This window comes from Campylobacter showae, from assembly GCF_900573985.1.
Lineage (GTDB): Bacteria > Campylobacterota > Campylobacteria > Campylobacterales > Campylobacteraceae > Campylobacter_A > Campylobacter_A showae_E.
Genome location: NZ_UWOK01000001.1, coordinates 627,168 through 857,853, shown reverse-complemented (window position 1 = coordinate 857,853; position 230,686 = coordinate 627,168). Strand labels below are relative to the sequence as shown.

General features: G+C 46.5%; 218 protein-coding genes, 2 tRNA genes and 5 pseudogenes (2 of these 225 only partly in view). 73 read left to right on the top strand and 152 right to left on the bottom strand.

Annotated elements, in window-relative coordinates; all coding sequences use genetic code 11:
* From EE116_RS12730 to EE116_RS04280, 3 genes and pseudogenes are all read left to right on the top strand, one after another.
* A pseudogene (locus EE116_RS12730) lies at positions 1-747 on the top strand (DASS family sodium-coupled anion symporter) (it extends 389 nt beyond the left edge of the window).
* 54 nt (positions 748-801) lie between these two features.
* A complete protein-coding gene (locus EE116_RS12725) occupies positions 802-1,002 on the top strand; it encodes a hypothetical protein (RefSeq protein ID WP_241091632.1) in 201 nt (66 codons plus the stop codon).
* Complete coding sequence (locus tag EE116_RS04280; protein WP_241091631.1) at positions 977-1,753, top strand: WYL domain-containing protein; 777 nt, start codon at positions 977-979, stop codon at positions 1,751-1,753. The genes EE116_RS12725 and EE116_RS04280 overlap by 26 nt, the downstream gene beginning before the upstream one ends.
* Positions 1,754-1,866: 113 nt before the next feature.
* Here EE116_RS04280 and EE116_RS04275 read toward each other — a convergent pair whose 3' ends face one another.
* From EE116_RS04275 to gap, 7 genes are all read right to left on the bottom strand, one after another.
* Positions 1,867-2,892, bottom strand: a complete 1,026-nt coding sequence (locus EE116_RS04275; protein ID WP_122873374.1) for an NADH:flavin oxidoreductase/NADH oxidase — start codon at positions 2,890-2,892, stop codon at positions 1,867-1,869.
* 154 nt (positions 2,893-3,046) lie between these two features.
* Positions 3,047-3,382, bottom strand: coding sequence for a DUF2625 family protein (locus EE116_RS13005; protein WP_277418941.1), 336 nt, complete (start codon positions 3,380-3,382; stop codon positions 3,047-3,049).
* Positions 3,348-3,716: a DUF2625 family protein gene (locus EE116_RS13000; RefSeq protein WP_277418940.1), complete on the bottom strand. Its 369-nt coding sequence runs from the start codon at positions 3,714-3,716 to the stop codon at positions 3,348-3,350. Before EE116_RS13000 ends, EE116_RS13005 begins: the two co-directional genes overlap by 35 nt.
* A gap of 80 nt (positions 3,717-3,796) precedes the next feature.
* Positions 3,797-4,615, bottom strand: coding sequence for an enoyl-ACP reductase FabI (gene fabI / locus EE116_RS04265; protein WP_122873373.1), 819 nt, complete (start codon positions 4,613-4,615; stop codon positions 3,797-3,799).
* A gap of 265 nt (positions 4,616-4,880) precedes the next feature.
* On the bottom strand, positions 4,881-5,579 hold the full coding sequence (locus tag EE116_RS04260; protein WP_122873372.1) for a triose-phosphate isomerase: 699 nt from the start codon (positions 5,577-5,579) through the stop codon (positions 4,881-4,883).
* Complete coding sequence (locus tag EE116_RS04255; protein WP_122873371.1) at positions 5,576-6,778, bottom strand: phosphoglycerate kinase; 1,203 nt, start codon at positions 6,776-6,778, stop codon at positions 5,576-5,578. The genes EE116_RS04260 and EE116_RS04255 overlap by 4 nt, the downstream gene beginning before the upstream one ends.
* Before the next feature lie 16 nt (positions 6,779-6,794).
* Positions 6,795-7,790: a type I glyceraldehyde-3-phosphate dehydrogenase gene (gene gap, locus EE116_RS04250; protein WP_122873370.1), complete on the bottom strand. Its 996-nt coding sequence runs from the start codon at positions 7,788-7,790 to the stop codon at positions 6,795-6,797.
* A 78-nt stretch (positions 7,791-7,868) separates the two neighbouring features.
* Here gap and EE116_RS12440 point away from each other — a divergent pair, with 78 nt between their 5' ends.
* The 5 genes from EE116_RS12440 (at position 7,869) to EE116_RS04230 (ending at position 10,760) form a co-directional block, all read left to right on the top strand.
* A complete protein-coding gene (locus EE116_RS12440; protein WP_163028028.1) occupies positions 7,869-8,108 on the top strand; it encodes a hypothetical protein in 240 nt (79 codons plus the stop codon).
* Positions 8,105-8,677: a nicotinate (nicotinamide) nucleotide adenylyltransferase gene (gene nadD, locus EE116_RS04245; protein ID WP_122873369.1), complete on the top strand. Its 573-nt coding sequence runs from the start codon at positions 8,105-8,107 to the stop codon at positions 8,675-8,677. The genes EE116_RS12440 and nadD overlap by 4 nt, the downstream gene beginning before the upstream one ends.
* Positions 8,641-8,967, top strand: coding sequence for a ribosome silencing factor (gene rsfS, locus EE116_RS04240; RefSeq protein WP_122873368.1), 327 nt, complete (start codon positions 8,641-8,643; stop codon positions 8,965-8,967). The genes nadD and rsfS overlap by 37 nt, the downstream gene beginning before the upstream one ends.
* A 362-nt stretch (positions 8,968-9,329) precedes the next feature.
* Entirely contained in the window at positions 9,330-9,539 is a 210-nt protein-coding gene (locus tag EE116_RS04235) for a hypothetical protein (protein WP_122873367.1), read from the top strand.
* Between the two features lie 393 nt (positions 9,540-9,932).
* Complete coding sequence (locus EE116_RS04230) at positions 9,933-10,760, top strand: dienelactone hydrolase family protein (RefSeq protein ID WP_122873366.1); 828 nt, start codon at positions 9,933-9,935, stop codon at positions 10,758-10,760.
* Between the two features lie 241 nt (positions 10,761-11,001).
* Here EE116_RS04230 and EE116_RS04225 read toward each other — a convergent pair whose 3' ends face one another.
* The 12 genes from EE116_RS04225 to rpsB all read right to left on the bottom strand — a co-directional run bounded on the left by EE116_RS04225 (position 11,002) and on the right by rpsB (position 22,982).
* A complete protein-coding gene (locus EE116_RS04225) occupies positions 11,002-12,225 on the bottom strand; it encodes a PQQ-binding-like beta-propeller repeat protein (RefSeq protein WP_241091630.1) in 1,224 nt (407 codons plus the stop codon).
* A 204-nt stretch (positions 12,226-12,429) separates the two neighbouring features.
* Complete coding sequence (locus EE116_RS04220) at positions 12,430-13,368, bottom strand: aldo/keto reductase (RefSeq protein ID WP_122873365.1); 939 nt, start codon at positions 13,366-13,368, stop codon at positions 12,430-12,432.
* A 222-nt stretch (positions 13,369-13,590) separates the two neighbouring features.
* Entirely contained in the window at positions 13,591-14,460 is an 870-nt protein-coding gene (ypfJ, locus tag EE116_RS04215) for a KPN_02809 family neutral zinc metallopeptidase (RefSeq protein ID WP_122873364.1), read from the bottom strand.
* A gap of 302 nt (positions 14,461-14,762) precedes the next feature.
* Positions 14,763-15,071 carry a VanZ family protein gene (locus tag EE116_RS04210; protein ID WP_241091629.1) on the bottom strand — a complete coding sequence of 103 codons (309 nt, stop codon included), beginning with the start codon at positions 15,069-15,071 and terminating at the stop codon, positions 14,763-14,765.
* Positions 15,072-15,140: 69 nt separating this feature from the next.
* Positions 15,141-16,727, bottom strand: coding sequence for an arginine--tRNA ligase (gene argS, locus EE116_RS04205; RefSeq protein WP_122873363.1), 1,587 nt, complete (start codon positions 16,725-16,727; stop codon positions 15,141-15,143).
* Between the two features lie 9 nt (positions 16,728-16,736).
* Positions 16,737-16,961, bottom strand: a complete 225-nt coding sequence (locus EE116_RS04200) for a twin-arginine translocase TatA/TatE family subunit (protein ID WP_002952710.1) — start codon at positions 16,959-16,961, stop codon at positions 16,737-16,739.
* 41 nt (positions 16,962-17,002) lie between these two features.
* Positions 17,003-17,611, bottom strand: a complete 609-nt coding sequence (gene gmk, locus EE116_RS04195) for a guanylate kinase (RefSeq protein WP_122873362.1) — start codon at positions 17,609-17,611, stop codon at positions 17,003-17,005.
* On the bottom strand, positions 17,612-19,195 hold the full coding sequence (locus EE116_RS04190) for a saccharopine dehydrogenase (RefSeq protein ID WP_122873361.1): 1,584 nt from the start codon (positions 19,193-19,195) through the stop codon (positions 17,612-17,614).
* A gap of 64 nt (positions 19,196-19,259) precedes the next feature.
* Positions 19,260-20,021: a flagellar biosynthetic protein FliR gene (fliR, locus tag EE116_RS04185; RefSeq protein WP_002952713.1), complete on the bottom strand. Its 762-nt coding sequence runs from the start codon at positions 20,019-20,021 to the stop codon at positions 19,260-19,262.
* A gap of 435 nt (positions 20,022-20,456) precedes the next feature.
* On the bottom strand, positions 20,457-21,113 hold the full coding sequence (locus EE116_RS04175) for an ABC transporter ATP-binding protein (RefSeq protein ID WP_122873360.1): 657 nt from the start codon (positions 21,111-21,113) through the stop codon (positions 20,457-20,459).
* A gap of 4 nt (positions 21,114-21,117) precedes the next feature.
* Positions 21,118-22,182, bottom strand: coding sequence for a translation elongation factor Ts (tsf, locus tag EE116_RS04170; RefSeq protein ID WP_122873359.1), 1,065 nt, complete (start codon positions 22,180-22,182; stop codon positions 21,118-21,120).
* A complete protein-coding gene (rpsB, locus tag EE116_RS04165) occupies positions 22,182-22,982 on the bottom strand; it encodes a 30S ribosomal protein S2 (RefSeq protein ID WP_122873358.1) in 801 nt (266 codons plus the stop codon). The genes tsf and rpsB overlap by 1 nt, the downstream gene beginning before the upstream one ends.
* 351 nt (positions 22,983-23,333) lie before the next feature.
* On the opposite strand from rpsB, the gene EE116_RS04160 reads away from it, so the two are divergent.
* Entirely contained in the window at positions 23,334-27,605 is a 4,272-nt protein-coding gene (locus tag EE116_RS04160; protein WP_122873357.1) for a hypothetical protein, read from the top strand.
* Positions 27,606-27,768: 163 nt separating this feature from the next.
* Here the strand turns inward: EE116_RS04160 and iadA are convergent, their stop codons facing one another.
* The 5 genes from iadA to EE116_RS04135 all read right to left on the bottom strand — a co-directional run bounded on the left by iadA (position 27,769) and on the right by EE116_RS04135 (position 31,523).
* Positions 27,769-28,908: a beta-aspartyl-peptidase gene (gene iadA, locus EE116_RS04155; RefSeq protein WP_122873356.1), complete on the bottom strand. Its 1,140-nt coding sequence runs from the start codon at positions 28,906-28,908 to the stop codon at positions 27,769-27,771.
* A gap of 192 nt (positions 28,909-29,100) precedes the next feature.
* Entirely contained in the window at positions 29,101-29,316 is a 216-nt protein-coding gene (locus EE116_RS04150; protein ID WP_122873355.1) for an acetyltransferase, read from the bottom strand.
* Between the two features lie 134 nt (positions 29,317-29,450).
* Positions 29,451-30,020, bottom strand: coding sequence for a tetratricopeptide repeat protein (locus EE116_RS04145; RefSeq protein ID WP_122873354.1), 570 nt, complete (start codon positions 30,018-30,020; stop codon positions 29,451-29,453).
* 122 nt (positions 30,021-30,142) lie between these two features.
* On the bottom strand, positions 30,143-30,865 hold the full coding sequence (locus tag EE116_RS04140) for a purine nucleoside phosphorylase YfiH/LACC1 family protein (RefSeq protein ID WP_122861890.1): 723 nt from the start codon (positions 30,863-30,865) through the stop codon (positions 30,143-30,145).
* 25 nt (positions 30,866-30,890) lie between these two features.
* Complete coding sequence (locus tag EE116_RS04135; RefSeq protein ID WP_122861889.1) at positions 30,891-31,523, bottom strand: riboflavin synthase; 633 nt, start codon at positions 31,521-31,523, stop codon at positions 30,891-30,893.
* 209 nt (positions 31,524-31,732) lie between these two features.
* Between EE116_RS04135 and EE116_RS04130 the strand changes: the two genes are divergently transcribed.
* Positions 31,733-32,371 (top strand): Crp/Fnr family transcriptional regulator, encoded by a 639-nt coding sequence (locus tag EE116_RS04130; RefSeq protein WP_122861888.1) that lies wholly within the window; start codon positions 31,733-31,735, stop codon positions 32,369-32,371.
* Positions 32,372-32,597: 226 nt separating this feature from the next.
* Here the strand turns inward: EE116_RS04130 and EE116_RS04125 are convergent, their stop codons facing one another.
* From EE116_RS04125 to EE116_RS04075, 11 genes and pseudogenes are all read right to left on the bottom strand, one after another.
* A complete protein-coding gene (locus EE116_RS04125; RefSeq protein ID WP_122861887.1) occupies positions 32,598-33,455 on the bottom strand; it encodes a formate/nitrite transporter family protein in 858 nt (285 codons plus the stop codon).
* A gap of 9 nt (positions 33,456-33,464) precedes the next feature.
* Positions 33,465-33,908: a hydrogenase 3 maturation endopeptidase HyCI gene (locus EE116_RS04120; RefSeq protein WP_122861886.1), complete on the bottom strand. Its 444-nt coding sequence runs from the start codon at positions 33,906-33,908 to the stop codon at positions 33,465-33,467.
* Entirely contained in the window at positions 33,908-34,252 is a 345-nt protein-coding gene (locus EE116_RS04115; protein WP_122873353.1) for a formate hydrogenlyase maturation HycH family protein, read from the bottom strand. The genes EE116_RS04120 and EE116_RS04115 overlap by 1 nt, the downstream gene beginning before the upstream one ends.
* A complete protein-coding gene (locus EE116_RS04110) occupies positions 34,249-35,076 on the bottom strand; it encodes an NADH-quinone oxidoreductase subunit B family protein (RefSeq protein WP_009492722.1) in 828 nt (275 codons plus the stop codon). The genes EE116_RS04115 and EE116_RS04110 overlap by 4 nt, the downstream gene beginning before the upstream one ends.
* A complete protein-coding gene (locus tag EE116_RS04105) occupies positions 35,073-35,612 on the bottom strand; it encodes a formate hydrogenlyase complex iron-sulfur subunit (RefSeq protein WP_002948673.1) in 540 nt (179 codons plus the stop codon). Before EE116_RS04105 ends, EE116_RS04110 begins: the two co-directional genes overlap by 4 nt.
* Positions 35,609-37,345: a hydrogenase large subunit gene (locus EE116_RS04100; protein ID WP_122873352.1), complete on the bottom strand. Its 1,737-nt coding sequence runs from the start codon at positions 37,343-37,345 to the stop codon at positions 35,609-35,611. The genes EE116_RS04105 and EE116_RS04100 overlap by 4 nt, the downstream gene beginning before the upstream one ends.
* Before the next feature lie 2 nt (positions 37,346-37,347).
* Positions 37,348-38,823: a hydrogenase 4 subunit F gene (locus EE116_RS04095; protein ID WP_122873351.1), complete on the bottom strand. Its 1,476-nt coding sequence runs from the start codon at positions 38,821-38,823 to the stop codon at positions 37,348-37,350.
* A 2-nt stretch (positions 38,824-38,825) separates the two neighbouring features.
* The gene (gene hyfE / locus EE116_RS04090) at positions 38,826-39,470 is read right to left on the bottom strand and encodes a hydrogenase 4 membrane subunit (RefSeq protein WP_206159260.1); all 645 of its coding nucleotides are present in this window, start codon (positions 39,468-39,470) and stop codon (positions 38,826-38,828) included.
* Between the two features lie 13 nt (positions 39,471-39,483).
* Entirely contained in the window at positions 39,484-40,413 is a 930-nt protein-coding gene (locus EE116_RS04085) for a respiratory chain complex I subunit 1 family protein (RefSeq protein ID WP_122873350.1), read from the bottom strand.
* Between the two features lie 10 nt (positions 40,414-40,423).
* Positions 40,424-42,390, bottom strand: a pseudogene (locus tag EE116_RS04080) (proton-conducting transporter transmembrane domain-containing protein).
* Positions 42,384-43,130 carry a 4Fe-4S dicluster domain-containing protein gene (locus tag EE116_RS04075; RefSeq protein WP_122873349.1) on the bottom strand — a complete coding sequence of 249 codons (747 nt, stop codon included), beginning with the start codon at positions 43,128-43,130 and terminating at the stop codon, positions 42,384-42,386. The pseudogene EE116_RS04080 and the gene EE116_RS04075 overlap by 7 nt, the downstream one beginning before the upstream one ends.
* A gap of 353 nt (positions 43,131-43,483) precedes the next feature.
* Between EE116_RS04075 and EE116_RS04070 the strand changes: the two genes are divergently transcribed.
* Positions 43,484-43,903, top strand: coding sequence for a hypothetical protein (locus EE116_RS04070; protein WP_241091626.1), 420 nt, complete (start codon positions 43,484-43,486; stop codon positions 43,901-43,903).
* Between the two features lie 214 nt (positions 43,904-44,117).
* Positions 44,118-45,983 carry a tRNA uridine-5-carboxymethylaminomethyl(34) synthesis enzyme MnmG gene (mnmG, locus tag EE116_RS04065; RefSeq protein WP_122873347.1) on the top strand — a complete coding sequence of 622 codons (1,866 nt, stop codon included), beginning with the start codon at positions 44,118-44,120 and terminating at the stop codon, positions 45,981-45,983.
* Positions 45,984-46,080: 97 nt separating this feature from the next.
* Here mnmG and EE116_RS04060 read toward each other — a convergent pair whose 3' ends face one another.
* Positions 46,081-46,461, bottom strand: a complete 381-nt coding sequence (locus EE116_RS04060) for a VOC family protein (RefSeq protein ID WP_122873346.1) — start codon at positions 46,459-46,461, stop codon at positions 46,081-46,083.
* A gap of 341 nt (positions 46,462-46,802) precedes the next feature.
* On the opposite strand from EE116_RS04060, the gene petA reads away from it, so the two are divergent.
* The 11 genes and pseudogenes from petA to EE116_RS04005 all read left to right on the top strand — a co-directional run bounded on the left by petA (position 46,803) and on the right by EE116_RS04005 (position 57,561).
* The gene (petA, locus tag EE116_RS04055) at positions 46,803-47,306 is read left to right on the top strand and encodes a ubiquinol-cytochrome c reductase iron-sulfur subunit (RefSeq protein WP_122873345.1); all 504 of its coding nucleotides are present in this window, start codon (positions 46,803-46,805) and stop codon (positions 47,304-47,306) included.
* Positions 47,307-47,316: 10 nt separating this feature from the next.
* Positions 47,317-48,579 (top strand): cytochrome b, encoded by a 1,263-nt coding sequence (locus tag EE116_RS04050; RefSeq protein WP_122873344.1) that lies wholly within the window; start codon positions 47,317-47,319, stop codon positions 48,577-48,579.
* Entirely contained in the window at positions 48,576-49,604 is a 1,029-nt protein-coding gene (locus tag EE116_RS04045) for a c-type cytochrome (protein ID WP_122873343.1), read from the top strand. Before EE116_RS04050 ends, EE116_RS04045 begins: the two co-directional genes overlap by 4 nt.
* A 466-nt stretch (positions 49,605-50,070) precedes the next feature.
* Positions 50,071-51,540, top strand: coding sequence for a hypothetical protein (locus EE116_RS04040; protein ID WP_122873342.1), 1,470 nt, complete (start codon positions 50,071-50,073; stop codon positions 51,538-51,540).
* Positions 51,541-51,633: 93 nt separating this feature from the next.
* Positions 51,634-53,124: a hypothetical protein gene (locus EE116_RS04035; RefSeq protein WP_122873341.1), complete on the top strand. Its 1,491-nt coding sequence runs from the start codon at positions 51,634-51,636 to the stop codon at positions 53,122-53,124.
* A gap of 432 nt (positions 53,125-53,556) precedes the next feature.
* Positions 53,557-53,919 carry a BadF/BadG/BcrA/BcrD ATPase family protein gene (locus EE116_RS04030; protein WP_122873340.1) on the top strand — a complete coding sequence of 121 codons (363 nt, stop codon included), beginning with the start codon at positions 53,557-53,559 and terminating at the stop codon, positions 53,917-53,919.
* Positions 53,919-54,155 (top strand): 2-hydroxyacyl-CoA dehydratase family protein, encoded by a 237-nt coding sequence (locus EE116_RS04025; RefSeq protein WP_241091625.1) that lies wholly within the window; start codon positions 53,919-53,921, stop codon positions 54,153-54,155. Before EE116_RS04030 ends, EE116_RS04025 begins: the two co-directional genes overlap by 1 nt.
* A 71-nt stretch (positions 54,156-54,226) precedes the next feature.
* A complete protein-coding gene (locus EE116_RS04020; protein WP_122873339.1) occupies positions 54,227-55,087 on the top strand; it encodes a substrate-binding domain-containing protein in 861 nt (286 codons plus the stop codon).
* Positions 55,080-55,856: a 4Fe-4S binding protein gene (locus EE116_RS04015; protein WP_122873338.1), complete on the top strand. Its 777-nt coding sequence runs from the start codon at positions 55,080-55,082 to the stop codon at positions 55,854-55,856. Before EE116_RS04020 ends, EE116_RS04015 begins: the two co-directional genes overlap by 8 nt.
* A complete protein-coding gene (locus EE116_RS04010; protein ID WP_122873337.1) occupies positions 55,856-56,683 on the top strand; it encodes a radical SAM protein in 828 nt (275 codons plus the stop codon). Before EE116_RS04015 ends, EE116_RS04010 begins: the two co-directional genes overlap by 1 nt.
* A 127-nt stretch (positions 56,684-56,810) precedes the next feature.
* Positions 56,811-57,561, top strand: a pseudogene (locus EE116_RS04005) (transporter substrate-binding domain-containing protein).
* Positions 57,562-57,873: 312 nt separating this feature from the next.
* Here the strand turns inward: EE116_RS04005 and accA are convergent.
* From accA to gpmI, 12 genes are all read right to left on the bottom strand, one after another.
* Positions 57,874-58,815 (bottom strand): acetyl-CoA carboxylase carboxyl transferase subunit alpha, encoded by a 942-nt coding sequence (gene accA, locus EE116_RS04000; RefSeq protein ID WP_122873336.1) that lies wholly within the window; start codon positions 58,813-58,815, stop codon positions 57,874-57,876.
* Positions 58,815-60,023, bottom strand: coding sequence for a beta-ketoacyl-ACP synthase II (locus tag EE116_RS03995; protein ID WP_122873335.1), 1,209 nt, complete (start codon positions 60,021-60,023; stop codon positions 58,815-58,817). Before EE116_RS03995 ends, accA begins: the two co-directional genes overlap by 1 nt.
* A gap of 19 nt (positions 60,024-60,042) precedes the next feature.
* Positions 60,043-60,276: an acyl carrier protein gene (acpP, locus tag EE116_RS03990; RefSeq protein WP_002953553.1), complete on the bottom strand. Its 234-nt coding sequence runs from the start codon at positions 60,274-60,276 to the stop codon at positions 60,043-60,045.
* A gap of 79 nt (positions 60,277-60,355) precedes the next feature.
* On the bottom strand, positions 60,356-61,099 hold the full coding sequence (fabG, locus tag EE116_RS03985; protein ID WP_122873334.1) for a 3-oxoacyl-ACP reductase FabG: 744 nt from the start codon (positions 61,097-61,099) through the stop codon (positions 60,356-60,358).
* Positions 61,100-61,211: 112 nt separating this feature from the next.
* On the bottom strand, positions 61,212-61,403 hold the full coding sequence (locus tag EE116_RS03980) for a hypothetical protein (RefSeq protein WP_122873333.1): 192 nt from the start codon (positions 61,401-61,403) through the stop codon (positions 61,212-61,214).
* Positions 61,400-61,843 carry a hypothetical protein gene (locus EE116_RS03975; protein WP_163028027.1) on the bottom strand — a complete coding sequence of 148 codons (444 nt, stop codon included), beginning with the start codon at positions 61,841-61,843 and terminating at the stop codon, positions 61,400-61,402. The genes EE116_RS03980 and EE116_RS03975 overlap by 4 nt, the downstream gene beginning before the upstream one ends.
* Before the next feature lie 11 nt (positions 61,844-61,854).
* On the bottom strand, positions 61,855-63,795 hold the full coding sequence (locus tag EE116_RS03970; RefSeq protein WP_122873331.1) for a dynamin family protein: 1,941 nt from the start codon (positions 63,793-63,795) through the stop codon (positions 61,855-61,857).
* Complete coding sequence (locus EE116_RS03965) at positions 63,789-64,634, bottom strand: hypothetical protein (RefSeq protein WP_122873330.1); 846 nt, start codon at positions 64,632-64,634, stop codon at positions 63,789-63,791. Before EE116_RS03965 ends, EE116_RS03970 begins: the two co-directional genes overlap by 7 nt.
* On the bottom strand, positions 64,631-66,187 hold the full coding sequence (locus tag EE116_RS03960; RefSeq protein ID WP_163028026.1) for a dynamin family protein: 1,557 nt from the start codon (positions 66,185-66,187) through the stop codon (positions 64,631-64,633). Before EE116_RS03960 ends, EE116_RS03965 begins: the two co-directional genes overlap by 4 nt.
* A gap of 134 nt (positions 66,188-66,321) precedes the next feature.
* Positions 66,322-67,236, bottom strand: a complete 915-nt coding sequence (locus EE116_RS03955; protein WP_163028025.1) for a hypothetical protein — start codon at positions 67,234-67,236, stop codon at positions 66,322-66,324.
* 281 nt (positions 67,237-67,517) lie between these two features.
* Positions 67,518-67,865: a dynamin family protein gene (locus EE116_RS03950; RefSeq protein WP_122873327.1), complete on the bottom strand. Its 348-nt coding sequence runs from the start codon at positions 67,863-67,865 to the stop codon at positions 67,518-67,520.
* A gap of 427 nt (positions 67,866-68,292) precedes the next feature.
* The gene (gpmI, locus tag EE116_RS03945; protein ID WP_122873326.1) at positions 68,293-69,771 is read right to left on the bottom strand and encodes a 2,3-bisphosphoglycerate-independent phosphoglycerate mutase; all 1,479 of its coding nucleotides are present in this window, start codon (positions 69,769-69,771) and stop codon (positions 68,293-68,295) included.
* Between the two features lie 79 nt (positions 69,772-69,850).
* Here gpmI and mraY point away from each other — a divergent pair, with 79 nt between their 5' ends.
* The 6 genes from mraY to EE116_RS03910 all read left to right on the top strand — a co-directional run bounded on the left by mraY (position 69,851) and on the right by EE116_RS03910 (position 76,341).
* Entirely contained in the window at positions 69,851-70,915 is a 1,065-nt protein-coding gene (gene mraY / locus EE116_RS03940; protein ID WP_122873325.1) for a phospho-N-acetylmuramoyl-pentapeptide-transferase, read from the top strand.
* 80 nt (positions 70,916-70,995) lie between these two features.
* Entirely contained in the window at positions 70,996-72,258 is a 1,263-nt protein-coding gene (gene murD / locus EE116_RS03935) for a UDP-N-acetylmuramoyl-L-alanine--D-glutamate ligase (RefSeq protein ID WP_122873324.1), read from the top strand.
* A 145-nt stretch (positions 72,259-72,403) separates the two neighbouring features.
* Positions 72,404-72,479: transfer RNA gene (locus tag EE116_RS03930), tRNA-Phe, on the top strand.
* 292 nt (positions 72,480-72,771) lie between these two features.
* Positions 72,772-73,977, top strand: a complete 1,206-nt coding sequence (locus tag EE116_RS03920; protein WP_122873322.1) for a multidrug effflux MFS transporter — start codon at positions 72,772-72,774, stop codon at positions 73,975-73,977.
* Between the two features lie 138 nt (positions 73,978-74,115).
* On the top strand, positions 74,116-74,472 hold the full coding sequence (locus EE116_RS03915; RefSeq protein WP_122873321.1) for a diacylglycerol kinase: 357 nt from the start codon (positions 74,116-74,118) through the stop codon (positions 74,470-74,472).
* Positions 74,473-74,799: 327 nt separating this feature from the next.
* Complete coding sequence (locus EE116_RS03910; RefSeq protein WP_122873320.1) at positions 74,800-76,341, top strand: phosphoethanolamine transferase; 1,542 nt, start codon at positions 74,800-74,802, stop codon at positions 76,339-76,341.
* Positions 76,342-76,710: 369 nt separating this feature from the next.
* Here the strand turns inward: EE116_RS03910 and EE116_RS03905 are convergent, their stop codons facing one another.
* Both EE116_RS03905 and EE116_RS03900 read right to left on the bottom strand, forming a co-directional pair.
* A complete protein-coding gene (locus tag EE116_RS03905) occupies positions 76,711-77,124 on the bottom strand; it encodes a pyridoxamine 5'-phosphate oxidase family protein (RefSeq protein ID WP_122873319.1) in 414 nt (137 codons plus the stop codon).
* Positions 77,125-77,134: 10 nt separating this feature from the next.
* Positions 77,135-77,512: a hypothetical protein gene (locus tag EE116_RS03900; protein WP_122873318.1), complete on the bottom strand. Its 378-nt coding sequence runs from the start codon at positions 77,510-77,512 to the stop codon at positions 77,135-77,137.
* 87 nt (positions 77,513-77,599) lie between these two features.
* On the opposite strand from EE116_RS03900, the gene EE116_RS03895 reads away from it, so the two are divergent.
* From EE116_RS03895 to gdhA, 5 genes are all read left to right on the top strand, one after another.
* Positions 77,600-78,115 (top strand): ATP/GTP-binding protein, encoded by a 516-nt coding sequence (locus EE116_RS03895; protein ID WP_122873317.1) that lies wholly within the window; start codon positions 77,600-77,602, stop codon positions 78,113-78,115.
* Positions 78,116-78,169: 54 nt separating this feature from the next.
* Positions 78,170-78,865, top strand: a complete 696-nt coding sequence (gene dut / locus EE116_RS03890; protein ID WP_122873316.1) for a dUTPase — start codon at positions 78,170-78,172, stop codon at positions 78,863-78,865.
* Between the two features lie 419 nt (positions 78,866-79,284).
* Positions 79,285-80,019, top strand: coding sequence for an EI24 domain-containing protein (locus EE116_RS03885; protein ID WP_122873315.1), 735 nt, complete (start codon positions 79,285-79,287; stop codon positions 80,017-80,019).
* Between the two features lie 61 nt (positions 80,020-80,080).
* Positions 80,081-80,269, top strand: a complete 189-nt coding sequence (locus tag EE116_RS03880) for a hypothetical protein (protein WP_002949209.1) — start codon at positions 80,081-80,083, stop codon at positions 80,267-80,269.
* A gap of 484 nt (positions 80,270-80,753) precedes the next feature.
* A complete protein-coding gene (gene gdhA / locus EE116_RS03875; protein WP_122873314.1) occupies positions 80,754-82,112 on the top strand; it encodes an NADP-specific glutamate dehydrogenase in 1,359 nt (452 codons plus the stop codon).
* 442 nt (positions 82,113-82,554) lie between these two features.
* Here gdhA and EE116_RS03870 read toward each other — a convergent pair whose 3' ends face one another.
* The 11 genes from EE116_RS03870 to EE116_RS03815 all read right to left on the bottom strand — a co-directional run bounded on the left by EE116_RS03870 (position 82,555) and on the right by EE116_RS03815 (position 95,245).
* Positions 82,555-83,328, bottom strand: a complete 774-nt coding sequence (locus tag EE116_RS03870) for an ABC transporter ATP-binding protein (protein ID WP_122873313.1) — start codon at positions 83,326-83,328, stop codon at positions 82,555-82,557.
* Positions 83,328-84,335 carry a FecCD family ABC transporter permease gene (locus tag EE116_RS03865; RefSeq protein WP_122873312.1) on the bottom strand — a complete coding sequence of 336 codons (1,008 nt, stop codon included), beginning with the start codon at positions 84,333-84,335 and terminating at the stop codon, positions 83,328-83,330. Before EE116_RS03865 ends, EE116_RS03870 begins: the two co-directional genes overlap by 1 nt.
* A gap of 207 nt (positions 84,336-84,542) precedes the next feature.
* Positions 84,543-86,024, bottom strand: coding sequence for a subtype B tannase (locus EE116_RS03860; RefSeq protein ID WP_122873311.1), 1,482 nt, complete (start codon positions 86,022-86,024; stop codon positions 84,543-84,545).
* 52 nt (positions 86,025-86,076) lie between these two features.
* Positions 86,077-87,096 (bottom strand): ABC transporter substrate-binding protein, encoded by a 1,020-nt coding sequence (locus EE116_RS03855; RefSeq protein ID WP_122873310.1) that lies wholly within the window; start codon positions 87,094-87,096, stop codon positions 86,077-86,079.
* Positions 87,097-87,272: 176 nt separating this feature from the next.
* Positions 87,273-89,531: a molybdopterin oxidoreductase family protein gene (locus EE116_RS13110; RefSeq protein ID WP_420886348.1), complete on the bottom strand. Its 2,259-nt coding sequence runs from the start codon at positions 89,529-89,531 to the stop codon at positions 87,273-87,275.
* Positions 89,532-90,122: 591 nt separating this feature from the next.
* The gene (locus tag EE116_RS03840) at positions 90,123-90,539 is read right to left on the bottom strand and encodes an acyl-CoA thioesterase (protein ID WP_122873308.1); all 417 of its coding nucleotides are present in this window, start codon (positions 90,537-90,539) and stop codon (positions 90,123-90,125) included.
* A 221-nt stretch (positions 90,540-90,760) separates the two neighbouring features.
* Positions 90,761-92,590, bottom strand: a complete 1,830-nt coding sequence (gene ciaB, locus EE116_RS03835; RefSeq protein WP_122873307.1) for an invasion protein CiaB — start codon at positions 92,588-92,590, stop codon at positions 90,761-90,763.
* Between the two features lie 217 nt (positions 92,591-92,807).
* Positions 92,808-92,981 carry a YgaP family membrane protein gene (locus EE116_RS03830; protein WP_122873306.1) on the bottom strand — a complete coding sequence of 58 codons (174 nt, stop codon included), beginning with the start codon at positions 92,979-92,981 and terminating at the stop codon, positions 92,808-92,810.
* Complete coding sequence (locus EE116_RS03825) at positions 92,975-93,187, bottom strand: YgaP family membrane protein (protein ID WP_002949192.1); 213 nt, start codon at positions 93,185-93,187, stop codon at positions 92,975-92,977. The genes EE116_RS03830 and EE116_RS03825 overlap by 7 nt, the downstream gene beginning before the upstream one ends.
* 10 nt (positions 93,188-93,197) lie before the next feature.
* On the bottom strand, positions 93,198-94,544 hold the full coding sequence (locus EE116_RS03820) for an NAD(P)/FAD-dependent oxidoreductase (RefSeq protein WP_122873305.1): 1,347 nt from the start codon (positions 94,542-94,544) through the stop codon (positions 93,198-93,200).
* Between the two features lie 65 nt (positions 94,545-94,609).
* A complete protein-coding gene (locus tag EE116_RS03815; protein ID WP_122873304.1) occupies positions 94,610-95,245 on the bottom strand; it encodes a Crp/Fnr family transcriptional regulator in 636 nt (211 codons plus the stop codon).
* Between the two features lie 167 nt (positions 95,246-95,412).
* Between EE116_RS03815 and EE116_RS03810 the strand changes: the two genes are divergently transcribed.
* Positions 95,413-96,369 carry an SLAC1 anion channel family protein gene (locus EE116_RS03810; protein WP_122873303.1) on the top strand — a complete coding sequence of 319 codons (957 nt, stop codon included), beginning with the start codon at positions 95,413-95,415 and terminating at the stop codon, positions 96,367-96,369.
* A gap of 87 nt (positions 96,370-96,456) precedes the next feature.
* Here EE116_RS03810 and EE116_RS03805 read toward each other — a convergent pair whose 3' ends face one another.
* The 12 genes from EE116_RS03805 to EE116_RS03740 all read right to left on the bottom strand — a co-directional run bounded on the left by EE116_RS03805 (position 96,457) and on the right by EE116_RS03740 (position 108,598).
* A complete protein-coding gene (locus tag EE116_RS03805; protein ID WP_122873302.1) occupies positions 96,457-96,762 on the bottom strand; it encodes a DUF5339 family protein in 306 nt (101 codons plus the stop codon).
* 49 nt (positions 96,763-96,811) lie between these two features.
* Positions 96,812-97,528 carry a hypothetical protein gene (locus EE116_RS03800; protein WP_122873301.1) on the bottom strand — a complete coding sequence of 239 codons (717 nt, stop codon included), beginning with the start codon at positions 97,526-97,528 and terminating at the stop codon, positions 96,812-96,814.
* A 263-nt stretch (positions 97,529-97,791) separates the two neighbouring features.
* Positions 97,792-100,233 carry a molybdopterin-dependent oxidoreductase gene (locus EE116_RS03795; RefSeq protein WP_122873300.1) on the bottom strand — a complete coding sequence of 814 codons (2,442 nt, stop codon included), beginning with the start codon at positions 100,231-100,233 and terminating at the stop codon, positions 97,792-97,794.
* A gap of 326 nt (positions 100,234-100,559) precedes the next feature.
* A complete protein-coding gene (locus tag EE116_RS03785; RefSeq protein WP_122866512.1) occupies positions 100,560-101,135 on the bottom strand; it encodes a hypothetical protein in 576 nt (191 codons plus the stop codon).
* Positions 101,136-101,342: 207 nt separating this feature from the next.
* Positions 101,343-101,858 (bottom strand): S-ribosylhomocysteine lyase, encoded by a 516-nt coding sequence (gene luxS, locus EE116_RS03780; RefSeq protein WP_122866513.1) that lies wholly within the window; start codon positions 101,856-101,858, stop codon positions 101,343-101,345.
* 157 nt (positions 101,859-102,015) lie between these two features.
* Positions 102,016-102,897 (bottom strand): class I SAM-dependent methyltransferase, encoded by an 882-nt coding sequence (locus EE116_RS03775; protein ID WP_122873299.1) that lies wholly within the window; start codon positions 102,895-102,897, stop codon positions 102,016-102,018.
* Between the two features lie 149 nt (positions 102,898-103,046).
* The gene (gene fldA, locus EE116_RS03770) at positions 103,047-103,538 is read right to left on the bottom strand and encodes a flavodoxin FldA (RefSeq protein WP_002953717.1); all 492 of its coding nucleotides are present in this window, start codon (positions 103,536-103,538) and stop codon (positions 103,047-103,049) included.
* Between the two features lie 11 nt (positions 103,539-103,549).
* Positions 103,550-104,266 carry a UDP-N-acetylmuramate--alanine ligase gene (locus EE116_RS03765; RefSeq protein ID WP_122873298.1) on the bottom strand — a complete coding sequence of 239 codons (717 nt, stop codon included), beginning with the start codon at positions 104,264-104,266 and terminating at the stop codon, positions 103,550-103,552.
* Positions 104,267-104,269: 3 nt separating this feature from the next.
* On the bottom strand, positions 104,270-104,590 hold the full coding sequence (locus EE116_RS03760; protein WP_002949171.1) for a DUF2325 domain-containing protein: 321 nt from the start codon (positions 104,588-104,590) through the stop codon (positions 104,270-104,272).
* Between the two features lie 740 nt (positions 104,591-105,330).
* On the bottom strand, positions 105,331-106,020 hold the full coding sequence (locus EE116_RS03755) for an aspartate/glutamate racemase family protein (protein WP_122873297.1): 690 nt from the start codon (positions 106,018-106,020) through the stop codon (positions 105,331-105,333).
* An 813-nt stretch (positions 106,021-106,833) separates the two neighbouring features.
* Positions 106,834-107,979: a toxin-antitoxin system YwqK family antitoxin gene (locus tag EE116_RS03745; RefSeq protein ID WP_122873295.1), complete on the bottom strand. Its 1,146-nt coding sequence runs from the start codon at positions 107,977-107,979 to the stop codon at positions 106,834-106,836.
* A gap of 112 nt (positions 107,980-108,091) precedes the next feature.
* Entirely contained in the window at positions 108,092-108,598 is a 507-nt protein-coding gene (locus EE116_RS03740) for a DNA-deoxyinosine glycosylase (protein WP_122873294.1), read from the bottom strand.
* On the opposite strand from EE116_RS03740, the gene EE116_RS12995 reads away from it, so the two are divergent.
* Entirely contained in the window at positions 108,590-108,712 is a 123-nt protein-coding gene (locus EE116_RS12995) for a hypothetical protein (protein ID WP_002949156.1), read from the top strand. The two genes, EE116_RS03740 and EE116_RS12995, sit on opposite strands and share 9 nt — an antisense overlap.
* An 18-nt stretch (positions 108,713-108,730) precedes the next feature.
* Here the strand turns inward: EE116_RS12995 and nifJ are convergent, their stop codons facing one another.
* Positions 108,731-112,318: a pyruvate:ferredoxin (flavodoxin) oxidoreductase gene (nifJ, locus tag EE116_RS03735; RefSeq protein WP_122873293.1), complete on the bottom strand. Its 3,588-nt coding sequence runs from the start codon at positions 112,316-112,318 to the stop codon at positions 108,731-108,733.
* Positions 112,319-112,583: 265 nt separating this feature from the next.
* On the opposite strand from nifJ, the gene EE116_RS12435 reads away from it, so the two are divergent.
* Positions 112,584-112,757, top strand: coding sequence for a hypothetical protein (locus EE116_RS12435; protein ID WP_163028023.1), 174 nt, complete (start codon positions 112,584-112,586; stop codon positions 112,755-112,757).
* 33 nt (positions 112,758-112,790) lie between these two features.
* On the top strand, positions 112,791-113,531 hold the full coding sequence (locus EE116_RS03730; RefSeq protein ID WP_163028022.1) for an endo alpha-1,4 polygalactosaminidase: 741 nt from the start codon (positions 112,791-112,793) through the stop codon (positions 113,529-113,531).
* Positions 113,532-113,694: 163 nt separating this feature from the next.
* Here the strand turns inward: EE116_RS03730 and EE116_RS03725 are convergent, their stop codons facing one another.
* The 25 genes from EE116_RS03725 to EE116_RS12430 all read right to left on the bottom strand — a co-directional run bounded on the left by EE116_RS03725 (position 113,695) and on the right by EE116_RS12430 (position 138,271).
* Positions 113,695-114,345 carry an HAD family hydrolase gene (locus EE116_RS03725; protein WP_122873292.1) on the bottom strand — a complete coding sequence of 217 codons (651 nt, stop codon included), beginning with the start codon at positions 114,343-114,345 and terminating at the stop codon, positions 113,695-113,697.
* A gap of 477 nt (positions 114,346-114,822) precedes the next feature.
* Entirely contained in the window at positions 114,823-115,650 is an 828-nt protein-coding gene (locus EE116_RS03720) for a mechanosensitive ion channel domain-containing protein (RefSeq protein WP_122873291.1), read from the bottom strand.
* A 20-nt stretch (positions 115,651-115,670) separates the two neighbouring features.
* Complete coding sequence (locus tag EE116_RS03715; protein ID WP_122873290.1) at positions 115,671-116,672, bottom strand: OmpA family protein; 1,002 nt, start codon at positions 116,670-116,672, stop codon at positions 115,671-115,673.
* A gap of 144 nt (positions 116,673-116,816) precedes the next feature.
* Entirely contained in the window at positions 116,817-117,206 is a 390-nt protein-coding gene (gene rpsI, locus EE116_RS03710; RefSeq protein WP_122873289.1) for a 30S ribosomal protein S9, read from the bottom strand.
* A gap of 2 nt (positions 117,207-117,208) precedes the next feature.
* Positions 117,209-117,637, bottom strand: a complete 429-nt coding sequence (gene rplM / locus EE116_RS03705) for a 50S ribosomal protein L13 (protein WP_122873288.1) — start codon at positions 117,635-117,637, stop codon at positions 117,209-117,211.
* A 75-nt stretch (positions 117,638-117,712) separates the two neighbouring features.
* On the bottom strand, positions 117,713-120,508 hold the full coding sequence (locus EE116_RS03700) for a RecB-like helicase (protein WP_122873287.1): 2,796 nt from the start codon (positions 120,506-120,508) through the stop codon (positions 117,713-117,715).
* Positions 120,505-123,099 carry a PD-(D/E)XK nuclease family protein gene (locus tag EE116_RS03695; RefSeq protein ID WP_122873286.1) on the bottom strand — a complete coding sequence of 865 codons (2,595 nt, stop codon included), beginning with the start codon at positions 123,097-123,099 and terminating at the stop codon, positions 120,505-120,507. Before EE116_RS03695 ends, EE116_RS03700 begins: the two co-directional genes overlap by 4 nt.
* Positions 123,100-123,157: 58 nt before the next feature.
* The gene (locus EE116_RS03690) at positions 123,158-123,628 is read right to left on the bottom strand and encodes a FixH family protein (RefSeq protein WP_122873285.1); all 471 of its coding nucleotides are present in this window, start codon (positions 123,626-123,628) and stop codon (positions 123,158-123,160) included.
* On the bottom strand, positions 123,621-124,295 hold the full coding sequence (locus EE116_RS03685) for a hypothetical protein (protein ID WP_122873284.1): 675 nt from the start codon (positions 124,293-124,295) through the stop codon (positions 123,621-123,623). The genes EE116_RS03690 and EE116_RS03685 overlap by 8 nt, the downstream gene beginning before the upstream one ends.
* A 210-nt stretch (positions 124,296-124,505) precedes the next feature.
* A complete protein-coding gene (locus tag EE116_RS03680) occupies positions 124,506-124,715 on the bottom strand; it encodes a DUF4006 family protein (RefSeq protein ID WP_122873283.1) in 210 nt (69 codons plus the stop codon).
* Positions 124,716-125,576, bottom strand: a complete 861-nt coding sequence (locus tag EE116_RS03675) for a c-type cytochrome (RefSeq protein WP_122873282.1) — start codon at positions 125,574-125,576, stop codon at positions 124,716-124,718.
* On the bottom strand, positions 125,576-125,797 hold the full coding sequence (locus tag EE116_RS03670) for a cytochrome c oxidase, cbb3-type, CcoQ subunit (protein WP_122873281.1): 222 nt from the start codon (positions 125,795-125,797) through the stop codon (positions 125,576-125,578). The genes EE116_RS03675 and EE116_RS03670 overlap by 1 nt, the downstream gene beginning before the upstream one ends.
* 8 nt (positions 125,798-125,805) lie before the next feature.
* Positions 125,806-126,471, bottom strand: coding sequence for a cytochrome-c oxidase, cbb3-type subunit II (gene ccoO / locus EE116_RS03665; protein WP_122873280.1), 666 nt, complete (start codon positions 126,469-126,471; stop codon positions 125,806-125,808).
* Positions 126,464-127,945, bottom strand: a complete 1,482-nt coding sequence (gene ccoN, locus EE116_RS03660) for a cytochrome-c oxidase, cbb3-type subunit I (RefSeq protein ID WP_122873279.1) — start codon at positions 127,943-127,945, stop codon at positions 126,464-126,466. The genes ccoO and ccoN overlap by 8 nt, the downstream gene beginning before the upstream one ends.
* A gap of 98 nt (positions 127,946-128,043) precedes the next feature.
* Positions 128,044-128,721, bottom strand: coding sequence for a response regulator transcription factor (locus EE116_RS03655; protein ID WP_122873278.1), 678 nt, complete (start codon positions 128,719-128,721; stop codon positions 128,044-128,046).
* Entirely contained in the window at positions 128,718-129,935 is a 1,218-nt protein-coding gene (locus EE116_RS03650) for a PAS domain-containing sensor histidine kinase (RefSeq protein ID WP_122873277.1), read from the bottom strand. Before EE116_RS03650 ends, EE116_RS03655 begins: the two co-directional genes overlap by 4 nt.
* On the bottom strand, positions 129,928-130,599 hold the full coding sequence (locus EE116_RS03645; protein WP_122873276.1) for a sulfite exporter TauE/SafE family protein: 672 nt from the start codon (positions 130,597-130,599) through the stop codon (positions 129,928-129,930). Before EE116_RS03645 ends, EE116_RS03650 begins: the two co-directional genes overlap by 8 nt.
* Positions 130,600-130,705: 106 nt before the next feature.
* Positions 130,706-131,824 (bottom strand): glutamine-hydrolyzing carbamoyl-phosphate synthase small subunit, encoded by a 1,119-nt coding sequence (carA, locus tag EE116_RS03640; protein ID WP_122873275.1) that lies wholly within the window; start codon positions 131,822-131,824, stop codon positions 130,706-130,708.
* Positions 131,821-132,372: a DUF507 family protein gene (locus tag EE116_RS03635; protein WP_122873274.1), complete on the bottom strand. Its 552-nt coding sequence runs from the start codon at positions 132,370-132,372 to the stop codon at positions 131,821-131,823. Before EE116_RS03635 ends, carA begins: the two co-directional genes overlap by 4 nt.
* Positions 132,373-132,668: 296 nt before the next feature.
* Positions 132,669-133,298 (bottom strand): MotE family protein, encoded by a 630-nt coding sequence (locus EE116_RS03630; protein ID WP_122873273.1) that lies wholly within the window; start codon positions 133,296-133,298, stop codon positions 132,669-132,671.
* Positions 133,295-133,723 (bottom strand): flagellar export protein FliJ, encoded by a 429-nt coding sequence (locus tag EE116_RS03625; RefSeq protein ID WP_122873272.1) that lies wholly within the window; start codon positions 133,721-133,723, stop codon positions 133,295-133,297. The genes EE116_RS03630 and EE116_RS03625 overlap by 4 nt, the downstream gene beginning before the upstream one ends.
* A gap of 1 nt (position 133,724) precedes the next feature.
* A complete protein-coding gene (locus EE116_RS03620; RefSeq protein WP_122873271.1) occupies positions 133,725-134,975 on the bottom strand; it encodes an adenylosuccinate synthase in 1,251 nt (416 codons plus the stop codon).
* The gene (locus EE116_RS03615) at positions 134,972-135,841 is read right to left on the bottom strand and encodes an ATP phosphoribosyltransferase regulatory subunit (protein WP_122873270.1); all 870 of its coding nucleotides are present in this window, start codon (positions 135,839-135,841) and stop codon (positions 134,972-134,974) included. The genes EE116_RS03620 and EE116_RS03615 overlap by 4 nt, the downstream gene beginning before the upstream one ends.
* Positions 135,838-138,090, bottom strand: coding sequence for a PAS domain S-box protein (locus EE116_RS03610; RefSeq protein WP_241091623.1), 2,253 nt, complete (start codon positions 138,088-138,090; stop codon positions 135,838-135,840). Before EE116_RS03610 ends, EE116_RS03615 begins: the two co-directional genes overlap by 4 nt.
* An 83-nt stretch (positions 138,091-138,173) precedes the next feature.
* Positions 138,174-138,271: transfer RNA gene (locus EE116_RS12430), tRNA-Sec, on the bottom strand.
* Between the two features lie 92 nt (positions 138,272-138,363).
* Here EE116_RS12430 and EE116_RS03605 point away from each other — a divergent pair.
* Positions 138,364-138,972, top strand: a complete 609-nt coding sequence (locus EE116_RS03605; RefSeq protein ID WP_122873269.1) for a BON domain-containing protein — start codon at positions 138,364-138,366, stop codon at positions 138,970-138,972.
* A gap of 554 nt (positions 138,973-139,526) precedes the next feature.
* Here the strand turns inward: EE116_RS03605 and EE116_RS03600 are convergent.
* Genes EE116_RS03600 through EE116_RS03590 form a run of 3 tightly spaced genes read right to left on the bottom strand, consistent with a single transcriptional unit; the run spans position 139,527 to position 143,404 of the window.
* On the bottom strand, positions 139,527-141,986 hold the full coding sequence (locus EE116_RS03600; RefSeq protein WP_122873268.1) for an efflux RND transporter permease subunit: 2,460 nt from the start codon (positions 141,984-141,986) through the stop codon (positions 139,527-139,529).
* A gap of 7 nt (positions 141,987-141,993) precedes the next feature.
* The gene (locus EE116_RS03595) at positions 141,994-142,581 is read right to left on the bottom strand and encodes a Tgt2/MlaC family protein (RefSeq protein ID WP_122873267.1); all 588 of its coding nucleotides are present in this window, start codon (positions 142,579-142,581) and stop codon (positions 141,994-141,996) included.
* Position 142,582: 1 nt separating this feature from the next.
* On the bottom strand, positions 142,583-143,404 hold the full coding sequence (locus tag EE116_RS03590; protein WP_122873266.1) for an MlaA family lipoprotein: 822 nt from the start codon (positions 143,402-143,404) through the stop codon (positions 142,583-142,585).
* 63 nt (positions 143,405-143,467) lie between these two features.
* Here EE116_RS03590 and EE116_RS03585 point away from each other — a divergent pair, with 63 nt between their 5' ends.
* From EE116_RS03585 to EE116_RS03550, 8 genes are all read left to right on the top strand, one after another.
* Positions 143,468-144,250, top strand: a complete 783-nt coding sequence (locus EE116_RS03585) for a TOBE domain-containing protein (protein WP_122873265.1) — start codon at positions 143,468-143,470, stop codon at positions 144,248-144,250.
* Between the two features lie 3 nt (positions 144,251-144,253).
* Positions 144,254-145,003, top strand: coding sequence for a molybdate ABC transporter substrate-binding protein (modA, locus tag EE116_RS03580; protein WP_122873264.1), 750 nt, complete (start codon positions 144,254-144,256; stop codon positions 145,001-145,003).
* The gene (locus tag EE116_RS03575; protein WP_122873263.1) at positions 145,000-145,380 is read left to right on the top strand and encodes a TOBE domain-containing protein; all 381 of its coding nucleotides are present in this window, start codon (positions 145,000-145,002) and stop codon (positions 145,378-145,380) included. The genes modA (EE116_RS03580) and EE116_RS03575 overlap by 4 nt, the downstream gene beginning before the upstream one ends.
* Entirely contained in the window at positions 145,377-146,297 is a 921-nt protein-coding gene (locus tag EE116_RS03570; protein WP_122873262.1) for an ABC transporter ATP-binding protein, read from the top strand. The genes EE116_RS03575 and EE116_RS03570 overlap by 4 nt, the downstream gene beginning before the upstream one ends.
* Positions 146,294-146,968: a molybdate ABC transporter permease subunit gene (gene modB, locus EE116_RS03565; RefSeq protein ID WP_122873261.1), complete on the top strand. Its 675-nt coding sequence runs from the start codon at positions 146,294-146,296 to the stop codon at positions 146,966-146,968. Before EE116_RS03570 ends, modB begins: the two co-directional genes overlap by 4 nt.
* On the top strand, positions 146,965-147,432 hold the full coding sequence (locus tag EE116_RS03560; RefSeq protein ID WP_122873260.1) for a redoxin family protein: 468 nt from the start codon (positions 146,965-146,967) through the stop codon (positions 147,430-147,432). Before modB ends, EE116_RS03560 begins: the two co-directional genes overlap by 4 nt.
* A 205-nt stretch (positions 147,433-147,637) precedes the next feature.
* Positions 147,638-148,972, top strand: a complete 1,335-nt coding sequence (locus EE116_RS03555) for an MBOAT family O-acyltransferase (RefSeq protein WP_122873259.1) — start codon at positions 147,638-147,640, stop codon at positions 148,970-148,972.
* On the top strand, positions 148,972-150,078 hold the full coding sequence (locus EE116_RS03550) for an SGNH/GDSL hydrolase family protein (RefSeq protein WP_122873258.1): 1,107 nt from the start codon (positions 148,972-148,974) through the stop codon (positions 150,076-150,078). Before EE116_RS03555 ends, EE116_RS03550 begins: the two co-directional genes overlap by 1 nt.
* Before the next feature lie 591 nt (positions 150,079-150,669).
* On the opposite strand, the gene EE116_RS03545 is transcribed toward EE116_RS03550, so the two are convergent.
* From EE116_RS03545 to nspC, 6 genes are all read right to left on the bottom strand, one after another.
* A complete protein-coding gene (locus tag EE116_RS03545) occupies positions 150,670-151,299 on the bottom strand; it encodes an NAD(P)H-dependent oxidoreductase (protein ID WP_122873257.1) in 630 nt (209 codons plus the stop codon).
* A gap of 132 nt (positions 151,300-151,431) precedes the next feature.
* On the bottom strand, positions 151,432-152,979 hold the full coding sequence (locus EE116_RS03540) for a disulfide bond formation protein B (RefSeq protein ID WP_122873256.1): 1,548 nt from the start codon (positions 152,977-152,979) through the stop codon (positions 151,432-151,434).
* A 609-nt stretch (positions 152,980-153,588) separates the two neighbouring features.
* Positions 153,589-154,611 (bottom strand): selenide, water dikinase SelD, encoded by a 1,023-nt coding sequence (gene selD, locus EE116_RS03535; protein WP_163028021.1) that lies wholly within the window; start codon positions 154,609-154,611, stop codon positions 153,589-153,591.
* A complete protein-coding gene (gene yedF / locus EE116_RS03530; RefSeq protein WP_122873255.1) occupies positions 154,608-155,207 on the bottom strand; it encodes a sulfurtransferase-like selenium metabolism protein YedF in 600 nt (199 codons plus the stop codon). Before yedF ends, selD begins: the two co-directional genes overlap by 4 nt.
* Positions 155,208-155,343: 136 nt before the next feature.
* The gene (locus tag EE116_RS03525) at positions 155,344-156,291 is read right to left on the bottom strand and encodes a formate dehydrogenase subunit gamma (protein ID WP_122873254.1); all 948 of its coding nucleotides are present in this window, start codon (positions 156,289-156,291) and stop codon (positions 155,344-155,346) included.
* Positions 156,292-156,732: 441 nt separating this feature from the next.
* Complete coding sequence (gene nspC, locus EE116_RS03520) at positions 156,733-157,872, bottom strand: carboxynorspermidine decarboxylase (RefSeq protein WP_122873253.1); 1,140 nt, start codon at positions 157,870-157,872, stop codon at positions 156,733-156,735.
* Positions 157,873-157,963: 91 nt separating this feature from the next.
* On the opposite strand from nspC, the gene EE116_RS03515 reads away from it, so the two are divergent.
* Together EE116_RS03515 and EE116_RS03510 are read left to right on the top strand one after the other, a co-directional pair.
* Positions 157,964-158,185, top strand: a complete 222-nt coding sequence (locus EE116_RS03515) for a MoaD/ThiS family protein (RefSeq protein WP_122873252.1) — start codon at positions 157,964-157,966, stop codon at positions 158,183-158,185.
* Between the two features lies 1 nt (position 158,186).
* Positions 158,187-158,621 carry a molybdopterin synthase catalytic subunit gene (locus EE116_RS03510; RefSeq protein WP_122873251.1) on the top strand — a complete coding sequence of 145 codons (435 nt, stop codon included), beginning with the start codon at positions 158,187-158,189 and terminating at the stop codon, positions 158,619-158,621.
* A 359-nt stretch (positions 158,622-158,980) separates the two neighbouring features.
* Here the strand turns inward: EE116_RS03510 and yedE are convergent, their stop codons facing one another.
* Complete coding sequence (gene yedE, locus EE116_RS03505) at positions 158,981-160,048, bottom strand: YedE family putative selenium transporter (protein ID WP_122873250.1); 1,068 nt, start codon at positions 160,046-160,048, stop codon at positions 158,981-158,983.
* Positions 160,049-160,435: 387 nt separating this feature from the next.
* Between yedE and EE116_RS03500 the strand changes: the two genes are divergently transcribed.
* The 4 genes from EE116_RS03500 to EE116_RS03485 all read left to right on the top strand — a co-directional run bounded on the left by EE116_RS03500 (position 160,436) and on the right by EE116_RS03485 (position 166,337).
* The gene (locus EE116_RS03500) at positions 160,436-161,632 is read left to right on the top strand and encodes a molybdopterin molybdotransferase MoeA (RefSeq protein ID WP_122873249.1); all 1,197 of its coding nucleotides are present in this window, start codon (positions 160,436-160,438) and stop codon (positions 161,630-161,632) included.
* A 470-nt stretch (positions 161,633-162,102) separates the two neighbouring features.
* Positions 162,103-162,753, top strand: a complete 651-nt coding sequence (locus EE116_RS03495; protein WP_122873248.1) for a hypothetical protein — start codon at positions 162,103-162,105, stop codon at positions 162,751-162,753.
* 10 nt (positions 162,754-162,763) lie between these two features.
* Complete coding sequence (locus EE116_RS03490) at positions 162,764-163,930, top strand: toxic anion resistance protein (RefSeq protein ID WP_122873247.1); 1,167 nt, start codon at positions 162,764-162,766, stop codon at positions 163,928-163,930.
* 7 nt (positions 163,931-163,937) lie between these two features.
* Entirely contained in the window at positions 163,938-166,337 is a 2,400-nt protein-coding gene (locus EE116_RS03485; protein ID WP_122873246.1) for an LVIVD repeat-containing protein, read from the top strand.
* A 402-nt stretch (positions 166,338-166,739) separates the two neighbouring features.
* Here the strand turns inward: EE116_RS03485 and EE116_RS03480 are convergent, their stop codons facing one another.
* Together EE116_RS03480 and EE116_RS03475 are read right to left on the bottom strand one after the other, a co-directional pair.
* Positions 166,740-167,327 carry an HAD-IB family hydrolase gene (locus tag EE116_RS03480; RefSeq protein WP_122873245.1) on the bottom strand — a complete coding sequence of 196 codons (588 nt, stop codon included), beginning with the start codon at positions 167,325-167,327 and terminating at the stop codon, positions 166,740-166,742.
* Positions 167,328-167,436: 109 nt separating this feature from the next.
* Complete coding sequence (locus tag EE116_RS03475; protein WP_122873244.1) at positions 167,437-168,081, bottom strand: non-canonical purine NTP pyrophosphatase; 645 nt, start codon at positions 168,079-168,081, stop codon at positions 167,437-167,439.
* A 279-nt stretch (positions 168,082-168,360) separates the two neighbouring features.
* Between EE116_RS03475 and EE116_RS03470 the strand changes: the two genes are divergently transcribed.
* The 4 genes from EE116_RS03470 (at position 168,361) to EE116_RS03455 (ending at position 172,569) form a co-directional block, all read left to right on the top strand.
* Entirely contained in the window at positions 168,361-169,119 is a 759-nt protein-coding gene (locus tag EE116_RS03470) for a hypothetical protein (protein ID WP_122873243.1), read from the top strand.
* 155 nt (positions 169,120-169,274) lie between these two features.
* Entirely contained in the window at positions 169,275-170,579 is a 1,305-nt protein-coding gene (locus tag EE116_RS03465; protein ID WP_206159259.1) for an MFS transporter, read from the top strand.
* Between the two features lie 165 nt (positions 170,580-170,744).
* A complete protein-coding gene (gene hutX, locus EE116_RS03460; RefSeq protein WP_122873241.1) occupies positions 170,745-171,239 on the top strand; it encodes a heme utilization cystosolic carrier protein HutX in 495 nt (164 codons plus the stop codon).
* A gap of 43 nt (positions 171,240-171,282) precedes the next feature.
* Entirely contained in the window at positions 171,283-172,569 is a 1,287-nt protein-coding gene (locus EE116_RS03455) for a BaiN/RdsA family NAD(P)/FAD-dependent oxidoreductase (protein ID WP_122873240.1), read from the top strand.
* Positions 172,570-172,629: 60 nt separating this feature from the next.
* Here the strand turns inward: EE116_RS03455 and EE116_RS03450 are convergent, their stop codons facing one another.
* Positions 172,630-173,370 carry a tetratricopeptide repeat protein gene (locus tag EE116_RS03450; protein ID WP_241091622.1) on the bottom strand — a complete coding sequence of 247 codons (741 nt, stop codon included), beginning with the start codon at positions 173,368-173,370 and terminating at the stop codon, positions 172,630-172,632.
* Between the two features lie 92 nt (positions 173,371-173,462).
* On the opposite strand from EE116_RS03450, the gene EE116_RS03445 reads away from it, so the two are divergent.
* Entirely contained in the window at positions 173,463-174,674 is a 1,212-nt protein-coding gene (locus EE116_RS03445) for a saccharopine dehydrogenase family protein (protein WP_122873239.1), read from the top strand.
* A 320-nt stretch (positions 174,675-174,994) separates the two neighbouring features.
* On the opposite strand, the gene EE116_RS03440 is transcribed toward EE116_RS03445, so the two are convergent.
* The 3 genes from EE116_RS03440 to EE116_RS12570 form a co-directional block, all read right to left on the bottom strand.
* Entirely contained in the window at positions 174,995-175,480 is a 486-nt protein-coding gene (locus EE116_RS03440) for a molybdate transport repressor (RefSeq protein WP_122873238.1), read from the bottom strand.
* A gap of 130 nt (positions 175,481-175,610) precedes the next feature.
* Positions 175,611-175,922, bottom strand: coding sequence for a hypothetical protein (locus tag EE116_RS12575; protein WP_206159236.1), 312 nt, complete (start codon positions 175,920-175,922; stop codon positions 175,611-175,613).
* Positions 175,892-176,155, bottom strand: coding sequence for a hypothetical protein (locus EE116_RS12570; RefSeq protein ID WP_206159235.1), 264 nt, complete (start codon positions 176,153-176,155; stop codon positions 175,892-175,894). The genes EE116_RS12575 and EE116_RS12570 overlap by 31 nt, the downstream gene beginning before the upstream one ends.
* 371 nt (positions 176,156-176,526) lie before the next feature.
* Between EE116_RS12570 and EE116_RS03430 the strand changes: the two genes are divergently transcribed.
* The 3 genes from EE116_RS03430 to EE116_RS03420 are packed head-to-tail and all read left to right on the top strand — an operon-like array spanning position 176,527 to position 179,818.
* Complete coding sequence (locus tag EE116_RS03430) at positions 176,527-177,489, top strand: HlyD family secretion protein (RefSeq protein WP_122873237.1); 963 nt, start codon at positions 176,527-176,529, stop codon at positions 177,487-177,489.
* Complete coding sequence (locus tag EE116_RS03425; RefSeq protein ID WP_206159234.1) at positions 177,486-178,685, top strand: ABC transporter ATP-binding protein; 1,200 nt, start codon at positions 177,486-177,488, stop codon at positions 178,683-178,685. The genes EE116_RS03430 and EE116_RS03425 overlap by 4 nt, the downstream gene beginning before the upstream one ends.
* 8 nt (positions 178,686-178,693) lie before the next feature.
* On the top strand, positions 178,694-179,818 hold the full coding sequence (locus EE116_RS03420; RefSeq protein ID WP_122873236.1) for an ABC transporter permease: 1,125 nt from the start codon (positions 178,694-178,696) through the stop codon (positions 179,816-179,818).
* 1 nt (position 179,819) lies between these two features.
* Here EE116_RS03420 and EE116_RS03415 read toward each other — a convergent pair whose 3' ends face one another.
* From EE116_RS03415 to selA, 19 genes are all read right to left on the bottom strand, one after another.
* Positions 179,820-180,926, bottom strand: a complete 1,107-nt coding sequence (locus EE116_RS03415; protein ID WP_122873235.1) for an NnrS family protein — start codon at positions 180,924-180,926, stop codon at positions 179,820-179,822.
* A complete protein-coding gene (locus EE116_RS03410) occupies positions 180,919-181,608 on the bottom strand; it encodes an ABC transporter ATP-binding protein (RefSeq protein ID WP_122873234.1) in 690 nt (229 codons plus the stop codon). The genes EE116_RS03415 and EE116_RS03410 overlap by 8 nt, the downstream gene beginning before the upstream one ends.
* Positions 181,609-181,614: 6 nt before the next feature.
* Positions 181,615-182,412: an ABC transporter permease gene (locus tag EE116_RS03405; protein WP_122873233.1), complete on the bottom strand. Its 798-nt coding sequence runs from the start codon at positions 182,410-182,412 to the stop codon at positions 181,615-181,617.
* Positions 182,409-183,371, bottom strand: a complete 963-nt coding sequence (locus EE116_RS03400; protein WP_122873232.1) for an ABC transporter substrate-binding protein — start codon at positions 183,369-183,371, stop codon at positions 182,409-182,411. The genes EE116_RS03405 and EE116_RS03400 overlap by 4 nt, the downstream gene beginning before the upstream one ends.
* A 590-nt stretch (positions 183,372-183,961) precedes the next feature.
* Complete coding sequence (locus tag EE116_RS03395; RefSeq protein WP_122873231.1) at positions 183,962-185,815, bottom strand: TonB-dependent receptor domain-containing protein; 1,854 nt, start codon at positions 185,813-185,815, stop codon at positions 183,962-183,964.
* Between the two features lie 476 nt (positions 185,816-186,291).
* Entirely contained in the window at positions 186,292-186,885 is a 594-nt protein-coding gene (locus EE116_RS03390; protein ID WP_122873230.1) for a hypothetical protein, read from the bottom strand.
* A gap of 109 nt (positions 186,886-186,994) precedes the next feature.
* Positions 186,995-187,492, bottom strand: coding sequence for a TlpA family protein disulfide reductase (locus EE116_RS03385; RefSeq protein WP_122873229.1), 498 nt, complete (start codon positions 187,490-187,492; stop codon positions 186,995-186,997).
* A 13-nt stretch (positions 187,493-187,505) separates the two neighbouring features.
* Entirely contained in the window at positions 187,506-188,243 is a 738-nt protein-coding gene (locus EE116_RS03380; protein WP_122873228.1) for an ABC transporter ATP-binding protein, read from the bottom strand.
* A gap of 1 nt (position 188,244) precedes the next feature.
* Positions 188,245-189,384: an ABC transporter permease gene (locus tag EE116_RS03375; protein ID WP_122873227.1), complete on the bottom strand. Its 1,140-nt coding sequence runs from the start codon at positions 189,382-189,384 to the stop codon at positions 188,245-188,247.
* Positions 189,371-190,651, bottom strand: a complete 1,281-nt coding sequence (locus EE116_RS03370) for an ABC transporter permease (RefSeq protein WP_122873226.1) — start codon at positions 190,649-190,651, stop codon at positions 189,371-189,373. The genes EE116_RS03375 and EE116_RS03370 overlap by 14 nt, the downstream gene beginning before the upstream one ends.
* Complete coding sequence (locus tag EE116_RS03365) at positions 190,648-192,015, bottom strand: Fe-S-containing protein (protein ID WP_122873225.1); 1,368 nt, start codon at positions 192,013-192,015, stop codon at positions 190,648-190,650. The genes EE116_RS03370 and EE116_RS03365 overlap by 4 nt, the downstream gene beginning before the upstream one ends.
* 65 nt (positions 192,016-192,080) lie before the next feature.
* The gene (locus EE116_RS03360) at positions 192,081-192,602 is read right to left on the bottom strand and encodes an iron transporter (RefSeq protein ID WP_122873224.1); all 522 of its coding nucleotides are present in this window, start codon (positions 192,600-192,602) and stop codon (positions 192,081-192,083) included.
* 74 nt (positions 192,603-192,676) lie between these two features.
* Positions 192,677-194,641 carry an FTR1 family iron permease gene (locus EE116_RS03355; protein WP_122873223.1) on the bottom strand — a complete coding sequence of 655 codons (1,965 nt, stop codon included), beginning with the start codon at positions 194,639-194,641 and terminating at the stop codon, positions 192,677-192,679.
* A 201-nt stretch (positions 194,642-194,842) separates the two neighbouring features.
* The gene (gene fdh3B / locus EE116_RS03350; RefSeq protein ID WP_002948963.1) at positions 194,843-195,403 is read right to left on the bottom strand and encodes a formate dehydrogenase FDH3 subunit beta; all 561 of its coding nucleotides are present in this window, start codon (positions 195,401-195,403) and stop codon (positions 194,843-194,845) included.
* Between the two features lie 10 nt (positions 195,404-195,413).
* The gene (locus EE116_RS03345) at positions 195,414-198,374 is read right to left on the bottom strand and encodes a formate dehydrogenase subunit alpha (protein WP_277418939.1); all 2,961 of its coding nucleotides are present in this window, start codon (positions 198,372-198,374) and stop codon (positions 195,414-195,416) included.
* A gap of 11 nt (positions 198,375-198,385) precedes the next feature.
* Positions 198,386-198,595, bottom strand: a complete 210-nt coding sequence (locus EE116_RS03335) for a twin-arginine translocation signal domain-containing protein (RefSeq protein WP_002948952.1) — start codon at positions 198,593-198,595, stop codon at positions 198,386-198,388.
* Positions 198,596-198,929: 334 nt separating this feature from the next.
* Positions 198,930-199,637 (bottom strand): thioredoxin fold domain-containing protein, encoded by a 708-nt coding sequence (locus EE116_RS03330; protein WP_122873221.1) that lies wholly within the window; start codon positions 199,635-199,637, stop codon positions 198,930-198,932.
* Between the two features lie 59 nt (positions 199,638-199,696).
* On the bottom strand, positions 199,697-201,517 hold the full coding sequence (selB, locus tag EE116_RS03325; protein WP_122873220.1) for a selenocysteine-specific translation elongation factor: 1,821 nt from the start codon (positions 201,515-201,517) through the stop codon (positions 199,697-199,699).
* Positions 201,514-202,839, bottom strand: coding sequence for an L-seryl-tRNA(Sec) selenium transferase (gene selA / locus EE116_RS03320; RefSeq protein WP_122873219.1), 1,326 nt, complete (start codon positions 202,837-202,839; stop codon positions 201,514-201,516). The genes selB and selA overlap by 4 nt, the downstream gene beginning before the upstream one ends.
* A 161-nt stretch (positions 202,840-203,000) precedes the next feature.
* Between selA and EE116_RS03315 the strand changes: the two genes are divergently transcribed.
* From EE116_RS03315 to EE116_RS03300, 4 genes are all read left to right on the top strand, one after another.
* Entirely contained in the window at positions 203,001-204,671 is a 1,671-nt protein-coding gene (locus EE116_RS03315; RefSeq protein ID WP_122873218.1) for a 4Fe-4S binding protein, read from the top strand.
* Positions 204,664-205,383 carry a formate dehydrogenase-specific chaperone gene (locus tag EE116_RS03310; RefSeq protein ID WP_122873217.1) on the top strand — a complete coding sequence of 240 codons (720 nt, stop codon included), beginning with the start codon at positions 204,664-204,666 and terminating at the stop codon, positions 205,381-205,383. Before EE116_RS03315 ends, EE116_RS03310 begins: the two co-directional genes overlap by 8 nt.
* A gap of 266 nt (positions 205,384-205,649) precedes the next feature.
* Positions 205,650-206,024: a hypothetical protein gene (locus EE116_RS03305; protein ID WP_122873216.1), complete on the top strand. Its 375-nt coding sequence runs from the start codon at positions 205,650-205,652 to the stop codon at positions 206,022-206,024.
* Between the two features lie 25 nt (positions 206,025-206,049).
* Positions 206,050-206,379 carry an ankyrin repeat domain-containing protein gene (locus EE116_RS03300; protein ID WP_163028020.1) on the top strand — a complete coding sequence of 110 codons (330 nt, stop codon included), beginning with the start codon at positions 206,050-206,052 and terminating at the stop codon, positions 206,377-206,379.
* A gap of 41 nt (positions 206,380-206,420) precedes the next feature.
* On the opposite strand, the pseudogene EE116_RS03295 reads toward EE116_RS03300, so the two are convergent.
* From EE116_RS03295 to EE116_RS03270, 8 genes and pseudogenes are all read right to left on the bottom strand, one after another.
* Positions 206,421-206,636: pseudogene (locus tag EE116_RS03295) on the bottom strand (IS1595 family transposase); the annotation flags it as partial.
* 114 nt (positions 206,637-206,750) lie between these two features.
* Positions 206,751-207,275: an Lcl C-terminal domain-containing protein gene (locus EE116_RS03290; RefSeq protein ID WP_338120538.1), complete on the bottom strand. Its 525-nt coding sequence runs from the start codon at positions 207,273-207,275 to the stop codon at positions 206,751-206,753.
* Positions 207,276-207,281: 6 nt separating this feature from the next.
* Positions 207,282-207,527: pseudogene (locus tag EE116_RS12990) on the bottom strand (Lcl C-terminal domain-containing protein); the annotation flags it as partial.
* 12 nt (positions 207,528-207,539) lie between these two features.
* Positions 207,540-207,707: a hypothetical protein gene (locus EE116_RS12425; protein ID WP_163028019.1), complete on the bottom strand. Its 168-nt coding sequence runs from the start codon at positions 207,705-207,707 to the stop codon at positions 207,540-207,542.
* Positions 207,708-207,829: 122 nt separating this feature from the next.
* A complete protein-coding gene (locus EE116_RS03285) occupies positions 207,830-208,516 on the bottom strand; it encodes an MqnA/MqnD/SBP family protein (protein WP_122873213.1) in 687 nt (228 codons plus the stop codon).
* Between the two features lie 355 nt (positions 208,517-208,871).
* Positions 208,872-209,420 (bottom strand): NAD(P)H-dependent oxidoreductase, encoded by a 549-nt coding sequence (locus EE116_RS03280; RefSeq protein ID WP_122873212.1) that lies wholly within the window; start codon positions 209,418-209,420, stop codon positions 208,872-208,874.
* Between the two features lie 284 nt (positions 209,421-209,704).
* On the bottom strand, positions 209,705-210,667 hold the full coding sequence (locus EE116_RS12700) for a DUF3137 domain-containing protein (protein WP_241091621.1): 963 nt from the start codon (positions 210,665-210,667) through the stop codon (positions 209,705-209,707).
* A 164-nt stretch (positions 210,668-210,831) separates the two neighbouring features.
* Positions 210,832-211,668: a peptidylprolyl isomerase gene (locus EE116_RS03270; RefSeq protein ID WP_122873211.1), complete on the bottom strand. Its 837-nt coding sequence runs from the start codon at positions 211,666-211,668 to the stop codon at positions 210,832-210,834.
* Between the two features lie 87 nt (positions 211,669-211,755).
* On the opposite strand from EE116_RS03270, the gene gltX reads away from it, so the two are divergent.
* From gltX to EE116_RS03245, 5 genes are all read left to right on the top strand, one after another.
* Positions 211,756-213,147, top strand: coding sequence for a glutamate--tRNA ligase (gene gltX, locus EE116_RS03265; RefSeq protein ID WP_122873210.1), 1,392 nt, complete (start codon positions 211,756-211,758; stop codon positions 213,145-213,147).
* Positions 213,144-214,397 (top strand): malic enzyme-like NAD(P)-binding protein, encoded by a 1,254-nt coding sequence (locus tag EE116_RS03260; RefSeq protein WP_122873209.1) that lies wholly within the window; start codon positions 213,144-213,146, stop codon positions 214,395-214,397. Before gltX ends, EE116_RS03260 begins: the two co-directional genes overlap by 4 nt.
* Positions 214,398-215,024: a uracil phosphoribosyltransferase gene (gene upp, locus EE116_RS03255; RefSeq protein ID WP_002948924.1), complete on the top strand. Its 627-nt coding sequence runs from the start codon at positions 214,398-214,400 to the stop codon at positions 215,022-215,024.
* A gap of 242 nt (positions 215,025-215,266) precedes the next feature.
* A complete protein-coding gene (locus EE116_RS03250; protein WP_122873208.1) occupies positions 215,267-215,797 on the top strand; it encodes a ribonuclease domain-containing protein in 531 nt (176 codons plus the stop codon).
* Complete coding sequence (locus EE116_RS03245; protein ID WP_122873207.1) at positions 215,794-216,060, top strand: barstar family protein; 267 nt, start codon at positions 215,794-215,796, stop codon at positions 216,058-216,060. Before EE116_RS03250 ends, EE116_RS03245 begins: the two co-directional genes overlap by 4 nt.
* A gap of 1,197 nt (positions 216,061-217,257) precedes the next feature.
* Here the strand turns inward: EE116_RS03245 and EE116_RS03240 are convergent.
* The 9 genes from EE116_RS03240 to EE116_RS03200 form a co-directional block, all read right to left on the bottom strand.
* Positions 217,258-218,589: an acetyl-CoA carboxylase biotin carboxylase subunit gene (locus EE116_RS03240; protein ID WP_122873206.1), complete on the bottom strand. Its 1,332-nt coding sequence runs from the start codon at positions 218,587-218,589 to the stop codon at positions 217,258-217,260.
* The gene (gene accB, locus EE116_RS03235; RefSeq protein ID WP_122873205.1) at positions 218,589-219,041 is read right to left on the bottom strand and encodes an acetyl-CoA carboxylase biotin carboxyl carrier protein; all 453 of its coding nucleotides are present in this window, start codon (positions 219,039-219,041) and stop codon (positions 218,589-218,591) included. The genes EE116_RS03240 and accB overlap by 1 nt, the downstream gene beginning before the upstream one ends.
* 144 nt (positions 219,042-219,185) lie before the next feature.
* Positions 219,186-219,845 (bottom strand): molybdate ABC transporter permease subunit, encoded by a 660-nt coding sequence (locus tag EE116_RS03230; protein ID WP_122873204.1) that lies wholly within the window; start codon positions 219,843-219,845, stop codon positions 219,186-219,188.
* Between the two features lie 141 nt (positions 219,846-219,986).
* A complete protein-coding gene (gene modA, locus EE116_RS03225) occupies positions 219,987-220,688 on the bottom strand; it encodes a molybdate ABC transporter substrate-binding protein (protein ID WP_122873203.1) in 702 nt (233 codons plus the stop codon).
* Between the two features lie 109 nt (positions 220,689-220,797).
* Positions 220,798-221,448: an energy-coupling factor ABC transporter ATP-binding protein gene (locus tag EE116_RS03220; protein ID WP_122873202.1), complete on the bottom strand. Its 651-nt coding sequence runs from the start codon at positions 221,446-221,448 to the stop codon at positions 220,798-220,800.
* A complete protein-coding gene (locus tag EE116_RS03215) occupies positions 221,445-222,092 on the bottom strand; it encodes an energy-coupling factor transporter transmembrane component T family protein (RefSeq protein ID WP_122873201.1) in 648 nt (215 codons plus the stop codon). Before EE116_RS03215 ends, EE116_RS03220 begins: the two co-directional genes overlap by 4 nt.
* The gene (locus tag EE116_RS03210) at positions 222,089-222,541 is read right to left on the bottom strand and encodes a hypothetical protein (protein WP_122873200.1); all 453 of its coding nucleotides are present in this window, start codon (positions 222,539-222,541) and stop codon (positions 222,089-222,091) included. Before EE116_RS03210 ends, EE116_RS03215 begins: the two co-directional genes overlap by 4 nt.
* Positions 222,535-223,122 carry a cobalt transporter CbiM gene (gene cbiM, locus EE116_RS03205; protein WP_122873199.1) on the bottom strand — a complete coding sequence of 196 codons (588 nt, stop codon included), beginning with the start codon at positions 223,120-223,122 and terminating at the stop codon, positions 222,535-222,537. Before cbiM ends, EE116_RS03210 begins: the two co-directional genes overlap by 7 nt.
* The gene (locus EE116_RS03200) at positions 223,122-223,868 is read right to left on the bottom strand and encodes a DUF4198 domain-containing protein (RefSeq protein ID WP_122873198.1); all 747 of its coding nucleotides are present in this window, start codon (positions 223,866-223,868) and stop codon (positions 223,122-223,124) included. Before EE116_RS03200 ends, cbiM begins: the two co-directional genes overlap by 1 nt.
* Before the next feature lie 364 nt (positions 223,869-224,232).
* Between EE116_RS03200 and EE116_RS03195 the strand changes: the two genes are divergently transcribed.
* Positions 224,233-225,288, top strand: coding sequence for an SEL1-like repeat protein (locus EE116_RS03195; RefSeq protein WP_122873197.1), 1,056 nt, complete (start codon positions 224,233-224,235; stop codon positions 225,286-225,288).
* Between the two features lie 303 nt (positions 225,289-225,591).
* On the opposite strand, the gene EE116_RS03190 is transcribed toward EE116_RS03195, so the two are convergent.
* Positions 225,592-228,900 carry a S8 family serine peptidase gene (locus EE116_RS03190; protein WP_122873196.1) on the bottom strand — a complete coding sequence of 1,103 codons (3,309 nt, stop codon included), beginning with the start codon at positions 228,898-228,900 and terminating at the stop codon, positions 225,592-225,594.
* Between the two features lie 193 nt (positions 228,901-229,093).
* On the opposite strand from EE116_RS03190, the gene dcd reads away from it, so the two are divergent.
* On the top strand, positions 229,094-229,654 hold the full coding sequence (gene dcd / locus EE116_RS03185; protein WP_122873195.1) for a dCTP deaminase: 561 nt from the start codon (positions 229,094-229,096) through the stop codon (positions 229,652-229,654).
* Between the two features lie 223 nt (positions 229,655-229,877).
* A protein-coding gene (gene pseB, locus EE116_RS03180; protein ID WP_122873194.1) for a UDP-N-acetylglucosamine 4,6-dehydratase (inverting) crosses the window boundary here: on the top strand, positions 229,878-230,686 show its 5' portion. It continues 190 nt past the right edge of the window; 809 of the gene's 999 nt are visible here — the first part of the coding sequence; its start codon is at positions 229,878-229,880; its stop codon lies off the right edge, out of view.

Below are 230,686 nucleotides of genomic sequence, written 5' to 3'. Positions count from 1 at the left end.
GTTCCGGCTGTCTGTTCGCTCGTCGTTATCCCGCTAGTGCTTTATAAAATTTACCCGCCGCAGATCAATGCCTTTCCTGAAGGCAAGGCCATAGCCGCGCGCGAGCTAGCCGCGATGGGGCCGATGAGCAGAGGCGAAAAGCTGATGCTGGGTGTTTTTGCGGGCTCTTTAGTGCTCTGGGCTACGGGCGGGCTAACGGGTCTAAACGCCACGACCGTAGGACTCATGGCCGTGTGCGTGATGATGATATGCGGCGTGCTCGAGTGGAAGGACGTTACTGGCGAAAAAGGCGCGTGGGATACGCTCATCTGGATGGGCGCGCTCATCACGTTAGCCGGTGGCCTAAACAAAACAGGTTTTATAAAGTGGTTTTCGGCCTGGGTTTCGGGCGGTATGAGCGGATTTGGCTGGATGAGCGTGCTAGCTATTTTGCTGCTTATTTACGTTTATTCACACTATATGTTTGCCAGCCTCACTGCACACATAACGGCGATGTATTCGGCATTCGGCGCGGTTGCGATAGCTGCGGGAGCTAGTCCTGTTTTCGTAGCTCTAGCCTTTGCCTACGCTTCAAATTTGATGATGCCTATCACGCACTACGGCGGAGCGCCCGGACCGATAATCTTCGGCGCAGGATACGTTACGCAAAACGAATGGTGGCGGCTAGGCTTTATAACGACGCTGATAAATTTATTTATCTGGACTATAATAGGCGGAGTTTGGTGGAAGGTGCTAGGCCTTTGGTAAAATTTACAAATTTACGGGCGAGATGCAAACTTGCCCGTAAATTTAAGGCAGAATATGGCGAATAAAAAAGTATTTGAAATCTTAGAGCTTTTAAAAGAGCTAGCAAGCGGCAGAGAGGTCGCGTTAAAGGCCTACTGTGCCAAAAGCGGCCTAAGCGAGCGCACGCTGAGGCGCTATATGGAGGATTTAAAGGCCTTTTTCGGCAAGGAACACATCCTAAAGCAGCTACGTGTGCAAAAACGGCGAGCTTTTTAAGCCTTTTATGATGCCCAATAAGCACCAAAACGAGAGTGAAAAGCTCATCGACCTACTACACGTCATCAACCCCGGCTTTGCTAAATTTTTGCCCCCGACGCACAAAAAAGTGGACGACAAGCTAGCCAAAGAGCTAGCCGAAATCTTTCTTATCAAGGGTAGTCCGCATGAAAACACCCCAAATCTTCGTACTTTCGCTGCGCTGCAAAAAGCGATCAAATTTAAAAGATACTGTGCGCTAAAATACCTCGGGCGCCGCCTCTGCGAAGTCAAAATCCTAAAGCTAATCTACTGCAAAGGCAACTGGCAAGTAGCCACTCTGAGAAGCTCTGAGACGGAAAACAACGGCTTTGAGGTACTGCGAGCAGCCTTTATCGAGGATGTAAAAATCTCGATCAAAACCTTTTACGCCGACGAATATACACTAAATTTCATCAAAAACTCTGAGACCTTTTGGGACGGCTACAAGGTCGCGCCCTACCCAGCCGCAGTCGCCGTATCGCCGGGTGCGCGTAAATACTTCGCGCAAAAAAGATTTTTCAAATCACAAAAGATCTCGGACGACCCTTTACCAAACGGCTGGACGAAGATCGAGTTTAGCGTCACTAGCGATAAAATGCTACTGATGCTAGCCAAAAGATGGTTCCCAGATCTAATCATCTTATCGCCTCTTAGCGCAAAGCGTAAATTTGAAGACGATATAGACATTTATAGGCAAAATTCGGCTTTATTTTTAGTCGATAAGGATTAATAAAAGTCGTTTTTATCTTACTTCAATAAAGCAATCTTGTTGTCCATTCAAATTTACTCCAAATTTAGCCGACGCAACTAGTTCAAATTTATACCGAGCGATCTTGTAATTTTTTACTTAAACGCCCTTTTATACGAGTTTTCTATCAGCTCACAGCACCCTAGCTCGCTCATCGCAGCCTGCGCGAAATTTGGATTTCGCAGCAGCTCTCTACCGTATGCCACCGCGTCGCAAACGCCGCCTAGTAGTAGCGCCTCGCCCTCGGATGCCTTTGTGATGAGTCCGACCACGATCACTGGGATGCCAACCGCCTGCCTTAGGGCCTTAGCGTAGCGGGCCTGATAAAGCGGAGTAAACGCAGGCGCGCTATCCGTGCGCTCAAAAAATCCGCCCGCCGAGACGTGGATAAACGCCGCACCCAAGGCCTCGAGATCTTTTGCTAGCCGCACGCTATCCTCTAGGCTCCAGTCGCCCTTCACCCAACTTTCCGCGCTTATGCGCACTCCGACGGGGATTTGTACCGCGACTTTTATTTCGGTTAAAATTTCTTTTAGAAATCTCGTGCGGTTTTCGAAGCTCCCGCCGTATTCGTCGTCTCGCAGGTTAATCCCGGGCGAGAGAAATTCGCTGATGAGATAACCGTGCGCGGCATGGATCTCGATCGCGGTGTATCCTGCGCGCTGGGCTCTAATCGCAGCCTGAACGAAAGCTTGCTTGACCGCAACAATGTCGTCCGCGCTCATCTGCCTCGGCGTTTTGCAACTCTCGCTAAATTTCAGAGCGCTAGGCGCGATCAGCCCCTCGCACTCGCTTTTTCTGCCGGCATGCGCGAGCTGGACGGCCATTGCGGCGCCGTATTTGACGCACTCTTTGACGAGCCTGGCGTGCGCCTCTAGCTGCTCGTCGTTCCACAGCCCTAGATCGCGGCTCGTGATCCTACCTCTAGGCTCGGCAGCCGTGGCCTCGACGATGATAAGCCCGACGCCTCCTAGCGCGCGAGCGGCGTAATGCAAGCGGTGAAAGCACCTAGGTAGGCCGTTTTCGTTTTTAGCCTTGTACATACACATCGGCGGCATCACGATGCGGTTTTTGATCTCTAGATCGCCGATTTTTAGCGGCGAGAAAAGCAAGCTTTGCATGAAAAATCCTTCAAAAATTATTTACGGTTATTTTAGGATATTTGTTTAAATTTATTAACTCGCGCGGCAAATTTTAGCGACCGCACTAGTGAACGATCGACTATAAAGACGCGTGCGGTAAGAGCCTATGTTAGTTCCAGCCAAATTTGGAAATTTACTCGCCGCCGCTAAAAATAGAAGCAAAGTACTCATCTATGTCCATGCCGTCTTTTTTCATCTGTTTTAGCTTTAGTTTTACATTAGCATCTTGCCAAAGTATCGGCGGCAAGGCAAACATCACCCTATCAAGGCTAAATTTACTCACGCCATCGCGCCAGCCATCCCAGCGGTAAAGCTCGTAAAATTTAGATATATCTCCGTAAAGCGCCCAGCACAAAAACTGCGAGTGGCCAAGCTGCGTATCCTCCCATTCGCCGCTATCTGGCGCGTAGTAAAAGACGTTGCCCGCTTTGCCATCAAAGGCGCCGCCGTTTATCGCAAGAAAATCCACCCAGAATATCGTCCGCCACGAGCAAATAGATGGGCATCTGCCCAGCCTCGCTAAAGCTTTTGCCAAGGTTGAAGCTATAAATTCCGCGCTTCATCCGTTCACATCTTGAGCCTAGCACGCGCAGCCAACCGCCGTCTACCACGATACCGCCGCAGCTGTAGACAAGCGCGCCCATCGGCGAGCGTGTAGTGACCCAAAGTCCCAAAAGCTCGCTTTGCGCCCTGCCCTCGTCACGCGGTAAAATCTCATAGCCATTTTTGGCCTCTTTTAGCCACTCTTCTATTAGCGCCCAGCCCGGCTCATTTGTGTCTATAAGCTCGCCCAAAGACCTCATCGCGCGTCCTTTTGGTCAAATTTGATGAAATTTAAAAGAAGGATTTGGCGAGTCGTCCCCGCCAAATTTATATCAGTAGATTATTTTGCGTCCCAAGCTAGGATAGTGTTGCCCTCGGCGTCGGTGGCTACGTCGCCCATGCCCATGATGTTGTAGCCGCAGTCGACGTAGTGCACCTCGCCCGTCACGCCGCTAGCAAGGTCGCTAAGCAGATACATCGCGCTATTGCCGACGTCTTGTGTCGTGACGTTGCGTTTTAGTGGGCTGTTTACTTCGTTGTAGCGTAAAATCATCCTAAAGTCGCCGATTCCGCTTGCCGCAAGCGTCTTGATCGGGCCTGCGCTGATAGCGTTTACGCGGATACCGCGCGCGCCAAGATCGTGAGCTAGGTAGCGCACCGAGCTTTCAAGAGCTGCTTTTGCGACGCCCATTACGTTGTAGTGAGGCACGAATTTTGGTCCGCCAAGATAGGTGAGCGTGAGCACCGAGCCGCCCTCTTTTAGCACCGGAAGTACCGCGCGCGTGAGGCTTAGCAGCGAATACACGCTCGTGCCCATCGCAATATCAAAGGCTTCTTTAGTCGTGTTTACGAACTCGCCCTCAAGCGCTTCTTTTGGCGCATAGGCCACCGCATGCACGACGAAATCTATCTCGCCAAGATCTGCCTTGATGCGATCCGCAAGGCCGTCTAGGTGGGCTTGGTTGTTTACGTCGAGCTCATAGACGAATTTGCTGCCGAACTCCTCCGCGATCGGCTCCACGCGTTTTTTCAGCGCGTCGTTTAGGTAGGTAAACGCCATCTGCGCACCCTGCGCGTGACAAGCTTCGGCAATACCGTAAGCGATAGATTTGGCGTTAGCGACGCCGACGATGAGGCCCTTTTTTCCTTTTAAAATCATTATTTCTCCTTTAAAATTTGCTTGGCTTTTGAGCGCTTTTTGGCGATTTTGTTAAAATTTTGCTCGGCAGACCATCCGTCTAGCCTACGCAAAATTTTAACTGCAAAGCCCCAAAAATCATCTCAAAATCCTTCGCAATTTGACTTAAAAATTTGCAATTCAAATTTGAAACCAAATTTGATAGCGGCAGTATCGTGAAGCTAGACTAGGCGGCTTAAAATTTTGCGACGGGAGTTACCATATTAGGTAATGACCGAGCAAAATTTTAAGACAACGAAGTATAGCGATGCGAGTGGGCGCGTATAAGCTCCAAGAATTTCGACGCCTCCCAGCTCGCCGTACCTACTAATACTCCGTCGCAGTTTTTAATCCCCGCTATCCCGCCGATATTTGCGGCATTCACGCTGCCTCCGTAAAGCAGCGGCGCGCTCGTCTGCTCGCGGATGAAATTTAATATCTCCTCGATTTGCTCCGCGCTCGCGCTCCTGCCTGTACCTATCGCCCAGATCGGCTCGTAGGCGATCAGCAAGCGCTCGTAGCCAAGGTCGATATTTTTTAGCTGCTCCGCCAAAAACTCCTTCGTGCGCCCAGCTTCGTTCACGCTCAAATTTTCGCCGATGCAGTAGACGATCTGCCAGCCAGCCTTTACGGCGAAGTCAAATTTAGCGCGCAAGAGCTCCTCGCTCTCGCCAAGCTCTCGCCGTTCGGAGTGTCCGATCAGCACGCTTTTTACGCCAAATTCGTCCAGCATCGCCTTGCCGATCTCGCCGGTGTGAGCGCCGCTTTCGCACGGGTAGAAATTTTGAGCGCCGAGCTTAAATTTATGAGCCGCAAGATCAAGCGCGCTAAACGGCGGAAACACCGTTACATCGTCGTTTGCGCTTAAATTTGCATCTAAAATTTGGGCGTACTCTTTAAAGCTAGCTCTCGTGTGATTGCACTTTAAATTTGCTAAAAACCTCACTCCGCAGCCTTTCTAAGCGGCTTTATACCCGGCAGCTCCTTGCCCTCTATGAGCTCCAGACTTGCGCCGCCGCCAGTCGAGATAAAGGTCATCTCGTCAGCATCTCCAGCGCGCTCGACGACGTCGGCCGTATCGCCGCCGCCAACGACGGTAGTCGCGTGAGTGTCGATGATGGCGTGGCTCATTTTGATGCTGCCTTTGCTAAATTTATCCATCTCAAAAACCCCCATCGGCCCGTTCCACCAGATGGTTTGCGCGTCGGCGATGACCTCTTTAAAAAGCCTTATCGACGCCGGCCCGATATCTAGGCCCATCCAGCCGCTAGGTATTTCTTGAGCGGGGACGAATTTCACGGCGCTTTCAGCTGAAAAGGTTTGGGCTGCGACGACGTCTACGGGCAGGTAAATTTTAACGCCAAGCTCCCTGCCTTTTTGTAAAATTTGCCTTGCGTCCTCGATAAGATCCTCTTCAAGCAGCGAGTTTCCGATATTTTCGCCGAGCGATTTTAGAAACGTAAACGCCATGCCGCCGCCGATGATGAGCTTATCCACTCGCGGAAGCAGGTTGTGCAGAGCTTGCAGCTTACCGCTTACCTTGCTACCACCAACGACCGCGACGAAAGGACGCGCAGGGTGTTTGATGAGATTTTGAGCGAAATTTATCTCCTTTTGCAGCAAAAATCCCGCCGCTTTATGCTTCTCGTCGTAAAATTTAGTGATTGCCTCAACCGAGCTGTGCGCCCTGTGGCAGACGCCAAACGCGTCGTTTATGTAAAATTCGCCGTATTTAGCGAGCTCGGCGGCTAACGCCTCGTCGTTTTTAGTCTCGCCCTTTTCAAAGCGCAAATTTTCAAGAAGTAAAATTTCGCCGGGCTTTAGTGCAGCGACTTTAGCTTTGGCGTCCGCTCCGATGACGTCCTCGGCAAAAATCACATCTCTATCAAGTAGCCTAGAAAGCCTCTTTGCCACGCCTCGTAGCGAAAATTTCTCCTCAAAGCCGTTTTTAGGACGTCCTAAGTGACTAGCCAAAACCACGCTGCAGCCGTTATCTAGGCAGTAGCGGATAGTTGGTATCGCTGAGCGGATCCTGCGGTCGTCGGTGATATTTAAAAACTCGTCCATAGGTACGTTAAAATCGCACCTGACAAATACCTTCGCGCCGCTTAGCTCAAGATCGTTGATCGATAAAATTTCACTCATTTTTCACCCTTTGAATTTACTTCGTAGCCACGATCTTAGCAAGATCGACGAGTCTTGTCGAGTAGCCCCACTCGTTGTCATACCACGCAAAGACCTTTACCATATCATCGGCGATGACCTGCGTCGTGTCGCTAGCTACGATGCTGCTGTATGCGCTCGTACAAAAGTCGCTGCTAACTCTATAATCGTCATCGACAAACAAAATTCCCTTTAAATTTGACTCCGCAGCCGCTCTAAACGCCTCGTTTATCTCCTCTTTGCTAGCCGGTCTTTTTAAAACCGCCGTTAGATCGACCATCGAGACGTTAGCGACTGGCACACGTACTGCTTGGCCGTGTAGTTTGCCATTTAGCTCGGGAAGCACTTTTGCGATCGCTTTTGCAGCTCCAGTAGTTGTCGGTCCGATATTTAGGGCTGCAGCACGTGAGCGGCGGAAGTCTTTGGCCTTTACGTCTACTAGGCTCTGTCCGTTTGTGTAGGCGTGGATCGTAGTCATGAGCCCTTTTACGATGCCAAATTTATCGTTTAGCACCTTTGCGACGGGAGCTAGGCCGTTTGTGGTGCAGCTTGCGTTTGAGACGATCGCTTCGCCTGCGTATTTATCGTCGTTTACACCGACTACGAAGGTCGCCGTGTCGTCTTTTGACGGAGCGCTCATGACGACTTTTTTGATACCGCGAGCTAGGTACGGTTCGCATTTTTCTGTAGTTAAAAATTTACCCGTACACTCCAAAACCACGTCTGCACCGTAGTCTGCGTAGCTAAGCTCGTTTAGATCTCTTGTTGAAAAAACTCTTATCTTTTTGCCGTTTACTTCTATAAAATCGTCGCTTATCACCTTAACGTCTTGCTTAAATTCGCCGTGCACGCTGTCGTATTTGAGCAGATAGCGCGTCATGTCGCGCGTCGCCGTGTCGTTGATAGCGACAAGCTCAACGTCGTCTCGCTCTAAAATAATACGAGCAGCGCACCTGCCGATACGTCCAAAACCGTTGATCGCGATTTTTACCATGTTTAGCTCCTTGTGCTAGATTTTCCGGTCGCTTTCAAGCGCGCGGAAAGGTTATTTTCGTACTTTTTAGCTTTTTGCGTGTTAAATTTACCAGCCTCAACCGATGCCGAGCGCGTAAATTTAAGCCGCTCTAAAGCCCGCCTTTGCAAATTTGACCCTCGCTTGCTCGCCGAAAAACGAGCCTCTCAAGCCCAAAAATCCCCAAATTTTACAAAATCTCCATTTAATTTGCGCTTTATCGGCGAATTTTTTGATTTTCAACCAATTTTCACTTCAAATTCGCTAAACTGCACCGAAATTTTAAAGGCAAATTTATGAAAATCGCGCTTTTTGGCGGTAGTTTTGACCCGCCTCATCTCGGGCACGACGCCATCGTTAAAGCCGCGCTAGAGCAGCTAGACGCGGACAAGCTCATCATCATGCCGACGTTTATCAGCCCGTTCAAGAGCGAGTTTTCGGCCCCGCCGCTACTTCGGCTAAAGTGGGCGAACGAGGCTTGGGGCGCGCTGCATAAGGTCTGCGTGAGCGACTACGAGATCGCGCAAAACCGCCCCGTGCCGACGATAGAGAGCGTGCGGCATATGCGGCAAATTTATGCCGTGAGCGAGCTTTATCTCATCATCGGCGCCGATCACCTAGCCAGCCTAGACAAATGGCACGAGATAGGCGAGCTCTTTAGGCTCACGACCTTCGTCGTAGCTAGTCGCGACGACGTAGCCGTGCCTGAAAATTTTAAAATTTTAAACATAAACGCGCCCGTTTCGTCCTCGCAAATCAGGCAAAATTTAGACAAAAGCCTGATGATACCGTGCATAGCGGACGAGGCGGCGAAATTTTATCAAGGAAAAACATGCAAGAAAGAATCGAACGAATCATCAAAATCCTAGACGCCAAAAAGGCCGAAGCCATCGAGGCTATCGACATGAGTGGGCGCGAATACATCGCAAAATGCGTCATCATCGCCACCACGATGGGCGAGCGCCACGCCTACTCGCTAACGGACGACCTAAAAGAAGGGCTAAAGGACGAGGGCGAGCAGTTTTTAGGCATCGAAAGCTCCGGCGACTGGGTCGTGATCGATCTTGGCGACATACTCATCCACCTCATGAGCGCGCAGTACCGCGCCAAATACAACATCGAAGAGTTTTTAAGCAAGCTAAAAGAGGCGAAAGTCTAAGTCAAATTTAGCCCGCCGCGCCGGTAGCGTCAAATTTGTCTAAAGCATGCAGAGGACGGCAAATTTGACCAAAGCCACTGCTATAAACTGCTGATATTTGCCGAATCTTGCAAGCGGCTTGCTTGATTATTTGAGTCAAAAGCCGACATCGCAGGCTTTTACCCTTATTTAAATTTGACCGGTTTTAGAAAGCTATTTTTGGACGCGATTTCGCCGGGCGGCTCCGGGCTAGTAGCGAGCGCGAAGCCCGCAAATTTCAAAAAATCGAACTAAAAACTTACGCTAAATTTTCCCCATACTAAAAAAATCAAAAATCATCTTGCAAAATTTGACTTTGAGGCTGGCGATCAAGAAGGTAAAGTTTGCGGTCAAATTTGGCTCCCCAAGCCGGTAAAAAAGCAGGAGGCGCGACCTTAAATTTCGCCCAAGAAGTTGGCAAAAAGCGGATGGCAAGCTGGGACGTAAAGCACAAATTAGACGCTTTTTACAGCGAGGCGGCTCGTCTCGCGATCGCCTTTAACGGAGCTAATAAAAATTTAGCCTTTATAGGCTACATACCTTATCTTTGCTAAATTTTTACGTCGCTTCTGCTTGCAGTTGCGACCGCAAGGGAAGCGCCCCCCAAAAAAAATCCATCTCGCAATACTTCGCACTATCCACGTAGAATTTAAACCCCAAATCGAGTCTAAATTGCGAAAACATTTTTAAGCCGCAGCCGTTAAATTTGACGCGTTTTACCGCGCTTTGGTTTTACAAAAGCGGGCAAAAAGGAGCTAAATTTGAACTTTTTAATACGCAAAAGCAACCGATTTTTGCGCGCTATGGTCAAGGCAGTTTTAGCGCCGAAATTTAAAAGCCGGCTACCGCAAGTTTTTACTACTTTTTTAGCGATTATTTTATAAATTAAAAGCCTGCCTTAAATCTGTTTTTTATATAATCGATCAAAGTCAAGATAAAGGATGCTTATGTTTAGAAAAACTTTTGCTTTATTGGTTGCGCTCTTTGCGGCGCATTTGTTTGCGGGCGACGCGTACTCGCACACGAGCGAGTCAGCCAGAAAGGGCATAGCGCAGGCTCAGATCGCGCTTCCAAAAAACGTCACGGGCGGCGATATTTACGTCGGACTTTTTAAAGACGCTCCAAAGACGCAAGCCAAAGCGCCGGTCGTAGTTTTTCTGCACGGCTCGTCCGGCATCAACAACAAAATAGGCCTTGACAAATGGCAAGAGTGGCTCGCAAAAGAGGGCATAGCAAGCTTTATGTTTGATAGTATGGCTCTGGAAAACAGGATAACATATAAATCTCCGGCAGATAAGGAAATTTATGAAAAGGTCCATTCGCTGCGCTCTAGCGAAATCAAAGTCGCCCTGGATGCGCTAAAAAACACGGAGTGGGCGGATACGAGCAAACTATTTTTAGCCGGCACCAGCGAAGGCGCGGTGGCCGTAGCCAGATACGATGGCAAGGACTTTTTGGGCAAGATTATAAACTCTTGGTCGTGCGAGGAGAACTACTTCGTAAAAGAGCATAAAACGGCGCTTAATGATACGCCGGTTTTAAATTTAATAAGCGATCAGGATAAATATTTTTCTCAAAAAAATAGCTATCTAGGCAACGAAAACGCCGCCGGAAACTGCGCCGCAGCTTACGGCGACAAGAAAAATGCGATAGTTTTACTCTTGCCCAATGCTCCGCACACGCTCATAAATTTGCCAGCCGCGCGCTTTGCGACCGTTTCTTTTATCAAAAGCATACTTGAAGGCACGTTTGACACCGATACGGTCGGCGACTAACAACTGATAAATTTGCGGCGATGAGATTCATAAATTTTGTCGCCGCGCTTTTTGTCGATGCGTAAAATTTGAGCCAAATTTGAGCGGCCTAGCGGCAAAATACTTCACTTTAGATTTTTATATTCAAATTTGGTAAATTTGTTTTAAATTTTAGCATTGTCTTAGCTCCACATTTTACTTGCCAAGACCGGCATTTTAAAAACGTTAAAATTTGAGCCGCTATACCGTGCGCCGCGAAATTTTACCACCGATAAATTTTATCCTCGTAAGCGATCAGTCTAAACTCCTCTTTATGGTTGCCGTTGCCGATCGTGTGGCTGTCTTGGCCCGCGCCGAGGCGTAGCTTATGCAGCCTGCCGCCGTATGTACCGACGAATAGCACGCCCCCGGCCTCGCTTAGCACCATAGACTTTATCGTGCCGCCCAGGTAGTGGCGCCAAATTTTACGCCCGTCCTTGCCGACTGCTTTGATGTAGCCGTATGCGTCGCCGAGGATGCAAAAGTCCTCCGTCGCTACGCCCGCGTAAACTCTCATCGCATCGTCGATCAGCGTGAAATTTTTCTTGCCCTCTTCGTCGTACGAATAAGCCTCGACCTCCAGTCCTCGCTTTAGAGCCGCCCTATCCACGCCGATCGTAACGCCGTTGTAGAAGTGGCAGGAGTTTGTGATGAGCTGCGTATCGTCCGCGCTAAAGAGGCAAAAGTGCGGATACGAGCTCTGTGCGCCGATGCTGCCCAGCCGCTCGCCCTCGCTATCCATCAGGACGTGATCGCCATCTTGCTCGCCCGCGACGATTAGCTCGTTGTCGTTTGAGAGCGTCGCGTTTGCCATGTCGATATAGAGTGCGACATTGCCCTCGTCGTCCCCATAGAGCTCCTCATAGATCGGATGGATGAGCTTCGCGCCGCTTTGCGAGATCAAAAAAAATCCGTCGCGGCAGCTCAAAAGCACCTTGCTGCCGTCGTTAAAGGGTAAAATTTCAGCCTCGTCGTATGTCAGCTCCAAGTCGTGGCTAAATTTCGCGATAGGCTCGCCGCCGACCCTGTCGTCGTAGCCTTTTATAAGCTCGACCTCGCTCCTACTAAGTAGGGCGTAAATCTCGTTTCGCTTAGACTTGCCCACGGCAATGACGTCGTCCGCCACCTCGCTAACGCGCTCGCCTTCTAGCAGATATAGCTTCTTACGCCAGCCTTCAGGATCGCTTTGCGAGACGATAAAAAGGACGTTCTCGCCGCCAAGAGGGCAAATTTGATCGATGTCTCTTAGCTTTTTTCTCAAGTTTTTATCGAAAATGACGTTTGAGGGCGGAAAATCGGCTCTAAACTTCGCCGTTTCGCCGCGCTCGTTAGCCTCCTTTAGCAGCTCAAAAACCGCCTCGCAAAGCTGCGTCATACCCTCGCGCTCATCAATCGGATCTTCGCCCTTGTAGGCATCCCAGCCGTGAACCTCCGCAAACGCCACCATATCGTTTACGGCCTTGGCGTATTTCTTGCCCTTTTCATTTCACTCTTTCTGCCACTCCGCCTTAAGCATCTCGTAGTCCAAGTTTTTCATTGATTTTCCTTAGGTGCGTTATCTCGCTTTTTGGGTGCGATTTGCGAGGTTTTGTAGCTAAATTTAACGTCTCTCAAACTAGCAAATTTATAGCGCGGCGATCCGCCTCGCCTGCTAACTCCGCCAGAGTTTTGCTATCTGCGCGGCGTCCTCGTCCGCTAGCTCAAAGCCGAAAATATCTATATTTTCAAGCAAACGCTCTTTGCTGCCGGCGTTTACTATAACGCAGACACCGTGCTGCACGAGCCAGCGCAAGATAATTTGCGTCCTCGTTTTGCTGTATTTTTCGCCAATTTGCGCAATCGCAGCCTCTTTTAGCTCCTCGCCAGGCTCATATCGTAGCTGCACCTGCACGCCATGGTCGGTAAGCTTGCCTCGCGTAACAAAATGCCGCAGATAGGAGCGCGCAGGCGTCTGATAAACAGCGGGCTTAACCTCGCTACCTTGCGCGATTTTGGCTAAATTTTCGATCCCGAATTCTCCGAGACGGTCGCAGATGCCGATCGCAGCCGCAAGTCCCTCGCGGTAAAGCCTCTGCAAAACGCGCCACGCAGAGCTAGCATCGCTCGCCCCCACGTGCAGCAAAAGTAGATCGACGTAGTCGGTATTTAATTTTTTTAGCGAACGTTCAAAGCTTTTTATCATATCACTTTCGTCCGCGTTTTGAGCGCTTACCGAGCTTTGGATAAACAGCTGACCGCGCTCTAAGTCGCTAGCCGCAAATGCAGTAGCCGCGACCTCCTCCTTGTCACCCTCCGTATCGATCAGGCGGTAGCCTAGCCCGAGGGCCGTCTCCAGCGCGTTTTGATCCTTTGAGCCGTCAAATTTATCTGCGCTAAGCCCGATGATCGGCATCAAAATTCTATTATTTAGCGTGAGATACGGCGTCATGGCGGCAAGCTTCTCGCCGAGGTTTTTTGCACCGCTTAGATCTACGCCGTCCGTCAAATTTGCCGCACTAGTCTCGATAGTACGCTCGGCAAACAAATTTACTCCCGTAGCAAGCCCCACCGCGCAAGTCGCCGCGCCCTTTATGAACTCTCTTCTTTTCATTTTCGCTCCGTTTTTTCGATTTTATCGCTTGCCTCATCAAATTTACAAGCCGCGCGCCGAGCAAACCGTGCCGCGCCCAAATTTGCTCAAAATCGGGGAAATTTAAATTTGAATTGTGCTAAAAGACGTCCAAAAAAGCCGCACTTGGATTCAAATTTTATCCAAATGCGGCCGAGTATAAATTTACGCTCGCCAAACAGGGCCCAGGGCCAAAAAGTCAATTCACATCTCAAACGCGCACGAGCTTGGCTGTCCGCCTTCAAATCCCTTTTTAAACCACGTCATGCGCTGCTTTGACGAGCCGTGCGTGAACGAATCCGGCGTCACGCGGCCTTGGTATTTTTTCTGTAGCGCATCGTCGCCTATCGCGCTCGCGGCATTTAGCGCCTCCTCGATGTCGCCGTCTTCTAGCACGTTGTAGCGCCCCATGTAGTGCGCCCAGACGCCCGCATAGCAGTCGGCCTGCAGCTCGACCTTGACTTGCAGCGCGTTTTGCTCTATAGGGCTTTTGGTGCGCGATTTTAGCTCGTTTATTTTACCGAGCGTGCCTAGTAAATTTTGCACGTGATGTCCGACCTCGTGGGCGATCACGTACGCCTGCGCGAAGTCGCCCGCGGCCTTGTATTTGGCCTCTAGCTCGTCAAAAAAGCTAAGATCAAGATAGACTTTTTTGTCTGCGGGGCAGTAAAAAGGCCCCATCTGCGAGCTAGCCGTGCCGCACGCACTAGAAACGCCGTCTCTAAAAAGCACTAGGCTAGGCTCCTTGTACTGCGCGCCGCCCGCCTTAAACACCTTGCTCCACACGTCCTCGGTCTGAGCCAGCACCGCAGATACGAAGGCGACCTTTTCCTTCTCCTGCGGGCTATCTAACGCCACTCTTTGAGTGCCCGCGCCGCCGCCCTCAAGCAGCGCGAGAGGGTTAAAGCCCATAAAGTACGCCACTGCGCCGATAACTAGCACCACGCGACCGATATTTGAGCCCAGCAAAAATCTGATAATCGGTATGAGCGCGCCCAGCGAGCCCATGCTGTTTACGCTGTTTTGCCTTCTATCTTCGATGTTGTCGCTTCGTCTGCTGTCTTGCCATTTCATTTTTTACTCTTTCGTTTTTGGATTTTTCTTTTAAATTTAGTCGCGAGTTGTGCTGTTTTCTTGTCGCTTGGCGCTAAATTTAGGGCATATTTTAGCGACTATTTATAAATTTATCGCTTTAAGCATGCTAGCTAGCTCAAATTTGATATCCGTAAATTTGAGTGAGTGAAATGCGGCAAATTTGATGGTGAATTTATACTTAAGGCAGATAATGTAGTGAGGCGCAAAAAGTTCGAATCAGTCAAATTTGGCTTAAAATCTACTCCAAAATCGATTCAAAATTCGCTCCAAAATTCTCACCGCTAAGATACCAAAACTATACCGATGCCGTCCGCGACGATATCTAGCAGGCTGAAATAACGGCCCGGCACAAACGACTGCGCTACTTCTATCTGGATGCCGTAAGCTAGCAAAATAGCAACCTTTGCGCCCAAATTTAACCTAGAAAAGGCAAAATGCAGAGTAACGTAAAGCGCGGCGAAAGCGATGAAATGATTTGCCTTGTCCCAGCTGTTTTCGATGAGTTTTATCTGTGCTGGCGTGAGGGCGAGATACTCTATGGCTATCAAAAATATAAAGAAAAATGCGGCGGAAATTTTAGAAAGATTCATGGATTTTAAGGGGTTATTTTAAACAAGAAGCGCCGCTTAAAGCGCTTCTAAATTTACTAAATTTAACTCTTACATCTTGTCTTTTGCGGCGATACCCATTAGCCCTAGAGCCGTTTTTATCGAGAGCGCGACGACGGCAAAAAGCTTTAGAAGCTCGTCTTCGTTCTCGCTGCCTACGACGCGATTTTCATTGTAAAATTTATGAAAATTCGCAGCCAGACTCTTTAGATAGTCGCAAATTTTATTCATCGAGCGCGTGTTAAAACTATCGACTAAGATATCGTTTAGCGTGAGCGCCTCAAATAGCAAATTCTTGCCGTCTTCGTTCAAATTTGCAAATTTAACGCCTGCGACATCGGCGACATTTTTGCCCGCTTTTGCGAAAATTTGATTGATCCTAGCGTGCGCGTAGTTGATATAAAATACCGGGTTTGAGCTATCCTCGCGTTTTAGCTCGTCTACGTCAAACTCTAGGTGAGTGTCGCAGCGCTTGCTAAGAAACATAAATCTAAGCGCCTCGCAGCCGATCTCCTCGACTACGTCGCTCATCAGCACGACGTTGCCCGCGCGCTTGCTCATCTTGTAGGCTTCGCCGTCTTTTAGCAGGCTCACCATCTGAGAAAGTATGATCTCAAGGCGGTTTTCGTCGTATCCAAGCAGATGTAGCGCCGCCTTCATACGCGCGATATAGCCGTGGTGATCGGCGCCCCAGATGTTGATGCAGCGATCAAATCCGCGCCTAAATTTATCGTCGTGATAGACCACGTCGCCGGCTAGATAGGTGCCGCGACCGTCCTCGCGCACGATGACGCGATCTTTTTCGTCGCCCACTTCGCTTGATTTTAGCCAGACTTTACCCTCGCTCTCATAGATGCCGTTCTCGTTTTTTAGGCGATCTAGCGTGAGGGAGAGTTTGTCGTAGTAACTCTTTTCGCTAGCCCAGTTCTCGATGAAAATTTGCGCATCGGCTAAATTTTGCTTGATCAAAACCAGCACTCTATCCTTGCCAAACTCGGCAAGTTCGAGATTTCGACTCTCGTCGTAAAATATCTCTTTGCCAAATTTCTCTAGCGCCTCTTTTGCGATAGGCTCGATATAGTCGCCACGGTAAAATTTCTCCGGATACGCCACGCTCTCGCCGAACAGATTTTCACGCGCCCAAAGCGATATGGACGTGCCTAGAAGCTCGATTTGATTGCCTGCGTCGTTGATGTAGTATTCGGTAGCGATATTTTCGCCGATATGAAGCCCAACGCGAGCTAGCGTATCGCCAAAAACCGCACCTCTAACGTGCCCGATGTGAAGCGGACCAGTCGGATTTGCGCTGACGTACTCGAGCAAAATTTTCTCGCCGCTAGTTCCGCCGCCTTTTGCAAACTCGCTCGGGCTCGCAAGGCTAGCAGAGGCAAATTTATCTAAAAAGCCCGGCTTTAATTTAAAATTTATATAGCCGTTTAGCGCCGTCGCCTCGAAAACTTCGCTATTTTCAAATTTAGACGCTAGCTCGGCGGCTATGGCTACGGGGGATTTTTTGAGCTGTTTTGCCAGGCTAAAAGTAGGCATCGCATAGTGCGCCAAGCCCTTATCTTTTGGCTTTTCCAGCGCAAAGTCAAAGTCCACGGCGCCTTTTATCTCGTTTATTACGCTTTTTTTCAACGCCTTTCCTTACGCGTTTTTAGCCGTATCTTCAGTCTTTGCGGCGGTTGCGGTTTCTTCTTTTTTCTCTTCTACTTTTTCTACGTTCTCGGCTTTTTTATCGTCTTCCATTTCCGATTTGAAGCTCTTTATTCCCTTACCTAGGCCTTTTGCGAGCTCGGGGATCTTTTTCGCTCCAAAAAGCAAGACCACGATAAGTAAAATAATAAGCAATTGTTGGACGCTTGGACCCATTTTTTCTCCTTTTTGATTTTCGTTATATTAGCATAATTTTATCAATTATTCCATTTGTTAATAATCTCTTTTGCGTCTAAATTTGACGTTTTTAGGCGCATAGAGCGCAAAATCCCGCGCAAATTTTCATAGCAGTTTTGCAAGTCGTCGTTTATCAAAAAATAATCGTACTCTAAGATATGCTCCATCTCGCCGACTGCGTTTATCAGGCGCTTTTCGATAGTTTCCGCACTGTCGGTGCCGCGATTTTGCAGCCTTGATTTTAGCTCGTTTTTGCTAGCCGTCGTGATAAAAACGGAGGTGATATTTTGGGCAAATTTTGATTTTGCGATATTAAAGCCTTGCACGTCGATATCAAAAATAGCTATTTTGCCCTCTTTAAGCGCCTTTAAAACGGGCTTTAGCGAGGTGCCGTAGTAGTTGCCATGCACGCACGCCCACTCCAAAAACTCGTCCGCGTCTATGCCTTTTTTAAACTCGTCTTCGCCTATAAAATAATAATTCACGCCCTCGACCTCGCCCTGCCTCGGCGCTCTTGTGGTGCTTGAGATCGAAAAATAAAGATCGTTTTCCTCTTTTAAAAGACGACTTAAAAGCGTACTCTTGCCGCTACCGCTAGGGCCCGAGACGATTAAAATTTGCCCCTTCAACTACTTTTCCTCAAAGCTTATATTGATTTTTATGTTGAGATTTTTTAGAGCTTCTCGCAGCTCGCCGTCTTGCAACGAATTTTCTAGATTTTTAGCCACGGCGTCTGAAATTTGAGCCTTAAGCTCGTCTATTTTTGAGGCCGTTTGAGATTTGTGCGAGCCTAAATCCGCCGCCTCGCCGCTATCAAATCCGCTCTCATTAAGCGCCAAGGCCATATCTTTTTCGCTAATTTGCTCGATATCGCCGTACTCGCTCGGATCAAGCTCCTGCGCTATTTCAGGCTCGTTTTGTAGGGCTTCAGGCTCGCCGATTTCTTGTTCTTCTTGCTCGGAGCTTATTTCCGTCTCGCCTTGCTCCTCTGCGGCAAAAATATCATCCGCAAGCTCATCATCTAAAACATCTTGCGTCAAATTTTCTTCGCTCGCAAGATCCTCTTTCTCCGCCTCGCCCGCTACGTCTATATCGTCTAGCAAAAACTCATCGCCCAAAGCGCTATTTTTGACCTGCACCTCTTGCTCATCTGGCTCGTCGGATTTCATATCCATATCGGCGAAGATATCCTCTTGCTCCTCAGCTTCTTCTATTGCAAATTTATCGTCATTTTCCGCTTGCTCAAGGCTTTGCACAGCTTCAGGCTCGTCCGCGCTATCCATATCGACAAACTCGGCTATATCAGGCTCGTTCGCCGCCTCAAATTTAGTATCCAAAGGTTCGTCGTCAGTATCCAAATTTTCAGATAGTTCGTCCATCTTGTCTATTTCGTCGATTTGATGTTTGATATCCTCGATACTACCGTCAAAATCAAGCTCAAATTTATCTTGAGTCTCTTCATGCTTATCTTCGCCGTCTGCAACAAGCTCCGTTGCGCCGAGTTCAGGCTCGTCCGCCGTTTCAAATTTGATATCCATAAGCTCATCCGGCATATCCAAATCAGTAGAAAGCTCATCAAATTTATCGTCTTTCGCAGCGATTTCAAACTCCGTCGGCTCATCGTTCGCGTCGTCTAAATCCAGCTCATTGCCTTCGAGCTTCTCGCTTAGCTCGTCCATATCGTCGATTGCTTTTACGATCTCGTTTAGCTCGTCAAAGGCGCCATCTTTGACTGGCGCCCCTTGCAAATCATCCTCAAACTCGTCATCTAGCTTAAACTCGCTTGCGTCCGCCTCCATCAGCTCGTCTTCAAAGACATCCTCAGTCGGATCATCTATAAACTCAAATCCCTCGACCGACACTTCCGCAGTTTCATTATTATTTGTCGCAACAGGCTGCTCGGCACTCTTTGTTTTGCTCGCCAGATCCTCCACGATAGTTATAAATTCCGTCGGTAAAAACGGCTTTGGCAGTATCCTGTCGGCATATTCAAAGGTCGGAGAATTTTTAGAGGAAAGGTATAAAATTTTATTTGCGAATTCTTTTAGGTTCGTCTCTTTTACATCAATATCACTATCCAAGATAAGCACGTCAAAAACGCCGCCAAGCTCGCCTACATCGCCGATCTCGACGTATTCGTAACCCATTTTGCTAAGAGCCAGCGTCGCCAAACGCGATACCGCGGGATTGGCGTTTACAAGAACGATTTTCACGAATTCTCCTTTTTATACCTAAAAAACGTATTTTAAAACATTTTCCATTACTTCAAGCTTAGTTTTAGAAAAATAGCGACGGAAGGTCGTTGATAACACGAAGCACAAGCTGTCTAAAAAGCTCCATCATGCCAGCTAGTATCGCGATCAGCACGGCAAAGCCGATCGTGATCTTGATCGGGTAGCCAACCACTAGCAGGTTAAACTGCGGCATGGTCTTCATCAGCATACCGAAAATCAGATCCGAAAGCAGCGAAAGCGCCAAAATCGGGAAGGAAATGATAAATCCAAAAGTAAACAAATTTATCATGGATTTTGAGGCGTACTGCACGATATCGGGGCTCGGGTAAAAGCCGCCTAACGGAACGTGCGTGAGGGAATTTGAGATAAAAAGTAGGATCAAATGATGCCCGTCAAAGGCCAAAAATGTCATGAGTGCGAGGAAATTTATGATATTTGAGATCACGGGCGAGCTAAGGCCAGTCTGTGGATCCAGTACCGAAGCCATCGAAAAACCCATTATCATCGAGATCTGCTCACCTGCTAGCTGCAAACTGGCAAAAACGATATGAAGCAGCAGCCCGGCGCAAACCCCCAGCGCCGCCTCGCTCACGATCTCTACGGCTAAATAGTAAATCTCGCCGCTTTTGATACTGGCAAGCGGAAACAAAAATAGCGTGAGCAAAAACGAAAATGCGGTCTTGACGCTCATAGGGATCTGCTCGTGCCCGTAAAACGGGAAAAATAGCATCAGCCCGCCGATACGCGCAAACAACAGCATGAAGGTGATGACGCGCTCGGGCGCAAAAAACTCGACTAGCTCCACCGGACTCTTTCGTTTTAAATTTAAATGCCGTTATTTTAGAGTTAAATCCTTGAAAATTCGGTAAATTTGAAAGACAGATGAAAATGTGTGGAAATTTGGGCGTGATCAAGGGCTACAAAATGCCGCTTTATCTGCCAAATTTTTTTGCGTGCAGTTGTTGTTTTTCAAATTTAAGAGGTTTAAATTTGGCGATCGCTTTTAGCTTTTGTTTTGGGCTAAATTTTAGTTTGCCGGGGGGGGGGGGGGGGGGGTAAATTTAAAAAATCGCTACGCTTTATAAAATACGGCTACGAGACTAAATTTGATCATAAATTTTGTTCTTTCAGAATTGGTCGCTTTAGGCGGTTTGCGATAAATTTAAACTCAAAAAATAGCTCACAAATTTGAGCTTAAATTTTAAGCCATAAATTTGGCAAATCGTTGCTGTAAAAATATTTAAATAAGCTCGGGAGAAATTAAAGAGAATTTTTTATCTTCGAGGCGGTAAACTTCGTCGCATCTTTGCGCAAGCTCGTTGTCGTGAGTGACTAAAACCAGCGCCGCATCGTTTGCCTTGATGTAGTTAAACAGCGTTTGCATCACTTCATTTGCGGTCTGTTTGTCTAAATTTCCCGTAGGCTCGTCGGCAAATATCACGCGCGGCTTTTTGCAAAGCACTCTAGCGATTGAGACGCGCTGCTGCTGTCCGCCGCTTAGCTCGCCTACTTTTTGATTCATTACGCCGTCTATTTTTAAATTTGCCAAAATTTCATCGTCGATTTTCTGAGCAGATAAAACGGAGGCTAGCTCAATATTTTCGTGCGCGCTAAAGCCTTTAAAAAGATAGTGCGCCTGGAAAATAATACCAAAATCAAATCTGCGGATACGCAAAAGCTCGTTTGCCGATAGGTCGTAAAGCGATTTGCCCCCGTAGATAACTTCGCCGTTTTTCGGTCGCAAAAGAGTAGAAAGTATATGGAGTATGGTTGATTTGCCGCAGCCGCTAACGCCCGTTATAGCGCAGCTGCCGCCGGCATTTACGCTTAAATTTACATTCTCAAAGAGCGTATAATCATACGCAAAGCCTAGATTTACGCCCTTTAAGATTTCCATAAATTTAGCCTATTTGCGCCGCAACCTCGGCCGCAAAGTCTTCGTTTTTCTTCTCTAAGCCTTCACCAAGCTCGAAGCGAACGTATTTTACTACTTCGATCTTGCCGCCTAGCTCTTTGCCTTTTTCTTCAACGACTTGCTCGATAGTTTTTTTATCGTCCATTACGTAAAACTGTCCAAGTAGCGTAAGGCGCTGATCTAAAACGGTGTTATCGGCGTAAAATCTATCGATCTTGCCAGGGATGATTTTGTCCCAAATTTTCTCAGGTTTACCCTCGGCTTTTAGCTCTTCTTCAATTGCTTTTGTTGCCTTAGCAAGCTCTGCATCGCCTATTTGGCAGCGGCTTGCATACTCAGGGATGTGGTGAAGCGGCTTGCCTAGGCGTTTTAGCTCTTCGTTATCTTTTTCAAGTTCTGCGCGAAGTGCGACAAATTCCTTCTCGACAAAATCTTTATCAAGGTCCTTATAGCTTATAACGCTTGGTTTCATAGCAGCTGCATGCATGCACAAATTTCTTGCAAATTCAGCCGCTTTGTTAGCGATTTCTGCGCTTTCGCAAGCTAGACCGATAAGCACGCCTACGCGGCCATTTGAGTGCACATAGCCGTTTACTACGCCTTTATCGTCCGCTTTTATAGTTTCAAAGCGGCGAACGACCAAATTTTCACCGATAGTAGCGATCTGGCTTTTGAAATAATCCTCAAATTTAACGCCGTTGATAACGCTTGCGTTTAGGCTCTCGACGTCTTTTATCAAATTTGTCTGGATGTGTGCCGTAGTGTCTTTGGTCAAATTTTGAAACTGAGCATTTTTAGCGACGAAGTCAGTCTCAGAGTTTATCTCGCTGATGGTCGCGGTTTTGCAGTGATCGCAAACAACAACACTCACAAGCCCCTCGCTAGCTAGGCGGTCAGCTTTTTTAGCAGCTTGACCTAGACCTTTTTCGCGCAATATATCGACAGCTTTTTCCATATCGCCATTAGCTTCGGCTAGCGCCTTTTTGCAGTCCATCATTCCCGCTCCGGTTGATTCGCGGAGCTCTTTTACCATTTGTGAGCTGATTTCCATTACTCTTCGTCCTCGCTGAAGTCCTCAGAGAAGTCTTCGTTAACAGCCTCGTTTACGACTGCGTCTTTTTCGGCTTGGCTTACAGCCTCTTTGCCTTCTTCTTGCTCGCCGCCGTCTTTTTCAAGCTGAGAGCGTCCCTCGATGATAGCCTCGGCCATCTCTTGGCAGAAAAGCTGAACAGAGCGGATCGCGTCGTCGTTGCCAGGGATCGGGAAGTCGATAACGTCAGGATCGCAGTTTGTATCGATCGGAGCTACGACAGGGATTTTTAGGCGGTTAGCTTCTTGAACGGCGATTTTTTCTTTTACGGTGTCGATGACGAAAATCATATCAGGCACGGTTTTTAGGTTTCTGATACCGCCTAGAGACGCTAGAAGCTTCTCTTTTTTGCGGCGAAGCATTAGCGCTTCTTTTTTAGTTAGTAAATTTATAGAGCCGTCTTCTTCCATAGCCTCGATTACTTCGAGCTTGCGGATAGATTGGCGGATAGTGCCGAAGTTCGTCATCATGCCGCCTAGCCAGCGGTGATTTACGTACGGCATGCCGCATTTTTCAGCATACTCTTTTAAAGTTGCGCCGGCTTGCTTTTTAGTGCCTACGAAAAGTATAGTCTTGCCCTCTGCAGCTGCGTCGCGAACGATGTTATAAGTGTAGCGGAAGTAGCGGATAGTTTTTTGTAGATCTATGATATAGATACCTTTTCTCTCGCCGAAAATGAATTTTTTCATCTTCGGATTCCATCTGCGTGTTTGGTGTCCGAAATGAACGCCGCACTCTAGCAAATCTCTCATTGTTACCATGAGTTTTCTCCTTGTGGGTTGCCCCGAAATTTAGGTTTCTCCTCCACACCCATTAACATTTGTTTTTGACAAACGCAACCAAATTTTAGGACTGGTGTGTGTGAATTGAAGCTTGGATTATATTTAAAAATAACTGAATTAAAGCTAAATTTAATATATTGATCAAGATCGAATAAAGCTTCAATATAAAAAATCAAAAAATAATTTTTTCATATATTTTTAATCAAATATAACGGTTTTTTTGCTATAATCCGAACGTTTAATACAATGCCGATTGCAAACCAAACCACCTGATTCAAAATTTTATTAAATAAATCAAAATAAAACATAGTAAACCAAAAGGAGTCCTCAATGGCAGTAACACAAGCGCAAGTAGCACAGCTTTACGTAGCGTTATTTAACCGCGCACCCGAAGGCGCAGGCTTTAACGCGTGGGTAAACGCGGGAGCAAACAGTACGATAGCTAAGATGGCTAACGACATGCTATCTTCTCCGGCGGCACTAGCCTATTTTAACGGCAGCATAGATCACGATAGAGATTTCGTGGAGATGCTCTATAAAAATATCTTAGGTAAAGATTATTCTCAAGATCCGGACGGTATTAACGCCTGGGTAAAACACATTCAACTAGGTAACTCCAGAGGAGATACGGTAGCTAAGTTATTTGAAGTAGCTACTTCTGCTATAGCAAAAGCGGCAGACCCGGTAGCCGCTAAGGTATTTGAAAATAAAACAGCCATCTCTCAGTATATGGCCGAGAAGATAGCAGATATTCCGGCCGATCAAACCGGAGCGTACGACTACTCTTTATTCCAAGATATAATAGCGACTACTAATAATACCAACCTAGACGAGCAAAAAGCAAAAATAGACGCTCTTATAGCTCCTACTATCCACAATCTTTCAGCAGACGCTAACGACGTAAGCGGAACAGGCAAATCAGACGTATTTAACGGAGCCGTATCTGCTACCGTAGGACAAACTACGTTTAAAGCTACCGATAAGCTAGACGGCAAAGGCGGAAACGATACTTTAAATTTAGATCTATACACTAACTTCTACGGAATGACTAACGGAACCGGAGAGGTTAAAAATATAGAGAATCTAAATTTGACCAACAAGACCAACGGCGATTTAAGATTTGACACTAAATATATCCACAACCTAGAAACCATCACCTTAAACGGCGAGAATAAGGTAGACGTTATTAACCCGGAGAACAAAGTAAAACTTTTAGTCAACGATCTAAAACTAAGCGGAAACGGCGATACGGGAAGATTAAATCTAATCTATAATACCGACGTACTAGCCGGAAGCAACGATAACCAGGAAATCGTCGTAAATAATGTAAACATGGATAAAGACGCTAGAATAAACATAACTACCGTTAACGGAGACCATATAGAAGCTCTAACCATTAACGCCGTAGGAGGAGCTAGCAAGCTAACTAATTTTACATCAAATACGATTAGACAACCGGATCAAGTTGCAAGCATAAAGACTATGCATATAAAAGGAACGGCTGATCTAACGGTAGATACTACGAGCGGACTATATAGCTTTGACGCTACCGAATATAAAGGCAATAAACTAATTGCAAACGTAAAAGCCAACGGATACGTTCAAAGCATAAAAGGCAGCGGACAAGACGACTTGTTTAACGTAACCGGAGCCAGCGGAAGAATCATACCTATCGACGGAGGAGCCGGCAAGGATACGGTAAACTTCATAGACGCTATAAACGGAAACCAGCACGTAGAGATGACGGGAGTGGAAGTACTAAATATCAACACCAACGCTTCAGTACTAGACTTTACAAGAGCGCAAGAGATAACCGAGCTTGGTATTAACGGAACTAGCGCTACCGTAAATATACTTAACTCTAAGATAGCAAAAGTAAACGCAAAAGCTACCAACTCTACAAACGTAACTATAAACAATAGTACCGATATAAGAGATTTCGTTATAGAAAAAGGTAACGGTAGCATAACCGCAAACGGAACCGAAAAGCTAAACGTAAAAGTAGCCAACGCTAGCGACGTACCAGCAAGCCAAGGTACTACTACGGCAAGCGTGGCCTCGGATACCGTAAAAGAGCTAGACTTTACCCTAGAAAACACCACGGCCAACGGTAGTACTTTTTCTCAAAATATAAACAACGTACTTGCTCTTGAAACGCTAAACGTAGTAAATAAGACGGACAAAGATATAACGGCTAATATTACGGCGACAAACGCTTCGGGAAGCCACGATACGAATGCCTACAACCTAAAGACTCTAAACGTAGAGACAAAGGGAGACTATACTATAAACAATAAGCTAAGCGGCATCAGTAAAATCAATCTAAAAGGTACCGGAGACGACACTAGCGTAACTCTTAGAGCAGTAGGCGATAAGACCTATCTTCCGGTTCCTCTTCAAGGCGTTCAAGATATTTCTTTAAAAGCCGAAGGATTAAAGAATTTAAGCGTAGCTAATGGCGAATATATAATGACTACTAGAGACGTAAGCCTAGTATCTACTACGGATAAAGAGGACTCTACGGTAACGTACGGAGAGATAGGAGATAGAGATAACGATAAAAAGGTAAACAACGTAACCGTAAGCGCCGTAGGACAAAAAACGTTAACCGTAGGAAATATAACCGCGGCGGGGGATGTAAGTCTAACTAGTAAATTTACTCAGGAGGGGTCGAGCGCAATCTACGCCAAAGAGACCGTATCGACCGATACTAGCGTAACAGGTGGCATAAAGGCTAGGAATTTCTCTTTAAACCATAGCGCAAATTCCGATATAACAGACGGCATTATACGAACTAACGGAAATTTAGATATCACTGGCAATCTAAACGTAAACGCTAGCGGCTATAAAACACTCAAAATGAGCGTAACGCCGATAACGGTCTTTAGCCCGATAACTGATTGGGAAAAGATTAACGTAGGCGGAGATGCTAAATTTAATACGACCTCAACCGTAGCTGGCGCCTCCACAGAGATAGGCTATCAACCTAGTCCTATAAGCATCGATGAAACGCATGTAGCTGTAAAAGCAAAGAACCTAAAAATAAACGCTAACGCAGCTTCAGGTATAACAGATTCCACTCTAAAGCTAGCCAACTACGAGTCTTTAGGCGGAAATATCGACATAACGGCAAATAATCAAAAAACCATCGATATAGGCTGGCTAAGAGGATTTAATACCAATGATAACAGCAAGAAAAGCGATGTAAACATAAACCTAAATACGAACGTAGCAGATGCTAGCGTAAAGATAGGGACAGAGGATTCAACCTATAAGTATGGTATCGGTACTAGAGTAAGCGGTCACGTAACAGACCATGTCGAGGTTAAAAACGTAAATTTTAAAGCTTACGGACAAAAGACGCTAGAAGTAAAAAGTATATGGGCGGAAGGCGATATCAATATAGATGTCAAGGGTAACGGTATTGAGTCTACGGCTATGTTTAAAGGCCATATAAACGGAAATAATAATGTTACGATTAATGCAAATAATCTAAGAGAACTAAATTTGCCAGTTATCCACGGAAAGGATGTCTTCATAAATACAGGAACAAACAATTATTTGCAAAATGTAACGCTACACAGCATCGGCGGCGATTATATTACCTTGGATGCGTCAAATATGTCTTCTCCGATAACGCCTGCAAGCGGTCCATTTGTTAGCATAGGCGCACGTAAAGGAGTTACTATTAAGGCACATGCCGGTAATGCCGTTAGCTCATTTGTTATTGATGCGGTTGCTCCGGAGATAAAAGAGTATATAATAGATATAATAAACGTAAAGGGATCTATATATTCTTATGCCGGCGGAGATATGGAAGTCTTAAAAATAAAAGGCGGCATAACGAATCCAGACAGCCTCATAGCAGCAGGAGAAAATTCCGATCTTGAAATAATATGGCTAAGAGGCTTTGATTTAAAAACAATAGATTTAAGCGAATATGAAAACAAAAGCGGAAAAACAAAAATCGAAACCGATAATGCGGTCTATAATGAAAAAGTAGCTACTATCCTAGGTTCAAAAACCAAAGACGAACTTAACATCAGCTCCGTAAATCTAAAATTTATAGATACCGGCGCAGGCGACGATAAGGTTAGTTTCCTGACGCAGCAAAACAAAGACGTAGTCGTAAATTTGGGAGTCGGAGACGATACTATCGTAACAACTACTTTGTCGGCTAATAAGAAATTTGAAATCAGCGGCGGAGCGGGCAATGATACGTTTAATCTAGGAGCTTCCACGACAGATGCTAGCGCTAGCAAGTACATAACGATAACCGATGCAAACAGAGGCGATAAGATAAGCTTAGGTAGCTCAGGCGCGGCTACATTGCAAAAAATATCTCTAAACGTAGACGGCAGAGCCGATCTAAAAACGGCTATAAACGATGCGCTAGGTAGTCTAAGCTCTACAGTGGCAAATACTATCTATGCGGTATACTACGGTAACGATACGTATCTAGTAAGAGACGCTAACAGCAATAAGGCCTTAGATGCTAACGATAACTTAGTTAAACTAGCAGGTATCTCAAATTTTGACTTGTTAAACGCTAACTCGGTAACCGAGGGCGGAATAAACTATATCCAGATAACTAACGCGTAATCTTAAGTGGAGCGGAGTTTTTCCGCTCCGGATATAGTTTCCGTTTTTGGATCAAATTTTACATAAACGCAACAAGCTTCGACATGTAAAAGCTAAATAGGCCACAGCGGTAAAACCGACTACATATTTCAGCGTGTCGGCGAAATTTACGCACTAATGATTTTCACTCAAAAAATCCCTTTTTCACGAGCTTGTTCTCTCTCACGCAAAACTCCCCTTTCGCGATAACGCTATCTAAATTTAGAACTTCGTCAAATACCGCAAAATCAGCGTCAAAGCCTACTTTTATCTCGCCTTTACCGCTTAAATTTAGGTATTTTGCGACGTTTTTACCCATCATACTTAGCGCTTGCGGGATGGTTAGGATTTTATTTTTCACGCAGGCTTGAATGACTTCTAAATTCGTCTCGCACGAAGCGCAGCCGTAGCCGACCAATGCGCCGTTTTCGTCAAATCTAGGTACGCTGCCGTTGCCGTCCGAGCTCATCGTTAGGCGCTCTAAATTTAGCCCGTTAGCAAGCCCGTAGGCGATGGCTTCGTGAAGCGGCATAAACTGGCTTCCGCCGCTCGTGATGTCGATATAGCCGCCCATTTTTTGAAATTTGATCGCCTCGTCAAAAAGCTCCTTTGTCCGCGCGCAGTGCGTCGGCGAAAAGTAATTAACCGGGAACGAATAGTCCTTGATCACGCCAAAAATCAGGTCAAATTTATCCGCGAGCCCGCCCATGTGCATATGCAGCACGCCGCCTTTTTTCGAGATCATGCCGCCGATGCGTATCTGCGTCAGGGTCCTAATTAGCTCCTGCGCGGTCGGGTAGCTGCCGCGGTTGTCGCTCATCGCGATCTTACAGCCGATGACCTTGTCGATGAGCACCAGATCGCGCGTGACGGAGCCAGTAAATGTGACGCTAGGCAGCGCATAAGAGCCTGTGTGGATGAAGGTCGAAATGCCCTCGTATTCAAGCGCTTTGGCCTTTGAGTAGAGATTTTCGAGGCTCCTCGTGCACCCATCCGTACCCAGCGTCCCCACGACCGTCGTCGTGCCGTAGCGGATGATCCCAGATAGCGTTATTTCGGGCGTTCGAGAGTGATAGCCCGCCTCGCCGCCGCCACCCGTGATGTGCACGTGCTGATCGATGAGCCCAGGCGCTAAAATTTTACCCTCTAGATCGTAAACCTCAAGTCCCTCAATACGAAAATCAAGCCTCTTGGAAACGGCTAAAATTTTACCTCCGCCGAGCAAAATGTCGCTCTTGCCGACGTGTTCTGGCGCGTATAGATCGGCATTTTTAAGTAACAGCATATTTTCTCCTTTGCTTTGAGTTTTTGATTGTAAATTTACGTTTTCTGGCTTATTTTGACTGCGATGTCACGCCGTCATTTTACATCAAATTTGATAAAAAGCAGATATTTCGGCTTTGGTCGGAGAGGCTACAGCTTGGGCGATGCTTAAGGTTTATTTTTGTAGGTTTAGCAAGAGGTCAAATTTAGCCGGCTATCCGCTTAGCTGCACGCTCTCTTCTATCTTCATTAGTCCAGTAAATACGCGCCTGGCGGCCTCTTTTTGCTCGTCCGAGATTTCGATCTTTTTCTCGTTTAAAAGCAAATTTACGAGATCCTCGTTTTGCAGCGTCTGGACGTCAAATTTTCTCGCATTTGCGGCGATTTTTGCCGCGAGAGGATTTTTTGATTTAAAATTTTCGTATGGCATTTTTCTCGATTTTTAGTGGATTTTTAGGGTTATTATAAAAAATTTGCAGTAAATTTTAGCTCAAATTTAAACTCGGCGCGCACCCTGCAAAACAAGAACGCGCAACCGAGTTAAATTTTAGCCGCTAGCCGAGTCTAACGCTTTAAGATTTTAGCGTTTTCGCAGCCGACCTCTAGCCCCATCTTGCACGCTTTTTCGTAAAATTTAACCGCGGCTTTGACGTCCGCGTTTACGCCCATACCGCGCTCGCTCATAAAGCCCGCCTCGTTGCAGCCTTTAGCTAGCCCAAGCTCGCATGCGTTTTTATAGAGCTCGTACGCCCGAGCTTCATCTTTTGCTATGCCGGCACCCGTCTGGCACGCGTACGCTAGCGCGTAGCAGCCCAGCTTGTCGCCCATTTTGCACGCTCGCTCGTAAAATCTAGCCGCCGTCCCGGGCTGCTTCGCCGCGACCTTGCCGCTAGCGATCATCGCGCCTATATCGTAGCAGGCACGCGCGTGTCCGCCCTCGCACGCTAGATTAAACAGTCTCGCCGCCTCGCTAAAATCCGAGACTCGGTACATCGCTAACGCGTCTTCAAACTGCTTATTTGCCGAATTTGCAGGCGCGCTCGCAGGGGCACCGGTCATCTCGTTTGAGGATCTTGTTTGCGCCGCAAAAAGCATGCTCGCCGCAACAATCAAACAAAGTAAAATTTTTCTCATTTGGGCTCCTTTTTATGAGGTATCAGTTTAAATTTTAGCCCTTTTTGATAAACATAAATGAAATTTTAACTAAACTTGCCGAGCCTCACTCTCGTCGGCGCCCAAATTTAGAGCCCGTACGGCTATTTTGGCAAGATTTTATTCATCGCAAAACCGCAAAATCGCCCCGTGACGCCATCTCTGCGATATGAAAACAACTCTTGCATTTCAAACGTACAGCGCGGATCAAACTCCGCTCGCCCTACGCCAAGCGCGGCAAATTCGTCCCGCAAGGCCGTCTCCATGTCAAATTTGCCATCTTTTTTATAGCGGTTAAACTCGCCAAGATCAAGCTCTCCCACCTCGTAGTTTCGCGCCTTGATATTTGCGCCGACGAATACGCGCAGATCGCTCGCCTCGCAGCCAAACTCGCTTTTCATCAGACTGAGTGCATTCGTGCAAATTTTACCCGTTACGCCCGCTCTGCCCGCATGCACGACGGCAACCACGCCCCGCCTCTCGTCCGCGATCAAAACGGGCGAACAGTCGGCGACCAAAATGCAAAGCGTAACGCCTCTAAGCGCCGTTATCACGCCGTCGCAAGACGGCAGCTCATCCCCTAAATCTCGCAAAATTTCCACGCGATTTGAGTGAATTTGACGCATAAATTTTAGATTGCGAGACGTAATACCAAGCGCAGCGGCTAAAATTTCGCGATTTTTAGCTACGTTTGCGGGCAGGTCGCCGACGTGATCACCCAAATTTAGCCCCTCGTACGCGCCTTCGCTCACGCCGCCAAACCGCGTCGTAAAGCCAAGCTTCAAGCGCTCGCTTTCAAAAACTACGTCTAAAATTTCCCGCTTCATTTTCGCTAAATTTAACCCATCAGGCCTAATAAAGACTCGCGATATGCTGCGACTCGTCCCAGCTGATCTCGCTTTTTCCGTCATTTTTGGCACCGCGGCCAAACTCCAGCTGCCTAGCTACGTAGCGCGCGAGCAGGTCGCTCTCCACGTTTACGCGGCGTCCCGGCTCAAACTCACCAAACAAGCTCTCGCGAAACGTGATCGGGATGATCGTGAGGCGCACGCCTGCGGGCAAAACTTCGTTGATCGTGAGGCTCACGCCCTCGACCGCGATGCTGCCTTTGTTCGCCATCAAAGGCATGACGCCAGAGGGCAAATTTATATAAAAATCGACCCCGTTTTCGCGCCGCTCGATACGCGCGACCTCGCCGATAGCGTCTACGTGGCCTTGTAGTAGGTGCCCGTCCACGCGGTCAGCTAACCGCATCGCTGGCTCAATATGCACGCGTCCGCGCAGATTTTCCGTCGCGATGTGCGCTCTAGTCTCGGCGCTAAGCTCCACGCTAAAGCCGTCTGCGTGCAGCTGCGTCACGCTAAGACAAGCGCCGTTTACCGCGACGCTATCGCCTAAATTTGGGCGGTATGCGGCTTTTAGTCGCAGAGTATTTTGCGAATAGCTCGCAACCTGCGCGATCTCCCTAATCAGTCCGTTAAACATTTTTCGTCCTTAAATTTTGAGCTATTTTATAAAATTTAGCCTCAGAACGGGCTAAATTTGCCGCCCAAATTTTACAGCTCGCTTTTTACCGCGGCGCAAATATGCAAAACCAGCAGAGTAATCACCCAAAGCTTGATCAAAATTTAATACACTTTAAAAATATTTAAGATAAAATAATCGCCAAATAATAATCATAAGAAACGATAAACTTGAAAAAATCACGACTAGGCCTACTCGAGACCGATATTTTAGACGTTTTGGATCAAAACGAGCTTGCTAAATTTAACCGCGAGTTTCTGGCCAAAGGCGCTACGATCTACGCCGAATCCATCAAAGTCGTGATACTTAAAAGCGGCTCGGGCAAGCTCTCGTTTTTCGAGGACGGCGAGGAGTTTATCGTCTATCATCTACAAAAAGACAACATCTCGATCGTGGACGACGTGTGCGTGCTGGAGATCCTGGAGGACAGCGAGATCTACTCGATCGACGCGAGCGATATGGGCGAGCTGCTAAAAAACGAGAGATTTGCCAAAGCATACGCCGATACGCTCGTAAACATCTCCTTGCTGCAGCGCCAGATCATAAAATCGATACTCTTTGAAAGCGCAAAGGGGCGCATAGCAAACTTTCTCATCGAGCTCGCCGCCGAGCAAAATTTGACGCAAAACGGCTACCACTACGTCTTTTTACCCTTTTCGCTAAAGGTGCTCTCAAGCTTCGTCGGACTCAAACGCCAAAGCGCAAGCACGGCCTTTAACGAACTAATCAAAGACGACATCATCAGACGCATAACGCCGCATGAATTTTTGATAGTGGATTATGAAAAGCTGCAAAGCTATACGAACTAAAATTTAAATTTACATACCAAAAACCGCACGGCAAAAACGCTAAATTTGAGTTTTTAAATTTAATGTAGTTAAATTTGTAAATTTAGTAAGCTATGTAATAAATATTCAAGACAGAATAGGCGTAGTTTAAATAGTTTTTGATTAGGCGTGACGGGAGCATACATGTAGTATGTGACCGAGCGCCTTAATCAAAAACTACTTTTAAAATCCGTTCATTTATGGGGAATTACTTCTTTTTCATGTCGAATTTATTCGCCATAAATCCAACCAGTCCCACAAAGAAAAGACCGCCGCAGATATTGCCTAGCGTAACCGGAACTAGGTTTTTACCTATGAAGTTACCCCAATTTAGCACATCTAGCTTATCGGCCGTAGTGTGGAGCAACGCTGCTGCTGCATTGACGTCGCCGCCGCTTGCTGCTATATAGTGAGCTTTAGAGATGATAGCTTCGGTGATGATGAACATATTTGCCACGCAGTGCTCCATAGAGCATGCGACAAACGCGCCGATCATCCACATGATCGCAAAGAATTTACCCGCAAGGTTGCTCTCGCTGGTCGCAGTCCAAATAGACATACAGACAAACACGTTACAAAAGATACCGCGGATAAACAGCTCGTGAAACGGCGCCGTAATCTTGCCGATACCGGCCGGTACGAAGTGCTGCAAGATATAGCCGTCGTATTTTAGCGGTAAGCCCGAGTAATAATACATATAAGCAATTAGCGCGCCGCCGACGAAGTTAAAAACCCAAACGATCGCCCAGTAGTTAATGGTTTTGCCTAAATTTAGCTTGCCTTCATACGCGCTAACGCCGCTTAAAACCGAGCTCGTAAATAAATGTCCGCCGTAGAAAACGACCATCATGAGACCGCAGCTAAAGGTGATGCCGCCGATGAAATTTGCTAGTCCTATAGACTGCTTTTCAGCCATGCCCACGGTCGAGTGCGCCCAAAAAATATCGCCCATCGCGATCGCCGCGCCCGCCATGATAGCTAGAAAAATAATGCTTACTAACGGAGTATGCGCCTTGTGCTCCATCGAATTTGACACCGCTTGCGCGGTTTCTGCAGGATTTAACATCTTCTCCTCCTAATTTAAATTTTTATCTATCTCCAAGATACGTTCAAAGGCTTTTTGCGCGCTTTTTTTCGCATTTTCGCTTAAGCCCTCTTTAAAATCAAGCACGTTTTCAAGCAAAACGCTAATGCCCAAAAACAGCGTTTTGGGGCAAATTTTACGCAGGTAGCTTAAAAGTACGGGCGTGGGTAGGTTGTGCGTCGAGTAGATATAGTCGCGCTCGTTGCTTAGATCAAAAAACTCGATCGCGCCGTCTTTAAACCCGCTCATCGCGTCTACCACGACGATGATGTCAGGCGCAAATTCTCTAAGCGCGCCAAACTCGTTTTCAGGCACGTCCTGTCCGTAAAATACCCGCCAATCTTTCAAATTTGCCTTGACGATCCGCCCTGTTTCGTTGCCTACGTCGTCGTCGCCGCGCATGGGATTGCCGATGCAAAGAAGCGCCTTTTTCATCAAAAATCCTTCCTAAGCACTAGATATCCCTCGCGTAAATTTTTAAGCTCGGTCTTTAGCTCGCATTCGCAAAGTTCTGGGATGAGCCTAACCGCATGCTCCCTAAATATCTCCACTTCAAAATACTTGCTTAAATTTCCCAGCTTAAATTTGACGTATTCGCCGCCGTTTGCGACGATACGCTCATACTCCTCGTCGCTGATATCGAGCAGCTTTTGGCTAAAATCGATCGTACCCACGCCGTGACCGACGCAGGTAGAAAAGAGCTTGATATCCTTTAGCTCTTTGGGCATTTTTTCGTTTTCGTCCATGTGGCGGCGAGTGAGCTTATAGACTCTTATCATCTTTTATCCCAGATTTCTTTTTTGACGTCGATCGCATTTTCGCCCTGTTTTGCGTTTGCGTATTTTAGATAGACGTCGTTATATAAAAGCCCCATGCACTCGGCATATCTAGGATCTTCTTCTTTATACATGGCTTCTAGTATCGCTTTTTTGGTCGCTGCTACGTCATGGATATCTGGCGATGTTTTGGCAGCGTCCATATACTTAGTAAACAGCGTTCTGCCAAATATATAGCTCATCAGCCTCTTTGACTCGGCTTCTAAATCTCGCTCAAAAAGTATGTCGCCCATGATGGACTCCTTAACGGCCGGAACTTTACAGTCGTCCTGCTCAAAGCTTCTTTTTTGCAACTTTTGATCTATGATACCAAGAGCCATACCAAGGCCGTAGATGACGCTAGCCGGATGCGGAGGACAGCCCGGGATATAAACGTCTACGGGGATGATCTTATCTATACCGCCCCAAACGCTATAAGCGTCGTAAAATATACCGCCCGTGCTACCGCATGCGCCAAACGCCACCACGATCTTTGGATCGGGAGCCGCTTCGTAAGCGCGAAGTAGCGGATAGTACATCTGGCGCGTAACCGGGCCGCTGCAGACTAGGATATCTGCGTGGCGAGGGTTGGCTACGAGCTTAAAACCGAAGCGCTCAGGGTCCCACATCGGCGTGATAGCGGCGAAGATCTCGATCTCGCAGCCGTTGCAACTGCCGCAGTCGATACGGTAAACGCTAAAGCTTCGTTTGATATTTTTTAGATGCTCTAGCTTTGCGGTTAGGTCGTTTGCCGTTTTTATGTTTTCGGGAACTTGATAAAGGCTCATTTTATCCCCTCCTCTACGTCTTTAGTTAAGCGCTCGACAGATTGCGCTTTTTTGCACTCAGGGCAGATGTAGAGGTAGTTTTTAGCTTCCTCTAGCCTACCCGGGAGTAAATTTGCCGTACTAAGCTTTGAAAAAGTATAGTTGATGAGGCGAACCGGCGTATACGGTTTGCCGCAGCATTTGCACTTTTGCATCTCCAGCTCGCCGCGTTGTATCAGTGCGCTCTTGTCAAATTTAACCGCAAGCTCAAAACCCTGGCTTAAGCGCACGCCGCCGGTTGGGCAAACCTCATCGCAGCGTCCGCAAAATATACATCGTCCGCAGTCAAACTGCCAGACGAGCTTATCTTGCTTTTCGTTCATCTTTAGCTCGATAGCGTTGCTAGGGCACGCTACGCCGCATGCCGCGCAACCTACGCAAAGCTCATAGGTATAAAACGGCTGCCCGCGGAAGTTCTCAGGCACTTTGTAGGGCTCAAACGGATAGGCGTAGGTCGCCTTTCCGTATTTTTCGGTTATGTCAAATAACTTCATCATCTTAAATCCTTTTTGCTAATCTTGCCGGTTTGGCAAAATCTCTTAAGGTCTTTTTCGGTTAAAATTTTACTCTTTTTAGTATTTACGTCCACGACCGTAACGCGCTCGGTGCACGAATAGCACGGGTCAAGCGAGCAGACGATTAGCGCCGCGTCTGATATGTTATTTCCGCGGAACTGATAGCGGAGGCTCGGCCAGTTGTTATACGTAGCCGCGCGGCATCTCCAGCGGAAAACCTTTTGCGCGCTGCCTTGCATGATCCAGTGGACGTTTTCTCCGCGAGGAGCTTCGTCGTATCCGAGCGCGAAATTTTCAGGCTTGATCATAGTCACTGGATCTATCATGATCGGCGTTTGAGGCATTAGCTCAAAGCACTGCCTGATGATATGGATAGACTGTTTTAGCTCCTTATATCTCACGACTTCGCGACTAAATACGTCTCCGCCATGCTCGACCGCGACTTCAAATTCGATATGTTTAAAGAAGTCGTAAGGGTGGTCGTAGCGGTTGTCGCGCTTAAAGCCCGAACCTCTCATATTTGGACCGACCGGGCTAAAGTCGCGAGCGACTTGTTTATCAAGCACGCCTACGCCCTTCCAGCGTCCTAGTTGGCGTTTATCCTCCATCACGGCGTCCCAAATTTCCGTAATCTGAACGTCGAGTTTGTTTATGATAGCAAGGCCTTGCCTAATTTCGTTGTCGGTCATATCGCGGCGAAGTCCGCCCATTATGACGTTACCGTAGGTTTTGCGGCCGCCGGTTACGAGTTGGGCTAGCTCCATGGAGTACTCGCGCACCCTAAAGATATGCATGAAGGCGTTATAGTTGCCAGTTACCTCGCAAGCTAGGCCGATATTTAGCAAGTGGCTGTGAAGGCGCTCGATCTCAAGGCAAATCACGCGGATAGCTTGCGCTCTTAGCGGGATTTCTAGCTTTATAGCTCTTTCTGCCGCTTCTATACACGCAATCGCATGAGCGTAACCGCAAATTCCGCAGACGCGTTCTGCCAGATAGCCCATCTGATCGTAGTTCATTCTGTTTTCGGCTAGCTTTTCCATACCGCGGTGCTGATAAAAGAGGCGGTAGTCCGCGTCTATGATCTCGTCGCCGTCGCAAAATAACCTAAAGTGTCCCGGCTCGTCGCTCGTTACGTGTAAAGGTCCGAGCGGTACGTCCACTACGCTATCGCCGCTAGGAAATAAAAACTCGGCGTCCGGCTCGTCTTGATGAGCGACGGGGTCTGGTCTATAGCGGTAGTCCATAGCGTCTTTTCTAAGCGGATGAAGGCCGTCAGGCCAATCGTCTGCTAAAACTAGGCGGCGTTTGTCAGGCAAGCCTTCGGCGACTAAGCCGAACATATCAAATGCCTCTCTCTCGTACCACACGCAAGCAGGAACTAGCGGAGTAACGGACGTAAACGTCGGATCAACGCCGGGGATTAGCGTTTTAACGGTGATAAAGCACTTATCCTCTGCGGCAAAATCATCCGCCTCGGTCATCTTGCTGCCTTCCATAGATATCGCGTAGTAAAGCGCAAAACAGCCGTTTATCGTTCTCTCGTCGTTTGGTATCATCGTGCTTAAAAAGCCGCCGATATCGTAGTAAAGGGTCTTAACCGCAAGCGGAAGGTCGTTTCTATCGACTAGAACCGTGATTTGGTCGTCGGCTTGGCGTGTTACTTCTAAAACCTTTACCTTCGTTTTTAAAATTTCTACAAATTTATCGCCTCTCATCTTCAAACTCCCATCATTATTTTGACGCCCTCATTGACTAGAGCGTAAAAGTTTTCTACGTGCCAAACGCCAAATATTATGATTAGCGCGCAAAGCAGGATAAGCGGTAAATTTTCTACTATGCTCATCTCTTTATTGTGAACGACCGCGGCTTTAGGCTCGCCGAAACTCGCCATGTTAAAGTGCGAGAAGTCCGCGATAAAGATGATCGCAAGAGCTATCGCAAATAGCGCGGTGCTAAAATATTGACCGCTGTTGATAGCGCCGACGAATACGTTATATTCGCTGACGAATATCGCAAACGCAGGAACGCCTACTAGCGAACAAACCGCAGCGCCGAACATCATCGTAGTTATCGGAGCTATCTTGACCATGCCGCCCATTTTAGTCATATCTTTGTGGCCGTAAATTCTAGCGATGTTGCCGGTTGAGCAAAACGCAAGAGCTTTTGTAAAGCTGTGAGCCAAGCAGTGGAAAATCGCCGCAAATAGCCCGAAAGGTCCGCCAACGCCCAATGCAAAGGCGATAACGCCCATATGCACGATAGAGTGGTAGGCAAACATTCTTTTTACGTCGTGTTGTCTAATCAGGAATATACCGCCGACGAATAACGTAATAAGGCCTGAGATCACCATCACGCTTTGAACGAACTCCATACCCGTAGCTTGAGCAGCGATAGCGTAATATCTAAAAAGAGCTAGCATCGCGCACTTTAGCAAAACGCCTGAAAGTAGAGCCGAAATCGGCGCAGGACCTTGGGCGTGAACGTCCGGAAGCCATGTATGCGTAGGAGCAAGACCTGCTTTCGTACCAAAACCGATGAGTGCAAAGACAAAGATAAGTTTTGCGACGTCAGGGCTCAAATTTTTAGCATTTGCCATTATACCGGTCCATAGCATCGCAGTCTCGCCGTCTTTTATCTCCGCAAAAGTCGCAGAGTAAAGAAGTACGGTCGCATAAAGAGCAAACGCTAGGCCGATAGAGCAAAGGACTATGTATTTATAGCCGCTCTCGGTTGATTTTTGATCTTTTAAGATCGCGACTAGGAACACCGATGAAAGCGTAGTAGCCTCGATCGCAGCCCACATAAAGGCAACGTTGTTACAGATGACACTTAGAGTCATCGTAAATATAAACACGTGGCTAAGCGCGTAGTATTTTCTAAGCGCGTCCAAATTTATATGGCCCTCTTCGAGCTCCCATTTCATATAGTGAGTCGCGTACAAATTTACCAAAAATCCCGTAACCGCGATAAGCACTAAAAACACGCAGCCAAGGCTATCTAGGAACAAAAATTTATCGTGAGCGTAAAAAGTGCCGCCCGATAAAACCTTCGTCACGTTAAATAGCAACGCCAAAGACGTAACCGCACTAACCGCAACGTGAAGCAAACTCAAAGTCGCGTAATTTTTCGGAGAGAAAAATAGCAGTATCGCTCCAAGAAGCGGTAAAATTAATATCAAAGTTAAACTATCCATCTCTATCCCCTTAAATTCGTAGCCTTAGACGTATCAAGGCTGCCGTATGCTTTATAAAATCTAATCGCAAGAACGCTCATGATGATAACGGCGAAAATCGCGTCCGTTAAGATACCAAGCTCGACAAGCTCGTTTGAGTTGTAAGCCATGAGCGCTAGGCTTAGATGTATGCCGTTTTCAAAAAGGCAATAGGCTAAAATTTGCTTGATAAACGAGTTTCTAAGCATAAAGCCGAAAACCCCCATCATAAACACGCAAACCGCGGCTAGCAACATTATTTTCTCTTGAATTAGCGAAAATTTAAGGAATATCGGGTTGATACTCATCGCTATGGCTAGAGAAAATCCCATCGCTATAACCGGGCTTACGAAAAAGCCGCCCACAGGCTCGTCTTCGCTAACGACGTTAAGCTTTTTAATCAACCAAAGCAGGATCGCCGGTACGAATAAAACCTTCGTAAAAAACGCCACTACCGCCCACATGGATAGCTGCGAAGCGTTAAATTTAGACGCCAACATAGCAAATATACCGACTAAAAGTAATGTCTCGATCGCGTAAACGATGACGGATAGCTTTAGGTTGCGTAACCCAAATACCGCCAAAGACGTTACTATCATGCCGATAGCTAATGCGTCTAACATAGTCATATCTGCATTCATCTCACACCCCCACGACGTAAAGCGTCAAAGCCACGAAAGATATGGCCAGAGCGGCTACCGCGTTTTTACGCAAGGACGAAGTCATCCTAAACCTCGGTCCGAAGTTATCTATAAACACGGCTGCTACGTAAAACACTCCCGCCTTTAAAACGAAAATTATAACGGCTAGGAAAGGATTGCTAAAATTCCACGGCTCGAAAATCGCGAGGAAAAGTCCTATCATCGCAAATTGTTTTAAAATAAGCGCCGCTTGAACTAAGCCAAGATCGCTACCTGCATATTCGCCTAGTAAGCCTTCTTGCAACTCTTGCTCGGCTTCTGCTAGGTCAAAAGGCTTTCTGCCGGTTTCAACGTATATGCACCACAAAAACGCGATCGAAGCAACCGCAAAGCTTGGGATCTGATATCCGATTTGGCCACTTTTTACCATTGATTGTATCTCGACCAAATTTGACGTTCCGGCCGCTAGCATAACGACGATTAGGCACATTATCATGACCGGCTCGACATAAACGGCTAGCATTTGTTCGCGTCCGCCGCCGGTAGCCGCAAACGGGTTACCGCTATCTAAAGATGCGGCGCCAAATACGAATCTCAAAAGCGCGCCAAGGTAAAGAATCACGAAAATATCGGAGTAAGCTCCGAAAATCGTGCTCTTGCTATAAGTAATAGGAATAGCCGCTAGTATCGCCGCCGAAGTGGCAAATAGAAAAAACGGCGCCCACCTAAATACCCAGTGAGAGCACTCAGGCACGGTTCTACCGCGTCTAAATAGCTTTATGATGTCGCGATACGTCTGGAAAAAATCGCTGCCTTGTTTTGATTGTAGTTTGGCTCTTAGTTTCCTGGCCATACCGTCAAATAGCGGCGCGACTAAGACGATGACGACGACTTGAAATATCATTAAAAATATAGTCTGTAAAATTTCCATCTCACGCCCCCTATATCAAAAAGTAGCTAACCGCTAGTATCGCGCAAAGATACACAAGGATATATAGCGCGTAAACGTTGGTATAGCCGCTTTGCATTATGCCTATTTTGTCGGCTATTTTCTTGCTCCACTCGATCACAGGCTCGTAAAATAGCCCCCACCAGATATCCTTTGGATGGTTGTGGTATTCGACCGGGTTAAAATAGCCCTTGGTTACGACTTTTCTCTCGCCTTTAAACAGCCAGTTCATTATGCGTCTTAGATCGCCGGTGAAAGGACCGCCCGTCATTTGCATGCGAGAGCTGTATTTAAATCCGCAAGCCCAAGGATCGGTCTCGCGAGGTTTCTCGCGGTTTGCTTTCATGAAAGCTAAAATCGCAAAAGGCAAAACCATAGTAGAACATAAGATGATGGCTATAAGCGGAGTTGAGACGATACTGCCTAAATTTGATGTCAAATTTATACCGTGGCTAGCTACGTAACCGCCTGCACCGCCTATCGAATTTACAGCCGTCATTATATAGCCGACGACGACGTTCGCTCCGACGCCAAAGCCTATACAGCCGATCATTAGCACGATCATGCCAAGCACCATAAATATCGGGCTTTCTTTTGCGTTTTCCCAAATTTTCTTATCTCTTGGAGTTCCCGCAAAGATTACTGCATAAAGCTTAAGGTGCATGCCGACTAGTACGCCAGTAAGAGCTAGCGCAACGACTGAAAGAGTAAAGGCGTATCTAGTGAAAATGCCCTGCTCTAGCGCGCCTTGAAGCATACCTTGGTATGTAAACCACTCTGATACGAAGCCGTTAACCGGAGGAAGCGCTGCGATACCCATGATACCGATAAACATACCAACAGACGTCCAAGGCATCTTTTTAGCTAGGCCGCCTAGCACGTCCATATCGCGGGTGTGCGTAGCATGCAAGACCGAACCAGCGCAAAGGAATAGTAGTCCTTTAAATATCGCGTGGTTAACTACGTGGTAGCATCCTGCTAGAAATCCGATCACGGCAAGAGTGTTATTTCCCGCAGCTAGGCCGTACAAACCGGTACCAAGACCAAGCAAGATGATGCCGATATTTTCAACTGAGTGATAGGCAAGAAGCGCTTTGTAGTCATGCTGACAAAGAGCGTAAAGAACGCCAAACAGTGAGCTAGCAGCACCCAGGATCAAAACCGCTAGACCAAAATATATGCTTAGCGGCAAGAAAAGCGTAAATTTGACTAGAGTAAATAGCGCAACCTTGATCATAACGCCGCTCATTAGAGCAGAGACGTTTGAGGGAGCGGCCGGGTGAGCCATCGGTAGCCATACGTGGAAAGGCCACATACCCGCCTTGCTGCCAAAACCGACCAAAAATAGTATAAACACGACGACGCTAACCGCAGCAGGCATATTTAAGCGAGCAAAATCGCTAAACTCCATGCTGCCCGCATAGTGAGCCATTATTAGTAGTCCGCAAGTGATACAAAATGCGCCGACTTGAGCGATGCCAAGATACACCATCACCGCTTTTAACGTGCCTTTGCCGTCGTTTACGAGGATGAGGAAAGACGAAATAAGCGTCATAAGCTCCCACAAAACGACGAAACAAAATACGTTATTTGCGCTGATGACTAGAAGCATCGAAAGGATGAAAAGGTTAAACAAACAGGCAAAAACGCCTACGCTTGCTTTTTTATGTATTCCTCCGCGTAGCTCATACCGTAGACGCTGCTGGCAAAGCCGATAAAGACGACTACGAAGCTAAAGAAATTTCCAAGCGGAGTTAGCTCAAATTTAGGCGCATACAAAAAATCGCCGCCAAGAGCGAAGCCCTGTATCGTCCCCATATGCGCCACAAAGTAGCAAAGCGCGTAAAAACAGCTGATCGCGCTTAGTCCAAAGCCGATTTTTACGGCTGATTTTTGAGCGCCGTAGAGCAGGATGCTAACGGCAGCGCTAACTAAGAAAAGTAGATACACGCCTACCATCTCGCACCCCCTTTTGCGCCGCTATTTTCGTCGTTCATAGCGCGCGAATTTGACGCCGATTGCTCTCTTGCCTGCTCGCTAGGAGTTTTGTCAAGCTCCTTGATGACGATGACGTCGCCCTCGCCGTCCACGTCCTGAGCGCCGATATCGGCTAAAACGTGAGGCTCTTTTAAATTTCCGCTTCCGCGTAAAATTTTATCGACGAAAGCCTGAGCGGCCTCGCGCTCGATCCTGTTGCCGAGTTTATGCTCGCTATGTAGCGGATCGACCATGATGATAGCGCTGGTCGGACAAACCTCGACGCATGCAGGGCCGTTTTCGCGCCCGAAGCACATATCACATTTGATCGCGGTATTTTTCGCGCCCGCCTGGCTCTCGATCTCGAGGTAGTACTTAGGCTCTACCGCGTAGTTGACGGACGGCATGAGCTCGGCGCTCGAGCTTATCGCGCCGTAAGGGCAAGCGATCGTGCAGAGTTTGCAGCCTATACAAATCTCTTCGTGAAGCTCGATGCAGTTATCGTCAAACCTGAGTGCCCCAGTAGGACATACGTTCGCGCAAGGACCGTCATCGCACTGGCGACACTGCGTCGGCATGACGCCTTTTGCTTGACGTAGCACTGTTAGTCTAGCTTTTGAAAGCTTACCGCGCTCATAAGCGCTACGAAAACAGGCCGCCATGCAAGTAGCGCAACCGATACAACGTTTGTAATCGGCGATCACAAATTTATGTTGTTTCATAAATTCTCCTTTCTACTTGTTTTACGATTCTTGATTTCTCTTAAATCTTGAGCTAATTGTATTACTTTTAGAAATTTATTTCCGTCATTTGGCTGACGAATTTTGTATTTTTTAGATTAATTTTTATGAATTATTTATTTTTAAGCTTACCTTTAAATTTGCGGTAAAATAGGCACCCTTTTAAACTTATACGAATATAAAAATATTACGCATAGACCATCTAATACGCTAAAAAGAGTGTTTTAGTCCTAAAATGCCTCAGAAAGCTTAAGCCAAAATTTAATCTTGTCGTTTCAAATTTGACGGAATACTTTTTGCTAGAACTCACCGTTAGTAATATAAAAAGGATAAAAATGCAGATCAAAAACAGCGCTTCAAACGAGACTTTAAAGACCTTAGCAAACCGCGTAGCTCAAGGTCAAAAAGGCGATAAATTTTTAGCCAGCTCTACGCTCGCGGCGGCAAATTTGACGGATTTTGCCCAGATGCTGGATAAATTTAACGAAAAAGCAAATTTAAACGACGCGGCGGGTAAATTTGACGCGGATAAATTTCACGGCGACGAGGCCGGCTCGTTTTTGAACAATTTAGCTCGCGACAAAAACGAAGCGCAAATCTATGCCAAACTAGAACGCGAAGCCAAAGAAGCCGCAAAAATGTTTAAGAAATTTGATTTTATGCAGATGATGACGAAGCTAGAGATGGGCAGCCTAAAAAATGGCGAACGAGCGGAAATCTTTGCCAAAATGAACAAAATCGCGAGGGAAATTTGACTTTAATGCGGGGCAAATTTGCTCCCACTCTCTCAAAAAATACTCTGCAAAGATTGCTACAAATAAATTTAAGCCAAATCGCCAAACTACGCGCACCGGCTCAAAAAAACGTCAAATTTAAGATAATTTTCCTCGCCGTCTTTTCTTAAATTTTTGTATATTTTATCTGTTTTTTGATAAAATCGCGAATTCTAAGGATAAGGAAAATTTGAATATGAACTATGATATTATCGTCGTCGGAGGCGGTCACGCGGGCATCGAAGCCAGCCTCGCCGCCGCAAAAATGGGCAAAAAAACGCTACTAATCACCATCCTAGCCGAGCAAATCGGCGCAGCCAGCTGCAACCCCGCAATAGGGGGCCTAGCAAAAGGCCACCTCGTAAAAGAGATCGACGCTCTGGGCGGACAGATGGGGCTAACGACCGATGCCGTGGGCATACAGTTTCGCGTGCTAAACGAGAGCAAGGGCCCTGCCGTGCGAGGCAGCCGCGCTCAGATCGATATGGACCGCTACCGCGTCTATATGCGAAATTTACTGCTAAATACGCCAAATCTTGAAATCAGCCAAGAGATCGCAACGCAAATTTTAAGCCAAAACGACGAAATCACGGGCGTGAAAACCCACCTAGGCAACGAGTATAAAACCAGCAAACTCATCATCACGACGGGTACGTTTTTAAACGGGCTAATTCACGTCGGATTTAACAAACTAGAAGCCGGCCGCGTGGGCGAACTAAGCGCTAAAAATCTAAGCGATAGCCTGCGCGAACTAGGTCTAGAGGTCGGTAGGCTAAAAACCGGCACATGCCCGCGCGTGGACGCTAAAAGTATCGACTTTAGCGTGCTTGAGATCCAGGGCGGTGACGAGAACCCGAGTCCGTTTAGCTTCCGCACGAGAGACTTCGCGCCTACGCAGCTACCGTGCTACATCGCCTACACGAACGAGACCACGCACGACATCATCCGCTCAAATTTCGACAAAGCGCCGCTATTTACGGGCCAGATAGAGGGCGTGGGTCCGCGCTACTGCCCGAGCATCGAGGATAAGATAAATAGATTCGGCGACCGCGACAGGCATCATCTTTTCGTCGAGCCGCAGACGCTAGAGGCCACGGAGTACTATATCAACGGCTTTTCTACGAGCTTGCCGTACGAAGTGCAGGTTGCGATGCTGCGCTCGGTCAAGGGCTTCGAAAACGCGCGCATAGTGCGCCACGGCTACGCGATCGAGTACGACTACGTCCAGCCGACCGAGCTAAAACACACTCTAGAGACCAAAAAGGCGCGCGGACTCTATCTCGCAGGCCAAATAAACGGCACCACGGGCTACGAGGAAGCTGGCGCGCAGGGGCTAATGGCGGGCATAAACGCAGCGCTTGCGCTTGATGGCAAAGAGTCGTTCGTCCTGCGCCGCGACGAGGCCTATATCGGCGTTCTCATCGACGATCTAGTGACTAAAGGCACGAAGGAGCCATACCGTATGTTTACCTCCCGCGCCGAGTATAGGCTGCTACTGCGCGAGGATAACGCCGTGCTGCGGCTAGGCAGATACGGCCGCGAGCTTGGCTTGCTAGACGAAGCGACGTTTGAAAAGATCGAAGCCATAAGGTCAAATTTGACTCGCGGGCTAGAGCTGCTAAACGGCACCGAGATCACGCCGACGAAGCGAAATTTAGAGCTTTTAGCTAGTCTTGACGAGGAGATAATCAGCCAAAATTTGACCCTGCAAAAAATCGTCGCTAGAAAGAGCTTCACGGGCGAAAAGCTGCGCAAGCTAGATCCGTTTTTTGAGGCGCTCGACGAAGCAAGCTTGGAGCAAATTTTAACCGAAGCCAAATACCAGCACTACATCGCCGAGCAAAAAAAGCAGATCGACCGTATGAAAGATATGATGAGCGTGAGAATCCCCGAGGGCTTTAGCTTCCGCGGTATCAGCGGACTTAGCAACGAAGTGGTCGAAAAGCTCGAGAGATTCGCCCCGCCGACGCTCTTTGCGGCTAGCGAGATCAGCGGCGTGACGCCTGCTGCGATAGACATCTTACATATTTATATAAAGATGAATGCGAGAGAGTCGCAGTAAATCGCGATAAAATGCTATTTAATAAGGATGGGTGTTAAATTTGAGCTTAAATTTAACGCTTCACTTCTTTGGCGTTAAATTTCCAAATCCGTCAAATTTAATCGTATCTGCTAATCTCTATCAAATTTCCGTCCGGGTCGCGCACATAGATTGAGCTTATCGCTCCAAGCGCGCCGGTTCGCGGAAGTATACCCTGCTCCACCTCGACGCCCGCAGCCTCTAGTTCCTCTAAAACTAGCTCAAGCGGCGTATCGGTAAGCAAGCAAATATCGACCGTTCCAACGTTTGCGTTTAGAGCGTTTGGCAAAATCTCCTCGCCTTTTACGTGCAAATTTATCTTTTGCGAGCCAAATGCCAAATCCTTGCGTCCGTTTGCGAAATCAACCTCGCGCATACCCAGCACGCGCACGTAAAAATCAAGAGTCCGTTGCAAATCAGCAACCGTTAAAACGATGTGATCTATCGAAGCGATACGCATAAATTCTCCTTTAAATCAAATTTTACCAAACATTTTCCCGCTAAAAACGTCAAATTTGACGGCGTAAATTTAAAATCGCTCGGCGTCAAATTTTGCGGTGCTGGTAAAACGCGCAAACTAAAATATAATTTAAATTTACGTCTGTTTATAGGCCGTCAAATTTAACTGACTAAACCAAATTTACATTCAAATTTTACCTCCGAAAGCCTTAAAAATACGAGATAGTAAATGATTATTTAAAAATAATTTAAACATTTAAACTATTTGCCGAAAAAATGAAAGTTTAATTTTCATAAGAGTATAATCTCAATTATTCTTAAAAAATCGTTGAAAGGAAAGTAATGTCCGTAAAACAAGAAAGACGAGATTTTATCGGTCTAGCGTTTGGCGCGGTAGCCGCAGTCGGCGGCGCAGCGACTCTCGTAGCCGTTAAAAAGACCTGGGACCCGCTTCCTAGCGTAAAGGCGGCCGGATTTACGACTGTAGATCTTAGCCCAATGAAAGAGGGCGAGATGCGCCAAATCGAGTGGCGTAAAAAGCCGATATTCGTTCTAAAAAAGGATGCTTCGATGGCACCTAACGACAAGCGCGATATCGTAGTAGAGGGCGCTAGATATATGGTCGCGATCGGGCTTTGTACGCATCTTGGCTGTATTCCCGAGTGGAAACCCGGCAAACAAGTTTTCGTTTGCGCCTGTCACGGAGGCGAATTTGACGCAGACGGCGTAAATACCTTCGGCCCTCCTCCTCGACCGCTAGACATACCGCCGTTTAAGATAGACGGCACAAAACTCGTTCTGGGCGAAACTAGCCCCGAATACGAAAAACTAGCGGCTCAAGCGTAAGGAGGGGAAAATGCACATCAGAAAATCAACGGGCGTTTTAGACTGGCTAGATCAGAGGATCGCCTTAAACAAGCTAATAAAAGTACTCGTCAGCGAATACTGGATACCGAAAAATATAAATTTCCTCTGGGCAATGGGCGTTATACTAACGACGCTTTTTGCTTTGCTTATTTTTACCGGATTTATGCTAGTTATGTACTACAAACCGGACATAAATTTAGCCTTTGACAGCGTAAATTTGACCATAATGAAAGAGGTCGAGTACGGCTGGCTATGGCGCCACATACATGCAGTTGCGGCTTCGGTCGTGTTTTTGATCATCTACATACACACCTTTACGGCGATCTACTACGGCTCTTATAAAAAAGGTCGCGAGATGATTTGGGTGAGCGGTATGTTGCTCTTCATCCTGTTTTCAGCCGAGGCTTTTAGCGGATATATGCTACCTTGGGGTCAGATGAGCTACTGGGCGGCGATGGTTATCACGAATTTGTTCGGCGGCATCCCGGTTATCGGGGACGCGGTAGTCGAGTGGATCAGAGGCGACTACGCCGTTAGCGATCCGACTTTGACGAGATTTTTCATGCTTCACGTATGCTTGCTACCGATCGTGCTGATCGCAGTCGTCGCAATACACTTTTATACCCTTCGCGTCCCGCACGTAAATAACGAAACGGGCGAAGAGATAGACTTTGATATCGAGGCTGAAAAATATCTAAGCGGCGATAAGAAAAATGCTAAAGTTATTCCGTTTTGGCCGGGATTTTTGGCAAAAGACTTTATGTACATCGGCTTTTTTATGATTTTCTTTTTCTATTTAGTCTGTTTCCATTTCAACTTTGCGATGGATCCGATAAATTTCGAGCCGGGCAACGCCCTAAAAACCCCTCCGCACATCTATCCTGAGTGGTATTTCTTGTGGCAGTATGAGATTTTACGCGGATTTTTCTTCGACATTTTCGGCTTTAAAGCTTACAACATCGGCCTTATCGCGTTTGCGATCGCGGGCGTAGCTCTATTTTTCATGCCGCTTTACGATAGAAGCGACGTCGTAGCTCCGGCTCACGAGAGAAAGGGCTTTTTCGTATGGTTCTGGCTGCTAGTGGTCGATATGATCGTGCTTACGATCTTCGGTAAGCTACCTGCCGACGGCGTGACGCTTGGTATTTCAAACTCATGGATAGGATTTTACTCGACCATTACGTTTTTCGTTCTGCTTTTTGTCGTTTTACCTATCATAACGACTCTTGAGAAAAAAGGAGTGGTAAAATGAGAGAGTTAAAAATTTTCATAATCGTAGTTATTTTAACCGGCGTAACATACTGGGGTATCGAGCCTTACGCGCATAACGTCATGCATCCGCACGTCGGTGCGGCCGATTACGACTTTGGCACCGAGGATATAAATCAAGCCAAATCCGTAGTGGAAGCTAGACAAAAAGCCCTCGATGCGACAAAAGCTCTAAATGACGAGAAAAAAGTCGCCGGAGCACAAAAAGATCTCGAAGAGGCACAAAAATCTCTCGAAGACTACACTGCGTTTTGGAACGATATAAAGGCTATAAATTTAGCCAAAGGCGACGCGACTAAAGGCGCAGAAACCTTTGCAAATGCTGGCTGCGCAGGCTGTCACGGAGTTGAGGCTGCGGGTATGCCTACAGCTATGAGTGCTGCTGAACTTAGCGAAGCGTACGGTGTAGTGCCGCCTGATCTTAGTAGCGCTGGGGCGATATACGACGAGCATTTCTTGGCCGCCCTTATCAAAGATCCGACCAAGGCGCTAAAACTAACGCATAAATTTAACGACGAAACCCCATATCCGATGCCTGCCTTTTTCGGAGCCGGCGGAGAGGATCCAAACGCCGAGATAGCTGATATGATCGCATATCTAAAGTCTATCGCGCCTAAAGAAATCAGCGACGAGAAGGTATTTCTCGATGCGTGTCAGAGATGCCACGATATGAAATACGAAAACAAATACGTTCTAACTAACCGCGTAAATTTGGCCGCCTATATGGGCTCAAACCCTCCTGATTTGTCGATGATGATCCGCTCAAAAGGCGATGATTATCTACATAAATTTATAAACGACACGCAAAAAATGCTACCGGGCACCTCGATGCCTCGCGTAGGGCTAAATAAAGCCAGCGAGGACAAAGTCGTAGCCTATATGGCAAAAGCGGGCGACGCCAAAAAAGCCGAGCGCGAAAGCCTAGGCATAAATGCGATGATCTACTTCTTGATTTTCGGTATATTTGGATGGCTTTGGAAACGCAAAGTCTGGTCTGACCTACACTAAAATTTGAGCCCGACTTCGGGCTCAAATTCCTCTTTAAATTTACTCCTTAATTTCTAAAATTTATCTGCCGATTTAGAAGCCGTCGTAAAATTTACTCAGCACTCGCGACGCCTTGTCTAGGCTCAAATTTGACCGCAAACAAATGCCAATTTCATGTGTCTATAGTTTAAATTTGGATACGTTTTTAGTGCAATAAAAACTATAAATATACATTTTACAGCATTTTTAAGAACGTGTTACTAATCCTGCTTTTTCGCCATGAACGAAGCAATACGGCAAGATCATTTGGATTTTCTTGGCGGCGGTGAGCTAAGTAGCGTGATTTATAGACGCATTTTTAAGCTAGAGCTCAACTTGCTTTAGTTTTTTCATAATTTTTCTTGATTTAGGTCGTCTTTAAATTTATTTCCCGGTGTTAAAATCGGCTATCAATTTTGATTTACAAATTTTCAAAAAAAGGGTAAATATGAACGGTCTCAAATTTACAGTCAAGCTTTTTGCGATCATCGCGGCGCTTTGCCTCGGGTTAAATTTAAGCGCCGGCGAGCTGGAGGGCAGGTGGAGCATCGTCTCGGCAAACATAGACGGGCAGGAGGTGCAAACAGCGGGACAAAAGTGCTTTGAGGATTCGTTTTTCGAGATTAGCGGCCGCGAGGCAAAGCTAGGCCTTAGCTCCGTAGGCGAGGACGGAGCGTGCAAAAGCGGCGAGGCAAGCTACGCCTTTAAAAACATGGGTGCGGACAAATACGCGCTGGGTCCTATCGGCGAGTTTTGGTTAGATAAAGACGCGCTAAAGGTAAAACAGTCCTTAGACGGCGGCAAATTTATCGTTTTTTCTTTCAAAAAAGACGCGGCCGCAAACAAAGCTTTGGCAACATCAGCCGGCTCAAATTTAGGCGTGGACGAGCTAGAGGGCAGATGGGAGATCGACTCGGTCGCAGCACAAGGGCAGACGTTTAAAACAGCAGGCCAAAAGTGCTTTGAGGATTCGTTTTTCCAGATCTCGGGCGGCAAAGCCATAGTCAGTATCGTAGCGGCAAATCCGGACGGCACATGCAAGACGGGCGCAGGAGAAAGCGGCTACAAAAGCCTTGGCGGCGGCAGATACGCGCTAGATAACGATGCGGGCGAATTTAGGCTGAAAAACGGCTCGCTCGAATACGAACAAAGCGCGGGCGGCGTCGTGTTTACCTTTAAAAAAAGCCGCGCAGCGCAGGCTAGCTCAAATCAGGCGCAAGCCAAATCAAGCTCAAATTTAGAGCCCCAAAAAGACCCTAGCGTCAAGCATAGCGACGCAAAAGCCACCAAAAAAGGCACGGGCGTGTTTGCGGGCAAGTGGTTCTTCATAAACACCAATACCGACATATCCTTTTATCTGCGCGACGACGGCACTTACACGAGCCGTTTAGAAAAGCCCGACTGGCGCACGCGCATCGACGGCACATATAAAAAAGACGGCAAAAAAATCGTACAAACCGCCAACGACGGCGAGCAAAGCACATATAGCTGCGAGGATGCGGATTGCACGTTTTTGTGGAGCGACGGCGGATACCATCTCTTTAACGCTCAAATCTTAAATGAGGTGCCAAAGGGCAGCTACTCATTCACCGCCGTTGGCTCCATGTCCGTTTACAACGCCTCGGGCGGCACAGATATCGTTGGCGGAGGCGCGAGCGGGTACTATGACTTCGACGGCAAAGGCCGCTTCAAGGACGGCAGTTGGGCCTACTCCTCCGCCGCCATGAGCAATGTGGGCGGCGGCGGAACAAGATCTAGCAGTAGCGCGGGCTCATATACGCTAGATGCGGGCGAGCTCACGCTCAGATACGACGACGGGCGGACGCAGCGACATAGCTTTTTTTATATCCCGCCTACTAGCGAAGGCAAGGCAGGCGGAGCGGTCATCGACGGCGTGATACATTTTCTGGACGAATAGCAACCCATCGGCGTAAAACCAGGGCAAATTTGAGAACAAAAAGCCGAAGGCAAAACCGCCGCAGACGGCTTAAAAATTTACGAAAGGAAAAATATGGCTAAATTTAAATTTTTTGCAATCCTCGCAGCGCTTTGCCTCGGGTTAAATTTAAGCGCTAGCGAGCTGGACGGCAGATGGAGCATCGTCTCAGTTACGGCGCAGGGACAGACGTTTAAAACGGCCGGACAAAAGTGCCTCGAAGACTCTTTTATCGAGGCTAGCGGCGATAGCGCGCGCCTAAGCCTAAGTAGCGCGGGCGACAGCTCATGCGAAAAAGCCGAACAAAACTTCGCTCTAAAAAGCCTAGGCGGCGGCAGATACTCGCTTGGCGGCGGCGAGCTACGGCTAAATAACGGCTCGCTCGAGTACAAACAAGGCACGGACAGCGGCGAGATCGTATTTACCTTTAAAAAAGACGAGGTAAATTTAGCCAGCATCGTAGACGGCGCTCTAAATCAAACAAGCCCCGGCGGGTCAAATTTAAGCGAGATCGAGGGCAGATGGGAGCTAGTCTCGCTAAAGGCGCAGGGGCAGAGCTTTAAAGTCGCGGGGCAAAAGTGCTTCGGCGACTCGTTTTTTGAGATCAGCGGCGATGAAGCGACGGTAGGCATCGTGGGCGCAAATCCAGACGGTTCGTGCAACAATAGCGCGGGCAAAAGCGGCTACGAAAGTTTAGGCGGCGGCAAATACGCGCTTAGCGCTAAAGGGCTGGGCGAGTTTTGGCTAAAAGACGGCATGCTCGAATACAAACAAGTCGCGGACGGGCAAGAGGTCTTGTTTGTCTTTAAAAAAAGCGCGAGTAGCACGCAAGTAAAAGCAAGCAAATCAAGCTCAAATTCGGGCGAGTCCGCAAAACCCGCAAAGGACTCTAGCGTCAAACATAGTAGCGCCGGAGCGAGTAAAAAAGGCTCGGGGGTATTTGGCGGTACGAAATTTAACATGCTTTTAAACACGAGCGAGGATTATTCCTTTTACCTACGCGACGACGGCACCTACGCTAGCCGCCTAGAAAAGTCCGACTGGCGCACGCGCATCGACGGTACGTATAAGGTCAAAGACGGCATCCTAACGATAACTAGCAACGACGACTACGACACGAGCTACTACTGCGAGAACGACGACTGCACCTTTTTGTGGAACTCAATCGGCACGGGGTATTATATGTTTCAGGCGCAAATTTCAAGCCAAATGCCAAAAGAGTGCTTCTCATTTCGCAAGGACAGCTCGTCGTCCCTGTACGGCTGGTCGGGCGGCAGCGATACTGTAAGCGTAGGTGTTAGCGGATACTACTGCTTTGACGGCAAAGGGCGCTTTAGCTCGGGCGGATCGTCGTATGCTACGGCAACCTCGGGTACCGCCGGCGGGGGTATAGGCGGGGGCAGCTCGAAATCACGTAGCGACGAGGGCTCATACACGCTCGATCAAGGCGAGCTAACGCTCAAATACGACGACGGCACGGTCGTTCGCCACAGCTTTTTCTACACTCTGCCGCGCAGTAAAGATAACAAAACTATGGCGATCATCGACGGCGAGGTTTATCGGTAGGCTGGCTCTTTTTAGTCGGTAGGTTTTTAGCGTTTTAGCCCGTTTTTGATCGGGCTAAACTTACATGCTGCGCCAACCAAATTTGACAGCCTGCTCTCGCCTCTCACGACCATCTAATTTGCTTGCCGCTTAACTCAAAACCCATCTTCAAATTTAACGCCGTACGTTAAAATTCCGTCGTCAAATTTGTCATCATTCGCCGTATCTAAAATCTCAAATTTGACGCGCAAAATAATATTTTTTAATTTGCCCTCGCTTTTTACGCCCGATTTTGGCTATAATTTCAACCAAAGCAGATCGCGGTCGCGATTTACGTTTGCATAAATTTATCTTCATTACGGTTTCTGCAAATTTACACAAACCTGAGCCTAAATTTTGCGCTCAAATTTAACAAAGTTCTGCGTGTCGGAAAGATTTACTACGGATCAAAGTATGCATTTTATCGGTATCGACACCAGCGGGGCGTCGTCAAAGGCCGCCGTTATGGACGAGCGCGGCAAATTTTGCGAGCTGTTTTTGCTGCCAAGCGGCTTTAGCGCGGTTAGCGTCGCGCGGCAGATCAAGCAAAATTTAGAGCAAAAAGGCTACGCTGAGGGCTTCGTGACGGCTACGGACTACGGACGCGTTAGCGTAGAGTACGCGCGGCTTAGCATGAGCGAAATTTTATGCCACGGACTTGGGGCGCACTTTTTGTTTGAGCAAGACTGCACCGTAGAGGGCGTGGGCGGGCAAGACATGAAGGCGATCTGGTCACAAATATCGCCGAGCGCTACCTTAAAATCCCCTGTTCGGTGATGTATCAAAACGACGCACGCTCGGATATTATCAAGGAATTTATCCGCGAGTATCAAGCAGACGGCGTCATCGACGTCGTGCTAAGCGGCTGCCACACCTACGCGATCGAGACGAATAAAATAAAGGAGGCGAGCCGCGAAGCGGGAGCGAACTATATGAGTTTGGAGACCGACTACTCCAAGCAGGACGTGGGACAAATTCGCACGCGCCTAGAGGCGTTTATAGAACTGCTTTAAGCTGGTCGCTTGAAATTTTAAAATGAAGAATTTTCTAAATTTAAAAACAAACCAAAGAAAGGAGAGGTTGTATGAAATTTAAGGAGATAGACGAATCTCGTCGCGGCTTTTTAAAAGGAGCTTTAGCGGCAGCCGCCATCGCCGGACCGGAAACGATGCTCGCCGGCTTCACGCCGTTTAAGCCTGATTCGCTGCAGGTTTGGTCGTACGGAGGACTGTCCGAAGCATTTAACGAGCTAAACGCCATTTATGAGTCAAGGACGGGACATAATATCCAGTACACCGGCGCCTTTGCGGGTGCGCTCGGAAAGTCGCTGCTAGCCTTGCAAGGCAAGACGGAGGTTTTCGGCGCTCGCGTTTTGGAGCTGTCTCAAAAACTGCGTAAGGCTGGCCTTAGCCTCCGCTTTAGACCGCTATGTTTTACCGACTACGTTTTAGTAGTGCCAAAGGGCAATCCCGCGGGCATTCGCGATCTGAAGGATCTAGCAGAGCCCGGCGTGCGGGCGATGCTGCCGCTAAGGGCATCGCCTCCGGGTAGCGGACCGGTAAAGGGAATTTTGAAAAATTCAGGTCTCACGGGGCCCGTTATGAAAAATATGGTCGCCAACGGCTCATGTGTCATCCAGATGATGTGTGATCTGGTAGAGGGCAAGGGTGATGCGTCCATAATCGAAAAGCGCCTAACGACGCACGATAGGTTTAAAGACAAGATCGAATATATGCCTATCGACGAGAAACTCATCCCGCCCGGGCCGCTTACCTTTACGCTAAATATCATGAAGTACGTAAAGGACGAGAAGCTGGCCGACGACTTCGCGGACTTCGTTTGCTCCGTGGAGGGGCAGGAAATTTTCGAGCGACACGGCTTTACCTCCATCCATTCGGCGCGCGGGCTTGAACTCATAGAAAGGTTTGGTGTAAAAGATGTTTAGTATCGTAAATATGGCAAAGATGAAAAAAGTCTCTAGGCTAACTAAAATTCGTCGCTTGGTGCAGCTAATTTTTATCGGCGCGATCGGACAATGGGCATATTACGGGATTTTTAGATGCCCATTTATCGTGCCTTTCGTAAACTGCCAATCCTGCCCGATCGTCACCTGCTGGGGGCGGATCGCGACCGTGTTTTTCGGCTTTTGGCTATTTATCCCCGTGCTGGTTATTTTCCTCGGGCGCGCCTTTTGTGGCTGGCTTTGCCCGGGCGGATTCGTCAATCAAATGCTGGGCAAATTTGCCGCTTTTAAGCTCAAGCTAAAAAATAACAGGAAGCTACGATATGCGCAAATAGGCATGGTTCTAGCCGTTTTGCTTAGCGCGGGCGTATATTTTATCTACGGCAACCCTCGCGTTATGATCCCTATCCGCACCAGCGACGAGTACCTAAACGCCGTTATCATGTCTTTTAAATTTTCCGACTGGTACTGGGCGGTTCGCACTGCCGTCGTCGTAGCCCTCATCGCCGCGTCCTTGATCGTCGCAAATTTATGGTGCCGCTTCGCCTGTCCTAGCGGCGGCATAATGGAGCTGCTGCGTAAAATTTCAATATTTCGCGTTTATAAAACGGATGCCTGCGATAACTGCAACGCCTGTTTGCGCAAATGCGAAATGGGCACGAGGCCGGACGAGATGAACTGCACGAACTGCGGCGATTGTATGGATGTTTGCCACGCGGACGCCATCAAATTCGGAAGGAAAAAAGATTGATGAATTTTTTCGCCAAACCCTCCTTCGACAACCACCCGTGCTTTAGCAAAAAAGCGTCCGCCGCCTACGGGCGCGTGCACCTTCCCGTAGCGCCGAATTGCAATATCCAATGCAATTTTTGCAACCGCATCTACGACTGCGCCAACGAAAATCGCCCCGGCGTAACAGGGAGAGTGCAAAGCCCGGACGAGGCCGCGCTATACGCGGAAAATCTATTTAAATTTAGACAGGATATCTCAGTCATCGGTATCGCAGGACCCGGAGACCCCATGTGCGATGCCGATAAAACCCTAGCGACTTTTAAAAAATGCAAAGCCCGCTTCCCTCACGCCCTACTTTGCCTATCCACAAACGGCCTATCTTTGCCCGAGCATGTGGATGATATCGTGCGAATCGGCGTGAGCCACGTAACGGTGACCGTTAATGCCGTAACGCCCGAAGTGGGCGGCAAAATTTATGCGTGGGTGCGCTACAAAAACAAAATTTATCACGGCGAAGAGGGTGCTAGAATTCTTGGGGAGCGCCAAGAGGAGGGAATCCGCAAACTAAAAGAAGCCCGTATGATCGTTAAGATCAATACGGTCGTAATCCCTGGCATAAATATGAATCACGTCCCGCAAATCGCGCAAAAAGCTAAGGAGTGGCAGGCCGATATCATGAACTGTATGGCGATGATCCCCGTGCATGATACGCCTTTTGCGAATATCAAATCGCCCTCAAACGAAGAAATTCGCAGCATGCGAAAGCTAATCGGCGGCTCTATTCGTCAAATGACTCACTGCAGCAGGTGCCGCGCCGACGCATGCGGCAAGCTTTGCGAAGGTTAAGGGCTTTGGGTTGGGCGGGTTTTGTCGGCTTTTTATCGGTGCGGCAAATTTAAATTTATATCGCGGTCGCGATTTTTAAGGTTATATTTTCAAATTTCACAAAAGGAGTTAGCATGAAGCTAAACAGATTTTAAAACTAGGTGCGGCGCTTACCGTTTGTTTAAATTTAGCGAGCGCAAAATCGCTTGAGCAGATCAAAAAGGACGGCGTGATCACTATTGCCACCGAGGGAGTGTATTCACCGTTTTCGTTTCATAACGAAAAAGACGAGCTGATGGGCTACGACGTAGAGATCGCAAGGGCGGTCGCAGACAAGCTAGGCCTAAAGCCTAAATTTATCGAAGCCTCTTGGGACGCGATGCTAGCGGCTTTTGACGCCGGCAAGGCGGACACCGTGTTTAACCATGCAAGCATCACCGAAGAGCGCAAGAAAAAGTACGACTACTCCGTGCCGCACATGACCTCGTACTCGGCAATCATCGTGCACGAGGATAACGACGATATCAAGAGCTTCGCCGATCTAAAAGGCAAACGCTCGACGCACTCGGTAAATAGCATGTGGATCCCAACCGTCGAAAAATACAGCGCAAAACTCGTCGTAGCCGATAGCCTAAGCGATCAGATAAATCTCATAATCACCAAGCGCGCCGACGACACGATAGACGACGCCGTGATATTTTACGACTACAAACAAGCACCCAAAAGCCCCAATAAAGCTGATAGAAGCAGGCGAGGATCCGATGTACACTGCTGCGATCGTACATAAAGGCAACGCCGAGCTACTGGAAGCGATAAACAAGGCCCTAAACGAGCTACGAGCCGAAGGCAAGCTAAAAGAGATTTCGTTGAAATATTTCGGTAAAGATATTTCAGAATAAACCAAAAAGCGGCGGGCGGAACGGCGGATTTTAAATTTGCAAATTTAAAATTTATGTGGCCAAATTTATTTTTCAAACCATCTTTTGACCCAAATGCGTTTTATAAATACTATTTTTATAATTTTTCTACATAACATAAAACTATAAAACAGGTATTTTGGCGCCAGAGAGTCGTTAACTAAATTTAGTAAGATTATTTTTGGTTTTACGGATATTTTGTGTAAGACTCGTATAAATTTGAATAATTCAAAAATAAATAAGCAACTTACAAAAAGTTCAAGCAACTTTTTGTAAGAGTACTATTTTTTAGCGCTATTTACCCTCTTCAAATGCGCCTGCAGATAAGATTTTAGCTATTCTGGCGTTTAAAAGCTCATCCACTTTTAGCTTTTCAAGTTTATCTAGCTCAGTTATAAAATAGCTTGCAAGCGCCTTTACGGCAGTTTCTTTATCTCTGTGAGCGCCGTTTATCGGCTCTTCTATAACGTCGTCTATCAAATTTAAGCTTTTTAGATCGTCAGCGGTTATTTTTAGCGCCTTTGTAGCCTGCTCTTGTTTTGACGGATCATTCCAAAGTATAGCCGCACAACCCTCCGGCGAGATAACCGAAAAAACTGAATTTCGCATCATAGCTAGCTTGTCGGCTACGCCTATAGCTAGTGCTCCGCCGCTTCCGCCCTCGCCTATAACGACGGCTATCATCGGAGTTTTTAAATTTGCAAATTCAAATAAATTTCTAGCGATCGCCTCGCTTTGACCACGCTCCTCAGCTGCAACGCCCGGATATGCGCCTGGAGTATCGATCAAAAATAGTATAGGAAGTCCAAATTTCTCAGCCATCTTGGCTATTCGCAAGGCTTTGCGGTAACCCTCTGGATGAGGCATGCCGAAATTTCTTTTTAGTTTATTTTTAGTTCCTCTGCCCTTTTGCTCGCCTATCACGACGACTTTTTTAGAGCCTATATAGCCGATAAAGCAAACTATCGCTCCATCGTCGCGATACGCTCTATCGCCGTGAAGCTCATAGTAATCCCTCATCATACCTTTGATATAGTCGATAGCATAAGGGCGATCTGGGTGACGAGCCAACGCAAGACGCTGAAATTCGTTAAGATTTTTGTAAATTTTAGCGGTCTCTTTTTCTAAATTTTTATTTAGAATTTCTACCGCATGTTCATCGCCGCGAATCCTCGCATTTGCGATGTCATCATCTATTTGCTTAATACCTTGTTCAAAGTCTAGATAACTTGCCATTATATCTTCTTAAATATAATAGAGCCGTTCGTACCGCCGAATCCAAAAGAGTTGCTCATAACGGCGTTTAGCTTAGCTTTTCTAGCCACGTTTGGCACATAGTCTAGATCGCATTCCTCGTCTTTGGTTGCGTAGTTTATCGTAGGTGGTATAAGGCCTTCTTGCATAGCCATTATAGACACGACAGCCTCTATCGCGCCAGCCGCGCCAAGGCAGTGTCCAGTTTGCCCCTTGGTAGAGCTAACCGGCGGTACATTGCCGCCAAAAAGAGCCTTTAATGCTGCAGTTTCGTTTTTATCATTGGTCGGTGTCGAGGTGCCGTGTGCATTAATGTAGTCGATCTGTAAATTTCCAGCCATTTTCAAGGCTTTTTTCATCGCAGAAAGCGGTCCCTCAAGCGAAGGCGAAGTAATGTGATACGCATCGCCGCTCTCTCCAAAACCAACAACCTCGGCATAAATTTTAGCCCCTCTAGCCCTAGCGCTTTCATACTCTTCGAGCACGAGTGCACCGCTACCTTCGCCCATAACAAAGCCGTCTCTGTCTTTATCGAAAGGTCTTGATGCCGTTTTCGGATCGTCGTTTCTAGTAGAAAGTGCCTTCATGGCCGCAAATCCGCCGATACCTACGCCGCAAACCGTAGACTCGGAGCCTACGACTAGCATTTTTTGCGCTTCGCCGACCATGATAGTTTTAGCCGCTTCGATGATGGCGTGAGTAGATGCCGCACATGCCGTTACGCTAGAGATATTGGGCCCTTTTAGGCCGTGCTCTATCGAAACTATGCCGCCTAGCATATTTACTAGCGCAGAAGGTATAAAAAATGGAGAAATACGTCTCGAGCCTTTTTCAAGCAAGATATTGGAGTTTTTTTCGATATTAGGCAAACCGCCTATGCCGGCAGCAGAGCTAACGCCGAAATTTTCAGCATCAAATTCGCCGAAATTTGCGTCAGCCATAGCCTCTTTAGCAGCTTTTAATCCAAGCTGTATAAATCTGTCGACCTTTTTGACCTCCTTAGCATCCATCACGCTAAGCGGGTCAAAGTCCGTTATCTCGGCAGCAATCTGAACTGGAAAATCGCTCGCGTCAAAAGATGTTATCTTTTTTACGCCGGTTTTACCTTCGCAGATAGCCTTAAATGAACTATCTTTGTCGAGCCCTAAAGCGTTGATCATCCCAATCCCGGTTACTACGACTCTTTTCAAGATCTCTCCTTGCAAAAACTTATTTGTTTAGTTTCTCGATGTAGCTTACGACGTCGTTTATAGTGATCAGCTTTTCAGCGTCGCTATCAGGTATCTCTACCTCAAATTTCTCCTCAAGAGCCATAACTAGCTCAACTACGTCAAGCGAGTCCGCACCCAAATCCTCGATAATCTTAGACTCAAGTTTTACAGCATCCGGAGCCACGCTTAGTTGCTCGACTACTACGTCTCTTACATCATCAAATATTGCCATTTTCTTCTCCTAAAAATAAAAATTTCGTGATTTTAATATATTTTAGCTTAAACTTTCGCAAAAACGCAAATTTACGCGCTTACATATATAGTCCGCCATTGATCTTTAACGTCTCGCCCGTGACGTAGCTGGCGTGATCGCTTAGCAAAAATGCCACGGCTTCGGCCACTTCGCTAGCGCTTCCGAATCGCTTTAGCGGGATGTTGTCGCTGTAGGTTTTTTTGATCTCGTCGCTTAGCTCGCTCGTCATATCAGTCTCGATAAAGCCCGGTGTTACGCAGTTAAAGCGGATATTTCTCGCCGCGCCCTCTTTGGCGAAGCTTTTGTTCATCGCGATCATTCCGCCCTTACTCGCAGCGTAGTTAGCTTGTCCTGCATTGCCCATCTCGCCTACGATCGAGGCTACGTTTACTACGGCGCCGAAGCGTTTTTTGCTCATTACTTTTAGCGCCTCGCGGCATCCAATAAAGGCCGAGGTCAAATTTGCGCCTATCACGCTAGTAAAATCCTCTGTTTTCATACGAAGCGCGAGCTTGTCGTTCGTGATACCGGCGTTATTTACGAGGTAGCTTAGCTCGCCGTCGGCATCTGCGATCAAATTTATCGCTTTTATAAACTCATCCTCGTCCGTCGCGTCAAATTTAACCACCGCAGCCTGTCCGCCGTTTGCTACGATTTCAGCTTGCAACGCATCGGCTATTTCAGGCTTTGAGCGGTAGTTTATCCAGACTTTTAGTCCCATTTGTGCTAGAGTTTTGGCTATCTGCGCGCCGATACCGCGGCTTGCGCCGGTGATTAGCACGTTTTTTCCGCTAAATTTCATTTTTTCTCCTTGAATTGGCATAACGGATTTCCGCAAGCCTTTATTTTTATAAAAATCAAATTGTAGCGAAAAAGGGCTAAATTTTACTCACCGGTGCGCAAAAAAACTAAATTCAAAGCGGCCGAGAGCTTATTTGCCTGCCTTTTTCGTCATAGATATATGCAGTCGTTTTACTTGCGACGCTCACGTTTGATGCTGTAAATCCGAGCAGCGTAAGCCCGCTAGCCGGCCTGGTAAAAAGCTGACGATTTTTCTCGTCATAAACATACAAGCTACTGTTTTTGATGATTGCTAGGGCTATCATTTTATCTCCTTGATTTTTGCGATTAATGCTTCTATCTCAGGTGTGCACTCGCTTGAGAGCATATTTACGAATCTTCTTTGAGGCGTCGATCCGCCTCCGTCAAATTTAGCTAATCTTTCCTCTAGTTCGCTTATCGCACCGTTAAATTCAGTCCATTTTATCGATGCGTTGTTTAGGTCTTTTTTGTAGCTTGGATAGACCTTTTTTACGATTTCGTCCGCGACGCCGCTTACGTCTGCGTATTCGCTTAGTTTTTGATTTACGTAGTCGCGCTTAAATTTAGCTTCCAGTTCGCTTAAATTTGAACTTTTTTGAGTTGTTTTCTCGGCTGTTTTATCTGGCTTTTTATCTTGCCCTCTCTTTGTCTTTATGGCGTTGCCAACCAAAAAAGCTATCGCGCCCACTACAATTACCGCCGCAATTTTTCCTATACTTAACATACTTTCCTCCATTATTTTATCTCCATTTCTATTTCGTTTTTAAATTTATCAAGCCCTTCTAGCTCGAGTTTGATATCTTTGATACGTTCTTTTAATGCGGCTATTTCGGTTGATTTTAGCCGCCCTTTGACGCTTATTTCCTCGTATAGCTTTCTATTCTCTTCCTCACACTCGCGCATAGCCATTTTTATACCGTTTATAAACTCGTCGGCATTTTGGGATACGACGTTTTTTATCTTGTCTTTGACTATGTTTTGGATTTGCGCTAGATTATCTTGTATCGCACCACTTAGCTTTGCCTTGTAGTTTTTTTGGCCTTTTTGCGTATCAAGCCATCTTTCCCAAAACCATGTACTATCACTTAGAGCATTTTCTACCGTGCGGTTACTGATAGCTAGCGCGCTTACTTGGTCTTGCATATCTTTTACGCCAGTAAAAGTTTTGTGATTTACGCGATTTTCGATGAGAGTTTGGTCAAAGCCCGTAATTTCTCCAAATTTAGCTATAACTTCGTATTTAAAAGCCTCGATATTTTTTTCCAAACTTTCTCTGGCGACTTTAGCTATCTCTTTAAAGATAGCGTTATCTTCAAGCGCATTTTTGACATCCCACGCTATTTGGTATCTTATGTCGTTGATACTGCCATAGGAATGTAATTTATCTATGAGAAATTTCCGTACTTTTTCAAATTTATCTTTCGTCGCATCTTCTATTTCGTCTTGGATATATGCTATGCGTTCATCAAATTTATTGGCCAGCTCGTCTTGACATCGGTAGATTTTTTCTATATTTGCCTCTATTTTCTTTATCGACGCTTCTATTTCCTCGTTTGACTTTACGCTTACGTTTAGCGCGTTTTGCAGGCTCGCGCGTCTATCGTCTATCTCTCTTTTCTTTCTTTCAAAGGTTTGCATGATAAAGTCCGTATGCGAAGCTATAAGATCGTCTCCTTTATTTTCTACGAGCTTTTTAGCTACTAGCTCCCTTAGCTCTTCTACGCGGCTATCTTCGTAAAAGCCTTTTTTGACTAGCTTTTTCTTGTAAAATTCATCATCCTCGTCTAGCTTGCCGATTTTTTCTTTAAATTTTATGACGTCGGCCAGCGCGGCGGTTAGGACGAATTTACTCTTGTCGTTAAAGATAGTATCTTTAAATTTATCGTCTTGTTTGATGCGTTCTAGATCGCTTTTTACTTCCTCTTCGCTATTTGCGGTATCGATTTTATTTACCGCGATGATGCGCTTTGACGATGCTAGATGCAGCAGATAGTTTGTGATAAATTTATAGTCATTTTCGTCAAGCATCCTTCCTGCATAGCTCGCGTATATAGCCGCGTCGCACCTACCTATCCAGTCCAGGGTTACTTGTGAGCGAAATTTATTCGAGTCGTTAGTGCCGGGAGTATCGACTACTATCAGTTGGCGTAAAATTTCGCTTGGGTGATATATCTCCACGGTTTTTACAAACGGCGTATAAAGCCCCTTGTTTGCTACGTACTCGCCTAGATTTTCTATCTTGTCCTCTTTGCTTGTTCCAAGGACTCTTGCCTCTACGCTTTTATCTTTTATCGTAGGCACTATATCGTTTTTAAAAAACTCTCGTCCGTTTTCGTCTTTATACGTTTTTAGCGTTTCCCATTCGTCTTTTGAATAAAAATTAGCCTTTAGCTTTGGTTGCTTTGCATATCGGATCTCGGTTATCTTCGCCGTCAAAGGAGTATCGTCTGCGGGCAAGATAGGCTCGCCGCCAAATACCAATGCGTTTAAAAGCGTTGATTTGCCCGCCTTCATCTGGCCTGCGATCGCTAGGATAAATTCCTCGTTTTCTAGCTTGCTTGCTCTATCCTTTAGCGTATTTTCATCCACGCCGTCGCTAAAGACCAAACCGCTTTTAGCTAGCCTAGCGTAGGCATCTAGCAGTTTTTGTTTTTTAGCATTAAAATTTTCTAGCATTTACTCTCCTTTTTATTTAAAACATCGATTACGTCGTCTATTTTGTCAATTAGGTATTTGTTGTTTTCGTCGTTTTCGGACTTTATGATATTTAGGACTATATTGTTGTATTCGCCCGTCGTCTCTTCGAGTAAGCTTTTTAGGTAGTCATATCCTCCGCTTATATATTCATAAACTCTTTGCTCGGCTTTGGCCTTGTTGTCGTCCGAGTCTTCGTTATTTTTGCGAATATGGCCGAAAAAATTATCCTGCAATAAAGTCAAAACAAATGCGTTTAAATTTTTACCGAGCAAGAGAGTAAAAATTTCATCGTATTTTTTGCCATGGTTAAACAAAATTTGCCTTTGTACCACACCCAAAAATCCATCTGCAAAAAATTCTTTTCTAAATACATCCTCATCTATACGGCACGCAAGAACTTCTCCTTGCTCGTCGTTAAAGCTCTCGTCTTTCTCGAACAAAATTTGCGAGCTAACAAGCCTTGCCATAGCCTCAAACGCCCTTTGTATGGAGTCGAAATTTCTGACTTTCACTTGCGGAGTAAAGCTTACATATCCGCCAACTATCAGCTTAGCCTTGCTTAAAAGCTCTAAAATTTTGCCTCTTAGCTTAGCTACATCGTCAAGAAATTTTTGTTTTATCTCTTTATCTGCATTTAAAATCCCCGCAGAGCCGCAAGATAATATAAACATCTTTGTTTCTTCGCGTAAAGGTGCAACTTCGTACATAAACTCATCCTCGCAACTAAGCGCATAGTCATCCTCCAATACCTTTAAAAACGAAAAATACTCCAACAACTCTTCTGCTACATAGTAAAAATCGTTTGACTCTAAACTCATACTTTCTCCTTTAAATTCATGTTTTGTATTTTTTGTCCTTTTTGTTTAAATTTTTGAGCCTTATTATCTGCTTGCTCTTTAGTTTTGCTTATATACGAGCAAAAATCCTTTATATCCTCAATGTGTTTCTCGTAGGTTCGGTTTATGCTGTGTCTTCTTAGCTCTTCTCCGCACTCATCCAAGGCTTTTTCTATTGCTATCCTTAGCTCGTTTTTATAAGTAGCAGTCTTTAAAGAAGCTTCGCTTATAGCCTTAGAATAACAATTGAGATACTCGTCCTCATGGATGCCTGAGTATGGGTTGAGGCTTATATGAGATATCCTTTCGGCAAATTCCTCAAGCACCTTTATTATATGTTCATCAAGACCTCTTGTATTCTTAGTATTACTATTTATATTTTTAAGAATATGACTTTTTAGATTTAGCATTTCGTCTTTTGCCGTATCGGGATTTATAAAAAAATAATAGTCGTAATAGTATGAAAAAGTAATGGTGTCCCAAAAATCCCTTTTGTCGTTTTTGGCATTATTTTTGTTCTTTCGGTAAAGTAAATTTGAGCTTATTTGTTCCATAGCATTGTCAACCACTGTAGACAAATTACTCCAGCCTTTGTCGCTCAACCAAAATTTTCCATCGTCTTCAAACAGTTCTTCGATAGCTTTTTTGGTTTGGTTTAGACTAAGTAAAAAATCCGCTAGAATGTCGTCTATTTTTTTAAAGATACCTACTTTTCTATGAAAGTAAATTTGCTCCTTTACGCCATCTATAGCATTAAATATCGCTTTTTTGGACTTATTTTTTAGTTTTACCATATCAGGCTCTAGACTTTTGTCGTCAAGACTAGCATAAGCAAAAATATCTTTAGCTAGCCCTAGTTCTAAAACGGCCTTTTTAACTTTTTCGATAGAAGAAGGCGGTTTTTGATCCGCCCTATTTACCACGACGAAACATATTAAATTCGGATTAGCCTCTTTGATTTTCTTTATTTCTTGCAAAAGACTGTCGGTTGCCGTACCGCCGTTGATATCTATTACGACGATTATGATATCGCTATTTTTAGCGATATTTGACGCAATCTGTCTATCTTGCCCGTCATCCATAGGATTATCATAGCCCGGCGAGTCGTATATCTCTATTCCAAAAAGCTTTTTGTAAGGTACTTCACATAAAAACTCCGACCTTTGCTCGCCTATCCTTTGGCGGTCTCTAGGATGACGGCAGATATCTTGATATTCCTCTAAGCTCAACTCTTTTTCGAGTTCTTGAGTAACTTCGGTTATCTTTAGTTTTTTACCGTAAGTAAATCTAGTAATGGATGCAGTCGTGGGCCGGCTATCTATCGGACATATTTTATGCTCGACGATAGAATTTATAAAACTCGACTTTCCTGCACTAAAACAACCTATAACGGCAACCTTAGGCACATATTCCAAATTCTGCGTCTGCACCTCTAAATCCCTAAGAAAAGAAATTCTTTCCCCTTGTAGCAAAAGCGATTTTGCCACTTCACTTTCATTAAGACCAAACGATTTTAGTACGCTATAAAAGTTCATAAACTTATCTGATAAAGTCAAGCAGGCTTTATTGCTAAAAATTGTTTCGCTTCTTTTTTTAAATTTGACAAACAAAAATACAAAAAATACAGCAATGATAGCAATGGCTAAGATAACAAAAGTATACTGCTGGGTCATCTTCCCGTAACCTCAAGCTCAAGATCCCAGATATCGTTTCTTAGCTGTTCTTTTAGCGCATTTACAGAGTCGATGTTTTCCTTTTTTAGGCGTAGCACGTCGTTTGCGCTATCTAGCTCGTCGTTTAGGCTTATCTCAAGCGGAGCAAATATTTGCTCGTTAGCAAAGTCCTCTATGTACTTTTTCGTAGCGGCGGCGATGAGATTTGCGATATCGTCTACGGCATTTTTATAGCTCCTGCCGGTGAAAAAATCAGACACCGTATCGCCAAATATCGTAATACCTCTTAGTCCCCATTTAACTGTTTTGGTGATTATCATTAGCTTTGGCACTGCAATCAGGTAGTTATCGACTTTATCCAGCATGGAGCTTATACCGCCCGATATACTCGGCAATATATCCAAAATCTGCTTTCTAAAATTTATCTTTTCTATTAGCTCTGATATATGCGATATATCGATAAGACCGTCATCGACGTGGAGCCGACCGCTAAAGTACTCGCTAACGTTGCTTTCTACTATGCTTATTATCTCCTCGCTAAACCCGCTCGCATCGCCTGCCTTTAACATATCGGCGCTTCTTACGGCAGCGTTTTTTATCTTTATCTCGAGGTTTTTTACATAATCGTTTAAATTTAACTTTTGTTTGTTTATATCTTCTTTTAGCTTTGCGATTTTGGCGTTTATATCGGCAGCCTTAGCATCTAGCTCGGCGATACTAAAGCTCGTATTTTCAAGTCTGTCTTTTAGTATCTTTAGAAGCTCTTTTTTGGTCTTTAACTCGTGCTTGGCTACTTTTACCGATTTTAGCGTCTCGAAATTTTTATAAAATCTCTCGTCTATCAGCTCTTTTAACTCCAAATTTTGGCTTTTAGCGTCGGTAAAAACTATCCTCTTTCCGATATCTTGCATATCAGCATCGCCCAAAAGCTCGCTAAGCTGATTTAAAACGGCTTCTTTTATCCTTTGCGCTGCGTATGCGGACTTGGAGTCGCTTTTGGTGATAGCAAAGATGACGTGAGGTAGGATTTCCGGATTTTGCGAGATAAAATTTAAGATAGACTGCGTTAGCGAACCTTGATTGATATCTTGGCAAACGATAGCGCACTCAAGGCGAGGTAAATAACCAAACGTGATATCAAAATCAAGTTTATCAAGACTTGAAACGCCGGGAGTATCTATGTAGGTGAAATTTAGGCTATTAGCGTCCCCCCCCCCACGGGAATTTGAGCTTTTAGACGAGACTCTGCGCTCTGGGTTTGAAGCGCGATAAATTCATCCTTGCTAATCTGCTCGTCGCAGCCGCCCTCGATCTTAAAAAACTTCTCCTCCTCGCCAAAACCTACGCTAACAACGGTTTTAGTCGTCGGCTTGCTAGCTGTCGCTAGCAGATCTTGTCCTAAAAGGGAATTTAACAAGCTTGACTTACCGCTTGAAAACTCGCCTAAAAATCCGACTTCAATCTTATCCTCGCAAGATGAAGCAAAACGCTCATATACGCCATCTATACCGTATTTGTCGCAAATTTCTTTAATCTGCATACTTACTCCTTTGATAAATTTTTATGTTATTTTAGCGCAAAAATAGGACTAAAAAACGTCCAAATTTTATAATAAAATTTAGCTATGTATTTTACTAGAATTTAACTCAAATTTATCTTTGTTTAGTATAGGATCAATAAATTGTATAATCAATAAAGACGCTAAGCATCCGCTCACAGTATCATTAATTGCGATATGTTTTGCATAAACCTAGATGCTTTGATATATAAGTCGCAAAATAAAAGCATAGCAACTAGTCCTCTAAACTGCAAAATAAACTTCATATAAACATCGAGATTTAAGAAAAATTAAAAACATAAAGGCATTTTAAAAGTTAACCAAGTTTATAAAGGATATTTTAAAAACTTGGCTTAAAATCAAGAATAGCTCAAAGTGAGCTTATTTGGAATAAGAAAAATAAACCGGATTAAAACAGCGCCTCGTCCATCTCGGCCGGTTTTTCGATACCCATTAGCGCCAAAACGCTCGCAGCGATATTGTTTAGACCGCCTGGTTTTACAACCCTTACGCCCTCGCCCATCACGAAGCAAAATACGTCAAAAGTCGTGTGGTTGGTTAGCAAATTGCCCTGCGCGTCCTTCATCTGCTCGCAGTTGCCGTGGTCGCTCGTGATGATTAGCGCGTAGTTTTTCTCCCCGGCCTTTGCCACGATGCGTCCTAGCGCCGCATCCACGGCCTCGACCGCTTTCACCGCCGCGCTAAATTCGCCCGTATGCCCGACCATATCGCCGTTTGCGAAATTTACTACGATCAGATCCTGTCCGTCCTCCATCCCTTTTAGCACCGCCTCGCACACGGCCTGCGCACTCATTTCGGGCTTTTCGTCGTAGGTTTTGACTTTAGGGCTTGGCACCAGCACCCTCGTTTCGTTTTGGGCGAGCTCCTCGACGCCGCCGTTAAAGAAAAACGTCACGTGAGCGTATTTCTCGGTCTCGGCAGTGTGCAACTGCGTTAAACCTGCGTTTGCGACGACCTCGGCAAGGGTATTTTTTAGCTTTTCGTTTTCAAATAATACGGGAAAGGCGAAATTTGCGTCGTATTCGGTCATCGTGAGTAGATTTTTGACGACGAACGGACGCACGAATTCGCTAAAATTTTCATCGCCCAAAGCCGCCGCGATCTCGCGCACGCGGTCGTTTCTAAAGTTTATAAATATCACGCCGTCGTTTTCGCCTATCCCCTCAAACCCGCCAAAGCTAGCCGGCACGATAAACTCGTCCGTCACGCCCGCCTCGTAGCTTTGCATGACGTATTCTAGCGGCAATACGGTTTGCCCGTTTTCCCCGCGCGTCATCGCGTCGTAGGCCGTTTTTACGCGCTCCCAGCGCTTGTCGCGGTCCATCGCGTAAAATCTACCGCTAACGCTAGCTAGCCTAAAGCCTACGCTTTGCGCCTTTTCTTGCAGAGATTTTATGAACGCCAGCCCGCTTTTTGGGCCCACGTCGCGACCGTCGGTTATCGCGTGAGCGCATACCTCGCAGCCGTTTGCGACCGCAAGGGCGCACATCGCGTCAAAGTGGCTCATGTGCGAGTGCACGCCGCCGTCTGAATAAAGCCCGACGACGTGAACTCGTTTGCAAGTTTTAAATAAATTTAAAAGCTTTTCGCTTTTGGCTAGCGAGCCGTTTTCAAAACCGAGCGAAATTTTTACCAAATTTTGATACAAAACCCGCCCGCTGCCAATACACATATGCCCGACCTCGCTGTTTCCCATCTGTCCGTCAGGTAAGCCAACTGCTAGGCCTGAGGTTTTTATGAGCGCGTTTGGAACGTTTTTAAACAACCAGTCGTATGTGGGCTTTTTTGCCGCCGCAAATGCGTTAAATTCGCTACTTTCATTATATCCGATGCCGTCTGTGATCACCAAAATAGTTTTTTGTGCCATTTTTAAATTTTTGCCTTAAATTTAGATATTTTTTAACGGCATTATACTAAAATTAGTTTTTTTTAAAATAAAGGTCTTTATGTTTTACTATATTTATGAATTCTTAAATTTTAATATCTTTCAATACATCACCGTTCGCGCGGGATTTTCGTTTTTTATCGCATTTTGCTTGACCGTTTGGGCGCTGCCTAAATTTATCGCGTGGGCAAAGGCCAAAAACGCCGCCCAGCCCATCTATGAGCTGGCTCCGCAAACGCACCAAAAAAAGGCCAAAACGCCGACGATGGGCGGGCTTGTCTTTATCGGTGCCGCACTTGGGGCGAGCGTGATTTGCGCGCGCCTTGACAACGTCTTCGTCCTTGCCTCGCTGATCTGTCTAGCGGGCTTTACCGCACTTGGGTTTAAAGATGATTTTCGCAAAATTTCAGGCGGCAAAAACCACGACGGACTAAGCCCTAGAGCCAAGCTTGCGGCGCAAATTTTGATCGCCTTCGCCGTTTCGACGATGCTCTATTTACACGGCGAGCTAGGCAGTAAATTTTACCTACCGTTTTACAAATTTTCGGTGCTTGATCTAGGCGTTTTTGCGGTGGCTTTTTGGACGCTCGTTATCGTCGCCGCCTCAAATGCGGTAAATTTAACCGACGGCCTAGACGGTCTAGCTACGGTACCTGCGGTGTTTTCGCTGCTGACTCTGGGCGTATTTGCCTACATCTGCGGACACGCGGTATTTAGCTCGTATCTGCTTTTGCCCAAGATCGCGGGCGTGGGCGAAACGGTCGTCGTGGCTGCTGCGCTGATCGGCTCGCTGATGGGATTTTTGTGGTTTAACTGCCATCCGGCCGAGGTTTTCATGGGCGATAGCGGGAGCTTAAGCGTAGGCGCATATATCGGACTTATGGGCGTGATGACGAAAAACGAAATCCTGCTCATCATCATCGGCTTCGTGTTCGTGATGGAGACCCTAAGCGTGATTTTACAAGTAGGAAGCTTTAAAATTTTTAAAAAGAGAATTTTTCTCATGGCGCCGATACATCATCATTTTGAAATAAAAGGCTGGGTAGAAAATAAGATCATCGTGAGATTTTGGCTCATCGCCGTTTTGGCAAATTTGATCGCCATGACCGCGCTAAAAATCAGGTAAATTTAACGCGAGCAAAATGGCGAAAAAGCTAATCTGGACACGGACAAGATAACGCAAATTTTAGGGGCAAAGGGGAGAAAATGAGAAAATCGCTATTTGGCTACGGCGGCACGACCCGCGCGATCGCGAAAAACTTCGGCAAAGAGGGCGGCTGGGACATCTACGACGATAAATTTAGCGAGATCTCAAGCGACGAATGGGGTAACACGCTACTGCCGCCAAATCTTTTCGTACCAAAAAAAAGCGGCCTCGAGATCCCGAGCCCCGGTTTCCCGCCGAGCCACGAGCTAGTTAAAAACGCGCAAAATCTCATCAGCGAATACGACTATTTTTATAAAATTTACGGCGACAAAATACCCTTTAGCGTCTGGATTAGCGGCACGAACGGCAAAACCACGACGACGAAGATGACGCAGCACTTGCTGGCGCGCTACGGCTCGGTAATGGGCGGCAACGTCGGCGTTCCGCTCGCAGACCTTGACGTAAACGCCAAAATTTGGGTGCTCGAGACCAGTTCCTTTACGATGCACTACACAAACGCCGCGTCGCCCGGCATCTACGCGCTTTTGCCTATCACGCCCGATCACCTCAGTTGGCACGGTGACTTTGTCCAGTATGAGCGCGCCAAGCTAAAGCCGCTAGCGACGATGAGCGAAAGCGCGGTCGCAATCCTGCCTAAAATTTACGCCCAGACGCCGACTAAAGCGAAGGTGATAAGCTATGAAAACGAGGCAGATTTGGCCGAGTTTTGCGGGGTAAATTTAAGCGATATCGCCTTTAAAACGCCGTTTTTAATGGACACGCTTTTAGCTCTTGCTATCCAGAAAATTTTGCTCGATAGATGCGACGTACAGCTACTAAACGGCTTTGTCATCGAGGGCAACAAGCTCGAGGAGTTTCACGATGCGCGCGGCAGAACGTGGGTAAACGACACGAAAGCGACTAACATCGATGCGAGCATCCAAGCTGTCAAGCGATATGAGGGCAAATTTTTGCATTTGATTTTAGGCGGCGACGATAAGGGCGTAGATATGCGGCCGCTTTTTGAGGCCTTGTGCGGCGCCAAGGCGCAAATTTACGCTATCGGCTCAAATACAGATAAGCTAATGAAGCTTGCTGGCGAGTTTAAAATCCCAGCCGTAAAATGCGAGTTTTTAAGCGTCGCAGTCGGCGAGATAGATAAAAATTTCAAATTTGACGAAGTTGCGAAAGTCGACGCAAACAGTAAAAATTTGGACGAGATAGCCCTTTTAAGCCCTGCTGCAGCGAGTCTAGATCAGTTTAGCAGCTATGTAGAGCGCGGAGATGAATTTAAAAAAGAGATCTTAAATTTGCAAATTTAATGCGATATTCGCGCCGTAAAACCTCGCTAAATTTAGGCGACTGTCTTTGAAGCGAATTTTATACTTTAAAAAAGAGCCGAATTTTACGTATTTAACCAAAATTTAAGTATCAAGTGGCTAAAATCACATTTCTTTTTAACGGCGTGGTTGGATAGCTCAGTCGGTAGAGCAGCAGACTGAAAATCTGCGTGTCGGCAGTTCGATTCTGCCTCTAACCACCATCCCTTGTTTTTTACAATCTAAAGCATTTCAATAAAATCCAAAAGCAACCAGCTCATCATGTTTTATTTTTAAATACTTCGCAGTAGATCTCAAATTTTTAAACCACTACTCATCAAAGCGTTAAATTTAGCTAAATTTGCTCGTACGGACTTAAATTTGCTCTCCAAATTTGACCCCGAGTTTTTTAGATAGATCAAATTTAATTTGGCGCCAATTTCTACCCAAACAAACCTCAAAAATTTAAGCTTATTTTTTATACAATCGATCCCAAATCCAAAAGCGGAATTTAAGATGAAATTTATCCCCAAAACCTTGCCTTTCGTAGAATTTATCGCTCTCATGGCGCTTTTAACCTCGCTTGGAGCCATGAGCACAGACGCGATGCTACCCGCACTCATGCAGATAGGTCTAGATCTTGGCGTGACGCAGATAAACCAAACCCAGCTAGTCATATCCTCGATGTTTGCAGGCTTTGCCGTCGGTCAGATATTTTACGGACCGCTTAGCGACTTTATCGGGCGACGAAACGCCGTGCTGCTAGCGCTTGCGATATTTACGGCAAGCTCCTTTATCTCGGTCGTCACGAGCGATTTTACCGCGCTTTTAGCGAGCAGGTTTTTCCAGGGACTAGGCGCTGCGGGCCCTAGGATCATCGCGATGGCGCTTATCCGCGATCTTTACGAAGGACGCGCGATGGCTCGCGTGATGAGCTTTATCGCGGCCGTTTTCATCATCGTGCCCGCACTCGCCCCGATTATCGGCGGCTTTATTTTTAAAATTTATAGTTGGCGCAGCATATTTTTGATGCTTACTTTTATGGGGCTTGCTTGCCTAGCGTGGTTTGGACTGCGCCAGAGCGAGACTCTGCCGGCGCAAAATCGCAATAAATTTAGCCTAAATTTGATAAAAAGCGAAGCCGCGCAGGTCGTGAAAAATAAACGAACCGCAGGCTATACGATCATTTTGGGGCTGATTTTCGGGATGTTTTTGAGCTATATCAGCACCGCTCAGCAGATTTTCGAGGTGAGTTATAAGCTGGGCGACGAGTTTCCTATCTACTTTGCTATAAACGCCCTAGCTCTAGGCGCCGCGTCGATGATAAACGCAAAGCTCGTGATGATCTACGGCATGCGCTACCTCAGCATGCGCGCTATGGGGGCGTTTTGCGTTATCGCGGTCGCGTTTTTGCCCGTCGTCGTCGCGTATGACGGGGTGCCGCCGCTGTGGGCTTTTATGGCGTTTTGCATGAGTAGCTTTTTTTGCGTGAGCATACTTTTTGGCAACCTAAACGCGATGGCGATGGAGCCGATGGGCAAGATCGCGGGCATGGCGGCTGCGCTGATCGGCTCGGCTTCGACTCTTATCTCGCTTCCTATCGGAGTTGCGATCGGACAGATGTTTCGGGTCACGCTAACGCCTATGGTTGCGAGCTTTGCGATTATCGGTGCGGCAGCATTTGCGCTGCTTTATAGGACTTCAAGGATTTCCGAGGAGTAAATTTACGCAGGCTGGATTTGATCAAATTTGAGCGGTAAATTCGGTCGCCTTTTAGTTTATTTTAAACAACCTCGCCGTCCGCAAAATCGCCTTATAAAGCAAATTTACGCTATCATTGCGCAAATTTAAAGGCAAAATATGAAACCAAAATACAACTTTTTCAAAAACTCCAAATTTGCATTCGAGGGACTTGCCGCGATGCTAAAAAACGAGGCTGCATTTCGCTTTGAGCTTTGCATTATCCTCCCGCTCGCGCTAGTTTCGCTATTTTTACCCGTTTCCGCCGCACAGCACGCGCTGCTGATCGCCGTTTTCGGCCTCGTTTTAGTCTGCGAGTGCCTAAATACCGCGGTCGAAGCGGTAGTCGATCTCGTTTCGCCCGGCTTTCATCCGCTAGCTAAAATCGCCAAAGACTGCGCCTCCGCCGCCGTTTGCCTCTCTATCGGTACGGCTGCGATAACTTGGGCGTGGGCTATTTTTTCGCTAATTTTTTAAGAGCAGGGTGAAATTTGACGGCAAAAATAGTAGCGACTTTGCGCTAGTCGGGCCTTAAATTTGCGCCGAATTTGATTGGCGGCTTAAAAAGCAAGCTACGCCGCCAAACCCCAAAAATCCGTCGTTTGGCTAGCCGGGCGCGTAAAATTTATAAAAAATACGGCTAAATTTAACCGAAAAACCGCACAAACGCGCCGCCGTTTGTAAAACCAGCAAGAGAGCAAACCGGGCGAATTTAACCGTCTTGCGCCAAAATCGCGCCGAATGACTAAAGCTTTAAGCTTTTTTTGGATAAAGTTTCACTCTTATTATCAGTTTAGGAAAACTATGAAGCTACGTATTTCTTGGTTTAAATTTACGCTTTTAAACGCCGTTTTTATCGCCGCGCTAAATTTTGGGCTGTTTAATTTTATTTATTCAAGGCTTAGCTTTGAAGCTCATCCGCTGACGGCCGCAAGCCTGCCGGTTATATATTTTTCTCTGCTTTGCGCGCTCTTTTCAGTAGTTTTTTTGCCCTATCTAGCCAAGCCCGTTAGTATCGCGGCGATTGCGATCACGTGCGGTAGTAGCTACTTCATGCAAAGCTACGGTATTATAATCGATAGCGAAATGATAAGAAACGTCGCGCAAACGGACGCGGGCGAAGTGTTAAGCTTTTTAAATCCAAAGCTCGTTTGCTACATGCTGTTTTTGGGCGTTTTGCCCTGCCTTTTGGTCGCATTTGCGAGGATCGAGTACGGCGGCGCAAGGCGGCATCTAAAGGTCAAATTTGCCGCATTTTTCGGATTTTTAGCTCTCGCGGCGGCTCTGTTTTTACCGCAGACCAAGTCTATCATTCCGTTTTTTCGCGAAAATAGCTTCATCAGAGCCTACAACCTGCCGTTTTATCCGATATATTCGACTCAAAAGTACGTAAAACTCGAGTTTTTCAAGCCCGAATTTAAACAAATCGGCATGGACGCCACGATGAAGCCGAGCCGCGAGCGACGGTTGATGGTGCTGATCGTGGGCGAAACGGCCCGCGCGAAAAACTATTCGCTCGGCGGATACGCTAAAAACGACACGAATTTTTACACGAAAAATGAGCCCAATTTAGTCTATTTTAGCGATGCTCGCTCGTGCGGAACGGCTACAGCCGTCTCGCTGCCGTGCTTGTTTTCAAAATCCACGAGAAGCGAGTACAGTAGCAAAGAATTTAGCGAAAACGCGCTTGATATCCTAAAACGCGCGGGCGTCAAGGTCGTGTGGCTGGGCAACAACTCGGGCAAATGTAAGGGCGTTTGCGACCGCTTGGACGCGGGCGACGTCGAGTATTTTGACGCGGGATACGATACGAATATGCTGCTCTCCCTCAAAAAACGCCTCACAAATCTCGCGCAAAACGAGATCATCGTCCTACATTTGCAAGGCTCGCACGGCCCGGCATATCACGCCCGCTATCCGAGCGAATTTCGCAAATTTACCCCTACTTGCGACACGAGCGAGCTTAGCTCCTGCGATAGCGATAGCATCGTAAACACCTACGACAACACGCTGCTTTTTACGGATTTTTTTATTGGCGAGGTCATCAAGGCGGTCAAGGACGCGGGCGGCGATAAAAGCGCGGTTTGGTACTTCTCGGACCACGGCGAAAGCCTGGGCGAAAACGGCATCTACTTGCACGGTATGCCCTACGCCATCGCGCCCGAGGCGCAAAAGCACATCCCTATGATGGCGTACGCAAGCGATGAAGCGACGCTAGCTCGTCTGCGCGCCCAAAAAGACGACGCCGTCTCGCACGATAATGTTTTTAGTTCGCTGCTGGGGTTTTTTGGGGTGGAAACAAAAGAATATGATAAAAGCCTCGACATATTTGGCAACGTCGAGTAATTTGCGGCTTGTCTCGCGAGCGTCTTTAACGGAGCTAGTAAAAATTTAGCTCGATAGACTATATGTCTTATCTTCGCTAAATTTTTACGTCGCAACCCTTAAATCCGTCTCACGATACTTCACCTTAACTCTTTACGTTCAAATTTGAGTAGCCGAGACCTGTACCTTGACGGTGCTAAATTTTGTTTTCGCATTTGACACATGATTTTGTAAATTTGACCTTAAATTTGATTGTTAGAAATAAAGGCGAAGTATCGTGAGATGATTTTTCGAGTTTTGAAGCAAAATTGAGCGTGCGCTAGGCATATAGCCTGCGGAGCGAAAACTTTGCAAAATCTCGGAAAAGCGCTCGCGAGACAAGCCGTTTTATTAAATTTGTTCTCTCTGCCAGACGAGTTTCTTCCCAAACCCCAACGCATTATGCGTAAATTTAACCCAGCCTAGGCTCAAAGCATAAAGGCTCGGGTTCATCGCCAAAGCGTAAGGAAAGCGCGCGAAGTAGATTTTGCTTTGCTGCGCGGTTGCAGGGGCGGCTAGGGCGCGAAACTGCACGCCCTCTATCTTGCCGACTATTTTGGTATCAAGCGCGACAGTGCCGGCCACGTCAGGCTCAGCTAAAAACGCCTTCACGTGAGCGCTCTGCTCACCGCCTGCTACGACAAAAGCTAAATTTTCCTCGTCAAAGGCGTAAAAGCAGCTCGCGCAGTAGGGCTTGCCATCATCTAAAACAGCAAGGCTAAGCAGGTGCATTTTGCGGATAAATTTTAAAATTTTCTCATTCATTTCGTCCGCCCTAAGCGCTAAAAATTTGAGCCAAATTTGCCGAAACCCAGCTAAAATTTAGCACTAAAAAGCAAGCTAAAACTAGCCAAAAAGCAAAGATAAAAAGCTCGGTTCTGACAAATTTAGTTTCCGCTTTTTCGCGTTTAAATAATGTCACCGCAAGTCCCGCAGCAAAGCCGCCGATAAAGCTAAAATAGTGTACCGCCGCGGGCTTAACGAAGCTTGGCAGTTTGCCCGCGAAAAATAGCAAAAATATCGTAAGCGAGATCAAATTTGCCAGTAAAAAATAAAACGCGACGACTGGAATTTGCGGGAAAAATCCGTGCAAGACAAAGCTCAAAACGGTCGCGCTAATGAGCAAAAATACGCGCGTTGCAAAACAGCACATTTTCATCCTTTTTTTGCGTGATTTTAGCGCAAGGGGTATTAAGAAAAAAGAAATTTAGCCGATATAAAGCCAAAAGGACGGCAAATCATGAAACTACAAAACTACCAAAGCGCGAGCCTAAACAGCTTTGATTTTAGCTTTAAAACCAGCGGCGGCGACGAGATAAATCTAAAAATGTACGACAACAAAACAGTAGACTACGCCAGCGCCAAAACAGCCGGCGCATCGGCATCTGCGCTCACTCTCACGCATGAGTACGGCTATAGCTTTTCGTATAAAGGCGACGGTCTGGACGCTCGCGATAAAGAGGAGCTGGCAGCCGCTCTAGAAAAGATAGCGCCTAACATAGATAAATTTATGAAAAACGTCAAAGATGGCGAGGATTGGGTATCTTCGCGCGTGACAAATCTCGCAAACTCCCTTCGCAAAGAGCTTCCCGAGATAAAAGACGCAAATCATAAAAACTTTATCGCAGACGGTACGCTAAAGCTTTTTGATAGGCTGATGGAGCAAAATAAAGCGGACGCCAAGCTGCTGCAAAACTCCAAAAAGCTCTTTGATGAGCTCATTTCTCAGCTGGATAGCTTTAAATTTTACGTTTAGTTCGCGGTTTAAAATTTTCGCTATAATTCATAAATTTTAAAAATAGGAAAATTTATGAACGCGAATGAAAAAATCACCCAAATGCTAAATCTCCAGCAGAGTCTAAACGACGACACCAACGGCATCGGCTGGGAAAACGGCATAAACAAAAACGGCAAACTCATCAACTGGAAACGCTGCATATATATGGAGTGCGCCGAGCTCATAGATAGCTTTGCCTGGAAACACTGGAAGAGCATAAACGCGCCGACCAATGAAGACAATCTACGCGTCGAGGTCGTGGATATCTGGCACTTTTTGATGAGTTTGATGCTCGAGCAGTACAAGCTAAATAACCTTGGCGATATCGCAAAGCTTTCAAGCGACATCTGCGCTAGCAGCGGCTTTGAGGCGTTTTGCCGCGAGCCGTTTAACGTCGCCGAAGAGAACATCTACGAGATCATAAACGACGTCGAAATGCTCATAAATAAGTGCTCGGGCTTTGAGTATTCGCTCTTTGATCTGCTTAAAATTTACTTCTCGATGAGCCTAAAATGCGGCGTAAATTTAAGCTCGCTTTACGAGTGCTACGTCGGTAAAAACGTCCTAAATCGCTTCCGCCAAGACCACGGCTATAAAGAGGGCGCGTATAAAAAAGTCTGGAACGGCAAGGAGGATAACGCCGTGATGAACGAGATTTTAGCTCGCGGACTAAAAAGCGTGGACGAGATCTACGCCGCGCTAGAGGCCGAGTATAAGTCGGTAAAATAAAATTTGACGGCTTTACGGACTAAATTTGCGCCGCTTTGGTTGCTAAATTTAGCAAATTTAGCCAAAGTTTTTGCGATTTAGCTTGGCGGTTTAAGTCGTGGGTTGTTTAAAATTTGAGCGCGGTTTAGCCGTGCTAGCTAAAATACCGCTGTTTAACCGGCAAAAATTTACACCGCATGCAAGTCTCGCGCCATCAAAAAGCGGGTCAAATTTGAGTAAATTTAGCTAAATTTGAAGCTGGATTTAAATCGGTCAAATTTAGCCGCAAAATCTATGCGTGCGTTAAATTTGTGCGTCATTAAAAGCATTTGCCGTGCCGCTTTTGCTGGCAAAAAATGCGCGTCAAATTTAGAAAAGCCGTCGCGCCCAAACGCCCTTTTGCCGCATGACGGCATAAATTTAAATAAAATGGAGATTCGTTGTTCGCTGATATTTTACGCCTTTCGATAAAGGACCTTTTTACGCCCAAATTTATCGCGCTCTCTATCCTGCCGCTCGTTTTTTCCGCACTCATCATCGCAGCGATCGCGATGTTTGGCGGCCGCGAGCTATATGAGGCGCTAAACGCGGCCATATCGGGCGAGGCAGGCGCGCTGGCCGAGTATCCGATGGTGGCCAAAATCCTCAGCCTCGGTATCGCAAAATGGCTCATCGGCGCGATATTTTACGCGGTCGGCGCATATCTAGTCGTTATGCTTTCGGTTTTTTGCGCGCTCGCGGTTGCGGGCTTTCTAACTCCAGTGGTCGCCCGCGAGATAAACCGCAGGCACTACCGCGTGGAGGAGTCGCAGCTGGCAAATATCAGCCTAGCTCGCCAAACGGCTCTTATGGGTCAAATTTTGCTTAAATTTTTCCTGATCGCGCTTATTTGCGTGCCGATTTTAGCCGTGCCTGCGCTAAATTTTCTCGCCCTGCACCCCGCGTTTTTTTACCTTTATTATTCGCTACTTTTCATCGACGTAGCGCCAAATGCCCTCTCGCGGCACAAATTTGAGCTTTATTTGCTTGATTACGGCGGATACAAATTTAAAGCCGCCGCGCTGTGCTTTTATCTGCTTTGTTTGGTGCCTATTTTTGGGCTTTTCTTGCAGGTTTTTTTCGTTATTTATTTTTCGCATTTTTTCTTTTTACGCGAGACTTCGCGCTTGACGTAAATCATTTCAAATCAGCGAAAAAATAAATAAAATAAGCCCAAATTTTTTAAAAGGAAAACAAATGAGAACTGAAAATATCGTAGTTTGCAACGTCTGCGGACAAAAAAGCACAGAAAACGAAAACGCAGTATTTATCCGCGCCCACAAAAACGGCGAAGAGGTCGACATCTGCACGGCGTGCATCCCTAGCGTCATCCACGGCTCGGGCCTAGTAGTTCGCAGCAACGACGAAATCAAAGAGGATATGTAACCGATTTTAGCCCGCTTTGGGCTAAAATTTGATTTTTTACTATTTTAACCCGCCCAAATTTACTCCAGCATTTTCAAATTTACCGCTTTACGTAGATTGAAATACTCCTATAAAGTTAATCCGTATTTGCAACAAGCTCAAATTTAGCCAAAAAATAAATTTTACGAGAATAGCCGCAAATTTGCCCGCTAAATTTCAAATTTGACGAATTCTCGCCAAGTACACAAAAGCCAAAACGGCAAAATCCAGCCGCCGTAAATTTCAAGCTCCTAAATTTAACATAGTCCTACCAAAGCCAACTAAAATCTCCGTCAAAAGCCCAAACAAAACTACAACAAATTTATCAAAAAGTTACGTTTGATAAATTTAGTTTCGATACGTAACACTTATTACCTAAAATAAAAATATAAAAATAAATTTAAATAAAAATTTTTTCTAGGAGAGTTAATATTCAACTACGAAAATTTGACGAATAGGAGCGAAGATGAGCGAGTACATCGAAAAAACGATGGAGTGGATAAAAAGAACCAATCCGGGCCAAGGCGTGTTCGTACAGGCTGCGACCGAGGTGCTAAATAGCCTTGAGCCGCTTATAAAAAAAGAGAGTAAATACCAAAAACACGCGATCCTAGAGCGTATCGTCATCCCTGAGCGCACCGTGATCTTTCGCGTTACCTACACGGACGACGACGGCAGACCGCAGGTAAATAACGGCTACCGCGTGCAGTTTAACTCAGCCGTGGGCCCCTATAAAGGCGGTATCAGACTCCATCCCAGCGTCGATCTTGGCGTGCTAAAATTTTTAGGGTTTGAGCAAATTTTTAAAAACTCGCTAACGGGCGTAAATATCGGCGGCGCAAAAGGCGGTAGCACCTTTGATCCAAAAGGCAAGAGTGAGGGCGAGATAATGCGCTTTTGCCAAGCATTTATGAGCGAGCTTTACCGCCATATCGGCAACACCGTGGACGTGCCCGCAGGCGACATCGGCGTGGGAGCGCGCGAGATCGGCTATATGTTTGGGCAGTATAAAAAGCTCACGGGCAGATTTGACGGCATACTAACGGGCAAAGGACTAAACTGGGGCGGCAGCCTAGCGCGCACAGAGGCTACTGGATACGGACTGGTATATTTCACTCAAAACATGCTAAAAAAAGCTGGACTTGATCTAGAGGGCAAAAAATGCAGCGTCAGCGGTAGCGGAAATGTCGCCATATACACGGTAGAAAAGCTCTATCAAGTAGGCGCGCTGCCTATCACGGTTTCTGATTCAAACGGATACGTTTACGACGCCGAGGGCATAGATCTAGCGGTGCTTAAAGAGATAAAAGAAGCGAGACGCGCGCGCCTTAGCGAATACGTCAAATTTAGACCGAACGCAAAATACGTAAGCGTAAGCGAATATAAAGAGGGCAGAAACGGCGTCTGGGACGTGCCATGCGACGGAGCTTTCCCATGCGCGACGCAAAACGAGCTTCACCTAGCCGACATAAAGACGCTCTACGCTAACGGCTGTCGCTTCGTCGCCGAGGGCGCAAACATGCCAAGCACACTTGATGCGATAAATTTCATGCTAGCGCAAAAGGATTTTTACTTCGCTCCGGCAAAGGCGGCAAACGCGGGCGGCGTGGGCACGTCGGGCCTTGAGATGATGCAAAATGCCGGCATGACCGCGTGGAGCTTTGAAAAGGTCGATCACAGACTGCACGGCATCATGAATCATATCTTTGAGCTTAGTTACGAGACGAGCAAGGAGTTTGGCGACGAGGGAAATCTAGTACTTGGCTCAAATATCGCGGGCTTTAGAAAAGTAGCCGACGCGATGATAGATCAGGGGTATGTGTAAATTTAGATTGGGCTCGTTTTAGCTACGCTTAACGTATGTCGGCGAGCCTTTTTGGACACGGTTTTGCTTCGCTACGGCAGGTTTGTTTTACCGTCCCGTGCGCAAAACGCGGGTAATAAAGCCAAAACCGCCCAAATTTGCGAACTTTAAATTTAACGCCGAATTTACTAAAGACGCAAACCCGTAGCCGTCAAATTTACAGAGTCGCGCCGACTAAAACGCGCCAAGGCTCGGTTAAATTTATAAGCCTCAAATTTGAGTTAAATTTGAGAGCAAATTTTACCAAACGACAAGGCGAGCGGGAGTAGTCAAATTTGTAAGGCGGGCACGCACGCATTGCGCCTGCGACAAATTTATCCGCCCCATTGCTGTGCGCTCTCGCTCTCGTCTTTTTGATTTTGCATAGCGCAAATTTACGCCGCTGCTTGCTAGTATCTAGCGCTCACAGCGGATGCGTGAGGCAGCACTTTCTAGCTACTTGCTCGATGTACTCTACGCTCAAATTTAGCCCGTAAAGCTTGCTTAGATGCTCGCTTTCTATGATTTCATCCACGCTGCCGAAAGCCACCTCGCCCCCGCCTTTAACTAACGCCACGTAGCCGCCCAAAAGCACGGCGAAATCGGGGTTGTGAGTCGTTAGCACGATGGTGTAGCCTTGCTCTTTTAGCTGCTTAACTGTGCGCAGGAATTTATACTGATTTCCAAAGTCCAGCGCCGAGGTCGGCTCGTCAAACACGATGATCTGCGGCTTTGCAGCCATCGCGCGCGCGATCGAACACATCTGCTTTTGTCCGCCGCTCATCTGAGTGATAAATTTATCCTCAAGGTGCGTGATCTCAAGCTTTGCGGTAAATTCCTTCGCGATCGCCGTATCCTCCTCGCTAGGCCGCGCAAAGATACCCAGATGCGCCGCTCGCCCCATCGTGATAAACTCAAGCCCCGTGTAGTCGTACTCGCAGATCTCGCTTTGCGCGACGTAGGCCATGATTTTGGCGCGCTCTTTGTTGCTAAGATCCGCGCTATTTTTACCGCCGAGCCAAACTTCGCCCGAGTGCGGCGCCTGCGTGCCGCTGATTAGGCTTAGCATGGTCGATTTGCCCGCGCCGTTTCGCCCTAGTATCGTTAGTATCTCGCCCTTGCCGACGCGTAAATTTACGTTTTCTAGCCTACCCGCGCCGTTTGGATAGGCGAAATTTAGATTTTTTACTTCTAACATCACGCGACCTTTTTATTTCGCCAGAGAACCCAGACGAAAAATATCGTGCCGATAAAGCCCGTAAGTACGCCCAGAGGCACCTCGCTCACGCTGATCGTGCGCGCCAGGGTATCGACAAATAGCAAAAATATCGCACCCATAAATATGCTCGCAGGCAGGCTGCGGGCGTTGTTCGCACCCACTAGCATGCGCGCCAGGTGGGGCATCAGCAGCCCCACCCACGCCACGATACCGCTCACGCACACGCTGCATGCCGTTAGCAGCGTCGCGCAGACGATGATGACGCCGCGCTCAAGCGTTACGTTTACGCCCAGCCTCGCCGCGCTCTCGTCGCCTAGCGAAAGCAAATTTATCCTCCAGCTCATCGCTACGAGCAGCACCGCGCAGGCTATCATCACGGGCGCGATAAATTTAAGATTATCCGCGTCGATCTTAGCTAGGCTGCCCAGCTGCCAGTAAACGATGTCGGGCAGCTTAGTCTCTGGGTCGGCGACGTATTTTAAAAAGCCGATCACCGAGGCCATGAGACCGCTAACGATGATGCCTGAGAGCACCAGCATCAGCGTGCTAGATCGCCCCATCAGACGCGGTATAGATAGCGTCATACCTACGGCCGCGAGCCCGCAGACAAAGGCTAGCGCCTGCACCCAAAAAAGCGATAAATCAAACATAATCGCAAGCGCGGCTCCTACGCAAGCTCCGGCCGAAACGCCAAGCAGATCGGGGCTAACCAGCTGGTTACGAAAGACGCCCTGATACGCCGCTCCGCTGATGCTAAGCGCGGCTCCGACGAGGATAGCCGCGATAATGCGCGGTATGCGGATGTTTTCGACGACGTTTTGGATATTTGCCGCGGCGTCCGTCGGCACTCCAAAAAAGCTGCCGATCACGCTAAGCACGTCTGAGGGCACCACGTAAAACCTGCCGACGCCAAGCGCGACTACGCCGCAAACTACGGTCAGCACGGCCAGCAAAATCAGCGTAAATTTAAAACTAATATTTTTCATCTTTCTCCTAAAATAAAATCTCTGTCCGCGGTAGCGCCGCATAAAAATATCGGCATAAAGGTGAGCTTTGTCCACAACCGAAACAACCCCACATGAGCGCCAAATTTGAGCTATTCGGGGCAAATTTACCCGCCGCTTTGCCAAATTTAAACCCAGCGCGCTGCTACGCCAAATTTGAGCGCAAGCTTCCGCCGCGTCAAATTTAAGCTATTTTACGACGCGATCCATCCATCTAAAAAGCTCGTCCAGATCATAGTCGCCGCCGTGACCTTGCCCCCAAGGCACCGCAAAATCAACTGCCTTGCCCGCATTTTGTAGCCCCAGCGCCAAGATAAGCGGCACGGCTAGAGCAGTATCGGAGTCTGCCGCGCCGTGCCTGATACGGTAAAATTTAGCCGCGCTTTTATTGCCCAGATAGCTCATCGCGTTTACCATTTTTATGATTTTAGCGTCAGCGATCTCGCCCGTGCCGCGTTTTGCGCTAAATTCGGTAAAGTGCTTAGCCGCCGCGTCCGCATCACCAAAAAAGTCGTTTTCGGGATTTTGTAGCTCTAGTCCGTCAAATGCGGGCGTAGCCTTAGCGCGCGGCATAGACGTAACGTAGTCCTCAAATTTAAAATCATATCCGAGCGTGCAGCCCTGCGTCTCAAGCGTGAAAAACTCGGGCTTTAGCAGGCTTTTGTCGCGGCTTTTTGCAGACGCAAACGAGTCAGCAAGCGTCTTTTTGACATACTCTTTAAAGCTGCCTTCGCCGCTAGGCTCAAGCGTTAGCGCGCGGCCTTTGGCGTCCTTTAAATTTAGTGAATTTACGTAGGCGGGAAAGGCCGATTTTAGCGCGGCGGAGAGCTCTTTTTGCTCTGCGTTTAGCTCGCCGGAGACGGTTTTTGGCTTGCCGCTTCGGTCATTAAACCCAGCTGCGTCAAGCGCGCTAAAGTCCATTTTCTCGTATTTCGTCTGCGCGCCAAACATCCACTCGTAGGCCGCGTCGGCGTTTTCTAGGTTCGTAACCGGGCAGTAGGCAGAGACGGCGTATATCTCGTCGCTAGCCTTTGCGGCGCCGAGTGCGGCTAGATAGGGCTCAAACTCGGGCGCGTCCGCCGAGGCGCCAAGCAGCGCCGACATCGCTCCGCCTGCACTCGTGCCGTTTGATATGATTTTGTTTGCGTCGCCCGCCATAGCTGCGTCGTTAAATTTGAGATACCGCACGGCGGCCTTTAGATCGACGATAGCTGCGGGCGCTTTGCCGCTAAATTTGCCGTTTGCGTCCTTGAGCGTCCTGCCTCTAGCTCCAGGCGCAGCGACTACGTAACCGCGCTCAAGCGCCGCTAGCACCGCGTTTGGCTTACCGTTTTTATCAAGCGCCGGCGTAAAAGGCTCGCCAGGCATATATCCGCCGATGGAGTTTGGCAAAAAGATCGGAGCGCTTGCCGCGTCAAATTTGCCCGCCTCGCTTTTATCGCCATCAAAATACTGAGACGGAACGTAAAAATTTAGCCTCTGATACTCGCTATCCACGGGGTTTGCTACGTAAACTATCCCCTCGTAGGCTCTAAATTTGACCTCTTTTTCGCCTAATTTTATAGAGCGAGTTTCAAATTTATCCGGGTCAAATTTCAGATCCGCCGCCTGCGCGCTAATCGCCGCGCATAGGCAAGCCGCCGCGCTTAATGCAAGCGCCCTCTTTTTCATCTTTGCTTCCTTTTGATTTTGCCGGTTTACCGGCAAAATCGCTCAAATTTGATTATTTGCTGCCGTCCGGATTTAGTCCTTTTAGGATGTAGTCAAACTCCGCGTCGCTAAGGTCGTAGTTCATAAATTTCTTATAAAACGCCTTAGTTTGGGCTTTTACATCGACGTCTTTAAAGAGCTCCGGCTGAACGATAGTAGCCGCCCATAAAATTTGCAGAGCTGACTCCGCGCCGTATCTATCCCAGCTAAACACGCCTTTTGGGTTGCCGTAGACTTTTTTGTTTTTGACCGCTTTTAGCCCTGCAAATACGGGATCGGCGTAGATTTTCTCAACCGCTTTTTGATTATCCGCGCCGCCAACGATGATGATATCAGGGTCTGCCGCCACGATCTCTTCGGCCGTGATTTCTATCATGCTGCCCTCTTTTTGCACCGCGTTTTTACCGCCCGCGTATTTCACCCACGTGTCGATGATCGTTTTGGTTCCGTCGATTTTTAGCAGGTTTGCGCCGCCTACGATATGTAGTACTTTAGGGCGCGCAGCGTCGTCTAGTTTGTTCGTGCGCTCGGTAACTAGCGCGATGTTGGCATCTAGATTTTCGTTTAGTTCTTTTGCTTTGCTAGCTGCGTCGCCGCCGATGATCTGGGCCGTTAGTAGCACGCTTTTTTTCATATCGTCGTAGTCGCGAAATATCAAATTCGCCGCGCTAAAACCGTTTTTAGTAAGATTTTCTTGGAAATTTTTGTTTGATACGACGACTACGTCGGGCGCTAGTTTAACTAGCTCCTCGATCTGGATATCGTTGCCGTTTAGCGCAGCCGGCACCTCTGCGATGCGTGGGTAAATTTTAGCAAACCACTTATTTTTCTTGATTTGATCGGTCGTAGTTACGATCTTGTCCGCGCCGCCTAGCACCAAAATCACTTGGTTGTTTGCGTGCCAGAGCGCGGCTATCTTTTGCGTTTTGGCCGGGATTTTGACCTCATTGCCGGTCATATCGGTGATGGTTTTTACCTCGGCTCCTAGCGCTACTACGGCGCTTAAAAGCAGCGTCGTGAGAAGTTTTTTCATCTTTTGCTCCTTGTGAGATATAAATTTATAATATTACAAAATTGCATATTAAAATTTGTGGAATATTACAGAAAAGCATATTAAAATAAGATATATTTTTAAAATTTAATCAAGAAGCGAATTTAAAAGATAAATTTAAAAAGCCCCACCCGCGGTTTAGCAAGCGGGGCTAAAAATCACTCGTGGTGATAGTCGTCGTAGATGACCTTGTTGGTTTGGAATTTGATGCGTTTTAGCTCGCGAATACGCAAAAATTCCTCCTCCTCGATTCTTTGGATCTGGATGGCGGCCTTAAAGGTCGGGGTCTTACTGATGAAGTCCCAGCCGTTGCTCGTTAGCTCGTTGCAGCAGCTCTCCCAGTAGTGATATGTCATCTGTATGACGCCGTCTGGGACGATGCCCGTGACGTCTGCCTTGATGACGATATAACCGTATCTACTCCATGCTTTGATGAAGTCTCCTTGCTTTATACCGTAGCGCTGGGCCAGCGCAGGGTTCATCTCTGCGATCGGTCCGATGCTGTCGCCGCCCTCTTCGATAGCTTTTGAGCGTCTAGTCATGACGCCGCCGGCGTACTGATAGACTTTACGCGTAGTTAGTAGCTGTATCGGATACTCGGCGTCGGTCGGCTCGTCCACGCTACCGGCCATCACTTCGTACTCAGGCGGTAAATTTACGCGTTTAGCAAACTCGGCTTTTGCCGGCTCGATATCTGCGACGCTCTTTACGTGCAAGCAAGGGATAAATTTACCTTTGCCGTCCGGCGTAAAGAATTTTTTATCTAGATAGAGGCTCTGTCCGCCCATGTTGTTTTCGTCAGGGCACGGCCAGTGCAAGCCATGATACTTTTTGATGCGGTAGTAGCTCATGCCGCCGTATCTTCTAGGGTCGCACTTACGGACCTCTTCCCAAATTTCTTCAGGCGAGTTAAAGTTAAATCCCTCGGTCGCTCCGAGCCTTCGCGCTATCTCGCAGATGATCCACCAATCCTGTCTGGCGTCTCCCGGAGGCGTGATGACGTGCTCGTTGTGCTGTACGCGGCGCTCTGCATTGGCGTAGAGGCCTTCTTTTTCGCTACTTGCCACGCCGGGCAAAACGACGTCGGCTTTACGCGACGTTTCGGTTAAGAATATATCCTGAACCACATACATATCGACCTTTGAGATCGCTTTTAGGAAGTGGTTGGTATTTGGATCCGTCATAACGGGGTTTTCGCCCATCGTCCAGAAAAAGTGCACCCTGCCGTCAAGGATGGCATTTGGTACTTCGGTTTTATGGATGCCGATTTTACCGTTTAGGAAGCCAGGCTCTAGATGCCAAACCTGCTCGAACCACTCGCGCTGTTTCGGATCGGTTACCGAACCTAAATTTGGAAAAATATTTGGCAACACGCCCATATCGCAGCAGCCTTGGACGTTTTCTTGTCCGCGTATCGGTAGGTCGCCGCTTCCTAGCTCGCAGATATTTCCGGTTAAAAGGAATAAATTTGATATATCGCAAACCGCGCCTACGCCGTGGTTAAAGTGCGTTACACCCATACCGTGCGTGATGACGGCCGGACGGATAGTCGCGTACATGCGGGCCGCTTTTCTCACGTCCTCAGGGTTTAGATTGGTGTAGCTAGCGATGGCTTCAGGCGAATAGTCTTTGACCGCTTCGCGTACGTATTCCACGCCTTTGGTGCATTCGTTTACGAAGTCCCAGTTAACTAAATTTTCCTCGAAAATAACGTAAATTAGCGAGTTTATAACAGCGATGTTATGCTCGGGCGCTAGCTGCAAATGCACGTCCGCTCGGCTGGCAAATTCCGTTTTTATCGGGTCTACCACGATGAGCTTAGCGCCGCGGTTTAGCGCGCGCTGTATGTGCATCGCCGCGATCGGGTGGCCGTTTTCGGGGTTTGAGCCGATCATCAAGATACAATTACTATAAGGTCCGATCTCTACAAAGCTGTTTGTCGCCGCTCCGTTACCGATTGTTTTGGCAAGACCTGCCACAGTCGGAGCGTGTCAAATTCTAGCACAGTGATCGACGTTATTCGTGCCGATTACGGCGCGCATTATCTTTTGCGCGACGTAGTTGTCCTCTAGCGTACAGCGAGCCGAGTAGTTGCCTACTAGCGCGTCGGGGCCGTATTTTTCCTTGACCTCTTTCATCTTTGCGACGACTAGATCAAGCGCTTCGTCCCAGCTAGCCTCCTCAAGGTCTCCGTCCTTGCTAAATACGCCGTCTTTTTTGCGAATTAGCGGTTTTGTTAGTCTATCAGGCGCCCCCACGTAGTCCCAGCCGTAAAAGCCCTTTAAGCACAGATTGCCCTGATTTACGGGGTTATCCTGCACTCCAAGCGCGCTTCTTATCACGTTGTTTTCGACATGAAGCTCGACCTGACAGCCCGTGCCGCAGTACGGGCATATGACTTTGCCGGTCTTCGTCATTTTTTCTCCTTTTTTATGCAAATTTTGCATATTTATTAAATATGAAATATTTGCATATTTGTCCTTAAAAAATAATAAATTCTCTTAATGTCGTAAATCAGTTTCTAAATTTAAGATTTAATTTATATTGTATATCTGTAAACAAAGCCGAAATAGCTGTAAAATCGCAATTTGTAGCGTATCATTTTAGTTACTTATAAAGGCGTATTGAGAGATTTTATTAAGATTAGAATTAGTTATTGTATTAATGTAACTTAAAATTCTACTTCCACGCTTAATCATATTTGATCCGTTTGTGAGGTGCAAAGCGAGCAAAAGGCGGCGAAAATTGCGAGATTAAATTTAGTGTGAGCGTTTTGGGTTTTTAAATTTTATGACGAGTCATTTTGGAGTGCGATAAATTTAACGTGGGTTTTGGCGAGCTAAATTTGACCGCCGACTCGGCAAAACAGAATTTGATTTCGCGAGCAAGTCGCCAAATTCTGCCAAATTTGACCCGTTTGGCTAGCCGTTGCCAGCAAAACCGAGTCAAATTTGACGCGGCTAAGAGGGGCTTGGCAGTTAGTTCGCCGAGCCCTCAAAATGAGCGGATCAAAACCCGTGCGCCTTTTTTAGCTCGGGATCGATCGGCTTTTTCGCGCCGTCTTTGGTTACGCTCACATAGGTCGCGATCGCGGATGTTACGTGTATGCACTCGCGAAAGCCAGCCGCATTTAGCCGCTGCGCCGTGACTTCGATCTTAGTTTTGATCGAAGTGTTGCCCACGTCCGTTATCTTGGCGTAGCAGCTCACGACGTCGCCGACGAAAACAGGCTGTTTAAATATAATCTCTTGCATCGAGATCGTCACGACGCGCTCAGGAGCCACTTCTCGCGCGGCCTGAGCGCCGGCAAGGTCGATCTGGCTTAATATCCAGCCGCCAAAAATGTTGCCAGCGGAGTTGGTGTCTTTTGGTAAGGCGACTTGCTTCATGCGCGGTTCGCCCATGCCTTCTAATGTTTTTTCCATTTTTATCCTTTCTATTTTTATTTAATTTTGCAAATTTAGCGACAATCCGCCGCATTTGGCTTATTTTGCGTCAAGCCGGGATTTAAATTTGACGCGTAAAACCCGCGTCTTTATAACCCAAATTTAGCGCCCAAAAGGTACGGGTCTCGGCCGCTCAAAAAGGGAAATTTATAGCCCAATCAGCAGCGAGCAAAGGCTAAATTTGACGCCGTAAACGCGCCCTATTTCTCTCCCGCTTGCCATTTTTCCCATTCGCCGCTCTCGTCAAGCTCGTTGCCTATAGCCTTGTAGCGGGCGTAGTAATGCTCCACAAAGGCCCTTGCCTGCGCGTGTTTAGGCAGGTAGCTTTTGCCCTCTTTCTCGCAAAATCTCGCCAAAAACTCGCCCGCCGGAGCGCGCCTTGCGTAGTGAAGCGCCAAATTTTTGTAGTTTGCGAGGCAAATTTCTTTAAATTTAGCGTAATGCTCGCGGTCAAATTTAACGACCAAAGCGCCGTCCGCAAAGCTAAGCGCGCCCGAGTCAAAAAGCAAGCTCAGGTGTATGAGCCCCTCGCAGTAGTACGCGCGCACCTCATCGACCTCGCGCCACGCGATGAGTCCGACTGCGCGGGCGATCAGCTCGTGAAATACGCTCATCTCGTAGCTCTCGTCGCCGCCGATAAAGAAATTTACCAGCCCGCCCGTGGTCGCCTTGTACTCCTCGATAAATTTAAACTCGCCGTCTGCGTTCATCGCTTTTTCGGTGTCGGTGCCGACGAAAAGTATGTGCCCAAACTCGTGCCCGATCGTGGAGATTTCGTAGGTTTTCTTCCAAATTTGCGGCTTTTTAAACAAAATTTCGCGCCCGTAGTCCAAAAACTCGCGCGAAAAAATCTCTCCGCTAAGCTTCATAAACGGCCGCGCCTTGGCGCTCTCGTAAACGTGCTCGACGAAGGCGAATATCTTTTTGCCACGCTCCTTGCTTACGGTCTCGTCGTTTGGCACGACCTGTGCGGAAAATAGTCCGTTTAGCTCGGCTCCGTAGTAGATCATCGGCACGCTGATGTATGTTTGTGTTCTAGCGATGTTTTGCGTGACTTGGCGTGCTAGCTGGGCGTCCTTGATACCGCACTGCTGGCAAATTTGCTCATAGGTGCGGATGACGCTGGCTTTAAACTTCTCCTCGTCAAAGTCGCTCGCACCCGCTAGCCTCACGTCCCACTCGAGCGCGACGGCGTGTGTGTAGGCATCCTCGTAGTACTCGAGCGGATGGCCGGGCTGTAGCGGGCCTTTTACATCCATCCACGCGCGCTCGGCGTCCTGCCACACTGGGATCGTGCGGTCGTTTTCGCACTCGCAAAACGCCGCCTTTAGCTTTTCAAAGTACGTTATATAGGCTCTTTGCTCGTCGTTTGCGGCTAGCGATTTTAGATTTTTGATTAGCTTCTCTAGCACGTCCACCACGCGTTTTACTTCTTTTTCAAAAGTCACGGCATACGGCGCAAAGGCGTATTTTTCGCCGTTTTTTAGGACTGCGCCGTAGCTTCGCTCGCCCTTTTGCCCGCCGTCTTTTTGATAGAGGCCGTTTTCGTCGATAAATTTGATCGCTTCGGCCATGCTTGCAAATTTAGCTTCGAATTCTTTATTCGTCGTTTGCAAAATTTGCCTGTCCCACGCGCTTTGCCATGCGTTCATCGCTAGTCCCGCGCCGTGCATGCCGCTAAGTAGCGCCGAGTAAAACTCGTCTAAAATTTTTTCCTCTTTTACCCGCGCCAAAAGCTTTTCAAAGCGCGCCTCGTAAAACTCGCGCACGAGCTTGTAAGCTTCGTCTTTTATGCGCCCTATCTCGGTCTCCTCGCGCCCCTGCTTTTTTAGTTCGTTTTCTAGCGGCTCAACCTTTAGATCGACTATGCGGCGTAAAACCGCGACTTTTTCGCTCTTTTCACCCTTAAATCCCGCGATTTTTAGCATCTTTAGCACGATATCGCTTGGGTTATCTAGCTGCCGATACATCGCGTTTAGCTCGTCTTTGCCGGCCGCTACTAGCTCGTTTAATCTTTTAAAATCATTCACGTTTGTCCTTTTTAAAATTTGGCGTATTTTAGCTTAAATTTGATGCATATCGCGTTAAAAATGAGCGAGAGGGAGTTAAATTTGACGGTGCGGACAGTGAAATTTGCGCCCTAAAGAGTGCGGTTTATAAAACCCAAATTTGCATTTATCCAAAAATAAAGCGTGGACTCAAATTTGGAGGTTAAATTTAAGCCCGCGCGAGTAAATTCGGCTAAATTTAGCGCTTTAGCGAACAGCGGTTTAAAAAGTAGCAAGCGGGGCAAAATCCCGTAACGCCCACAACAAACGGCACGAGCCCGACCAGCCCCCACCAGCTGCTAAACACCGCTCCCGCGATCATTATCGCTAGTCCGATCAGAGCTCTTATTATCCTAGTTTTCCTGCTTAGCATTGCGTTTTCCTTTCTTTGTTTTTACATTTTTTACACGTATTTATACCAAAAAATTTATAAAGAGGACAATAACCGTAAACAGCCGTCAGTAGCGGCACGAGACCTACCAGCCACAGCCAGCACTCGCAGACGAACCCAAATGCGTATATCCAAACCGCAGCGATTACTAGGCGGATAGTTTTATCTAAAATCCCGACATTTTGCATTTTCTCTCCTTTATGCTAGGCCTCTTATCATGCCTTGCATGACCATCGGCTTCATCATATATAGCTTCATCGCCCAGTTTAGATAGCTCTCGCGAGTCGCGCCCATGCACGCTATCGTAGGCTCGGGCTTGCCCGTCCAGTTAAACTCTACCATCACCGCCTTGCCAAATTTCGTTAGCAACGGGCACGCGGTGTAGCCGCCGTATTTTGCGCTCGGTTCGCGTCCTTTTATAACGTCGGCTAGATTTTGCGCCAGCACTGGATACATCTTGCGTATACTAGCTCCGGTTTTGCCCGCAGCAAATCCGCAAACGTCGCCGATAGCAAATATATTTTTAAATTTCGAGTGTTGCAGCGTCTCGCGCGTGAGGCTAATCCAGTTGCCTGCCGCATCGCCCTTTTCTACGCTTAGCCCTGCATCGGCGTAGATTTTAGAAGCCTTCATGCGAGGCACTAGGTGTAGGTAGTCAAATTTTACTTCGACTAGCTCTTTAGCGAGTTTATTTTCGCCGTTTTCGCGGTACGGCATAGCGTGCTCAAATACCGCTATATTGGCACTTTTATCCACCTCAACCAGCTGATGCGAGGTAAAATACTTCACGTCTCGCTCCTCCAGCATTCCTTCTATCATTTTAGCATAAACAGGAGCGGAAAATATCGTCCGAGCACCCGAGTATATCGAGATATCAAGCTTGTCTCTGTTGCCTAAATTTCGCGCCATATCTTCGGTTAGCAGCGTTACTTTTTTATTTGCGCCCGAACACTTCATCGGTGTTTTGTTGTCGCTAAAGACTATCTTGCCGCCATCTTTGCCGACTTTTTTCATTATGCCGGACATAGCAACGGCACCTGGAATCGTGTAGATAGAAGTCACGTTGTCGCTACCTATATCGTCGGCGCTAAGCCCTTTTACGCTCTCAAACTCATACTCCGCTCCGCTAGCTATCACGAGGTAGTCGTAGCTTAAGTTTGACCCGTCCTCTAGCTTGACGGAATTTGTCGCCGGATCGATGGATACGGCATTTTGCTTTATCCATTTTACGCCGTCTGGGATCAAATTTGATTTTTCATAGGTTATGTCTTCGGGCAGATAGTGACCGGCTGCGATGAGCGTAAAGCCGGGCTGATAGTAGAAGTACTCGTCCTTATCAAGGACCGCTAGTTCGGCGTTTGGCATATCTCGTCGTAGTTTTGCCGCTAGGCTGATGCCGCCTAGACCGCCGCCGATTATTAGGATATTTGCGCGGATGTCCGCATTTTCTCCCGCATTTAGCTTGCTAGCTCCTGCGACTCCCGCCGCCGCTAGCCCCGCCGCGCCTAAAATTTTCAAGACGCCTCTTCTGTCGATGCTTTGCATAAAAGCTCCTTTTAGAAGTTATTGTCAAATCATAGCGCATTTTAAAATTTAAATATGTAACAAAGTCACCTTAACGTCACGACTCCGCGTTTTAGCTCGACGAGCCCCTTTTTCTGCATCTCTTTTAGCGCTCTTGATACCGCCTCTCTCGCGCTAGCGATGTCGTTTGCGATCTGTTCGTGCGTGATCTTTAGCCCGTTTTTCGCGCCGTTTTGCTCGAGGAAATTTATTATTCTCCGAGCTAGCGGCAAAAACAGCGTCTGATCCATCGCCGTTATCGCCGAGCTAAACCTCGTCGCCATGAGCTCTAGCGCGTGATTTGCCACCTGCGGATAGTTTTCGCGCAGCCTCTTAAAGATCTCTCTTGGTATCAAAATCATCCGCACGTCATCTTCGATTTGCAAATTTATCTCCGCTTGTAGCGCTCCAAGCGAACAAAAGCCGCACAGCATACAGCTATCGCCGTCTTGTAGGTTAAAGACGGTGATCTCTTTAAAATTACTCGTGCTAACCAGCCCGCGCGCACGCCCGCTCATGATGATCGCGTAGCCAAGGCAGCCATCTTTTGGGTATATCCTCTCACCTTTTTTAAAGCTTTTTAGCGTCGCGCTTTTTAACACCGCCTCTTCATCCTGCGCACTAAGCGTAAATTTAGAGGTAAACCGCTGCTTTAGCGTATCTTTTAGCTCGTCTCCCAACATACGCACTCCTTGGTTAAATTCGGTTTTGTTTAATTATATTTTCTTTTACGTAAAAGCTCGGTGATAAAATTTAGCTACAAAATATTTTAAGCATTGATTTATTTCGTGACTAACTCACCGAAATTGCGCTAAAATTGGGGTAAAATTTAGAAAAAACGAGGAAAAATATGAAAACGCAGGACGAAAAACCAAGCTGGCTGCAGCACTTTCCGATTATGTTTTACACCGTAGTTATGGGGCTTGGTGGGCTAGCTCTCGCATACGAGCGGCTAAATTTGATCTTTGATATCTCAGGCGCGGTTTTTGAGATTTTACGCGGCGCGGCTAGCCTAGCATACGCGCTCATCTGCGCTTGTTACGCGGCAAAGCTGATCAGATACCAGCAAGCTTGCAAGGCGGAGTTTTTCCATCCGGTGCGGGTAAATTTTTTCGCCGCATTTTCGATCGGCACGCTACTAGTCGCCTCGCTCTGGCGGGACTTTGCCCCCGTTTACGACGCGCTTTTTTCCGCAGGCACGGCGTTTCAGACCTTTATCACGCTGCACGTCGTCTCATTTTGGATCAAAAATAACGTCCAGATCGCGCACTCAAACCCCGCGTGGTTCATCCCTATCGTGGGTAATCTCTTCGTCCCGCTAGCAGCGCCCGCCGTGAGCGAGATTGCGTGGTATTATTTTGCGATCGGGATATTTTTTTGGCCCGTACTTTTTGCGGTTTTATTTTACCGCATCATCTTTCACGATCAGATGCCGCAGAAATTTATCCCGACGCTTTTCATCGTGATCGCACCGCCCGCTATGGCGTTTTTGGACTACGTCAAGCTCACCGGCGGTTTTGACGCAACCGCGAAGATCATGCTCTACGTCACGCTATTTTTCGCGCTTCTCATCCTTTTTATGTTTAAAAGCTTTTTGCGACTCAAATTTTTCCTCTCGTGGTGGGCGTTTACCTTCCCGACGGCTGCGGCTAGCATCGCATTTTTGCGAGCGTTCGAGTTTAATGGGATTAAGTTTTTCTTGTTTGCGGGAACGGCGGGTTTTGCTATATTGTGCGTTTTTATAGGTATCGTGGGCTTTTGCACGGTAAAAGCGATGCGACGCAGCGAAATTTGCGTGCCTGAGTGACGGTTTTGTGAAATTTAAAAATCCGCGCTCAAATTTGATATTTAAACACGGATTTTGGGAGCGTAAATAAGCTGAAGCCGCTTAAATTTACTTTATCGATCCCATCATTTTTAGCATATTTTCAAGCTCTTTTACCTCGGCTATGCCTTGGTTGCACGTAGATTCTTGTTCCTCTTTGCTCATCTTTTTTATGCTCGCGTAGTCGGCCTCAAACTCTTTTTTCGTCGCGGCGACGTCAAAGTCCTTTTTACCCTGAGCCTGAGCTTGTTTTGCCATCGAATCGATGAAATCGTAAGAAACCTTTTTGTACTCCTCGCAAGCAGCAGGCATCTCAGCAGCCGCAAGCTGTCCGGCAAAAGCGCAAAGCGCGACGAAAAGCAGTGATTTTTTCATGTTTATCCTTTTTAAAAAATGCGGCGTATCATAGCGAAATTTAAATAAATTAGCCTTGACACGCGATAAATTCGCTAAAAGTTATCTCGCGGGCGTTAAATTTAACTTCGAGCGAGGCAAGTTTGTCTTGCAGCGGCAGTGCTAGCTCCTCTATGCCGCTAAATACGCAAAACGGCAAATCTTGCGCCCTATCTTTGGTCGCCGCAAAGCTCCCATCTTCAAAAAATTTCTTTAAAAACACGAGCGTTTTTACCTTATCAGCACCTAAGTCCTCGATGAAAACGCTGAAATATCTATATCCCGGCTCCACGCGCGCTTCATCTTTCCGCGCGTAATCGTCCGCCAGCTCGCGGTAAAATTCGTTGTTTAAATCAGTAAGCGGTGCAATCGCTTCAAGCGAGCAAGGCGCCTCAAGCGCGGCGAGGGCGGTTAAAATTTCTTCAAATTTAACGATGTCGTCCGCGACCTTTATCGGCTCCCACGAGCCGGCTCCGTGATACGCAAAATACACGGGCGAGGCGTCCCCCAGGGCAAAATCGACAAAAAACGGATCGTCCATGCCGTTACGCGCGATGACCCGCCAGCTCTTGCGCCACTGTCCGGGAGTATCGTCTGCTAGCTCCTCGCCCGTTTTGCGGCTAGCGAGCCTATATCCCTCCTGAAAACTCTCAAACTCGCCCTCGTCGGGGTAGAAAAAAGGCAGTAAAACGCACTCCGAAACGATACGTTTGCGGATAAAATTTCGGATCAAATTCGGGATTTGCACGGCACGACCTTTGGGTTAAATTTGAGCGAATTTTAGCAGAGTTTTTAGTTCGCGTAAAATTTAAGCTCAAATTTGACGGATACGAAAGAAAGTAAATTTACGCTCAAATTCAACAAACTGCAAATTTGAGCGTAAAAAGACAAGCGGAAGTATCGCGGAGTAGATTTGCTTGTTTTGAAGTAAAATTTGAGCGTACGCTAGGCATATAGCCTGCGGAGCGAAAATTTTACGAGATCAAGCAAAGATGCCCGCGAGACGACGCATTAAATGCTTTGTAGGATTTTTGGTTTTGAAAACGCCGTTATCGGCCTAATCTCCCCCTTAAATTTCTCAATCTGCGCTAGCACGGTGTGAGCCGAGTTGCTTTGCGCGAGTTTGGATGTGCCTTTGTCAAAGGTTAGCACGTTTACGCAGCCATGCTGGCAGAGGCTCTTTTCGCCCCATTTTTCAGGGTTGTACCACGCGCCCTCGCAGATAGCTACGACGCGCTCAGGAACGATATCGGTGACTAGTACGCCAGCTAAAATTTCGCCGCGGTCGTTAAATACGCGAGCGACGTCGCCCGTAGCTAGTCCGCGCTCTTTGGCGTCTTTTGGATTTATTAGCACCGGCTCTCTACCGCTAACTTCGGCAAAATTTCTAATGATAGAGTTGTTTAGCTGGCTGTGCAAGCGGTAGCGAGAGTGTGGGCTAACGACATGCAGCGGGTACTTTTTCGTCGCGTTGCCTAGCCACTCTTTTGGCTCGATCCACGTAGGCATCGGCGGGCAGTCGGCGTAGTTCATCTTTGCAATCGTAGGCGAGTAGATCTCTATCTTGCCAGACGGCGTACCTAGGCGGTTTTTGGCAGGATTTTCGCGGAATGCCGCTAGACGCGTGTATAGCTCGGTTTCGGTGTTGTCTTTTTCAAATCTCACGTAGCCTTTTTCGTAGAATTCCTCAAAGCTAGGCATGCTTAAATTTAGCCCCTTGGCCTGCTCGGCCGCGTCGGCGTAAAATTCCTTCATCCAGCCGAGCTCGTCCTTGCCCTCGCTAAACGCCTCGCCGTAGCCCCAGCGTTTGCAAATTTGCTCGCAGATCCAAAAGTCGCTCTTGCTCTCGCCCATCGGCGCGATGACGGGTTTATAGGCTACGATATATTCGCCGCTGTCGCCGGTTTGGTTTATATCGTTACGCTCCACTTCGATAGCTACGGGTAGTACGATGTCGCTAAATTTCGCCGTGCTGGTCCAATAAGGCTCGGCGGTGATGACGGTTTCGAATTTTCTCCACTGCTTGACGGCGTTGTTTACGTCTTGATGGCGCGTAAACATCGAGCCTGAGGCCATATACGCCACTCTCATGCGAGGTAGTTTAATCTTGGTGCCGTCGTAGTCGATCTCTTTGCCGGGATACTCTAAGGCCTCGATGCTACGAGAGGACGGAATGGTGACGTTTTTAGCGTCTTTCCAAGGGGCCTTGCCTAAATTTTCGTATTTTTCGCTAATGCGCGTGCTGATGCCTTTTAGCGTCGGTGAAATTTTATTCGTCATACCGCCCGAGTCGTATCCTAGGCTAAACTCAAAGCCAAGGCCTTCTTTACCGATATAGCCTAGCATCGCGTTAAGAGCTATAAGCGCCCAGAAAGGCTGCTCGCCGTGGTCGGCTCTTTGAAGCGCGCGGCCTATAAGCACGGTCGTAGGCTCTTTTGCCAAAGCCTCGGCGAAGCTTTTTATCTTATCCGCCGCTACGCCGCAAATTTTGCTCGCCCACTCCGCGTCTTTTACGACTTTGTCGGTCTCGCCCATAAAGTAGTCTTTAAATTTATTAAATCCGACGGTGTATTTTTTGATAAATTCCTCGTCGTAGAGCTTGTTCGTAAACAGATGGTGGCACATGCCGATAATTAACGCCGCGTCGGTATTAGGGCGTACGATGATATTCTCGGAGCCGAAGTAGCGCGCCGTATCGTTTACCATCGCGTTTACGCTATATGTTTTAATGCCCGATTTTTTAAGCTCTTTTATACCTACGTAGCCCTCGTGAGTAGGAGGCACGGATGAAATTTGATTTGTTACGATAGGATCGGTCGCCCAAAATACGACGTTTTTAGCGTTTTTAACTATCGCCGCCCACTTAGTCGGCGTATCGTAAACCGCGCTTGAGCCTAGCACGTGAGGCATGATAACCAGACCCGCCCCCGTCGAATAATCGCCGCTTTCCTCCACGTAGCCGCCTAAAATTTTAAGCATCCTGTGAGCGACCGTACGCCCCCAGCTGACCTTGCCGCTGCCGCCCCACCAGTAGCACTCACCGTAGATCGCTTCGCTGCCGTATTTCTCGTGGGCTTCTTTTAACGCCTTGGCGGCAAGATCAAGCGCGACGTCCCAACTAACGCGCACGAATTCCTCTTTGCCTCGCAGTTCGGATTTAGCCGCGCCCTTGGCTTTTAGATAGCTTTTGCGCACCATCGGATACAGCACGCGAGCCTCGTTTTGCACGGAATCAGGCAGGCTGTAATTCATCGTATTAGGAAATTTATCGCCCTCGAAATCGCTAACGGAAACTATCTGATTTGAGTTGGTATTTGCCCAAAAAAGCCCGAATCTGTTCGCGCCGAATACCTTTTTGTTATCGAAAATCGTCTGCGTAACGCCTTCTATCCTGCTAGCCTGCGCAGCCGTAGCCGCCAATGCCGAAAATTTGATGAAATCTCGTCTTTTCATCGGTTTCTCCCTTATTTTAATTCTCGCAGGAGCAAGCCCCCGCGCCTTGCGCTTGCAGTCGCGAAGTCGCAGACCCAAGCAAAGCCAAATCGCCGATATTTGCGGCACCGGCGCGATTTGGCGACTCGTTTTCCGTTATTTACTTTTAAAACTATATTTTATTAGCGGCGCTCGCTTTTTGCAACGCGGCTCTTTAGCGAGCAAGACGCCGCAAATTAAATTTGCCGCCGCAAAACATAAAATCCAAATTTAAAGAACAAGCGTCGCTAAATTTTACGCTTCAAGCGACGAGCAAATTTGATCTGGGCGCTAGGCGCGCCAAAGCCCTATTCTACGGTTTTTGCGTTATGCTGTAGGTATTTAACGATCAAATTTAGCTCCGTCTCCTCTAGCGAGACGTAGTTCGTATCGATCATCGACTGTAAATTTGCCGGCCACTGAGCCGCCGTAAAGCTGTTTGGCTCGTGCAAGCGGTGGCACGCCGAGCAGGTCTCCTCGTACTTTTGCTGAGCTTGTTTATATAGCGCGTTTGCGTCGCTACCTAGCGCGTCTGCGGCGACTTCGTACGTGCCCTCGACCTCATACCAAAGCTCGCCGTAGTCGTCCTCGACCTCTTTTATTTTCTTAAAATTCGCCTCACTCTCGGCATCAAAAACCGTGAAAATCTCGGCATTTTTGACGCTTCGCTGTATCTGAGCCAGGTAGTTTGCCGAAACGGCGCCTTTTACCTTGATTTTAGCCTTTGCGCCGTCTTTGGAGACAACCTCTACCGGCGTTAAAACCTCGATCTTGCCGACCTTTTTACCGCCTAGCGATATATCGGTCGTCTTTGTTAAAACCTCGGCGTTTAAGCCTATCGCCGCCGCACAGGCCGCGATCAAAACGAATTTAAAACTTTTCATCGCACTTCCTTAAAAAAAATTATTAATGTAATTTTATAAATTTAGCGCTTAAAATTACATCACTATATTTTATTACGAAGCGGGTTTTGTATATTAAAAGAGTAAAATTTGAAGTAAGAGTGCGGCAAAATGGGCCAAATTTGAGCTTTACCCAAATTTGCCGCGAAAGTAAAAGCCGCGCAAACGGCGGCTAAATTTAACGAGCGATCAGTGCTTTTTAAGCCCCATCGCAGCGACGTCTAGCGCGATCTCTTCGTTATTTATCGTGATTAGTCCGCGCTCTAAAATTTTGCTTGCGATTGCGTGCGCTTCGTCAAGCGAATGCATTTTATACGTGCCGCACTGATATTTGTTAAGCTCGGGGATATCTTCTTGATTTTTGACGCCTAGGATATCCTTCATCGACGCCGTCCACGCGGCCTTGACCGCCTCCTCGCTCGGCACGCCGATAACGCTCATATAAAAGCCCGTCCTGCAGCCCATCGGCGAGATGTCGATGATTTCAACGCCCTTGCCGTTTAAATGATCTCGCATAAAGCCTGCAAACAGATGCTCTAGCGTGTGGATGCCTTTTTCGGGCAAGATTTCTTCGTTCGGCTTGCAAAAACGCAAATCAAACACGCTTATATCGTCGCCCTTTGGCGTTTTCATCGTCTTTGCCAGGCGCACTCCGGGTGCGTTCATCCTCACGTGATCGACGCAAAAACTATCTAGTAGAGGCATATTTTCTCCTTATTTTTAACATAAATTCGGCGTGATTTTAGCTAAATTTTTATTAGCCACGGCTTGATTTAAATTTGCATTTATGCAAATTTACTAAGCCGATAGCCAAAAAACGCAACCGCAAAAGTGGCTACTTTAGCTAAATTTATACGACCGACTATTTATTCGTATGCCAAAAAGCTATTGAGCCCGGATTCATAGGATCTTGAGAAAGTCCGATATCGGCGATCGCATCGTCTATAGCGATAACGTTTCGTCTGGCGGCGTTAAAAAAAGTCTCGGCGAAATTTACATTCCAGCCTTGAGCTTTAAAAAATTCTCTTTGTCTCGTGCTAACAGCGTCGTTTGCTCCTTCTACCTGGAATCCAAACGGCTCTAGATGAGCGCAGCGCACGAAGTCGGCGGCATTTGCCACTACGTCAAACCATTGCGGCGGGATCTCTTTAACCTGCTCGATAGAGTGGCATGTAAAAACAAAGGCCTTTTTACCCAAATCTAGCCCCTCTAAGCTAGGCTCAAGGTGATTAAAGTGGAAAAATTTAGCATTCATTTTAGGCGTCGCAGCTGCTAGTTTGCTAGCGATTTCCACGCCACTTTGCGTAAATTCTCCACCGAAATACCGCACGTTCGTCGGTCCGCCCCTATAAAAAATTTCAATCAAATTTCGACCGTATCCGCAGCCAAGCTCCACGATACTGTCGTAAGGCCCCGTCTCGTCGATGATATCTATCAGCATGTCAAAGAAGTTAAACGACGAGTGAAAAGGTACGATTAGCTCAGCGCCTTGTCTAGTGGTGAGTCGGACGATAGGAATTCGGGCAAACCTTAAAACGTTTGTATCTGGAAGTTGCAATTTCTTCCACTCAACTTTACTAGTGGCATTATCTATACTTAATACATTTAAACGCTCTTTTTTCTCTAGCATTTTTACGGCTTGATAGCTATTAAGTCCATTTTTTAGGCACCCATCCATAAACTGAGCCCTTGTCGCCCATGCTTTTTCGTAAAAATTTTGCCAACGAGATTCTTGATACGCCATTTTTTCTCCTAAATTTAAAAAATAAATTTAATTCTATCTTTAAGATTTTAAAGAAAACTGAAATTTGAGAGATTCGATTTTAGTGATTAGTTTGAGTTTGTTTGGGATTGAAAATGCCGGGCAAAAAGCCCGACTAGAAGTATTAAGTTTTAAGCAAAATGAGGTTTGATCTGCTCTATCCAAGCGCTGATTCTAGGCTCGGTTTTTTCGCTTTCGTTGTCCGCATCAAGAGGCAGACCGACGAATTTACCGCCTCTTACGGCTTCTGATTCGTCAAATTTATATCCGTCCACGGACACTGCGCCCACTACGTTTGCGCCTGCTTTTACGACCTCATCGTAAAGCTTGCCCATCGCGCCGCAAAAGCTATCCGCATAGCTCTCGGCATCGCCCGTCCCAAATATCGCAACCGTCTTGCCGCTAAGCTTTAGCCCACCAAAATCAAATGCGTCCCAGTCGTCTTGAAGGTCGCCCGTACCCCAGGTAGAAACGCCCAAAATCAGCTTGTCAAAGCCGTTTAGCTTAGCCGCGTCGCAGTTTGCTACGTTTAAAAGCTCGTTTTCTAGCCCCAAATTCTCGGCTAAAAAGCTCGCCGCCTCCTCAGTATTTCCCATACTGCTTCCAAAAATGATACCTATCATTTAAATTTCCTTTAAAAAATATGATGACTTATCGTGTAGGGCACCAGTCGCAGCGATCCGCCGCATCCGCACTCCCGTTTAACCTCGATGTAGCGCGAGAAATTCGCATTTCTCGGAGCTACGATAAACATCCTGTCAAACTCTCCGCCGCTAAGCGCCTCAAAGCCCCTGGCGATCTCGCAGTTAGCCAGATGAAACCGCTCTTTTGTTATCTCCTTAAAGCACGGCATAACGCCAAAAAGCTTGCGCCCATCCTGCTCCGCAAAGATAATCCCGTCTTGAAAATAAACGTTTTTATCAAAATGTTTGGCGCGTATTTTATCATAAACAAACTGAGAAAACATTATGTCCGCGTCAAAACATATTCCGTTTTGGGATTTTAGCATAAGGATTAGCTTGGCGGCCGGGTGCTTGGGAGAGACGGCTAGCGGCGGGACGGCGTCAAATTTGCCCGTTTTATAGGCGCAGATGACGGCGTTTGAGGCGATACAAAAGCTTGAAATTTTACTTCGGCTAGGATTTTTAAACTCGCATAGATCCTCTATGCGCTTTAGAAAAATTTCCTCTAAATTTAAGCCCGAATACGCATAAATAAGAGGAATTTTTAGCTCGCGACCTGCGCAACAGTTGTATAAATTTATAAAAATTCGGGCTTTATTTACCGCATCAAGCCCTGAAAAAATACTTGGAGTTATTTCTCCAATACCTGATAAAAAGCCGAATTTCATCTATTAGTCTTTTACCTTGCAGCATCCAAATTCCTTATCTAGCCCAAAGACTTTGCAATACTCGCTAAACACGCAGCTGACGCTTCTTTTGGCGCAAACGATCGGGATATTGCGCTTTTTGGCTTGGTTTTTTATCGTTTTCATCGTGTTGTGGTTTAAAAAACTGGTTAGCATCACGACGCACTCGGTATCTTGCGGGATCGGTTTGCGATTTACGCGGTTTTCGTTACGCGCGTCCCAGTGCTCGATCGCTTCCGCGCCAAGGTCTTTTAGGACTGCTTTTATAGGCGTTATCTCGTCGGCTCCGATAACTAAAACTGACATTTTGGGCTCCTGTTTATTTGATTGTGATTATTATAAAATAGATTAGCTAAAAAATAGCTTAGTTATGAGAGTTGTTATCATCTAAGTAGAAATTCGTAACGTTTATTAAATTTACTTGATCAGATCCAAGAAATCAGCGCATAAAACCGTCCAAACCTCGTTAAATTTTGCCGAAATTAAGGCGCGCAAATTTAAGAGCTGCGATATCTCTAACGACAAACTTCTTTTTATAAGCACGGCAAAAGCAGCAATGCACACGTCATAAACTGCGGCGGCGACGCATTAGAAAAACCTAATAACGAAGGCTATAGCTCTATTTTTGGATAATAAAAAATACGAGCCTACCTTGATAGACGGCGAAAATTTAGAAAAATGAGCTATCATAGGGTGCGGCGCATGTCAAAAAGGCGTGGTTTAAAGGGATTTTGAAGCTGTTTTTGAAGCTTTTGAGGCAAATTGAAGGTTTGGCTTTCAAAATGCAAAAAACCTAAATTTTGCAAATTTTACGTTTTTAGTTCTTATTTTTTCTTATATTTCTATCTGCTAAAACAGCGTTCTTAACGCTGTTTACTCCACATTTTACCCATTCTTGCTTTTGCCTTTTATAAGATTTATCGTTTGCGGATCTAAAAGTAAGATATAAAAATCGTAGCGCCAAAAGTAAAATGCCCTGCAAACCGTAAATTTACGCAAATTTATCTAAAGACGCGGAGTAAATTTAACCCCTTTGCGTCTAAAAACTACGACAGCGCCGCCTCAACTGCCGCATCTATGTGTATCTGCGTCGTATCAAAAAGCCGCACATCCGTATCCGCCTGCGATACCAGCATGCCTATCTCGGTGCAGCCAAGTATCGCTCCTTGCGCGCCGCGCGACCTAAAATCCTCGATGATGCGCAAGAAATTCGCCTTTGAGCTAGGCGCGATTTTGCCGTAGCAAAGCTCCTCAAAGATGACGCGATTTACTTCCGCCATATCGCCCGCGCTTGGCAAAAGCACCTCCGCGCCGCCCTCTATCAACCGATTTTTATAAAAATCCTGCGTCATCGTATAAACGGTGCCAAGCAACCCTACCTTGGCGACGCCTGCGTTTTTTAGCGCTTTTAACGTGGCGTCCGCGATATGCGCCACAGGTACACTAACGGCGCTTTGTACGGTATCAAAACACCTGTGCATCGTGTTTGTGCAGATGAAGATAAAATCAGCTCCACCGCCTTGCAAAATCCTCGCGTGACGCGCCAAAATTTCGCCCGCGTCCTCCCATCTGTTTTCGCGCTGGCAGACCTCGATCTCCTCGAAATTTACGCTGCTTAGCAGTATCTCCGCGCTGCTTAGCCCGCCTAGACGCTCGTTTATTTTGCGATTTATTTGCTCGTAATACGTTATCGTAGACTCAAAACTCATCCCGCCGATTAGGCCGATTTTTTTCATATTTGCTCCTTAAATTTCGGCGATTTTACGATTTTAAATTAAATTTGCTCTAAATTTAAATTTAGTCCGCCGCGTTAAATTTGGCTACAAACGCCTAAAATAACGAGCTAAAATTAGGCGCGTAAATTTTTTAGCCTGCACCGTAAAAGGGTAAATTTAACGAGCCGATGAGGCCGAATTTACAAAGGAAATTTAAACGCTCGGCTAGGAAGATAGCTTAAATAAAGATAGTTTAAATTCGTCGCGCTTGCAATCCGAATTTGCGAGCAAATTTTTTCTTTGGCGCGTAAATTTTATCGGCTCAAAGCGGCGTTTTGATTACTTCGCGCGGGCGGATTAAATTTACGGCCTTTGCGGTTTGGCAGAGCTTTATCTTTTTGCAAGGCAAAATAGCCTGCAAATTTTACCCGTTCGCGTCCGCAAGTCTCGTGCCTACGTTTTGGCGCGCTTTGCCAGAGTCGCTTCGGCGTCTTTTAAATGCTAGCTTGACGCCCAAACCGCCTCCGTTTTACGCCCGCAAATGCCTAAAACCCGCGATTTTACCGTCAAATTCGCGCAAATATCGTTGCCGCCTTGCCTCCTATGCGCCGCATCCGGCTTACTTATAAATTTATACGTTACGCGGGTGAAATTTACCCGAAAGCACGGCAAAATTTATAAAATTTCGTGCGGATTTTACTCGATTTTTATCGCTTCGCCGCTTTTTTGAGCTTTGCGCACCAGATTTCCCGCCAAAGCGGTACAAATGCCAAAAATTATGGCTTTAAAGCCAAATTTAAACCGCGCGAATTAGCCCCGCAAATTTAGCTAAATTTACTCCCGCGGAAGTCCGTTTTTACCCTGCTTATCGCTGATTAGCTTACCCGCTTCGTCGTATTTTTTAGCGCGAATGAGCCTGCCGCGCTCAAACTCCCCCTCGGCTTCGAGTTTGCCGTTTGCGTAGTAGTGGCGCGCCTCGCCGACCTCCAGCCCGTCCTCAAACGTCACTTTGGCTTTTAGCTTGCCGTTTTCGTGATACTCCTCGTACAGCCCGTGATAGCGCCCGTTTTTAAACATTACTTTCGCCGCCGGCGCCCCGCTCTCGTAGTAGTCCAGCCCCGCGCCCGTTTGGCGGCCGTCTTTGTACTCGTATTTGCCTCGTAGCTTGCCGCTTGGGTAGTATTCGCGCGCGATACCATCCTTCTCGCCGTCTTTGTAATTTTCTAGCACTCGCGTTTTACCGTTTTCGTAAAATCGCTTCCAAACACCGTTTTTGCGGTCGTTTTTGTATTCGCCCGTCTCCTCCACGGTGCCGCTTTCGTAGTACCACGTCTCCGCGCCTTCTCGCTTGTCATTTTTGTAGGTTCGCACGCCGCGGATTTTACCGCTTTTGTAGTAGTCTATGTCCTCGCCGTTTCGCATCCCGCCCGCGTACGGGCTGCGTGCGCTAACCTCGCCGCTAACGTAATAGTCGGTAAATACGCCCTCTCGCTTGTCCGCCTTGAAAAAGCCCTCCTGCTTTAACGCGCCGCCCTCGTCAAAGTAGTAGCGGCGGTAGCGCCCGTCGCGAGCGTCATTTTTGTATTCGCTCTCGCCCATCAGAGCGCCGCTATCTGCATGGTAGTGCTTCGCCGTGCCCTCGCGGACGCCGTTTTTTAGGGGGTATTCGTTTGAGGGTTTGTCTCTGCCGTCAAAATAGTCTCGATAACGCACCGCCGTGCCGCCCTGCACGTCTATCTCGCGTATGAGCGTGGGCGGCAGGGGTTTTAGCCTCGGATAGACCATGCCCATCGCATTTACGTCATATAGGTCCTCGACGCTGTAGCGCAGCATCTTTAGCGTGCCGTCGTAGAGCTTACCTTTTACGTAGTAAAGCCCGTTTTTGAGGCTCGCTTCGGGCTTCATTACGATTTTTGGCTCCAGCGCCTGCGCGCCGATCGCTAGAAGCAGAAGTAAAAATAGAAATTTTAGGATTTTCATTGTTTTTCCTGCTTTGTTTAGTTTGGGTAATTTTAAAATTTGAAACTAAATTTAAGGTGAAGGCGCGGTTATTTTATTTTTGATGAGTTAAATTTGAAAGCTCGCGTCAAATTTAACCGTCTTTTAGCGCCTCAGCTACCGCCGTCCACTCTTGCACGAGCCTTTCAAGGCTAAAATTTGCATTTGCCGGGCTAGTCGAGGGTAGTTTGATTGGCTCTTTGCCGGTTGCGTTTAAAATTTGATTTTTTAAGTATTTTTCACAAATTTCGTGTGCCTTGCCGCCGTTTGCAAATACCTGCACGACGCGCGCTCCGCTAAAGATCGGCTCTAAATTTGCGGGCTCGACAGCGGTCATTTTGGCGTCGCTCGAGCCCTTTATCTCGCAGGATATCGCAGCGTCGTAGATAGCGATGCGGTGAGCGAGCAGGAATTTTATCTTTTCGTCTATACTTTCAGGTAGCGGTGCGTTTAAAATCCCGGCCAATACTCGCCAGAAGCGATTTTGCGGATTTGCATAGTAAAAGCCAAATTTACGAGAAACGACGGAAGGAAACGAGCCGAGGATTAAAATTTTAGAATTTTCATCAAAAATCGGTTTAAAAGGATGGGTTTGGCTCATATTGCACCTTTTAAATTTGCCATGCTTTCGGCATTTTTCAAATTTGAAAGCAAATTTAACCGCCCAAACGAGCGGCTAAATTTACAGATATTTTCCCTCGCCCGTCAAATTTGAACGAGAGAAATTTGCGCCCTACTCGGCGTTTTCGTTAGCCTGGGCTTCCGAGCTAGACTCGACCTCATCGCTAAAGTCAGCCAAGCTTAGGCGTTTTAGCTGGCGGTAGCGTCTTTGCGCGTCGGCCTTGTTTTTAGCTAGCAGCTCGTCCGCGTGCTGTGGATTAGTCTTTTTGAGCGAGTTGTAGCGAACCTCGTTTAGCAAAAACTCCTCGTAAAGCGACCAATCAGGCTCTTTTGAGGTCATTTTGAGCGGATTTTTGCCCTCTTTGATTAGGCGCGGATCGTAGACGTAGGTCGGCCAGTAGCCGCACTTGGTCGCTAGCTCGCCTTGATCGCCCGAGAGCGCCATGCCGCCTTTTATACCGTGCGCGATACACGGTGAATACGCGATCACGAGGCTAGGCCCATCGTAGGCCTCTGCTGCGGCGATGGCTTTTATCGTATTTGCTTGGCTCGCGTTTGAGTTGATCTGCGCAACGAAGATATTTCCGTAGGTCATCGCGATGTAGCCCAGGTCTTTTTTCTGCATCGGCTTGCCGCTAGCGGTAAACTGCGCTATCGAGCCCTCGCGGCTTGATTTTGAGCTCTGGCCGCCGGTGTTTGAGTAGACCTCGGTGTCAAGTACGAGCACGTTTACGTTCTCGCCGCTAGCTAGCACGTGGTCAAGCCCGCCAAAGCCGATGTCGTACGCCCAGCCGTCGCCGCCGATGATCCACTGGGATTTCTTGACGAGATATCTTTTTAGCTCTAAAATTTCTTTTACGCCCGGGACGCTTAAATTTTGCTCCAAAATCGGCGTTAAAATTTTAGCGATTTGCGTCGTTTTCTCGCCGTCGTTTTTGTGCGCGATCCAGTCGGAGTATAGCGCGGCCAGGGCATTTGGCGCGGCATCTTTGGTGCGTAGCATCACGTCTTCTATGCGGTGGCGAAGTGTCTCTACCGCGACGTTCATACCCATGCCAAACTCTGCGTTATCCTCAAACAGCGAATTTGCCCACGCTACGCCCTTGCCCTCTTTGTTCGTCGTATAAGGCGTCGAAGGCGCGCTACCGCCGTAGATCGAGCTACATCCGGTGGCGTTTGCTACTATCATACGGTCGCCAAACAGCCTCGTCACAAGCCCTATATAAGGCGTCTCGCCGCAACCCGGGCATGCGCCGTGAAACTCAAATAACGGTTGCGCAAAGCCAACGCCCTTGACGCTTTCTTTACTCATTAGATCGTCTTTGTAGGTTACCTTTTTAAATAGATAATCGGCGTTTTCCTGCTCGTTTTTCTCCATTTCCTCTGCTAGCGGCACCATGACGAGCGATTTTTCCTTGCTCGGGCAGTTTTGGGCGCACAATTCGCAGCCGGTGCAGTCTAGAGGGCTAACCTGGATTTTATATTTTAATCCTTTTACCTCTTTGCCTTTGGCGTCGAGGACGTGATCTTGCACCGTTTGCGGAGCGGCGGCAAGCTCGTTTTCGTCGATTAGAAACGGCCTGATGACCGCGTGCGGGCAGACGAAGGCGCATTGGTTACACTGGATACAGTTTTCCTCGATCCACTTAGGCACCATCACGCCGATGCCGCGTTTTTCGTACGCCGTCGTGCCTGATTTAAAGTGTCCGTCCTCGTATCCGACAAACGCTGAAACAGGCAAGCTATCGCCCCTGGCGGCGTTGATAGGCTTAACGATTTTTTCTATAAATTCGTCGCCGACGTATTTTTCTTCATTTGCGGCGTCATCAGTCAAATTTGCCCAGCTAGGGTCGACCGCGACCTTAACCAGCCCGTCCGCGCCCATATCGATGGCCTTGTAGTTCATCTCCACGATCGCTTCGCCCTTTTTGGCATAGGCTTTGTGCGCGTACTCTTTCATGTATTTTTGCGCGTCGGCAAAAGGGATGATGTCTGCGAGTTTGAAAAACGCCGACTGCATGATGGTATTCGTGCGGTTTTTAAGCCCGATCTCGCGGGCTAGCTTGGTGGCGTTGATGATGTAGAAATTTACCTTTTTGGAGGCTAAAATTTTCTTTACTTTATTCGGCAGTTTGGCAACCGTCTGCTCGGCGTCCCAGATCGAGTTTAGCAGGAAGGTTCCGCCCTCGCGGATGCCGTCTATGACGTCGTAAATTTCAAGATACGCCGCGACCGAGCAGGCTACGAAGTGCGGATTTGAGACGAGATAGGTCGAGCGGATCGGGTTTTTGCCAAAACGCAGGTGCGAGCGCGTGTAGCCGCCTGATTTTTTGCTGTCGTAGGCAAAATACGCCTGCGCGTAAAGCTCGGTTTTATCGCCGATGATTTTGATGGAGTTTTTATTCGCTCCAACGGTACCGTCCGCGCCAAGGCCGTAAAATAAGCACTCTTTCACGCTTGCGTCGCTTAGCGAAATTTTCTCGCCGACTTTTAGCGAGGTGAAGGTCACGTCGTCCTCGATACCGACAGTAAAGCCGTTTTTGGGCTCGTTTAAATTTAAATTCTCAAAAACCGCCAGCATCTGAGCAGGATCGACGTCTTTTGAGCTTAGGCCGTAGCGGCCACCTACGATCACGGGCTGATTTTTACGTCCGTAAAATGCCGCCTTGACGTCCAGATATAGCGGCTCGCCGAGGCTTCCCGGCTCTTTCGTGCGGTCTAGCACGGCGATCTTTTCTACCGTCTCAGGCATCACGTCAAACAGGTATTTTAGGCTAAACGGACGATATAGATGCACCTTTAGCACACCCACTTTTTCGCCATTTGCGCGTAGGTGATCGACCACTTCTTCGAGAGTTTGCGTGACAGAGCCCATCGCGACCACGATGCGCGTAGCGTGCGGATCGCCGTAATAATTAAACGGACGATAGTCGCGTCCCGTGATATTTGAAATTTCTTTTAGATACTCGGCCACGATGTCAGGCACCGCGTCGTAGTAGCGGTTAGCTAGCTCGCGCGTCTGGAAGTAGATGTCGTCGTTTTGAGCCGTGCCGCGAGTTTTCGGGTTTTCGGGGCTTAGCGCCTCGTCTCTAAATTTTTGCAGAGCCTCGCGGTCAAGAAGCCTATCAAAGTGCGCGTAGTCAAGCACCTCGACCTTTTGTATCTCGTGGCTCGTGCGAAATCCGTCGAAAAAGTGCAAAAACGGCACGCGACCCTTGATCGCCGCTAGATGCGCGACGCCCGCGATATCCATGACCTCTTGTACGGAGCCACTTGCCAGCATAGCAAATCCCGTTTGGCGACAGGCATAAATATCCTGATGATCGCCAAAGATAGAAAGCGCTTGAGCCGCGATAGAGCGCGCGCTCACGTGGATAACGCCGGGTAGTAGCTGGCCTGCGATTTTGTACATATTCGGGATTTTTAGCAAAAGGCCTTGCGAAGCCGTGTATGTGGTAGTCAGAGCGCCTACTTGCAGCGAGCCGTGCACGGTGCCCGCAGCCCCGCCCTCGCTTTGCATTTCGACGACTTTAACGGGCATACCGAATAGATTTTTCTTGCCCTGAGCCGCCCACATATCGGTATAATCGGCCATCGGCGAGCTAGGGGTGATCGGGTAGATGCCCGCAACCTCCGTAAATGCGTAAGCCGCGTGCGCCGCAGCCTCATTTCCGTCCATAGTTTTCATTATTTTAGCCATTTTTCCGCCTTAAATTTTCTTACGATTTTTAAAAATCTTTTATTATAGAGCTAAATTCCAAAATCTATCATTAATCCGCCGCTTTACATTTTCAAAAAAGATTAAATTTAATAATCCAAAGCATCAAATTTGAGCTACAATCAAAAAATATTTGACGGCCGATTTTTCTAAATTTGCTAAAATTTAGCCGCTAAATTTTAAAACAAAGAAGCTACGCGTAAAATTTTATCCGCTAGCCACATTTTTCGCCTTATGTTTTTGCGTCGTGGCGGATGAAAATCGCGCAGGCGAAGCAAAACCCGCGACAGACTACCGCGAGGAGATGCGCCGCTTTGTCATCGATATCTCGCAATACGGCAAAAAATTTGATAAAAATTTCATCGTCATCCCGCAAAACGGCCTTGAGCTCATTACCGAGGACGGCTCGGCTAGCGGCTAGCTACAGCAGGGCTACCTACGCGAGATCTCGGCCGTGGGCGCCGAGTCGCTGTTTTACGGCTACCCGGGTGACGACGAGCCCACCCCCGCCGGTGCAAGCGAATACATGCTTAAGCTCTGCTGCCTCTACGCGCAAAACGGCGTGCGGGTGCTAGTTACGGACTATTGTTCCGCTGTGAGTAAGATCAATACCTCGTACCGGCGCAATCAAGAAAACGGTTTTCTTTCTTTTGCGGCCGATAAACGCAACCTGACCGCCATTCCGAAGTATCCAAATGAACCGTATAACGTAAATTCGAACGATATAAAAACGGTTTGGGATGCCGAAAACTTTTTGTATCTAATCAATAGCAAAAAATTTTCTACAAAACGGCAGTTTATCGATGCGCTCAAAAATACGGATTACGATATGATAATAATGGATCTGTTTCACTTCGAAAAAGCCTACACCGCGTCCGAAATACGGGAGCTCAAAACAAAACGCAACGGCGGAAAGCGGCTTGTGATCTGCTATATGAGCATAGGGGAGGCGGAGGATTACCGGTATTATTGGAATGGTGCCTGGAAAACGGACAAGCCCGCCTGGCTAGCGGAGGAAAACCCGCACTGGAAAGGAAATTATGTCATCAAATATTGGGATGTGGATTGGCAAAAAATAATTACGGGAAACGACGGCTCGTATCAAAAAAAGATTCTTGACGCGGGTTTTGACGGCGTTTATCTTGACATAATCGATGCGTTTGAGTACTTTGAAAAAGAAAGCGCACGCAGATAAGTAAAATTTACCTTTTTGCTTGTGAGCTTGCCGCAAATTTGACTTATTTTTTGCCCCGCGAGCGGCTAAATTCTAACGCAACACAATAGAAAAAATAATCGTTTAGTAAGCCTAGACATAGGCTTTGATCGTTAAATTTAACCGATACGGCCGCAAGCCAAGCTCATCTACCTGCTATAAATTTAACCGCTTCAAATGCGTTTTTAAAGATCAAATTTGAGTGCCCGCGTAAATCAGCCTCATTGCCATAGCCGCAAACTAGCCCGACGCCAGCAATCCCGGCACGCTTCGCCGCCTCTAGATCCATCGTCGTATCACCGATCATAAAAGCGCTCGCCTTATCCTGCGCGCTCGTTTTGCCTAGGCGCTCAAGGGCCGTGTTTATAGGCTCTGGGTCTGGTTTTGGATTTACTACGTCGTCTCTGCCGATCACGGTTTTGATAAATTTCATAACGCCCAAGTGCTCAAGCAAAATGACTGAAAATTTCGACGTTTTCGTTGTCACGACGCCAACGTCCGCAACCTCGCTAGCAAGCGATAACGCACCAGCCGCGCCCTCAAGTAGCGATGTTTGTTCTAAAAAAATCTGCTCGTATCGTGCCTTGTACGCTGCGATATAATCAGGCACGAGATGCGTCGGAGCGCCAAGCCCGGCAAACATAAAATCAAGCGGATGGCCGACTAGAGCTTTGACGGCTTCAGGGTTTGGCGTGGGTTCGCCGTGAGCGAGAAAAGCCGCGCCAAATCCATCAAGGATCGCAGGCGTCGAGTCGATGAGCGTACCGTCGAGGTCAAAAAGTATGGTTTTTTTCATTTTACTTCTTTCATTTTTTATTTTGATGTTGCAAATTTGACAGCATTTTAGCGCCGAATTTACGTTTTAATAAACTTTGATTTTACTTTTTGTATTTTAAAATTTGCCTTAAGATAGCTTTTGCAAATTTTTATTTTTTAAATTTATGCTTTTTGGCTTTGGACTAAATTTTATGCGACCACGCTCTGGGGCACCAAAATTACAGATTTGTTAAAATGTTTATGCTGTCAAATTTGACTTTAAAATATGAATTAGATTTTAAATTTAGCGAAAGTGGCGAAATTTAAATTTCGCAATACGATAGATAAGCTATACGTCAAAATTTGTACATTTTTAAAGGGCTTGTGCGGTATTGATTTTGGATCAAATTTAATCTATTTGCCTTATGGAACCAAATAGGATGCGAGCATAAGACCAATCTACAACATACCACACAAAAAAGTCAAAGAACCAAGGAAAACCGTGCAATCAAGCAAATCAAATTTGATTGTCTTGTTTTTTATCCTGATAGCGGATTCTAAGCTGCGGCGATGGTATAGAGATGCCTTGGGCGTCGAATGCAAGCTTAACGCTCTCTAGCATAGCAAACTGCACATCCGAAAAATCACTGCTCGCGCACCAAAATCTGGCGGTCAAATTTACGCTATTTTCACCCAAACTTCCGACGCCAACGAATGGCTTTGGCTCTTTTAGGATTTTTTTGTTTTCGTTGGCTAGGTTTAAAATAATCTCTTTTACAAGCTTTAAATCGTCTTTATAATCTATGCAAAACACGAGCTCGACGCGTCTAGTGCCCTCTTTTGAGAAGTTGATTATATTGCTACTTATGATGCGTCCGTTTGGGATAATGATGGTTTTGTGATCGGCTGTACGTAAAACGGTGCTAAACATATTGATCTCTTTGACTACGCCTTGCACGCCTGCGACCTCTATGTGATCTTTGAGTTTAAACGGCCTAAAAAATATTATCAAAAACCCTGCACCGATATTTGAAAAGGTATCTTTAAACGCCATACCGATAGCAAGACCGATGGCACCTAGCGCAGCAACAAACATAGATGTCTCTACACCCAAATTTGCGATCGCAGCTATAATTACAAAAGCCATGAGAAGCGTTTTGATGATATTTAGTAAAAAACTCGAAAGAGTTTCGTCAAGTCTAGGGGAAATGATTAATTTTGATATAAGATTTGAGATTTTAGCTACTAGCCATTTGCCGATAAGCAAGATGGCGATAGAACCTAAAATTTTTAAAGAATAGGACGAGATTAACGACCAAATAAGTTCGAATTTAATCTCATCCATGCATTATTAAGCTAGGCTAATTATTTATTAAATCTAGCTTCAACGCGTCTATTCTCAGCGCGTCCTTCTTTTGTTTTATTTGAAGCGACAGGTTTAAGCTCGCCGTATCCTACAGCAGTGATCTTGTCTGCGCTTACGCCAAGTTCTTCAAGAGCTTTAGCAACTGCATTTGCTCTTTTTTCAGATAGCTTTTGGTTGTAAGCTTCAGCACCAACGCTGTCTGTATGTCCGCTTAGAACTACGCGGTAGCCCGGGTTTTCACCCATAAAGTTAGCTACTTTCTTGATCTCCTCAAGATATTTTGGAGTTATTTTGTAGCTGTCGAATGCGAAGTTTACACCAATATCTCTAAGAACGATAACCTTCTCGCATCCAGTCTCGTCAACTACTACGCCAGCCGGTGTATTTGGGCATTGATCAACATCGTTTAAAACGCCGTCGTTGTCATCGTCAAGGCTTACAGGAGCTGGAGCTGCCTCAACTTTTGGAGCTTCTGCAACTACAGGAGCATTTTTAGCACCGAAGCCAACTGCAAAACCTAGCGTATAGAATAGGTTGTGATCTGCATGCTCAAATTTAATAGCATCTACTGCTTCAGCGCGTAGGGCAAAGTTATCGGTAATTTGATATCTCAAACCAAGGCCGTATTGACCGAAGCCACCGTCATCGTTTTTGACGAATTTTTTTGAGACATCTTCATATCCTGCACCAAGCAAGCCGTAAAGAGATAGTTTTTCAGTTAGACCGAAATCTTTAATAGCATTAACGAAATATCTAGTAGCCTTTCCGTCTACGCCATACTCTCTTATCTTGTTAGTGTGGCTAAGACCGAGTTCTACGTGGTCTATAAAGAAATTCTCAAGGTTTCTTCCGATTCTTAAACCGATAGCCGACTGCTCATTTGTTCCCAAATTTCCTTCAGGATGAACGCCGCCTATTGTCGGAGTTAGTTCGTAATTGTAAGCTGAATCAGCAGCAAAAAGAGCTGTAGCAGCAACTAAAGCAATAGCAATCTTTCTCATAGAAAATCCTTTCATGGTGAAATGTATTTTTTAATAATATCACAAAAATTATAAATTTCGTTTTAACATTTGATATTTATAGAAAATATAATTAAATAATCATAAATATCAATGCACCTTAAATTCGCACCGCTCTCAAAACTATTAGCGTTTAGAGAATTGCGGGCTTCTTCTAGCTTTTCTTCTACCGAATTTCTTACGCTCGACAACGCGTGAGTCGCGAGTTAGTAGGCCTTTTGGTTTTAGGGTTGCTCTAAAGTCGGTATCAAATAGAGCCAATGCTCTTGAAATGCCGTGTCTTAGCGCCTCAGCCTGAGCAGAGTATCCGCCGCCTAGAGTCGTTGCGGTTACGTCTACAGAACCTTCTTGTTTTGTTAAAAGCAGAGGTTGAACCACTTTTAGTTTGATAGCCTCGTGTCCGCCGAGCCAAGTGTTTAGATCAAGTCCGTTTACTAAAATTTTACCGCTGCCCGGTTTTATCCAGACTTTTGCTACGGCAGTTTTTCTTTTACCGGTTGCATAAACTTTCGCCATGATTATTTTCCTTCTTTTTTAGCTATTTGAGCCGTGTGCGGATGCTCGCTGCCGGCGTAAACTTTTAGTTTTTTTATCATCTCTCTACCGAGTTTTGTTTTTGGAAGCATTCCGCGAACGGCTAGCTTGAACAGTTTTTCAGGTTTGTCAGCTAAAAGCTCGCCGAATTTCTCGCTCTTCGTGCTACCAAAATATCCCGAATGGCGGTGGTAAAGCTTTTGCTCGCCTTTATTGTTACCCGTAAATTCGGCTTTAGAAGCGTTGATTATGATAACGTAATCGCCGCAATCGACATTCGGAGTGAAATTTGGTTTATGCTTACCGCGAAGTAGCGTAGCTACCTCGGTTAGCAATCTACCAAAACGCTTGCCTGCCGCGTCAAGCACGACCCACTCGCGCTCCACTTCGTTTGGTTTTGTTATTTTCGTCATTTCTTACCCTTTAGATAATTTTAAGTCGTGATTGTATTCAAATGCACCTTACAGATAGCTTAATTTAAGCTATATTTAAATATTAATGCTTCGAATTTCGTCCCGTAAAGCGTAAAATATCGCCGCCCTCACGCTCAAATTCGGATAAATTTGAGCCAATATTTTTTTATACTCCTCAACCTGCGCGATATTTTCATCTATATTTTTATCGCTCGTTTTATAGTCGATCACGCAGATTTCGGTTTCGCCAACGCAGAGCAAGTCAAGCTGCTTTAGTGCGCCCTCAAAGCGTAAAGGCTGCTCTTTAAACACTCTCTTCGCCTGCGTCATCTGTTTAAATTTAGGCTCGTTTATCAAATTTAGCCCGCGCGCGTAAATTTCATCCAGCTCGCCCTCGTCCAAAAATTTATGAAAAGCGTTTCGCATCGAAATTTGCGCAGTTTTTAGTGAGCTCTCGTCAAATTTTTCCGCCATTTCAAGCAGATAGTGCAGCGCCAAACCAAAATAAATCGCCTTTTGATTTTTGCCCTCGGATTTTGGCCTTTCATCTACGATTTGCTTTGAAATTTGAGCTAGCTCTATAGGCTCGAATTTGCCCGCTGACATCAAATTTCGCGCCTTGCTAGGAGTGGGTTCGCCGAAGCTAAAATCAGCCAAATCAAGATACTCTATAACCTCGCCGCTACTCTCGTACGCCCCAAAAAAGCTCGGATTTCTGCCGTTTGCACCCGTTTTTTTTACGATGATTAGCCCGCTGATAGCCCGCGTTAGCGCGACGTAGAGCTTGTTCATATCCTCTTCACGCTCGAGCCGCGCCGCCTTTTCTTTTAGCCTTGCAAAATCCTCGTCGATACACTGTTTTTTGACATTGTGTCGCACCTGCCAGGAGCCTGTATCCGCGTCGTATTCCGCGATGAAATTTGACCCGTCATGCCGTCCGGCGCCCATTTTATCGCACACGATCACGTTTTCAAACTCCAGCCCCTTTGACTTATGCACGGTCATTATTTTCACGCCCTCGCCGCTTTTTGCGCTCGCTTTAGCTTCAAATCTATCAAGATTATAAATAAACTCGGTCAAATTTGAATACGGCTGCGCTAGCTCAAGTAGCCGCAAAACGTCCGCGTCGCTCATATCTACGCCGAGCCTACCCGCTAGATAGTGCAAGCTCTCAAGCGCCGATTTTTGCGGATTTACGCTTAGTTTTACGGCGTTTACGTCTAGGATCGCCTCGGTATTTAGCTTGTAAATTCGCTCGCCGAATAGGCAAAATTTAGCATATTCCGCTACTGCGCGCGCGTTTTTGCTCGCTAGCAGCGCCGTCACGCCCTCGCTCACGCTTTTTATGCCGGCTTCGTCGAGCAAATTTGAGATTTTATTTATATCGTCATTTTTCCAGCAAAGCACGGTGATATCGTCCTCGCAGACCCCTTTTTGCAGGAGAAATTTAACCTGCTGCGCCGCCTCTACCGCCACATCATCGCCGCTACTTACCCGCACGAAGCCAAGATCGTCCTCCTGTGCCTCAAAATACGGCATCTGCCCCACCAAATTTACTCGTTCGCCCTCTTTTTGGGGCGTTCTTTGCGGTTTAAAATTTTCGATTTTGCCTACAAATACGGCATTCGTAAATCTCACTAGCGCCTTTTTGCTACGGTAATTTACCTCCAAATTTTGCGCTTTGATCTGCGGAAAATCTCGCATCAGTTTAGCAAAAAGCTCCTTTTTACCGCCGCGAAAACGGTAAATACTCTGTTTTACGTCGCCGACGTAAAAAAAGCTGCCAAGCCCGTTTTGTCCGTATCCAGCGACGATTTCTTCGATGAGCGGACGCATGATCTCGTACTGCGCGACGTTGGTGTCTTGAAACTCGTCGATGAGCAAGTGATTTATCCGTCCGTCGAGCCTAAAATAAAGCATCTGCGCGTCCGTCTCGCCGCCTCGTAAAAGCTCGTAAACTAGGCGCGTCACGTCGCTAAATGCGAGCGAATTTAGCCTTTTGTTTAGCGAGATTTTGCACTCTTTGTAGATTTTTAAAAATCTAGCCAGCTCGGCGATTTTATACTCTTCTAGCGCGTCGAAATATCGCTTTAGCCGCGCTTTTAACTCAAAAAACATCTCGTCGAGCTCCGGCGTATAAATTTTAGAAAACGTGCGATAATCAAGGCTTGCGCGCGACATAAAAGAGCGAGCTAAAATTTCGCCGGGGCTCCCCTCTTTCACGGCGCTTTGCGCGTCTTTGCCGCCGCCTCTAGCTAGGACGTATTCGCGCATATTTCTTAGCGCTGCTGCAACGCCGCTTTCGTTTGGAAACGCCGCATTTTCGCTGCTTTTTAGCTCGCCGAAATTTTCGTAAAACATCTCCAAGCTCTCAAAAAAGCTACTCTGACTGCGCTCGGCCGTCGCTATCAAATTCGCAAGCGCTTTTAATAGCCGCATATCCTTGCTTACGCTCGCGACAAACTCGCCCCGCTGCAGCTCGTTTAAATTTTCGCTCACTTCAAAATCCGCGCTTAGTCCCAAATTTAAACAAAAGCTGCGCAAGATGCCCACAAAAAATGAGTCAAACGTGCCGATTTTTAGATCGCTTTCTAAAAAATGAGTCGCCCGCGCGTCGCGCAAGGCTAAAATTTCATCCCTGCCCGCGCCCAAAATTTGCTCCAGCTCGACTAGCTCCGCGCCCTTTTCCTCGAGCCGCAAAAAGGTCTGCACGATGCGCTCTTTCATCTCGTTGGCGGCCTTTTTGGTAAAGGTTAGCGCCGTGATCTCGCGCGCGTCGGCACCCGATAGCAAAATCGCAATAAAACGCACGCTAAGCGCAAAGGTCTTGCCGCTGCCCGCACTCGCCTCGAGGGCCAAAAACGGCTTCATAGTTCGCCTTTCACTAAAATTTTATAGTCTTCATATTCGCTCATCGCGCCCTTAGCCTCCCCGAAATTTATCGGCGTATTATTGATGGATTTTAGCTGCTCGATCGCCTCTGCAAGCGCCTCCGTGCTAGCCTCGCCCGCCACCAAGTTCATATTATCTTTTAGATCGTAAAAGTACCCCTCGCAAGGCCTACCCACGAGCGCCTCGTAAAACGGTAGTTGCAAGGATTTAGCATCAAATTTTCCGCTTTTATAATCAATCACCGCTAGCTCGCCGCCGCGCCCGTCTATGCGGTCGATTTTACCCGTTATGCGCACGCCTGCAAACACACTATCAAGCTCTTTTTCAAGTCCCTGCACGCGCCATCCCACCTCATATCTCGCGTCCTCTATGGCCTTAAATTTTTCCATCTTTATCATCGTTATCTCACGCTCTAGCGGCGGAGTGTTTAGCTCCCTTAGCACCGTTTCAAATTTAGCGAGGTCAAACCTCTCAAATTTAGAGTAATACTCAAAAAGCGCCCTGTGTAGCGAGTTGCCAAAGTCCGCCGCGGACGCCGTTTGCGGCATCACGGGCGGCTTTACGTTCAAAATATATCTGTAATAATACCGCCGCGGGCACTGCAAATAGGTGTTTAGCCTGCTAAAAGAGAGCGGGATGGCGAAAAAATCGTGCTTGACGATGATATCCTGCTCGAAAATTTTAGGTTTTGCGGGCGTTTTTCGAGTAAATTTTATAAAATTTAGCGCTCGCGGGTTTTGGCTCGGCGTTTTGTTCTGCGCGGCGTTTTCGTCAAATTTACTAACTAAATTTGCGTCCGAATTTAGCTCGCCCCCTGCTTCGTCAAATTCAAACAAACTCCGCTCTTTGGCGGTTTTTGCTTGTTTAGGTTTAGCCTCGCTCCTTTCGTCAAGATGCGGGTTCATCTCGGCCTCAAATTTCTGCTCGTCCGCAAAACCGGCCTTTGCGTCAAATTCGCCGTTAAACAGCGCCGCATAGCTCTCGTCTCTAAATCTCGCGTCCTCCACGGCGTTAAATTCGCCGAGAAATCTCGACGCGATTTTCTCCTCGTTTGCCGCGTAGCATATCGCCGCTTTTTTCGCGCCGCCGATTAGGCTCTCGTAGTAAAATCTCTGCAAATTTTCGCGGTCTACGTAGCCGATGAGCCCTGCCTTTTGGCGCACGCGCGAGCTTAAAAACATCTCGTTTACGCTGCGCTTTGGCACCAAATCGTCATTAAAATCAAGCACTATGACGCCCTCAAATTTAAGCCCGCGACTCTCCAAAACGCCCATGACGCCGATCTTGCCGCCGCCTACGTGATCAAGCCTTAAGCGCGCTAGCTTTATCAAAAATATCTCGCAAATTTGACGCAGCGTAAAGCTAAAATATCGCGCCAAACTCTGCGCGTAAAATAGCTCCTCGCGCGTTTTTTGCGCTGCGGCGGGGTCGCTCTCAAGCGCCAAAATCTCCTCCATAAGCGCCCTAAAATCCTCAAACGAGCAAGGCGCTTCAAAACCGTTTTTAAATTTAGCAAACAGCTCGCCGCCAACGCCAAATTCATGCAGATTAAACTCAAATTCGTTAAAATTCGCGTAGTTATCCTCGCTCAAATTTACGCGGATTTTGTCGTTTATCGCGGCTACTATGCACTTTAAAATTTGAAAAAACCGCGTTCGGGTAAAGCTCTCGCCCATCGCAAAATTAAACATCTTGCCGCGGTCGTGCAGGCGCAAGATCTCGGCAAAGCTTTCGTCAGGCAAGATAACGGCGATGTTTTCGGGCTTTATGCCCTCTGCGACGAACTCGCTAGCCTTTGCCATCGCGTAGGCCGCCTGCAAGCTCCTGGCGCCAAAACTCCTTTTTAAAACGAGCGAATTTTTGCGCACGGCGCCCATTTTTTTTAGCTCGCGCGAGCTCAAATTTAGCTCAAATTCGCCGTATAGGCTAAACTCGCTCGCCTCGATGCCGGAAATTTCAGCCAGTTTTGAGATCAGTTTTTTGTTAAATTTGCTGGTTTGAAAGATGATTTTTAGCGTCGTTAGCTTGGCTATCTCGCCAAACAGCTCCCACTCAAATTCGCTCAAAAAGCCGTCCACTTCGAGATTTATCTCGCCAAATTCTTTGACAAATCCGCCGTTTAGCCGGTAAATCTCAGGTAGCGCGATACCGTCATATAGATTTTCGGCCGCTAGCAGCTCCTTATATCGCGCAAGCACCGCCTCAAGGATACCCAAATGCTCCTCGTAATCGGCATAAATGTCGCTAAATTTTAGATCCGCCACACTCTTTTTGCTGATGGCGAGCTCCTTAAAAAAGCTGAAAAGATAGTCGTTGTTTTTTAAAAATGCAAAAAAATCGGGCGGGATGCGCAGCCGCTCGGATGCCTCTCTCACGCTCGCGCAGGCTCGCTGCATCAGCACCAGCGCGTATGCCTCGTCCGCCTCAAAGCGCCCCGGCACCAGCACGGCCTTTTGCTCAAACTGCGCTATCGTCATGGCTTTTGGCACGAGTTCGTTTTGAAATTTCGCGTTAAATTCGCGAATCTTTCGCGAGTTGGTAAAGATGTAAAGTTTGTCTAAATTTTGCATAAAGGCTCTTTGTTTTTTGGCGAAATGATAGCCCAGAGCGGCTGAAAATCAAAGAAAACTAGCGCGCCTCAAAGCTAAATTTATAAAAGCCCGTGTCGCTTGCGTCGGATATTTTTAGCAAAATTTGCCATTTGCCTTTTTTGGGCAAAGTTACGGGCTGAGTTTTTAAAATTTGCCCGTCAAATTTGGCGTTTAAATTTTGATTTTGCTCGTTCGTCGCGGGTCTGGTTAATAAAATCTCGTACGTGAAATTTGACGCTACCGAGCCGTTTTTAGGCGTGACGGCGATATTAAAATATCCGTTTAATCCGTCAAATTTCGGCTCAAATTTAAGAGCGTACTTGGCGTCAAATCTGCGCTGGCTAGCCTCAATCTCGTTTATATTTTCATCGACGTTTTGGTAGCGCTCAAAGTAAAAACCGTCCATCTCCACGGGGTTTTTCACAGCCAGAATGATGGTCGCTACGCAGGAGGCGACTATCAAAATAAGCGCGGTAACGATAGCGTGAGGCCAGTAGTTTTTAGCCATTTTTCCTCCTAAATTTTCTAAACGCAGCGACGCAAACGACAAGCACGATAGAGCCGTAGATAAAAATCCTAAACGCATCTAGCGTCAGGCGGTTTTGGCTGCCGATAGCGTTTTGCAAGCTCACGCCCTTGCTCGCGGCGATCTGTTCGGCAAGATCCGCATAGCCGTTTAAAACGGCGGCGTTAAAGATATCTTTGCCGTTTTTGGACGCTAGTATCGGCAAAATCGAGCCTGAGCTTGGATACGGGCTTAAAATTTTCTCTTTATCAAAAAGCTTAAGCGTCTGCGGGTCGGCAAAAATTTCTACCTTATGCTCGGCTTTAGCAAGCATCAAAAGCGCGTAAGGCGGGGTCAAATTTAGCTGCGCGGCCGCTTCTTTTAGCGTTTTGCCCTCTAAGCTCTCGTAAACCGCGACCCCCGCAAACACGCCGCTTTTGCTCGCTAGCTCCTCGCCTAAAACCGCGATTTTATCGCTTACTGCGTGGCTTAATATATTTTGATTTACCAAGACTATCTCGCGAGGCAAATTTGAGCCCTGCAAAATCGCCGCGCCGTAAAAAATAAAAAGCAAAAAGATAAAAAGTGCGCGGGTCAAATTTGCAAATTTGAGCGCGAGAAAGCGAGAAGGGATAGTTAAATTTGAGCGAGCGTAATTTATAATTTTCATCGGCCAAGTTGCGTATTTTCGCGCAAAACACAAAGCGCACCGCTAGGATTTAAGCGTAAAATTTGAAAAAGAGCGACAAGGTTTGCGCTCTTTGATTTATCAAATTTCATCCCACAAAAAGGTGATTTGGCGTTAGCACCGCCCACGCCGTAAATGCCGCCGCCGCAATGAGTCCGGCGACGATAAATTTCTCCAAAATCGCTTGCATATTTACTCCTTTACGCGCACTTGTTTGGCGTTATCCGTGCTTTTCATCTTTAGCTCGGAGGCGTTTAGCGTGTATGGTTTTTGTGCGACTTCTTGCTGCAGCTTGATCGCGTAGTACGTGAGCACCGCTAGGATCGCTAACAGTAGCCCGGTCGCGATGAGTAGCCCCGTCACGCCGTGTAGGCCGAAAACGTTTCGATTCGTGTTTTCCATTTATTCTCCTTTAGAAAGCGAGATGACGTACTCGCCGACGGCTTTTTGCTGCAAGGCGTTTAGCCTGCCGTCGCTAAATTTAGGCATCGTACCGATAGCGCCCTTTTTGCCGCGCTGCAATACGTCCTCGACAAACTCGGCCGTGCCGTATTTAGATAGATCGGGAGAGTTGCCCTCCATGCCTTTGCCGTCCTCGCCGTGGCACGCCGCGCAGGTCGCAAAAAGCTCCTTGCCCGTTTCTACCAAATTTTCGTTTTTAGTCTTTTTTATACCCGAAATTTCCTTAGCGATGTAGGCTGCGATCGCTTTTGCGCCCTCCTCGTCAGCCATGCCCGCAGGCATCTCGCCCATCGGGTACTCAAGGCCTTTTGAGCCGTTCATTATCGTATCAAATATCGCTTCTTCGCTACCCCATTTAGAAAGGTCTGCCGCCTTGCCGTTTATACCGTCGCCGGTTATACCGTGGCAGGAGGAACACTGCACTAAAAATAGGCTCTCGCCCATAGCGTGAAGCGTCTTGGCGTCCGCGTTTGCGAAGCGTTTTTCAAATTTAGCGTTTGCGGCAGCGACTTCTTCGTTATATTCGCCGATTTGCGAGTAGGAGTTTACCGGATAGCCGGCGATCATATACCACAAGGCCCAGACGATGCATATCGCATAAACTATCGCCCAGCCCAGCGGTACGGGATTTTTGTACTCACCTATGCCGTCCCAGCTATGCTCGCTTAGCTCGGCCTTAGGTTTTGCTACCTTCATCTGCCCGACCAAGCGACTCACGACGAAAACCGTGGCTAAAACGATGGCAATAGCTCCGATAAGCCCCAGTAAATTTACGTTATCTTCTAAATTAAACCATTGCATTATTTTTCCTTTTTAGCGTTTTGCTCTATGGACGCAGACTCTAAAATTTCCTCGTCGATACCGTCTTTTAGGGCGAGGTCGGAGTATCTTTCGTAGTTTCGCCTGCCGCTCTTTTCGGATTTATAAAGATGAAAATAGTATCCGTAAAGAAGCGCGGCGCACACGGCTAGAAAGATAAAAGCTCCGTATCCTTGGATATCTCTTAGAGTCTGCGCATCCATAAATTTGCCTATTTTAAGCTATTTAGATAGGCGATGAGCGCCACTATCTCGCGGATCTCTCCGCGTTCAAAGGCCTTTTTGACCTCTTCGTCCTTCATCTCTTCAACTATAGCGGCGGCTTCTTCTTTGGCGGCTGCTTGCGCTTCCTCGTAGGTACCAAGTCTTGGCATACCCTCTACGTCGTACGGTACGCCGAATACCTTTTTCGTCGTTACAGCCTCGCCGTATGCCGTCTCGATGTCGGCGTTGTTGCTAAAGTGATGCTTGTAGGCGGGCATTATAGAACCAGGCACCACGGAGGTCGGCTCTTTCATGTGATTTTCGTGCCAGTCGGTGGTGCGATAGTTACCCACGCGCCAAAGGTCGGGGCCAGTCCTCTTTGATCCCCAAAGATGTGGACGATCAAACGCATACTCGCCGCTAAGCGAATACATGCCGTATCTATCGGTCTCGGCCTTAAAAGGGCGAATTTGCTGCGTATGGCAGGCGTTACAGCTATCTTTCATATACACGTGTTTGCCCGCAAGCTGCAAAACCGTCGGCGGCTTGGTGCCCTCAAGCGGCCTAGCTCTGTTGGCAAAATCAGGCAAAATCTCGATCACGCCCGCATAGGCGATAAATATAAAAACCATAACCGCGAAAAAGAAGGGATTTTTCTCTAACCAACTAAACATTAGCAACCTCCTTTACGCCAGCAGGACTCGCGCTTAGCGGCTCTTTTTCTAGCGCTTTGGCGCCAAAACTCTTGTAGATATTATAAACAAATATAAAAAATCCAAGCAGATAAAGCAGTCCGCCCACAGCCCTGATCCAGTAGTACGGCACTATGTTTATCACCGTATCGATAAACGAGTAGGCTAAATTTCCGTATTCGTCGGTAGCGCGCCACATCATACCCTGAGTGATGCCCGCGATCCACATCGACGAAAAGTAAAGTACTATGCCGATAGTCTGTATCCAAAACTGAGTTTCCATCAAGGATTTTGAGTAAATTTCGCGTTTAAATACGCGAGGCGTCATGTGATAAAGCGCCGCCATCGTCATGAAGCCGACCCAGCCTAGCGTACCGTCGTGCACGTGTCCGGGCACCCAGTCGGTAAAGTGCGCTAGAGCATTTACGGACTTGATCGCTAAAATCGGCCCTTCAAGGGTAGAAAACATATAAAACGTCGAGCCTAAAATCATAAATTTGATAAGCGGATTTTCTCTAAGCTGCTGCCACTCGCCGCGCATCGTTAGAAGCATATTTATTGCAGATCCCCAAGACGGCAGTATCAAAACCACCGAAAACACAGAACCCATCGTCTGCATCCAGTCAGGCACCGCAGAGTAGATCAGATGGTGTCCGCCCGCCCAAAGATAAAGGAACATGAGGCTCCAAAACGAGAAAATCGAAAGCTTGTAAGAAAATATCGGCTGACCGCTCTCTTTAGGGAGGAAATAGTAAATTTGAGCGATTATCGGCACGGTAAACACAAACGCCACGGCGTTATGCCCGTACCACCACTGAACTAGCGCGTCGTTAGCTCCGGCATACATCGAGACCGAGTGCCACCAGTTGCCATATCCTGAAACCAGCCTAGTCGGCACAGCCATGTTGTTAAACAAATAAAGCATCGCGATACCCAGAAACGTCGCGATAAAATACCAAACCGAGATATAAAGCGTCCTCTCGCGGCGGATACCGATAAGGCCGAATATACTAACGCCCCAAAGCACCCAAAGCACGACCACGCCGATATCTAGCGGCCACTCTAGCTCGGCGTATTCTTTTGACGTACTAACGCCGGCAAAGAGACTAAACACGCCGCCGGCCATCACTAGCATATATACCCAAAAGTGCAGCTTGCCTACCGTCATCAAAAACGGTGACTCGCTCATCGAGACCTTTAAAACCCTCTGTCCGATGTAGTACCACGTAGCAAATACGCCAGAGAGCATAAATCCAAATATCACGCCTGCCGTGTGCAACGGTCTTAGGCGGCTAAAGGTGCCGTATTCGCCCGCGAGATAGTTTAGATCAGGATATGCCATCTGAAAGGCTATTAGCACGCCTATGCCCATGCCGACTATCCCAAACAGTATCGTCGCGAACATAAAATACTTGGCGACCGTGTAGTCGTAGCTTAGCGCCCTGTCTAGTCGCATCGATATCCTCCTTTGTTTATTTTATTACGAAAATGTTATTTTACTAAAATTTAAGCGCAAAATCGCTTAATCGTTTTAAATTTACACTACTTTAAATTTTACTTTTTAAGCTCGATTTTATAGCCAAGGCCCGGCGAGTTTTTGATGAGACCGGCGCCCACTTTATCGCGTATTCGCTTGATAAACGTCCTAACGGCCGGATCGTTTACCTTTTCGCCAAACCACACCACGTTTCTGATCTCCTCGGTTAAAACGAGCGTGCCGATGCGTTTAACTAAAAGCGAGATAAAGGCCAGCTCTTTTTTGGTTAGCGCGATCTCTACGCCGTTTTTTACTAGCACTTTTTTGGTTTGATTAAACGAATATCCGCCCGAAATATCGATGATATCGGCGCCTATGATTTTAGTTTTTACGATCTGCTCCAGCACGACGAAAAGCTCGTCCATATCGATAGGCTTGATGACGTATTTATCGATACCAACGTCGATAGCTTTTAGTAGTTTTTCCTTTTCGCTATACGCGCTTAGTATCACTACGGGCGTGTTTTTTGAGAATTCTTTTATCTGCCTTGACATCTCAAGTCCGTCCATGATAGGCATCATGATGTCGGCTATCACGATATCGGGGCTAAATTTTTTAAATTTCTTAAGTCCTTCGTCGCCGTTTGAGGCCGAAATGACCTTTTGAAATACGCCGCCAAAAACCTCTTGCATAGACTCCCTTATGCTATCCTCGTCCTCGACTAGCAGCAGCGTTAGCTCTTTAAAATTTTTCATTTTTCATCCTTTAGCGGCAGCTTTATCTCAAATTCCGCTCCAAATTTTACGTTTTTAGCGCCGGCACTTCCGCCGTGATTTTTGGCTATGCTTTTTAACATATATAGACCGATGCCCGTACCCGCGCTCGGGTGCTTCGTGGTGAAATACGGCTCAAAAATCTTGTCCATTATCTCGTCTTTTATACCGCCGGCGTTATCCGTTACTCTTATGATAACGAATTTATCCTTTGTTTCTAAGCTTAGCGTTACTTTTTTATCGTTTTTTTTATTTGCCAGTGCATCTTTGGCGTTAGAAAGCAGGATAATCACGGCCTGACAAAGCTGCGACTCAAATCCGTAAATTTGACCCTCGCTTTTTAGCTCCAAATTTACGTCTACACCCTCTTTTTCGTAGGTTCCTTGCACCATCTTTAGCGCGTTTTCTACCGCAGCCGATGGCAAAAAAACCTCCTTCTCGCGCTCGACGCTAAAAAAGTTTCTAAAATCCTCGATCGTCTGCGACATACCCTTTATCACGCGCTTTGCGTGCTCGTAGCCGGCCTCGAATTTCTCGTTTGACTTCACGCTCTCTTTTAGTTTAAAAAGCGTGATACTAAGCTCGTTTAGCGGTTGGCGCCACTGATGAGCGATGTTTGCGATCATCTCGCCCATCGAGGCTAGACGCGACTGCAAAAAGAGCATTTTGGTCTTTTCCTCGTTTTTCTTGATCTCGGCTTTCACCAAATTTTCTAGATTTTGGTTTAAATTTACGAGCTTGGCCGTCTGCTCGGCGACTCTGTTTTCGAGATTTTCGTTTAAATTTAACAGCTCTTTTTTCGTCTTTTCAAGCTCGTTGTTTAAATTTATCACGTCCGTCACGTCATGCCTGATCGCAAGAAACTCTTCGATCTGCCCGCTTAAATTTAAAATCGGGATGATGGTCGTGTTTAGATAGACGTCACGACCGTCTTTGGTGCGGTTTCTTATCGTGCCTTTGTGCACTTTTTTGGCCAAAATCGTCTCCCAAAGCCGCGCGTAAACATCCTTTGGCACCTCGGGATGGCGCACGATGTTGTGATTTGCGCCGATTAGCTCCTCGTGCGTAAAGCCCGACATCTTACAAAACTCGTCGTTTACGAAGGTGATAGTGCCGTTGGTGTCGGTCTTTGAGACGATGTTACTAGCCTCGATAGCCTCTTGATACTGCCTGAATCTTGCTTTGATCTTATCCATTGCTCGCCGTAAATCCTATAAAAGCCAGGTAAATTCCGTAAATTATTATCGCTGCGCCGCTTAAATTTAGTGCATGTTTTTTAAATTTTTCGCTCACGGCCTTTAAAACCAGCGCGTAAAAACTCATCGCAAAAAAGCTAACCACGCCAAAAGTCGCGGCGATGGCTGCGCCCTTTGCCCCGCTGCCGCTAGCTACTGCTAAAGCTAAAAAATAATAAACCACTCCGCACGGCAGCAGCCCGTTTAAAAACCCGAGCGCTAAAAACCCCGGCACGCTATTTTTAGCGATCGCAGCTTTCATTTTTTCGTTTAAAATTTTGGATAAAAATGCGTTTTTCTCGATAAAATTTAACAGTGTCCCGCGTCTAACGAGCGCCACGCCCAAAACCGCCATAAAAACGCCGACGGCAAAGAACAAGTAGCCTCGCGCCGCAAGAGATAGCGTAAATACGCCGCCAAACGACCCGAAAATAAAGCCAAGTAGCATATAAGCGCAAATTCTAGCCAGGTTGTACCCCGCTATCATCGCCGCGCTAAAAATTTTACCTTTGCCGCTCAAAAACCGCGCGAGCAATATAGCAAAACCGCCGCACATACCCGCGCAGTGGCCCACCGAGCTAAGCGCCGCGACGCTCAAAATCGAAACAAACTCCGCGCCGCTCATCAAATTTGACCGTCAAATTTCATTTGCAAATTTTAGCCGCGCTGGGGTTAAATTCGGCTCGCAAATTTAACCCTAAATTTTGCTCAAATTTGACCGCGACTAGCAACTATAAAATTTCTAAAAATTGTTTAAAGATATATTTGCTCTCGCTCGGTCCGCCGCTAGCCTCGGGGTGATGCTGCACCGAAAATACCGGATAATCCTTGTATCTCACGCCCTCGATCGTACCGTCGAAAAGATTTCTATGCGTGATATGGGCGACCTGCGCGATATCCTCGGGAACGTTGTAGTTGTGGTTTTGCGCCGTTATCTCGACTGCTTTGGTTTGCAAATTTAAAACCGGATGATTTGCGCCGTGCTGACCGAATTTTAGCTTGTACGTCTCAAAGCCAAATGCATTGCTAAGCAGCTGATGACCTAGGCAAATGCCAAAAATCGGCACCCTCGCCTCGATCAGTTTTTTTATCTGCGCGATCTCGTTTTTTAGGGCTTTTGGTTCGCCCGGGCCGTTTGAGAGAAACACGCCGTTTATCTCGCCTTTGTTAAATTTAGCGATGAGCTCGTCTGCCTCGATGTCGTGCGGATAAATTTGCGTCTCAAGGCCGGTTTCGCAAAGCTCGTTTAGGATGTTTCGCTTCACGCCGTAGTCGATGACGGCGATCTTTTTGCCGTTTGATTTTAGCGCGGAGTAGGCTTTGCTCGCGTGATCCCAGGCGCCCTTTTTGTGAGCGTAAATTTGCTCCGTGCTCACCTTTGCGACGTAGTTTATCTCTGAAATTTTGGGCGAGTTTTCGAGTAGTTTTTTTAGCTCTTTTTCGTCTGAAATTTCAGTCGAGATCACAGCGTGTAGCGCGCCGTTATCTCGTAGCATCTTGGTTAAAAATCTCGTGTCGATATCGTAAACGCCGAATTTCCCTTGCTCTTTAAAAAATTCTTCCAAGCTTTTTTGCGAGCGGAAATTTGACGGCGTAGAGTTAAAATCCCTCATCAAAACGCCGCTAGCGTGGATTTTGGCGCTCTCCATATCGTTTTCGTTTACGCCTACTATGCCGATTTCTGGCATAGTAAAGACGATAAACTGACCCGCGTAGCTAGGATCACTCATGATCTCTTGATAGCCCGTTAGACTCGTGTTAAAGACCATTTCTCCGCTAGCCGTACCGCTCGCGCCAAAGGCCTTCGCCTGTAAAAAAACGCCGTTTTCAAGGTAGATATAAGCTCTCACAGCATGCCTCGTTTTCTTAGTTCGTCCTCGTAGAGCCGCTCAAATACTATGTCGTACTCCTCGGTGCCCGGGATTAGCTTGCGCTTGTAGCCGTCGATCTTGTCGATGACCACGTCTTGTAAAATTTCATACGTTTTTAGATAGTCTTCGATCGAGCCGTAGATGATGTTTTTGATACGGTTTTCAGAGACCGTGTAGTCGATGAGTCCTTTTTTCCAAGCGCTTTCTAGCACGAGGTGAGCAACGTTGCTAAAGCGGTCTTCGTATGTTAGGATCACGCCGTACTCTTTGGCGAGCTTCTTTTTTACGAGCCAAAACATATTTTTTCTATCGACTTTCATGCTCTCCATATCGTCTTCGTTCTCGGCGAGCACCTCGTTTACGCGCTCTTCAAGCGCTTTTTCTTTTTGTAAATCGTTATCTAAAATTTCTTTCGCGCATGCCGCTACGGGCTCTACTCCGCGCGTTAAATTTACGAATCCGGACTTTAATAAATCAATAGCGATTTTGTGCGCGATGTAGGGTGTGTGTGGGAGTTTTATACGCATTTTTACCTCTCTTTTTGGGCTTGATTTTAACCAAAATTTGGTAAGAAATACCTAAAATCTCACGGAGTTTTTGTTTTGACGGGCGTTTGTTTTAAGTAAAATTTGAAGCAAAATTTGACGCGCTGGCAAAAATACTTTTGGGTCCGAGCGATAGTTAAATTTGACGGCGGTAAAATTTAACCTTTGGAGTCAAATTTGACCGCCAAAGGCAAATTTGGCTTTCGCATTATCCGCGCAAATTTGAGCTCAAATTTAGACGCGAGCCAAGCTAAATTTAGAGCGTTATAACGCCAAATTTATAAATTTAGCAAATTTCCCGCCGGGCCGTCGGGCGAAGTCGGAAAGATTTCCTGCGTTACGTTTTTTTCGGCTTTTATAAATGGCGGGCCTTGTTTGATTAAAAGCGTGATTTCAGACGCTGCGGTAGGCTCCATTTTTGCCATTATCGCGGAGATTTTTTTAGGGCTTAGCGAGTACATGATACTAGCCGCATCCACCCTATCCATCGCGCTTAGCACGTCGGCGGCGGCTTGGTCTTTCATCTTGCCGTAAGCCTCGCCGACCTTGTCGCTAGTCATCGCTTTTAGCTCTTTTACGATTTCCTCGTTTTTCTTTAGCAGCTGCTCGGTTTGCTTTTTTTCCTCTTGCGCGCGGGCTAGAGTTGCGTTCATCTCGGCCTCTTTGACGGCTAGCTTGGCGTTTCGCTCCTCAAAAAGCGCCGCCGAACTAGCACGAAAAGCCTCCAAAGCCTGCCTTGCTTCGTCTATTTTAGCAAGCTCTCTTTTTAGCTCGTCTTTTCTGGTTTCAAAGATCGAAACGCAGTCCACCGGGATCTTAAAGCCGCTTTGCGCCGGGCTTTGAGCGTTTACGTCGTTTGCGCCCCAAACGCATAAATTTAAAGTTAGTAAAATCAAAATTTTTTTCAAGCTTTCGCCTCTTTTTGCCTAGTAAAATTCATCGTCGCAAACTCGTCCAGAGCCGCCGCTTCGGCTTTTTTTATCTTTTCTATTTGCGCGCTAAAGTCCTGCGTTTGCAGGTATTTCATCTTTTCGTACTCCAAATTTGCCGCCTTGTGCTGCCGCTCGAGGTGCGCGATGCTTTTTTTCATTAGCTCGAGCCGCTCGGTTAGCAGATTTTTTTCTCGCCGCATCGCGCCAAGAAGCTCCAGCGATCCGCGCAAATCGGTCGCAGAGCCGCTAGAGGGCATTTCAAATTTTGAAATTTGCTCGGCGGCCTGCGCTATGAAGCCCTCTATCATCGCCACTTCGTTTCTGGTTCTTGCTAAATTTAGCTCGATTTTGTCTAAATTTCGCTTTTTTATATTTACGATTTGCGTAAATTTGCTTTTCATCTTAACGAACTATCGTGTCTTCGCGCTCCGGGCTCGTGGAAACGATGCCGACTTTTACGCCCGTGATCTCCTCGATGCGCTTGATAAAGGCCTTTGCATTTGCGGGCAAGTCCTCAAATTTACGCGCCCCTTCTACCTTATCCCAGCCCTCAAGCTCCTCGTAGACCGGCTTTACGCCCTCTAGATCGCTTGGGAAATACTCGATTATCTTGCCGTTTTTCTCGTAGGCTTTGCAGATTTTTACCTTTTTAAAACCGTCTAAAACGTCAAGCTTCATCAGCGCAAATTTATCCACGCCGTCAAGTCTCGCCGCGTATCTCACGCCGACTGCGTCAAACCAGCCCGTGCGGCGCGGCCTGCCAGTCGTAGCGCCGTATTCGCGTCCGATATCGCGTATCTTTTCGCCGTCCTCGCCCATATCCTCGGTCGGAAATGCGCCGTTACCGACTCTGGTCGTATAGGCCTTGATGATGCCGATTACCTCGCCGACGTTTTTAGGACTTAGCCCGATACCGCTGCAGCTACCTGCTGTTACGGTGTTTGAGCTAGTTACGAAAGGATACGTGCCGTGATCGATGTCTAGCAGCGTGCCCTGTGCTCCTTCGAGTAAAATTTTCTTATCTGCGTCTATGGCTTCCCACACCATGTGCGTGGTATCTACGATAAATTTACCCAGCGCCGCCTCGTAGCTCTTTAGCTCATTTAAAAGCTCCTCGCGCGCAGGCGCTTTGACGCCCAAAACGTCTAAAAATGCCTTATTTGCCGCAAAATCGGCCAGAATCGCGTCGCAAAGTTTCTCGGGATTTTTTAGCTCCCCTACGCGGTGTCCGCTGCGGCTGATTTTGTCGCTATATGCAGGCCCTATGCCCTTGCCCGTCGTGCCGATGGCGTGTGCGCCTTTGGCCTTTTCTTTGGCTTGGTCGATTTGCGCGTGATAAGGCAAATTTAAATGCGCCTTGTCGCTGATAAACAGCCGTCCTAAAACGTCTCCAAACTGCTTTAACTCCTCGATTATCGCGGCTGGACAGAGCACGACGCCGTTGCCAATGATGTTGATTATATTTTTATGAAGTATGCCCGATGGAACCTGATGCAGCGCGATTTTCTTGCCCTCTACGACGATCGTGTGGCCCGCGTTGTGCCCGCCTTGACACCTGCACACCATATCGTAGCCGCCGCTTAGCAGATCTACGATCTTGCCCTTGCCTTCGTCTCCCCACTGCACGCCCACTATCACGTCAGCCTTGCTCATACTCTCTCCTTTTGATCTAAATTTTCGATTAACGCGTCGGTATATACGCCAAATCCGCTGCTTTTGATGCCCTCTATCTCGTAGTTGCCGCCGCCGCTTAGCACGGCGTTGCCGCCTAAAAATCTAAAAAACAGCTTGTCATAATACCTCATCTTTGAGTAATATAACGGAACAATTCTTAAATTTTCATATTTTACCGCTTGGGCTAGCTCTTTTATCTCAAGCAACGCGGTTTTTATCTCGTTCGGTACTAGCGGCAAAATCTCGTCGATGTCGCCCACCGTATTTACGAAAGCCAGCCTTTTTAACCACTCTTCGTTTTGATTTAGGATTTTTTCGATCTCGCCGTGCTCAAATATCGAAATAGGTAAATTTAAAAGCCTACACACGATCTGCGGGATCGCGATGTGGCTGATTTGCAGCACGGGCGCGAGGTCAAACGACTCAAAAAGCTCCTTTGCGATCTTGACGCTAGTAGCCAGATCGCTCTCGCCGATCAGCTCGGCGCCGATTTGATAAATTTCGGTGCTAGGATACTTAAAAACCGGCTGGATGTAAAACCAGCGTTTAGGCTCAGTGTCTTTTAGGCGTCTAAGCACGATGCGAACGACATCCACGGTGCTATCGGCGCGCAGGCTGATTTGGTGATTTTCGTGATCGCTAAAGCGCACCAGAGCCGTGGGCTGCACGCTTAGGTGCTGATGATATGAAAAAAATGGCGTCACGATCTCGTGAAATCCGTTTTTCTCCAAAATTTCGCTCGCCGCGCGCTCGATCTTTCTTTTTAGTTTAGCGCTTTGTCCGAAATACAGCCTCGTGCCGCTTGGTATCTCGTGCTCGTAAACGCTCGCGTCAAATTCGCTCACTCTTGCTCCTTTGCTTTTGATTCATTCTGTTTTATCTCAGGCTCTACCCACGGCAACTCGTGAAACGCCGCCACGAAGTAGCTAGGCTTTGAGCCGCTGTAAACGGTCGCGATACTAAGCTGCTCGAGATAAATTTCGCCGTTTTTTCGCTTATTATAAATTTCGCCGCCATAAAAGCCTTTTTTCAACAACCTCTTCCACATGTGTTCGTAAAATTTATCGTCATGCACGCCTGATTTTAGTAAATTTGACGGCTTGCCGATGGCTTCTTCTTTGGAGTAGCCGCTCAACCTGCAAAAAGCATCGTTAGCGTCTAAAAATACGCCGTCTAGCCCGACTACTGCGACGGCTTCTTGTGCATTTGCAAATAGGCTTAAAATCGTATTTTTATATGCGCCCTCTTTGTCGTCGTTTAGACGCGTCACTTCGATACTCGCTTTTGCGGTCAAATTTGCCGCCAGCTTGCTCTCTATGAAGTACCCGATCACCTCGTCCACGGTTCTGCCGTCTTTTGAGATAAATTTGATAAATACGCTGCAGTTTATGACCTCTAGATTTTTCCTTATCAGCCTGCAAGACTGCAGCGACTCGTTCTCTTTTTTGAGCGAAGCTGCGTTAAATAGGCTAAATTTGATATTAAATTCATTCGCGAGTCTATCTCGGTCTTCTGGATGGATGATGTTTTTAAACTCAAATTCGTTTGAGAGTATTTCGCTTTTTTTGTACCCCAGCGCGCGCTCGATATTGTCCGAAACGCTTGATATATCGCCTATAAAGCGGTCCTTCCAAACTACGCTAAACAGCGGTGAATGGGCGTCTATCTCGCTTTGTTTTTGCGCGTTTTTCTTTAGAGTATTGCTCTTCGTAATGTCTTTTACGACGCAAAAGCCGATCTTTTCGCCGTTAGATAGCTCGTAGTTTTGCTTGTAGATGCGCACCTGTTTTATCTCGCCGCCCGCGACAAAATGGTTCGTTTCGTAAATTTCGCCTTCGTCTTCTTGCAGCGTTTTCATATCGGTCAAATTTGACGCGTTTAGCTCGGCTAAATTTTTGCTTTTTATAGCCTCCTCGCTAAATCCGTAAAACTCGCACGCCCTTGCGCTTGCTTCGACGATCTTGCCGCTTTTTGCGTCGATTAAGAGTAAGATAAAAGGTCCTTTTTCAAACAAAAATCCGAATTTGCGAGAGTACTCCTCAAATTTCGCCTTTTTCTCGCCGAAATCTCCGTAAAATTTGACGATCTCGTCCGAGATTTGATCAAATTCCTCTACCGAGCCGAATTTCGCGTAGGTCTTGATCTCCTCGCCGTCGCCGGCTTTTGCGACTAAATTTTTGATAGATAAAACTGGCTTTATGACGGAGTTTTTGACGAATTTGACGTATCGAATCGTAAAAATAGCGCCCGCGGCCAAAAATGCAACGCAGATTAATAAAAATATTAAATTTTCTTTTACGAATTTACCCATAGAATAGCTTGAAACCACGGCCAAACCGATCCCGGGAACTCTTTGGATATAATAAATCTCGCTATTTAGCGAGCTTAAATTTGCAAATTTTACTTCGTCGCTGTCTAGATAATCAACGTCCACGTCGTAAAGATCAAAGATGTTTTTGCGCTCTAAAACTAGCTCGGGGTTTTGGTGAAACACGATTCTGCCGCTTTTGTCTATCGCGAACGAATTTACGCCGATCCTCTCGTATCCGCGCGCAAACTCCTCGTAAATCGCCGTAAAGCGTATGAGCGTAGCCACCATTTTGCCGTTTTTCATCTTTTTTGCGACGAGTCTCGTCGGTACGTCGCTTTTGTCAAACATAAACTCTGATCTTAAAATTTTATCCTCAGGCTCGTTTTCCCAAGGCTTTGATAGGAAAAAGGCGGAGTACGTGTCGCGCAATTTTTCATCGCTGACAAACTCTATCTCGCCGCGTTCGTTTACGACGAAAAAGGCCATGTATTCATTATTGTTTTTTACGGCAAAGTCGAAAATAACGTTTGCGTCAAATTCAGGCGCGTCGATGTAGATCTCGATGAGCCTTAGCTCGTTATTTATGATTGAGGCGCGCTCTTTGAGGAAAATTTTAAAGTTAGAATTCGCAGCGTAAATATCCTCTTTTACGCCTTCAAATTTTAAATTTAACCCAAAGCTAGCGGCGCATATCAGAAATACGGCGGTAGCAAAAAGCACCACGTATATCCTGCCTAAAACGGCGCGTGCGAGAGGAAATTTAGAGGCGGATGAATTAGCCAAAAGAAAAACCTTAAATTAATTTAATATAAACGGCTTATTGTAGCTGAATTTTGCTTGTTTTAAGATAATAAACGTAGAAGTTTTGGCGAGAGGATGAGAGAATCGAACTCCCCGCGAAGCGGTCAACCGCCCCGCCATCGGATTTGAAGTCCGCGAGCGCCACCAGATCGCTTTATCCTCCGCGTCGTTGGATGATGAGCGCGATTATAACTAAATTTATATAAATTTTAGTTTGATTTCTATAGTATTTGGAGAAAATTTTATGGGTCGGCGATGAAAAAGCTATTTGCGCGATTTTTTTTAAAAAACATCCTCATTTTTTCGCCGATTTTTTTCCTCGGCGGTTGTCTTGAGCTCTTTACGACCGTGACGCCGCTAACGGGCATAAACGTCTACGACGCCTACCAGATCAGCAAAGATGAGCGCGGTATCTATTCGATAACGAAAGATAAATTTATAAAAACGAAAATCCAGACTAAAATTTTAGCCTCAAGCGGGCTTAGTAACCTAAACGTGGACGTAGAGAGCTTTTACGGCGACGTGTATCTCATCGGCGTGGTGCCCGATGACGAGCACAAAACTAAACTCGTAGAGCTAGCCAAAAACACCGACGGCGTGAGTAAAATTTACACCTATATTCGCTTTCCTAGCGACGGCGGCGAATGCGAGAGTAACCTCGCCATAATGCTAAAACTAAAAAATAGCTTTTTTAAAGATAGCATAATCAGCGGCACAAGCGTAAGAGTAAGCGTAGTGCAATGCAACGTCGTATTTACGGGTATCATCACCGATATAGAGCAAGAAAAACACGCGATCTGGTATGCCAAGCACATCGACGGCGTGAGAGACGTGTATTCGTTTTTGAAGGTTTTAAAGGAGTAGTTTTTATATATTTTAGCGGCTTGCCTCTTGCTGCGCTTCGCTTATAACTCTCACTCGAGCACTTCTTTGCAGATTTTTGCTTAGCTTTTATACTCAAATTTGAAGTCAAATTTAACCAAATTTGTAAATTTTACGCACCAAAACCCGCATCTTGACGGCACTAAATTTAGTTTTTAAATTTGGCGCATTGTTTCAAGCTATCTTGCTTTTATGTTAAGAGGAAAGGGGCTTGAATTACGCTCTGCTAGCAGTTGCGAGGCAAAGCCGAAGCAAAAGAGCTCCCTTCCCCATTAACAATCCCCCAACCCCTACGACGTGAGAAGTTGTTACACTGCGTGCAGGTCTAAATTTGGCGCTATCGCGCCGCACGTTTTAAATTTACGTTTTAAAGATATGGGTCTCGGTGGGCAAAATTTGTAAATTTAGCAAGATATGATACAAGTATTCCAGACAGAATAGGCGTAGTTTAACTTTAAAATTTTAACCCGCGAGGGCGCGTATATGAAATACGTAACCGAAGCGGGTTTAAAATTTTAAAGCTTGAAATCCGTCGTTTATGGGGAATTTTTAACGCGGTAAAAGGTTTTGATTAGTGTCGGCAGCAGCACCAGCGCCCCCAGCAACATCATTATCATAACAAGATCAGTCAAAAGTCCGAAATATATCGTCGGGATAAAGTTGCTAGTTACCATTATGCTAAAGCCCAGAATGATCGCAAACGAGGTGTAGTACATCGCGTAGCCGATACTTGCGTGCGAGGCCTTGATCGACTCGGCGACGTTTTTGCTGCGAAGCTCGATTTTTAGACGGTGGATGTAGTGGATGATGTCGTCCACGCCGATGCCTATGCTGATAGCTGCTATCGTAATGCTCATGATATCAAGCGGGATACCCATCACGCCCATGACGCCAAACACCGCGCAAAGCGGGATCAAGTTTGACGCGATAGCGATGGCGGCGAGCTTAATGCTTTTAAAAATAATGCAAAAAACGATAAAAAGCGACAAGATGACAAAACCGAAAGAATCGACCTGTGAGGCGATGAGGCTTTGAAGGAGGTTATTATAAAGCACCATCGCGCCGCTAACTTGCACGCTTGCGTTGTCGTTTGCGATCAAATTTGCGATGTCGGTTCTAAGCTCGCGCAAAAACTCGTCCCTGCGTAGCGCGTCGTCGCTATCAAGGGTTCGCGCCGTAAAGCGAAGCTCGTTATCTTTTATGCTTACATAGGGGCTTAGGATGATGTCTTTGTATTTTTGCGGGATCTGTTCGTATAGGATCGAGAGCATGAGGCCGTCGGCGGGCTTTTGCGTGATACGCTCGACGACCTTTACGACGGTGTTTAGGCTGCTGGCGTGCCCTACGAAGCGCTTGTTTTCTAGATAGTTATGCACCTTTTTCGCGACGTCGATTTTATGCTGATTAAACCAATACTTATCCTCGTTCGCGCTAGCGGCGAATTCGTCGTCAAATTCGTCTTTAGGCTCGTTTTTAGCCGCGCTTTGCTCAAATTTAGGCTTGTTAAATTTGATCAATATATCGACCGGCACCGTGCCGCCTAGCTTCGTATCGATTACCTGCATGCCTTTGTGGATTTCGGTCGTATCTTTAAAATAGCTTATAAAGCTGTTTTCGACTTTTAGCTTTGAGATACCGTAAAGCCCGAAAATAAGCACCGCAATGCTAATCGCGTAAACGGCGCGGCTGTGATTTAGCGCAAATGCGGCGCAGTGCTTGGTAAAGCTAAATTTATCCTCAAACGTCCTAACGGGAGCAAGCTTTGGCATCAGCGCCGTCGCAGACCCAAATAACAAAAACGCGAGCGCTAGCGAGATAGAGATCGACGCGCTCATCATGATTCCAAGCATTATGATAGGCTTGATATCCGAAAGCGCAAGTGACAAAAAGCCGATAACGGTCGTAAATATCGCAAAAAACGACGGGCTGGCCTTATCGCGCAGCGTGAGATAGACTAGCTGACGGTTGTTAAGATGCGGCTTTGTGATGCAAAACTCGCGGTAGCTCACGATCAGGTGAATAACGACCGAGATCGTGATGATGAGCTGAAGTGCGATGTAGTTTGAGCTGATGACGGTAATCTCCCAGCCGAAAAACCCAAACAGCCCGCTCGCCCAAATAACGCTAATCACGCAGATAAAAATCGGCATAACGATGTAGCGAATCTGCCTAAAAAACAGCCAAAGACAAAAGACCAAAAGCAGAGTCACGCTGATGCCGTAGGTCGCAAGATCCGAGCGCACGAAGCTCACCATATCGTCGGCGATCATATTTGCCCCGCCTAAAAACAGGCTCTCGCCTCCGCCGAATTTCGCTATCGTCTCGCGGATCTGCTCGATCGCGGCGTGTTCTTTTATACGAGCTTCGTCGCGGTGAGCTTTAAACTGCGCATTTACGGCGCTTAGGCGCTGTTTTTGCTCGCTTGTGATGTTGCCCTCAAGTTTGGCGTTTAGCAGAGCATTTCGCTCGTTTAGTATGCTTTGATATTTCTCGTCGGTCTTTAAATTTAACACGATCGCCGTAGTTTTTAGGTCGCGACTAACGAGGTTGTTCGTATATAGCGGACTATCTGCAAACTCGCGGCGCACTAGAGTTTTGTTTATATCGGCATCGGCAAGGCTTGGTACGTGCTTAACTAGCTCGCCAAGATCGTTAGTTCCGCTTTGAAGCAGCGGGATATTTAGTACCGAAATAACGCTTGATACGAGCTCGTTTTTTTCTAGTTCGCGGCTTAAATTTTCTATCTTTTTAAGCGTGGAAGGCGCGAGCAAATCGTTTTTTGGCGTGTAGGCTATAACTAGGTAGTTTGGGCTAACGTAGCGTTTAGAAACGTCTCTAAAGACGGCCAGATCTTTATCGTTTTCAAGTAGCAGCGTCTCTGTAGACGCATCCACCTCGAGCTTGGCGCTAAAATATCCAAAAACCAGCGTCGCGGCTAGTACGCCCGCGATAACGCTTTTTGGAAAGTCGACGATAAATTTAAAAATCCGCTTCATCAACGCCTTATTGCGGAGCTTGGACGGAGTTTAGCTTGCTAAGCAAATTTTCAAAACTCTCGTTTTCCATCAGGCTGTCAAACTGACTGCGGTAGGTCTGGATGATACTAACGCCTAAAATTTCAACGTCGTAGATGAGCCAGCCGCGCTCTTTGGCGTTGTAAAATTTATACGTAAAGCCGTAGTTTTTGCCGTCCTCGCCGACCAGATCGGCATTTAGAAAGTAGCGATTTTCATTCGGTTTGGTTACGTCTTTAAAATTTATAGTTTGGTTTTTGTAGCTTAAAAGCTTATCGACGTAGCTTGATTTTAATCTCTCTTCAAAAGCTTTGTTAAATTTGACCTTTTGCCCGGCGCTTAGGTTGTTGTAGCGCTTGCTTAGGGCGATCTTTGACATCTGTTCGTAGTCGAAATACGGGTCAAAAACGGCGAAAATTTTGCTTATTTTCTCGTCTTTGCTCAAATTTGCGTTTTTTAGCACCTCGATAGCGTCTTGCGTCGCTTTTTGCATCGTAGGTTTTATCTGCTCCTCGCTGATCGCAAAGAGGCTAACCGCGCTAAAAAACGCAAGCAGAATGATTTTTAAAAACTTCATTTTATTCCTTTATTAAATGATTTCGGCGCTGTTCGTATGCGTCGCGTAGAAACGGATACAGATCGATCGCGTCTTTTTTAAGATTGTCGTAAGCATCTGGATGTAAAGACAAAAGGTTGCCCTGACGGAAAGTTTTTATCGCAAAGGAGTCTAGCGCCGGTTTTACGTAACTGACGGGATCGAGATAATAATCGCCGACTAGACCGACGATATCGCGTAAATTTGAGGGTCCGATAAACGGCAAAACCACGTGAAAGCCGCTACCAACGCCCCAGTATCCAAGCGTCTGGCCGAAGTCCTCGTCATGGCGTTGCAGATTGTAGTATTTCGCGCCGTCGGTTAGCCCGCCAAAGCCAATGATAGTGTTTGCCAAAAATCTCAGCGTCTCTTCGCCCGCCTCGCTAAATTTAAACTGCAAGAGGTTGTTTACGAAGCGAACGGGATATAAAAGGTTGTCAAAAAAGTTCCCCACCGCAGTTCTAGCAGCCTCGGGCACTACGTAGTTATAACCTTTTATCGCAGGATGGATGGCGTTTACGTACATAAAATCGTTAAATCCCGTCATCATTCTATTATAGCCGCTAAGCGGATCGAAAATCTCGCTAGGCTGGGTAAATTCGTCGTCAAATTCGCCCTTTTCCTGCGTTTGTTCGGCAAAAACGCAACTAAAAAAAAGCAAAAAAGAGAGTAAAAATTTTCTCATCGAATCTCCGAATTTCAAGTCTGCAAAGGCAGTAACCTGAGATTTTATCTCAATGTAGCTTTTAAATTTATAAATTTCAAAATGCCCGGTATTACGAAGTTTGTTTAAGTTATTTTTCATATATATTTAAATATACTTTCTAGCAAATTATTTTTTTATATTGATAGAATTTGGGGGATTTTCATGAAAGCAGACGTTAGTTTAGAGCTATTTTTAGATAGCGGCGTATCGGTGCTGGCTAAACATATAGAGCTTTTAAAGGCCGTCGAACACACCAAAAGCATAACAAAAGCGGCCGAGTACGTCGGCATCTCGTACAAAAACGCATGGGACAGCCTTGACGCTCTAAATAACCGCTCGGACGAACCGCTAATCGCAAGAGCCGAAGGCAACAAGAAAAACAGCGGCTCGGAGCTCACGCCCTACGGCAAAAAGATGATCGCGCTATACGACGCGATGCTGGAAAGCCAAAAGATATTTTTAGAAAAAGTTTGTTCAAATATAAACGTCGATACGAACGAAATTTTAAATTTACAGCGCATGAGTATGAGTCTAAGCGCGCGAAACCAACTAAGCTGCGAGATCACGGACGTAAAAACGGGCGCGGTAAATTCGCAAATCAGTGCCAAACTCTCAAACGGCGAAATTTTACGCGCTAACGTCACGGTCGAGTCTGAAAAAAATCTAAATTTAAAGGTCGGCAAAAAGGTCGTATTTATCTTTAAAGCTCCAAGCGTAATGCTCGCAAAAGAGGAAAATCTAAAACTAAGCGCGGCAAATTTACTAAAAGGACGCGTTATCGAGGCTAAAATCGGCTCCGTAAACGCCGAAATCGTACTAGAAATCAGCAATCATCAGACGATAACCTCTATCATCACCAAAGAAAGCGCGATGCAAATGCGCATCGGTGTGGGCGACGAGCTCACCGCTATAATCAAAGCAAGTCAAATCATAGTAGGAGTATAAAAAATGAAAAAAACATTTTTTTCGTTAGTCTTCGCGGCTCTCGCCGCTTTTAACCTAAACGCAGGCAAGATCAACGTATTTGCCGCAGCAAACGTCACTTACGCGTTTGACGAGCTAAAGGCTGAGTTTGCCAAATCAAATCCCGACACCAATGTAACCGTCACTCTAGGAGCTAGCGGCGCGCTATCTACCCAGGTCAAAAACGGCGCTCCTGCCGACGTTTTCATGGCTGCAAATATGAAATTCGTAGAGGATCTATACGACACTAAATTTGCCGTAACCGAGCCTGTAGTTTATGCTCAGGGCGCGCTTGCTCTATTTACGATCAGAGATATCGACCTAGCCAAAGGCATAAACGCGGTAGAAGGCCTAAAAGCCATCGCGATCGCAAATCCTGAAACCGCTCCGTACGGCAAGGCTAGCATCGAGGCTCTAAAAAAAGCGGGCATCTACGATAAAGTCGAGAAAAACATCGTCCTAGCAAAATCTATCGGCGAGGCTCTAAGCCAAGCTCTAAGCGCTGCTGACGTCGGATTTATCGCGGCTTCTGCAATGCACAATGAAAAAATGGCCGAGTATAAAGAGGGCAAAAACTTTATCCTCATCGATCCTGCACTCTACACACCGATCGATCAAGGCATGGTTATCCTAAAACACGGCGAAAACAATCCTGAAGCCAAGGCTTTCTACGACTTCATCAGAAGCGACCGCGCGAAGGAAATCTTTAGAAAATTCGGATACGTCGTCCCGTGATAAAGGCTAAAATTTCGGCGATAGAGCAAAATGACGGCGTTAGCGTTTTTGAGTTTAGCGCCGAAAATTTAAGCCTAAAAATGCTCTCTTTGGAAAATCTACAAAATTTAAAAATCGGCGACGAAGTTCGGCTAGGCTTTAAAAGCTCGGACGTATTCGTCGCTACCTCCCCGCTTTTAAACTGCTCGGTCTCAAACGAGATAAAAGCCGAGATTTCAAACATCCAAAAAGGACAAATCACGAGCTCGCTGCATCTAAACGCGGGCGAGTTTGAGTTTGAAAGCATCATCACGACGGCATCGCTAAGGCGGCTAAATTTAACGCTCGGCGATCAAATTTACGCCTACATCAAGGCAACCTCGCTCTACATCGCATGATAGAACTAAACTGCATAAAAAGCCTAAACGGCGCAAACGGGAAATTTGATCTAGACGTAAATTTGAACGTAAAAAAAGGCGAATTCGTAGCTCTATACGGCAAAAGCGGCAGCGGCAAAACGACGCTTTTGCGCCTGATCGCGGGCTTTGAAACGCCTGATAGCGGAACGATAAAAGCAGGCGGACGGACGCTTTTTGACGGTAAAAACTTCACTCCGCCGCAAAGCCGAAATATCGGATTTTTATTTCAAGACTACGCGCTTTTTCCGAATATGAACGTGATGAAAAATCTGCTTTTTGCAAATAACGACGTAAATTTAGCGCGCAAGCTGCTGGGTCTTGTCGAGATGAGCTCGCTAGAAAACGCCGCCATCTCGCAGCTCTCCGGCGGCCAAAAGCAGCGCGCCGCCCTAGCCCGCGCTCTCATGCGAAAGCCAGAAATTTTACTCCTCGACGAGCCGCTCTCCGCGCTTGATAACGCCATGCGCGAAAAGCTGCAAGACTACCTTGCTAAGGTGCACGCCGAGTTTGATATGACGACGATTTTGGTTAGCCACGACGTCGCGGAGATCTACAAACTCGCGTCCAAAGTCTTCGTGCTAGAGGGCGGTAAAATCGCGCAAGAAGGCAGCCCTGGCGAGATATTTTTGCGCCACAGCGGCTCGCAGAAATTTAGCCTGCCGGCAAAAATTTTAGAGATCTCAAAGCGCGACGCCATCTACGTAGCCGTCGTTTCCGTCGGTCAGCAGCTTTGCGAAGTAGCGCTAAGCGCCGCAGAAGCTGCAAATTTAAAAGCGGGTGACGAAGCGTCGATAAGCGCCAAGGCGTTTGGGTTAAATTTGCAAAAAAGCGGTAGCGAAAACGACAAATTTGGCGAGCGAAACGATCAAATTTACCCGCAAAGCGAGCCGAAATGAATATAGATTTTACGCCCTTTTACCTCTCGCTAAAGCTTGCTTTTATCTCGACTGCGATCTTGTTTTTTCTCGTGTTGCCGGTTGCGTTTTGGCTCAGCCGCGCGAGTTTTAAATTTAAACCCGTGCTAGAAGCCGTGATCTCGCTACCTCTCGTGCTGCCGCCTTCAGTGCTGGGTTTTTATATGCTGGTTTTTCTCTCGCCTTATAATTTTTTAGGCAAATTTTTTGAGGAAACCTTTGATATACGCTTGGTTTTTAACTTCTCAGGCCTCATCATCGCTAGCTGCATTTACTCGCTGCCATTTATGTTTCAGCCGCTTCAGGCTGGCTTTGCGAGCCTGCCAAAGAGCCTTTTTGAGGCGAGCTACTCGCTAGGCAAAGGCAAATGGGAGACGCTTTTTAGAGTCGCCTTGCCAAACATCAAACCCTCGCTTCTAACCGCTCTCATAGTAAGTTTCGCGCATACTTTGGGCGAGTTTGGCGTCGTGCTGATGATAGGCGGTAGCGTCGGAGATAAGACAAAAGTCGCCAGCATCGCCATCTACGAGGCCGTCGAGCTCATGGACTATACTAAGGCGCACGTTTATTCGGCGATTATGCTGTTTATAAGCTTTACGGTGCTATTTTTAGTCTATTTTTTCAACAATTCACACGCAAAGAGGACGCAATGAAAGATATAAATGCAAATTCGGTCAAATTTGACGAGCTAACGAGCGGCAAAAACTGCATCGTTTTTACCTATCCCAAAATGGGCGAGAGCGGGAAGTTTTTACCAGAAAATTTAAAGGATTTAAAGGGATTAACCGGCTGCACGCTTCAGTGCAAAGCCTATCAAGAAAACCTTGCAAAGCTCGAGTCTTTAGGCTTTATGCTAATAGCCGTCGGTTCTCAAAGCATAGAAAAGATGAACGAGTTTAAACAAAGCGTAGACGCAAATTTTATCTTTTTGAGCGACGAAAACTTCGAGCTAGAATCCCCGCTAAATTTACAAACCTTTACCACGAACGACGGTAAGAAATTTTACCGCCGCCAAACGCTGATCATCAAAAACGGCGAAGTCGTAAAAAGATTTAACGACGTAGCCGAGCCCGCAAACGACGCGGCAAACGTACTGGCAGCGATAGAGCGGCTTTAAATTTCCGTCAAATTTACGCAAGACGGCGAGCGACTTTAGGGCTCAAATTTGGAAGCAAATTTAATCCAAGCAAATTTGAGCCGTTATGGACTCAAATTTAAAATTCTCGCAAAACAGCAAGTAAATTTTAAATTCCCGTCAAACGTAAATTTAACCCAACCCAAAATCATTTTTTTATATAATTACGCAAAAAATTAGGCGGTATATGAATCTTTTTTCCATAGAATTTGGCTTGTGCTTTTTTATTTTTTGGCCGATTTATTATTTTTTAAACATGCGCCCGCACCTACAAAAAATCGTTTTACTCGCCTTTTCTTACCTGTTTTTGGCCTCGTTCGGGCTTAAGTTTTTAATCATAAATTTTATCTTTAGCACCGCGATTTTTCTTTTCGCAAGGGCGGCTCAGAGCAAAGACTCTGCTATTCCTTTTGCCGCGGGCATTATTTTCGTGCTTTGTGCGCTTGCGTTTTTTAAATACGGCGGCTATTTTACGATCAAATTTGGCGTCATGAGGCTTGAAACCATCGCGCTTCCGCTTGGCATTTCGTTTTATTCGTTTATGAGCATTTTGCTGCTAAAAGCCGTGCGAGAGGGCGAACTAGAGGCGCCTAGCTACCTTGATACGCTGATTTTTCTTAGCTTTTTTGCCGCGATTATTTCGGGTCCGATTTTGCGGCCAAAGCCCTTTTTCGAGACGCTAAATTCGCCCAAGGTTTTTCGCGCTAGCCCCGCCATATTCGCGCTTTTGTGCTCCGCGCTTTTTAAAAAAATCATCGTCGCAAACCATCTTTTCGAGATAGTTAATCCCGTTTTCGCCGCGCCCACCCTACCCGCCTCGCAGCTTCTTGGCGCGCTTTTTGGCTACAGCGTGCTGCTTTACGCCGATTTTAGCGGCTACGTGGACTTCGTGACGGCGCTAGGGCTCATGTGTGGCTTTGTTTTACCGCAAAACTTCAACCGCCCTTTTACGGCGCGAAATTTAAAAATTTTCTGGCAAAATTGGCACATCAGCCTCATGAATTTTTTTAAAGAGTGCGTCTATTTCCCGCTGGGAGGTAGTCACGGCACGGCGGTACAGACGCAGCTAAACGTGATGCTAGTTTTTGCGATCTCTGGCATCTGGCACGGAGCGGGGCTTAGCTTTTTGCTCTGGGGGCTCATCCACGGCCTTGGCGTCGTGTTTTTAAATCTAACCAGCGAGCGCAAATGGCTAAACTCGGCGATGCTGGGGCGATATTTTACGTTTATTTTCGTGAGTATGGTTTGGGTGTTTTTCACGATGGATTTTGAGGGGGCGGTGCGCTACATCGGAGCTATTTTTAGAAACTCCGGCGGCGAGCTTCTTGCGATTTGTGCGCTATTTGCGGGCGTTTTTGTGTTCGTATTTTTATACGCCGCGCTTGATGTTTATCCGCTGTTGGTCAAATTTTTTGAAAATATAAACGTTATTTTTTCAGCCGTTTTTTTGGCGATTTTTGGGATAATTATTTACTTTTTGATGCCGCCTGGTATGCCTAACTTTATATATCAAGGATTTTAATGAGAGCGTTTTTTGGGGTATTTATCGCGTTTTTTACGCTGATTGCGCTATTTTTGAGACCGCTGTCAAACTACTACGAAGCCAAATACCAAAAGGATTTTTTCATCACGGACGAGCGAGCGATGGCGCTGAGCGATAAATTTATAAGCGCGGCAGAGGACGGCTTGCAGAGCGCAAAATCTGCTATCGATAAACTTATGGGTATTTTTTCGGGCGATAAAAAACAGGTCGCAACTAGCCCTAAAATGGAGCAAAATTTAACCGCCTCGCAAATCGAACCGGCAAATTTAAACACTCAAAATACGCAAAATTTAACGCCTAGTATCGGCACGGTAAAAGATGTAAATTTGACTGCGCAAACAGCTCAATTACCAGCTAAAACCGCTTTAAATTTAGATAAAAACAGCTCGCTAGCCTCAAATTTAACGCCGAGCGCTCCGAGCAAAACAAATAAATCCGCGACTTTTGATATCGAGCTAAATGAAAATTTAGGTGTTATTTTGATAGGCGACTCCATAATGCAAGGCTTTGGCTGGGGCTTTGAAAATGCGCTAAAAACGAGCAAAATCTCAATCAAAAATATGGCAAGAGCAAGCACGGGGCTAACAAATAAGAAATTTTACAACTGGAGCGAGGAGCTAAATGCGGCGCTAGCAAGCCTAGAAAATCGCCCGCAAAATCTGCTGATATTCGCGCTTTTTGGCGCAAACGACGCTTATAGCTACACGTTTGACGAGCAGGCGCTGGACTTTGGCACCGACGCATGGCGCGAGGCGTATGAGGGCAGGATCGCCGAGATCTACGAGATCGCGGGAGAGCACGGCGCACAGGTCGTGTGGCTGGGGGTTCCGTGCATGAAGAGCGAGAAATTTGACAAAAAAATGAAGGCGCTAAACCTGATCTACAAGGACTCGGCGCAAAAGTACGGCGCGCGCTACATCGATATCAGCGGCGCAATCTGCGATAACGGCAAGTATCTAAAAGAAGGTGCCGACAAAAAGCCGCTGCGCAAGGACGACGGCATGCACATCAGCATGAACGGCGCTAAAAAGATCGCCGTCTACGTCGTGGATAAGCTACTAAACGGGCAGAGCGATAATTTTTAGCTAAATTTGAGTTTGAATAAATTTGCGCGGTCGGAAATTCTTAAAATTTGGAGTTTGTGGAATCTATAAATTTGAAGTCTCGCCGAATTTTGCGTCTTAAATTTGAGCAAATTTACCAAGCCGTTCGCAAAATAAATACCAGCGCGCCTAAACTAGCTTACGCCGACTTTTACCGTACAGCGCAGCCAAATGCTCGCTCGTATAAAAGTGAGTATCGCGCGAAATATGCGCGGCCGTCTTTTTACACTAGACGATTATCCCATCCCCAGTGCCATCTACGTTTTGCTGCGGCTGACCTAGATAGCGTGACCGATTGCCAAACGGCAGTTTGGCACAAAACTTTGGCGCAAAATCATCAAATTTGCTAGAGCGTATACACAAACCGCGTTTGCGCCTTCGCGTAGTCTGCCGTGCGTGCGCTTTCTTTGCCGACGTAGATTTATCGGTTCGTTTTTATTTTCGTTGCCTCGGCGAATTTAAATTTACCTCAAATTTGAGTAGCAAAATTCGAATTTAAAATCTAGCCGGCGCCAAAACCGCGTAAAGCTCGCGCCGATTGAGTTAAATTTTAAATTTACGTAACTGCTAAATTTAGTAAATCCATTTCACGACGTCGCTTAGTTCGCGGCGGTATCTTTTTGGTTGCGGCTTGACGCGGTATCCAAACGGCACCATGAGGCACACGCGCTGCTTGCTCGTGTCAAGGCCTAAAATTTTATTTAACGCCGCTGCATCAAAGCCCTCGATAGGGCAGCTATCGATGCCCAGGCTCGCCGCCGCGGTCATCATATTTGCCGCCGCGATGTAGCACTGTTTGCTCGACCAGTGAAAAACTAGCTCGTCATCGCGATGAAAGCGTCCCTCTAAAAAATCGCCGTAAAATTTCTTCCTCGCGGCGATCATCTCGGGCGCCTTATCTCCGCGGCGGTCGATCATTTTTTCCACGTATTCGCCTACGCTTTTTACCTCGGCGACTTTAGCTAGTATGACTACTAAATGCGAGCAAGAGGTGATTTGCACTTGATTCCACGAGGCTTCGCGGATCTTTTGCCTGAGCTGCTCATTTTGCACGACGACGAAGTCCCACTGCTCAAGCCCGACCGAGCTAGGACTTAGCCTACCCGCCTCCAAAATAAAGTCAAATTCGCCCGCGCTGATTTTCTTGTTTTCGTCAAAAACTTTGCACGCATGACGAAATTTCATCGATTCTAAAAAATTCATTTTCGCTCCTTTTGTTTTTATAGTTACACCAAATTATATAAAATTTGACCGAATTTAAGCTTAAAGAGGATTTGGGATAGAGGCAAACTCGCCCGCGCGAAACGGACGAATTTGCCTTGGTTTGGACTAAATTTACTCGCCCAGAGGATTATTTAGCTCTACGACATTTACTTTGCCGTCTTTATGAGTTAGAGCGTAGATGCTGCCGCCCTTTATCGCCAGTCCGGAGATGTCGCCGATTTGCGGCATCGCGTAGGCATCCGTTATCTTTGCGTCGGCAAGGTCGATCACGAGCAGGGTGTTGTAGTTTTTGGAGTAGGCCAAAAACTTACCACCCGCGATATCGCCGGCCGTGACATAGTAGTCTTTTAGGTCGCGTTTATCTTTTAGCGCAAGGCCCGAAGTCACGATAGTTTCGCCGCTTAGCATCTTATCTTTGCTATCGACTTTTATGAGGATCAAGTTCTTAGCGCGCTCGTTTGGCACCGTGATCATATACATATAGGTGCTCTGTGGGTCTTTTGCGAGCGTTAGGACGTATTGTTTTTTCGCTCTTATCGTTAAAAGCGCCGGGCGGTCAAATTTCCACGCAGACTCGAGTCCGCCGCTACTCTCTCTAAAGTATCTCCACTCGTGATACGCGTCCACATTTTGGGCAGGTTTAACGGCAAATGTTGTTTTGTTAAAGCCCGTAGTCACCAGCATATCGCTGACAAAGGTCGATGCGACGGCCTTTTTGATATTTCGGCCGTTTGGCTTGTCGATGATGGCGTGAGCGATCTCTTTAAAATTCGCATCCGTAAAATAAACGCCGCCTTCGGTGTTTGAGATACCAAAAGTATCGTTTTTAGCGTTATACGCAAGTCCGCTCGTTACGCCTTTGCCAAAAATCCCCTTCGTCTCAAAAGGAAGCGGGAAGCTGTTTTTCACGCTAAGCGCAGGTTTTACGTCAACAAACGCGCCGGCGCTTGGATCAGAGTTAAATTTGACGCTTATCTCTTTAGGCTCACCCGCTATAAACGGATCCTCAACGACGTTTGCGCCGACAAATGAAAACGGCTTTTCAAACCTTTTCCAAACGCCTGAAGTCCAAGTATTATTTAGACTGATGCGCTCAGGATCTCCCTTGCCGCTATATGGCGGGATCCCTGCTGAGATGAGCGCTTGAACGGCATTTGATAGGATCACAAATAGGCTTAATGCGATCACAAATTTTGAATACGCGCTAAGAGGCTTGATCCTAGTGTCAGAGCGCGAGATATCGTACGAGACGACCTTGTCTTTAGCAAAAAGCATCATCAGCCCCATCGCTACGACCACAACCCAGTACACCAAAATGCCCCACGTATAGGTGTGTGCGCCGAATATATCGCCGCCAAAGCCCATACCTACGTCTCTATACAAGCTAAAACTAGCGTGCCTAAGCGTCATAAAAATACCGTACGCAGCGCCAAAAAGCACGGCGGCTATATAGCGCACCTTTAGCCCATAGCGCAGTATCAAGATACCCGCGACGCCGACCACGACCATGCCGATACGCTCCCACCAGCAAAGCGTGCAAGGCCCCTCGCCGATGACGTAGCCAAGATAAATATTTGCGATACCGACGGGGATAGCAAGCACGAGCAAGACCGCGCTAGCCATGATAAAATCGAAATTTTTCTCGTTAAAAAAACTCATCTAGCCCTCCTAATACGCCGCGTAAGGCAGCAGAGACGTCCAGCTGGCGATGAAAAACATGATAAAGCAAATCGCCGTCCCCACGGCAAATGCGCCAAACGCTAAGCCCTCTTTTTCAGGCTTTTCCAGGCTATAAAAACGGCTATAGCCAGAAAGAGAAACGATAAAATTCCATTTTATCTCCTTTGTATCATCAAGATTAGATTGTAATTTGAATTTAATTTTTTTATATTTTTGCTTAAAACAGGGAATATTTTTGATAATACGTTGCAGATTGTTTTAAAATTTGGAGAAATATTTTGGAAATTTAACGGATTTGGTTTGCGGGTAAATACGAAAATTTACGGATATTTGGAAGTGGGATTGGCTTCAAATTTGTTATTTTATTTTACTGTGATTTTTTATTTTAGTTAAATTTTATTTTTAAGGATTTTAGCTTTTTTGTATTTTAGACAATTCAAATTTGACTAAATTTATAAGCTTGGGAGCTTTGTCGGTTTATATAAATAAATTTGGCGGGCTTACCGTTTTAAACTTGATATTTCAAAATTTGACCAAATTTAAACCCGTCAAATTTGATTAAAATTGCGAGTTTAAATTTAGACTTGGTTACCGTAAATTTATGCCGTATTCGCCGCGCTTTTTAGCTATGCCCACGACCGCGCTACTTTCGTAGCCGGCCTCTTTTAGACGAGAAAGAGCTAAATTTGCCTCGCTTTGCGGTACCGCTAGTAGCAACCCACCCGAAGTCTGCGCGTCGTAGAGCAATATATCTGCCTCGCCGCCAACGAATTTACTCGCAAATTCGCGGTTTTTGTAGCTTCCCTCAGGGATGATGCCCATATCGGCAAACTCGCGCGCGGTCGCTATCACGGGCACGTTACCGGGGTAAATTTCAAAGCTGATTTTATCGCTTAGCATTTCGCTTAAATGTCCTAAAAAGCCAAATCCCGTGACATCGGTCGCTGCCGTTACGCTGATGCCTTTTAGCGCGTCCACGGCATAGAAATTTAGCTGTAGCATCGTCTCGACGGCCTGCTCGATTTGGGTTAAATTTAGCAGATCGGCTTTGATCGCCGTGCTTAAAATGCCAGTTCCTAGCGGCTTTGTGAGTATGAGCGCGTCGCCCTCTCGCGCGGTGTTGTTTGACCAAAAGGAGCCTGGCGAAACAACACCCGTGACGCTAAGTCCGTAATACATCTGCTGCGTCTCTATCGTGTGTCCGCCGACGATCACGCCGCCGCACTCGGCGACTTTGTCCTGTCCACCGCGTAAAATTTCGCCCAAAATTTCGCCGCTTAGGTTGCAGCTGTCAAAACCGACGATATTTAGCGCGTTTAGTACCTTGCCGCCCATCGCAAACACGTCACTTAGGCTGTTTGCAGCCGCGATCTGGCCGAATACAAACGGATCGTCCGCCACCGGCGTGATAAAGTCTAGCGTCTGCACGAGCGCGATGTCGTCTGTGATCTTAAAGACGCTCGCGTCCTCGTTAGTACCGATGTTTGAGAGCAAATTTGGGTGAGCTAAATTTAAATCGCCGATAGTTTTGTTTAGACCCGACGGGTCAAGCTTGGCCGCTCAACCCGCCGCTCGGACGAATTTCGTGAGACGTTTGTCGTTATAAATCATAGTTTGATTTGCTCGTGCGTAGTTAAAATTTGCATTACTTCGTAGGCGTTTGACATCTCGCCGACGCTTAGGTCGCTTACGAGCTTATACGCTTCTAGGCAGCTGCCGCAGCTTAAAATTTTAACGCCCGCAGCCTCTAAATCCTTAAGCGGTTTAAAGCTCGCATGCGCGCGGTTCGTCGTCATTTTGATGGCGTTATTTACACAGATTACGTATTCGGGTTTATTTTTTACCTGCAAAAGCGCGCCTAAAAATTTAGCCAGCAAATTAACGCCTACGTCGCCGCTACCGGCACGCTCTTCATTTAAATAAAGGGCTGTTTTTTTAGCCTTTGGCGTGATTTCGCAGACGAATTCGTCAAAATTTGCTAACTCAAGCTTTGATTCGCCCTTAACGGCGGTGATTTTTGTTTCGGCGCCGTTTTGCTCTACGCTAAATTCGACGTTTTGATTTTTTAAAAAACGGCTAATGTTTTCTTTTGGAGCGATAGAATTTACTAAAATCTCAAGCTTTTCGCCGACTTTTAGGCTCTCGAGCGCATTTTTAGTCCTGATAACGGGCTCAGGGCAAGCCAAATTTCTACAATCGATTTGCATGATTTTTCCTTAAATTTATTACTCTTCAACCTGAAGTCTGAGGGGAATTTTATCTAAAAGATTTTAAATTTCGTATAAAAGGCGGCTTGCAAGCTCGCCTCTGAAGCAAAAAAGGAGAAAAATTTCTCCTTTTTTATTATTTTAATTTTGGATAAGTTTTTTCGTATTCAGATACGGGGATTTTATTTTTGGAGATGAGCTCTTGGTACCAGTAGTGGTGAAGTACGTAAACCTCTTCTTCTTCTTTATAGCCCGTTATCATCGACCAGATAGCGCCGTGGATAGCGATGGCCGCCATGTAGATGTGCACTAGGAAAAATACTGCACACACGATGCCAAGCACGTTATGAATTAGTGCAGAAGCTCTTAAAATTTCGATCTGCGATACGCCAAGCCAGCTCGCAACGTCTGGAGCCCTAAAGTCAAGGAAAAACATCGCAGCACCGGTTAGTATCATCACGATACCGCCAGGGATAGCCACCCAGTACCACGCCTTTTGGCCGGCGTTAAATTTGCCCGCAGGTACTGGACGTTTAACCTTTGAGAGATATCCGCCGACGATCAGCATCCATCTGATATCATAAACCGCAGGTAGCATCCTCACTGTCCAAGCTATCAGCATCGGAGGCACCGAAACGGCAAATAAAATCGTAGCTAATCCGTGGATGTCTTTGCAAAATCTAACAAACGCGCCGCCGCCAAGCTCTGCGCCCCACATCATGATGACACCCGTCGGTATAAGCACTATCCATGCGATCGCCGCAGCACCGTGAGATACGCGCTCGATGATGCTAAACGCAAAGACTTTGTTGCCCGCGTGGCTAAAATGCTTTGGCCCGATAATCAAAAAATGCAAAGCAAATGCACCAATCACGGCTAAAATCAGCGACAAAACGGCTATAGCAAAGTAGTCGTTACCCTGAATAAAAGTAAAAATCGGTCCCAAACCGTCTTCGTAAGGCTTGATGTTTTCGATTCTACCAGCAGCCCAGATATTGCTCTGGTACTGGTTCGTGCTAGGACTCGCCTCGATAGCGAAGGCCCAACAGGCGAAAACCGAAAGCAAACTAAAAATTCTCGTCATGCTATCTCCCTTTGGTTTTGTTTTCCGCCTTAAAAAGCTCGTCGTGGTCGGCATCCAGCCAAAGGCTAAATTTTGCGGATTTTCGTAAAATTATATCAAAAAATAACGTAATGCAAGCTTAGCGTCAAAACAACGCATTTTTAGGCGGTTGCGGCACTTTTTTATCAAAATCGGTGTCAAATTTATAATCCGATATATTAATTCATTTATATAAGCTAGATTTTATTTATATTAAATTTAACTTGGTTTGGGATTAAATTTGCAGCAAATTTGACGGGCGATAAACCAAATTTCAAAATTTAAAGCCGAAAAGCTACGAGTTTAGCGCACGCGCATATCAGGCTGAAACCTGAAGTAAAATTTGATTTAAATTTACAGCCACAAACGGTGCTCTCAAACGTCAAATTTATACCCTAAAGGGCGCAGTTTCAAGCGCCAAATTTAGTTTCGCCTCTCATACTCTTCAAAGCCAAATTCCCGCACGGTAACAAGCTCGCCGTTTTCTTTTAAAAGCAGCAAATCAGGCAGCTTTATACCGTTAAAGGTCGTGTTTTTCACGATCGTGTAGTGGATCTGATCCTCAAATATCACCTTATCGCCCACGCTTAGCGGCGCGTTAAATTTATACTCGGACTCTCCGGCGTCAAGCCCCACGATATCGCCGGCCAGACAGGTGTTTCCGCCGAAACGGTAGCTAAATTTACCGCCCTTGCTCTCGCCTCGCACGGCCGGTCGGTACGGCATCAGCACGGTGTCTGGCATATGCGCCTCGGCCGAGACGTCTAGGATCGCTATGGTTTTTTCGTTTTGTACAAAATCAAGCACCGAAGCAGCCAAAAATCCCGTCTGCCAGCCCACCGCTTCGCCAGGCTCTATATAGACCTCGACGCCGTATTTTGCGCGGAAGTTTTTGATCAAATTTATGAGCAGATCCACATCGTAGCCCTCTTTGGTTACGTGATGTCCGCCGCCGAAATTTACCCATTTCATACGCGGGATAAACTCGCCGAATTTCTCCTCAAACGCCATCAGCACGGTCTCCAGACTCTGCGCGCTCTCCTCGCAAAGCGCGTGAAAATGCAGTCCCGCGATACCATCAAGCGCGTCAGCGTCAAAATTTGCGCGCGTGATACCTAGGCGGCTATACCTGCCGCACGGGTTATAAGCGTCAGTCGGCGCGACGGAGAGCTCGGGATTTACGCGAAGCCCACAGGTAACGCCCGCAGCTAGGGCTTTTTGCTTAAATTTCGCCCACTGCGCAAAGGAGTTAAAGACCACGTGTTTTGAGAGCGCTAGCACCTCATCTATGTCCTCGTCTTTAAAAGCGGGAGAATACGTGTGTATCTCGCCTCGAGCGTATTTTGCGGCAAATTTAGCTTCGTGCAGGCCGCTGCACGTCGCACCGTCTAGATACTCGCCGACAAGCCCCATCACGCCGCTAAATGCAAAGCCTTTTAGGGCGACTAGCACCTTCGCGCCGCTTTCATCCTTGACGCGTTTTAAAATTTCTAGATTCCCACGCACCTTGGCCTCTTCGCAGACGTAGGCGGGCGTTTTTATTTTGCTTAATATTTCGTTCATTACGGCTCTTTCGTTTAAAATTTGGCGTAAGTATATCTAAATATTTTTTTAAGTAAAATCAAGAAAAAAATTTAATTTCAAAGGCGAATTTATGGTAGAAATCGAGTTTTTGGGCCCAATCAAAATGGAAAATTTAAAGCTAGAAGCAACAAATTTAAGCGAAGTAAAAGAAAAACTAGGCGAATACGCGCAGCTTAAAGAGTGGCTAAAAATCTGCGCCGTCGCCGTAAATGACGAGATCGCGAGCTCTCTAGACGCGCCGCTAAAAGACGGGGATAAAATTTCCATTTTACCGCCGGTTTGCGGAGGTTAAGATGCAGATTTTTGAAGGAAGCCTAGACGCTAAAGCGATCACAAATGCCTGGTACGACGAGTTTAAAGACAAAAACTGCGGCGCGCTCATCACGTTTACGGGCGTCGTGCGCGAGGAAGGCGGCATAAGCGCTCTTAGCTTTGATATCTACGAGCCGATCCTGCGCAAATGGCTAGCGGGCTGGGAGCAAAAGGCGAAGGATCTGGGCGCATACGTGCTTTTTGCACATTCTCGCGGAGACGTGCCGGTGCACGAGAGCTCCTACGTCGCAGGCGTGGTAAGCCCGCAAAGAAAGGTCGCCTTGCGGCTAATAAACGAGTTCGTAGAGGACTTTAAGGCTAATGCACCGATCTGGAAATACGACGTCGTGGAAGGCGAACGCATCTACGCAAAAGAGCGCAGTCAGGCGATAAAAGGTGCAGGACTTTTAGGCTAAATTTACTTTGCTCGGCTTTGATATACGCGCTGAGCAAATTTGACTGCTTTTTAGATAAAAGCTTTATTTCTTGCGGGCTAGACCATGATGTTTTAGCTCGCTTTTTATATAAATCAAATATTTGAAAATTCGACATTTCGTCTTTCGATCGCCCAGACCCGCACCGCGAAAACCTAAATTCGGTTTTTAAACTTGAAGTAGTTAAATTTGTAAATTTAGTAAGCTATGTGATAAATATTCCAGACAGAATAGGCGTAGTTTAAATAGTTTTTGATTAGGCGTGACGGGAGCATACATGTAGTATGTGACCGAGCGCCTTAATCAAAAACTACTTTTAAAATCTGTTCGTTTATGGGGAATCAAGCAGCTTTTTTGTGAAAAAATCCCACATAAACCGCAAAAACAAACCCTATCGCCACCGCCCACGGAGCCGCAGCCGTTATGGCGCTCGGAGAGCTAGCGAGCAAGAAGTTATGCGCTACGGCCGCGCCCGCCGCCATACCGATAACAAAGATTACCGAGCTTAGATTGCCGGTACCCATTTGTACGAGATGCTTACCCGGGCAGCCTTCGCTCAGGCTAAAGCAAAGCCCGGCCAGCGTCATGCTAAGGAAGTTCCAAAGCACGTCGTTGTGCGCGATAGGCTGGCCTTCGAAGCCAAATTTATACTGCCCAAGCGCTAAATTTACGATGCTAGCAAAAACGACGATACTGATAATGCCCATAAACATCGAGAAATCCCCTTTAAAAAGCCTACCAAACGCCCCTACGCTGCAAAATTTGCTTTTATGCATTAGCGCGCCCACGACTACGCTAAAACCAAGCGAGATCAGGATCGGAGCGTGCATGGAGCCAGGGCCCTTTGCAGAGGTAAAAAGCGCGCCGTTTTCGCCGAGCTTTAGTCCAAACGCAAGCGCAGCAAGCAGCAAAATACCCATAACCGTCGGCAAAACGCCTATCGCGGCCTGAGTTTTAGTCTCGTGCGTGAGGCCGTAGCCGAGCTTTTTGAAAAATACGCCCGCACACACGCCCGCAAAAATACCGACAACTCCAGCAACCGCCGTCATATCGCCGCCGCCGAGACGCAAAAACGCCCTCCACGGGCAACCCAAAAACACGAGGCAGCCAATCATCGCGAAAAATCCGAGAAAAAAACGCACGAAAGGCGACGAGCCCGTAGTCGCACTAAACTCCTTCGTCCAAAGCACGCTAGCTAAAAAGCCGCCCAAAATGAGCCCGATGATCTCGGGGCGCACGTACTGCACGACGCCGGCGCGGTGAAAGCCCAGCGCGCCCGCCGTATCGCGCAAAAAGCAAGCCGCGCAAATGCCCATGTTGCCTGGGTTGCCAAAATACACGAGCAGTGCACCCAGAGCGCCGAGCGCCGCACCTGAAACGATAAACCATTTTGAATTTGAAAAATTCATGAAGTGTCCTTTGAAAAGGTAAAATCGACCCGATTTCTTAAGCGTTATTTTACTGATATTAAAATAAAAAATTAATAAAATTTGACGGGAGATTAATCGCGAAGTTTAAATTTCGGCCAAATTTTAAAATTTACTCGCGGAGGGACGTTTAGCTTGGCTCGTACTTACATATTTAAATTTGGCACATTTTTAAACTTCTATACTTTATTAGCATAATTTACGATTAAATTTAGTAAAATCGGCAGAAATATTCCAGACAGAATAGGCGTAGTTTAACTTTAAAATTTTAACCCGTGAGGGCGCGGACCGGTCGTCCGTAACCGAAACGGGTTTAAAATTTTAAAGCTTGAAATCCGTCATTTATGGGGAATCAAAAAAGGATGAAACATGAAAGAATTTATGAGTTATGAGGCCTCTCTTGAAATTTTACACTCTACGCTGGCTCCTTGGGACCGCGTAGAAAAGGTCACTCTCACGCAGGCACTTGATCGCCGTATCGCCGTAGATATCGCGGCGCAGGACAACTACCCGGAGCGCCCCGTCTCGGCGATGGACGGCTACGCGTTTGCGTGGAGAGAGGATTTGAGCGAGCTCGAGCTCATCACCGACCTGCCCGCAGGTAGCGATAAAGGGCTAAAAGTCGAGGGCGTAAAATGCGTCAAAACATTCACCGGCTCGCTAATGAGCGAAGGCACCGACACGCTAATCCCGGTCGAAAACGTCGAGGTCGTAGGTAGCAAGGTCGTGATCAAAAAGCCCGTGCCAAAGGGCTTTGCCGTGCGCGAAGTGGGCGAAAGCTACAAAAAAGGCGAAATCCTAATCAAAAAAGGAGCGACGATAGGCTACGCCGAGACTGCGTTGCTAGCCGAGCTTGGGATCTTTAACGTTAGCGTATTCGTGCGGCCTAGAGTCGCGGTACTGGCGACCGGAAGCGAGATAAAAGACCTCGGAGAGCCGCTAGAAAACGCCGCGCAGATCCACAGCTCAAACCACGTAGGTATCGCGGCGATGGTGCGCAAAATGGGCGGCGAACCCGTGCTGTGCGAGATAGTACGCGACCGCGCCGAACTCGTAAAAGACGCCATCGTCCGCGCGCTAAAATCAGCCGACGTGCTCGTCACCACGGGCGGCATCAGCATGGGCGACTACGACTTCGTAAAAGGCGCGCTGGGCGAAAATTTCGACATCATCATCGACGGCGCCGCGATCAAACCTGGCCGCCACATCAAGGTCGCAAAAGCGGGCGAAAAATATATATTTGCACTGCCTGGCTTTCCATACTCGGCGATGGTGATGTGCGTGCTCTACGTGCGCGTGCTGCTAAATGCGTGGTTTGGCGCTAGCGAGCCTAAAATCACGGCCATCATGGACGAGGACTACAAAAAACGCTCGCCGTTTTTGGAATTTACGGCGGTAAATTTGGTCAATCGAGACGGCAAAATTTACGTAAATTTAGACGGCAAAAAGCTTGGCAGCTCGGCGATCGTAAACAACCTCACGGGAGGCGCCGCGCTTTTAATCATCCCAAAAGAAACCGAATTTATAGCAAAGGGCGAGATAGTCGAAGTGCTGAAAATGGTTTAAATTTGAGGTCAAATTTGAGTCCGACATTTGCGGTTGCAGGTAAATTTGCAAGAGTTTAGCGAACTTATGACGATCGCAGGTGCACAACGCCGAGCAGATGCGACTAGATGATCAAATTTATGCACCGTAAAATTAGTTCTTAGGCGGTAAATTTTCAAAATTTAGGCGAAATTTTTACCGCCTTGTTTGATCTTTTGGCATTTTGCTTGACGCCGTGGACATTAAAGATTGTTGTTCGGTGCGCCTGCGCTCAAGGATAAAAATGCAGTGAAATTTCTACCTTCTTACTTTGTGCGACGTAAAATTTATTCGGGTAAATTTTGTTAGGCTTGATGCACATCGCCCGCATCTTGATTGCATTCAGCGTTTTTTAGAGTTTAAAAATTGATAACTAAACAATAAACAAAAAGTAATTTTTGAACTAATTTTTGATATAATCGGTATCTAAAATTTAACAAAAAGCAACCACCTTGAACGAGCAAATAATATATTTTTTTAGAAAAAAGCCCTACTTTTTCTATTCGTTTTTCCCGGTTTTTGGCGCCTTATATAGCTTTATATTAGCGGTTTTGTTTTTAAAATGGTCGCCTTTTAAAACGGACATTTTTATCGTACTATTTTTTCTTAGCGCGCTTTGGTTTGCGGCATTTTATCTTAGCTACACAAAGACCCTACCTGCCTATAAATTTGAAAGAGAAAAGGAAAAATTTACGCTTTTAGAGGCTAGGGTCATTTCTGATTTTAGCCTGAGCGATAGAGAAAATATTTTTAAAAAGATAGAAGCGGTGCGGGTTTTTGTTAGAAAGATATTTTCAGACCAAAGCTTAGTTTCAGTTAAAATTTTAAGCCTGATAAACAAAACTCTATTTTTATACATCGAAAATTTAAGCATAATAAAAAGTCTAAACGCAGGGCTTAGCGCGGTGACAGGCGAATCAAAAAAAGAGCAAATCGCAAAAAGAACGCAAATATACGAGGCTAGAAACGCAACGCTTTTAGGGTATTTAGATAGCTACATCAACGAACTTGCGTCAAAAAACCAAAACGACAAAGAGATCGCGTCAATACAAAACGAACTTGAACGTATGCTGGTCGTATTAAAAAATATAAACAAAAAATAAGGATAAAACAGTGGAAAAAACGGGCCAAGAGACACTAATAGACTACATAAAAGAGGATGCGCAAGATAGCGAAAAAAGCATGCAAAATTTGATCTTTAAAGATGATTTTAGCAAAGAAGACGAGGAAAAAATTTCTCAAAAAGCGGCAGAGCTTTTAGCTTTTTTATCAGATAAGGATAGTACCCAGATAAGAGAAATTTTAGAAAGCGTCACGATCGAAGACACGCAAAGTCTAGAGAGCTCTTCGTCGCTCTTGATGGGGAAATTTGCAAAACTAGACGACATAAAAGACGAGCAAACGCAAAATTTAAGCCGCTCCATAATCGCTCTAAACGAGGAGCTAGAACAGATAAATCCGCACAAATTCGACTTTGATAAAAAAGGCGTTTTAGCATGTATTCCCTTTGTCGCAAAGCCGATAAACAGGTACTTAAAGAAATTTCAAAGCGCAAAAGAAGTGATAAAAGATACTCTTTCGCACATCGAAGACGGCGAGAAAATTTTAAGAGAAGACAACGCTCTTTTACAAGAAGAAAAACAATACTACAAACAAAAAGCCCTAAGTTTGCAACGAAAAGCCGTAGTATTTGAAAAAATAGCAAAATCCATAGAGCAAAACATCTCCAAACTAGACGCGAAAGAAAGAGAATTTTACGAAAATAACGTCTTGCTAAATTTAAATAAAAAAATCAGAAGCATATATGAAATTTTAGCCGTTACGCAGCAGGGATTTTTATCAAGCGACCTCATCATAAACACAAACTGGGAGCTAATAGATAATATCTCAAACGTAAAAGCCGTAACCAAAAGAGCCGTAGAGATCGGTATCGCGATGGCTATAACGCTACAAAATCAAAAAAATGCGCTTGAAACAACCCAAAAGACTAAAAAATTCGCAAACGATATGATTTTAGCCAACGCGCAAAAACTAAACACGCAAGCAAGCGAAATCTACAAGATGTCGGGCGATGCGACGCTGGATATAGAGACGCTAAAGCAAGCTTTTAGCCAGATAGAAGAGGCCATGGGCAAGATAAATGCCTTTAAAGCGAAGGCCGTAGAAAAAATCAAAACCGAAGTAACGGCGCTAAAAGAAGTAACGGCAAAACTCGAAAACAAAATCCAAGAGTCGCAAAAAGCGCAAGAGTTTAAAACTTCTTTTTCCATGGACTTGTGAGACTTAGATGATCGATCCTAACGTAAAGAAAAAACGAGAATTTACGATCTACTTTACCGCCTTGATCGTTATTTTACCCTTTGTTTTTCTATACCTAAAGTATGCAGACAAGGAGCCTGAAAGCTTAGCGCAAAATTTCACCGTCGCTCGCCCGCAGACGCCGGCGCAAAAGGCTAAAATTTTACAAAATAGAGACAAATCGGCATATAAAGGCGACGTAACTATATATAAAAAAGATATTATAAATAACTCTGTTCAAATTCCGTTTGAAGTACGCGATATGATAATATCTCGCGACAAAAAGAAACTCTATACTATCGGGCACGATAGAGACGGCATAAGCGTGATAGATATATCAAATTTAAACCATATAAAGCTACTCGGACTTTTTTATTTTCCTGAAGCCAAATATAAAGTGCAAGATATTCAAGCAGCCGAGTCAAACGACGGTAAAAGTCTGTACGTCGCAAGTCCAAATTTAGGCATTTTGCGTCTTGATGTTACGGATCCTAAAAATGTAAACGTAGCAACCAAGTTTGAAGCCAAAGGTTATCATAAAATAAAATTAAGCGATGACAACAAGCTAGCCTACATAAAATCCATAGACGGTATGTGCATCCTAGATATTTCATCAGACGATATTAAAAAGATAGGCGAATTTATAAGCATAGAAAGTTTTAATAATATAGAAAACGGCGATATAGCGATTTTCTCTAAAAAATATATTTTAATGTCCGATTTCGCAGGGTTTCACACGCTCGACGTGAGCGACCCGAAAAATATAAAAGAGGTCTATAAGAAAGAAGACTTTAAACCAGTTATACATTTGAGTATTTCCCCGGATAGAAAATATCTTTACTCAAATGAACTTCACAATTTTAAAATATACGACATCGAAAATATTCGAAAAATAAAATTTTTAAAAAACTACATGGTTGATAACAGAATTTATGATTTTGTTATTAACAAAGAGGGGGATTTGGCATATATAGCCAGAAGTAGAGATAGTTTACAAGACAACATCTTGCGCAGCATAGACATCTTAGATATTTCGGATAATTTTGAGCCAGAGCGCCTAAGAAGCTACTATATGCCCGAAGCAAAGAAAACAAATTTAGCCCTGCATCCCGACGAGCGCCATATGATAATATCTTTTGCCTACGATGGGATTGTAGGCGTGATTCGAAACGATGCTCAACCGGCATCAAAAGAGGCAATAAGAACGCAGATAGATATAAAAGAATTAGAGGATTCAAGCAAAAATATAGATAAATCAAAGCCTGTTTGGGATCTGCCGTTTTCACAAAACGGCTTTGGCAACATTAGCATGATAGAGGCTACGGACGACGGATATATACTGGCCGGAGAATATGACAGCGCTAGAGAACCGGATCTTTTTATGAAAGTAGATAAAAGCGGGAGAGAAATTTGGAGAAAAATGCTCGATAAAAGCTATGGCGGAATAGCAAATCTAATAGCAGCCCAGATGGAAACCTACTACATAATAGGAAACGAAGAAATAACCTACGCCGTGGATATGAATACGCATAAAATCATAAACAAATTTTCTCACACTTTAAAACAAGTGACGCCGTTAGATAACGACGAATTTATAGCGTGCGACTATAAAAATACCTTATATAGAATGGATAAAAACGAAAAAGTAATCTGGAAGAAAAAATTTGACGTTTCGCATTTACCTGATACTTTTTATCGCGAGTATAGATACAGCCGCTCCGATAAACCAGCCGACGTAAAAACCATCAAAGCACCCAAAAACGGGCTTATAAAGATACTAAAAACTAGCGATGGAAATTTTATCTTAGTGGTAGAAGGCTTTGATATTTATAAATTTAATCCTGACGGAAAGCTTATATTTGAAACCAAAATGGAAGCGAATGGATATTTTAAAGATATGATCGAAGGAGACGACGGCTCGCTCTTAATATTGCTTGCTTCTAAAGACAAAGAAGGAACAGATACTGCCGATATCATAAAGCTAAATAGCCGCGGCGAACTCATAAAAAAATCGACTATTTATAAAAGCAAAGATTCCTTTTTTGCTCCATCTATAGCCAAATACAAAGATGGCAAATACATACTTGGCGTATTGTTGGCACACAAACGGTTATTGCTCATTGAATTCGACGGCGAAAACAATATCTCAGATCAAAAATATGTAGAAAATTTTGGAAAGTATATGGAATTCCGTAAACTAATAAATATACCGGACAGAGGAGTGTTGGCCGCCGGAAAAAGAAGCTACATCAAAGAAAGACCTCTGCAATACATAAATGGAGAGCTTAAGAAATTTTCAGATTTTTATATGGAAGAAGCTTATATGCTGATGATAAATTTCTACCAAAAAATAAGCGATCAAAATTTGAAATTAGCAGACGGAGAATAGGCGCTAAATTTAACAGTCAAATTTGAACTACAATAGCGACGCATTTTCACAAAGAAAAGGCTGCAAATTTGACCTAAATTAAAACTAAAACAAGTAGAGCTGAATTTGTTATTTTTATTTGCACTGACCTAGTTTAAACGCACACCGGGTCAAATTTGGACGACGCATTAAATTTGGAGCCGTTGCGGCAGAAGTAAACAAATTTGAGTTTGGCTAAAAAGCGCCAGGCAAACTTAAAACAAACAGCCTAGCGGTAAAAAGCTTTTATGAGTGCCAAATTTAGCCTATGCGCCGATTTGCCACACTACAAAAGTGCACTAACCGTTAAATTCTGCCACGCAAGTGCTCAAATTTAAACCAAAAACATCTAAATTCGCGGCTAGCTTGCAGTTTTCGTAGTCCTCACTCAAACACCCTATAATGCGCCTCGTCGGCAAACTCCAGCATCTCCTTGTCACCTCTACTGTCGCCATAAGCGATCACGCGATCAAAGGCGTCCGTGTTGTATGCCTCGCGCACACGGCGCACCTTCTCCGCGCCGTAGCAGTTGGCGCCGTCGATCTCGCCCGTTATCACGCCGCCCTTTTTCTTGATACGAGTGCCTAGTAGCTCCAGCCCCTGCGCCTGGCACCACGGAGCTAGCCAGTCCTCGAGCGACGCCGTCACGATCACGACCTTGTCGCCGTTTGCCTTATACTCGGCGATCTTTGCCATAGCGGAAAATTTCACGATATCTTCGATGTGCGTGTTTGAGTATTTTTTGCAAATTTGAGCGAATTTATCCGCGCTCATACCCGCGAAAAAGTGCGTCATCAGCCGCCTGCGAGCGTAGTTGTTGCTGCAAATTTTTAGCTTATAGCCGATCAAAACGGGCGAAAGCCAAAAAATACCCCGAAAAAATTTCTTAAATCCCACGACGTAGGCGATAAACTCCAGCAGCGAGTCGTCGCGCGTGATCGTCCCGTCAAAGTCGAATAAAACCAGATTCATCTTCGTCTCAAATTTTAAATTTGCGCGATTATACCGCGCTAGCGTTAAGGGACGGCAAATTTAGCCAGGTTTTGCCGCGCAAATTTGCTTTCTCTTTCGCGCTCTAAATTTAGCGCCCAAATTTTCTATCAAGGCTCTTTAACACGTATTTTATGAGCTCTAGTCCCTTTGAGCGGTGAGAGATTTTTAGCTTTGTAGTGTCGTCTAGCTCGCCAAGCGTACGCGTAAAGCCTTTGGGGATAAAAAGACTATCGTAGCCAAAGCCGTTGCTGCCGCGCTCCTGGGAAATCGCAGTTCCGTGCATAAAGCCGTGCGCCGTAAAGTCGCCCAAATTTGAGCTAACCGCGATACAAGCGGTATAAAAAGCGGGCGAGCTAGTCAAATTTAGCGCCTTTAGCTCAGCTATCAGCTTTGCGCGGTTGCTAGCATCGGTTGCGTTTTTGCCTATTATCTGCCCGTACTCGTTCATATCGCTAAATCTCGCGGAGTAAATCCCGGGCCTGCCGCCAAGAGCCTCGACGCTGATGCCGCTATCGTCGCTTAGCGCGATAAACTCGTCCGACAAATTTAGCTTGCGCAGTTTAGCATGCACCGCGCGAGCTTTGATTAGCGCATTTGCGGCGAAAGTCGCGCCGTCCTCGACGATCTCAAACGGCTCGCAAATTTCGCGCAGTGCGTAAATTTCGTAATCTTTTAAAAAATCTTTTATTTCGCGCACTTTATCGGAGTTGGATGTTGCTAAAACTATTTTCAAATTTTTCCTTTTTCTAGCTTGTCTTTTTGGTTCTTTTTACATAGCTTGCTAAAATTTTGCTCGGCAGGCTACGTGCCTAGCCTACGCAAAATTTCATCTACGCAACCGTAAAAATAATCCAAAAAATACTTCGCTATGCTATTTTTTAATCCGCGCATTTTATCAAAGTTCGGCTTTAATTTACGCACTTTACAAACTCGTTTTCTAACTAGAAAATACCGTTATATAAAAATATTTTGTGATATAATTTTATATGATACTTTTTTGTAGGAGTTTTTTATGAATAAAATTTTATTGTGGATTTGTGCCGCATTAATGGTCGGTTGTTTTGGAGGACCCAAACCATTAGCGGACGGGGAAAGTCGAGTATATCATGCAGATAATCACTATAAAAGTTTTGAAGAGCCAGTAGAAATAAAGACATATGTTTTAAATGCTCCACAGCAAACTTATGTTGGAGAAGCGTTTGTCAGTATAAAAAAGATTTTAAATAGGGTAGAGGCATACGATGTCTTTAAAGCAGATAAAAATTTTGAAGTTGATTGGGTAATAAAAACCCATTTTGTTACCGATGATATATTTACGGTTCAAGGAAAGTATTTTGTCGATAACGAAGAATACTTGGTAATCTCTAATAATAAATTAAACAAGTATTATCAGTTATTGCTTGACAAAAACCTAAACGCTAAGGGAGTTTTAAGATACACACGCTCGCTAAATGCTTTAGATCCACTATATATAATTGATAAGGATATTAAATTTTCTCCTAAAGATATAAAATTTAAAAAAGAAACCTTTAGAAAAGAAGAAAAAATCAAAGATGGAATGCGTTACGAGCTTATATATACAGGATGCATAGGGGATAATATTACGATGGTATATAGGGAATATACTGCAGACGATATGGCGAGACCTGCTTTTTCTCAAAATTTAAGTTACAGCATAAAACAAAGACGGATAAGATTTCAAAGTTTATCGATTGAGATCATATCTGCAGATAATGAAAAAATAAAATTTAAAGTGTTATCTGATTCGTAAAAGCTGATGCCATACAAAAACTTTTACTGGACGTTGCCATCATGCTAATAGTAAAAATATAGCTTAGCAAATTATTTGCTCTAGGCAAATTAAGTTTTTGAGGTTTTTATTATCAAAATTCGGGTAAAATCACTCCTTTAAAAGGAAAATTTATGATAGTAAAAAGCGCATTACCTTTATCTTTTATCATCGGCAGCAGGTTTTTTGGACTCTTTATCATTTTGCCAGTTATCAGCGTCTACGCGCTCGAGCTTGAGGGGGCGACCGAGTTTTTAGTCGGCGTTCTCATCGGCGTTTACGCGATGTCGCAGATCACGTTTCAGGTGGTTTTCGGCTACGTCTCGGACCGCTTCGGGCGCAAAAACTCGATGCTAATAGGCCTGCTCGTCTTTATCGTTGGAGCTGCGATCTGCGCGGTGGCGACTGATATCTACACGATGATTTTTGGTAGATTTATCCAGGGCGCGGGCGCGATAGGAGCCGTTGCGATCGCGCTGATGAGCGATATGACCAAAGAGGAAGTGCGCGGGCACGCGATGGCGATGATGGGCGCATTTATCGGCATTAGCTTTACGCTTTCTATGATACTTTCGCCGATACTTAGCGCTAAATACGGCCTTTCAAGCCTCTTTTACCTCTCGATCGCGGTTACGGTCGTTTGTATCGTGCTTTTATACACGGCCGTGGGCGAGGAGCCTAAATTTACGCACTCGCAGGCCAAAACGCCGGCCGTAAAGCTACTCTCAAACAGAAATTTACTACTCATGAACATCAGCAACTTCATGCAAAAAATGCTGATGTCGGCGGCCTTTATCGTGATTCCGATCGCTATCGTGAAGTATTTTGGTATGGATAAAAAGGACCTCAGCGGCATCTACTCGGTCGCGACGGTGTTTGGCTTTATCGCGATGGGTATCGGCGGCGCGATCGGCGAAACGAAGCGTATCACAAAGCAAATTTTAGTTATCGGCGTCTCGCTTTTCGTCGTTTGCTACGGACTTTTCGCGCTCTCGCTCGGACACAAGCCGCTATTTTACGCTGGCGTGATTATATTTTTTATCGGCTTTAACCTGCACGAACCGATCTTGCAATCCATGGCGTCCAAATTTAGTAAAGTAAGCCAAAAAGGCGCGGTTTTGGGTATCTTTAACGCCTTTGGTTACATGGGAAGCTTTATCGGCGGTATCGGCGGCGGTACTTTGCTTAAATTTTACGGCCTTAGCGCGCTTTCCGCCGTCGTGACGGTGCTTTGCGTCGTGTGGCTGATCGCGCTAAAATGGCTAGATAACCCCAATATCTTTAAAAATATCTATCTGCCGTCTGACACGGACGCCGATCTAGCCGAGGTCGAGAAGCAAAAAGGCGTCGTGGAGTGCTACAAAAATGCGCAAAATCTCGTCGTGAAATACAACTCCAAGCTCACTAACGAGGCTGAAATAAAGCAAATTTTAGGCGTTTAGCGGACTTTGCGGACGGTAAATTTACCCAGTCCGTCCCGCGCAAAACGCCAAAACTTCGGCTCGCACGCCGTTTGATAACGTAACGACGCCTGTCATGTAAATTTAGCCGATTTTTAGCTATTTTTAAATACTATTATCAAAATCTAATTTCAAAAAAGGATAAAAATGAGCGATCTAAAAAAACAAATCGACGAGCTTTTCGAGGACAAAAAGATGTCCGTTTACGATGCGGCCAAACAACTAAACGTACGCGAATACGAAATCTTGCAGTACCGCGGCGATGATGAATTTAAGGAAGTCGGCGCAGAAAATTTGATGAAAATTTTTGAAGAAGTCAGCACTTGGGGCGAGATGCTTTTCATCAAAAATACGCCTGAATTTATCATCGAGATCAAAGTGAGTGTACCTATGCCTAAAAAAGCGAGAGGATTTTTAAATTTCACCGATAAAAGCGGCTTTTTGGGCGGCCACCTAAAAGAAGAATCAATCGCGAGCATCGGCTTTGTAAGCACTAAATTTATGGGCTTTCTCGGACACAGCCTGCACTTTTACGACGCGGATCACAACGTGATCTTTAAGCTTTTCGTAAATCGCAACGAAAAAATGAAACTAGACGAAGCGCAAGAGCAAAAATTCCTAGCGCTAAAAAACAGCTTTTGATTTTAGCTAGCTTTGCCGCGCGTAAATTTTAAGGTTTTTTTTGATGTCTAAAATTTACAAAATTTACGACGTTTTGATAATCGGAGCGGGCGCGGTAGGACTATTTTTGGCGGCGAATTTACGCGGTAAAAGCGTCGCCGTACTCGAAAAAAACGCAACTCCGGGCAAGAAAATATTAGCTAGCGGCGGCGGCAGGTGCAACGTCACAAACCGCCGCATAGACGCGTCAAACTACCTCGGCGACGCGGATTTCGTCAAAAATATCCTAAAAAACCTAGACTTCAAAGACGTTTTAAAATTTTTTGGCGAGTTAAAATTTAACGAGCAAAAGCAAAATCAGTTTTTCTGCGAAAGCGGTGCCAAAGACGTTTTGGCCGTGCTTTTAAAGCGCGCTAGACAAAGCGGAGCACAAATATTTTGCGGTGTTTGCGTAAAGGGCGCTAGAAAAATTTTGACCGATGAAAACGGAGAAATTTTGGATGCTTCTCTTGCAAAAGAAGCAAAATTTAATAGCGAAAATTTGCAAGATTGCAAATCCGAACAGACTGAAATTTTTGAAGTCGTCGCCGAAAACGGAGATAAATTTTACGCCCAAAATCTCGTCGTAGCTAGCGGCGGACTAAGCTACAAAAGCCTGGGCGCCAGCAACATCGGCTACGAAATAGCGCAAAGCTTCGGCGTCAAAGTCATCCAGCCCACACCCGCGCTCGTGGGATTTACCGTGCAAAAAGAGGAATTTTGGTTTAAAAATCTAAGCGGAGTTTGCTTTCCTGCCGAGATTAGCGTAGCTTGCGCAAATAAAAACGCCGCAAACCGCGAGCAAAAAATGCCGCGCAAATTTGCAGGCGACATACTTTTCACGCACAAAGGCATAAGCGGTCCGGCCGTGCTAAACGCTTCGCTTTTTTGGCAAAAAGGCTTGATCGCGATAAATTTTTGCCCGAATTTTAGCATCGAAACCGCTCAAAAAAGCAAAAAACAGCTCAGCACCGTCCTGCCGCTACCTAGGCGATTTACGCTCGAGTTTCTGCATGCTGCGGGGCTTAGCGACAAACCTTACTGCGAGTATCAAGCGGACGAAACGGCGAAAATCTCGCGGCTATTTGCGTACAAATTTGCGCCTGCGGGCACGTTTGGCTTCGAGCGAGCCGAAGTCACAAAAGGCGGCGTAGACACGGACGCGCTAGACGCAAACTGTGAGCATAACGGTACTAGCGGGCTTTACTTTATCGGCGAAGTCTTAAACGTGACGGGGATGCTCGGCGGGTACAACCTGCATTTTGCGTTTGCCTGTGCGGCAAATTTGGCAAAGCAGTTAAATGCCGAGTAGCGACGACTTGGCCAAATTTGAGCCGTAAATTTAGCCCGCCTCAAGATTTAATCGCTAAATTTACAACTCTTTTATCTTTGCCTCCACCTCTGCTTTTAGGCTTTTTGCATGCTTGTCGCCGTTTTTTTCTAAAATTTTATTCGCGACTTTAAGGGCTTTTTCGTAGTTTTGCAGAGCCTCCGTTTTATTGCCAAGACCCGCCAGATCTCCCGCCATCAGCGCATAATACTTGGCTTGCAGCAAATTTACGCTATCAGCGCCGAAAACCTCTTCGTAAATTCTAAACGCGACGGCGTGTTTTACGTATGCGCCGTTAAAATCGCCCATTTTATAGAGCGTATCGCCAAACCCCGCGTAGCAGCTCATCAGATCTTTTTGCATCTTCTCGCCGCCTAGCTCATAGCATCTGATCGCCGCGCCGAAATTCGCTATCGCTTCATCGTATCTCCCTAATGCCGACTGTGCGATAGCTACGCCGTGATAGGGCTTTGCTAGTGCTTTGTGCTCTTTGCCGAACCCTTTTTGTAAAATTTTTAGCGACCGTTCGTAGGCTGCGAGCGCCTTTTGCGGCTCACTCGCTAGCATAAAAAATGCGCCTGCGTTATTTAGCGCCATTATAGTGTTTTCATGCACTTCGCCGTACTCAGCCAGGCAAATTTGAGCGGCTTTTTCGCCCACTATCGACGTAGCGGTGGCATCGCGATCAGGCTTTATAAACTCATCTATGCTGCGCTGCATCGCCTCTTCGCAACTCATCCCAAACAGCCAAATCGGAAGCAGAAAAATTAAAATTTTACGCATAAAATTCCTTTAAAATTTCGCGCTATTGTAACTACTAAAAGCAAATTTTATATAAGCTTTGGATAAAATCACTAAAATTTAAAGGAGCCAAAATGTCAAATATCTTAATCATAGGCGCGGGCGGCGTGAGCCAAGTCGCGACCGTAAAATGCGCGATGAACGCGGACGTTTTTAGCAAGATCACCCTTGCAAGCCGCACAAAAAGCAAGTGCGACGCGATCGCTAAATTTATCAAAGACCGCCTAGGTGTGCAAATTGACACCGCCCAGATCGACGCGGACGATACCGATGCCGTAGTCGCGCTCATCAAAAAAACGGGCGCCGATTTGCTTTTAAATGTGGCGCTGCCCTATCAAGACTTAACTCTCATGGACGCGTGCTCTCGCGCCGGCATCCCATACATCGACACCGCAAACTACGAGCACCCGGACACCGCGAAATTTGAATACAAGCTGCAGTGGGCGAAGGACGGCGAGTTTAAAGCCGCAAACACTATGGCGCTACTGGGAAGCGGCTTTGACCCGGGCGTGACGAACGTATTTTGCGCCTATGCACAGCAAAATCTCTTTGACGAGATCCACGAGATCGACATCCTAGACTGCAACGCGGGCGATCACGGATATCCGTTTGCGACGAATTTCAACCCAGAGATAAATTTACGTGAAGTGAGCGCAAAAGGGCGCTACTGGGAGCGCGGCGAGTGGAAAGAGACCGAGCCGATGCAGATAATGTTTAAATGGGACTACCCAAAAGTCGGCGTCAAAGATAGCTACCTGCTCTATCACGAGGAGCTTGAAAGCTTAGTAAAAAACATCAAAGGACTAAAGCGGATCCGCTTTTTCATGACATTCGGACAGAGCTACCTAACTCACATGAAATGCCTAGAAAACGTCGGCATGCTACGTATCGACGAGGTTGAGCACAATGGCGTAAAGATCGTGCCGATCCAGTTTTTAAAGACGCTTTTGCCTGATCCTGCGAGCCTCGGCCCTCGCACGAAAGGCAAAACAAACATCGGTTGCGTGATACGCGGTCTAAAAGACGGCAAAGAGCGCCAGGTCTATATCTACAACGTCTGCGATCATGAGGCTTGCTACGCCGAGACGGGCGCGCAGGCGGTGAGCTACACGACTGGCGTGCCTGCGATGATCGGCTCGATGATGGTCGCAAAGGGCATCTGGAGCGGAAAAGGCGTCTTTAATATGGAGAATTTCGACGCTAAACCTTTCATGGACGAGCTAAACAAACAGGGCTTGCCGTGGGAGATAATTGAAATGAAACCCGGCGAGAGGTATGAAGTTTAAAATTTAGACTTATTAGGCTTGTCTTTTTCTACTTATACTTCGTTGAAATTCGATTTTTAATGCTCACGTATAGCATATACGCTCCGCTTAAAAATCGAATTTCGCCTTGTCTAAGCGAAAAATACTGCGCCTTATCTTTAATTGCATTCAAATTTAATTCAGCAGGCTGCTTGCCTAGATTATGCTTAAAAATATTCCACTTGCGGCTACAAGCGAAGCGAAGTAGAAATTTCGCCTCATAATCTTATATTTAAATTTATTCAGTTTTTCGGTCGCCAAAGCCAAAAACCAAATTTGACGCCGACGGACAGAGCCAAATTTTACTTTTTCTTATTTTCGCTTTTTTGCGCGTTCAGCGCCTCAAATTTCTGCTTTAAAATTTTAAAAACTTCGTGCTTTGAAAGCTCGTATTTGTCGTATATCACGGCATCGTCGTCGCCGATAGGCTGTATGAGGCCATCAGCGGCGTCGCGGTCTAGTTTGCCTCTTTTAAATCTCACGTTTAAAACGTCGATTTTGCGTTTAGCGTCTACCATGCGAACACCGATTTCTTCGATATCTTTAAAGTAAAATTTGGCATTCTTGCCGCCCTTTTGTACTAAAAATCCGTCGTCATCGATGCTTAAAAAGCTAACTTGAAATATCTTTTTCACGCAAAAAACGGCGCAGATCACGGCAACGACCATCGTAAAAACGCCCGTCCCGCCTATGCCGTAATAAAAATACCCCGCGCATCCCGCCGCAAATAGCGCGACCGCCAAAAATAGCGCGCTTACCGCCCCTTTTTTATTTTCTTTCGTCGTCATTTTTTCGCCTTAATTAAATTTTACGGCTCATTATATCTTAAGTTATCGATTTTTCGGCATTACAGAATAAAAAATAATAATAAAGTAGAGAATTCGGCGCAAGCAGATCTTTAAGCGCCGAATTTAAGGATTATTTTATTTTAGCTTCGAGTGAGATTTCTACATCCGGATAGCTTTTGCCACCATGAAAAGGCTTGGCTGAAGCCGCGTATTTTTCAAATGTCTCATTGAGTTTCAAATCAGCCAACAAATCAATGCCGATTTTAGCCTTTAGTTTACCATCTTCCACCGTATACTGCGTTTTGTAAGACTTTGAGTTTCCTTTTACGCTAACTTCGACTTCAGCTTCGCCCGCTTTTTCGTCGCCGCTTACGGATACGATTTTAGCTGTTATTGCGTTGCCGTCAAAGATCATACCGATACGTTTGTCGCGATCGGGCAACTTTGTATCGATATTTTTAGGATCGATGTTAAACTCAAAGTTTTTAGAAAATCAGCAAAATTTGCGTTTTCCGCGCTTTTAAAGCCAAGATCTTTAAACGTACCCTCGACGGCTGTTTTGTTAGCTAACTTATAACCAACGAATTTTACGCTAGGGTTGCCATCTACACTAAAAGCAAATGCCGAAGCAGCCAGCAGTGACGTGGCTAGCGCACCTGAAATGATTTTTTTCATTTCCTCTCCTCAATATTTAATATTAATAACTACTATCGTTAAAATGGGAATTATATAATCTTGCTCTTCAAAGAAAGCTTAAATTGGATATTTTTTATCCTTTTTTATTAGTAATACCGTTTTTGCAGTACTTATAAAACACATCTAAGAAATTTAAAGCGCGAAAAATACTAAATTGCCGCACTAATTTGCTCCAAATTTAAATTGATCTTTCCTAAAAAGAGATAAAAAACCGCCGCTTCTACCGCACTATACGAAGCCTACACGCCGATAATATTTCCTTTTCGGATACCGCTCGGAATCCTAAAATGTAGTCAAATTTAACTAAGCGGGGTATAATGCTAATGAAATAGCGGCTTCAAGGAGGCGAAATGGGTTTAAATTTGAGCAAATTTTACGCGTTTTTTGCCTTTTTTATCCTGATTTTTGTAGGCTGCGCGGATGAGAAGGGGAGTGCGTTTTTTAACGGCTACGTCGAGGGCGATTATATTTACGTGGCGCCTAGCGTTAGCGGACGGATCGTAAATTTGAGCGTCAAAGAGGGCGCCGCCGTTAAAGAGGGCGAGCCGCTTTTTGTGCTTGATAGCGCCGAAGCGTTAGCGAATTTAGACGCCGCAAAGGCTAACGTGAGCGCCCTAGAAGCCGAACTGGCCGACCTTAGCACTGGCAAGCGCCCCGAGGAGATCGAGCGGATAGATGCCGAGCTAAAACAAGCCAAGGCCGCGCTTTGGATCGCGGAGGCTAACTACGAGCGCGCAAAGTCGCTGCTAACTAAACACGCTGTTTCGCAAAAAGAATTTGACGCCGCAAAGGCGGAGTTTAACCGCGCAAACGCCCTAGTTAGCGAGCTAAACGCCGCGCTGAAGGTCGCAAATTTGCCCGCTAGAAGCGAACAAATAACAAGCCTAAAAGCAAAAATACAAGCGGCCAAAGCGCAAGAGCGCGCCGCGCAGTGGAGACTAGAGCAAACCGCTGTCTTGGCGCCGAGATCCGGACTCGTCGAGGATATATTTTATAAAACGGGCGAGTTCGTCCAAAGCTCGCAGCCCGTGCTATCTCTACTGCCGCCGAGCGAGGTCAAGATCAGGTTTTTCGTACCGGCAGGCGCGCTGCCTAGCCTGCGCGAGGGGCAAAAAGCGCGCATTAGCTGCGAGGGATGCGCGGATTTTACCGCTCGTATCGTAAAGATCGCGTCCGCTCCCGAGTACGCCCCGCCCGTCATCTACAACCAAACTTCGCAAAGCACGCTGGTCTATCTAGTCGAAGCCGTGCCCGAAAACAACGTAACCGCCTTGCACCCGTCGCTACCGATAAAAGCGAGGCTAGAGCCGTGAACGCGCAAAATATCTCCGCTCAAATTCGGCGTCCAAATTTAGACGAAATTTGGCTCGGGCAAAATTTAAACGCACGCGGCGGCAAAATTTACGGCATAGACAAAGCTCCGCCATCGGCTGGGAAAATTTCAAATTTGAGCGGGTCAAATTTAGCAAACGAGTTAAAAGCGAAATTTAACAGCGCAAATTTGCCCTTAAATTTGACAAACGCAGCAAATTTAATCGCAAGCCAAAGCTCAAATTTGACTCCAAATTTGAGCCCCAAACCGCAGAGCGGCGACTATGCCATCGACATTAGAGGCCTCACCAAAAAATTCGGCAAAAAGATTATCACGAACGGCGTCGACATCAGGGTCAAAAAGGGTAGCGTGTGCGGATTTTTAGGGCCAAACGGCAGCGGCAAGACGACCACGATACGCATGCTTTGCGGCCTTTTAAAGCCAGACGGCGGTAGCGGCAGCTGTCTGGGGTATGATTTCCGCAGCCAAAGCGAAGCCATACGCCTAAAAACTGGCTATATGACGCAAAAATTCGGCTGGTACGACGACCTTAGCGTGAGGGAAAATTTGGAATTTATCGCTAGGCTTTTTGCGGTCAAAAACCAAAAAGCCGCCGTAAATCAAATCCTAGACCGCCTAGACCTCGCCCCGCGTCAAAATCACCTAGCGGGCAGTTTATCGGGCGGCTGGAAACAGCGGCTGGCGCTTGCGATGTGCCTCGTACATGGCCCGGAGCTACTTTTGCTCGACGAGCCCACGGCTGGCGTAGATCCAAAGGCTAGGCGCGAATTTTGGGATATCATCCACGAGCTAGCCCAGGACGGCATCACCGTGTTAGTCTCCACGCACTACATGGACGAGGCCGAGCGCTGCCACGAGCTCATATATATCGCCTACGGCAAGATCCTAGCCCGCGGCACGCAGTCAGATATCATCGCCGGCTACGATCTAAACGTCTGGCAGCTAAGCGGAGATAGAGCGGGTGAAGCGGCGTCGCTGCTAGCCTCAAACGCCGCGCTTAGCGTTTCGGCTTTCGGCAACGGCTATCACGTAACAGCAAAAGACGTGGCCGCGCTACAAGAAGAGGTCAAAGGCCTAGAAATACCGCGAAACGAGCTAAGCCTAAGACCGATAAAAGCGAGCCTAGAGGATGTTTTCATCCACCTGCTAGAGCTTCATAAAGACGAGCGATTTTAGGAGCGGCGATGAAATTTATCTCGTTTTCGCGCACTGCGGCGATGGTCGTTAAGGAATTTCGTCAAATTTTAAGAGACCGCGCGACGCTAGCGATGATCATCGCGATGCCGCTGATGCTGATGTTGCTTTTTGGTTATGCGATAAACAACAACCCGCGCCACCTGCCCTCAGCCGTAGTGATCGCTGATAGCGGCGGCAAGCTCACCCGCTCGCTAGTTAGCGCGATGAAAAACACGGAGTTTTTCGACGTCAAACACGTCGGCGCGGACGCGGATAGAGCCGAAGCCATGATGCAAAGCGGCGAGGCGCAGTTTATTATATATTTTCCGCCAAATTTAGAACGCGACCTTATGCGAGGCCAAACGCCTAAAATTTTAATCGCCACCGACGCCACCGATCCCTCGGCAAACTCGGGCGCCGCGGCCGCGCTGCAAACGGCATTTGAGCAAGCTCTAGCTAGAGATAAGCCCGGCTACGCGCAGCCTAGGGCGGAATTTGAACTACGCGCGCACTCCCGCTACAACCCGGAGCTACTCACGCGCTATCAGATCATCCCGGGGCTCATGGGCATCTTGCTCACGCTAACGACGATCCTGCTAACGAGCATCTCGGTGACGAGGGAGTTTGAGCGCGGTACGATGGAAAATCTCCTAGCCGCTCCTTTGCGTCCGGCCGAGGTGATGATAGGCAAAATTTTACCCTACCTACTCATAGCCTATCTGCAAGTTGGCGCGCTTTTGCTTATAGCTAGACTGCTTTTCGGGTTGCCGCCTATCGGCGACTGGGCTGCGCTTTTTACGGCTTGCACCTTGCTGATGCTTGCAAATTTGGGCGTGGGATTTACATTTAGCACGCTAGCTCGCAGCCAGCTGCAAGCGATGCAGATGACTTATTTTTTCTTTTTACCTTCGATGCTGCTGTCGGGGTTTATGTTTCCTTTTTACGGGATGCCCGCGTGGGCGCGGTTTATCGGCGAGTGCTTTCCGCTGACTCATTTTTTGCGTATCATTAGAGGCGTATGGCTAAAAAGCGCCCAGCTTAGCGATTTTTACTACGATCTAGCCGCGATTTTGGCGTTTTTATGCGTTAGCACGGCCATATCGCTCGCTAGGTATAAAAGGACGCTAGATTAGCCTACTCCGGATCGTCGCTAAACTCGTTATCTCTGAAAATTTTATAAAAGTCGATAAACCAAAGCGCAAACGCTACGGCGATAAGCGTCGCAGGCAGATGGATATAAAATCCACTCCAAACGTAAGCCAAAAAGCCCCTGCAAATGCCGGCGGCGATAACTAACGCAAAGGCGATCTTGCTCAGGCGCAAAAACTCAAGCTCCTGCCCGCTGTGGCGCAGGCCGGCGATATTAAAGATAAGCATAATGCTAAAAATAATGCCGTTTAGCGCGATGACGTGCAGCATATTTGTCTCCAGCCCAAGCCCCAAAATCCCGCTCGCACCATAACCGACATAAGCCGCCGCCAGTAAAAGCTGCATCAAGTAGTAATAAATCACGAAGCTATGGCGCAAAAGCTCCTTATAGTGCCACTCTTTTAGCTTGGCTAAAATCGCGCTACCGCAGGCTATCGCGGCGAAATTTACAGCCTTGCTGCCTTCAAAAAACACGCTCGCTAACAAAAACGCGCAAACGCTAACGATCGCGATGTTTTTATAAACAAAATTTGGCACAAAGGCCGCGTCTTGCATGCCTGACTCGCGGTTTAGCGCCTCTTTGCCAAGCACCACGCTAACGCGAAAAGATACGAGCAAAATCGCGATAACGTGCAGGTGAATTTGTAAATTTAAAAACTTCTCCTCACCGCTAAGCAGATAGTAAATCTCAAAGCCAAGAATTCCGAGTAAAAATGCTAAAACACCTAACTGATCGTCGTTTCTATCAAGCCAGATCATATAAACGCAAAGCCCAGCCAGATACGCCCAAAAAAGCGCCATAAAAAAGTGCGCCGCAAACAGGCTAAAAAACGCGCTAATAAAACTCGCTGCAAAAAACGAAAACATAGCGCAGGCGTGCTTTTTAAGCCCTCCGCCAAAATTAGTCCAATCAGTTAGTCCCGTTAGCAAAAATCCCGCGTACGCAAGCGCCGCAACAAGATGCAAAAAGATAAATTTATGCCAGCTAACGAAATCTACGGGCGTAAAAAATATCGCTCCGCCTAGCACCGCGCAAACCGCGCTCGTAAGGAAAAAAATTCTCATCGGATGAGTGAAAAAGTCGTTAATCATAATAAATTTTTCCTTTAAAATTTTCGTCTATCACGCCGTTAGCGTAGGCAAAATCCCGCTGCGAAAAGGCGCGGTCAAGCTCCAGCTCGCGCTCTATCACCGCGCCCTTGCTCGCTAAAAAGCAAATTTTACTAGACATGCGTGCGGCCTCCATCCTATCGTGAGTCACAAGCACGACGCTCATGCCTTCCTCGACGCGGCGCGTGACGATGTCGATTAAAATTTCCTTCATATCGTAATCAAGCCCCGAAAACGGCTCGTCCATCAGCAGCAAATCAGGCTTTGTCACGATCGCCCGCACGAAAGCAACCCTTTGACGCATACCGCCGCTTAGCTCGTCAGGGTACTTTAGCGCGTCTTTCTCTGTTAGCCCAAGTCTAGCAAAGAGCTCTAGCACAGCCTTTTCATCGGGCTCGTCCATAACAAGCAGCACGTTTTCGAGCGCATTTTTCCACTCCAGCAGGCGATTTTCCTGAAAGAGATAGGTCGTTTTGTTAAATTTATTGATTATTTTGCCTTTGCGCGGATCGATGAGACCCGAGATCAGGCGCAGGATCGTAGTTTTACCGCAGCCGCTCGCGCCAAATAGCGTCACTACTTCGCCCGCGCCGACCTTTAGACTAAAATCACGCACGACCTTGTCGCGTAAAATTTCGTATTCTAAATTTTGAAGTTCCAGCATAGCCAACTACCTTTTCCACGGCATTAGCGTGATCTTTAGCGGCTCGATAACCAGGTACTCAAAAAGCATAATGATAGCGATAGTAAGCACGACGTAGGCCATCACCTCGGTGGTATCTAGCATCACGCGCGCGTTTGCGATCTTGGCGCCCATACCGTCGTTCGCGCCTAGCAGCTCGCCCATAATGACGATCTTTACACCCATACCTACGGCGACGCTTAGAGAGCTGATGATGTGGCTAGTTAGGTGCGGAACGTAAAGGTGGCGAATTTTTTTGCAAATGCCCAGTTTATAGGCGTCAAACATCTCCTTTAGCTCCTCGCTAACGCTCATCATGCCGACCATCGAGCTAGCAAAGGTTAGCGGCAAAACCGTGATAATGATCGTAAAGATGGTGCTCGCGTTTCCAAACCCGAACCAAAATATAGCTAAAACGATCCAAATAATAGGCGGCATAGAAAGCAGCGTCGTGATAACCGGCTTTAAAAACGCGGCAAAGCTTTTATACGCGCCGGCAACCAGTCCCAGCGTGATACCGATGGCACAGGCTGTACCGACTCCCACTAGCGAGCGCACGAGAGTGATGTTTATCTCGCTGTTTTTATAATCCGCCAAAAGCTCGTACGCCCGCACGAAAACAGCCTGCGGAGCCGGGAGTAAAAACTCGCCTCCCAGCTCGCTGCCGATCTGCCAAAGCGCGATGATAAGCGCTATCGTCGCAAGACCGCTAAATCCGCCCCAAAGGTAGTCTGCGACCTTTAAAAACGCGCCGCGGTCTTTTTTGACGTTATCGACGAGTATCATAAAAACAGGCTCTTATCAGGCATTTTGCCGCCCAAAAGCTTAGGGTTTAGCTCAAAAAGAACTTCAAAAAAGCTCATAAGCTCGTCCGTCAAATCCTTAGCCTTTGTCACGGTCAAATTTGAACGCTCAAACGCGTTTGCCAGTGCAGGCTCCGGAGCCGGCAGATACTGCGCGCCGATTTGCGCCGCGCTTTGTTTGTTTTCTAGGATCCATTTTAGAGCATTTTGCATGTCTTTATGAAATATCTCAAAAACCTCCCTGTTTGCGTTATAGTAGTCTAGATCGACGATGAGTCCGGCCTGCGGGATATATGGCTTGATGCCGAAGCTCTCGCCCCAAACCTCGGGCAGCTCAAAGCCCACGCGCACGTCCACGCCCATTTTTTTACCACGCAGTATCGCAGCCGAGCTCATCGGCTCGATCGATAGGGCCGCGTCGAAATCCTTTTGCAAAAACAGCCCTATGGCTTCTGGCGGAGTTTGGACGTAGTTGATCTCGATTTTAGAGATATCTATGCCTCGTTTTTTGCAGATGGCGCGTAGCACGAGGTCTGGCATATCGTTTTTAAACGGCATGATTAGCTTTTTGCCGACTAGATCCTCGATGCTTTTGATACTAGGGTCTTTAACGAGGATGTTTTGAAGGCCGTTGGTCATGATGTTTAGTAGGCCAAAATTCATGCCCTGATTAGCCAAATTTACGCCCACGTTGCTAGGCGCCGCGGTTAGTTTCATCTCGCCGCTAGCCACGCCGGCTCGCAGCTGATCGGGGCTGTTCCAGATCCTTAGCTTTATGTCGTGGGTTTTGGTTAGCTCGCCTTGCAAGCTCGCCACGGCTAGCATGGTGCTAGGGATCGCAGGCATCCCCCACACGTCAAATCTCTCTTTAGCAAGCAAATTTGGCGCAAAAGCAGTAGCGCCTAGCGCCGCGCCAAGTCCTAAAAATCCTCGTCTGTTCATAGCTTTCTCCTTGTATTAAGATTTTAAATTTTATTTCGCTTCGCTTTGTGGATCGCCCCCAGGCGTCAAAATTGACGATCAAATTTGAATGTTAAATTTGATCGTCAAATTTTACTCACCGAGACCCGCATCGTAAAAATGCTAAATTTACTCGAGGCAAATTTGACTTTACCTCAACCAATTTTTGATAATTATACCCAAGATTTAAATCAAAAATCTTGATCTAAATTTTGTTTTTTTGCTGATTTGGGTTGTTAAATTTGAGCATTAAATTTGAATACTCAAATTTTTAAAATCCAACTTTTTGCAGCATACTAGCCCTGCGACGCGAGAAGATGCCGCGCTGCGTATAGGCTAAATTTGGCGCTACCGCACTGCAAATTTTAAATTTACATTTTCAAGATGCGGGTCTCGGCGACCCGAATTTGCAAATTTGACCTCAAATTTGAATCAAAAAAATAAGGCGAAGTATTTTTGCTCTAGACGAGGCGCTTTTAAATTTGGCGACGGGAGTTACCATATAGGTAATGACCGAGCCAAATTTAAAAGCAACGAAGTATAGAGCAAAAAGACAAGCCGCTACTCAAATTTTAAAAACTAGAGTGGAAGCTAACAAACACCACCCTCCCCGGCGCATGCACCACCGCAGGATCTAGCGCACCTACGTGCTCGCCGCTGATAAACTCGGCATAATTTTTATCAAAGATATTTGTCACGCCAAGCCTCACGCCCCAGCTGTTTTTAAACTCAAATCCGCCGTAAACGTCCATCGTCGTAAAGCTCTTTGCGGCTTCGCGCTTGTCGATGCCAAAGCCGGTGGATTTATCAAAATCACCCCTGTTTTGCTTTGCTACGTAGCGCACCGCAGTGCCGATATTGTAGCTGCCAAAGCTCGCGTAGTCTTTGTAGTCAAAGGCCAAATTTGCTTCAAACGGGCGAATTTGATAGAGCGGTCTGCCGTCGGTTTTGTTTTGTCCGTAGTTGTAAAATAACGATGTTTTTAGCCCGAAATTTCGCGCGAAGTTATACTCGCCACGCAAATTTACGCTGTAAATCCTAGCGTCGACATTGCGCGTGATGACGGCGTTTCTGTTTATTGGCGGCGTGGATGAAGCGGCATGGCGGCGATCGTAGATAACCAGATCCTGCGCGTCGTCTGCAATAAAGTGCCCGCCCACGCTAAAGCTATCCTCGCCCTGGCGCGAACTTAAGTAATCTTTATAAAATTCGCTCTTGTAAGTAAAGCCCAAATTTACGCGGTTGTGACGCTCGGGCTTTAGCAGCGGGTTGCTCACCCAGCCGTTATCCATCGGACCGTAAAGCGTGTTAAATCGCTCCATGTTGCCGGGTATGCGCTGCAAGCTCTCAAGCGCCGCGTAGTAGCTATCCAGCTCGTTTGGCGTAAAATCGTATTTTAGGCTTGCGCTTAGGCCGTCTTGTTTGACGCTACCGTCAAAATCATATCCGTAAACATTGCGAACAAGCCCCTTGACCGTCCGAAGCGGTGCGGCGGGCGCAAAATAAGGCTCGTTTAATCCCTTTAAATTCGACCTCATCCAGTCGTAGTTTAGAGCTAAACTAAGCTTGTGAAAGTCGTTAAATTTATAGCTTAACGTATCAAAAATCCTCGTTCGCTTGTTTGTCACGTCGGCAAACCTATATCCGTTAAAAACCCAGCCGCTAGGCTGCCTTACGTATCTTTTGCCTTCGTGATTATCATGCTGATAGCTGATGCCGGCTAGATTATGAAAGCCACCAAAATCCGCGTCGTATTTTAGCTCGGCGTCTACGATTTTTCTATCTATCTCGACCTTTACCGTCTGCGCCGCGCTTCTTAGGCGGTAGTTGTCGGCGTTTCTGCTCACATCGCGCAGCATCAGCTCGAAATTTAGCGTATTTGATAGATCTTCCGCGCCGATGCGAGCGTTAAATTTACCGACGTATCGCTCGGTTTTAACGGCGTCCATGAGATGGTGAGGCTGCTTGTCGTCGTCGATGTTGTCGTGTACGAGCGTAAATCTAAACTCGCTTAGCTCGCTAGGCACAAAACCCACGACTGCGCTTTGTCCCTGCCTGGCGTAGCCGTAGTTCCACTCTCTGCCGCCGCCGTCTTTGTAGCGGTTGGCTTTAGAGAAATTTGCGTTTAAAATCGTATAGAAATTTGCGCCGCGGTACTTAAAAAGTCCCGAACCGTAAAACGTCCTGCCGTAAAATCCGCCCGCGACGTGAAATTTATCCATAGAATTATCGAGCAAATCCGTCACGAAAAAATAATCATCCCTTGGCGCGCGGTCGAATTGATTTTCGGGAAACGCGCTTTGAGCGACATTTGGCGTATATGGCGGCGGAGGCGTAAAATCCTTTATTGGCTTTATGACATCGGGATTTGCGCCGTTTGCAAATAGCGCCGTCGTAGCCGCAGCCAGACTGATAGCTAATCTCATTTAGTATCCTTTATGATAATTTTGATTTTTTGTATCATAATTATATAAAAAAATATTTGAGTATTTCTTGATTTTCGTTAAGATAAAATTTATAAATTTCGCGCGGTTTTGTTTGTAGACGGCGACAAATTTGACGTTGGCAAAGTTAAATTTGATAAACGTAAATTTTAGGTACCTAGACTCATGTCAAATTTAATCTTAGTTCCGGCGCTTAAAATTTAATTATGAAAAAAGACAGCCTGAATCGATACGTCAAATTTAAAAACTTGAATTAGCATTTTCAAGATGCGGGTCTCGGTAAGTAAAATTTGAAGCCGAAATTTACAAATTTGACTCCAAATTTGAACGTAAAACGATAAGGCGAAGTATTTTTTCTTTAGACGAGGCAGAAACGACGGAAGCGAGGGAGCGGACTAGTCGTCCGTGACCGAAGCCGACCGAGTTTCCAACGAAGTATAAAGGAAAAAGACAAGCCGTTAAGGATAAAAGAAACCGAGTATCTGCGTCGCCGCCTTTTCCTCTATATACGGGATTATATAACTTGGCGAATAAAGATTCTGGCCGCTTTCGATCTCGAGATTTGTCCTTTGCTCGCCACCGTTTGCGCGGATCATCACGCTGATGTAGGCTCTATAAAGATAGTAATCCGTCCTGTCGTAAAAATCATCGTCAAACGGATCGCCAAAAAGCATGCCAAATCCCATGCTACGCCTGTATCCGTAGCCGCCCCAGCCGTAACCCATGCTCATGTACGCGCGCGGACGTTCGCGTCGCTCAAAGCGCTGCAAACTCGCAAAATCGCCCATTATCACGATATCGGCGCTCTTTTGATCCATGCTTTGCGTAAAGCCGTTTTGCAGTAGCTTGTTTCGCACGGTGTTTTCTAGCGTGTTTGCGTAGCCGCAGGAGTTTTTAAAGTAAACATAGACGCTGCGAGAGGCTTTTTTCACGTCGCCGTTTGTTATAAAAATCGGCATCGTGCTTCTAGCGTAAAGCTCGGGCGTGCGGGGCTCGCCGCAACCTACGAAAAAAATCGCAAATAGCAAAATAGAGAAAATTTTTAGTTTCATTTCGCGTCTCCTAGCTCAAATTTGACCGCCGCAAATTTAACGCGGACGGGTCAAATTTAGGATCAAATTTAAGCATATTTTACTACTAAATCTTTACGTTTGAGTAAATTTATAATACCAGCTTGATCTCGTTTTCAAGAGTGGCTTTTGGAGTGAGCCCGATGAAGCGCTTTTTGAGATTACCCTCGCCGTCAAAGACGAAGATCGCAGGCACGCCCATCACGCCGCCTACGGCCTTGCTAAAATAATCAACCGAAACTTTATCGCTAATCACGTCGTAGTCGATATGGTGCTGCTTCACCATATCGATATCTTTATCAAAGCCAAGGCTGGGTCCAAATATCCCGTAAACGCCGAATTTGTCCTTAAATTCGGAGTAAATTTCATTTACGATCGGAGCTTGCGCTACGCAGGCGCCGCAGGATGTGCCAAAGAAAAAGAGCATATAGGGCTTGCCGTCCGTTTTAAGCCGCCTGCCCTCGGGAAAATAGTGCGTATCGACGCCCTTTGGCGAGTTTAGGCTAATGTGGTGTTTATCAAAGCCGCTATTTCCGCAGCCAGCTATCATCGCCGCCGCAAAAACTAAAAGTATATATTTTTTTATCATAACTCTCCCAAATTTAAACCGTCGCAAAGGCGGTTTGACCCTTTGGCTCGCTTGCTAGCCTCTCGCATGCCTCCGCGCGCTCGCCCTCGCTCACGTAGTGGATGTTTTCCATCTTGCCGTGCCTTAGATAGACGATCTTGTCGCCAAACTGCCCAAGATCGGGGTTGTGCGTGATGAGTAGGATCGTTTTGCCTTCGCTTCGCAGCTTTTGAAATAGCTCCAAAACTACGCGTTCGTTGGCTTCGTCTAGGTTACCAGTCGGCTCGTCGGCTATCAAGATATCAGGATCGTTGATGAGAGCGCGCGCGATGCACAGACGCTGCTGCTCGCCGCCGCTAAGCTGACTCGGACGGTGATCTAGCCTATGTCCCAGTCCAACGCGCTCGAGCGCCTTTTTAGCGTCCTCTTCGTCCACGCTGCTGTGATAGTACTGCGCTATCATCACGTTTTCCACGCAGTTTAAGTATGGGATGAGGTGAAACTGCTGAAATATCAGCCCGATCTTTTCGCGGCGAAATTTGAGCGTCTCCTCGTCGCTAAGTCTGCTAGCGTCGTCTCCGCCTAGCGTGTACGTACCTGCGGTTGGCACGTCCATCAGCGAGAGGATATTTACCAGCGTACTTTTACCGCTACCGCTTGGGCCCATTATACTAACCCACTCGCCGGCGTTTACGTCAAATGTGATGCCCTCTAGCGCCCTTACTTCGCCAAATCTTTTTTCTATCCCGTTTAATCTTATCGCGTATTGCATATCATTCTCCTCTTAAAATATCGGCCATCTTGTTTTCCAGCGCTCGTTTGATCGGATAGATCGAGGCTACGCCAGCAAAAACGAGCGAGATAGCCATCGCTATCGGTATACTCATAAATCTAAAATCGATGCTCGAATCAAAAATCGCGTAGCCTAAAATTTGCGCCAAACCATAGCCTAAAATAGCACCCGCCAAAGCCGCCGCAAGCGCCGTGACGAAGGTCTCGACGCCGAACAAATTTAACACGTTTTTCTTACTAGCTCCAAGTGCTCTAAGCAGCGCGATCTCCTTTGAACGCGAAAATAAAATCGCGCTTAGAGTCGTGTTTACGCACATTGAAGTGATAAGCAAGATGACAAAGCTAACTAGCGCCATCAAAAGCTTAATTTTGTCTAAAATCAGACCCTCTGATTTTGAAATTTTAGCCACGGGTTTAACCGAAATTTGCTCGTCGCTAAGGCTCTTGCCAAGCTCGCTGATGTAGTCAAATTTGCCCGTCACTACGGCCTCGGCATAGTTTAACGCATTTGGCTCGTTTGCTATCTTTTGCGCCAGAGGCAGCGAGATGATGAGTAGCGAGTCCTCTTTGTCGCCGTCTTGCACGATGCCGCGGATCTTTACTTTTTCGCCCGCATTCGCGCCGATTTGCCTTACTTCGATCGTGTCGCCAACCTTAAATCCGCTTTGTTTGGCTAGATCGGTGCCGATTAGTGCGTTTCTCTCGTCAAAATCAAGCGTTATGCCTTGCCCCTCTTTAACCTCTAAAAACGGCTTAACCCGCGTTAGATCGCTAAATTTAACACCCATAGCGATCGCGGTCGTTGGGCCTATGTTTACCTGCGTGAAAAGATATCCGCTCTGCCCGATTAGCTTGTCGCTTGGGATTTTGGCGATCTTTTCGTTAAATTTAGCCTCGTCTATCGCGTCACTAACGGGGTCTGCCGGAGCGAAAACCACGTTTGCGCCGTAGCTTTTTAGCTCCTTGGTTACTTTTGAGTCGATATCCAGATATACGTTTACAAACGCTGCCGTCACGCACGCGCCAAGCAAGATAGAGACGATGATGACGCCGACTCTAGCCGCGCCAAAGCGCAGACTTTTAAAGATAACGTTGTAAAAAAAGCCCTTATTTGCGATCATATAGCACCTCCGCAGGCAATAGTTTGACGACGCTTCTCATCGGTACGAGCGAGCCCGCGATCGAGATAAGAAGCGCAAAAGCGATACTAAGCGGAAGCACGATCCAAGCGATGCCGATGCCATAGCCAAAGATACTGTAAGCGATTATGTAGCTAAGCGCATATCCCAAAAACGCACCCAAAATGCCCGCAAAAAACGCCACTACTAGGCTTTCGCTCGCAAAAAGGGCATAAATTTCAAAGTTGCTGGCACCTATAGCTTTTAGCAGGCCGATCTCTTTTTTACGCCTGTAAATTTCGCTGGTCATCAGCGATGTAATGCCGATAGAGGAGACCGCAAGCGCGATGATGCTAACGATACCCATTAGGCTTTGGATTTTTTTCACGATGTTACTCTCGGCGTCGCTTACTTGCATCATCGCCTTGGCCGCTACGCCCGCGTAGTTCTCCTCGATCTGATAGGCTATGGAGCTAACGTAGGCCGAGCAGTACCACATATCGTACTCGGCGCTATCTAGATTGTCTAGATTTCGCCTGGCCTTGACGGATAGATCGTTTTCTGGGATCGTCATCGCTGAAACCTCGGCTTTTGAGTACTGCCCGGGCTTGCCTAAAAGCTCCTGGGCGAGCTTTAGCGAGGTTACGATTTTATAGCTTTCTTCGCCGGCTCCTTTTAGCACGCCCGCGATTTTTACGCTACGACCGTTTAAATTTAGCTCGCCGCCGACGCTCAAATTTCGCTTCGCGGCTAAATTTTCGCCTACGAGTACGTTTTGCATATCGTCATCTTCTATCCATTTGCCATCGACCGCCCAAAAGCCAAATAGCGTTTTAACGCCCGTTTTAAACTCGGGCTCGTCGGCCACGTTTGCAAATTTATCAAACCAAGTGCCAGTGATTTGGTATTTTTCGCCGCTAGCGTCTTTTACCTCGCCGTTTAAAAACGGAGCAAACGCCACGATGTTATTTCGCCAAAAAATTTCCTTTACCTTATGCAAATCCTCTTCGTTTAGGTAGTTTTGCGATTTTAGCGGAGTGAAATTTTTACCCTCGATCTCGATAGCTAGCGCTTCGCCCTTTGGCAAGACGACGATGTTTGAGCCGTAGCCGCGTAGCTCGCTAGCGATCTGATCGCCGATTTTTAGCGTGATATTTAGCATACAAGCGATCAAAACCGTCGCCAAAAGTATGGTGATAAAGGCCATTCCTTTTTGCACCTTCGAGCCGGTGATCGAGCTTTTTATGAGCCTTAGTTGCATATTTTTCATTTTAAAGTCCCGTTTATATCGACGTATTTTTCAGGGTTGGCTTCAAATTCCGCCTGAGTTTTTTCGTTTTCAAAGAAATACGTCCTGTTGTAGTATAAATAAGATTTCGAGCCGATGTTGCTTACCTTTTTGCGGCTTACCGGATCTAGCACCGTTTTTTCGACGACTTTTGAGAAGTAGTTCGCGCCGCTTTGGATGGTGTCGAGCGTAACGGTTATAAATTTGCCGTCAAATTCAAACGGCATAGGTATCGGGTTGCAGCCGCCCTCTTTGCCGACTGACGGCAAAAAGATGCGTACGTTACACGAGATGCAGATGAGATCGCCGCCTTTTTTGACGTAGCCCATGTCACCGCATATCGCGCACGCGTCAAAGACGATGATCGGCGAAGCGCGGTCTGAAAAGCGGTTTAAGAGGAAAAACCTTATCTCCCTACCTTCGTCGTTTATGTAGGCGTAGCGGTGTAGTTCATTGTCGGCGAGTTTTTCGACGTCAAATTTAAACTCGTTATTTACGGGTTCTACGACGATAGGATCAGAGATCTCAGGCGGTTTAGATGCGTGCAGATCGTAGTAAAGCCCGAAAATCAGAGCCGTAACGACGATAGCTATGCTGCTTTTTGAGTTTGCCGCCATGAAATTTCTAGCCGCGTTGTTAAATCTAAATTTATTTGAGCCCACAACCGATTTTACGAGCGGAGTCGGGCGTTTTTTGAAATTTATAACTGCCAAAACCAAAACCGAAAAGATAAAAAAATACTGCGCAAATGTCGTATAGTAAATGCCCTTAGCCACGAGCGAGAGCGCCCACGGATATGTAGGTATCATGCCCGCCCGCATAAACTCAAGTCCCGTGTTTGAAATAGCCTGCACTATCAAAACCGCAAGTAAAAGAAGCGAAAACGTCCGTAAGACGTGCTTGCATAGGCACTCTTTTAAATTTGAAACGACGAAAAATAAAATCAGTAAAAGTAAAAACGCAAATATCATCAAAAATAGGCTGATGATAGACTGCGTGTCGAGTAGCTCGCCGGCAAATACCGGAAAATTCGCGCTAGCGTGAGCGTACGTGAGGCCGTAGCCCGCACCGAGAGCAAAAAACGTTATCATCTTTGCAGGGTTAAATTTGATAAAAATCCAAAGCGCGCTAACTAGCAAAAATACCAAAGTAGCCACGTCAAACACCATTTTCACGCCGGCGTCGTGAAGCGCGAGTCTAGCGATCTTAAAAACGACTATGCCTGTAGCAATACCCAAAACCGAGGGTAAAAACAGCGCTTTTAGGATCTTTTTGTCGTTGTTTAACGCTGCAAAAAGGACAAATCCCAGTAACGATGAGATAACTTGGACGAAATATATAGACATGATCAGCCCTAAAATTTAAGAATTTAAGTGAAATTTAGAGCGGGCTTAGCCGCTCTAAGCCCGAATTATTTAGCAGGCGCTCCGGTATATTGGAACTTATAAGTCGTAGTGAAAGGCTCAAACCATTTACCTACGCCGGTTTCTTTATCCGCATGGCGACCGAAGCCTTGTTTTTCAGGATTTTCTATATGAAATTTTAGCTCGTAGTTGCCCACGCCCGTATCCATTTTTAGGTTGGCTCCGTAGTGAGGACCGTCTTGAGCGACCATAGGCATAAACGTACCTTTTTTAACTTTGCCGTTATCTAGGTTTTTTAGCTCGTAATTAACTTTTAGATAAGGAATCCACTCGCCGGCCGCAAAACCGTTTTTGTTTCCCTCGATAGCGTGTATGTCGGCCTCTAGGTGGATGTCGGCTTTGCTAGGAGCTAGGTCGATGCCCTTTGGCTCCATGTCGATAGGCTCTAGATAAACGGCAGCTATCTCCATACCGTTGATTTCTACCGGATCGCCGATAGGAAACTCGCCTGCTAGGGCAACTGAAGCAGCAAGGCTGAATGCCAAAGCTGTTTTAACGAATTTGTTCATGTTCTCTCCTTTAATTGGTTTGTAAATTTATTTTTAAGCTTCGCGGCAACCCGCGAAAGCTAGAAACGTCAAATTTAAGCCTCTTTGGCTTGCTTGTTTTTCATTATGATCACGCCGATGATTAGCGCCGCTACCATGATAGCCTGCGGTATCAAGCTCTCGTAATACGGATAAATGCCCAGCCACTCGATAGTAGGGAAGCCTTCGATCTTAGTCGGAACGAAAATTTTACCCTCGACGAACTCCATAAGTCCCTTGCCCACAAACACGATCGACATATAAAAGATGATCGTCGAAGTGACCAAGAAAAACGGTTTGATCGGGATTTTGATAGCAAAAATTTTAAATACGTAGTAAGTAACAAGCAAGACGACTAGCCCCACTACAAATCCCAGCGCTATCATCGAGTAACCTGCGCTATCTTTAGCGTCGAAAATCAGCGCCTGATAGAAAAGCACGGTCTCCGCGCCCTCTCTAAATACGGCTAAAAATACCGTCCACCAAAGCGCCTTAGCAGAACCAGCCGATATCGACTCGCTGACGTGACTTTGGATATATTTGCTCCATTTTTTCGCGCCTGCGTTTGAAAGCAGCCAAAAACCTACGTAAAAGAGCAGTCCCACGGCGATAAGCATTACCGCGCCCTCCATCACCTCTCTTTTTTGGCCTGCAGCGCCGGCAAATATCAAATTCATAATCCACGCCATAACAAAGCTTAGCACGACCGCTACGCCAAGCGAGCTGTAAACGATACTCATGCGCTTTTCGTTGCCGGTTTTTAGCAGATACGCCACGACGGCCGCCACGATGATAAGCGCCTCAAATCCCTCGCGCAGTATGACCGTAAGCGCGTAAACAAATAGCGCCCAAGGCGAGCTGCTGCCGCTTGTTTTTTCTAGCGCAGCGTCTAAATTTGCACCTAGATTATCGGCTGCTTGCTGGAGTCTCTCGACGCTCACGCCCGCTTTCATCAGCGCGACTACTTCGCCGAAATTTCCTTCTATCTTAGTTTTTAGACCGACGTCTATCGCGCCTACTTTATTTTCCATGCCGCTACCTTCGAACTCGTCGAAGTAAATATCCTGCGCATCGCTCATAGCTTTATCTACGTCTTTTGCGGCGTAAAGTTTGATCGCATCGGCGATTTTTACCTTTATGTTGGCAACGACGGGCGCAAAATCAGTAGCCGCGTCATCCTCGGCGCTATCAGGCAAAACTACGTTGGTAGCTAGCGAGCCCGAGTCCATAGGTAGCTTGGCGACGTTTTCGTATATCAGCGCATCAAGTTCTTCCAAATTTGACTTTAGTACGTCGGCGGCTACATCGTTGTTTATCGCTATTATCGCCGAACCCATGCGTTTTTGGATGTCGCCGTCGATACCCTGACCGCCGTCTATAAATCTACGGATAGCCTCTTCTAACTTCGTGTTGCGATATAGCTCAAATTTGGCTTTGTTGTTTATCTGCTGTTTTGCTGCGTCTTTATCGCCCTTTTCGTAGGCCGCGGCCGCAGCGCTAAGAGCTGTTTTTATATCGTTATAAACCACCTGCCAGTGCGGCTCGATAGCGGTGCTGCTTGCAGGCTGCGCAGTAGTTTGGCTAGCCTCAGTAGCCTTAGCGGTCTGCGCGGCGTCTGCGTTTTTAGGATCGGAGTACTCGCCCACTAGCTTGTGACCGGTGTTTATGACGGGCAAAACCTCATCCATCTCTTTGTTTAGCTCGTCCATTATCGCTTGTATCTCTTCTACGGATTTTTTAGCGATGATGGCTTTGCGGATTTTGCCGAATTTAGACTCCATCGAGTAGGCTTTTTTCTGCCCCAAATTTACCCTGATTGCCGCTTCGATATTTTCGAAATGCCCAAAATACGCATTTTGCGTAGTGGTTTTTGCCTCGTCGATCTTGCCCTCTTTATACTGCTGCATAATGCTTACGAACGAATCTTTTATGCTCTGTATCTCAGGGCCGTAGTCGGTATCGGCTGCATTTAGCATAAAAGGGATAAAAAGCGCGAGTATAAATTTTAAAAATTTGCTCATAAAAAACTCCGATAAAATATGTTTTATGCGGCTATTTTACCATTTCAAAACTTTAGCGAAAATAAAAACGGATATCAAGTATCAATCTTATCAACAAGCTATATTTTTTGATTATCAGATTGATCCGACTTTGAAATTTGAGTAAATTTAAGAGGTAAAATTTGAAAGAAAATTCGGGAGCGAGTCGCCCCCGAATTTGAGTTAGATAGTAGTGCCCGCTTGTCTTAGCATAACGCGTTTGCGATATACGTTTGACACGTCTGCGGCATCGCCTACTAGTAGCGCGTTCGTAGCGCAAACGGCGGCGCACATAGGGACTTTGCCCTCTGAGATGCGGTTTTGACCGTACATATGAAGCTCCTCGTGAGAGTTCGTCTCCTCAGGGCCTCCTGCACACATCGTGCACTTATCCATAGCGCCCTTGATGCCGAATGCTCCGTCTCTAGGAAACTGCGGCGCGCCGAACGGACACGCATATAGGCAGTATCCGCAGCCGATGCATTTGTTTTTATCGTGGAGCACGATACCGTCGGCTCTGATGTAAAAACAATCCACCGGGCACACCTGCTCGCAAGGAGCGTCGGTGCAGTGTTGGCAGGCTATCGTAGTCGATACTTCCTTGCCCTCTATACCGTCGTTTAGCGTGATGACCTTGCGGCGGTAGAGCCCCACCGGGAGCTCGTGAGCCGAAGAGCAAGCGACCTGGCATCCAAAGCAGCTGATACATCTGTTTGTATCTACGAAAAATTTCATTCTTGCCATCTCTTACTCCTTAGACTCTATTTTCGCCGTATTCGTGGAAGAAGGTGTTAAAGCCCTCTCCGTCCGCTTTTTCTATCCTGCAAAGTCCGGCGTTAAATTCCGAAATTTGAGTAACCGGGTCAAAGCCGTAGTTTGTTACGGTATTAAAGCTCTCGCCGATCGTATAAGGCTTAGTGCCCTCAGGATAGCGGTCTTCTAAGCTCACGCCTTGCATAACGCCCGCGAAGTTATACGGCATACAAATTCTATCCGGCGTAACCATCTGAGTATGATAGCAGCGAACCTTGATCTTAGTGCCTTGCGGAGAGTGGATCCACATCATATCGCGATCTTGGATACCGTATTTTAGAGCAAGCTCAGGGTGGACGTTAGCAAACATCTCAGGCGTGATTGCCGCTAGATATTTACTCGTTCGCTCGATCATACCAGCGCCGCTTAGATTTACTAGGCGCAATGTGCTAAATACGATAGGGAATTCCTTACTCCAGTCTTTTGCTTGCTGCTCGGATTTATATTTCGTTTCGACGCGGAAGTTTCTAGCCTGATCGTCGAAAGTCGGGTATTTTTGCACCAAATCCCAGCGCGGAGAGTGGATAGGCTCGCGGTGTTTAGGGATTGGATCTAGGAATTCCCAAACGATCATTCTAGCCCTTGCGTTACCAAACGGCACTACGCCTTTTTCGCGGCATTTTTCTAAGATAAGTCCGCTATGGTCCGTACTCCAAGTAGCTCCCATCAGCCTTTTTTCTTCTTCGGTTAAGGTTATGCCTAGGACTTTTTCGATATTTTCTTTAGTAATTTGCGGATAGCCGCCTTTTACGTCCGATCCTACCAAAGTCGTATCCTCGCTGGCTAGCTGACTAACGCCGTTATGCTCTAAGCCGAAACGATTTCTAAATCCGCAACCGCCCTCTGCGTAAGACTTGCTCATATCATAAAGTATCGGAGTGCCAGGGTGTTTTTCGTCCCATGCCGGCCAAGGCTTACCGTAGTATTCGCCTTTTACGTCGCCGCCGATACCCATTAGCGTATCAGGGTCGAAATTTTGCCAGTTAGCCTGATGTCTTCTAAACATTTCGGCCGTTCTACCGGTGTAGCCGATAGATTTACCCATGCGAGCTATCTCGTTTGTAGCGTCGTCAGGCCATACGAAGTCGTCTTTAACTTGTTTTGGCTCGTGATTAACGGTCGCCATCTTCATGCCTTTTACGTACTCGTCATAAAAGCCGAATTTTTTAGCAAATAAGAACATAACGTCTTGGTCGGCCTTGCTCTCGTAAAGTGGCTCAACGACTTTCGTTCTCCATTGACCGGAGCGGTTAGTCGAGCTTATATGACCTTCATTTTCAAACGCAGTAGCTACCGGAAGTACGTAAATTCCGTCTTTTCTATCTGAAAGGATAGCAACCTCGTTTACGAACGGCTCCGCAACTACTAGCATATCTAGCTTGTCGACGGCTTGCTGAATTTTTGTAAGGTGAGCCATAGAGGTGATACCGGTTCCTTGAACCCAAAGAACGCGAAGCTTACCGCTTGTATAAGTTTTTTCCTCTTTTAGGACGCCTTGCCACCATTTTGATAGCGACCAACCTTTTTCATTTCTCCAGTTTCTATCTTCCGGATTTTGCGGATCGTGATAAAAATACTCTTCAAATACGGTATTTTTTACCGGAGCGCCGCCTTGTTTCGGCTCTTTTGTCGAAACCGCAAATCGCTTAATAAACTCGTCGTAATCAACGCCCCAGCCTTTGCAGTAGTATTTCCACGAGGCGTCTCCTAGTCCGTAATACATAGGAAGAGTGTCTGAAAGGTTACCCATATCGGTAGAGCCCTGAACGTTATCGTGACCGCGGATGATATTACAGCCGCCGCCAGGTTTACCCATATTGCCTAGGATTAGTTGAAGGATAGGTAAAATTCTGGTATTTGACGTTCCTACCGAGTGCTGAGTGATACCTAGAGCCCAGATAACCGTTCCCGGTTTCGTATGCGCCATTATATTAGCAGCCTCTATGAGTCTATCTACCGGTACACCGGTAACGTCCGAAGTAAGCTCAGGAGTCCAGTGTTCGGCCTCTTTTCTAACCTCTTCGATACCATAGGTTCTGTTTTCTAAAAATTCTTTATCTTCCCAGCCGTTTTTAAGGATAATGTGAATAAGTCCATAAATAAGAGCCACGTCCGTTCCTGAACGCTGACGCAAGTAAAGATCCGCGTGCGCAGCCGTTTTAGTAAAATTCGGATCCGCTACGATTAATTTTGCGTTGTTTCTATCTTTGGCTTGCAACATATGCTTCATTCCGCCGACCGGATTTGCTACAGCCGAATTCGCACCGATACAAAAGATCGCTTTTGAATTTGCCGTCATATCTCCGAAGTGATTCGTCATCGCGCCATAACCCCAAGTATTCGCCACACCGGCGACTGTTGCGCTATGTCAAATGCGTGCTACGTGATCGTTGCTGTTTGTACCCCAAAACGCCGCAAATTTGCGAAAATAATAACTTTGCTCGTTGTTAAATTTAGCCGAACCCAAGAAAACTACGCTATCAGGACCGTCTTCTTTACGGATTTGTAACATCTTGTCGCCGATTTCGTTTACGGCCTGTTCCCAGCTGATGCGCTCCCATTTTCCGTTTACTTTTTTCATCGGAAATTTGATGCGTTGTTTTGATTTCGTAAGGTCGATCTGATCGATTCCCTTAGAGCAGTGCGAACCCTGAGAGATCGGGTGATACATAGCCATATCTTGGCGTACCCATACTCCGTCTTTTACCTCGGCTTCTATACCGCAACCCGCCGAACAAATAGAACAAATCGTTCTAACCTTTTTTGAACCTTCGTAAGGATTTTTTATCTCCTCGTTGGTTGCCTTTCTAAACGTCTCGTTTTCGCCAAATGCCATCGTGCTACCGGCACCAAGAGCGGCAAGTTTCAAAAACGAGCGTCTTCCTATGCGTGAATCACTCATGGTTTTCTCCCTTAGTAAGCGATCTTATAGTAGTATTCCCACTCTTTGCTTTTTTTGTAAAGCACCTCTTTTTTGCTCGACTTGCCGACAACTACGCCGTTGTCGTCAGGAGCAAGCTCGTCGCTAGTCGGTTTTGCGATAGCTGCAGCGGCCAATACAGTCCCGCCTACCGCGCCGACCTTCAGAGATTTTTTGAGGAAATCTCGTCTTGATCCTTGCATGTTTTCTCCTTATTAATCTCAAATTTGAAATTTTTGAGATGTTTTTAGAAAGATATTGTTCAAATTTTGCATATTTCCTAGGCGTAGTGCGCCTTACAGGCGCGTATTTTAGGGCACTTGCATATTTTAAAATATCACTGTGCAAATTTAGCATATTTTGAGAATAAATGGAGTAAAAATATTAGATTAATTATGAAACTTAATAAATAGTTAAGGAAATCTAAAATTTAGCTTAAGTTTTAATACTACATATCAAGTTATAAAAGTATATTTTATGAAAATTTAGGGCTTTTGAGCTAAATTTATCAAATTTAGCTCAAATTTGCGTTAGGGATTATTTTTGTAGGTCGCTTAAATTTACTATAAAAGGCACTGATCGAACGCCGGCGGCGGAGTATTTTTGTCTTAAGTTATCCATCGTTTTTACGTCAGCATCGCTAACAGCACCGTCTGCTACCTTATAGTCGTCCGCAAAATATTTTCGTAAAATTTTGATCTTGTCGCTATCGGTTTTCGCGCTTGCTGTGTCTTTATAGATCAAAAAGCTCTTTTGCAAAGACGATACGTCGTGAACCGGAGTTAAGATTAGCTTTACGTTGCTTTCTTTTAGCGTCGCTTCGATCTTTTCAAGCTCTAGGCGGCAGTATGGACACTCGGGATCTGAAAACATCACGATAGTCGGCTTTTTAGAGTCGTTTCCTAGAGTGATGATATTTTCTTTTTGCTCGTTTTTATAGACTTTTGAGATGTTTTTCGCCGCTATTTCCTTTTTTATCTCTTGCAGGTAGGCTTTTTGCGCCTTTAGGTCGATGATGTCCGGGAAAAGTAGGTCGCCTTTAGTAAAGATAACCTCGTCTTGGCTGACTTGACCGTTGCTTAAATTTACCACGACCGCTTCGATTCCGTCGGTTAACGGTTTGCGCTCAGTTACATTTACTTTCACGCCCTCGCCGACCATCTGCGAGTAAAAACCGACTACTTGCTCGTTTGACGCAGCAAACATCGCAGAGGCCGCCATTAGCGACAAAACTATTTTTTTCATTTCATTCCTTTTTAAAAATTTGCGCGGATTATATTAGCTTTTTATAAATAGATAAAAAATCACGCTTTTAAAACTCTGTCCGTGCCGTTTTTTACGATATTCGGATCCAGATCGAGTTGCTCTAGATAGGCGATTACGTATTTTCTACTCAAATTTAACGCCTCTTTCGCATTCGTTACGTTTACGAATCCTTGCGCGGCGATGATGGCTTTTAGCTTGGCAAGCGCCTCGTTTAGGGCTTTTGACGTTACGAAAAGATTATGCGCGAGCCTCACCGCGCGCCCGATGCCCGTTAGCTTTTTTAGCGCGTTATCGCCGCTAACGCGGTCGATCTCAAGCTCGTCGTAGATGTTATAGGGCGCCAAGGGAGCTAAATTTCCGCTTTGCAAGATTTCGTAAATTTTCTCCTCGAGCCTGATTTTTAGCTTGCTCATATCCACGCCCGTTTTGGTATAGACGCCGTCGTTTTTAGCGATCATGCCAGCACTTTCTAGCTCGTCAAGCGCCTTTTGAGCGATGTTTTCGCTAGCCCACGAGAGCTTTAGGCTGATACTTGTAGCCGAAAATATCGCAAATTCGTTCTTTTCTATCATAAATTTGACCGCGCTTTTTATCCTATCGACCGCGCTTAGATCGTAGATATTTAGCGCCTTTTCATCGACGAACACGTTTGGCGTTTGTTTTGCTATCGCTACGGCTTCCTCGTGATTTAGCCCGAAGCGCTGATAGGCCGAGATGATGCCAAAGCCGTTTTTATGCGTATCTTTTAGCATCGCAAATGCGCTTACGAAGCCCTTTTTAAGCAACGCGTTTAAAAACGAAATTTTGCTTGATTTTTTCATCGGTTCGCTCACGGCGTTTAGCACCCTGCCGCCGCCTATGACGCGACCGTTTGCGATGAGCACGAAGGGTTCGTCAAATTTCAAAAACATATCCCTTTCAAATTTAAACGTCGCAAATATTCCGCCCTCTTTTTCGCTGAAGACCAGCGCTTTTGCGGGCGCGGCCTTTGCCCCGACGCAAAACGTCACGCTCTGCCCATGCGTTAGCTCTCGGGCGAAAACGATCGCGTCTATCTCGCGAAATCCCCTAAAAAAACCCTTTTTACTGAGCAATTGTCCTTTTTTTAGATCATTTAGCTCGATTCCCGTCAAATTTAGCGCCACGCGACTGCTAACTCCGGCACGGTCGACGAAGGTATCGTGGCTCTGCACGCTTCGCACCTGCACCTCTTTGCCCGCGTCATAGTTAAACAGCTTTTCGTTTTTCGTCACGCTGCCCTCTATCACGGTGCCGGTGACTACGTTTCCGATACCCTTTAGGCTAAAAACGCGGTCGATGTAGTATCTAAAAACGCCCTCTTGCTCGCGGTTAGCCGCCTTTAGCGTGAAAAGATAATTTCGCAGCTCGTCTATACTCGCGCTATCCTTGATACTAACCGGGAAAATCTCTAAAATTTGTAGATTTTTGTAATGTTGCGCGGCGGCGTAAATTTCGCTTTTTCGCTGCTCGATTAGCTCTGCGCTAGCTAGGTCGCATTTGGTTAGTGCGACGATAAGCGAGCGAACTCCAAGGATATTTAAAACCTCCAAATGCTCCAAAGACTGCGGCATAAGCCCGTCGTTTGCCGCCACGACGAATAGGCACGCGTCAAATCCGTACGCGCCGCTGATCATCGTTTTGATCAAATTTTCATGCCCCGGCACGTCGATAAATGCGATATTTTCGCCGTTTTTGCTCAAATTTGAAAAGCTAAGATCGATCGTGATCCCGCGCTTTTGCTCCTCCTCGAGTCTGTCGCCCTCAAAGCCGTTTAGTTCCTTTATCAGCGCCGTTTTGCCGTGGTCGATGTGACCGGCCGTTCCTATTATTAAGCTCATTTTTCATCCGTTTCGTTGATTTTTTCTATCAAATTTTGCACGTCCGCGTCTAGTACGCTGCGAAGATCGAGCAGAAATTTGCCCTCCTCGATGCGGCCGATCACGAGATTTTTCCTAAATTTAGCCTCGTTTTCGTTCGCGTTTCCTTTGACAGCTAGCGCGAGGCTAGGTATGCGTTTGTTTGGCATAGTGCCGCCTCCTACGAAGGTCGTCGTGCGCACGATTTCAAGCGGAGTTTTTAGCTGTGAGTTTATGAAATTTGCCGTGTTTTCCAGCTCTTCCACGCTTTTATAGAGCTGTTTTACCGTCGTGATAAGCTCAAATTCGCGGTTTGCGTAGGCTTTGACGCTCTCGGCCAGCAGCGAGATGATCACCTTATCCACGCGCAGCATTCTTAGCAGCTGATTTTTCTTTAGTTTTGCTATTAGTTCGCGTTTACCTAGGATTATGCCGCACTGCACGGAGCCAAAGAGCTTATCGCCGCTAAAGCTAACGAGCGAGGCGTCTTTTAGATTTTTTAGATTCGGCTCGTTGCGCTCGAGACCGTAAGGCAGCTCGCCGTAAAATCCGCCGCCAAGATCAAAATAATCAATGAGATTTCGCTCTCTTGCCAGCGCGCTAAGATCCGGCATCGCCGTATCCTCGCTAAAGCCCACGATGTCGAAATTTGAGCGATGCACTTTTAAAATCAGCTTCGAGTTTTCGTTTATCGCTTCCTCGTAGTCGCGCAGATTGGTTTTATTCGTCGTGCCCACTTCGCGTAGGATCGCGCCCGAGTTTGCCATGACTTCTGGCACGCGAAAGCTCCCGCCGATCTCGACTAGCTCGCCTCTGCTGATGATGGCTTCGCCGCCTTTTGAGAAGGTATTTAGCACCAAAAATACCGCACTTGCGTTGTTGTTCACGACTATGGCGTCCTCAAATCCGAAAAGCTCCGCCAGCAGCCCGCCCACGTAGTCGTAGCGGTTTGAACGGCCGCCCTTTTCGACGCTGTATTCTAAATTTGAATACCCCGTGATAACGGGCTGGGCTCGGCGTAAAATTTCGGGATCGATCGCGCTGCGGCCGAGATTGGTGTGGATGACGACGCCGGTTGCGTTTATCAGGCTACGCAGGCTCAAATTTGATGCTTTTTCGTATCTTGCGAGCGTGTTTTGGACGATGGCGCCAAGCTCCGGGCAGTTCCCGCCGCCTAAAATTTGAGCGCGAAGGCTCTCTAACTCGGCCCTAGCGACTTTGGTTAGCAAGCTCGTGTCAAGCCCGAAAAATCGCTCATTTTTTATAAATTTATCTATCTGCGGAAGTTTTCGTAGTTCGTTCAAATTAGCTCCTAGTAAATTTGTGTTACCGAGCGCGATTTTAGCATAAATTTGGATAAATCTAATCTTATTAAAAAAAATAAATATAAAAATTCAGAGCCTATTAATGCCTTTAGTATTAAAATGCGCTTAATTTTGATAACGCGTAGCGCGGGGAGAAAATCATGAAAGAATTCGGTTTTTACAACGATTTTGACGAGAATTTGATGCTAAACGAGCAGATCGAGATAAACGGCGAAGGCGAGTATCTCGTCTCAAATTCGCCTAAACTAAAATCAAGCGTCGTAGCGCCGGAGATAAATTTTTATCTAAAAAATACCGCAGACTCGGTACTGGATAAGGCTAAAAACACGCTTTTGCTTTATGAGGCTAGAGCCAGCGCCTTTGACCTAGCGCGCGACATCGACTACGAAAAACCCGTCGGCAAAAACGTCGTGATCGTTAGCAACGGCGGACGCGAAAATTTGGCGAATTTGCTTAAGGTTAAAGGCTTTAAAACCATCGAGCTGACGCATTTTGAGATCAAATTTATCTACGGAGCCGCAGGCGAGCTAAGCGTGCTAGTTTTGCGTCCCGACGGCGAGTTTGAGGTGGACTGCGACTTTTTCCTAGTAGAAAACGCACGCGAATACATGCTAAAGCAAAGCGGCTGCTACGAGATCGCAGGCAAAAGCGACGAGGAAATCGCCTCGCTGCTAGATGCGCAAAGCCCGAAATTTAAATTTAAAAGCCACGTCCACTACGACTCCACGATCTGCCAGTACCACGAACGCAGACACGAGATCTGCGGCAGGTGCGTCGAGGCCTGCCCTACGGTAGCGATCCTAAAAGAAGACGAAACCAAGCACCTAGTTTTTTCGCACATCGACTGCGTAAACTGCGGCGGCTGCGTGAGCGTATGCCCTAGCGGCGCGCTTGATTACTCCGATATGCCGCGAAATTCGTTTGCCCAGATAGCCAAACTATACCGCGGCAAGATCGCGCTAATCGTGCCTGCAAAGGCGAATTTAGAAAATTTAAGCGTAAATCTACCCGCAAACGTGCTGCCTTTTGCCGTGAGCGGCGAGAGATTTTTGAGCGAGACGCATCTGCTTACATTGCTTCAAGAAAGCGGCGCGCAGGTCGTGATCTACGAGCAAAATATCGGCAAAGGCACCAAAGACGCGGTGGATATCGTAAATCAAATTTACGAGCTTAAATTTAACGAAAAAGCCGTCCTAGTCGCGCAGAACGAAGACAAGCTAAAAAGCGCCCTATCTCAGGCTAAATTTATCGAGGGCTCTCAGCACTCCATCACCGAGTACGCCATGCCAAAGCGCGAAATTTTCGCCAAGCGCCTAGAGTGGCTTGTGGACGGGCAAAATTTAGGCTCCGTTAGCACCACCGAGCTCATCAGATACGGCCGCGTCGAGATAAATCAAGACACCTGCACGCTGTGCCTAAGCTGCGTGGGAGCGTGCAACGTCGCTGCACTAGTCGCAGACAAGAAAACAAACTCCATCGTCTTTAACCCGAGCGTCTGCACCGCGTGCGGATACTGCGAGCTTAGCTGTGCGGAAAAAGACACGATATTTTTGCGCCCCGGCAAGATCGACCTGGAGCCTAGTTTCTTTACCTTTAGCGAGCTAGCCAGAGACGAACTTTTCGCCTGTATCGAGTGCGGCAAGGAGTTTGCGACCAAAAAGGCCGTCGAGAAGATCGCCTCGATCATGGCGCCTAGATTTAACGGCGACAAAGCCAAGCTAAAGACGCTTTATTGCTGCTCGGACTGCAAAGCCAAAGTGATGATAAAAGCGCAAATGGATCAAATGAAAGAAGAGGTTTTAAATGGATAATAACTTAACCAAGGCGCGCGCGTATTTTTACGAGTTTTTGGCCTATCCGCTATTTTTTCACGAGCACGGCGGTAAATTTGACCGCTGGCGCGAACAGCTAGCCTACCTAGCGACTAGTCCAGTTACGCCCCAGAGCGAAGCCGCGTTTGCAAATTTAGCCAAATTCGACTTTGAGAAATTCGCCAGAGAGCAAAACGACGTGCTTTTTGACTTTTCTTACTCAAACATCCCGCTAAACGCCTCCTTTTACGAGGACGGGCGCGACGACGGCGCGGCTAGGCTGCGCGTGATCGAGTGTCTGAAGCTAAGCCCGTACCGCAGAGACAAAGAGGCCTGCAAAGACAGCGAGGACTACGTCGGATTTATATTTTTAGCCACGGCGACCTTTTTGCGCGACGAAGTAGCGGGCGCGGCAAATATCAGCAGCAAGCTATTTACGGACGTTACGAACAAATTTATCGACGAATTTATCAAATTTTTATCCGCTCACAAAAACGCCGACTTTTTCGCCTCTTACGCGGTTATCTTGCGCGATTTTATCGATCTTGAGCGCGCGGTGCTAGGCGTGGAGGCTCCTGCGGCGCCGATCGGCGACAGCGCGGCGGTAGCCTCGATGAAAAAAGAGCCGTTTCAAAGCAAGATGCCTACGGCCAAAACCAAACTCCGCTGGGAGGAGTTCTCGCCCGTCATCTCGCAAGAGTTCGACGACTGAGGCTTGCGCGCTTAAATTTGCTTGCTAGGGCATGCCTGAGCGGGCAAATTTGACTTGCCCGAGTCGCCCGAGCGGCCGTTTTTACGTCAAATTTGCGCTTTAAATTTAGCTAGAAAAACCCGTCCGTTTTCGGTGTGATTTTTAGCATCTTTAACCCGCCCCAAATTTACTCCCGCATTTTTCAAATTTCCCTTCCAATTTCACTCAAATTTAACCGTCCTTTGGCTAAGATTTCGTAAATTTAGTCATGAGCAAAAGGATCAAATTTGCAAAACTTTTTTAAATTTATATTCACACTCGCCGCCTTTGCCGCCGTCCTCTTTTATCTTTCGTTTTTGGGAGTTAAATTTGATAAATTTGGATCAGGCTCTATGCCGACGGGTTTTACCGTCACGCCTGATACTAAAATAGACCCGAACTCCGAGCTAGCTAAATACGTAACGCAAGAGGAGATAGAGGCGTTTGGATTTGGAGTTAGAGATATCGTTTGCGATAAAGAGAAAAACGCTACGCTCGTGCCTTTAAGAGCCGCTCTTGATAGAAAAGATACCGATTTCGTAGTTAAATTTATAAAAGACAACAACCTAACCGCCGACGTAGAGATGAGGGATAAAAGAACCCCGCTGATGAAGCTGCTTTAGAAACGACGTAGATACCTTTAATGCCTTGCTAAATTTAGGAGCCGACATAAGGGCTAAAGATAGATTCGGCTTGTCTCCTATGGCTTACGCCATTATGCTAAACTCCGTTGATACGGCCAAGATATTACTAGAAAAAGGGGTTAAATTTGAAGAGGTGGAGTATGTGGCGTATTTTATATTAAACTCAAAAGAGGGCTACGGATGGATGTCATCGCTAATAATAGACGGTAACGACATAACCATAAACTATACGATAGACCCGGATCATCCTGGACGATACCCTGATACTGACATAAATAATCCAGCCTGCGTCAAAACTTGTGATGGCGAGAAGGTAGAGCCGTTAAAGAAGTAGCTTTCGTTAATCTCAAAGCGAAGCTTCTAGGCGAGCTTGGAAATTTCGCCTGAAAACTTACTTATTTTTTCACACTCGCTAGCCATTAAAATTCTGATATTTTTTAGAATTTTGTTGATGGAAATTCTAGAAGTCCCGATTAAATTTGCTATTTTAGTAGCCTCTATATCCTCTGCAAAATACTTGAGAATTTCTCTAAATTTCTTCTGCGAAATTCGGGAACGGACTATATACTTATTTTTCATCGACAGGATCATAGTTCTTGTGCTTGCACTCTCTTTGAGAAAAACTCCTTTGAAGGTTTTTAACTTATCTTGAGCCTAAATTTATTCATCTATTTTCCTTTTTGGTTTTATTAATATCTTTGAAAATCAATACTGCCGGACGCACCGCACGAAGCGGCGAACAGAAATGTCTTCCCAGTAGCCGTCATCACCCTCAAAAACCACGACCCACGCGGTCGACGAGATGTTGGAGTTTTCAGTAGAACTCCAGTAAGCTTCATCTCCGTATTCGTCTTTTCCTATGTATTTAAAGGACTCATTTATAACCATACTATCGTCCTCGATGCTTAAAAGCTCTAATCTGTTTGGCAATCTCCAGTCTAAGTATCCTGCGAAATTTAAATTTTCGCAGTAGCGTTCCGCTTCGTCCCAATCGCCTTCAAATATATCAGCTCCGTCTTGCCACATCAGCCTATATATGCTATCTATCACGACTTTCTTGCTGTCGTCGCGGTACATCGCCTCATTACTTGGCGGTGTGATGCGAGCGGCGGGCACTGCTTCGGATTTGACTAAGCTCGGAGTTTCTACCTTAGAGTCGTTATGTAAATTTGCCGAGTTATTATTGGACGGAATATTTTGACTAACTTGCAAAATTTGAGCGTCTCTCACGCATCGCACGAAATTTTGCTTATCTAGCTCGCTCCAGTTATCCCCGCCTCGTTTAAAAACAACTATCCACGCACGGTTTTTATCGCCTTCAAATTTATCCCCGCTCCAATAAGACGCACCGACTCCGGCTATGTATTTAAACTCTCTTTTTATAGCCGGTTCATATCTGCTTTTATCGGCTATGCTTAAAATTTCAGCCTTACTCGGTAGTCTCCAGCCGGCATATCCCGCAAAATTTAGATTCTCGCAGTAGTCTTTAGCCTGCTAAAACGTAGCCTCCGCTATCTTTGCGCCGTCTTGCCACATTAGATTTCCAAGCTTTTTATCAGAGCATACGACGACCTCTTTAGCGTCGTCTCTTTGGCACCGCGGCGTTATCTCCGCCGCGTTTAAAAGAGCGCAAAATGCTGCTAGAAAGATAAATTTTTTCATATTTTCTCCTTATTTTAAATTTCTCACGCAGCGCGCGAAGTAAATTTAGCGCTAGACGCATTTATCGGCACCGCAAAGGCTCAAGTCCAAACGGCGCTTAAGCTAGAAATTTACGATTCGCTCTATGCCAAAAGCTTTGCCGTGCGTCCGTTTTTTCGCACTTCTTTGAAAAATATCCGCAACGCCTTTTGCTCCTTTGCGCCGATTTCGTAACTGATAAATTTGAGATACCATTTGATATCGTCCGCGCTGATGTCTCTGGTTTGGGCGTATTTGGCGAGGATGTAGTTTGGGATTTTGACATTTGCTCGCAAAAACTCGCGCGCCAGCCGCTCATACGCGCCGCGCCCATTCACGCAGGAAAATCGCCCGAAAACAAACGGCAAGCCCGTCCGCTCGCGCCACGCCCGCCCAAGGTCATAAAACACCTCCTCGCCCTCCCGCAGATACGCCTTTAGCGCGCGGTCGCCGATGAGCACCTCGCCCTCAAGCCCTAGCACTCCAGCTAGCGCGTTTGAGCTCGCAGACGCGGGGTCGGGACGCGCGGCGGTGCCCTTTCGCACGAGCACGCTTTTGACGTCGCCCCTAGCCACGATACCCAGGCTCACCTTTTTGTAGCGCTTTTTGCGGCTTTCGATGCTTGAGATCACGGCGGCGTCGATCCTGCGGCAGCGCAGATCGCGGTTTAGTTTGCTTGGCACGCCCTTTTTAAATTCGATGATTTTTTTATCCTGCGAGCTTAGGCGCGAGCGCTTTAAAAATACGTGAAAAGGAAGCAAATTTAGATAATCAATCTTGCCAAAAATCATAAAAACTCCGAATTTATAAGGATTTGCGCCGTTTTAAAACGAGCTAAATTTAAAGCCGAATCCTAATGCGTAAAAATTTCATAAAACCAAAATCATCGTCCGCATCATAAAGATACGGCTTGTGGGCCTCGTGACGATAGCGCAAATTTAACCAAATCGCGCCGCAAAATACGCCCGCAACGAAACAAAGCACCAAAAAGGCGACGATGAAAAACCGTCAAAACGCGCCAAACCAACCGCTCACTCAAACCAAAGTAGACATTTTACGCGGTTAAATTTGAAAAAGCGGCGACTCCGCGCAGGAAATCGCCGCTAGCGAGGCAAATTTAGCTCAAGGCCGAGCTGTTTTGCTTCGTTAAATTTGATATTCGTGCTCTTCAAGCTCGTCGTTTAAGAGCATCGTAAATCTCGCCGCATGCGCCTCTATCGCGCTATCTGGCACGCCCGGCTCCACTCCGCAGCTAGCGAAAATCCGCCCGTAAACGAGCTCGCAAAAGTCCGCGCAGCACTGAAGCGGCAGTAAAATCTCGTTTAGAGTAAATTTGATCGCGCCGTGTTTAGAGTATTCGCCTAGCCCGCCGCCCGCGCTAACGGCGATTTGTAGCTGTTTGCCCGCGATCTTCGCACCCTCGCCGTAGGCAAAGCCGCGGCTAAGCACGTAGTCGATGTAGGCCTTTAGCATGGAGGGCACGTTAAAGCCCATCATCGGAAACAAAAATACGATGCGATCGGCGCGCGAAAACGCCTCTTGTTCTGCTGCGACGTCGATTTTAAGGGCATCGGTGCCGTAAAGTCCCTCTAGGTGGCGAACCTCGGCGCCCGCGCTTTTAGCGGCGTTTACCAGCGCCTTGTTTAGGCGAGAGGCGGCGAAATTTGGGTGGGATAAAACTACTAGCGTTTTAATTTTGACTCCTTTTTTGATAAATTTTAGATCGTTTGCGCTTTTGGGGCGTTAAATTTAAGCTGATTAAATTTGCTGATTTTTAAACCTCGCCCCAAAACGCAAAAGTCTTATTTTTGAGAAATTATATCATCAAAAGCCTAAAAACGGGTTAAGGCGGGCGGCTAAATTTTAACTAGTAAGACGCTAGAAGGTACGGTAGTAAATTCCCACCCAAATTTATCTGCAAAACCTGCACCGCAAAAATGCTAATTTAGTTGTAAAAACCCCAGCCGTCAAATTTGCCCTCACTTAAAAATATCAAGGTTCAAATTTAGCTCGTCTATGATAGATAAAAGCTCTGAAATTTCCTTTTTTATCTGATTTACGTCATAAAGGCTCGGCGGTAGCGAAAAGATAGTTGTTCCAAATTTATTTTTCGCTCCGTTTAAAAATAGGTAAAATTTATCGTCCATAAACGCCGCGCTCACCCCCATTTTCCCCGCGAATTTTTCCTTTAGCTCTCGCAGGCGCTCCATAAACGCGGGCGTCAAAAGATACCTCGCCTCAACCTTATCGTCCGCAAAGACCCGAAATTCTTTACTAAAAAACACGTCATCCATCTGTTCTTTTTCGCCTATAAATTTAGTATTTAACGTGCGGCTCGCGACTATCGTTTGACTGCTAAATTTCTTGTAAAACTCGCAGACCAAAACCGAGCCGCTAAAGGCCTGCATATCTTTCATCGTTGACCAAGCAAAAAATATTAGAGAGATTAGGTTAAGTCCGGGCGAGTCGCCTAGTTTTAGTTTGGCATCCCTGGGTATGCTTATAGCTTCGCTAAGATTAAATTTGACGCCGTTATACGTTCCGCTAATTAGGTCTTCGGCACGAAATCTGTCGCGTGAATAAATATTGATTTTTCTAAATTCTTGTTTGCTTATGCCTGCTTGGGGATCGTATTTAAAGATTGTATTTACGTCTTTTATTGCAATGCGAATGAACGTATTTTTAAAAAAACTCGTATAATCTTTTTCCGCATCCAGCGCATAGCATGCGGATATGTTAATAGCAAGAATGATAAACGGCAAATAGACGGCTGCAAATAAATCTCCAGCTCCGCTGCTGTCGAATATATACATAACGATCTCACCTCCTATCAAAAGCACGCCGAAGGTAAAGAAGAGTCCAAGAATTACACTTTTAATATATCGCCTTTTGCATTCGCTTTGCTTTTTTGCGGTTGCCTCTATGGCTTCGTTTATGTTCAAATTTTGCCTCTTTTTATTTTACGTTTGGAGCGAATTTTAGCGAAATTTACGCCGTAAAGATGCGGGTTTGGGCGGGCGAGCAACTAAATTTAAAGAAAAATCGGTCAAATTTAGCCGAAAATAAAAGAATTTAAGCCGAATCAAATCGGCTTAAAGATTTGAGTTTAGCGTAGATATTTGACGTTGGCTTTGGCGCGGAGTTTGTTGAAGTATTCGCCGATGACGCGGTCTTGCTCGAGTTTATAAAGCGCATTCATCGCTTCGTCTCTGACCTCGTCAAATTCAGGCATCGTTTGCCCCTTTTTAGACGCTACGTAAAACATCTCAAAGCCCTCGGGAGTCTGGAAAATCTGCGTGAAAGTGCCGTCCGGGGTCTGCTGAAATATCGTTCGTAGTTGAGGCGGGATCTGCTCGCTTTTTAGATCCAGCACGTCCATGTGCACGCTGTGGTTGGTGTTCATCGGGGAGCTGTGTCTGGCGGCCTCTAAAAGCTGCATCGAAGGCGCCACGTATCTAGTCACGCTCACGTCGGTAAAGTGCGCGAAAAGGTCGCGATTTTGCTCAAAATACGCTCTCGCGGCGTTTTCTGAAATGTTGATTTTAGCGTCGGCAAATATGCTTTGATATAGCTTTTCTTGTTTTATGGTCTTTGCGACGTCGTCTTTAAACTGCGCGTAGTCGCCGCCCTTTGATAGCACGGCCGAGCGCAGATCTGAGGCGCTCATGCCGCTCTCGCTTGCGATCTTTTGCAGCCTTTGATTTAGCTCGTAGTCGCTGGCTTCGATTTTTAGGTTTTTGATCTGCGCAGTTTCTAGTCTATCGCGGATCAGTAAATTTAGCGCATTTGCTTCGCTTGTTTGCAGCTGCGCGGCGGCTTTGCGTACTTCGTTTACGGTGATGGGTTCGTTTTCGATGATGACGGCTATGCCGTTTGAGATCTGGCTCGCGTTAGCCATACAAAAACTGAGAAAAAACGCGGCGAATGAGATCTTTTTTAACATATAAAACCTTTGTTTAAGTCTAAAGTAAATATAATTTGAGCATTATAACATTTTAAATTTAAGCGCAAGCTATAAAGGTAAAATTTAATGCAAAATTCACAAATAGTAACTAGATTTGCCCCCTCTCCGACCGGATATTTGCACATCGGCGGGCTTAGGACGGCGCTTTATAACTACTTATACGCTAGAGCAAACGGCGGGAAATTTCTGCTGCGCATCGAAGATACCGATCTAAAACGCAACTCCGAAGAAGCGACGCAAGCGATAAAAGAGGCCTTTGCATGGTGCGGACTGGATCACGACGGAGAGGTGACGTATCAGTCGCGTAGATTTGGCGTTTATAAAGAGTATGTACAAAAGCTGTTAGCCGAGGGCAAAGCCTACAAATGCTACATGAGCAAGGACGAGCTAGACGCTCTGCGCGCCGAGCAAGAAGCGAGAAAAGAGAGGCCTAAATACGACAATCGCTACCGCGAATTTACAGGCACTCCGCCTGCGGGAGTGGAGCCCGTCATCCGTATCAAAGCGCCTCTAAGCGGCGAGATCATGATCGACGACGGTATAAAAGGCGAGGTCAAATTTAGAGTCGAGGATATCCTGGATGATTTTATCATCGCGCGTAGTGACGGCACACCGACCTATAACTTCACGGTCGTGATAGACGATGCGCTGATGGGCGTAACCGACGTCATCCGCGGCGACGATCACCTCTCAAATACCCCGAAACAAATCGTACTCTACGATGCACTGGGATTTAAAGCGCCGAAATTTTACCACGTCGCGATGATAAACGGCGAGGACGGTAGCAAACTGAGCAAACGCCACGGCGCGACCGACGTGATGGAGTATAAGCGCATGGGTTATCTGCCTGAAGCTCTTTTAAATTTCCTCGTGCGCCTAGGTTGGAGCCACGGAAACGACGAAATTTTCGGCATGGACGATATGCTAAAGTATTTCGATCCGCACGATATAAACAAGAGCTCAAGCACCTATAACGCAAGCAAGCTAGAGTGGCTAAATGCCCACTATATCAAGACTCTGCCGTACGAGAGACTAGCACGTGAGATGCTTAGCTTTGAGATAGATTTTAAAGCGATGCCAAAGGGCGAAGTGCTGTTAAATTCATTGCGCGAACGCTCAAAAACGCTAGTTGAGATGAGCCAGAGCGCAAGAACGATAATAAACGCTCCAAGCGCATACGACGAGAAAGCCTACGCTAAATTTATCACGCCCGAAAGCAAGGAAAATTTGGCTAAATTTGCCGAAATTTTAGGCGAAAATTTAGACGCCAAAGGCTACGAGGAGATGACGGGTAAATTTTTAGAAGCAAACGGCTTAAAGCTAAAAGACCTAGCTCAGGCGCTTCGCGTCGCACTAACGGGAAATAGCGTAAGTCCGGGGATATTTGAGGTGCTCGAAGTTTTGGGCGCGGACGAGACGAAAAAACGAATAAAAAATATTTTAAAGGAGAATAAATGACACACGTAACTAACGAAGAGGCGCTCGCGTATCACGAGGGCGGCAAGATAGAGATAAAAGTAAAAACCCCATGCGCGACGGCTAGAGACCTATCTATGGCCTATACGCCGGGCGTCGCGGTGCCTTGTAAAGAGATCGAGGCCGACAACGAACTGGCCTACAAATACACCAACAAAGCAAATTTAGTAGCCGTCATCACCGACGGTACGGCCGTGCTCGGTCTAGGCGATATCGGCGCAGTAGCTGGCAAGCCCGTGATGGAGGGCAAGGCGGTTTTGTTTAAAAAATTTGCAAACGTAGATGCATTCGACATCGAGCTAGACGAACACGATCCAGATAAGATAGTTGAAATTTGCAAAGCGCTCTCTCCAACTTTCGGCGGTATAAATTTAGAAGATATCCGCGCTCCGAAGTGCTTTGAGATCGAGCGCAAACTACAAGAAGCAGTCGATATCCCGGTCATGCACGACGATCAGCACGGCACGGCGATGATAACAAGCGCAGGCATAATAAACGCGATGGAGATTTCTGGCAAAGATATCTCTAAAATCAAAATCGTAGTTAGCGGCGCGGGCGCGGCTGGCATCGCATGCGCGAAGATGTATAAAGCGCTTGGCGCAAAACACATCGTGATGGTAGATAGCAAAGGCGTGATCCACAAAGGCCGCACCGACCTAACTCCGGAAAAGCTAGAATTCGCCCTAGAAACCGCCGATAGAACGCTAGCGGACGCTATGAAGGGCGCGGATATGTTCCTAGGCCTATCAAAACCCGGCGTCGTGACGAAGGAAATGGTCGCCTCTATGAACGACGAGCCGATTATTTTCGCGCTTGCTAACCCGACTCCGGAAATCTTCCCCGAAGACGTCGCTAGCGTGCGAAACGACGTGATGATGGGAACCGGCCGCAGCGACTATCCAAACCAGGTAAATAACGTACTTGGCTTTCCGTTTATATTCCGCGGCGCGCTAGACGTCAGAGCCAAAAAAATCACCGAAAATATGAAAATGGCTGCGGCGCGTGCGCTTGCAAATTTGGCTAAAGAGCCGGTACCTGCGGAGGTTTGCGAGGCGTTTGGCGTAAAAGAGCTAAAATTCGGCAAAGACTACATCATACCAAAACCGTTTGACAAACGCGTCCTAACGGCGGTAGCTCCTGCCGTAGCGCAGGCTGCGGTCGATGACGGCGTAGCTAGAGTAAAGGATTTTGACGTCAAAGCCTATACCGAAAAGCTAGCGAAGGGTCTGTAAATGAAAAACGTCAGGCTCATCTCACACCCGCTCATCGAGCACAAACTAGCGATTTTAAGGGATAAAAACACCGAGCCGTTTCAGTTTAGGATGCTCGTGGACGAGATCAGCCACCTGATGATATTTGAGGCGACTAGAGATCTGGCGCTGCGCGACGTGAGCGTGCAGACTCCGGTCGCCCAGGCCCAGGCCAAAAAGCTCGCGACAAAGGTGATGATTTGCCCGATTTTGCGAGCAGCGCTGGGTATGCTTGATAGCGTATTTACGATCATTCCCGATGCTAGCGTTGGCTTTTTGGGCTTTCAGCGAAACGAAAAGACCGCGGAGGCGGAGTTTTTCTACGCTAAACTGCCTCGCGACGCCAAAAACCGCCTAGCCATCATCATCGATCCGATGTTTGCCACCGGCGGTACGGCTATCGACGCGGTTAAATTTTTACGCGAGAACGGCATCAAACAGATCAAATTTATCTCCATCATCGCCGCTCCAGAGGGACTAAAGCGATTTAGCGAAGTTTACCCGGACGTCGAGGTCTATACGGCTGCGATCGACGAGCGACTAAACGAGAAAAACTACATCGTGCCGGGTCTTGGCGACGCGGGCGATAGGGTGTTTAATACGCTTTAAATTTGACAAACCGGACGGCAAATTTAGCTTTTTGTGCCGTAAATTTGACCGAATTTGACTGTGATTTATGGGGTCAAATTCGGCTTTTAGCCTGCTAAATTTGATGCAAACGTCTGATAGCTGAGTAAATTTACTCTCGTCTTTACGGCGCGTAATTACCAAATTTGGATTTTGTCTGTACAAATTTGACGTCAAATTTACCGCCGAAGCAAGCGCTTCAAATTTATTCCAAAGGTCTTTTTTTGAACAAACAACTCATTAGAAACGTCATCTTGCCGCTAGCCGTTTTGCTGCTCGCGGCACTATTTAAATTTATCATCCCGGATAACTCGACCGCTCCGAAACAAAATCAGCCGCAAAGCGAATTTAGAGGCGGCAGCGCAGAGAAAAATATAGCCGCCGCGCCGAGTGTAAACGTCGTAAAAGACGGCATTTATACCTCAAAAGACGAGGTTGCGGCGTATATTTATAGATTCGGCGGGTTGCCGCAAAACTTCATCACCAAAAAAGAGGCGATCGCGCTCGGATGGGACGCTAAAAGTGGCAATCTGTGGCAGGTCACGGACAAAAAAAGCATCGGCGGCGACCGCTTTTCAAACAGAGAAAAAAAGCTGCCCGAGGCTAGCGGGCGCAAGTGGTTTGAGTGCGATGTCGGATACCGCGGAGGGCGACGCGGAGCAGAGCGTATCGTCTTTTCTAGCGACGGGTTGATCTACTACACGCCCGATCATTACGAGAACTTTTATCTACTTTATGAGCGGAGGCGGCAGTGAAAATCATAACTCTAAACGGCGCGAAAATGCGCGAGAAAACGGCGGCCTTTGAGTATCTGGCGCGAAAATTCGGCCTGGGTCCCGAGATAAAAAACCTCGACGCGCTTTACGACGCGCTCGGCGAGATAAACGAACCTACGCAGATAAATCTAAAAAATCGTGCCGCACTTGCCTCGCTAGGGGGTTATGCAGACGATCTGATCGCCGTTTTTACCGATCTAGCGGAGGAAAACGAGCAGGTAAAATTTGAGATTTTATCTTGATTTGGTTGCTACTCGTGATATGCGGTAAAATTTAAATTTTTACCGATACCGGATGTGTGGCAAATTTACTCGCATTTTTATATAAATAGTCGATAAAATTTGATTCCAAACTCATTTTTGTCCCTTAAGTAAAATCGCCAAAAAATCAGCCGAATTTTATCGTCCAAAATTCGGCTTCAAATCCAAAAATTAAAGCTAAATTTTTGATAACTAACGCGACTTTAAAAGTCATATCTAACGCCACCGCACACATTACCTTATTTGTTTGATAAAGAGATTTTGCCACGAAGGGTTGGTTGCGTGGATCTTATGCTCGGATGCTCTGCTGAGCCGACCCACAGCCAATACCAAACCATTACGCGGTGCGATAAAAATAGCCAAAGAGGGAAAACTGTCGCCTAATGCTGATAAAATCATCTAGCGCCGAGCTTCGTCGCACCTTGTGTGTGCAGAAATACTGCATGCATACAGAAAGCTCTTTAGGCAAGCGCGTGACGCTACACGGTTTAACAGTTAAGAAATCGGTATTTCAGCTGGCTATATTGGCATAGCAGGCGCGCAAATGACCATGATGCAAAAAAGCGTGACAAAGTACAGAGAAAATCAAAAAGCGAGGCTAAATTTAAAAATACGCCTTGGTTTAGACAAAAAGTCGCTAATTTTTATAGACCAAAATAGAAAGTCGGTGCTTTTTTCCGAGTAATGAGCTGGCAATGCGCAAAGCTTTTTTGGGAGCGAAATTTACACTTGGTAACCCAAGCCTGCATAACATCGTAGCGTAGCGAATTTTAAAATATATATATATATCCGACGAATTCGATTTTAAATTTACATTATTTTCAACCACGAAAAACTTATCCGCATTACTCGCCTAAAATCCAAAATACATTTCAAAAATCGACTATTTATGCCAATTTGAATATCGCAAGCAAAGACACAAGATTTGCGGTTTAAATGCGCAAATTTAAAAGATGCTATCGCAAGCACGGCAAACAAATGTAGTAATTTTAGCGGAAGGAAACAAAACTTACGGACAAGTTTTAAAATAACGCAAAAGACAAATGCCGCAGCTACTGATAAAATCACTCGTCAAAAAGCTTTGAGTAAAATTTTATCGCCATAGTAATAAATTTAAAGTTAGATCGCCTTGCTTGCGGCCGATTAAAAGCCACGAGCAAGGCAGCCCGCGCCGCAAATTTAGCGGCGAGAGAGGTAGTTAGTATCGTAGTTGTTGTCGATAAAGTCTTGGTTTTCCATCATCGCGATGTGAAAATCGCGCGTGGTCTTGATACCGCCGATGATGAGCTGATCGAGCGCGACCTTCATCTTGTGGATGGCTCTGTTTCTATCGGTGTCCCAGACGATGAGCTTGCCGATCATACTGTCGTAGTACGGCGGGATCGAGTAGTCCTGATAGATGTGGCTATCCATGCGCACGTTTCGGCCGCCCGGACAGACGTATTTTGTTATCTTGCCTGGACTTGGCGTAAATGTGTTTGGATCCTCGGCCGTAATGCGGCACTCGATGGCGTGACCTTTTAGCGTGATGCTTTCTTGCGGCGGTAGCGCCTCGCCCTGGGCTACTTTTATCATCAGTTCGATGATGTCTAGGCCGCTAACCATCTCGCTCACGCAGTGCTCGACTTGCAGGCGCGTATTCATCTCGATGAAGTAGAAATTTAGATCCTTATCGACCAAAAACTCAAACGTTCCCGCTCCCTCGTAGTCGATCGCTTTTGCCGCGCGGATCGCCGTTTCGTGCAGTCTAGCGCGAATGTCGTCGTCTAGTAGGATCGCAGGACTCTCCTCGATCAGCTTTTGGTGGCGGCGCTGCATAGAGCAGTCGCGCTCGCCGATGTGCAGGACGTTACCGTGGCTGTCGCCGATGACCTGAACCTCGATGTGGCGCGGGTTTAGGATGTATTTTTCCATATACATCGTTCCGTCGCCAAACGCGCTCATCGCCTCGCTCTCGGCCGACCAAAACGCCTTTTCGATGTCCTCTTCGCGCTCGACCACGCGCATACCGCGTCCGCCGCCGCCGGCTGCGGCTTTTAGGATGACCGGATAGCCGATTTTTTTAGCTAGCTCTTTGGCCGCCTTAGTATCTGCTACGGCGCCGTCAGAGCCCGGGATCACCGGTACGCCCGCTCGCTGCATCATCTGCTTTGCTTTGCTTTTGTCGCTCATGAGCGCCATCGCGGCTACGCTAGGGCCGATAAATTTTAGCTTGTGATGCGAGCAAATTTCGACGAAATTTTGATTTTCGCTGAGAAATCCGTAGCCCGGAAATATCGCGTCGGCTTCGCTGATCTCGGCTGCGCTGATTATGGCCGGGATATTTAGGTAGCTGTCGCTTGAGCGCTCCTTGCCGATACAGATCGCCACGTCGGCGTATTTGACGTAGAGCGCGTCTTTATCGGCCGTGGAGTAGACCACGACGGCTTCTTTGCCCATTTCCTTTATCGTTCGCAAGGCTCGCAGCGCTATTTCGCCGCGATTTGCGATTAAAATTCTTTTTATTTCCATCAAATTTTCTCCACGCCAAATAGCGGCAAGCCAAACTCGACCGGCTGACCGTCTGATACGAGCAGCTCGGTGATCTGGCAGTCAAATTCGGCCTCGATCTCGTTCATTATCTTCATAGCTTCTATGATACCCACGACGTCGCCTTTTCTCACGCGCTGGCCTACTTTAACAAACGGTGCCGCGCCCGGGCTCGGAGCTGTGTAGAAAGTACCGACCATAGGCGATTTTATGCTGTCTTTTGGAGAATTAGCAGGAGCTTTGACCTCTGAGCTTACCACGACGTTTACCGGAGTCGGAGCTGGAGCTGGAGCTTGGACGACAGGCTTTGGCAGCTCGCAGCAGTCGGCGAATTTTTCAAGCTCGACCTCAAAATCCCCGCTTTTTATCTTTATGCGGTTCATGTCCATCTCGTTAAAAAACTCGATCAGCTCTTTTATGTCTTCTTTTTTCATAGAAATTTCTCCTAAATAGTTAAAGTTCAAAACTTCTTATTGTAGCAAAAAAATAATGAATTTATGCTCGCAAAGCCGTATTTTGTTTTTACGCTCGGGCCAAATTCGGAGTCTTCGTCGCTTTACGCGTTTAAAATAGCCAATTTATTTTTTAGCTCGCTCGAGAAAATTTATAAATCCAAAAAGCGCCAAGCTAAGCACTACCAAAATCACGCTTAAAATTAGCGCGCGGCCGTTTTCGCCGTCGTAAACCGCGTTATAGATCGCTAGCGAAACGGTGTCGGTTTTGCCTACGATGTTGCCGCCTAGCATCAGCGTGATGCCAACCTCGCCAAGGCCGCGAGCCAGAGCCAAAACAAGCGCCGAAACGACGCTTTTAAAGACGTTTGGGATGAGGATAAAAACGGCAATCTCAAAGCGATTTTTGCCTAGGCTTTGACCCGCTTCGATTAGGCTTTTAGGCAGGCTTTCAAGCGCGCTTTGAACAGGCTTTACAAACAGCGGCAAACCCGCCAAAAACGAAGCTATGACGAGAGCCGAAAAGCTAAAAACGATCTGTAAATTTAGCGCCTTGCCGATCACGCCGTTTCGCCCCAAGATATAAAGCAGCAAAAATCCCGTAGCAATCGGCGGGAAAATGAGCGGAAACATCACGGCTGCTTCTAAAACGGCTTTAAATTTGCCGAGGTAAAACGCCAAAAAATAAGCCGCGCCAAGTCCCAAAAATAGAAGCAGCACAAAGGTTACGGCAAGCGTTTTGGCGCTTAAAAGCAGCGGGTGAATAAGCCAGGCGAGTTCGTGCAAATTTTTCCTTTTTTCGTTAAATTTTGCTTTTAGTTTGAGTTAAATTTAGCGAGTAAATTTTAGCGTTTAAATCAAATTTGACGCAAATTTTACGTCAAATTTGAAGACAAATTTAACCGAGCTAAAAGCCTTCAATTTAAATTATTTTAGCCCGAATTTAGCGAAAATTTTCTTCGAGCGAGGAGTTTTTATCTCGTCTATAAATTTAGCGCACGCCTCGTTACCCTCGCACGCGGCAAGCTTTGCCGCCGAGATAAAAACGGGGCTATAAAGCGCCTCGTCGATGTAGATCGCGCTGCCAAACTCGCCCTCTCTAGCCACAGCCTCGGTCGAGTTGATAAAGCCAGCGTCCACTTCGCCGTTCGTGACGTAGGCGACTACTTGCGGTACGCCCGCGACCGGTAGCATCTTAGGCGCTAGATCGGCCTCTAGTCCCGAGTTTTTCAAAAACTCCGTCGTCCTCACGCCGTAGATCGCTTTTTTGGCATCGGGCATCGCGATTTTGGCGAGATTTTTTAGCTCAGATACGTCTTTTATCTGCTTGCCTTTTGGCGTGACTAGCACCAAAGCACCCTTGCCGATGCGCTCGTAGCCCTTTATATCTAGATCCGTTTTCTTTAAAAATGCCTCATCGCCCACGATCGCGGCCATCTTGCCCTCTTTTGCCTGGATAGTTATCTGGCCCAAATTTGCAAACGCGCCCTCGATCTGCACGCCGTCTTTTTTGAGATTTTCTATCACTTCGCTGACCGGTTTTTTATATCCGCCGCCAGCACCCACGAGCAAACTTTCACCGCAAAAGGCAACCGCAGCCGCGATAGAAATAAGTAGTAATTTTTTCATAAAATTCTCCTTTGAAATAAAATTTGGTAATTTTATGAAATATATCATTATACATTGATAAATTTTGCTGTTTTCGGAGCTTTTTTAAAGAAGTATAAATAAGGATATTTTATATCGGCTCTAGTCCGTTTTTTGTCAGGCGGTACATTACGCTTGCTACGTCGCTTATAAATTCTTTGTCGTGAGAGACGATTATCTGCGTGACGTCGAGGGATTTTAAGATAGCGGCTATCCTTCTTTGCATATCCGCATCAAGCGCGGTCGTAGGCTCGTCAAGTAGTAAAATTTTAGGCTCGGCCACCAGTATCCCAGCTAGTGCGACGAGCTTTTTCTCGCCTCCTGAGAGGTCAAAAACGATCTCGTCTTTTAGATGCCAAATTTCAAGCTCGCGTAAAATTTCCTCTGCTTTTGCGCGAGAGCCGTCCTCGTCCTCGCCGCGGCTAAGTAGCGAAAACATCACGTCGTCAAGCACGCTAGGACAGATAAAGCAATCGTTGCTTTCCTGAAAAAGATAGCCCACGTCGCGGCGAAACGGCTTGTACTCGTCTAAATTTGAAATTTTATGGTGAAAAAGCTCTATATGCCCGCCGCAAGGCGCTTTAAGCCCCGCCATTATCTCTAGCAAAGTGCTTTTACCGCAGCCGTTTGGGCCTATTAGTGCGATTTTGTCTTTGTGCGTCGCGTTTAAATTTAGATTTTCAAAAAGCGTTCTTTCACCTATTTTTGCGCAGACGTTTTTTAGGCTTATCGTGCAGCTCATATCGTGACTCCTAAACTAAAAATATAACAGCACGCCGTTAAAGCGATTATAACGGCGTCTTTCGCGCCTATTTTGAGGCTTTTATCTCCATAAAGCTTGCCGTCAAACCCCTTGCAAACGAAGGTCTTTTCAAGGACGCTCGCCTTATAAAACGCCTCCAAAAAGAGCATAGCGACTAAATTTGCGTAAATTTTATAGGTAAAAAGCGAGGCTTTAGGCTCAAATCCCCGAACTTTTAGAGTCTTTTTTAGCCTTGTAAATATCGTTTTAAGATCAGCCGTAAATTTGGCGCTAAAATAAAAAATCGCCGTTAGCTTGTCGCCTAAATTTAGCGACGAAACGGCAAGCGCGATACTAAAATAATCACTCCTATAAAAGGCCAGCCGTCCAAAAAGTATGATCAAATTCGACCTTACGAATATCAGCTTTGCAAGCGCGTACTCTCCGTAAAGTACGAGGCTTAAGACGACTAAGATTATAAAAATATTTAGTTTTAAAACGGATTTTAAAATTTCAAAAAGATTTTTAAAATTTAAAATCGCTAAAAATATCACGGGCGCGATGAAAACGGCGTCCGTAGCGCTTGAAAGCGAGACTTTGAAACTAAAAAAAGTAAAGCAAACGAGCAAAACGGATAGGTTCATTTGCCTCTTTTTACCAGATAAATTCCGCCAAAAAACAGCCCGATTCCCAAAAACGCAAGGATAAATTTAAGCGCGTAAGCCCCAAAATCCTCCTCGCTTTCGTCAAATTTAACATTTGAGGCATCGCTTGATGCGTTACTTTCGGTGCTTTTTAGCTCGGCTTTGTTTGCGGTAAATTTGATCCTTTTTTCGTGCGCTAGTCCGCCGTCGATCAAGATTTCAAATTCATCTGCGGGGATTTTAGCTCTGGCAAAGCCGTTTTCATCAGTTTGCGCGCCTCCTATCTGGGCACCGTCTTTTATAAAAGATACTGGGCAGTTTTTACAAGGAGAATTTCCGTAAAAATAGCTTTTTATCTCGATAAATTCGCCCTCTTGCTTTGCAAAGCCTTTTAGGGAGTGCGCGTTTAGGAAGCTTGCAAAAAGCATAATCAAAAATATTTTTAGCAAATCAAAAGATCCTTTTTAACCCTATAAATAAAAGAAAGCGCAAAAAGCGAGATGATCCCCTCAAGCGCCATTAGGGCTAAATTTGAAGTAAAAACAAGTGCGGCCACGGGCGCAAACTCTTTGCCATTTAAAACAAGCGTCAAGGAGAGCAAAACCGAAGAGCAAAGTATAGGCAAAAACCCTATCAAAAACCAGAAAAACGATCTATATCGCTTAAAAGAAAGCTTTAAAAGATATGGGCTAAGAAGCGCCGGAGAAGCAATGATGAGCAAATTTACGCCAAGCGCGCTCAGGCCGCCGTAACCAAAAAGCAAGGCCTGAAAAAATAGCGCGATAAAAATAGCCAAAACAGCATTTGCACCCAAAAACGCCCCCGCAAGGCCGCTTAGCACGAGATGTATCGAGGTAACGCCGATGGGCAAGTGGATAAAGGACGCCATAAAAAACATCGCGCTGACGGCCGCTACTTTTGGTATCTCGCTCGTTTTTAGCTTGTAAATCAAGCTTGAGACCAAAACGACGCAAACTGCCGAACAAGGCACGATGATTTCAGGCTTTAAAACGCCTTCGCTTATGTGCATTATTTATACTCTTTGGTTTGCACCCAGATGACGGCTCCAAGCTCCACTGGATACTCTTTGCCCTCGTGTTTGATCTTTTGATCGTCGTCTATCAGCGCGGCAAATCCCCACCAGCCCTCAAGCGGCATCGCAAAACTAAATTCGCCCTGCTCGTTAGTGTTTACGACCTGAGTTACGTGCGCATCGGACGGAGCTTTTAGCCCTTTGGTATTATAGTACTCTACCTCGACGGTTACGTTTTTAGCGGGTTTTCCTTTATAATAAACCACGCCTGAAAATAAATTTCCCTTATAAAGCCCGTACGGTCGCGTTAGCGGCACTATCTCGGCTTTTAGCCCAGCCGGTTTATCCCAGCCCTCGCCGTAGCCATATGCATCTACGACGGTTTTTGTTATATGCCTTATAAATTTATCCTCCGCAGGCTCGAAATAGGGCTTTGGATCCATATAAAACTGATAGATGCCAGGCTCTTTTACGTCGTAGCTAGCCGTAAAGTAGCTAAATTTATCCTCTTTTAGCTCTTTTAGGCCTTTTATCGCCTCTTTTTTACCGTTTACGAAAACGCCCGCCTCGTTTGGAAGGACCAGGTTCATCATATCGCCCTCAAAAGGATGGGTAAATTTGTAAGTAATCTGCAAATTCGCCCCTTTTTCGTCGTCTACGGTCGAATTTGACGGTACGACCATACCAAAATGCGCATAAGCGCTAACGCCTAAAAGCATAAGCGCCAAAGACTTGATTTTCATTTTTGCTCCTTTTAAAGGTATTTGTTAAATGAAATTGTACCCCCGCAAAGCTTATTATTTATTAAATTTTTGAGATAAATCATATTTAAAGTATAAGAAAAATATTTTGGTATTATTTATAACTGCACAAAATAATAAATAGGCTTTTTAAATTTATTCGGCAAAATTTAGTGCCGATATAAGCGCCGGTAGGTTTCGATGAAAACCGCGTTCTTGTAGGCAAAACGTAGCAAAGTAGCATTTAGATATGATACCGTTGCGGCTAAAATCCGCTTAGTTTACCTCGAGCCAAAATAATTAATAACAATCTAAGCCCAAAAAAGACAAAATACAATTTAAATATTTTATATATAAAGGAGTAGAGATGAAAAGAATTTTAGTTTTACTTGTAGTTTTATTTTCTATTGGATTTTCCAAAGATCTTGCTGAATTGGGAAAAGAAGCTTACAATAAAGGCGACTACCAAAAAGCAGCCCAGCTTTATCAAAAAGCTTGTGATGGAGGAGAGGCTAAGGGTTGTAATAATTTAGGGGTTTTATACAAAAACGGTCAAGGTGTAAATCAAGATTACCAAAAAGCAGCCCAGCTTTATCAAAAAGCTTGTGATAGTGGAGATGCTGGGGGTTGTAATAATTTAGGGGTTTTATATCACAACGGTCAAGGTGTAAAACAAAATTACCAAAAAACTGCTGAGCTTTATCAAAAAGCTTGTGATAGTGGAGATGCTGGGGGTTGCTATAATTTAGGGGTTTTATATCACAACGGTCAAGGTGTAAAACAAAATTACCAAAAAACTGCTGAGCTTTATCAAAAAGCTTGTGATGGGGGAGAGGCTAAGGGTTGCTATAATTTAGGGGTTTTATATCACAACGGTCAAGGTGTAAAACAAAATTACCAAAAAACTGCTGAGCTTTATCAAAAAGCTTGTGATGGGGGAGAGGCTAAGGGTTGCTCTAACTTAGGGGTTTTATACAAAAAAGGTCAAGGCGTAAAACAAGATTACCAAAAAGCAGCCCAGCTTTATCAAAAAGCTTGTGATAGTGGAGAGGCTGGGGGTTGCGTTAACTTAGGGTTTTTATACCAAAACGGTCAAGGTATAAAACAAGATTACCAAAAAGCAGCCCAGCTATATCAAAAAGCTTGTGATAGTGGAGAGGCTGGGGGTTGCTCTAACTTAGGGATTTTGTATGCAAATGGTCAAGGCGTAAAACAAGATTACCAAAAAGCAGCCCAGCTATATCAAAAAGCTTGTGATAGTGGAGAGGCTGGGGGTTGCTCTAACTTAGGGATTTTGTATGCAAATGGTCAAGGCGTAAAACAAGATTTTCCCACTGCAAAGCAATATTTTGGTAGGGCTTGTGATTTAGGACTTCAGTTAGGATGTGATAATTACAGAAAGCTAAACGAAAAAGGCTACTAGCGTTAGATCCGCGGTCAGTTTCTTGCCGATTAACGGGGACGCTAATCATGATTTCTCTTACTTTACCAAACTGTATTTGTAGTTTTTTAAGGCACAATTACTAAAATATCGAAGTAGACGTTAAGATATCTTACAAGCAGCGGCGCAAGTCGTATCTATCCGCTTAATTTTCTAAGCCGCATTTTCGAGACGAATTTCTATCTCCAAAATGCGGCAAATTTAAAAAAAAATCAAATTTGAACCCGTCGCGAGCTAAGTAAATTTAGCTCGCTCTAGGCAAATTTAAGCTTTTAATCCAAAAGATTAAAACGCCCAACTAAATTTGGCGTTTACGCCGTTTGATTTTACATTGCTGCCGTATGCTCCAACGTAGCTAAGGCCGACTCTAAAATTTCTGGTAAATGCAGCCTCGATACCAAGCTCGGTAGTGGCTAGATCTTTTAGCTTTTCACCCTCTAGTTTAGTTGCGCCAAGGCCTGTAACGTTCATATGAGCGCTCGGAGTTTTATCGCCTAGGAAGCGGTTGTAGGCTACATCGGCTTTTGCGACTAGGCCTACGCCGTCCATGGTAAATGCGATACTAGGTTTTACGCCCACGCTTGCTACTTGCAAATCTCTATCCTCGTTTCTGATCTGTACCAAAGAATTTGCTACATCGTCGTTTTTAAAGCGGATATAGGTTAGCCCCGCATAAGGCTCTAAACTAAAGCCGTTTTCATAGCTTAGCCCCGTATAGGCGATCTGGGCAAATGCGCTGATAGCGGACGCGTCAGCATCTTTATACTCGTAAGCCAAAGGAGCGTATGAGTTAACGACTCTTTTTTCTTGATCAAATTTCGAGTAGATAGCGCCTAGGCTAATTTTGATAGGATCAAGTCCTATATCGCCGTAGATACCCGCATGCGCGTCTTTGCTTTTTACCGCTTTGCTATCGCCTAGCTTGTGATTTGTTTTGCCAAGGCCTACGAATACGCCTGCTTTTGAGCTATCTCCCACTAGAAAATCGACGCCAACTAAATTCGTAAATGCGTTCGTGCCTAGTCTGCCGCCGGCGTTATTGTCAGAAGTCACCCTGCTTGCGCTGCTAAGCAACCAAAGCTCGACTCCCGTGTCGATATCGGCTCTTTTAGCGCCGTTTTTGTTTTTAACAGAATTTGCTAACATAAACGAGTCTACGGCGGAGTTGTTTTGCGCTTTAAAGTCTAGATCGTTTGAAAAAGCGCCAAAGTATGCGGCCGCCGTGTTACGATCCGCTCCGAGCATAGACGAATAAATAGCGCTACTAGGATTTGCCTCGACCAATCTAGCAAACGACTTCTCGGCGCTAGTAGAGGCTACCTCCTCCATGCTTTTGCCTTTTTGCAAAGAAAGAGCTAAATTTGAGCCGCCAACAGTTTCTTTAGCGGTTTTAAAGAACGCATAGCTATCCTCGACCTTAGCTAAATTTACCCCCGCGAAGTTTCCGCTTGCGTTTATGGTTTTCTTTAGAGTCGGATTTGCCGCCAAATTTGCAAGCTCGGCGTTTGATAGCAATGCAGCCTTTAATAAAGAGCCCTCTTTAAATGTTAAATTTAGATTATGAGCGCCGTCGTTAACTACAAATGCGCCGCCCGCGTTTATAACGGCATTAACTTGCGTAGCGTCGCTTGCCCTGGTCGTGCTCACGAAACCGCCCGCGCTTGGAGTTTGGTAAGTAAGAGCGTTTAAAACTTCAAATTCGCCGCCGTTATGGACGTTTATGCTTCTTGAAGAAGAGATTGATTGATTTAGAGCCGAGATTTTACCGCCGTATATATTTACAGCTCCGGTAAAGCTATTGTCTCCGGCAAGAGTCAAAGCGCCGTCTCCTCTTTTAGTTAGCGAGCCTTCATAGCCCTCCGCCGCTCTTGCGACCCTAGCCTGCTCTCTTGCGATTTCAAAGGTCATCTCGGCTTTTTCTTCCGCGCTCAAATTTGACTTGGCGTTAAGAGCCGCTTTTCTAGCCGCCCAAGCCGCAGCATCGCTATCGTCCTCGGTTTTTCTAAATTTGATGGCGACATCTGAAATGTTATTTGTCCAGATATCGTCTTGATCCATCGCGACGTCGAAGTTTCCTAAAAACTGTCCAGGACCGAACATCGCCTTGCCAAGATCGAGTATGCCCCAACCCCAGACGTTACTAGGTACGCCCTCGCCGTCGCTACCCCAACGCTCTAGCATACCGCCTGCGCCGTGGCCGGCTCTTAGCGTCCTTTGTCTAGCCGTAGTTAGCATCGTTTCTCTAACCTGAGGGATACTCATATACGGATAGCGCTGCATTATGACGCCCAAAGCCCCGCTAACGTGCGGAGCGGCCATAGAAGTACCGCCAGATGATTTATATATAGCCTTGCCGTATGTCGCATTGTCGGTAAGCTCAACGTACGCAGAATAAATCTCCTCGGCCGGCGCAGCGATCGTCCACCACTTCGAGTGGCCGGCAAGGTTAAATTCCTGAATGTCCGAGGACGCCTTATATCCTCTTATATATTCGCTAGAATCATTAGGGTAGCCGTCCGCACCCGTTTGGCCAGTAACGTTAACCCAATAATCCTCGGCATCCGGCCTAAAATAAGGCAATGCCGCACGCGTGAAAGACTCAGCCATCAAGCTTCTGTTTCCGGCCGTAAATACCTGAATAACCCCTCTTTTTACCGCCACTTCGTAGGCTGCATCCAAAAAGCTTTTTTCGCCGCTAGTTACGAACTGATAATAAGCCTTTTTGGCCTCGTTCATATCTTTTAAATTTATATGGTCTTTTGCCGCGGTAGTTTGATTGGCTACGGCCACGTCGTAAAATTCCACGTCGTATTCAGGCACGGCCCTCCAGTCGTAAGTAGGCTTATATCCGAGTGCGCCCGCAAAAGAGGAATTTACGCGCCTATTAGAACCCCAGCTGTTATTTATCACCTTTGCGCCCGCATCAGCCAAGGCATTGTAACCTTTTAAGAAATAGTTGTAGTCTTGGTTTGGTCCATACGTCATATTATCGTTGCCGCCGGTATTTGCAGAGTATAGTTGTGCGCCAAACGCCACGCCGTGCATGCCGCTACCGTCTCTACTAGCCGCCATCGTACCGCCCACGTGGGTGCCGTGAGCGTCGTTTACGCCCCTTACCCAACTACCGTCGTCGTTAAAAGCTTCACCCTTTTTAAACACGCCGTTGTCGTTTTTATTAAAATTTCGCTTACCGTCTTTTACTGGCTGATTTTTATCTATCGGGCCGTTTCCTAGCGCGGCATCGGGATATCTCATGCCGTTTTTGCTATAGTTACCGATAGTTTTTACGATATGAATCCTACCATCTTGAAACTCCGGGTGGCTCAAAAGTACGCCCGAGTCCATGACGCCGATCTTTGTTCCGCTACCGTTAAAGCCTAGCGCATAAGCCGTAGAGGCGTTCATAGAGACTAGTCCCCAGTCTTTTTTATACTCCGCACTCTCCCAGCTAGAAGTATTTCCTGAAACGCCGGCCTCGGTGTAAGCATAAGCTCCGCTTGCGGCTAATAGCAAGCAGGTGAGCGCCGAAAGAGGCAAATTTGAGCCCTTGTTACTGCGTAAATTTGCAAATTTACGCGACGTGTTTGAATGCATTATTTTCCTTTCGTTGAAGAGAATTTAAAATATGTTATTATACTAAGCTTTAATTTAAAGATTAATTATAAAAAATAAGAAAATTTACTAGCAAAATATTCAAATTTGATAAAATTTAGCGCAAAACGGCGCTCAAATTTTACGTAAATTTAAATTATGTTATAATCGCTTAAATTTAAAATAAAGGTAAAAAATGGGGCTAAAATCTGACGCCTGGATACGCAAAATGTCGCACGAAAAGGCGATGATAGTGCCGTTTGCCGAGGAACAAGTCGGACGCGGCGTGGTTAGCTACGGAGTGTCTAGCTACGGCTACGATATCAGGGTCGGCGACGAGTTTAAAATCTTTACGAACATCGGCGGCACCGTGGTCGATCCAAAAAATTTCGATGAAAAAAACGTGGTGGATTTTAAGGGCGACGTGTGCATCGTGCCGCCAAACTCGTTCGCTCTAGCGCGCACGATCGAGTACTTTAACATGCCAGATAACGTGCTAGCCATCTGCCTGGGCAAAAGCACCTACGCTCGCTGCGGCATCATCGTAAACGTCACGCCTTTTGAGCCGGGATTTAAAGGGCACATCACGATAGAAATTTCAAATACGACGCCACTACCGGCTAAAATTTACGCAAACGAAGGCATCGCGCAGGTGCTGTTTATCGAGGGCGACGAGCCGTGCGAAGTGACGTATGCGGACAAAAAGGGCAAATATCAGGCGCAGGAGGGCATAACCCTGCCTAGGATTTTGAGATAAAAGCAAAAATACCGCACCTAAACAAATTTAACGAACTAAATTTTGAATCAAATTTAAGGCACGGTTTTTGCTCCGGCTGAATAAAATTTAAATAAACGGCGAATCGTTTCAGCTAGATGAGGCAAATTAAAAATTTGCGAAGGAGCGTATGCAAAATACGCGGCCAAGCGAATTTAAATTTACGACGTACGGCAAAAAACCAAGCCGCGAAAGGCAAAAATAAATGTTTAACGGAAAATCCATCCTCATCACCGGCGGCACCGGGTCATTCGGCAAAAAATACACCGAAATTTTACTCTCCAAATTTAAACCAAAAAGGCTAGTCATCTACTCTCGCGACGAGCTCAAACAGTACGAGATGGCGCAGGTTTTTAAAGACCCCGCGATGCGATTTTTCATCGGCGACGTGCGCGACGAAAAGCGCCTCATGACCGCGATGAACGGCATCGACTACGTGATACACGCAGCGGCCATGAAGCACGTGCCAATCGCGGAATACAACCCGATGGAGTGCATAAAAACCAACATAGGCGGCGCACAAAACGTCATCGACGCGGCGCTAGAATGCGGCGTGAGCAAGGTTATCGCGCTCTCGACCGACAAGGCGTGCAACCCCGTAAATTTATACGGCGCGACCAAGCTTGCCAGCGATAAACTTTTTGTCGCGGCAAACAACATCGCGGGCAGCAAAAAAACGCGATTTAGCGTCGTTCGCTACGGCAACGTCGTGGGATCGCGCGGCTCGGTCGTGCCGCTGTTTAAGAAGCTAATCGCAGAAGGCGCAAAAGAGCTGCCGATCACGCATGCTGATATGACGCGGTTTTGGATCACGCTTGAACAAGGCGTAAATTTCGTACTTAAAAACTTCGAGCGCATGAAAGGCGGCGAAATTTTCATCCCCAAAATCCCGTCGATGACGATGATAGAGCTTGCTCGCTCCATGGCGCCACGTCTTGGCGTAAAAATAATCGGCATCCGCCCTGGCGAAAAGATGCACGAGGTCATGGTCGGCAAGGACGACGCACACCTAAC

Bases quoted from the DNA above. Each gene is read 5' to 3' on its own strand.
- EE116_RS12725 (WP_241091632.1), top strand. From the start codon at position 802: ATGGCGAATAAAAAAGTATTTGAAATCTTAGAGCTTTTAAAAGAGCTA.
- EE116_RS04275 (WP_122873374.1), bottom strand. From the start codon at position 2,892: ATGCAAAGCTTGCTTTTCTCGCCGCTAAAAATCGGCGATCTAGAGATC.
- EE116_RS13000 (WP_277418940.1), bottom strand. From the start codon at position 3,716: ATGAGGTCTTTGGGCGAGCTTATAGACACAAATGAGCCGGGCTGGGCG.
- fabI (WP_122873373.1), bottom strand. From the start codon at position 4,615: ATGATTTTAAAAGGAAAAAAGGGCCTCATCGTCGGCGTCGCTAACGCC.
- EE116_RS04255 (WP_122873371.1), bottom strand. From the start codon at position 6,778: ATGAGTGAAATTTTATCGATCAACGATCTTGAGCTAAGCGGCGCGAAG.
- gap (WP_122873370.1), bottom strand. From the start codon at position 7,790: ATGGTAAAAATCGCGATCAACGGTTTTGGACGTATCGGCAGGTGCGCT.
- nadD (WP_122873369.1), top strand. From the start codon at position 8,105: ATGAAAATCGCGCTTTTTGGCGGTAGTTTTGACCCGCCTCATCTCGGG.
- rsfS (WP_122873368.1), top strand. From the start codon at position 8,641: ATGCAAGAAAGAATCGAACGAATCATCAAAATCCTAGACGCCAAAAAG.
- EE116_RS04230 (WP_122873366.1), top strand. From the start codon at position 9,933: ATGTTTAGAAAAACTTTTGCTTTATTGGTTGCGCTCTTTGCGGCGCAT.
- EE116_RS04225 (WP_241091630.1), bottom strand. From the start codon at position 12,225: ATGGTGGCGTTTGCGGAGGTTCACGGCTGGGATGCCTACAAGGGCGAA.
- EE116_RS04220 (WP_122873365.1), bottom strand. From the start codon at position 13,368: ATGAAAAGAAGAGAGTTCATAAAGGGCGCGGCGACTTGCGCGGTGGGG.
- ypfJ (WP_122873364.1), bottom strand. From the start codon at position 14,460: ATGAAATGGCAAGACAGCAGACGAAGCGACAACATCGAAGATAGAAGG.
- EE116_RS04210 (WP_241091629.1), bottom strand. From the start codon at position 15,071: ATGAATCTTTCTAAAATTTCCGCCGCATTTTTCTTTATATTTTTGATA.
- EE116_RS04200 (WP_002952710.1), bottom strand. From the start codon at position 16,961: ATGGGTCCAAGCGTCCAACAATTGCTTATTATTTTACTTATCGTGGTC.
- EE116_RS04175 (WP_122873360.1), bottom strand. From the start codon at position 21,113: ATGGAAATCTTAAAGGGCGTAAATCTAGGCTTTGCGTATGATTATACG.
- tsf (WP_122873359.1), bottom strand. From the start codon at position 22,182: ATGGAAATCAGCTCACAAATGGTAAAAGAGCTCCGCGAATCAACCGGA.
- rpsB (WP_122873358.1), bottom strand. From the start codon at position 22,982: ATGGTAACAATGAGAGATTTGCTAGAGTGCGGCGTTCATTTCGGACAC.
- EE116_RS04160 (WP_122873357.1), top strand. From the start codon at position 23,334: ATGGCAGTAACACAAGCGCAAGTAGCACAGCTTTACGTAGCGTTATTT.
- iadA (WP_122873356.1), bottom strand. From the start codon at position 28,908: ATGCTGTTACTTAAAAATGCCGATCTATACGCGCCAGAACACGTCGGC.
- EE116_RS04150 (WP_122873355.1), bottom strand. From the start codon at position 29,316: ATGCCATACGAAAATTTTAAATCAAAAAATCCTCTCGCGGCAAAAATC.
- EE116_RS04145 (WP_122873354.1), bottom strand. From the start codon at position 30,020: ATGAGAAAAATTTTACTTTGTTTGATTGTTGCGGCGAGCATGCTTTTT.
- EE116_RS04140 (WP_122861890.1), bottom strand. From the start codon at position 30,865: ATGAAGCGGGAAATTTTAGACGTAGTTTTTGAAAGCGAGCGCTTGAAG.
- EE116_RS04135 (WP_122861889.1), bottom strand. From the start codon at position 31,523: ATGTTTAACGGACTGATTAGGGAGATCGCGCAGGTTGCGAGCTATTCG.
- EE116_RS04125 (WP_122861887.1), bottom strand. From the start codon at position 33,455: ATGTTAAATCCTGCAGAAACCGCGCAAGCGGTGTCAAATTCGATGGAG.
- EE116_RS04120 (WP_122861886.1), bottom strand. From the start codon at position 33,908: ATGAAAAAGGCGCTTCTTTGCATCGGCAATCCCATGCGCGGCGACGAC.
- EE116_RS04115 (WP_122873353.1), bottom strand. From the start codon at position 34,252: ATGATAAGAGTCTATAAGCTCACTCGCCGCCACATGGACGAAAACGAA.
- EE116_RS04110 (WP_009492722.1), bottom strand. From the start codon at position 35,076: ATGAGCCTTTATCAAGTTCCCGAAAACATAAAAACGGCAAACGACCTA.
- EE116_RS04105 (WP_002948673.1), bottom strand. From the start codon at position 35,612: ATGATGAAGTTATTTGACATAACCGAAAAATACGGAAAGGCGACCTAC.
- EE116_RS04100 (WP_122873352.1), bottom strand. From the start codon at position 37,345: ATGAGAGGCGATAAATTTGTAGAAATTTTAAAAACGAAGGTAAAGGTT.
- EE116_RS04095 (WP_122873351.1), bottom strand. From the start codon at position 38,823: ATGGATAGTTTAACTTTGATATTAATTTTACCGCTTCTTGGAGCGATA.
- hyfE (WP_206159260.1), bottom strand. From the start codon at position 39,470: ATGACTATGTTAGACGCATTAGCTATCGGCATGATAGTAACGTCTTTG.
- EE116_RS04085 (WP_122873350.1), bottom strand. From the start codon at position 40,413: ATGGAAATTTTACAGACTATATTTTTAATGATATTTCAAGTCGTCGTC.
- EE116_RS04075 (WP_122873349.1), bottom strand. From the start codon at position 43,130: ATGAAACAACATAAATTTGTGATCGCCGATTACAAACGTTGTATCGGT.
- EE116_RS04070 (WP_241091626.1), top strand. From the start codon at position 43,484: ATGCAGATCAAAAACAGCGCTTCAAACGAGACTTTAAAGACCTTAGCA.
- mnmG (WP_122873347.1), top strand. From the start codon at position 44,118: ATGAACTATGATATTATCGTCGTCGGAGGCGGTCACGCGGGCATCGAA.
- EE116_RS04060 (WP_122873346.1), bottom strand. From the start codon at position 46,461: ATGCGTATCGCTTCGATAGATCACATCGTTTTAACGGTTGCTGATTTG.
- petA (WP_122873345.1), top strand. From the start codon at position 46,803: ATGTCCGTAAAACAAGAAAGACGAGATTTTATCGGTCTAGCGTTTGGC.
- EE116_RS04050 (WP_122873344.1), top strand. From the start codon at position 47,317: ATGCACATCAGAAAATCAACGGGCGTTTTAGACTGGCTAGATCAGAGG.
- EE116_RS04045 (WP_122873343.1), top strand. From the start codon at position 48,576: ATGAGAGAGTTAAAAATTTTCATAATCGTAGTTATTTTAACCGGCGTA.
- EE116_RS04040 (WP_122873342.1), top strand. From the start codon at position 50,071: ATGAACGGTCTCAAATTTACAGTCAAGCTTTTTGCGATCATCGCGGCG.
- EE116_RS04035 (WP_122873341.1), top strand. From the start codon at position 51,634: ATGGCTAAATTTAAATTTTTTGCAATCCTCGCAGCGCTTTGCCTCGGG.
- EE116_RS04030 (WP_122873340.1), top strand. From the start codon at position 53,557: ATGCATTTTATCGGTATCGACACCAGCGGGGCGTCGTCAAAGGCCGCC.
- EE116_RS04025 (WP_241091625.1), top strand. From the start codon at position 53,919: ATGTATCAAAACGACGCACGCTCGGATATTATCAAGGAATTTATCCGC.
- EE116_RS04020 (WP_122873339.1), top strand. From the start codon at position 54,227: ATGAAATTTAAGGAGATAGACGAATCTCGTCGCGGCTTTTTAAAAGGA.
- EE116_RS04015 (WP_122873338.1), top strand. From the start codon at position 55,080: ATGTTTAGTATCGTAAATATGGCAAAGATGAAAAAAGTCTCTAGGCTA.
- EE116_RS04010 (WP_122873337.1), top strand. From the start codon at position 55,856: ATGAATTTTTTCGCCAAACCCTCCTTCGACAACCACCCGTGCTTTAGC.
- accA (WP_122873336.1), bottom strand. From the start codon at position 58,815: ATGGCAAGTTATCTAGACTTTGAACAAGGTATTAAGCAAATAGATGAT.
- acpP (WP_002953553.1), bottom strand. From the start codon at position 60,276: ATGGCAATATTTGATGATGTAAGAGACGTAGTAGTCGAGCAACTAAGC.
- fabG (WP_122873334.1), bottom strand. From the start codon at position 61,099: ATGAAATTTAGCGGAAAAAACGTGCTAATCACCGGCGCAAGCCGCGGT.
- EE116_RS03980 (WP_122873333.1), bottom strand. From the start codon at position 61,403: ATGATAGCCCTAGCAATCATCAAAAACAGTAGCTTGTATGTTTATGAC.
- EE116_RS03975 (WP_163028027.1), bottom strand. From the start codon at position 61,843: ATGTTAAGTATAGGAAAAATTGCGGCGGTAATTGTAGTGGGCGCGATA.
- EE116_RS03970 (WP_122873331.1), bottom strand. From the start codon at position 63,795: ATGCTAGAAAATTTTAATGCTAAAAAACAAAAACTGCTAGATGCCTAC.
- EE116_RS03965 (WP_122873330.1), bottom strand. From the start codon at position 64,634: ATGAGTTTAGAGTCAAACGATTTTTACTATGTAGCAGAAGAGTTGTTG.
- EE116_RS03960 (WP_163028026.1), bottom strand. From the start codon at position 66,187: ATGAACTTTTATAGCGTACTAAAATCGTTTGGTCTTAATGAAAGTGAA.
- EE116_RS03955 (WP_163028025.1), bottom strand. From the start codon at position 67,236: ATGCAAGATATCGGAAAGAGGATAGTTTTTACCGACGCTAAAAGCCAA.
- EE116_RS03950 (WP_122873327.1), bottom strand. From the start codon at position 67,865: ATGCAGATTAAAGAAATTTGCGACAAATACGGTATAGATGGCGTATAT.
- gpmI (WP_122873326.1), bottom strand. From the start codon at position 69,771: ATGGCACAAAAAACTATTTTGGTGATCACAGACGGCATCGGATATAAT.
- mraY (WP_122873325.1), top strand. From the start codon at position 69,851: ATGTTTTACTATATTTATGAATTCTTAAATTTTAATATCTTTCAATAC.
- murD (WP_122873324.1), top strand. From the start codon at position 70,996: ATGAGAAAATCGCTATTTGGCTACGGCGGCACGACCCGCGCGATCGCG.
- EE116_RS03920 (WP_122873322.1), top strand. From the start codon at position 72,772: ATGAAATTTATCCCCAAAACCTTGCCTTTCGTAGAATTTATCGCTCTC.
- EE116_RS03915 (WP_122873321.1), top strand. From the start codon at position 74,116: ATGAAACCAAAATACAACTTTTTCAAAAACTCCAAATTTGCATTCGAG.
- EE116_RS03910 (WP_122873320.1), top strand. From the start codon at position 74,800: ATGAAGCTACGTATTTCTTGGTTTAAATTTACGCTTTTAAACGCCGTT.
- EE116_RS03905 (WP_122873319.1), bottom strand. From the start codon at position 77,124: ATGAATGAGAAAATTTTAAAATTTATCCGCAAAATGCACCTGCTTAGC.
- EE116_RS03900 (WP_122873318.1), bottom strand. From the start codon at position 77,512: ATGTGCTGTTTTGCAACGCGCGTATTTTTGCTCATTAGCGCGACCGTT.
- EE116_RS03895 (WP_122873317.1), top strand. From the start codon at position 77,600: ATGAAACTACAAAACTACCAAAGCGCGAGCCTAAACAGCTTTGATTTT.
- dut (WP_122873316.1), top strand. From the start codon at position 78,170: ATGAACGCGAATGAAAAAATCACCCAAATGCTAAATCTCCAGCAGAGT.
- EE116_RS03880 (WP_002949209.1), top strand. From the start codon at position 80,081: ATGAGAACTGAAAATATCGTAGTTTGCAACGTCTGCGGACAAAAAAGC.
- gdhA (WP_122873314.1), top strand. From the start codon at position 80,754: ATGAGCGAGTACATCGAAAAAACGATGGAGTGGATAAAAAGAACCAAT.
- EE116_RS03870 (WP_122873313.1), bottom strand. From the start codon at position 83,328: ATGTTAGAAGTAAAAAATCTAAATTTCGCCTATCCAAACGGCGCGGGT.
- EE116_RS03865 (WP_122873312.1), bottom strand. From the start codon at position 84,335: ATGAAAAATATTAGTTTTAAATTTACGCTGATTTTGCTGGCCGTGCTG.
- EE116_RS03860 (WP_122873311.1), bottom strand. From the start codon at position 86,024: ATGAAAAAGAGGGCGCTTGCATTAAGCGCGGCGGCTTGCCTATGCGCG.
- EE116_RS03855 (WP_122873310.1), bottom strand. From the start codon at position 87,096: ATGAAAAAACTTCTCACGACGCTGCTTTTAAGCGCCGTAGTAGCGCTA.
- EE116_RS03840 (WP_122873308.1), bottom strand. From the start codon at position 90,539: ATGGAAAAAACATTAGAAGGCATGGGCGAACCGCGCATGAAGCAAGTC.
- EE116_RS03830 (WP_122873306.1), bottom strand. From the start codon at position 92,981: ATGCTAAGCAGGAAAACTAGGATAATAAGAGCTCTGATCGGACTAGCG.
- EE116_RS03825 (WP_002949192.1), bottom strand. From the start codon at position 93,187: ATGCAAAATGTCGGGATTTTAGATAAAACTATCCGCCTAGTAATCGCT.
- EE116_RS03820 (WP_122873305.1), bottom strand. From the start codon at position 94,544: ATGCAAAGCATCGACAGAAGAGGCGTCTTGAAAATTTTAGGCGCGGCG.
- EE116_RS03815 (WP_122873304.1), bottom strand. From the start codon at position 95,245: ATGTTGGGAGACGAGCTAAAAGATACGCTAAAGCAGCGGTTTACCTCT.
- EE116_RS03810 (WP_122873303.1), top strand. From the start codon at position 95,413: ATGAAAACGCAGGACGAAAAACCAAGCTGGCTGCAGCACTTTCCGATT.
- EE116_RS03805 (WP_122873302.1), bottom strand. From the start codon at position 96,762: ATGAAAAAATCACTGCTTTTCGTCGCGCTTTGCGCTTTTGCCGGACAG.
- EE116_RS03795 (WP_122873300.1), bottom strand. From the start codon at position 100,233: ATGAAAAGACGAGATTTCATCAAATTTTCGGCATTGGCGGCTACGGCT.
- EE116_RS03785 (WP_122866512.1), bottom strand. From the start codon at position 101,135: ATGAAAAGTTTTAAATTCGTTTTGATCGCGGCCTGTGCGGCGGCGATA.
- luxS (WP_122866513.1), bottom strand. From the start codon at position 101,858: ATGCCTCTACTAGATAGTTTTTGCGTCGATCACGTGAGGATGAACGCA.
- EE116_RS03775 (WP_122873299.1), bottom strand. From the start codon at position 102,897: ATGGCGTATCAAGAATCTCGTTGGCAAAATTTTTACGAAAAAGCATGG.
- fldA (WP_002953717.1), bottom strand. From the start codon at position 103,538: ATGATAGGTATCATTTTTGGAAGCAGTATGGGAAATACTGAGGAGGCG.
- EE116_RS03765 (WP_122873298.1), bottom strand. From the start codon at position 104,266: ATGAAATTCGGCTTTTTATCAGGTATTGGAGAAATAACTCCAAGTATT.
- EE116_RS03760 (WP_002949171.1), bottom strand. From the start codon at position 104,590: ATGTCAGTTTTAGTTATCGGAGCCGACGAGATAACGCCTATAAAAGCA.
- EE116_RS03755 (WP_122873297.1), bottom strand. From the start codon at position 106,020: ATGAAAAAAATCGGCCTAATCGGCGGGATGAGTTTTGAGTCTACGATA.
- EE116_RS03745 (WP_122873295.1), bottom strand. From the start codon at position 107,979: ATGAAAATCCTAAAATTTCTATTTTTACTTCTGCTTCTAGCGATCGGC.
- EE116_RS03740 (WP_122873294.1), bottom strand. From the start codon at position 108,598: ATGAGCCAAACCCATCCTTTTAAACCGATTTTTGATGAAAATTCTAAA.
- nifJ (WP_122873293.1), bottom strand. From the start codon at position 112,318: ATGGCTAAAATAATGAAAACTATGGACGGAAATGAGGCTGCGGCGCAC.
- EE116_RS03725 (WP_122873292.1), bottom strand. From the start codon at position 114,345: ATGAAAAAAACCATACTTTTTGACCTCGACGGTACGCTCATCGACTCG.
- EE116_RS03720 (WP_122873291.1), bottom strand. From the start codon at position 115,650: ATGGATGAGATTAAATTCGAACTTATTTGGTCGTTAATCTCGTCCTAT.
- EE116_RS03715 (WP_122873290.1), bottom strand. From the start codon at position 116,672: ATGAGAAAGATTGCTATTGCTTTAGTTGCTGCTACAGCTCTTTTTGCT.
- rpsI (WP_122873289.1), bottom strand. From the start codon at position 117,206: ATGGCGAAAGTTTATGCAACCGGTAAAAGAAAAACTGCCGTAGCAAAA.
- rplM (WP_122873288.1), bottom strand. From the start codon at position 117,637: ATGACGAAAATAACAAAACCAAACGAAGTGGAGCGCGAGTGGGTCGTG.
- EE116_RS03700 (WP_122873287.1), bottom strand. From the start codon at position 120,508: ATGAAGCCGTTTTTGGCCCTCGAGGCGAGTGCGGGCAGCGGCAAGACC.
- EE116_RS03695 (WP_122873286.1), bottom strand. From the start codon at position 123,099: ATGCAAAATTTAGACAAACTTTACATCTTTACCAACTCGCGAAAGATT.
- EE116_RS03690 (WP_122873285.1), bottom strand. From the start codon at position 123,628: ATGGCTAAAAACTACTGGCCTCACGCTATCGTTACCGCGCTTATTTTG.
- EE116_RS03685 (WP_122873284.1), bottom strand. From the start codon at position 124,295: ATGAAAATTATAAATTACGCTCGCTCAAATTTAACTATCCCTTCTCGC.
- EE116_RS03680 (WP_122873283.1), bottom strand. From the start codon at position 124,715: ATGGAAAACACGAATCGAAACGTTTTCGGCCTACACGGCGTGACGGGG.
- EE116_RS03675 (WP_122873282.1), bottom strand. From the start codon at position 125,576: ATGCAATGGTTTAATTTAGAAGATAACGTAAATTTACTGGGGCTTATC.
- EE116_RS03670 (WP_122873281.1), bottom strand. From the start codon at position 125,797: ATGGATGCGCAGACTCTAAGAGATATCCAAGGATACGGAGCTTTTATC.
- ccoO (WP_122873280.1), bottom strand. From the start codon at position 126,471: ATGTTTAGTTGGTTAGAGAAAAATCCCTTCTTTTTCGCGGTTATGGTT.
- ccoN (WP_122873279.1), bottom strand. From the start codon at position 127,945: ATGCGACTAGACAGGGCGCTAAGCTACGACTACACGGTCGCCAAGTAT.
- EE116_RS03655 (WP_122873278.1), bottom strand. From the start codon at position 128,721: ATGAAAAATTTTAAAGAGCTAACGCTGCTGCTAGTCGAGGACGAGGAT.
- EE116_RS03650 (WP_122873277.1), bottom strand. From the start codon at position 129,935: ATGGATAAGATCAAAGCAAGATTCAGGCAGTATCAAGAGGCTATCGAG.
- EE116_RS03645 (WP_122873276.1), bottom strand. From the start codon at position 130,599: ATGAGCGGCGCGGAGTTTGTTTCGATTTTGAGCGTCGCGGCGCTTAGC.
- EE116_RS03635 (WP_122873274.1), bottom strand. From the start codon at position 132,372: ATGCGTATAAAACTCCCACACACACCCTACATCGCGCACAAAATCGCT.
- EE116_RS03625 (WP_122873272.1), bottom strand. From the start codon at position 133,723: ATGAAAAGCAAATTTACGCAAATCGTAAATATAAAAAAGCGAAATTTA.
- EE116_RS03620 (WP_122873271.1), bottom strand. From the start codon at position 134,975: ATGAGCAAGGCTGACGTGATAGTGGGCGTGCAGTGGGGAGACGAAGGC.
- EE116_RS03605 (WP_122873269.1), top strand. From the start codon at position 138,364: ATGAAAAAGCTATTTGCGCGATTTTTTTTAAAAAACATCCTCATTTTT.
- EE116_RS03600 (WP_122873268.1), bottom strand. From the start codon at position 141,986: ATGAAGCGGATTTTTAAATTTATCGTCGACTTTCCAAAAAGCGTTATC.
- EE116_RS03595 (WP_122873267.1), bottom strand. From the start codon at position 142,581: ATGAAGTTTTTAAAAATCATTCTGCTTGCGTTTTTTAGCGCGGTTAGC.
- EE116_RS03590 (WP_122873266.1), bottom strand. From the start codon at position 143,404: ATGAAAAATAACTTAAACAAACTTCGTAATACCGGGCATTTTGAAATT.
- EE116_RS03585 (WP_122873265.1), top strand. From the start codon at position 143,468: ATGAAAGCAGACGTTAGTTTAGAGCTATTTTTAGATAGCGGCGTATCG.
- modA (WP_122873264.1), top strand. From the start codon at position 144,254: ATGAAAAAAACATTTTTTTCGTTAGTCTTCGCGGCTCTCGCCGCTTTT.
- EE116_RS03570 (WP_122873262.1), top strand. From the start codon at position 145,377: ATGATAGAACTAAACTGCATAAAAAGCCTAAACGGCGCAAACGGGAAA.
- modB (WP_122873261.1), top strand. From the start codon at position 146,294: ATGAATATAGATTTTACGCCCTTTTACCTCTCGCTAAAGCTTGCTTTT.
- EE116_RS03560 (WP_122873260.1), top strand. From the start codon at position 146,965: ATGAAAGATATAAATGCAAATTCGGTCAAATTTGACGAGCTAACGAGC.
- EE116_RS03555 (WP_122873259.1), top strand. From the start codon at position 147,638: ATGAATCTTTTTTCCATAGAATTTGGCTTGTGCTTTTTTATTTTTTGG.
- EE116_RS03550 (WP_122873258.1), top strand. From the start codon at position 148,972: ATGAGAGCGTTTTTTGGGGTATTTATCGCGTTTTTTACGCTGATTGCG.
- EE116_RS03545 (WP_122873257.1), bottom strand. From the start codon at position 151,299: ATGAATTTTTTAGAATCGATGAAATTTCGTCATGCGTGCAAAGTTTTT.
- EE116_RS03540 (WP_122873256.1), bottom strand. From the start codon at position 152,979: ATGAGTTTTTTTAACGAGAAAAATTTCGATTTTATCATGGCTAGCGCG.
- yedF (WP_122873255.1), bottom strand. From the start codon at position 155,207: ATGCAAATCGATTGTAGAAATTTGGCTTGCCCTGAGCCCGTTATCAGG.
- EE116_RS03525 (WP_122873254.1), bottom strand. From the start codon at position 156,291: ATGACGAGAATTTTTAGTTTGCTTTCGGTTTTCGCCTGTTGGGCCTTC.
- nspC (WP_122873253.1), bottom strand. From the start codon at position 157,872: ATGAACGAAATATTAAGCAAAATAAAAACGCCCGCCTACGTCTGCGAA.
- EE116_RS03515 (WP_122873252.1), top strand. From the start codon at position 157,964: ATGGTAGAAATCGAGTTTTTGGGCCCAATCAAAATGGAAAATTTAAAG.
- EE116_RS03510 (WP_122873251.1), top strand. From the start codon at position 158,187: ATGCAGATTTTTGAAGGAAGCCTAGACGCTAAAGCGATCACAAATGCC.
- yedE (WP_122873250.1), bottom strand. From the start codon at position 160,048: ATGAATTTTTCAAATTCAAAATGGTTTATCGTTTCAGGTGCGGCGCTC.
- EE116_RS03500 (WP_122873249.1), top strand. From the start codon at position 160,436: ATGAAAGAATTTATGAGTTATGAGGCCTCTCTTGAAATTTTACACTCT.
- EE116_RS03485 (WP_122873246.1), top strand. From the start codon at position 163,938: ATGATCGATCCTAACGTAAAGAAAAAACGAGAATTTACGATCTACTTT.
- EE116_RS03480 (WP_122873245.1), bottom strand. From the start codon at position 167,327: ATGAATCTGGTTTTATTCGACTTTGACGGGACGATCACGCGCGACGAC.
- EE116_RS03470 (WP_122873243.1), top strand. From the start codon at position 168,361: ATGAATAAAATTTTATTGTGGATTTGTGCCGCATTAATGGTCGGTTGT.
- hutX (WP_122873241.1), top strand. From the start codon at position 170,745: ATGAGCGATCTAAAAAAACAAATCGACGAGCTTTTCGAGGACAAAAAG.
- EE116_RS03455 (WP_122873240.1), top strand. From the start codon at position 171,283: ATGTCTAAAATTTACAAAATTTACGACGTTTTGATAATCGGAGCGGGC.
- EE116_RS03450 (WP_241091622.1), bottom strand. From the start codon at position 173,370: ATGCGTAAAATTTTAATTTTTCTGCTTCCGATTTGGCTGTTTGGGATG.
- EE116_RS03445 (WP_122873239.1), top strand. From the start codon at position 173,463: ATGTCAAATATCTTAATCATAGGCGCGGGCGGCGTGAGCCAAGTCGCG.
- EE116_RS03440 (WP_122873238.1), bottom strand. From the start codon at position 175,480: ATGACGACGAAAGAAAATAAAAAAGGGGCGGTAAGCGCGCTATTTTTG.
- EE116_RS12570 (WP_206159235.1), bottom strand. From the start codon at position 176,155: ATGAAAAAAATCATTTCAGGTGCGCTAGCCACGTCACTGCTGGCTGCT.
- EE116_RS03430 (WP_122873237.1), top strand. From the start codon at position 176,527: ATGGGTTTAAATTTGAGCAAATTTTACGCGTTTTTTGCCTTTTTTATC.
- EE116_RS03420 (WP_122873236.1), top strand. From the start codon at position 178,694: ATGAAATTTATCTCGTTTTCGCGCACTGCGGCGATGGTCGTTAAGGAA.
- EE116_RS03415 (WP_122873235.1), bottom strand. From the start codon at position 180,926: ATGATTAACGACTTTTTCACTCATCCGATGAGAATTTTTTTCCTTACG.
- EE116_RS03410 (WP_122873234.1), bottom strand. From the start codon at position 181,608: ATGCTGGAACTTCAAAATTTAGAATACGAAATTTTACGCGACAAGGTC.
- EE116_RS03405 (WP_122873233.1), bottom strand. From the start codon at position 182,412: ATGATACTCGTCGATAACGTCAAAAAAGACCGCGGCGCGTTTTTAAAG.
- EE116_RS03400 (WP_122873232.1), bottom strand. From the start codon at position 183,371: ATGAACAGACGAGGATTTTTAGGACTTGGCGCGGCGCTAGGCGCTACT.
- EE116_RS03395 (WP_122873231.1), bottom strand. From the start codon at position 185,815: ATGAGATTAGCTATCAGTCTGGCTGCGGCTACGACGGCGCTATTTGCA.
- EE116_RS03390 (WP_122873230.1), bottom strand. From the start codon at position 186,885: ATGAAACTAAAAATTTTCTCTATTTTGCTATTTGCGATTTTTTTCGTA.
- EE116_RS03385 (WP_122873229.1), bottom strand. From the start codon at position 187,492: ATGATAAAAAAATATATACTTTTAGTTTTTGCGGCGGCGATGATAGCT.
- EE116_RS03380 (WP_122873228.1), bottom strand. From the start codon at position 188,243: ATGCAATACGCGATAAGATTAAACGGGATAGAAAAAAGATTTGGCGAA.
- EE116_RS03375 (WP_122873227.1), bottom strand. From the start codon at position 189,384: ATGATCGCAAATAAGGGCTTTTTTTACAACGTTATCTTTAAAAGTCTG.
- EE116_RS03370 (WP_122873226.1), bottom strand. From the start codon at position 190,651: ATGAAAAATATGCAACTAAGGCTCATAAAAAGCTCGATCACCGGCTCG.
- EE116_RS03365 (WP_122873225.1), bottom strand. From the start codon at position 192,015: ATGTCTATATATTTCGTCCAAGTTATCTCATCGTTACTGGGATTTGTC.
- EE116_RS03360 (WP_122873224.1), bottom strand. From the start codon at position 192,602: ATGAACAAATTCGTTAAAACAGCTTTGGCATTCAGCCTTGCTGCTTCA.
- EE116_RS03355 (WP_122873223.1), bottom strand. From the start codon at position 194,641: ATGAGCAAATTTTTAAAATTTATACTCGCGCTTTTTATCCCTTTTATG.
- fdh3B (WP_002948963.1), bottom strand. From the start codon at position 195,403: ATGGCAAGAATGAAATTTTTCGTAGATACAAACAGATGTATCAGCTGC.
- EE116_RS03335 (WP_002948952.1), bottom strand. From the start codon at position 198,595: ATGCAAGGATCAAGACGAGATTTCCTCAAAAAATCTCTGAAGGTCGGC.
- EE116_RS03330 (WP_122873221.1), bottom strand. From the start codon at position 199,637: ATGAAAAAAATAGTTTTGTCGCTAATGGCGGCCTCTGCGATGTTTGCT.
- selB (WP_122873220.1), bottom strand. From the start codon at position 201,517: ATGAGCTTAATAATAGGAACGGCCGGTCACATCGACCACGGCAAAACG.
- EE116_RS03315 (WP_122873218.1), top strand. From the start codon at position 203,001: ATGAAAGAATTCGGTTTTTACAACGATTTTGACGAGAATTTGATGCTA.
- EE116_RS03310 (WP_122873217.1), top strand. From the start codon at position 204,664: ATGGATAATAACTTAACCAAGGCGCGCGCGTATTTTTACGAGTTTTTG.
- EE116_RS12425 (WP_163028019.1), bottom strand. From the start codon at position 207,707: ATGAAAAAATTTATCTTTCTAGCAGCATTTTGCGCTCTTTTAAACGCG.
- EE116_RS03285 (WP_122873213.1), bottom strand. From the start codon at position 208,516: ATGATTTTTGGCAAGATTGATTATCTAAATTTGCTTCCTTTTCACGTA.
- EE116_RS03270 (WP_122873211.1), bottom strand. From the start codon at position 211,668: ATGTTAAAAAAGATCTCATTCGCCGCGTTTTTTCTCAGTTTTTGTATG.
- gltX (WP_122873210.1), top strand. From the start codon at position 211,756: ATGCAAAATTCACAAATAGTAACTAGATTTGCCCCCTCTCCGACCGGA.
- EE116_RS03260 (WP_122873209.1), top strand. From the start codon at position 213,144: ATGACACACGTAACTAACGAAGAGGCGCTCGCGTATCACGAGGGCGGC.
- upp (WP_002948924.1), top strand. From the start codon at position 214,398: ATGAAAAACGTCAGGCTCATCTCACACCCGCTCATCGAGCACAAACTA.
- EE116_RS03240 (WP_122873206.1), bottom strand. From the start codon at position 218,589: ATGGAAATAAAAAGAATTTTAATCGCAAATCGCGGCGAAATAGCGCTG.
- accB (WP_122873205.1), bottom strand. From the start codon at position 219,041: ATGAAAAAAGAAGACATAAAAGAGCTGATCGAGTTTTTTAACGAGATG.
- modA (WP_122873203.1), bottom strand. From the start codon at position 220,688: ATGAAAAAATTACTACTTATTTCTATCGCGGCTGCGGTTGCCTTTTGC.
- EE116_RS03220 (WP_122873202.1), bottom strand. From the start codon at position 221,448: ATGAGCTGCACGATAAGCCTAAAAAACGTCTGCGCAAAAATAGGTGAA.
- EE116_RS03215 (WP_122873201.1), bottom strand. From the start codon at position 222,092: ATGAACCTATCCGTTTTGCTCGTTTGCTTTACTTTTTTTAGTTTCAAA.
- cbiM (WP_122873199.1), bottom strand. From the start codon at position 223,122: ATGCACATAAGCGAAGGCGTTTTAAAGCCTGAAATCATCGTGCCTTGT.
- EE116_RS03200 (WP_122873198.1), bottom strand. From the start codon at position 223,868: ATGAAAATCAAGTCTTTGGCGCTTATGCTTTTAGGCGTTAGCGCTTAT.
- EE116_RS03195 (WP_122873197.1), top strand. From the start codon at position 224,233: ATGAAAAGAATTTTAGTTTTACTTGTAGTTTTATTTTCTATTGGATTT.
- EE116_RS03190 (WP_122873196.1), bottom strand. From the start codon at position 228,900: ATGCATTCAAACACGTCGCGTAAATTTGCAAATTTACGCAGTAACAAG.
- dcd (WP_122873195.1), top strand. From the start codon at position 229,094: ATGGGGCTAAAATCTGACGCCTGGATACGCAAAATGTCGCACGAAAAG.